Raw genomic sequence first — 225073 nt, forward strand, 5'->3', positions numbered from 1 at the left:
GCTGGGGCACCTGCCGGACCGCCGGGGGCAAGGTCGTCTGGTTCACCCGTTACGCGCAGGAGCCGCAGCACATCGCGCTGGTGCCGCTCCCGCCGCTGCCCGGAGTCCGCGAGTTCCGCCGCCCGCCCGCGGTGGTCACGGACTTCCCCGACGCCGAGGCGGCCGCCCCCGCCGGGACCGAGGCCCCCGAGCCCGCCCCGGCACAGGCCCCCGCCCTCGTCTGAGGCGCGCGGCACGGAGCGCGGCCACCCCGCAGCCTCCCGTCCGGCGCGGATCGCATGCGTCCAGCACGCATGGTCCGCGCCGGACGGGTACGCGTGTGCGGTGCCCGCGTTGCGCCACCGCGCGCGGCGCGGCACGGTCGGAGTACCGAGGCAAGGAGGCCACAGTCATGCCCATCGCGACGGTCAACCCCGCGAACGGCGAGACCCTCAGGACGTTCGACGCCCTGGGAGCGGACGAGATCGAGCGGCGGCTCGCCGCGGCGGACACCGCCTTCAGGGAGTACCGCACCACCGGGTTCGGTGAACGGTCCCGGCTGCTGAACCGGGCCGCCGACCTCCTCGACGAGGACCAGCGGGACATCGCCCGCACCATGGCCCTGGAGATGGGCAAGCCCGTCAAGGCCGCCCGCGCCGAGGCCGCGAAGTGCGCGAAGGCCATGCGCTGGTACGCCTCCCACGCCGAGGGACTCCTTGCCGACGAGCACCCCGCGCCCGCCGACGTCGAGGACTCCGGCGCCTCGCGCGCCTACGTCCACTACCGCCCGCTGGGCACCGTCCTCGCCGTGATGCCGTGGAACTTCCCGCTCTGGCAGGTCGTACGGTTCGCCGCCCCCGCCCTCATGGCGGGCAACACCGGGCTGCTGAAGCACGCGTCGAACGTGCCGCAGACCGCGCTCTACCTCGGCGACCTGTTCCGCAGGGCCGGTTTCCCCGAGGGCTGCTTCCAGACCCTGCTGGTGGGCTCCGGGGCGGTCGAGGCGATCCTGCGCGACCGCCGGGTCGCCGCCGCCACCCTGACCGGCAGCGAACCGGCCGGCCGCGCCGTCGCGGCCGTAGCGGGCGACGAGGTCAAGCACACCGTCCTGGAACTGGGCGGCAGCGACCCGTATCTCGTCCTGCCGTCGGCCGACGTCGCGCGGGCCGCCCGCACCGCGGTCACCGCCCGGGTCCAGAACAACGGCCAGTCCTGCATCGCCGCCAAGCGGTTCATCGTGCACACCGAGGTGTACGAGGAGTTCGCCGAACGCTTCACCGTGGGCATGCGCGACCTGACCGTCGGGGACCCGCTGGAGGAGTCCACCGATGTCGGCCCGCTCGCCAGCGAGCAGGGCCGCACCGACCTGGAGGAACTCGTCGACGACGCCGTACGGCAGGGCGCCGGCGCCCTGTGCGGCGGCGGCCGGCCCGAGGGGCTGGGCGGCGGCCTGGAGAACGGCTGGTTCTACGCCCCCACCGTGCTGACCGGCATCACGCCCGCCATGCGGATCCACCGCGAGGAGACCTTCGGCCCCGTCGCCACGCTCTACCGGGCCGGCAGCCTCGACGAGGCACTGGAGCTCGCCAACGACACCCCGTTCGGCCTCAGCTCCAACGTATGGACCCGCGACGCCGAGGAGAGCCGGCGCTGCGTGCGCGATCTGGAGGCGGGCGGCGTCTTCTTCAACGGGATGACGGCCTCCCACCCCGCGCTGCCGTTCGGCGGCGTGAAGCGCTCCGGTTACGGGCGTGAGCTCGCCGGACACGGCATCCGCGAGTTCTGCAACGCCACCACCGTCTGGTACGGCCGCGAGCCGCGGTGACACCCCGCCGCCCGTGCCGATCCACGCCTGCTGAGAGGTGACCATGAGCGACGCCCCACCGTCCGCGCCGACGGCCGGCCCGTCCGACGAAGAGATCTCCGCACTCGACGCCCACTGGCGGGCGGCCAACTACCTGGCCGTCGGCCAGATCTACCTGATGGACAACCCGCTGCTGACCCGGCCGCTCGCCCCCGAGCACATCAAGCCCAGGCTGCTCGGCCACTGGGGCACCTCGCCCGGACTCAACCTCGTCCACACGCACCTCAACCGGGTCATCGCCGCGCGCGGGATCCCCGCCCTGTGCGTCTGGGGCCCCGGCCACGGCGGCCCCGCCGTACTCGCCAACTCCTGGCTCGAGGGCAGCTACTCGGAGACGTACCCCGACGTCAGCCGGGACGCGGCGGGCATGGGCCTGCTGTTCAAGCAGTTCTCCTTCCCCGGCGGCGTGCCCAGCCACGTCGCACCCGAGACCCCCGGCTCCATCCACGAGGGCGGCGAACTCGGCTACTCCCTCGCCCACGCCTACGGCGCCGCACTCGACAACCCGGAACTGCTCGTCACCTGCGTCATCGGGGACGGCGAGGCGGAGACCGGCCCGCTCGCCGGCTCCTGGCACGCCAACAAGTTCCTCGACCCGGTCCACGACGGAGCCGTCCTGCCCGTCCTCCACCTCAACGGCTACAAGATCGCCAACCCGACGGTGCTCGCGCGCCTCCCGGAGGAGGAGCTCGACGCCCTGCTGCGCGGCTACGGACACGAACCGCTGTACGTGGCGGGCGACGACCCCCTCACCGTGCACCGGGCGATGGCCGCCGCCATGGACCGGGCCGTCGACCGCATCGCCGAGCTCCAGCGGGCCGCCCGGACCGGCGGCGACACCGACCGCCCGCGCTGGCCCATGATCGTGCTGCGCACCCCGAAGGGCTGGACCGGCCCCGCCGAGGTGGACGGGCTGCCCGTCGAAGGCACCTGGCGCGCCCACCAGGTCCCGCTGCCCGGCGTCCGCGACAACCCGGCGCACCTGCGGCAGCTGGAGGCCTGGCTGCGCTCCTACCGGCCCGAGGAGCTCTTCGACGCCGAAGGGCGCCCCTCGGAACAGGTCCTCGCCTGCGTGCCCGGGGGCGCGGCCCGGCTCGGCTCCAGCCCGTACGCCAACGGCGGGCTGCTCCTGCGCGACCTGCCCGTCCCGCCCCTGGAGGCGCACGAGGTCCGGGTGGACCGGCCGGGCACCGTCCTGCACGAACCGACCCGGGTCCTGGGCGGACTGCTGGAGGCCGTGATGGCGGCCACCGCGGACCGCAGGGACTTCCGGGTCGTCGGCCCCGACGAGACCGCCTCCAACCGGCTCGAAGCCCTGTACGAGGCCACAGGCAAGGCCTGGCAGGCCGGGACGCTGGCCACCGACGAGCACCTGGCGCGCGACGGCCGCGTCATGGAGGTCCTCTCCGAGCACCTGTGCCAGGGCTGGCTGGAGGGATATCTCCTCACCGGCCGGCACGGACTGTTCTCCTGCTACGAGGCGTTCGCCCACATCGTCGACTCGATGGTCAACCAGCACATCAAATGGCTGCGGACCTCGCGCCGGCTGCCGTGGCGCCGCCCCATCGCCTCCCTCAACTACCTCCTCACCTCGCACGTCTGGCGCCAGGACCACAACGGCTTCTCGCACCAGGACCCGGGCTTCGTCGACCACATCCTCAACAAGAGCCCCGAGGTCGTCCGCGTCTATCTGCCCCCGGACACCAATACGTTGCTGTCCGTGGCCGACCACGCGCTGCGCAGCCGCGACTACGTCAACGTGATCGTGGCCGGCAAGCAGCCCAGCTTCGACTGGCTCACCCTCGACCAGGCCCGAGCGCACTGCGCGCGTGGCGCCGGGGTCTGGGAGTGGGCGGGGACGGAGGACGGCAGCCGCGAACCCGATGTGGTGCTCGCCTGCGCCGGGGACGTCCCCACCCTGGAGGTACTGGCGGCGGCCGGTCTGCTGCGGCGTCACCTGCCCGAGCTGGCGGTGCGGGTGGTGAACGTCGTCGACATGGCCCGGCTGATGCCGCACGGTGAGCATCCGCACGGGATGCCCGACTCCGAGTACGACGCGCTCTTCACCCGCGACAAGCCGGTGATCTTCGCCTACCACGGCTACCCCTGGCTGATCCACCGCCTTGCCTACCGCCGCACCGGTCACGCGCAGCTGCACGTGCGGGGCTACAAGGAGGAGGGCACCACCACCACGCCGTTCGACATGGTGGTCCGCAACGACCTCGACCGCTACCGGCTGGTCATGGACGTCATCGACCGGGTTCCGGGCCTCGGCGTCCGCGCCGTGGCGGTGCGTCAGGCGATGTCCGACACCCGGACCCGTCACCACGACTGGATCCGCGAGCACGGCACGGACCTGCCCGAGGTCGCCGACTGGACCTGGGAGGGCTGAGGCCGCACGCAACGGCAGGGCCCGGACGGCCGCACCGTCCGGGCCCTGCCGTCACGCGACGGGTCAGCGGCCGACAGCCCGGGCCAGCTGCGCCTTCGTCATCGTCGAACGCCCCTTGACGTTCTTGTGCTTCGCCTCTTCGTAGAGCTGGTCGCGCGTGGGGCCCTGTGCTCCGCTGTGCGAGCGCAGGCCGCCGCGCCGGGAGGACGAGATGTCCTCGGTCGACGTGCGGCTCGCGGTCCTGGACTCGCCGGAGCGGGCGCGCTCCTTGTTGACCGTACGGGCCGCGATCTCCTCCGCCCGGTCCTCACCGACCCCGCGCTCCTGGGCGGACTCCTTGATGTGCTCGTACTGGCGCTCGCGCTTCGGACTCGATCCGCGTGGCATGGTGTGCTCTCCTCTCATCGGGGCCCGGCCCCGACTCCGTCTGCCGGCGCCCCGTTCAGTAGCGCAGGGCCGCCGCGATCCGCCCGTGCTCCTTGAGCGAGTCGTCCGCGACGAACACCACGTCGGCGCCGCTGTCCAGCGCCGCCTCGACCAGCTCGTCGACGAAGTCCTCGCGGACCTTCTCGTCCGCCGGGTCCAGGTCTGCCTCCGTCACGGGCTCAAGGTGCTCCTGGGCTACCCGGACCGTCTGCTGGTAGTGCTCCTCGACCGCCAGCAGGCCGACGCGCGCCTCGCGCACGGCGGCCCACACCTCGTCGAGCCCGCCGGCGAAGGCGCGACGGCCGCGGGCTTCGTCGAGTTTGCCCTCGATCTCGGCGGCGAACCGCTGCTGCCTCGCTTCCAGGGCGGGCCGCAGCTCGGTGAGCAGCCCGCCCGGCGTGGTGTCGGCGGGTGCGCCCTTGGTGACCCGGCCGGCCGCGGCCGAGGTGCTCTCGCCCACCTCGTCCAGCATGGCCAGTGCGGGGGCGAGGCCGACCAGGTACAGCGGGCGCGGGTCCGTGGCGAGGACCCCGCGCAGCTTCTCGTCCACCGTCCGCAGGAACTGGCGGGTGTCCTCGTCGCTGAAGGTGCTCGGGGTGTCGCCGATCCGCTCCTCGCGCTGCGGGTTGGGCGGCTCGTGCGGGGCCGTCAGCGGGAAGCCGCCGATCCGCTCCTCGTGCGCGCCGTCCGTGGTGCCGCTGAACAGGGCCGCGTGGTCGGCGGAGACGGTGAGCGCCCAGAACGGCCGGGCCTGCGCCTTGGCGGCGACCAGGTTGCGGGTGAGGTAGGTGTCGCTCAGCACCACTCGTTCGGGCGCGGTGCGCGGGAGCTGCCAGATCTGGTACTCGTCGGCCGTCGCGAGGACCACCAGCGAGTCCAGGGCCCGGCGCGGATCGATCTCGGCGACCGCCCGGTCGAGCTGCTGCTTGACGGCGGCCCGGGTCTCGCGGTCGACCTGCGGATCGGCGTCGAGCCGGCTGCCCGCCGCCGCGACCAGGTTGCGCAGCCGGACGGCGTCCTGCGCGTTGTCGGGTGCGCGGCGGTGGGTCGGCATGGTCAGGGACAGGGCGGGATAGGGCTTGGCCGCCCGGAGCTCCTGCAAGAGGCCGGCGGTCAGGGCATCCGTGTCCATCTGTTCCCTCCCGGGGACTTGGCGTACCGCGGTGCGAAGCGGGTGATTCGACGAGTCAATTCATACCTTTTGATCCTAATATGGGCGAGTTGGTGCTACCGGCTCCAGGAGGTATGTGCGATGTCCACGCTCACCGTGTGGAAATTCCAGTCCGCCGAAGGCGCGGAGGACGTGGAGGCGACCTTGATCTCCCTGCAGAAGGAGGGCCTGATCAAGATCCTGGACGCGGCGGTGGTGAGCTGGCCCGCGGACCGGTCGAAGCCGCGGACGAAGCAGCTGCTCAACCTGGTCGGCGCGGGTGCGCTCAGCGGCACGTTCTGGGGAATGCTCTTCGGACTGATCTTCCTGATGCCGCTGCTGGGCGCCGCGATCGGCGCGGCCGCCGGGGCGCTCGGCGGAAAGCTGGCGGACGTCGGCATCGACGACGAGTTCATCGCCGAGGTCAAGGAGAAGGTCACGCCGGGAACGTCCGCGCTGTTCCTCCTCACCATGAACGAGGTGCCCGAGCGCATCAGCCAGGCGCTCCCGGGCGGCGGCGCCGAGCTGCTCCACAGCAACCTGGACAGCGGGAGCGAGACCCGCCTCCGCGACATCTTCGGCGAGGACGCGGCATGACCCCGGGGACGTGACCCGGCCCGCTCCAGTCCGTAACCCCGCAACCCCTTTTCCTTCTTGGTCCTTCCTTCGTACTTCCGAGCAGACGGAGCGTCCGTGAACCAGACCAGCCTTGTGCGACGCGCCATCGGCCGCCGCACAGCCCGCAGCCTGACCCCCGCCGTGCTGGCCGCGGTGATCGTCGCCGGCACCGCCGCCTGCGACAGCTCCGACACCTCGTCGCAGGGCACGGCCAGAAGCACTCGCACGGTGTCCGCCGAGCCGAAGGCGTCCCCGGGCGCCTCCGAGAGCCGGCGCACCCAGCAGGAGTTCGCGGCCTCGGTGTCCGCCGAGGCGGAGCGCAACCGGCAGAAGGCCGTCAGCACGCTCAAGGGCGTGAAGGGAAAGGGGAACGCGGCCAAGGACGTCTCCGTCAACGGCCTCGCGGTCGAGCCCTCCGAGCAGTTCCGCAGCGCCCTCGTCCGGGTGACCAACCCCACCGGCAAGGCCGCCTTCTACGCGGTCGAGGTGGAGTTCGTCGACGCCTCCGAGAAGGTCCTGGACTCCGTGGTGCTCGGCTTCGCGGACGCACCGCCCGGACGCACGGTCAGCCGGCACGCCAACAGCCGCAAGGCCGCGGGCGTCAAGACGTTCCCGCGGATCGCGCAGGCCGAGCGCGGCTGACGGCCCACCGGTGAACGCAGCCGACGCGGTCACGGACGCCCTGCGCGAACTGCACACCCGGTTCGCCGGTCTGCGCGACGGCAGGCTCGCCGACTACATTCCGCAGCTGGCCCTGGCCGAGCCCGACGCGTTCGGGCTGGCCCTGATCAGCATGGACGGGCACCGCTACAGCACCGGCGACGTCGAGGTGCCGTTCACCGCCCAGTCCGTGTCGAAGCCGTTCGTCTACGCCCTGTCCCTGTCCGAGGCCGGACTCGACGAGGTGGGCCGCTGGGTCGGCGCCGAGCCCAGCGGCGAGGCGTTCAACGCCATCAGCCTGGAACCGGGCACCGGACGCCCCGCCAACGCCATGGTCAACGCCGGCGCCATCGTCACCACCGCACTGGTCCCGGACACCCGGGACGCCCCGAGGTTCGACCGGATCCTGGACTTCCTGAGCCGCTTCGCCGGCCGGCCGCTCGACGTCGACGAGCAGGTGTACGCCTCCGAGGCGCTCACCGGCGACCGCAACCGCGCCCTGGCGTATCTGATCCGCAGCGCCGGACCGCTCCCCGTGGACCCGGTCGCGGCCGTCGAGACGTACTTCCGCCAGTGCGCGGTACGGGTCACGGCGCTGGACCTGGCCGCGATGGCGGCGACCCTGGCCAACGGCGGAGTCAACCCGATCACCGGGGACGCGGTGGTGCCGGAGCCCGTCGCCGCGCACGTGCTCGCCGTGATGGCGACGTGCGGGATGTACGACGCCTCGGGCGACTGGCTGCTGCGGGTGGGGCTGCCGGCCAAGAGCGGGGTGTCCGGCGGCCTGATCGCCGCCGGACCGGCCCGGTTCGGACTGGCGGCGTACAGCCCGCTCCTCGACGCGGCCGGGACCTCCGTACGCGGACGTCTGGCGCTCGCCGCACTGTCCGAGCGGTTCGGGCTGCACCTCATGCACAACCCGGCCCTCGCGGGCTCCACCGTCACGCTGGTCACCACCGCCGACGATCTGCCCTCCGCGCCGTCGCAGGAGCGGGAACGTGCCCGCCGTGAGCGGGTGGCTGTCGTCGCGGCCCAGGGCGCGCTGGACTTCACCGCGGCCGAGCGGGTGCTCTACGCGCTGGACGAGTCGGGCCCGCAGGACACCGCGGCCGTGGTGCTGGACCTGCGGCGGGTGACGGACATCGACACGGCGGCCCGGGCGATGCTGAACGGCGGCCTCGCCCGGCTCACGGCCGGCGGCCGGCGCACCGCCGTGGCCGACCCGGCGGGCCGCCTCGCGGGACAGGGCGCCGCCGGGGCTCCCCGGTACTTCGTCTCCCGCGAGGACGCGGTCGACTGGTGTGCGACAGGGCGGACCGGCTGAGTACCCGGCCGGCCCCGTCGCGCCGGTCGGCGGCCTACCAGATGGCGTCCACCCATTCCGGGTGGTCGACGAACGGGTTCCGGTTGTGCTGGTACTGGTCGAATATGACGTCGTTGCGCCGCTTCTCGAAGGTGTCCGGCGGGTCCTCCTGGCTCCACGCCTTCAGCACGGAGAGCCGGCCGATGTTCGGGGCGGAGCCGTTCGACACCTGGTCGTTGGGCTCCAGGTCGGCGAAGGAGTCGTCGCCCTCGTACCGCACCGCCATGTAGAGGATCATGCGGGCGACGTCGCCCTTGACGGCGTCGCGCGGTTCGAAGGAGTCGCCGTCGGTGTAGTTGCCGGGCGCCCCGCTCACCTCGCTGCCGCCGTTGTCGAAGTCCTTGTTCCCGCGTACGGAGTTGACCGACACGTCCGCCGGGCGCAGGTGGTGGATGTCGGTGCCCGGCCCGGTGGCCGTGCCGAAGTCGCCGTGGGACTTGGCCCAGACGTGCTCCCGGTTCCACTGGCCGGTGCCGCCGCCGTTGTCGCTCTTGGGCTCGGAGCGGCCGGAGTAGAGGAGGATCACGTTCGAGGAGTCCGACGGGTCCTCGTCCGTGTCCTTGAGCGCGTCCCACACCTGGCTGTAGCTGAGCTCGGACTGGTCGCTGATGATCGTGTGCAGGGCGCCCTTGAGCGCGGTCCCGGTCTTGCCGAGAGCGTCCTGGTAGTACGTGTCGTCCAGTGCGCCGAGCGGGGTGGTGACGGCCGCCGGAGCCGGCGGGGTGTCGGCCGGTGCGGCGGCCGCTGTGCCGGTGAGGACCGCGAAGGCCGCGAGAGTGGCCAGCAGCGGGCGCCGGTAGGGAAGGTGACGACGGGACATGTGGGGTGTCCTCTCCGGAAATACGGGCACCGCGGCGCCGGCGCAGGGTGGGGGGCGGCTTCGCGGTGGTCGTGTGATGGTTGGTCAGCGGAGCCTTCCACACGCACCGTGACCCGGGTGTGAACGCTGCGTACCTATCATGTGCAGGTCAAGTGAGGGTGGGTGGCCGGGGCGCGAGTGCGTTACCGGCGGGCATCGGATGCGCCCCCGTCCGGGCGGGGCGAGAATTGCCGCAAGGACGAGGAGGCGGCATGAGCGACGAGCCCGAATTCATATCCGCACCCGGGGGAGCGGCCCCATCCGTACTCCGGGGGGTGACCCCCGACAGCCTCTTGCACACCGGTGCGAGCGATGACCCTTCGCCCGAGGACCTGGTGCTCGCCTCCGGGCGGGACCTGACACCGCAGACCCTTGAATGGGCGCGGTCCAGGCTGGTCAGGGAGGGCCGGTCGGCCATCGACAAGCAACTGCCGTAACCGCCGCCGGGCTCCGGGTGCGGGGGAGTGCGGCCGCTTCTCCCCGCCCCGGTGGCCGGGAGTGTTCGGGTGTCTCCCGCCGCTCGGTTAGCCTGAACGCTATATGAACCGTTTGACGACGTCAGGGGCCGGTTACGACCTCGCCCGATTCCCCGAGGACCCCCGCGACCCCTTCCGCGCCTGGGACGCGGCCGACGAATACCTGCTGCGGCACCTGGAGGGGATCGACGGGGCGAGTCCGGTCGACCTGTCCGGCAGTGTCGTCGTGGTCGGTGACCGCTGGGGCGCGCTGAGCACGGTCCTGGCCGGTCACCGTCCGGTACAGATCACCGACTCCTACCTCGCGCAGCGGGCGACGGCGGCGAACCTGGAACGCAACGGCGCCGACGCGGACGCCGTGCGGCTGCTGTCCGCGCGAGACACCCCGCCGGAACGGATCGACGTCCTTCTCGTACGGGTGCCCAAGAGCCTCGCGCTTCTGGAGGACCAGCTCTACCGGCTCGCGCCCGCCGTCCACCCGGGCACCGTCGTCATCGGCACCGGGATGGTGAAGGAGATCCACACCTCCACCCTCAAGCTGTTCGAGCGCATCATCGGCACCACCCGCACCTCCCTGGCGGTCAAGAAGGCCCGGCTCATCCACTCCACGCCCGACCAGGCCGCGGTCCGCGCGAGCAGCCCCTGGCCCCACCGCTACGAGCTGCCCGACGACGTCGGCGCAGTGGCGGGGCGGACCGTCACCAACCACGCCGGGATCTTCTGCGCGGAACGGCTCGACATCGGCACCCGCTTCTTCCTGAAGCACCTGCCGGTACGCAGCGGCCGCGAACGGGTCGTCGACCTCGGCTGCGGAAACGGTGTCCTCGGACTCTCCGCCGCGCTCACCAACCCCGAGGCCGAGGTCACCTTCATCGACGAGTCCTACCATGCCGTCGCCGCGGCCGAGGCGACCTTCCGGGCCAATGCCGACGCGGGGACCGAGGCCCGGTTCGTGGTCGGGGACGGACTGGCCGGCACCGCGCCCGCGAGCGTCGACCTGATCCTCAACAATCCGCCCTTCCACTCGCACCAGGCCACCACGGACGCCACCGCCCGGAACATGTTCCACGGAGCCCGTGCCGCGCTGCGTCAGGGCGGCGAGCTGTGGGTCGTGGGCAACCGGCACCTCGGTTACCACACCCAGCTCCGCCGCACGTTCGGCAACTGCACCACGGTGGCCGGCGACCCCAAGTTCGTGGTGCTGCGCGCCGTCAGACGCTGACCTCCGGGTGCCGGGGTTCCGTGCCCCTTCCGGATTCTTGCAACACGTTCTACTGTGTGCGCCGCCGCACACGGGCGACGCGACCGCGAGACTCCTGGAGGGGCCGTGCACCTCGAATACACGCCTGAGCAGCAGCAGTTGCGCGCTGAGCTGCGCACATACTTCGCCGCCCTGGTCCCCGACAACGCCTACGCGCGCTACGCGGACCCCGCGGCGCAGAAGCGCTTCTACCGGGAGACCATCCGACGCCTGGGCGCGGACGGCTGGCTCGGCGTCGGCTGGCCCACGGAGTACGGCGGACGCGGCCTGTCGCCGATGGAGCAGTTCATCTTCTTCGACGAGGCCGCGCAGGCGGGGGTCCCGCTGCCGCTGATGGCCCTCAACACCGTCGGCCCGACGATCATGCAGTTCGGCACCGACGAGCAGAAGGCCTACTTCCTGCCCAAGGTCCTCTCCGGCGAGCTCGACTTCGCGATCGGCTACAGCGAACCCGACGCGGGCACCGACCTCGCCGCCCTGAAGACCCGGGCGGTGCGCGAGGGCGACACCTACGTCGTCAACGGACAGAAGATCTGGACGACCAACGGCGACACCGCCGACTGGGTCTGGCTCGCCGCCCGCACCGACCCGGACGCCCCGCCGCACAAGGGCATCACCATGCTCCTGGTCCCGACGTCCGACCCCGGCTACTCCTGCACCCTGATCAACACCCTCGCCTCGCACGACACCACCGCGAGCTACTACGAGAACATCCGCGTCCCCGTCTCCCGGCGGGTCGGTGAGGAGAACAAGGGCTGGCGGCTCATCACCAACCAGCTCAACCACGAACGCGTCACCCTCGCCGCCCACGGCACCATGGCCATCCGCGCCCTGCACAACGTCCGCCGCTGGGCCGCCGACACCCGCCTGGCCGACGGCCGCCGCGTCATCGACCTCGGCTGGGTCCGCGCCCGCCTCGCCCGCACCCACACCCGCCTGGACGCCATGAAACTGCTCAACTGGCAGATGGTGTCAGCCGTCCAGCACAACACCCTCACCCCGCAGGACGCCTCCGCCGTGAAGGTCTACGGCTCCGAGGCGCGCCGCGACGCCTACGCCTGGCTCATGGAGGTCGTCGGCTCGGCCGGCCCGCTCAAGGAGGGCTCGGCGGGCGCCGTCCTGCACGGCGAACTCGAACGCGGATACCGCTCCGCGGTCATCTTCACCTTCGGCGGCGGGAACAACGAGATCCAGCGGGAGATCATCTCCTGGATCGGCCTCGGGATGCCGCGCGTACGGCGCTGAGCGGGCAGGGCGGTCCAGTCAGTCGGAGGCCTGATGGATGTGGCGGTCCCGTCCCGCGCCGTGTCCGGCGGCCGCCGTGGCGATGCCGAGGACGGCCAGGACGGTGAGCGGGAGCGTCCAGCTGTGCGTGGTGTCGTGCAGGATGCCCAGCAGGAGCGGGCCGGCCGCCGCCACGAGGTAGCCGATGGACTGTGCCATGCCCGCCAGCGCGGCGGCTTCGCCGGAGGTGCCGGCGCGCTGGCTCTGGAAGGTCAGCGCGAGGACGAGGCAGGCGCCGCCGCCGAGCCCGAGCAGGGTGCACGCCAGGACGGACAGCGCGGGGGCCGCGACCAGTACGGTGAAGCCGCCTGCCACGAGGGCCGAGGCCCCGGCCGCGGTCCAGCGCTGGTCGTGGCGGCCCCGGGTGAGCAGGGGCAGGAGGCTGCTGGCCGCCAGGGACACCACCTGGTAGTAGAAGAGCAGCCAGCCGGCCGTGGTGCTGCTCGTGCCGCGGTCGATCAGGATGCTGGGCAGCCAGGCGACGGCGGTGTAGAAGGCCAGGGACTGCAGGCCCATGAAGAAGGTGACCTGCCAGGCGAGCCGCGACCGCCACGGCACCGGGCTGTGGGCCGCCCCGGTGGACTCCTGCGGCCTGTCGCCCCGTATCCGGGGCAGCCAGGCGAGGAAGGCCGCGACGGTGAACGCGACGCCCCAGGCCAGCGCGGTGCGCCAGGAACCCGGCAGCGTGTGGGCCAGTGGGGCGGAAACCCCGGACGACACCGCGGCCATGAGGCCCATGACGGTCACGTAGAGGGCGCTGACGGCCTGGATGCGGTGGGCGGGCATGCTCCGCCTGATCAGGGCGGGCAGCAGCACGTTGCCGAACGCGATGGCCGCGGAGAGGATCACCGTGCCGGCGAACAGGCAGATGACGGAGGGGAGGGAGCGGACCACCGTCCCGACGGCCAGCACGCCGAGCGCCGCCACGAGCAGGCGTGCGCTGCCCAGCCGGTGGGAGGCGCGGGCGACCAGGGGTGACGTCGCCGCGAACGTCAGCAGGGGGAGGGTGCTCAGCAGCCCGCCCCAGCTCGATGTCAGGCCGCTGCCGTGCTCGATCTCCGGCAGCAGGGCGCCGACACCGGTGAGGGTGGTGCGCAGGTTCGCCGCCACGAGGCAGATGGCGATGACGAGCCCGACCGGCACGGCGGGCCCGGCGGGCTCGGCGGCGGGTGATCCGGGGACGGAGCGCTGAAGGGGCTTCGGAGCGGGCCGCGTGCTCACCGGTCCTCCGCGTGTCGTGGCGTACCGGTCTCGTGGTCGCGGGTGAGCCGGACGATCGCGGCCGCCGCGTCGCGCGCGCCGCCCTGGTCCCGGGCGTCGATCGCGTCCACGAGCCGCCGGTGCAGAGCGGCGTGTTCCTCGGCGTGGGCGGTGTCCCAGGGCAGGCCGCCCAGGGACGAGGTGAGTGCCGTACCGAGGTAGTCGTACACCTCGATCAGCAGGTCGTTCCCGCTCGCCCGGACCACCGCCCGGTGGAACAGCGCGTCGACGCTCGTGGCCGCGGACGTGTCCTCACCGGCACAGGCCGTGTCGGCGTCGGCCAGCAGCTCCCGCAGCCGCTGCAACTCGCCCTCGCTGCGGCGCAGGGCCGCGGTACCGGAGGCGTACTCCTCCAGCACGGTCCGCAGCTCCAGCACGTTGTCCCGCTGCGCGGAACTCGCCCGCCGCACCATGACCGACTGGAGCTCGCTCGATGAGCGGACGTAGGTGCCGTCACCGGCCCGGGGCTCCAGCAGGCCCAGGTGCACCAGCGCGCCGATCGCCTCCCGCAGCGTGCTGCGTCCGACCCCGAGCTCCTCGATGAGGGCCTGCTCCGGCGGGATCCTCGTCCCCACCGGCCACCCGCCCGACTCGATGTGCGAGCGGAGACTGTCCACGAGCTGGGCGGACAGGCTGGCCGTCCGTCGCGGTGCGCTGATGTGTTTCATACGAGCACCATATACAAACATCAGACATTTGAACATCGCCTCTTTCTCTGCGCGTCGCCACCGCTCCCGCAAGGCCTCCGGGGTCCGACGCGGCCGGTGGTGACCGGCGCCGATAGACTCCCCGCCATGGTTCGAGCGTCCCGTGGTGCGGCGACCCCCGGGATGTGGCGGCGCGAGGTGGGCACCGTGGTGCGGCGGGCCGAGCCGCTCCCCGAGCCGGCGGCAGGTGCCATCCTTGCCGGATTCCGGATCGTCGCCGTCCCCACGGAGTGGTCGCCGCACTCGCACGACCTGCACGAACTCGTCTGGGCGCGCGGGGGGACGCTGACGTCCCGGGTGGGGGACCGCGTCCTGACCGTGGTCGAGGGGCACGGCCTCTGGATGCCCGCCGGCATGGTCCACGAGGGCCGGGCCACGGCGGGTGCGGAGTTCTTCCACGCCTTCTTCGCACCCGGTCGCACCCCGCTCGCGTTCACGGAACCCCTGGCGATCGCGATGACGCCGTTGCTGGAGTCGCTGCTGACCCATCTGTCCCGCGCAGACCTCGACGCCGGGGCCAGGGCGCGGGCGGAGTCGGTCGTCTTCGACGTGATCCGGCCGTCGGAGCGTCAGTTCGCCTTGCAGCTGCCGGGCGATCCACGGATCGACGCCATCGCCGAGACCCTGCTGGGTGATCCTTCCGACGGCCGCTCGCTCGAGGACTGGGCGGCGCGGCTGGAGGTCAGCGACCGCACGATCACCCGCGCCTTCCGTCAGTCGACGGGTCTCTCCTTCGCGCAGTGGCGGCAGATGCTGCGGGTGCACCGGGCGCTGATGCTGCTCGGTGAAGGCTTCGAGGTGACGACGGTCTCCGAGGTGCTCGGCTACGCGCAGCCCAGTTCCTTCATCGTCGCCTTCCGGCGGGTCATGGGCATCACGCCGGGCGCGTTCTTCGGCGCGGCGGCCGGATCGTCGGAGGATGTCCGGAATCCCGTATCGCATGACCAGAACCCCTGATTGTCGACGCGACAAGCGGAATGTACTCTTCAGCGAGTTAGGTAACCCTTAGTTGGTGCTTGCCGTGCACGACGCTGTCCGTGTGCGGGCGAGCGCACGGCCTGGCCGGTCACACCGGACGGAGGTTGCCGCGCTCCCCATTCCCCGATCGTCCGGACACCCTCATGTTCAAAAGCTCCTTCCGGTCTGCCGGAGAACCCGTGGCCACCCCTGCCGCCACCGCCCCGGTGGCCGCGCTCATCGGGCACGGCCTGGTGCTGCGCTACGACGGCAAGCCCGTCGTCCACGGTGTCTCGGTCGCCCTGGAACCCGGCCGGGTGACCGCGCTGGTGGGGCCGAACGGCAGCGGGAAGTCCACGCTGCTGCGCGCGCTCTCCCGGCTGCACCGGCTGGACGGCGGCCGGGTGATGCTCGGCGCCCCCGAGGGGGAGCCCGAACGTGACGCGGCCCTGCTCAGCTCCCGCCGGTTCGCGCGCGAGGTCACGCTGTTCTCCCAGTCGAGGCCCGCTCCCCAGGGGCTGACGGTCGCGGAGGTCGTCGCCTTCGGGCGCCATCCGTACCGGAGCGGCTTCTCCGGACCCACCGCGGACGACCGTGCCGCCGTCGACCACGCGATGGGGGTGACCGGAGTACGCGACATGGCCGGGCGGCAGGTCGGAGAACTCTCCGGCGGGGAGATGCAGCGGGTCTGGCTCGCCGCCTGCCTGGCCCAGGACACCGGCGTCGTGCTCCTGGACGAGCCGACCAACCACCTCGACCTGCGCTACCAGTTCGAGACGCTCGACCTGGTACGGGATCTCGTCGAGGAACACGGCATCGCGGTCGGGATCGTGCTGCACGACCTCGACCAGGCCTCCCGGGTCGCGGACACCCTCGTCCTCATGCGCTCGGGCCGGGTCCACGCGGCCGGCAAACCCGCCGACGTCCTCACCGCCGAGAACATCGGTGAGGTCTACGACATTCGCGTCGAGGTCGACGTCGACCCCGGAACGGGACGGCTCCGCGTCGAACCGATCGGACGCCACCTCTCCTGAACGCGGCGGCACGTCTCCCGGAGCGCCACATCGGCCGTTCCGCCGGAGCCGGCCGCCCCGAAAACGCCGACGCGTCATCTCCGCGTCGCCACTCGTCACCTGTGAAAGAGGAACCCTCATGAACCGTGCCCGTCGCCTGGCGGCCGCAGCCTCGACCGGGCTCGCCCTGCTCGCCGCAGCGGCCTGCGGAACGACCGACGTCGACAAGGCGACGGCCGGCAGCAGCGCCGCCGCGTCCCCCGCGTCGAAGGACTGCGCCCAGGACACCACGGCCCCCTCGACGGAACCCGTCTCCTTCAAGGACGGGGTCGGCCGCCAGGTGAAGCTCGACAAGCCCGCCAAGCGGATCGCCGTCCTCGAATGGCAGCAGGTCGAGGACGCGCTGACGCTGTGCGTCACCCCCACGGCCGTCTCCGACGCCAAGGGCTACCGCACCTGGACCAGTGCGGAGAAGCTGCCCGCCGGCGTGACGGACATCGGCACCCGCGAGGAGCCCGACCTCGACACCCTCTACGCCGCCAAGCCCGATCTCATCGTCGTGGAGGCCTTCGACGCCAAGGACGAGATGATCAAGAAGCTGGAGAAGCGTGGCGTCCCCGTCATGGCCACGCGTGGCGCGGACCCGAAGGACCCGATCGGGAACATGCGGAAGGTGTTCAGCATGATCGGTGCGGCGACGGGACGCACGGAGCGGGCGGACCAGGTGCTCAAGGAGTTCGACCAGCACCTCGCGACGGCGAAGCGGCAGGTCACCGAGGCGGACCTGCCGACGAAGGACTTCCTCTTCTTCGACGGCTGGCTCGAAGGAGGCAACCTGACCGTACGCCCCTACGCCGACGGCGCCCTGTTCACCGAGATAGGCAAGGAACTCGGCATGACCCCGGCGTGGACCAACGACGTCAACAAGAAGCACGGTGACGGAGGCGTGGACGCCGCCTACGGCCTCGCGCAGACCGATGTCGAGGGACTCACCGGCGTGGGCGACGCCAACCTCTTCTACGCGAACGACGACGGCGCCGGCGGCTACGTCGCGGCGCTGGCCAAGAACCCGATCTGGAAGAAGCTCCCGGCCGTGAAGGAAGGCCGCGCCCACGCGTTCCCGGCGCGCGTCTGGGGCGCCGGCGGTCCGCGCTCCTGCGCGCAGGCCATCGACGCGTACGTCGACGTGCTCGACAAGAAGTGAGCACTGTACGCACAGCGGCACCTGAGGCGGGGCCGCTGCCGGCCGCCGGTCGCGGCAGCGGCCCCGCCGGGGCGGCCGTCCTGGCACTCCTCCTCGCCGCCACCGTCCTGGTCGGCATGTGGCACCTGACACAGGGGACTTCGGGCGTCGGCGTCCGCGACCTGCTGCGCCATCTCGCCGGGGGACACGAGGGCGAGGGCGGCGCGCCCGTCGGTGAGATCCTGACCGGCTCGCGCCTGCCGCGGCTGTTCGCGGGCGTGGCGGTGGGCTTCGCCCTCGGCTGCGCCGGCACACTCCTGCAGTCCGTCACCCACAACACGCTCGCCTCGCCGGACACCCTCGCGGTCACGTCCGGGGCCTACTTCACCCTCACGCTCGTCGCCGCCTTCGGCCTCGCCGTCCCGCTGTGGGCGTCGGGCGCCGTCGCGTTCGCCGGCGGGCTCGTCGCGGCGGCGCTCGTGCTGCTCCTCGCGGGCCGTGCCGCGGGCACCGCCGGCACCCGCCTCATCCTCGCCGGATCGGCGACGGCGATGGCCCTGGACGCGGCGACCGGGATGCTCCTGATCCTTTTCAACCAGAACACGACCGGTCTCTTCGCCTGGGGAAGCGGCTCGCTCGCGCAGCTGAACATCGACGCGTCGATGCGCGCCGCCCCCCTCATCGCCGTCATGCTGTGCGTCGCCCTGGCACTGTCCAGGCGGCTCGACGTGATGAACCTCGGCGACGACACCGCCTCCACCCTCGGTGTGCCGATCCGCACCACCCGCGTGACCGCGGTGATCTGCGCGGTACTCCTGACCAGCACGGCGGTGACCCTCGCCGGCCCGATCGGCTTCGTCGGCCTCGGCGCGCCCGTCGTGGCCCGCCTGATCGCGGGGCGGGTCCGCGCGCTGCGCCGGCACCTGCTCCTGATCCCCGCCGCCGGACTGCTCGGCGCACTGCTCGTCCTCCTCGCGGACGCGACCCTGCGCGCCGTGCAGGGGGCGGACGGTGCCGCCGCCATCCCCACCGGCGTGCCGACCGCGCTCCTCGGCGCCGTCGTGATCGTGGTCCTGGCGATGCGGCTGCGCGACACGGGCGGGATCAGCCGGCCACCACGCGCGCGGGTCGCCGTGCGCTCACGCCGCGCCTTCCTCCTCGTCACGTCCGGCACGGTCGTGCTGCTGGCCGGGGCCGCCCTCACGGCGGTCCTGGCGGGCAGCCTCTGGCTGCGGACCGGTGACCTCGTGCTGTGGCTCCAGGGCGCCGCCCCGGACCTGATCGGCCAGGCGCTCGACGACCGTGTCCCGCGCGTGACCGCCGCGATCGTCGCCGGTGCGGCGCTCGGACTGGCCGGCTGCGTCGTACAGAGCTCGGTGCGCAACCCGCTGGCGGAACCCGGGGTGCTCGGCATCACGGCGGGCGCCGGCCTCGGCGCGGCGAGCATCGCGACCTCGGGCCTGCCCGGTGGCCGGCCGGTACTCATCGCGGTGGCGGTCGCGGCGGGGCTGGCCACGTTCGCGGTGATCGCGCTGCTGGCCTGGCGCGGCGGCTTCCTGCCCGACCGGTTCGTCCTGATCGGCATCGGCATGGGGTACGGCATCAGCGCCGTCACCACCTTCCTCCTGCTGCGCGCGGACCCGTACAACACGCCCCGGATCTTCACCTGGCTCTCCGGCACGACCTACGGCCGCACGTTCTCCGACGTCGTCCCGGTCGCGATCGCCCTGGCGCTCGCCCTCCCCGTGCTGCTGTCCATGCGCGGCCGCCTCGACCTGCTCGCCGTCGACGAGGACACCCCGCGCATCGTCGGTGTCAGGGTGGAGCGGACCCGCTTCGCCGCCCTGGCGATCGCCGCGGTCCTCGCGGCGCTCAGCGTGATCGCCGTCGGAGTCGTCGGCTTCGTGGGGCTCGTCGCCCCGCACCTGGCCCGTTCCCTGGTGGGTGCCCGGCACGGCCGGGCGATCCCCGTCTCGATGCTGCTCGGCGGGGTGCTCGTGTGCGTGGCGGACGCCCTCGGCCGCACGGTCGTGGCCCCCTCCCAGGTGCCGGCGGGCCTCATGATCGCGCTGGTCGGCGCACCGTACTTCGTGTGGGTCCTCCGCAAGTCACGCGCATGACTCCGGGGCGGGGGACCGGCTCGCGCCCACAGGTTCGAGCCCCGTTCCCCGCCCCGTTCCCCCGTCCTCTCCCACCCGCCACCAGGAGCACCGCAATGCCGCCCTGTCAGGAAACGCCCGAGCAGAGCATCGTCATCCCCTACGAGCCCGGGAGCCCGCCGGCCCGGCTGGCGGCGCTGACCGGCCAGGAGGTGTCGGAGCGCTGGCGTGCGGTCGACCGTTCCGCGCACGCCCCGCACCTCGTGGCGGTTCCCGGCGACGACGGCGACTGGACGGCTGCGGCGCTCGTCACGGCACGTCCGGGCACGGCCTACCTGAAAATCGTCGACGCCGTCGGCGACGTACGGGCGGCCGTGAGCGCCGTCGTCGCCCACGCGGACGGCCGAAAGCTCGCGCAGGTCAAGTGGGAGGGCTGGACGGCAAGTCCCGAGGACGCCGCTGCCGCCGGCTTCGCCGCACTGAACCCTCCGCTCGCACAGTCGCAGGGCGCGGCGGGACCGGCCGCCGGCTACGTCCGCTGGCTGCGCGACGGCGCAACGACCGCCCCTGCGTACTACGGGCAGTCCACGCACTTCACCTGCGGCGCCGTCACCGCTCTGGTCGCGCAGGCGCACGCGGGGACGGTGGCGTGGGAGGCGCTCGACCGGCAGGCGGAACTGACGCTGTGGCGCGACGCCACCAACTTCTTCGCGTGCGAGCCCGTCGGACTGGGCGTCGCCCTGCGCCGGGCCTGGCCCGCCTCCCCGGTCACGGTCCACCTGGACACCGACCGGCCGGTGATGCTCGACCACTACCCGGAGAGCGACCGCGAGTGGCGTGCCCTGCTGCAGCGCGCCTCCCGGGCGGACGCGGAACGCACCGGTGTCCCCGTCGACCCGCGCCGCATCCCCCTGACCGGGGTCCGGGACACGGTCGGCCGGGGCGAGCACGTGCTGCTCCTGCTCTCGCTCGACCGGATGCAGGGGTTCGACGTGCCGCACTGGGTCCTCTGCCACGGCGTCGTACCCGGCGCCGTCGTGATCGACGACCCCTGGGCCAACGCGGCAACGGGGGACACCTGGGTCGACGCCCACCTCCTGCCGGTGCCCGACCCGTCGCTCGACGCGATGTCGGCCATCGCGCCGGAGGGCTTCCGGGGCGCGGTGACCATCGGCCGCGTGGAAGAGCGGGACGCGGCGCCGTCCTTGTGAACGAACCCCATGACACACCGTGCCGGTACTTCGAGAAGGAAGCGACAGCGATGGAGATTCGAGCCACGACCGACGACGACCTGGACGTCTTCGTCGACACGGTCCACACGGCATTCGGGCACTTCCCCCAGACCCCGGTCGCGGGCGGCGGACGCTGGTGGTCGGCGCTCGAAATGGACCGGGGCCTGCTCGCCCTGTCCGAGGACGGCCGGCCCGTGGGCACCGCGGCCGCGTACTCCTTCGAACTCACCCTTCCCGGCCGCACCGTCGTTCCGGTCACCGGGGTGAGCTCGGTCGGCGTCCTGCCCTCGCACCGGCGGCGCGGTGTGCTCGGCAAGATGATGCGGCGCCAGCTCTCCGAGGTGCGGGCCCGGGGCGAGTTCCTCTCGGTGCTGCTGGCTTCCGAGGCCCCGATCTACGGCAGGTTCGGCTACGGCCCCGCGACCTTCACCACCCGGCTGACGGTGCCGCGCCAACGGGCCGCCCCCGCGGCTCCCCGGGCCGGCACGACGGCCGGCGCGGACAGCGGAACGGTCGAGGTGCTGCGGCGCGCCGAGTGCGGCGGGATCCTCGAGGAGGTCTACGACCGCTACCGCCGCGCCGAGCCCGGCGCGCTGTCCCGGCCGCACCGCTGGTGGGCCCTCGGAGCAGGGCAGCCGCCGGTCTCCTCGGCGCCGCGCTACGTAGCCGTCCACCGGGACGCCGACGGCACGGCGGACGGGTACGCCAGCTACTCGACCGGTGACGCCGGCACGCTGACCGTGGACGAGACCGTCGCCGGCGATGACGCGGTCTTCACGTCCCTGGCCCGGTTCGTACTCGGACACGACCTGGTCTCACAGGTCGTGTTCCGGCATGTCCCGCCCGAGCATCCGCTGCGCTGGCAACTCGCCGACATCCGCGCGGGCGAGGTCAGCGATCACGCCGACTGGCTGTGGGTGCGTCTCCTCGATGTGCCGCGCGCCCTCACCGCACGCGGCTGGCTGACGGACGGTGAGCTCGTCCTCGACGTGGACGACCCGTTCCTCGGCGAACACGGCCGCTACCTGCTGACCGTCCGCGACGGCGAGGCCGACTGCGTCCCCACGGACCGTCACCCCGACCTGTCGCTGGACGTGCGCGACCTGAGCTCGCTCTACCTGGGCGGTATCGCCCCGAGCACGCTGGTGCGCGCCGGGCACATCCGGACCCACCGGCCGGGCGCCGCCGCCCTCGCGGACGGCCTCTTCCGCACGGAACGTGCCCCGCACTGCCTGCACTGGTTCTGAGTGCGGCCCGCCGAGGGGACCTGGTGCCGGGCCGCGTTCACCGGTCCGCGGCCAGCACCGCCGCGAGGCCCTCGCGCAGATCCTCGACGAAGTACCCGGGAACCTCCAGCGACGGGAAGTGCCCCCCGGCCTCGGGGGAGTTCCATCGGACGATCCGGCGGTACCGCTCCCGTGCCCAGGGGAGCGGGCACTTCTCGATGTCGCGGGGATACATGGTGACTGCTGACGGGACGTCGACCCGGAGCGCGGGGTCCAGCGAGTCGTGGCTCTCGTAGTAGATGCGGGCCGACGACGCCCCGCTGCGCGTCAGCCAGTACAGGGTGACGTTGTCGAGCAGCCTGTCCCTGGAAACCGTCTCGAACGGGCTGTCCTCGGTGTCCGTCCACTCGGCGAACTTGTCGAGGATCCAGGCGAGAAGCCCGACCGGCGAGTCGACGAGTGAGTAGCCGATGGTCTGCGGCCGGGTCGCCTGCTGCTTCGCGTACGCCGCGCGGGGGCCGTCCCAGAAATCGCGGGTCTCCTCGGTCCACCTGCGCTCGGCCGCCGTCAGCCCGTGCGTTGTCAACCCGGGCGGTGCCTGCGGGGTCAGTGTGTGGATGCCGAGAACGTGCTCCGGGGACCTGCTGCCGAGGACGGTGGTGATCACGCCTCCCCAGTCCCCGCCGTGGGCCACGAACCTGCCGTAGCCGAGCCTTCCCATCAGCTCCACCCACGCGGCCGCGATCCTCTCCGTGCCCCACCCGGTGGCGGCCGGTTTGTCGCTGTAGCCGAAGCCGGGCAGCGACGGGGCCACGATGTGGAAGGCCGGCGCGTCCGCGTCCTTCGGATCCGCCAGTTCGTCCACCACGTCGGCGAACTCGGCGATGCTGCCCGGCCAGCCGTGCGTCAGGACCAGGGGAGTGGCATCGGCGCGGGCGGACCGGCGGTGCAGGAAGTGGATTCCCAGGCCGTCAATGGTCGTACGGAACTGGCCGATGCCGTTGAGACGCTCCTCGAACGCCCGCCAGTCGTACCCGGTGCGCCAGTAGTCCACCAGAGCGACGAGATCGGCGAGGGGAACGCCCTGGTCCCAGCGGCGTGGGCCGGGCGCCGAGCCGCGGACCGTCTCGGCCTCCGGCAGCCGTGCCGAGGCCAGTCGGGCGCGGAGATCGTCGAGTTCGGCGTCGGTCGCGCGGGCTTTGAACGCTTGTACGTCTTCGGTCGGACGGAGCACGAGACCTCCTGGCTGTCGGGGAACCGGCCGCGATCCACCGCGAACCGGCTGAGCCGGTTCTAGCAGTTCCTCGCACCGCACCGCAACCGGCTATGGTGGTTCCATGCAAGGTGAGTTCCCTGACTTCCGCCTCGGCAGTGTGCTGGCGACCAGCTTCACCGGGACTCTGTCCGAGCGTCACGGCGGCGGTGTCGAGCGCATTCCCGTTCCGCGGCGACTCGTCGACTGGCTGGCGGTGAGCGGCCTCGCCGTGGGCTCCTGCACCAGTGCCCAGCTCGACGTCGCCCGGGAGTTGAGGGAGTCGATCCATGCCGCCGCGACAGCGGCCGCGATCCAGGAGGCGCTTCCCGCGTCCGCCGTGCGGATCATCAATGACCGCAGCGCCCGGGGCCGGGCCGCGGCGGTCCTGACACCCGGGGGTGAGCGGCTGTGGAGGCTCGGCCCGGCTTCCGCTGTGGAAGATGCCCTCGGTGTGATCGCCGCCGACGCGATCAGCGTCATCGCGGGCGAACGGGACGGCAGGCTGGCCCTGTGCGCGTCGCCGACCTGCCGGGCCGCCTTCTTCGACACCAGTCGGAGCCGCACCCGCACATGGTGTGACATGAACACGTGCGGGAATCGTCAGAAGAAGGCGCGCTTCAACGCCCGCCGGCGCCAGAGCCCCGGAACGGCGGCGGATTCGTAGCGCTCGCCGCCCGGCGGGTCATGGGCTCGGGGGCTCCGTTTCGAGTGCCGTGGGCCGCCGACGGCCGCCGCCGCACGACGGGCCCTGTGCCGGTCGCCGCCGCACGGCGTCGGCGACGACCGCTGTCACGAGTCGTCCGACGGCCTCCGTGTCCGGCGGACCCGGCTCGCGGTCCGCGAACAGCAGGTGGCCGCCGCCGACCAGGGAGAGCGTGAGCGAGTCGATGTCGGCATCGGCCGCGATGCGGCCCAGGTCGCGCTCGGCGGCCAGGTAGGCGGAGATCGCGGTCGTCGCCTGGGCCAGGATCGCGATGCCGCCGCCGGGCGTCGCCGCCCGCAGCCGGGCGCGCAGCTCGTCCCGGAAGGTGATCAGCGGGATGATCGCCACCGGGACCGGACCGAAGAGAGCGGTCAGCGCGTCGCTGAGGTTGTCCGTCACCGTGCCGGTGCCGACGGACCCGGCCAGCGCTGCCGACTCGCCCTCCAGTCGCGCCGCGCGGTCGAGCACCAGGCCGACGAGAAACGCGTCGAAGTCGCTGAAGTGCCGGTGCAGGACGCCCTTGGCGCAGCCCGCCTCGTCAGTGACGGCCCGGCTGGTCAGGCCGTTCGCGCCCTCCCGCAGAAGGACGCGTTCGGCAGCGTCGAACAGATGCTGCCGCGCGTCTCGAATGTGTACCCCGGTCGGCACTCGTGGCTCCTTCTGTGCGGTCGGCCCGTCGGTATCCGTTGTCAAGTGGGCGCTCGCCCACTAAGGTGGGCGCATGCCCACACTACCGCGGGAGCAGCCGGAACCGTCCCCGGCCAAACCGCACGAGGCCCGGCGGATGGCGGAGTCGTTCGGCGCGGACGCGCAAGGCTACGACCGGGCCAGGCCCGGCTACCCCGAAGCGCTGGTGGCGCGGATCGTGGCCGGGAGCCCCGGGCCCGAGGTGCTCGACATCGGCTGCGGCACCGGCATCGCGGCCCGGCAGTTCCAGGCCGCGGGCTGCGCCGTGCTCGGTGTCGAGCCCGACGCGCGGATGGCCGATGTCGCACGGGTCCGCGGACTGCCGGTCGAGGTCGCGGCGTTCGAGGACTGGCAGCCGGCCGGTCGGAGGTTCGACACGCTCATCGCCGCCCAGTCGTGGCACTGGGTGGACCCGGTCGCGGGTGCGGTGAAGGCGGCACGGCTGCTGCGTCCGGGCGGACGGCTGGCGATCTTCGGGCACGCGTACGAGCCGCCGGCCGAGGTGGCCGAGCCCTTCGCCGCCGCCTTCCGGCGGGCGGTCCCCGACTCCCCGTTCAACGCCGGACCGGCCCGCCGGCCGCTGGACCTCTACCGGGGGGCGTACGAGAAGTCCGCCGACGTGCTCCGAGGGACCGGGCGGTTCGAGGAGCCCGAGCAGTGGCGGTTCGGCATGCGCCGGACCTATACGCGCGAGCAGTGGCTCGCTCTGCTGCCGACCACCGGCGGCCTCACCCGGCTCCGTCCGGATCAACTGGCCGAAGTGCTGGACGCGGTCGGCGCGGCCATCGACTCCCTGGGCGGTCGCTTCACGATGGACTACACCACCTTCGCCGTCACCGCCGTGCGCATCGCGGCCTCCTGAGACCCGGTGTCCGCGCGCCCCGACCGGCCGCCCGGGTGATGCCTGCGCGGCCGGTGGGCAGGGCGCCCGGTTGCTTTGTTACGAATTGCGGACAGGGACTCGGTGAACAACTCGGGCCCGGCTGTCATCTCACGGGGTGTAATGCACAACGGATTCGGCCGGTCGCCCTGAGTGAGCAGGTGCGTTCGCAGGCGCCGAGTCCCGGTATCTCCTGGGGGTTCGATCATGACCACTCTCCTTCACCGCACCGTCCGTACCGCCCGGTCCGCCGGCCTGGTCGCCGTCGCGGCCGCCGCGGCGGTCGCGCTGACCGCCGGTCAGAGCGGCGCCGCCGGAACCGGCGCGCGGACGGCGACGTCCCTCGCGCACCGCGCCGCTGCAACGGTCGGCACCCCGGCCCCGGTCCGCACCCAGACCCTGGTGGACGGCAGCAAGGCCGAGATCTACAAGCTGGGCGCCCAGCACTACCAGGTCAAGATCGTCAGCGACGGCTATGTCGTGGCCACCCTGGAGACGAAGGGGCACGACGACGGGCTCGACGCCAACGGCATGTACGTCGTGCTCACGCTGGGCGGCCAGGTCCACTCCTGGATGGGCGGCGAGCACAGCGGACCGGGCACCTTCAAGCTCGCGGGCGGTTGGACGGCCAAGGTCACCAAGGTCGGTGAACTGCACTACCGCGCGCAGATCCTCGGCCGCGAGGGCGCGGTGGAGGCCACGATGGACGCGAACCAGCACGATGCCGGGCTCGACGCCAACGCCGTGTACATCGTCCTCAGCGCGGGCGGCGTGATCAGCTCCCACATGTGAGGACGGGCGGAATCCGACACCGCCGCGCGAAAGCGTTCCGGACCGCGGGGGCGGGAGCGATACTGATCGTGACAGCCGCCCCGCTGCCGGGCCGGCCCCGGACGCGGGCCGGCCCGGTGGGGCGCACCATTGTCGAAGTCTCCGAGGGGAGCCGTTCATGACCACGGCGAAAGACCTGTTCACGATCGCCACGGACCCGGGAGCGAAGAACTCCGTCGGGCAGGGGGACCTGTCCCTCGCGCTCGCGGGAGCCGAACTGATCGACCTCATCGGGGCGGAGGCGGTCACCGTGGACGGCGACCGCATCGTGCCGGGTATGCCGCCGGCGCAGGACGACCGGCTCATGGGCGAGGCCGTCGCGGCGCTCGTCCGGCAGGAGCCCTACGAGCGGATCGAGGACTGGCTGTGGCGCCGGGGCCGGGACCTCTCGGCCGCGTACCAGACAGCCCTGGAGGAGGCCGGCGAACTGACGCCGAAGCGCGGAGGCCGGCTGTCCTTCGGCTCGGAGCGCGTGGAGGCGGCTGACACACCCGCGCGCCGCCGGGCAGCCGAGCGCTGGGAGGAGCGGGAACCCGTCCTGGCCGCCCTCGCCTCCGCCGTCGGCATCGAGGGTGACGACGCCGACGAGGAGCCCGGCTTCGACGACGAGGCGGTGACGACCGTCGTGGCCATCGTCCACGACGCCGTGATGGAGCTGGAGGCCGTGCGCCAGCGCCGGTCCATCGAGAACGCGGCGTTCGCCAACGTCTGGCGCGGACCGTGAGCCGGGCGGCGCGGGGCGCGCGGTAGAACCCGACGGCAGGGGTGAAAGGTCGAGCGGGAGGCAGGACGAGATGACGGAAGCCGACCCCGGGCTCTTCGGGCCCGAATCGGTCACCTGGCAGCTACACGGCGACCCGATGATGTGGGTCGCGGGGGTACGAGCCCTGTACCTCCAGGCGCTGCACCCGCGGGCGGTGCGCGGCGTCATGCAGAACTCCGACTTCCGCAAGGACGCCTGGGGCCGGCTGATGCGCACGGCCGGATTCGTCGGGACCATCACCTACGGCACCACCGAGGCCGCCGAGAAGGCGGGCGCCCGGGTCCGCAGGATCCACCGCCTCCTCAAGGTCACCGATCCGGACACCGGCGAGACGTACGGCGTCGACGACCCCGAACTGCTGCTCTGGGTCCACTGCGCGGAGGCCGACTCCTACCTCCAGGTCGAACGGCGCTCCGGCTACCCGCTCACCGGCGCGCAGGCCGACCGTTACATCGACGAACACCGCCGCGGCGCCCGGCTCGTCGGCCTCGATCCGGCGGCCGTACCCGCCACCACCGCACAACTGGCCGCCTACTTCGAGCGGATACGGCCCCGGCTGGCCGCCTCACCCGAGGCGCTGGACGTCGACGACTTCCTGCGACGGCCCCCCGTCCACCCCCTGCTGATACCCGCGCGCGCCCTGCTGTGGCGGCAGGTCGCGGCGCTCGCCTACCAGTCCCTGCCCCCGTACGCCCACGAGCTGTACGGCAGACCCGCGCCGCCGGCGGCCACCGTCGACCGGCGTCTGCGCCTCGCCGGAACCGTGCTGCGGAGCATCCCGGACCGGCTGCGCCGGCAGCTCCCGCCAGGCCATATTCTGAACGCCATGGCGCGGCTGGGTCCCGGCAGCCGCCCCACCCCGTACAGACTGAAGAGGCAGGCAGCCATACTGGACCGGCCGGGGAGGGCGCGGCGACAGCAGGCGGAGTGACGGGGGCGACAGCGGGGATGGCGGAAACCAGGCTGATCCACAGCCGGTACCGACTGCTCGATCTCATCGGGCGCGGCGGCATGGGCGAGGTGTGGCGGGCCCGGGACGAATCGCTCGGCCGCCAGGTCGCCGTCAAATGCCTCAAGCCGATGGGCCCCCAGCACGACCAGGACTTCACCCGCATCCTGCGCGAGCGGTTCCGCCGGGAGGCCAGGGTCGCCGCCGCGCTCCAGCACCGGGGGGTCACCGTCGTCCACGATTTCGGTGAGTACGAGGGCGTCCTCTACCTGGTGATGGAACTCCTGGACGGCCGCAACCTCAGCCAGCTCCTGGAGGACAACCAGCAGCACCCGCTGCCGGTCGACGACGTCGTCGACATCGCCGAACAGGTCGCCGACGCCCTCGGCTACACCCACCAGCAGGGCATCGTCCACCGCGACCTCAAGCCCGCCAACATCATGCGGCTGGCCGACGGGACGGTGAAGATCTGCGACTTCGGCATAGCCAGACTGGGCCACGACATCAGCGTCACCTCACGCCTCACCGGTGTCGGCATCGCCATGGGCACCCCCCACTACATGTCGCCCGAGCAGATCAGCGGCGGCGAGATCGACCACCGCAGCGACCTCTACTCGCTCGGCTGCGTGCTGTACGAGATCGCCACCGGAGCACCGCCGTTCGACCTCGACGACGCCTGGGGCGTACTCGTCGGACACCGCGACACCCAGCCCGAGCCACTGCGCACCCACCGCGCCGAACTCCCCGGATTCCTCGACCGCGTCGTCCTGGAACTGCTCGCCAAGACCCCGGAGCAGCGCCCCGCCGACGCGGGCGACCTGCGCCGGCGCATCGCCCTCGGCCGCACCGGCGGACAGCCGTACCCGGAGCCCGCCGGCCGGGTGCCGCTCGCGCCGCCCGCCCCGGTCGCCCCGCCCGGCGCCCGGCCGGGGCTGCCCGACTGGACCCGCGGCATGACCAGCGGCGTCAAGGCGACGGGCAGCACCTCGCACGGGCTCCCGCTGCCCGACCACTCGGCGGGCCTCACCGGTGAGTGGACCACCGCCACCGACCTGCGGTCCGGCACCGGATCCGTGCCGACGGCCGCGACCGGGCGCCCCACGCCCTCGCCGGAACACCTCGCGGTACTGGCCGGCCGCCACAGCGCCGGCCTCAACCTGGGCCGTCTCGGCCACTGGGAGGAGGCGGGCGAGGTCCACCGGGCGGTCGCCGCCGAACGCGAGCACGCGCTGGGCCCCGACCACCCCGACACCCTCGCCAGCCGCTACGAGGTCGGGTTCACCCTCAGCCGCACCGGGCGCGAGTCGGACGCGCTGCGGGAGTTCGGCCGAGTCGCCCAGGGCCGCGAGAGGACGCTGGGCGCCGACCACGCGGAGACCCTCGCGGCCCGCCAGGAAGTGGCCTACGTACTGGGCCGGCTCGGCCGCCACTTCGAGGCCCACCAGGTCTACGCCGCCGTCCTCGCCTCCCGGGAACGCTCGATGGGCCCCGACCACCCCGACACCCTGCGCTGCCGCCACAACCTGGCGTTCAACCTGAGCCGGCTCGGGCGCCTGGAGGACTCGTACCGCATGGCCCACGAGGTGGCGGCGGCCCGCGCCCGGCTGCTCGGCGCCACCCACCCCGACACCCTGGTCACCCGCTACGAGGTCGGCTACACGCTCGGCCGCCTCGGCCGGTGGGCGGAGGCACTGCAGAGCTACCGGGAGGTCGTCCTGGCCCGGACGCAGGTGCTGGGAGCCGACCACCCCGACACCCTCGCGGCCCGCTACGAGGTCGGCATCAGCCTCGGCCGGCTGGGCCGCAGCACCGAGGCGCTGGAGCTGTACCGGGCGCTCGTCGGGGACCGGATCCGGGTCAGCGGCGCCGACGACCCCGAGACCCTCCGCGCCCGCCACGGACTGGGCGTCAACCTGGGGCGGCTGGACCGCTGGGAGGAGGCGCTGGCCGAGTCACGCGAGGTGTGCGCGATCCGCGCACGCGTCCTGGGCGCCGACGACACGGACACCCTCGTCAGCCGCCGTGAGGTCGCCGTCGGCCTCGGCTGGCTCGGCCGCTGGGCCGAGGCGCTCACCGTCTACCGGCAGGTCGCCGAGGTGCGGACCCGGCTGCTCGGCGCCGACCACCCCGACGTGCTCGCGAGCCGCAACGACGAGGCGCACTGCCTGGAACAGCTCGGCCGGGGGACGGAAGCGGTCGAGCTGTACCGGCAGGTCGCGGCGCTGCGCCGGCAGCGGAGCATTCCGCCGTCCTGACCGCGGCGCCCCGGCCCCCGCCCTGGCCGGTGGCCGCCGTCCGTGCTACCAAGAGCCATGCCCGTACCCGAGAGCTATGACGCAGTCATCGTGGGCGGCGGCCACAACGGTCTCGTCGCCGCCGCCTACCTCGCCGGGGCCGGGCAGTCCGTCCTGGTCCTGGAACGCCTGGCCGCCACCGGGGGAGCGGCCGTCTCGACCCGGCCCTTCGCGGGCGTCGACGCCCGGCTGTCGCGCTACTCCTACCTGGTCTCCCTGCTGCCGCCGAAGATCGTCCGGGAGCTCGGCCTCGACTTCGCCGTACGCAGACGGACCGTCTCCTCGTACACCCCGGCCGTCCGTGACGGACGCGCCACCGGGCTGCTCGTCGGCGGTGACGGCACCCGCGACTCCTTCGCCGCGCTCACCGGCTCGGACCGGGAGTACCAGGCGTGGCAGCGGTTCTACCGCCGTACCGGGCAGGTCGCCGAACGGGTCTTTCCCACCCTCACCGAACCGCTGCCGACCCGTGAGGCGCTGCGGGAGCGGATCGGCGACGCGGACGCCTGGCGGATGCTCTTCGAGGAGCCCATCGGCGTCGCCGTCGAGGAGAGCTTCGACGACGACCTCGTACGCGGCGTCGTGCTCACCGACGCGCTGATCGGCACGTTCGCGGACGCGCACGACGCCTCGCTCCTCCAGAACCGCTGCTTCCTCTACCACGTCATCGGCGGCGGCACCGGCGACTGGGACGTACCGGTCGGCGGCATGGGCGCCCTCACCGATGCCCTCGCGGCGGCGGCGCGCGCGGCCGGTGCGCACATCCGCACCGGCCACGAGGCGGTCCGCATCGAAACCGACGGAACGCACGCCGAGGTGACGGTACGGGCGGACGGCGGCGAGCGGACCGTCGGCGCGCGCCGCGTCCTGGTCAACGCCTCGCCCCAGGCGCTCGCCGCGCTCCTCGGGGACGAACCGCCGGAGCCCGCCGAGGGCGCCCAGCTGAAGGTGAACATGCTGCTCACCCGGCTGCCCCGGCTGCTCGACCGCTCGGTCGACCCGCGCGAGGCGTTCGCCGGGACCTTCCACATCGCCGAGGGGTACGGGCAGCTGGCCGACGCCTACCGGGACGCGGCGGCGGGACGGCTGCCCGCCGCCCCGCCGTCCGAGATCTACTGCCACTCGCTGACGGACCCCTCGATCCTCGGACCGGATCTCGCCGCCCGCGGCTACCAGACCCTCACCCTCTTCGGCCTGCACACCCCGGCCCGGCTCTTCGCCGCCGACAACGAGGCGACGCGCGCCGCCCTGCTCAGGGCCACGCTCGCCGAACTCGACTCCCACCTGGAGGAGCCCGTCGCCGAATGCCTGGCCCTCGACGGGAACGGCGAGCCGTGCATCGAGGCGAAGACCCCGCTCGACCTGGAGCAGGACCTGCGGCTGCCCGGCGGCCACATCTTCCACCGGGACCTCGCCTTCCCGTACGCCACCGGCGAGACCGGCCGCTGGGGCGTGGAGACCGCGCACCCCAACATCCTGCTGTGCGGGGCGGGCGCGGTGCGCGGCGGCGGCGTCAGCGGGGTCCCCGGCCACAACGCCGCGATGGCGGCGCTGGGCCGGTGACCGGCGACCGCTACCGACCGAACGCGCCGCGCAGGGCCGCGATCTTGCGCGGCAGGTCGTACTCCGCGCCGCCCTCGTGGCCGTTGTACGTGAACACCTCGATCTCGGCCGGACCCGCGTAGCGGTGGTAGGCGGCGAACACCGTGGACGAGGGGCAGACCTTGTCCATCAGCCCCACCGAGAACCACGCCGGAGCGGTGGCCCGCGCCGCGAAGTTCACCCCGTCGAAGTAGGACAGGGTCTCGATCGCCTCGTCGATCCGGAACCGGTGCCCGGACAGCCAGCGCGCGATCTCCGCGTACGGTCCCGCGTCCGTGATCTGCGAGGCGCGCCGGTAGTGGCAGAGGAACGGCACATCGGCGACGGCCGCCACGACGTCGTCGCGCAGCCCGGCCACGGCGAGCGCGAGGCCGCCGCCCTGGCTGCCGCCGAGCACCGCCACCCGCGTGGCGTCCACCGCGTCATGCGCCGCGACGGCGTCGACGGCCCGCACCGCGTCCGTGATCAGCCGGCGGTAGTAGTGCCGGCAGGGGTCCTCGATGCCCCGGGTCAGGAAGCCGGGGGAGGAGGAGCCGTTCCCGTCCGGCCCGATGTCCACGGTGTCGGCGGTGTTCTTGCCGCCGCCGCCCTGACCCCGGTTGTCCATGATCAGGTGCGCGTAGCCCAGAGAGCTCCAGGTCAGCCAGGAGTAAGGGATGCCCCGGCCGCCGTTGTACCCGATGTACTGCACCACGGCGGGCAGCGGGCCGAAACGGGCCCTGGGCAGCATCAGCCAGGCCTTCACCGGCTGTCCGCCCCAGCCGCGGAACGTCACGTCGAAGACGTCGACGGTGGCGAACCCGGCGTCGTACGGGACGAACCCGGCATCCAGCTCGAACCGGGACGCCTCGGTCAGGGTCTTCTCCCAGAAGGCGTCGAAGTCGGCCGGCTCCTCCGGCTCCGGCCGGTAGTCGCGCAGCCGGTCCAGTGGCATGTCGAACAGCAAGGGTCTAGCTCCTCTTCAGGGTGAGGTTGAGGGTTGCGCCGTGGCGTCCGGCGGTGTCGGCGGTGATCCGGATGCCGCCGCCGGACGGTGCGGCGCTCACGCCCGGGTCGGCGGAGACGACGGTCAGCCCCCGCAGCGCCAGGTCGAGCGCGACGGAGGACCGCAGCTGCGTCGGGTCGGACAGGGAGACGGTCACCGTCTTGCCCTCGGGCCTGACCAGGACCGAGGCGGGACCGTCCGAGGCGAGCTCCTGCGCGGCCCCCGCCGCCCAGAAGTTCGCGGCGAGCAGCCCGTCCGCGCCGCGGCGTACCGCGTGCACGGCGGTGGAGTCCGAGACCAGGCTCACCGGCGGCGCGGAGGCCCACTGCTCCGTGCGGTCGGCGGATGCCGCCGGTGCCTGGAGCCAGAAGTAGCCGGCACCGCTCGGGGCGGTTCCGTGGTCCTGCCACAGCGTCAGGTAGGGGCGGGTGACGGAGGTGTCGGTGCCGTACTTGAGGTTGATCTCGCGCCAGGTCGCGGTCCGGTCCTCACGGAGCCCGTGCAGGGTGACGGGCTCCGGGAAGACGTAGCCGCCGGTCCCGGCCAGGTGCAGCCACCGCACCCCGTCCAGCTGATCCGACCAGCCGGTGTCGGCCGGGGCGGCCTCGCCGTTGACGAGCAGCGCCGCCTGCGGGTCCCGCAGCTTCCGGTTCTCCACGACCGTCTCGGCCGTGCCGGCGTCGGCGGTGATGCCGGAACCCACGCACGCGATGACGTCGTCCAGACAGAACCAGCTCTTCAGCCCCTGCAGCGAACTGCCGAAAGCCCGCAGCTCCATGCCGTACGCGCCGAGCGTCGTCGCGGGCAGCGCGGTGCCGCCCGCCCAGTCGGCGGTGCTGGTGGTGCGCTGGCCCGCGGCGTCGGCGGGGTGGCCCGCGATGACCGTGGTGCCGGGCAGCCGTGCCGGGTCGACCGTCGGCCAGTAGTCCTCGCTGTAGTGACCGAGGTCGTCGGTGTAGAGGAGCACCATGCCGTCGGAGAGGTGCCAGGCGTGCAGGTTCTCGTTCTGGATCGACTCGTAGTTGTAGATACGGGACGAGTACGCGGAGATGCCGAGCGCGAACGAGGGGCGGTGGTGGGCAGCCTTGTCCATCCGGGGGTGCTGCTTGTGGGCGACCAGCGGACCGCGCGCCGGTACCGGCGACGCGATGACCTGCCGGGCGGCGACGAGCGAGGCGAGGTCGGTGACCGCGAGGAAGTCCCGGTAGGTGTCCTCGGCGATCCACTGCTTGACCAGGGCGGTGAACCGGTCGGCCGTCTCGCCGGGGAAGCCCGGGATCAGCCGGACCACCGCCTCGATGACCGTCTGCGCCGAGACGTGGCCCTGCTTGCTCGGGCGGGCGATCTCGCGCCCGCACACCGACGCCATCACATCGCCGCGCGCCAGCAGCGGATCGAAACCCTCGTCGACCCAGCCGCGGACGTTGTCCAGGTCGGGATCGGTGACCGTCCACGCCGTACCGGCCAGGAGGTTCAGCAGCCGTGAGAGGTTGTTGAGCAGCTCCTTGCCGTAGCCGCCGTTGTACGGGTGCTTGTAGTGCTGGAGGAACGAGCCGTCGGAGTAGAAGCCCTCACCCGTTCCCTCGGCCGCCGCGCTCGCGTCGTTGTAGGCGAGGACGCTGTTGGCGCCCGAACCCTCGACGTCCGAAAGAGCGTCACGGACCCGGGCCAGGTCGTCCCCGCTGTCGCGGAGCACGGCGTTCACGGCGACGACGGTGGAGATCCACACCCGGTTGGCGCCGGTGGCGATCTGCCGGTCGGCCCGCCACAGGTTCGGGTCGGGCGTGTAGTGCAGGACGGCCGCCGTGATCCGGGCGAGCCGCTCGGCGCCCAGCGCGTCGTACAGCAGCACGGTCGCGTCGTTGAGCGCGAGCGCGGAGCCGATCTCCCAGTCCCAGTCGTTGTCGAAACGGGTGTGGCCGGGGCCGTATCGGTTGGTCAGCATCCAGTCGATGCCGGCCAGCAGCAGATCGCGCAGCGCGGTGTCGCCGTACTGCGGGGTGCCGGGTACGGCCCACGCGGTCGCGACCGTGGCGAGCCGCTTGAACGAGGTCGTGACGTGGTTGGAGAGCGTGGTGCTGGTCAGGTCCGGGAACAGCCCGTCGCTGCGCGTGGGGTCCAGGCCCTTGACGGAGGTCGTCGCGGCCTTGCCGGTCCTGGCCACGGCGGCGGCGATCTGCGGGTCGCTCAGGTCGAGGCCGGGGCCGCCCGTGAGCAGGGTGTGCCACCGGGTGCGCAGGGAGGCGGCGTCGACCGGGTCCGCGGCGGCGGCCCGGGCGCTGCCCGCCGGGAGTACGAGCGGCAGGGCGGCGGCCGCGCCGATGGCCGCGGCGCCCGCCAGGACGGTGCGGCGGGTGGTGGTGCCGTTGGTGCCGTTGGTGCCGGGGGTGGTGCCTGGGGTCATGGCGCTGCCCTCACAGAAGGTGTCGGCGGTCGACGGCCGCGGCGAGCGCCGCATGGCCGGAAGGGTTGGGATGGAGCCCGTCGCCGCTGTCGTACGCGGGGCGCTGTTGCTCGGGGTGGTCCGGGTCGCGCAGTGCCGCGTCGAAGTCGGCCACGGCGTCGAAGACCCGGCCGGTCCGCACCGCCGCGTTGATCCGCAGCCGCACCGTCTCCAGCTCCGGTGTCCAGCGGGTCCAGCCGCCGAACGGGGCGATGGTCGCGCCGACCGCCCGCAGCCCGGCGTCCCGGGCGCGCAGCACCAGCTGCCGGTAGCCGGCCAGGACGAGCGCGGGACCGGTCTGGCTCGGCGGCTGCTGGAGGTCGTTGACGCCGAGGTGGACCAGAACGGTCCGCAGCCCGGGGAGCGAGAGCACATCGCGGTCGAACCGGGCCTGTCCGCCGGGTCCGAACCGCGCGTCGTCCAGCAGCACCCGGTTGCCGCTGATGCCGAGGTCGGCGACCGCCGCGCCCGGAAGCCGCCGGGCCAGCTGGTCGGGCCAGCGCAGCCCGGAGTCGTCGGGGGTGCCGACGCCCTCCGCGATGGAGTCGCCGAGCACCGCGATCACCGGCCCGTGCGCGCCCGTCACCTCGACGCCCGTCAGCAGGTACACCGACGTGGTGCGCTCCCCGTCGACGTCGTGCGAGGCATGGGTGTTGCGGTGGAAGGACAAGGGGCCGGTGGGGCCCGGCAGTTCGGTGCGCACCGTCAGCAGGGACGCGTCGGCGGCCCGCAGACCGGCGACCGCGTCACTGGTCAGCGAGGCTCCCGAGGCCAGCCACGCGTGGCGCTGCCCGCCGAACGTCACGGGCCGCCCGCCGGCGGTCACCGGCCCGATCAGCACGGGTACGGCGCCGAAGGCGTGCCCGTAGCGCAGCCGCACCTGCCCGCCCGCCGACAGCCGGACGTGCGCGGTGAACACGGCGTCGGTCAGCCCGGCGCTCGCCACCGCATCGGTGTCGGTCGGTGCGGTCTGCGCGGTCGCCCAGGAGGTCGTCCAGCGCGAGCCGCGCCCACCGCCGGATGCGCCGTCGGCGGCCCGGGCGCCCGGCGCCGCCACCGCGACGGCGGCCAGGCCGGCCGCCGCCGTCAGTACCCCGCGTCTCGCGGGCCCCCGGCCGCTCACTGCGGGCACGCGCCGGTCGGGGCGTACTCGCTGCCGTAGGTGCCGACCGCGTCGCCGCCGGTGTTACCGCTCATGGTGTTGGTGCAGACGGGGCCCTGCGGGGTGCGCATGAACTTGATGCCGCCGCCGGCGTTGCCGGTGATGATGTTGCCGTAGACGCTGGTGGCGGTGCCGTCGGTGGCGGTGTCACCGCCGAGCCGGATGCCCGCGCCGACGTTGTCGTGGATGGTGTTGTAGCGGAAGATGTTGCCGCTGCCGCGTGCGTCGAGCCCGCCGGAGCTGGGGTCCCGCTGTTCGCCGCAGTCGTTGTACTCGACGTAGTTGTTGGTCGAGTTCTCCTTCACGTCGACGCACTCGTTGCCCCGGGTGGCGATCGTGTTGTGGTGGATGCGGTTGTTGCGGCTGATGTCGGGGGCCGCGTCCGGGGCGCCGTTCGCGCCCTGCTGCTCGGGGGCCGTGCCGAGGTAGATGCCCTCGCCGTTCTTGCCGCCCCCGCCGAACCTGAAGTCCGCGACGCCGCAGTCGGTGATGGTGTTGCCGGAGATCTCGGCGCCCGTCACCAGGTAGCGCACCCGCAGGCATTCGTCCGCCGCGTTCTTCAGGGTCATGCCGGTGATGCGCAGACCGCCCACCCCGTTACCCGGAGTCGTGCTCATGACATAGATGAGCTTGAGGCGGTACCCGGACACATCATCGGCCGGCCCGTGCAGCCCGTCCACGGTGAATCCGTTCAGCGTCGTCGAGTCGTGCCGCACCTGGATGATCCGGGCGTCACCGGCGCCCTTCACCACGGCGTTCGACGGACCCGTGACGGTGACCCCGGCGCGCGCGGTCACGACATCCTGCTTGTACGTACCGGCGGCCAGGTTCACCACCGCGCCCGTCGGCGCCAGATCGACCGCCTTCTGGATCGTGGCGAACGGGGACCCCGCCGACGTACCGGAGTTGGTGTCGCTGCCGGACGGCGATACGTAGTACGCGGTGGCGGCGGCAGCGGCCGCCGCGGACGGCGGGGGGAGGACGAGGGGGGCGCCGGCGGCGAGCGCGACGGCCAGGGTGGTGCGCAGTGCGTGGCTCATGGGGTGTGCCTCCTGGGATCAGCGAAGGACAGAGCGAGCAGTACGGGAATGCTCGGGCCGAGCAGCAGTGGCCCCAGCGGAACGACGAGGGAGAGCAGTACGGCGGAGACCACCGCACCGAGCAGGGCGGTGCCCCGGGCGGCCGACCCGAAGCCGAGCGCCAGCGCTCGGCGGGTCCACTCGCGGAGCGTGCCGCCGGGTGTCCGGCCGGCCTCGGCCGCCAGCGCCACGTGGTGGACGACCAGCGCGGCCGCGATGCCCGCCTGGGCGGCGAGCAGCATGTACGTCCAAGGCTCCGAACGGCCCAGCAGATAGACGATGTTCGCGCTCAGGACGGCCGCCGCCGCGGTGGAGGCCAGCCCGTGCCGCCACAGTGAGCGCCAGTACCGGGGGAAGAACGCGAAGGTGTTGGCGAAGCAGTGGCTGTCCCCCTCGGCCCGCCACCGCTGGAGACCGTGCGCCATCGCGGCGAGCGCGGGCAGCCAGGTGACCACCCCCAGCGACAGCACGACGAACGCGGCCCCGGCGGCGGCCGGGTAGGCCACGAACTCCAGCCGCCGCAGCAGCGTCGGCCAGTTGGACGAGAGAGTTGCCTGCATGATCAGCCGACCCTTCCTGTGTACGGCTCCGGCACGTCGAGGAGCACCGTGCCGTCCAGTTCGAGCCGGGTGGCCGCCACCACGTACGGCGCGCCGTCCGAGGTGAGCAGCACGGCCGCGGCGTCGGCGCTGACGCCCCCGGTGCGGATCCTGCGGGCGACGGGGGAGAGCAGCACGGTCTCCGTACCGAAGGTCACTCCCTGCCCCTGGGTACAGGGGACCTGCGAAGCGTCCGGCCCCGTCGCCGGGTCGATCGCGGTGAGGAACAGGCCCTCGGTGGACCGGGTGGTCGTCGATCGCAGGGTGTGCAGGGTCCGGGTGAGGCTCAGCTCCGGCGTGCTGGACGTCGGATTGGCCACCACCTCGGTGACCTCGCAGCCGGTCCGGCCGTCGGCGGGCGCGAACTGCCGCACCCGCGCGGTGGCCTCCCCGGCCCGGATCAGCCGGCCGCCGTCGGGCAGGGGTTCGGCCGGCCGGTCGGTCTGGAGCAGGAACGTCCACTCGCGCGCCTCGTCCGCCTCGGCCAGGTCCAGCAGCACCAGCCGGCCCGACGGGGTGAACACCAGCGTCCGGTCCAGCCGCCGCACCCCGAGCGCGGGATCGTACATCGCGGCGATCTCCGCCGTCGCGTGCGCCCATCCGCAGTCCGGCGAGACCAGCACATCGCGCTGCCTGGCCTGCCGCTCGAACGGGATGTCCCGGTACACGTGGTACCGGTCCTCGTCCGCGTACCCCTGCCCGTCCACCAGCAGCAGATTGTGATGGGCGGCCCGCTTGCGATTGCTGTAGCCCTCGTCCACCGCGAGGAACGCACCCTGCGAGACCAGCACGAACGAGCCCGAATCGGGGTGGTGGTGACCCTGGTTGAGGGTCTCCCAGCCACGCTCGGCCCGGTGCTTCGCCGCCGTCTCCCAGGCCCGGTGGCCGCCGCCGGGGCTGGCCTTGAACGAGACCAGGGTGGCGTCGTCCTCCCATCCGGTACGGGCGGCCAGCAGCCCCAGGTCCGGGAAGAACGCCCGGGTCTCGGTGGGCCTCGCGGCCTGCACCGACGGGTCGTACCAGAGGTATTCGAGATAGGCCTCCGGCAGGATCCCCGGCCGCACACCGCTCTCGGCCGCCTCCTTCCACAGCAGCTCGCCCGAGGCCAGATCACCCATCCACTGGGCCTCCGGGATGCCGTACTGCGCGCCGAGACGGTAGTACAGCCCGGCGCTGTGGCCGCTGCGCCGGTCGTGGCAGTCACCGTGGTCGACGTTGAACGCGAAACCGGGCGCGGTCTGGTGCAGCCGGTAGCGGAAGGTACGGGACATGAACCCGCCGCGGTCCCACCAGTCGATGCCCTCCGCCTCCTTCAGGAGGTCCAGGTGGATGGCGAGGAAGGGCACGCCGTAGCGCCAGTACACGACGCCCTCGGCGTGCGAACCGTCCTCGGGCATCAGGTCGAGGACGGTTGCGAGGTTGTCCTTGGCCCGCTCGGTCCACTCCTGCTTGCCCAGCACGTAACCGGCCGTCGCCAGCCCCGCGTAGCAGATCCAGTTGTGGTTCTGCCAGTACGACGAGGACCACCAGCTGCCCTCGCTCGCCACCGCGTACTCGTACATCCGCCGCCCCTGGAGCAGCAGCTTGTACCGCAGCAGCGCCCGTACCCCGTCCGGCAGGTCGTCACCGATCCACTTGTAGGTGAGGGCCAGGTGGTGCAGCAGCCAGCCGGCGTCCAGGTCGTGGTCCGGCATATGGGCCTTGCCCCAGTGGGGCAGCCGCACCGCGGCCTCGATCCAGCGCCGGCTCTCCGCCAGATGGGCCGGATCGCCGCCGACCCGGTAGGCCAGCGCCGGGTTGGAGGCCGCGGGGCCCAGCCAGGTGATGCTGGCCAGGGGGTGCGTACGCGGCGGGGTCAGCCCGCGGTGACGGGTGGCCTCCTCGTACAGCCGCGTCTCCTGCGCGGGACGCGGGCCTGCCGGCGGGGTCGCCGAGAGCAACAAGGGTCAGTCCTCCGATCGGAACCGTGTGGTGCTGCCGTCCGCGAGACGGACGCTCAGCCCGTCCTCCGTGAGCGTCACGTCGGTGACGGCGGGCCCGGCGGACCCGGCCTGGTACACCGAGGCGAAGGTCACCCGGTCGGTGACGGCGCTGAAGTCGACCCGGGTCCGCACGCGCTGCGGGTCGTCGGCGGGGCCGGGACCCGGGGTGCTCACCGGGCGCACCGGGACCCCGGCGAGGTGCGTGTGCCAGCCGTGCAGGGTCTCGTCGCCGTACCAGGTGGTGCGCACCGGGCCGGCCCCCTGCGACTGGACGTCCAGCGCGGTCCCTGGGCGCAGTTGGGCGGTGATGCGCCGCTCCTGCCCGGCGGTCACGGTCAGCAGGTCCACCAGGAAGCCCTCACCCGCCACGATCCGCCGGACCGCGCGGACACCCTCGTACGCGGTGGTCACCTCGGCGGTCACCGAGTGGTCGTCCGAGGCCAGCAGCGCGCCCGTGCACTCGGCCTGCTCGGCGCCGTCCACCCGGAACGCGGGGTGCGCCTCGGTCGACGCGTACAGATCACGGAACTCCGCGTGCGCGTAAGGGACCTGACCGGGGTCGGGCTGCCACGGTGTCGTATCGCCGTAGAGATAAAGAGACAACTTGTCCCGGTGGCCGTGCGATCCGCCGTGCGGGCCGAAGTCCAGCAGCGCGTGGATGCCCGCGACCCGCAGCACCCCGTAGCCCGCCGCCCCGAACACCGTCAGCGGAGCGGGCGCGGGCCGGGCCGGCAGCGGCGGACCGGTGAACCAGCCGCCCAGCTCCCGGTCCAGGCCGTCGTCCGCGTCCCCGAGCTCGGCGCGGGCCCGCCCGGCCACCGCCTCCAGTCCATCCGCTGGCACCAACTGCTGCGCCAGCGCGACCAGTTCGAGCCACTCCAGCGCCAGCGGTCCGCGCAGATACGGGCCGTCGTGCAGGGCCGGGAGAATGCCGCCCGGGGTCGCGATCGTCGCCAGCACGTCCGTCATCCCGGCCAGCACGTCCACCACATCGGCCGGAACGGCCGCCGGATCGGTGGACCGCAGCGCCAGCAGCGCCGCCCGCAGCACGAACCCGTGGTAGTAGGTGCTGCCCTCCCACTCCCAGCCGTCCTCGGCGACCGCGACCCGCAGGTGCGCGTACAGGCCGTGCTCGCCCTCCAGCCACTCCTTGGCGCCGTCCCACTCCTGCCCGCGCGCCGCGGCGGCGCCGCGGCCGGCGGCCACGCCCGCGGCATTGAGCCACGCGGTGTAGTTGGAGGCGAGCTGCCCCTTCCCGGTCAGCACGGAACGGGCGTCCAGGGCCGCCCGCTCCAGCGCGTCCAGGAGCGGCAGCACCCCGGCCAGGTCCTCCGTGCCGTGCTCGGCGAGCGTGATGACCGCGTGGCCTATGTTCACCGCCCAGATCGCGTCGGTCAGCGCCTGGTGGAACAGCCGGCCGCGCAGCATCCAGCCCTGCGCCTCACCGTGCTGCGCGGTGGCCAGCTCCTCGTACAGGCCCGCGTACTCGACGAGCCGGGCCACCGCCTCGGCGCGCTCGCCCCGGTGGGCCAGCACCCGCAGGTGCCGCGCCCACGCCTGGTGCGACAGCACCAGCCAGGCGCCGCGCACCGCCTCGTCGTCCACCCGGCAGCCGTACGCGCAGCGCGCGCCGCCCTCGGGGAACACCCCGCCGAGCACCTCGCCGTGATCCAGTTCCACCCCGTGCGCCGGGCACACGTACGCGTGCCACCAGCCGCCCCGCTCCCGGGCGATCCGCCTCAACGCGGCCACACGCCACCGTCGATGTCCACCGTGGTGGCGGTCAGGAAGCCGGACGCGGGCGACGCGAGGTGGACGACGGCCGAGGCGACGTCCCCCGGAGTGCCGGCGCGGCCCACCGGGATGCCCGCCTCCATCGCCTGCTGCGCCTCGGGCGCGGTGAACGTGTCGTGGAAGGCAGTGCCCTTGATGAAGCCGGGTGCGACGGCGTTCACCGTGATGCCGCTGCCGCCCAGCTCCTTGGCGAGACCCTTGGTGAATCCGACGACTCCGGCCTTGGCGGCCGCGTAGGCGACCGAGCCGGGGCCGCCGCCGTTGTGCGCGGCCAGCGAGGACATGGTGATGACGCGCCCGGCCGAGGACCGGGCCAGATGCGGCAGGGCGGCGCGCACGGCGCGGAAGGTGGAGGTGAGGTTGGTCGAGATGACCTGCTCGAAGTGATCGTCCGTCATCTCGGCGATCTTCGCCCGGCCGATCAGATGCCCCGCGTTGCAGACCAGGACGTCCAGGCCGCCGAGGAATCCGGTCGCCTCCTCGACCAAGCGGTCCACCTCGGCGGTCACCGTCACGTCGGCCTGGAACGCCTTGGCGCGCCTGCCCAGTGCCTCGATCTCGGAGACCGTCTTCGCGGCCTCGTCGGCGGAGGAGTGGTAGTGGACGGCGACATCGGCGCCGGCCTCGGCGAGGGCGACGGCGATGGCACGGCCGATGCCGTGGCCCGCTCCGGTCACCAGCGCGCGGGAACCTTGGAGATCAGCAGACATGGGGGTTGAACCTTTCGGTATCCGGTCTCTTGGACCGGGACCGGTCACTTGAGACCGGCGGTTGCGAAGCCCTGCACGAAATAGCGCTGGCCGATGAGGAAGAGAACGACCATGGGCAGCGTGGCGAGCGTGGTGCCCGCCATCAGGAAGTGCCACTGGGTGCCGTTCTCGGTCTTGAAGACGGAGAGCCCGACCTGGATCACCCGGAGATTGTCCGAATGGGTCACCAGCAACGGCCACAGGAAGTTGTTCCACGAGGATTCGAAGGTCAGCAGCGCCACCGTGATGAAGGCGGGCTTGACCTGCGGGGACATGATCCTGGAGTAGATCCGGAACTCGCCGAGCCCGTCGAGCCGGGCGGCCTCCTCCAGCTCCACCGGAAGGTCCAGGTAGAACTGCCGGAAGAGGAAGACGGCGAACGGGGTGACCGCGCCGGGCACGATGAGCGCCCACCAGGAGTCCAGCCAGCCGCTGCCGCCCTGGCCGAAGAGGTCGTTGCCACCGGCCAGCGGCATGAAGCGGACGATCAGGAACTCCGGCAGCACCTTGGTGTACGTCGGGATCATCAGCGCCGCGATGAACAGGTAGGAGATGACATCGCTGCCGCGGAACCTGATCCGGGCCAGTGAGTACCCCGCCATCGACGCCACCAGGACGTTGATGAGGGTGTGGCTGACCGCGATGATGAGGCTGTTGCGGGCGTACGTGGCGAAGGGCGCCGCCTTCAGCGCGTCGGCGTAGTTGCCGAAGTCCCAGTGCTCCGGCAGCAGTCCGGCGTCCTGCGACGCGATCTCCACCGGTGTCTTGAGGGAGGTCAGCACCATCCAGACGAACGGCACCACCATCAGCAGCGAGACGACGCAGAGCGTCAGGAAGAGCGCGATCCGGCCGGCGGAGCGGTGCCCGGCCTTCGTGGCGGGCCGGGGCGGACGCACGGCCCCGGGCTTGTGCAGCTCAGCTGTGGCCACGGGTGCCTCCCATCATCCGCCGGTTGACCAGGGTGAAGCCCATCAGCAGGACGAACAGCACCAGGGACTGGGCGCAGGCGTAGCCGACGCGGAACTCCCGGAAGGCGGACTTGTAGATCTCATACGTCATCATCGTGGTGCTGTTGGCCGGTCCGCCGTCGGTCAGGATGTAGATCTGGTCGAAGGACTGGAACGCGTTGATCATCGAGGTGATGAGCACGAAGAACGTCGCCGGCTTCAGCAGCGGCAGTGTGATCGAGAAGAACTGCCGCACCTTCGAGGCGCCGTCCACCGACGCCGCTTCGTACAGTTCCTTCGGCAGGGACTGCAGAGCGGCCAAGTAGATGAGCATCTTCATGCCGATGCCCTGCCAGATGCCGACCAGGATCACCGACGGCATCGCCCATGACGTCGAGGCGAGCCAGGCGGGTCCCTGGATGCCCACGAACGACAGCAAGGTGTTGAACAGCCCGTTGCCCGGGTTGTAGATCCACAGCCAGACCAGCGCGATGGCCACCGTCGCGGTGACCTGCGGCAGGAAGATCGCGGTGCGGAAGATTCCCCGCGCCTTCAGGCCCGTGTGCAGGGCGAGCGCCATCAGCAGCCCCAGCGCCATGCCGAACGGCACGGTGAAGAAGGTGTAGACGACGGTGTTCACGATGGACTTGCGGAACACCGCGTCGTCCAGCATGTCCCGGAAGTTGTCGAACCCCACGAACTGCGGCGGCGTCAGCACGTCGTACTTGGTGAACGCGAGGACCACTGACGCGATGACCGGCAGTCCGATCCAGAGGGAGGCGTGCAGCAGGGCGGGTGCCACCAGGAACATGCCGGCCCGTTGCCTGCGGCGGCCGGGACCCATCGGGGTCCTGCGCGACCGGCGTGTCGCCGGTGCGTTGTGCTCAGTCGGGGAAGGCGGCCGCGCGGGCCGTGCCTTCAGTACGGATGTCGCTCCCACAGTGACGCCTCACATCCGGCCGATGGCGGCCTCGGCCAGCCGGCCGAGTTCCGCGATGGCGTCCTTCGCGGACTGACCGCCCACGATCGCGGGCTCCAGCGTCGGCTTGATCTTCTCGCGGATCTCCATCCACGCGGCCGTGCCGCCCTCCGAGCGCGCGGCGCTCATGTTCTGCAGCGACAGATCGACGAACTTGTTCTCCTTCACGTAGCCGCTCTCGTTGAGGTCCTTGAGACCCGGCACGGAACCGCGCTGCTTGGCCGCGCCCAGGATCGACTCCGGCGTCGCGAGGTACTCGACCAGCGCACGGGCCGCCGCGGGGTGCTTGGAACGCGCCGACTGGGAGACCAGGGTGCCGCCCTGGAGCATCGCCGGCCTGCGGTTGGCCAGGACGAAGCAGCCGAGCGTGTCGTCCTTCAGGAGGTCCGGCGACTGCTCGCGGCACTGCTCCCACAGGGCGCTGGTCGTCATCATCATCGACGCCTTGCCGGTCTGGACGTTCGACGGTGCACCGGCGGCCGTCTTCTTGGTGTAGTCGGCGGAGCCGTCCTTCGAGAGGTCCTTGAAGAACTGCAGCGCCTCGACGCCCCGGCTGTCGGTGAACAGCACCTTCTTGCCGTCCTCGCTGAACAGCTGACCGCCGTTGGCGAAGAGGAAGGTCTCCCAGCACTGCCGCAGATCGATGGAGAACGGGTCGAAACCGATCCGGCCGCTCTTCGTCAGCTGCTTCGCGATCGCCCGCAGCTCAGCCCAGTTGGCCGGTGTCTTCTTGATCCCGGCCTCGGCGAAGTGGTCCTTGCGGTAGACGACGATGCGGGTGTCGAGGACCACCGGCAGCGCGTACAGCTTGCCGTCGTAGCGGGAGGGCTCCAGTACCCGCTTCTCGTAGTCGTGCGCGGTGGCGAACTTCTCGGGCAGCGGGGCGATCGCCTTCTTGGCCGCGAACGGCGGGATCCAGCCGACACCCATCATCAGCACGTCGGGCAGCAGGCCGCCCGCGAGACCCGTGGTGATCTTCTCGTTGAGCTGCGCGTACGTGGTGTAGTCCACGTTCACCTTGACGTCCGGGTACTTCTTCCGGAAGCCGCCGAGGATCTGCTTCTCCAACAGCGTCTTGCCGTTGGCGCCCTCGTAGATCGGGGTGAGCAGCGTGATCTCGCCCTCGGCGGGACCGTCGGCGGAGCCGGCCGCCGAGGAGCCGGTGCCGCAGCCGGAGAGGGCGGCCGCGGCAGTGCCGGCGCCGATGGCAGCGAGCAGCGACCGTCGTTTGAGTTCCATGGGCACCCCTTTTGAGGTGGAGGCAGTGGATCGATCCAGCGATGGCAACCCGGCCATGGCTGGGAAGCGCTGGTAAATCGATGCACTGAGACTAGGAACGCGCCGAGACGCTCGTCAACAGCTGATGCACAACAATTTTCAAGGAAGTTAACGGGTGTACCGGTGAAGAGAGTTCAGTAAATCGGTACACTAGTCTGGCTGAACGCGTTCCGAACCGGAGGTGGCATGAGCGGGGTAACGATCCATCAGGTCGCGGAGGCCGCGGGAGTATCCGCGAGCACCGTGTCGAACGTCCTCAACGGGCGTACGGACCGTATGCAGGCGGCCACCCTGGCCCGCGTGGAGCAGGTGATCGAGCGGCTCAGCTACCGGCCCAACCGTGCGGCACGGATGCTGCGCACGGGCCGTATCAAGGTCATCGGTCTGATCGTGCCGTCCGTCGCCAACCCCTTCTGGGGGGCGCTCGCCCGGGAGCTGGAGGCCATCGCGCTGGCCGAGGGCTACCACGTACTGCTCTGCAACAGCGAGCGCGACCCGGCCCGCGAGCTCAAGTACGGCGAGGAGCTGCTGGCCGACGGGGTGAGCGGCGTGGTGCTCTGCTCCTCGCTGCCCTCGCTCGACCATGTCGCGCCGCTGCTCGGCCGAGGCCTGAAGATGGTCGCCTTCGACCGCACCGCCCAGGCCGGTGACCCGCCGTCGCTCGCCTCCATCAGCGTCGACAACGCGATGGGCGCCGAGCTCGCCACCCGGCACCTGCTCGAACTGGGGCACCGCAGGCTGGCGTTCGTCTCGGGCTCGGTCAACAGTGTCAACCGCCGCGAGCGGCTGCGCGGCTTCCGGGCCGCCCTGGAGTCGGCCGGCCTCGACCCCGCCGACGCGATCGTCTGGCCGGGGGCCGACACCGCCGAGTTCGGTGACAAGGACGCCGCCGAACTAGGCCGCAACGCCGCCCGCGAACTCCTCGCCCGGCCGCGCCCGCCCACCGCGTTCGTCGCCATCAACGACATGTGCGCCATCGGGATCTGCCGGGGCGCGAAGGACGCCGGGCGCAGCGCCGGACAGGACGTCTCCGTGGTCGGGTTCGACGACATCCTGCTCGCCGACCTCTTCGAGCCGCCGCTCACCACGGTCCGCCAGCCGCTGCCGGAGATGGCCGCCGAGACGTTCCAGCAGCTGCGCGCCCGCATCGACTCGGCGCCGGTCGCCGGGCGTTCGCTGCTGATCAGGCCGAGGCTCGTCGTGCGCGAGTCGACCGCCCAGGCGCCCGCCGAGGCGACGGTGCCGGCGAGCCGGGCGCGCGTTGGTGAGGCGGCGGCAGCTGCGGCCGTTCCTGCGGCGGGGGCGCGCGGGTGACCGGGCGACGGCGGGCACGAGGACGCCGCCGTCAGGGCGGGCCCTCGCGCGAGTGACCTGCGGGCTTCCGGGACGCGGCCTTCGCGTGGCCGCCGCGTCCCGGAACCCGCGGATCTCAGGAGGCGGTACAGGCTCCGACCGCGGGCGGCGAAGTATTGCCGTTCGTCATGACGGTGAAGCCGAAGGACACCGAGGCCCCGGCGGCCAGGCTCCCGTTGCCGTTGGGCCTCATGGTCATCACGTTGCCGCCGCTGTCCCAGGACGGGGTTCCGTTCCAGGTGGTGGAGACCTTCTGCGGGGAGGTCACGGTGACGGGCACCGTCCAGCCGCTGATCGCGGAACTCCCCGCCCGCACCGTCACCTGTCCGTTGAACCGGTCGCCCCAGGTGTCCGTCCTGGTGTACGTGGCGGTGCAGGCGGCGCCGCCTGGACCGCCGTCACCACCGCCGGAACCGCCGAGCGCCGTCAGTACCGCGGTGTACGCCGGCTTCTTCGCGTAGTCGCCGTCGAAGAGCAGGGGAGTGCCGCCGCTGCGCCACGAGTACTTGTCGGTGACGCCCCAGACGGTCATTCCCGCACAGCGCGACACGGCCAGGCACGCGTTCACGACCCTGGTGTAGTCGGCGGCCTGTGCCGAACCCGATCCCTCGATGTCCAGTTCGGTGATCTGGACGTCGACGCCGAGGTCGGCGAAGCGCTGCAGATTGGCCTGGTAGTCGCCCGGGACGGGCGAGTTGCTGTTGAAGTGTGACTGGAAGCCGACGCAGTCGATGGGTACACCGCGCTGCTTGAAGTCCTTCACCATGGCGTAGACCGCGTTGCTCTTCGCGTTCTGCCCGTCGGTGTTGTAGTCGTTGTAGCAGAGCTTCGCACCCGGGTCGGCCGCGCGGGCGGTGCGGAACGCCTCCTCGATGTAGCCGCCGCCGAGCTTGTCCTGGAAGGGCGAGCTGCGCCGGGCCCCGCTGCCGCCGTCCTGGAAGGCCTCGTTGACGACGTCCCAGGCGTAGATCTTTCCTTTGTAGTGGTCCATCACCTTGGTGATGTGGTTGTTCATGGCCGTGCGCAGATCGTCGCCGCCGAGCCCGCCGACCCAGCCGGGCAGCTGGGAGTACCAGACCAGGGTGTGGCCGCGGACCCGCATGCCCCTGCCCTGCGCGTGGCTGACGATCTGGTCCGCGGAACCGAAGCTGAACGAGCCGCGGGCCGGCTCGACGGCGTCCCACTTCATCTCGTTCTCGGGCGTCACCATGTTGAACTCGGTGTCCAGCGTCGAGGCGTACGCGGACTCGCCGAGGTGGTTCGCGGCGACCGCGGTGCCGAAGTACCGGCCCTTGGCGGCGGCCGAGGAGCCGAGCGTGGTCGCGGCGTCGGCGGTGCCCGCCAGCGACAGGACTCCGGCGGCGGTGAGAACTCCCGCCGTGGCGAGGGTGAATGCTCTTCGTGCCCGGGAGCGCAGCGGCCGGCGCGCGGATTCTCCACCGGGTGGGGGATTGAGGATCACTTTCCAACACCTTCTTCCGGTTGATCGGGTGGTGCGGGGAGCGAGGGAGAGTATGCGCGCGCCGGAATGGCGCGTCAACGCCGCATTTCCGAAATATTTCGAACGGGTTAACCGGCTATATGTCCCGATGGAAGTCTCTGACCTGGCTGAATGTGAGTCGCTAAGCGTCGCCGGCGTCCAAATCGGGGACGGATGCGTACATTCGCATCTGAGCGTTACGAAAGCACTTCGAAATCTGTACCGGCCGGCATGGCGAATGGTGATCGTGATTGCTGAAAGCGGTCGTGCCTATCGCTGCCGACCTGCGATTTTATGCATGTGCCATCGCTGTGCGTGATGTTCAGTCCGAAAATCCGGCACCTTCGCGGCGAAATGTTTCGACGCGGAAAAAATCTTCGGTCAGTTGACCTGGGGCCGGGCGCCGTGGCGCAGCCCGTCGACGAGCAGCGCGACCATCCGCCGCGTGTGGCCCTCCCCGTCGTCGTGGGCGGGCATGGCCAGGTTGCCCGTGGCGCGCAGCAGGTCGTCCGCGCCGATGTCGGAGCGGATCTCGCCGGCCCGCGCCGCGGTGTCCAGGAGTGCGCCGAGCGCGGGTACGAAGCGCTCCTGGAAGTAGTCCGGCAGGCTGTCGTAGGCCCGGTCGCCCGAGTGGAGGGCGGCGCCGAGCCCGCGCTTGGTGCCGATGAAGCCCGCGAAGCGCTGCAGCCACAGGGCGAGTGCCTCAGCCGGCTCGTACCGCGCCGCGAGAGGCGCCGCGGCGTCGGCGCAGGCGTCCACCTCGTTGCGGAAGACCGCGGCGATGAGGTCGGAGCGCTGCGGGAAGTGCCGGTAGAGGGTGCCGGCGCCAACGCCCGCCCTCGCGGTGATCTGGCGTACGGGTGCGTCGACCCCCGAGGTGGCGAAGACCTCCGCGGCCGCCGTCAGCAGGGCGTCGGTGCTGCGCCGGGCGTCGGCGCGCAGGCGCTTGCCGGGCTGGGCCCCGCTCGCGCCGGTACCGCTGGTCTCCCGGTCCGTGTCCTCGTGCACGATGCTCCCCTTGCTAAGCGGAACACTGTTCCGTATTGTTCAGGTCGAACGCTGTTCCGTTTTTCCCAGCGTAGCGCCTGGGCGCGCTGTGCCGGGCACCGGTCAAGGCAAGAGGAAAATCATGAACTACCGCACACTGGGCCGAACCGGCATCAAGGTCAGCCCCTACTGCCTCGGCGCGATGATGTTCGGCGCCGCGGGCAACCGCGATCACGACGAATCCGTCCGGATCATCCACAAGGCGCTGGACGCGGGGATCAACTTCGTCGACACCGCTGACGCCTACTCGCGCGGTGAGTCCGAGGAGATCGTCGGAAAGGCTCTCAAGGGCCGCCGGGACACGGTGGTACTGGCCACCAAGGCCCACCTCCCGATGGGGGACGACCCCAACCAGCAGGGCAACTCGCGGCGCTGGCTGATCCGCGCGCTCGAGGACTCCCTGCGCAGGCTGGGCACCGACCACGTCGATCTCTTCCAGATCCACCGCCCCGCGCCGGACACCGACGTGGAGGAGACCCTCTCCGCCCTCACCGACCTGGTGCGCGCGGGCAAGGTCCGCGCCATCGGTTCCTCCACCTTCCCCGCCTCGGACATCGTCGAGGCGCAGTGGACCGCCGAGCGCCGGGGTCTGGAGCGTTTCCGCACCGAGCAGCCGCCGTACTCGATCCTCAACAGGGGGATCGAGCGCGAGGTACTGCCCGTCTGCGAGCGCTACGGCATGGGCGCCATGGTCTGGAGCCCGCTCGCGCAGGGGCTGCTCACCGGACGCTTCCGCAAGGGCGCCCAGACCGACAGCGTCCGGGCGGCCCGGGGCTACAAGCACCTGAGCGACGAGCGCCGGCTCGACACGGTCGAACAGCTCATCCCGGTCGCCCGTGAGGCGGGTATGCCGCTGACCCACCTGGCGATGGCCTTCGCGATCGCCCACCCCGGCGTCACCTCGGCGATCATCGGCCCGCGCACCATGGAGCACCTCGACGACCTGCTCGCCGGCGCCGGGGCCGTCCTCACCGACGAGGTCTTCGACCGGATCGACGCCATCGTGCCGCCCGGTACCGACGTCGGGATGCTCGACATGGCCTACGACCCGCCCGCCATCGGGCGGGCCGCGCTGCGCCGGCGTGTGCCCGCCGAGCGCTCCGCCGCCTGATCCGGCGGCCCGCGACCGGTGCGGGCCGCGAGCCTTGGACCGGTCAGTTCTCCGAGGGCGTCCAGCCGTTCGCCTCGATGCGCCGTGCGTCGCCCGGCCGGCCCTCGTCGAAGACCGTGCGGCCGCCGTCCTCGACCCTGATCGCGTCGAGGTAGACCCCTCGGCCGACGTACAGCTGGTCCGTGGCGTACCGCCAGCGCAGCCGCACCTCGGTGCCGTGCCAGGCCGACAGGTCCGCGTCCAGCCGGTGCCAGACCCGGCCCGACCAGCCGGAGACGGAGCCGGCCGGATGGGGTTCCGGCCGGGGCCGCCGGTCCGGCGCCGTCGCTGCGGTGCTGAACGGCACCGGCCGCCAGCTCTTCCCGGCGTCCGGCGAGCCCTCCAGGTACAGGAAGTCGGAGCCCGGTTCGGTGTCCCACCACAGGGCGCAGCTCAGCCTGGCGCGCGAGGAGGTGAGGGTCAGCGACGGAAGCGCCAGGGTCGCCGATGACGCACTGGCGAGGCCGGAGAACCAGGCAGTACGGCCCCGGGCGGCCCTGGTCGCGACGGCACGCGCCATCTGGTTGGCGGTGGCGACGCGCGGCGCGCTGCCGGAGCGCCAGTTGCGCACCGGGTGGACCGAGTTGCCCAGCACGATCAGGAAGGAGTCGGTCGACGGGTCCAGGACCAGGCTGGTGCCGGTGAATCCGGTGTGGCCGGCGGTGCGCGGGGTGGCCATCGCCCCCATGTACCAGTGCTGGTAGAGCTCGAAGCCGAGGCCGTGCGCGTCGCCGGGGAACGCCGTGTTGAAGTCGGTGAACAGCAGGTCCACCGAGTGGGCGGAGAGGATCCTCGCACGTCCGTAGACCCCGCCGTTGAGGAGTGTGCGGGCGAGGATCGCCAGGTCCCAGGCGCACGAGAACACCCCGGCGTGACCGGCGACGCCGTCGAGGCTGTACGCGTTCTCGTCGTGCACCTCGCCCCAGACGAGACCCCGGTCCATCCCGGACCACGGCGGCCGCTCGTCCTCGGTCGCCGCGATCTTCGGCTTCCAGGAGGCCGGCGGGTTGTAGCGGGTGCGGTGCATCCCGAGCGGAGCGGTGATCTGCTCGCGGAGCAGTACGTCCTCGGTGCGACCGGTGATCTTCTCCAGTACCAGCTGGAGTGAGATCAGGTTGAGGTCGGAGTAGAGGTAGACCGTGCCGGGCGGGCTCGCCGGGACCTCGTTCCAGATCAGCGCGAGTTTCCCCTCCCGGGTGGGCGCCGAGTAGAGGGGAATCCAGGCGCGGAAGCCCGAGGTGTGGGTGAGCAGCTGACGGATCGTGATGTCCTGCTTGCCGCCGCCGGCGAAGTCGGGCAGGTACGAGGCGACCGTCGCCTCCAGCTCCAGCCTGCCGCGTTCGATCTGCTGCACGGCCAGGATCGAGGTGAACAGCTTCGAGACCGACGCCAGGTCGAAGACCGTGTCCTCGGCCATGGCGATCTGCTGGTCCGGCGGGAACTCGACCCCGGTGTCGGTCTTCTCGTCGTACGACGCGTAGCGCACCGCCTTGCCGATCGGACGGTGCAGCGCGACCGTCCCGCCCCGCCCGGCGAGCAGTACCGCGCCCGCGTACCAGGGGTGCGCGGGGGAGTCGTCCAGGTATCTCTCGGCCTCGCTGACGAGCTGGTCGAGCGGCTCCTGGAGCAGTCCGGCCCGCGCGGCCGACCCGCGCCGCAGCGTCGGCCGGTGCTGTCCGGACGGCGACCCCGCCGCGGTTCCTGCGCGCATGTCCGACGACCCCGCCCCCGACTCCGTGGCAGACGCCCGCTCCGCGAACGGAATCGGCGCCAGGGCGAGTGCTCCGCCCAGGGCCAGCATCCCACCGCCCAGCCTCCGCCTGCTGATGCCGCCGCCCGCCGTGTCCTCGGTCATCCGGAACCCCTTCCCACTGCGTGAAAGTAACTTTCGAAATCTCTTCCGAGCGTGAAACTTCCTGCCGGACCAGAGGGTACTGTCACCCCCCGCCGCCCCATAGGTCCCTGGGGCCACAAAGAATCTGACACTGCATCAGAAAATCTCTTCCTTCGGCCGTCCGACTGCGGCATCCTGCCGCCCATGGAGACGGAGCTGAGCAAGAAACTGGGGATCGAGCACGCCATCTTCGGCTTCACGCCGTTCCCCGCGGTGGCCGCGGCGATCACCCGGGCCGGCGGATTCGGCGTGCTCGGAGCGGTCCGCTACACCGCCCCCGACGACCTCGCACGCGACCTCGACTGGATGCAGGAACACACCGACGGCAAGCCCTACGGCCTCGACGTCGTCATGCCCGCGAAGAAGGTGGAGGGCGTCAGCGAGGCCGATGTCGAGGCGATGATCCCGGCCGGGCACCGGCAGTTCGTCCGGGACACCCTCACCAAGCACGGCGTCCCCGAGCTCGCCGAGGGCGAGGCCTCCGGCTGGCGCATCACCGGCTGGATGGAGGAGGTCGCCCGCAACCAGCTCGACGTCGCGTTCGGCTACCCCATCAAGCTGCTCGCCAACGCGCTGGGCTCACCGCCCGCCGACGTCATCGCCCGCGCGCACGAGCAGGACGTGCTCGTCGCCGCACTCGCGGGCAGCGCCCGGCACGCCCGGCACCACGCGGACGCCGGCATCGACGTCGTCGTCGCCCAGGGCTACGAGGCGGGCGGCCACACCGGGGAGATCGCCTCCATGGTCCTCGTCCCGGACGTCGTGGACGCCGTTGGCCCGCTCCCCGTCCTCGCCGCCGGAGGCATCGGCAGCGGCGAACAGGTCGCCGCCGGGCTCGCCCTGGGCGCCCAGGGCGTCTGGCTCGGCTCCCTCTGGCTCACCACCGAGGAGGCCGACATGCACTCGCGCGCCCTGACCGCCAAACTCCTCGCCGCGGGCTCCGGCGACACCGTCCGCTCCCGCGCCCTCACCGGAAAACCCGCGCGCCAGCTGCGGACCGAGTGGACCGACGCGTGGGACGACCCGGCGGGCCCCGGCCCGCTGCCCATGCCGCTCCAGGGACTGCTGGTCGCCGAGGCCGTCTCCCGTATCCAGAAGTACGAGACGGGCGCCCTGCTCGGCACCCCGGTCGGCCAGATCGTCGGCCGGATGAACACCGAGCGCAGCGTGCAGGCCGTCTTCGACGACCTGACCCGGGGTTTCGAGCGCGCTGTGGACCGGATCAACCGCATCGCCGGACGGAGCACCTCATGAACCAGCCGCCCAACGGCTTCTGGGCCCAGGCCACCGCCGATCCCGACCGTACGATCCTGATCGCACCCGACGGCGAGGAGTGGACGGCCGGCCGGCTGCACGCCGACGCCAACCGGATGGTGCACGGACTGCGTGCCGCCGGCCTGGAGGAAGGCGACTCCTTCGCCGTCGTCCTGCCCAACGGCGTCGAGTTCCTCACCGCCTACCTCGCCGCTTCACAGGCCGGGTTCTACCTCGTCCCGGTCAACCACCACCTGATGGGCCCCGAGATCGCCTGGATCGTCTCCGACTCCGGGGCGAAGGTGCTCATCGCCCACGAACGCTTCACGGACGCCGCGACCGCGGCCGCCGACGAGGCGAAGCTCCCGACGAGCCACCGCTACGGCGTCGGCGCGGTCGACGGCTTCTGCCCGTACGCCGAACTGCTGGCGAACCGGCCGGTATCGCCCCCCGAGGGCCGCACCCTCGGCTGGGTCATGAACTACACCTCCGGCACCACCGGCCGGCCGCGCGGCATCCGGCGCCCGCTGTCCGGAAAGCTCCCCGAGGAGACCTACCTGGGCGGCTTCCTGGGCATCTTCGGCATCAAACCGTTCGACGGCAACGTCCACCTGGTCTGCTCACCGCTCTACCACACCGCGGTGCTCCAGTTCGCGGGAGCCGCCCTGCACATCGGCCACCCGCTGGTCCTGATGGACAGGTGGTCGCCCGAGGAGATGCTGCGGGCGATGGACACCCACCGCTGCACCCACACGCACATGGTCCCCACCCAGTTCCACCGCCTCCTGGCCCTTCCCGACGAGGTGAAGCAGGGCTACGACGTCTCGGCGATGCGTCACGCCATCCACGGGGCGGCCCCCTGCCCCGACCACGTCAAACGGGCCATGATCGACTGGTGGGGCAGTTGTGTCGAGGAGTACTACGCGGCCAGCGAGGGCGGCGGCGCCTTCGCCACCGCCGAGGACTGGCTGCGGAAACCGGGCACGGTCGGCCGGGCCTGGCCGATCAGCGAACTCGCGGTCTTCGACGACGACGCCAACCGCCTCGCACCCGGCGAACTCGGCACCGTCTACATGAAGATGAGCACCGGCGGCTTCAGCTACCACAAGGACGAGGGCAAGACGAGGAAGAACCGCATCGGGGAGTTCTTCACCGTGGGCGACCTCGGCATCCTCGACGAGGACGGCTACCTGTTCCTCCGCGACCGCAAGATAGACATGATCATCTCCGGCGGGGTCAACATCTACCCCGCCGAGATCGAGAGCGAACTGCTCACCCATCCCGCCGTCGCCGACGCGGCGGTCTTCGGCATCCCGCACGCCGACTGGGGCGAGGAGGTCAGAGCCGTCGTCGAAGCCGCGGAGGGGTACGAGGCGGGCGACGCGCTCGCCGCCGAACTCCTCGGCCACTGCGCCGGGCGGCTCGCCGGGTACAAACGCCCCAAGACCCTCGGCTTCATCACGACGATGCCCCGCGACCCCAACGGCAAGCTGTACAAACGGCGTCTGCGCGAGCCGTACTGGGAGGGCCACGCCTGACAGTGCCCCGGGGTCCGCCCGCCGCACGGGCCCCGGCCGAGGGGGAATCGGGCCCGCCGGACGCCTGCGACATCCCGGCCGGTATCCGGCCCCTTGACCGCCGGGCCCGGCCCGCACAGGATCACGCCATGACAGGTGTACGAAGCAGCACAGTCGACGGCGTCCTGACCCGAAGCGCACGGCGCACCCCCGAACGCACCGCCCTGCGGTACGCCGACCGGACCTGGTCCTACCGGGAGCTGGAGGAGTCCGTCAGCACCGCGGCCGCCGTCCTCATGGACGGCCACGGGCTGCGCCCCGGGGACCGGGTGGCCTCCTACGCCCACAACTCCGACGCGTATCTGATCGCCTTCCTCGCCTGCGCCCGCGCCGGACTGGTCCACGTCCCGGTCAATCAGAACCTCACGGGCGAGGACCTGGCGTACATCCTGGAGCAGTCCGGCAGCTCCCTGGTCCTCACCGACCCGGACCTGGCCGGGCGGGTCCCGGACGGCCACGCCGTACGGGCGCTGCGCGACGCCCCGGGCTCACTCCTCACCGAGCTGGCCACGCCGCGCGCCTTCACGCCGGACCGCGAACCGGGCGCGGACGACCTGGTCCAGCTGCTGTACACCTCGGGCACCACCGCGCTCCCCAAGGGCGCGATGATGACGCACGGCGCCCTCGTCCACGAGTACGTCAGCGCCGTCACCGCCCTCGACCTCCGTGCCGGCGACCGCCCGGTCCACGCCCTGCCGCTCTACCATTCCGCGCAGATGCACGTGTTCCTGCTGCCCTACCTCGCGGTCGGAGCCGAGAACACGGTGCTGGACGCCCCCGACGCGGCCAGGATCTTCGACCTCGTCGAGTCCGGGCAGGCCGACAGCCTCTTCGCCCCGCCCACCGTCTGGATCGGCCTCGCCAACCACCCGGACTTCGCCCGGCGCGACCTCGGCGGGCTGCGCAAGGCGTACTACGGCGCCTCGATCATGCCTGTCCCCGTGCTGGAACGGCTGCGCGAGCGGCTGCCCGCGCTGGCCTTCTACAACTGCTTCGGGCAGAGCGAGATCGGCCCGCTCGCCACCGTCCTTGGACCCGACGAGCACGAGGGCCGGATGGACTCCTGCGGCCGGCCCGTCCTCTTCGTGGAGGCCAGGGTCGTCGACGAGAACGGCGAGGACGTCCCCGACGGCACGGCCGGCGAAGTGGTGTTCCGCTCACCGCAGCTGTGCGGCGGCTACTGGGACAAGCCGCAGGAGAGCGCCGAGGCGTTCCGCGACGGCTGGTTCCACTCCGGCGACCTGGCCGTACGCGACGCGGAGGGTTACTTCACCGTCGTCGACCGGGTGAAGGACGTGATCAACTCCGGCGGCGTCCTCGTCGCGTCCCGCCAGGTCGAGGACGCCCTCTACACCCACCCGGCCGTCGCCGAGGCAGCCGTCGTCGGCCTGCCCGACGAACGCTGGATCGAGGCCGTCACCGCCGTCGTCGTGCTGCGGGACGAGGCGACGGAGGCCGAGCTGATCGACCACGCCCGCGAGCGGCTCGCCCACTTCAAGGCCCCGAAGAAGATCCTTTTCGTGGACGGCCTCCCGCGCAACGCCAGCGGCAAGATCCTGAAGCGGGAACTGCGCGACCGCTTCGCCCGGTAGGCCCTACCGGGGGACCCGCGCGACTCCGGCGTAGAAGCTGTCGATGGACCCGCTGTTCTGCGGGGGCGGTGTGTCCTTGTGCCACAGCGAGGCCATGACCAGGCCCGGATCGACGAGGTCGAGTCCGTCGAAGAACCGCTCGACCTCGGAGCGCGTCCGGGGCCGCAGGCTGATGCTCGACCGGTAGGTGTCGGTCCTGTCCTGATCGGCGGGGATGAACTCACTGGTGTAGTGCGAAAGGATCAGACAGCTGCCGACGGGCAGTGCGTCGATGAGGGTGCGGGTGATGCCGTAGGGATCGTCCTCGTCGGGCAGGAAGTGCATCAGGGCGATGAGGGACAGCGCGACGGGCCGGTCGAAGTCCAGCAGGGTCCTGGCGTGGTCCAGGATCTTCTCCGGCTCGCGCACATCGGCGTCGAGGTAGTCGGTGGCGCCTTGCGGTGTGCTGATGAGCAGCGCCTCGGCGTGACGCAGGACGATCGGGTCGTTGTCCGTGTAGAGGACCCGGGCCGCCGGATCGACCTCCTGGACTATCTGGTGGAGGTTCGGCCGGGTCGGAATCCCCGTCCCGATGTCGAGGAACTGGTCGATGCCCGTGCGCGCCGCCCAGCCGACCGCCCGGTGCATGAACGCCCGGTTCTGCGCGGCCACGACCTTCGCCAAGGGGGGCAACTGCTCGCCGAGTTCCTGGTCGACCGGGTAGTTGTCCTTGCCGCCCAGCAGATAGTCGTAGACACGCGCCGGGTGCGGCCTGGTGGTGTCGATCGGAGAGTCGGCCGTGCCTGGCGTCATGGAGAGCTCCTGAGTTCCTCGGTGCGCGAAAGCAGGTGGGACGGGGTGACGCGAACCGGACTCCCCCCTGTGGGACGTCGCCCTGTCGACGCATCCTGCCACAGCAACCACGTCCAAAACGTGCCGAGTTGGGCCGGGCGCGGGCGCGGCGATCCGGTCAGCTGCCCGGCCGGCCGCGTTCGTCCACGATCCTCCTGAACTTGCCGACCGACCTCTCCAGCGTCTCCGGATCGAGGATCTCCACCCCGACCGAGACCCCGATCCCGTCCTTGACGGCGGCCGCGACCGAAGCGGCGGCGGCCGCGCGCTGCTCGGGCGTCGCCCCGGCCCTGGCCTCCGCGCGTACCGTCAGCACGTCCAGCCGGCCCTCGCGGGTCAGCCGCAGCTGGAAGTGCGGCGACACCGCCGGGGTACGCAGCACGATCTCCTCGATCTGCGTCGGGAAGAGGTTCACCCCGCGCAGGATCACCAGGTCGTCGCTGCGCCCGGTGACCTTCTCCATGCGCCGGAAGACCCGTGCCGTCCCCGGCAGCAGCCGGGTCAGGTCCCGGGTCCGGTAGCGGATCACCGGCATGGCCTCCTTGGTGAGCGAGGTGAACACCAGCTCGCCCTCGGCCCCCTCGGGCAGCACCTCCCCGGTGAACGGGTCGACGACCTCCGGATAGAAGTGGTCCTCCCAGATGTGCAGCCCGTCCTTCGTCTCCACGCACTCCTGGGCCACGCCCGGGCCCATCACCTCGGACAGCCCGTAGATGTCCACCGCGTCGATCGCGAACCGTTCCTCGATCTCGCGCCGCATCTCCTGCGTCCACGGCTCCGCCCCGAAGATCCCCACCTTCAGCGAGGTCGTACGCGGATCGACGCCCTGGCGCTCGAACTCGTCCAGGAGGGTCAGCATGTACGACGGGGTCACCATGATGATCTCGGGCCGGAAGTCCTGGATCAGCTGGACCTGCCGGGCCGTCATGCCGCCCGACGCGGGAATCACCGTGCAGCCGAGCCGCTCGGCCCCGTAGTGCGCGCCGAGCCCGCCGGTGAACAGGCCGTAGCCGTAGGCGACATGCACCTTCTGCCCCGGGCGGCCGCCCGCCGCCCGGATCGAGCGGGCGACCACGTCGGCCCAGGTGTCCAGATCCCCCTGGGTGTAGCCGACGACGGTCGGGCGGCCCGTCGTGCCGCTGGAGGCGTGGATCCGGCGCACCTGCTCCTCCGGGACCGCGAACATCCCGAACGGGTAGTTGTCCCGCAGGTCCGCCTTGGTGGTGAACGGGAACCGGGCGAGATCCGCGAGCGAGCGGCAGTCGTCGGGGTGCAGCCCCGCCCGGTCGAACGCGGCCCGGTAATGGCCGACGTGGGTGTACACGTGCCGCAGTGTCGCCCGCAGCCGTTCGAGCTGGAGCGCCCGCAGCTCCTCGCGGTCCATCCGTTCCGCCGCGTCCAGCAGAGCCGTCATGCGGATCTCCCTCTTCCGTGCGCATCGTGCAGACGACCGATCATTCGGTCGTTCCTCCGCCGGGAGCAGTAATTCAGGATCTTCCGCCCGCTGGCAAGGGGTGGGACGGGACGCATGTCGTGCGCGGGGCCCGGAGCCGGCCGGACCGTCCGCGGCACGGCTACGCTCGTACCGAACAGGGCTGCGTCACCCGGCCGGCCCTGTTTGGATGGATTCCATGCCGACTTTCCACACGTACGACGGAACCGAGCTCGCGTATCACCTCGTAGGGCAGGGCGAACCGCTGATCTGCCTGCCGGGCGGGGCGATGCGGGCCAGTGCCTACCTCGGCGGACTGGGCGGACTCGACGGCCACCGGCAACTGGTGCTGCTCGATCTGCGTGGCACCGGGGACTCCGCCGTGCCGGACGACACCGCCACCTACCGCTGCGACCGGCTGGTCGACGACGTCGAGGCGCTGCGCGGGCACCTGGGCCTTGAGCACATCGACCTGCTCGCCCACTCGGCGGCGGCGGACCTCGCCGCGCTCTACGCCGCCCGGTACCCGCGGGCGGTGCGCAGGCTGCTGCTCATCGCACCCGCGACGCGGGCCGCCGGACTCGGTTTCGCGGAGCGCGAGGCCCGCGAGGCCGCCGGGCTGCGCCGCGCGGAACCCTGGTACGAGGAGGCGCTCCCGGCTCTGGAGGCGATCTGGGCCGGACGCCTCGACGGCGAACTGCGCGCCGCCGCGCGGCCGTTCCTCTACGGCCGCTGGGACGAGGCCGCGAGGGCCCACGCCGCCTCGTCCGCGGCGCAGATCAACGCCGTTGCCGCAGAGGGCTATTACGCGCCCGGCGCCATCGACCCGCCCGCGACGGTTTCCGCGCTGCGCGAGCTGGCCTCCCCGGTCCTCGTCCTGGCCGGCGAGCTCGACGGCGTGACGACCCCCGACCGCGCCGCCGAACTCGCCGCGCTCTTCCCGGAGTCCGAGTTCGCCGTACAGCGCGGCGGGGGCCACTTCCCGTGGCTGGACGACCCCGGGGCCTTCGTCCGCTCCGTCACCGCCTTCCTGGACCCGGATGTGCACAGCGTGCAGGCCGGTGGGATACGGCTCGCCTACCGGGTGTGGGGGGACCCGGCCGCACCGCCGGTCGTGCTGGTCCACGGACGCTGCGGCGACAGCCGGACCTGGACCCGGATCGCCGAGCGGCTGGCGGCCGGACACCGCGTGTACGCCGTCGACTTCCGGGGCCACGGCCTCAGCGACTGGCCCGGCCGCTACTCCCTCGAGCTGTTCCGCGATGACCTGCACGCGTTCCTGGAGGCCCGCAACCTGGCCGGCGCCACGGTCGTCGGGCACTCGATGGGCGGCGCGGCGGCCTACCTGCTGGCGGGGCGGCAGCCCGGACTCATCGGCCGGCTCGTCCTGGAGGAGGCCCCGCCGCCCTTCCCGCTCGACCCGCCCCGCGGTCCCGTCGAACGCCCCGACGGCGAGCTGGACTTCGACTGGCCCGTGGTGCCGTCCATCAACGCCCAGCTCAACGACCCCGATCCGGCGGGCCGTGAACGCCTCGCCGGCATCACCGCCCCCACCCTGGTCATCGGCGGCGGGCCGGGCAGCCAGATCGACCAGGCGGACCTCGCCTGGATGGCGCGGCGGATCCCCGGCTGCCGGCTCGTCACCATCGACGCCGGCCACCTCGTCCACACCGAACGGCCGGAGGAATTCCTCGCGGCGCTCCGGTCGTTCGGCGTGGGCTGACGCTGACACCCCGGGGCGTCAGCCCCGGTGCAGCAGTGCCACCATGACCTCGCGCAGCGTCGCCTCCGCGTCCGCGACGCCCTCCTGCGAACGCCAGGCGACGAACCCGTCGGGGCGGATCAGCACAGCGCCCTCGGTGCTCGTCCCGTGCGCCTGGGCCCAGTCGGCACCGGCCTCCGGCTCCAGATCGCCGCCGGGGCCGGTACCGATGCCGAACGCGTCCAGGCGTACCGCCAGTTGGTCACCGACCCGGGCCGCCGCCCGCCGCCACGCGACGTCCGCGCCATCGGCGAGCAGTACGAACGAGCGCTCGTACAGGTCGAGCGTGGAGATGCGCTCACCCGCCCGCCGGACCCACAGGTGCGGTGCGCGGCTGCCCGGTTCACCCGTCAGCTGCATGCCCTGCGGCACCACCGGCTGATCCGGGGCGACGCCCAGCACCGCGCCCTCCACATAGCGGTAGCCCAGCGCCACGTTCAGCATGCCGCCGCGCTTGCCGCCGCCCACCGTGGGCGGCGGCGCGTACCCCGGGTGGCTGTGCTCGCCGGAACGCGCCGAGGCCCGCTCGCTCGTCGCCCGCGCCACCGGCAGCCGCTCCGCCCCGTAGGTCTCCAGGAGACCCGGTCCCGCCTCGCCGCGCAGCACGGCGGCGAGCTTCCACGCCAGGTTGTGCGCGTCCTGGATTCCGGTGTTGGAGCCGAACGCCCCGGTGGGCGACATCTCGTGCGCCGCGTCACCGGCCAGGAACACCCGGCCCCGGGAGTAGCGGTCCGCGACCCGCTCCGCCGCGTGCCACGGCGCCTTGCCGGTGATCTCCACATCGATGTCCGGAGCGCCGACCGCCTTGCGGATGTGCTCGGCGCACCGCTCGTCCGTGAAGTCCTCCAGCGTCTCACCCCGGTCGGGCTGCCACGGCGCGTGGAACACCCACCGCTCCTGGTTGTCCACCGGCAGCAGGGCGCCGTCCGCCTCCGGATTGGTCAGGTAGCAGACGATGAAGCGCCGGTCCCCGAGCACATCGGCGAGCCCGCGGGAACGGAAGGTGATACTCACGTTGTGGAACAGGTCACCGGCACCCGAACGGCCGATGCGCAGCTGCTCACGGACCGGGCTGCGCGGACCGTCGGCGGCGATGAGATAGTCCGCCCGCACCGTGGTGTGCTCGCCCGTCTCCCGGTTCTTCAGGACCGCCCCGACCCCTGAGCCGTCCGGGTCGAACGAGAGCAGTTCGGTGGAGAACCGCAGATCGCCGCCCTGCTCCCGGGCCCGCTCCAGCAGCACCGGCTCCAGGTCGTTCTGGCTGCACAGGCACCAGCCCGTCGGGCTGAACCGGGCGAGTGCGCCACCCGGGTCGATCTCCTTGAACAGCCACTCCTGGTCGTCACCGGTCAGCGAACCGGCCTGCAGGATGCCGTGGTTCTCCGCCAGTACCGACGCGGCCGCCCGGACCCGCTCCTCCACCCCCGCCCGGCGGAAGACCTCCATCGTGCGGACGTTGTTGCCTCGGCCGCGCGGATGCGTCGAGGTGGCCGCGTGCTTCTCGACCAGCAGATGCTCGACGCCGAGCCGGCCGAGGAAGAGGGACGCGGACAGGCCCACCAGGGAGCCGCCCACGATGAGGACCGGTACGTGGAGGTCGACGTTCTCGTTCATGAGTTGCTCCAGCTCGGACGCCGTACAGATGCAGTGTCCATGCCCCTGTCGGAGCCTCCTGGGAGCGGTTCGGACGCCCGCTCACCTGAACGGTTCATAAATCTCGCGTCAGCCGGACCAGCGTTTCACGATCGGTGACGGAGACGACGCCCGCGGTCCGGGGCGGACCGTGCGCAGCCGCCGGGAGACTCCCCGCTCCGATTCCACTCGACAGCCGCCGGTCACCAAGCCAACCGGCCGGCCGGGCCGTCCCACCGCTCGAAGGAGTTCGAAAGATGACCACCACCCTCTCGGAACGGACCTCCCAGTCCGCCTTCGACGGATCAAGGCTGCGGGTCATCCTGCTGCTTGACCTGCACGACGGCGCCCAGAAGCAGTTCCTGGAGGCCTACGAGCACATGCGCAACCAGGTGGCCTCCATCCCCGGCCACCTCAGCGACCAGCTGTGCCAGTCCATCGAGAACCCCTCCCAGTGGCTCATCACCAGCGAGTGGGAGAGCGCCCCGCCGTTCCTGGCCTGGGTCAACAGCGAGGAGCACGTCGCCACGGTCCAGCCGCTGCACAGCTGCGTACGCGACACCCGCTCGCTGCGCTTCAGCGTCCTGCGCGAGACCGGCGCCGCCTTCGAGGAGAGCTTCGAGCCCGTCAAGGGTGGCCTCCAGTCCGCGCCCCGCCTCGGGGACGGGATCGTGCGCCACGCGCTGACCTTCACCGTGAAGCCGGGTGCCGAGGAGATGGTCGCGAAGATCCTCGCCGACTACGACCCGCCGAAGGCACGGGTCGACGAGCACACCCGGCTGCGCCGCACCTCGCTCTTCATGCACGGCAACCGCGTCGTGCGTGCGGTCGAGGTCGAGGGCGACCTCCTCGCCGCCCTGCGCCACGTCTCCCGGCAGCCGGAGATCCGGGCCGTCGAGGAAGCGCTCAACCCGTACCTGGAGCAGGACCGCGACCTCGCGGATCCCGACTCGGCCCGGATGTTCTTCACCCGGGCGGCGCTGCCCACCGTCCACCACGTGACGACGGGCCGCCACCCCGACCGGGACCTCAAGCGTCACGCGCTGTTCTACCAGGCCAAGGAGGGCTGCGGCATGGCCCTGGCCCGCCTGCTGGCGGAGCATGACGAGGAGGAGGCCGACGACGCCGGCAGCCCCATCGACAGCAGCACGATCTTCCAGCGCGACGACGTCGTCGTCCGGCTCCTGGAGGTGGACGGCCCCCTCGACGCCCAGCCCGCCCGGTCGCTCGGCATCCACGGCCCCGGCAAGGCGGCCAGGCTCTCCCGCCTCCTCGACGGCGAGGCGAACCCCGTGCCCACCGGCGACCAGGACGCCATGCGCTTCCTCGGCCGCGCCGGGATGAACCTGATCACCGACCGGCGGGCCGCGGAGTCCTGAACCGCGTAACAGCAGAGCGGGGGGTTCTCGCTCGACCCGTCGGCACAACGCGCAACGCGCCAGGAGGAAGACACTCATGACCATGCACCGGCCACGCATCGTGGACCTCAGTGAGACCCAGCCCAACACCAGGCGCGGAGGAGACCTGCGCGCCCTGCTCACCCCGACGGCCGTGGGCGCCACCAGCGGCTTCATGGGGCTGGCCATCATCCAGCCCGGCGACCGCATCGCGGAGCACTACCACCCGTACTCGGAGGAGTTCGTGTACGTGGTGAACGGGCTCCTGGAGGTCGACCTGGACGATGAGCCGTACGCGATGCGGCCCGACCAGGGGCTGCTGATCCCGCTGAACGTCCGCCACCGCTTCCGCAACGTCGGTGACACCGAGGTCCGCATGGTCTTCCACCTCGGCCCCCTCGCGCCCCGCCCGGAGCTCGGACACGTCGACACCGAGCTGCCCGATCTTGCCGCCCCCGAGCAGGGCGCGCCGCCAGAACGAACCGAGGCCGCTTCATGACCCGGCGGGTGGCGGTCACCGGCGTCGGGGTCGTCGCTCCGGGCGGGATCGGCGCACCGGCGTTCTGGGACCTCCTGGCCAACGGCCGCACCGCGACACGCGGCATCACGCTCTTCGACCCGGCCGGCTTCCGGTCCCGGATCGCCGCCGAGTGCGACTTCGACCCGGCGGCCCACGGGCTGGACGCGGACGAGGTCGCCCGCTCCGACCGGTACGTCCAGTTCGCGATGGTGGCCGCCCGCGAGGCACTCGCCGACGCGGGTCTGGACCAGGAGCGCACCGACCCCTGGCGGATGGGCGTCTCGCTCGGCACGGCGGTCGGCGGAACCACCCGGCTGGAGCACGACTACGTCGCCGTCAGCAGGAGGGGCGCCCGCTGGGACGTCGACCACCGCCCGGCCGGACCGCATCTGGAGCGGGCGTTCTCACCGAGTTCGCTGGCCTCCGCCGTCGCCGAGCAGGTCGGGGCGCACGGACCGGTGCAGACCGTCTCGACGGGCTGCACCTCCGGCCTCGACGCGATCGGCTACGCCTTCCACTCCATCGAGGACGGCCGCGTCGACGTGTGCGTGGCCGGGGCGTCGGACTCGCCGATCACCCCGATCACGGTGGCGTGCTTCGACGCCATCAAGGCGACCTCCGCCAACAACGAGGACCCGGAGCACGCCTCCCGGCCCTTCGACTCCCGCCGCGACGGCTTCGTGATGGGCGAGGGCGGAGCCGTACTCGTCCTGGAGGAGCTGGAGCACGCCCGCGCCCGGGGCGCGACGGTGTACTGCGAGATCGCGGGCTACGCGACCTTCGGCAACGCCTACCACATGACCGGGCTGACCCCGGAGGGCCTGGAGATGGCCGAGGCCATCAACCGGGCGCTCGGCCACGCCAGGATCGACGCGTCGGGCATCGACTACGTCAACGCGCACGGCTCGGGCACCAAGCAGAACGACCGGCACGAGACCGCCGCCGTGAAGCGGGCCCTCGGCGCGCACGCCCACGACGTGCCGATGAGCTCCATCAAGTCGATGGTCGGCCACTCGCTCGGAGCGATCGGGGCGATAGAGATCGCGGCCTGCGTACTCGCGCTGGTCCACCAGACGGTCCCGCCGACGGCCAACTACGAGTCGCCGGACCCCGAGTGCGACCTCGACTACGTGCCGCGTACCGCACGTCAGCTGAAGCTGCGCAGCGTTCTCTCGGTCGGCAGCGGCTTCGGCGGCTTCCAGTCCGCTGTCGCCCTGACCAGAACCGGTGGGAGGACATCATGAGTACCGACAACGCCAGGCAGACCCGGCGAATCGCAGTCACCGGCATCGGCGTCGTCGCCCCCAACGGCACGAGCACCGAAGCCTTCTGGAAGCGGACGCAGGAGGGCATGAGCGTTCTGGACCGGGTCACCCGCGAGGGGTGCGAGGATCTCCCGCTGCACGTGGCCGGCGAGGTCCGGGGCTTCGACCCGGTCAGCCTCATCGAGGAGCGCTACCTCGTCCAGACCGACCGGTTCACGCACTTCGCGATGGCCGCGGCGGACATGGCCCTGGACGACGCCCGGCTGGGGCGCGCCGACTACGAGGACAAGCCGTTCAGCGTGGGCGTGGTGACCGCCGCCGGGTCCGGCGGCGGCGAGTTCGGCCAGCGCGAGCTGCAACGGCTGTGGGGCCAGGGCTCCAAGTACGTCGGCCCCTACCAGTCGATCGCCTGGTTCTACGCCGCGAGCACCGGCCAGATCTCCATCCGCGGCGGCTTCAAGGGGCCGTGTGCGGTGGTGGCCAGTGACGAGGCCGGCGGCCTGGACGCCCTGGCCCACGCGGCCCGGTCCGTCCGGCGCGGCACCGACGCGGTGGTGGTCGGCGCGGCGGAGGCCCCGCTCGCGCCGTACTCCGTCGTCTGCCAGCTCGGCTACCGGGACCTGAGCGCCTGCGAGGACCCGACGCGGGCCTACCGCCCGTTCACCTCGGACGCCTGCGGATTCGTGCCCGCCGAGGGCGGCGCGATGTTCGTGGTCGAGGAGGAGAACGCCGCCCGGGAGCGCGGTGCCCGGGTCAGGGCCGAGATCGCCGGTCACGCCGCCACGTTCACCACCGCGATGCGCTGGGAGGAGTCCCGCGAGGGCCTCGCCCACGCCATCGAGGGGGCGCTGCGGGAGGCCGGCTGTGCGCCGGAGGAGATCGACGTGGTCTTCGCGGACGCCCTCGGTGTGCCGGCCGCCGACCGGGCCGAGGCGCTGGCACTGGCCGACGCGCTCGGCGCGCACGGCGGGCGGGTGCCGGTGACGGCGCCCAAGACCGGGATTGGGCGGGCGTACTGCGGTGCCCCCGTGCTGGACGCGGCCGCCGCCGTGCTCGCCATGGAGAACGGCCTGGTCCCGCCCACGCCCAACGTGTTCGAGGTGTGCCACGACCTCGACCTCGTCACCGGACGGGCCCGTCCCGCGGAACTGCGGACCGCGCTCGTGCTCAGCCGCGGCCTCATGGGCTCCAACGCGGCGATGGTGCTGCGCCGGCCCGCCGGCCGCGGCGCGTGAGAGCCACCGACACCCCTCGTGAGAAGGAGATTCCCTCATGACCGACCGACTGACCTACGACGAACTCGCCGTCCTGATGAAGAAGGGCGCCGGGCTGACCGTCGACCCCCGGGAGATGGAGAACCGCTCCGGCACCGCCTTCGACGAGTTCGGCCTCGACTCCCTGGGCCTGCTCGGCATCGTCGGCGTGCTGGAGAACCGGCACGGACAGCCGCTGCCGGCCGACGCCGACCGGTGCAAGACGCCCCGCGAGTTCCTCGACCTCGTCAACAACAGCCTCATGACAGGAGCCTGACGTGTCCGGACACACCGAGAACGAGATCGTCATCGCCGCCCCCCTGGACCTCGTCTGGGACATGACGAACGACCTCGCGAACTGGCCCGACCTGTTCAGCGAGTACGCCGCCGTCGAGATCATCGAGCGCGACGGCGAACGGACCACCTTCCGCCTGACGATGCACCCCGACGACAACGACAAGGTGTGGAGCTGGGTCTCCGAGCGCACCACCGACCGGCGCGGGCGCAAGGTCCGGGCCCGTCGCGTCGAGCCCGGACCGTTCCAGCACATGGACATCCACTGGGAGTACTCCGAGGTCCCCGGCGGAACCCGCATGCACTGGGCGCAGGACTTCGCGATGCGCCCGGACGCCCCGGTCGACGACGCCTGGATGACGGACAACATCAACCGCAACTCGCGCGTCCAGATGGAGCTCATCCGGGACAAGATCGAGCAGCGCGACCGTGAGCGCCGTTCGGCGTCCGTCACGGCCGGCTGACGTCCCGTCCGCCGACGGTCCGGCCACCCGGCCCCGCGCCGGGTACCGGGCCGGTACCAGAAAGGCACCACCCGATGCACCACGCCCTGATCGTCGCCCGGATGGCACCGGGGTCGGCGCCGGACATCGCCGACCTGTTCGCCGCCTCCGACAGCAGCGAGCTGCCGCACCTGGTCGGCGTCACCCGGCGCAAGCTCTTCCAGTTCGGTGACGTCTACCTGCACATGATCGAGTCCGAGCGGCCGCCCGGCCCGGAGATCGCCAAGGTGACCGAGCACCCGGCGTTCAAGGACATCAGCGACCGGCTCACCGCCTTCGTCAGCCCGTACGACCCGCAGACCTGGCGCGGCCCCAAGGACGCGATGGCCCACGAGTTCTACCGCTGGGAGAGCGACACCTCCGCCTGACGACGGCGAATCGCCCCGGGCCCGGCCGCAAGGCCGGGCCCGGGGCGATTCGCGTGCTGCCCGGGACGTGCTGCCCGGGACGTGCTGCCCGGGACGGCGGAATCAGTCCGGGACCACGCATTCGAAGGCGTGGAGGTAGGGGTTGACCTGCCGGATGTCCCCGATGCGCAGACCGGCCTCGGACAGCCGGTCCACCAGACTCTGCCGGGTGTGCTTGGCACCGCCGACGTTCAGCAGGAGAAGCAGGTCCATGGCGGTGGTGAACCGCATCGACGGCGTGTCGTCGACAAGGTTCTCGATGACGACGACCCGGGCCCCGGGACGCGCCGCCGCGACGACGCTGCGCAACGCCCGGCGGGTGCTGTCGTCGTCCCACTCCAGGATGTTCTTGATGATGTAGAGGTCGGCCGCCACCGGGATGCCCTCACGGCAGTCCCCGGCCACGATGGCCGCCCGGCCGGCCAGCTGACCGCCCTCCCGCAGCCGTTCGTCGGCCCGTGCCACCACACCGGGCAGATCCATCAGGGTGCCGCTCACCGAGGGGTGCTTCTCCAGCAGGCTCGCCAGTACGTGCCCCTGACCGCCGCCGATGTCCGCGACCACGGACACCCCGGTGAGGTCGAGGAGGGCCGCGACGTCCAGCGCGGACTGCACGCTGGACGTGGTCATGGCCCGGTTGAACACCTGGGCCGACTCGTGGGCGTTCTGGTGCAGGTAGTCGAAGAACTCCTTGCCGTGCACGTCCTCGAAGACGTTGCGGCCCGAGCGCACCGCGTCGTCGAGGCGTGGCCAGACGTCCCAGGTCCAGGGCTCGGTGCACCAGAGCGAGATGTAGCGGAGGCTGTTCGGGTCGTCCTCGCGCAGTAGCCGTGACATCTCGGTGTGGGCGAACGCGCCGTCCGCCGTCTCGGTGAAGACGCCGTAGCAGGACAGGGCGCGCAGCAGGCGCTCCATCGGTGCCGGCTCGGTCTTCACCGCTGCGGCCAGTTCGGCCGCGGTGGCCGGCGTCTCGCCGAGCGCGTCGGCGACACCGAGCCGGCACGCGGCACGTACCGCGGCGGCGCAGGCGGCACCGAACACGATCTCGCGCAGCCGCATCGCGGGCTGCGGGGCAGCCGAGGGCGGGTCGGGAGCGGTGGCGGGGGTGGGGGTGGTACTCACGGTGGTCATGCCGTCTCGCTTCTCCTCGTACGGGGGCGCACCGGTCAGCACATTCCGGCCGGTGCGGACGTCGTGCAGACGTTGCCGGTGAAGTCGTTGCCCGTGCCGGTGTCCTCGTTGGCCAGGTCGGCCGGCCGGTTGCCCGTGACCACGTTGCCGGTGATGGTGTTGTCGGTGTTCTTCGCTCCGACGAAGCTCTTGAACAGCACGACGCCGCCCGAGAGCGGTGTGGCACCGACGTTGTCCCGGATCACGTTGGAGCGCACCTGGGTGGTCTCGGTGCCGGTGAGCACGATGCCGGAGCCCTGGAGCGCGGGCAGCCGGTCGGTGGCGGCGCAGAACTTGTTGTTCCCGGTGATCCGGTTGGACCGGATGGTCATGGCGCCGGCCTTCGGCGTTCCCTCGTCGCCGACGACGAACACGCCGGTGCAGTTGGCGGTGAGGGTGTTGTCGTGGACGAGCAGGTTCCGCACGCGGCGTGCGGTGAACCCGATCCGGTTGTCGGTGAGTGTGTTGCCCCGGACGCGGGTGCCCCGGGTGTCGGTCGCGCCGCCTTCCTCGTCGACGCTGTTGGCGACGAAGATGCCCGCGTCGCCGTTGGCGCGGGCGGTGTTGTCACGGATGTCGGAGCGGGTGGAGCGCTGCTGGGCGATGCCCCAGGTGCCGTTGGACCCCGCGGTCACGTCCCGGACCTCCAGCCGGTCCGTCCAGGACGCCCAGACGCCGCTCTTGGCGAATCCGGTGACCGCGAGGGACCGGACGGACACGCCGTCCACGGTGTGCTGGGCCGTGCCCAGGACGCAGACGCCGTTGCCGGCCTTCGCGCACGCGTTGTCCGGCTGCGCGCGGTTGGTGTCCGGCACGATGACCGTACGGTCCCCGGAGCCGCGCAGGGTCAGGTCCGGCGTGCTGATCAGCACGCTCTCGCGGTAGGTGCCGGGCCGCACGACGATGGTGTCACCCGGCCGTGCGGCGTCCACGGCGGCCTGGATCGACTGGCCCGGATACACCACACGGCCGCCGGCCGCAGCGGCCGAGGCCGACGGCACGGCCGCGCCCAGTCCGGCGGCCGAGACGGCTGCGATGCTCACGAGGCATGTGAAGTGTCGTTTCCTCATGAGCCGACGCTATGGGCGATCACCCCCCGATGCCACGCAGGGTGAGCGGTTGGGCACCGGACGTGCCCGAATGGCTTACGCCGTGCGCCGCGGGCCGTGTCCGCGGCGCACGCGGGGCCGCGCACTCGGGTGATACGGGCGCCGGCCCTCCGCGCCCGGCTCAGGCCTCGGCCGGGCCGGCGGGCGCGACGACCGAGCGGGCCCACCGGTAGTCCGCCTTGCCGCTGGGGGAGCGCCGGATCTGCGGGGCGATCACCAGGTGCCGGGGGATCTTGTAGCCGGCCAGCCGGGTCCGGCAGTGTGCCTGGACGTCGTCGAGCGAGGGGACGTCGGCGCCCTCGCGCAGTTGCACCACGGCGGCGACCTGGCTGCCCCAGCGCGCGTCGGGCGCGCCGGCGACCAGCGCGTCGTACACGTCCGGATGGGCCTTGAGCGCCTGCTCGACCTCCTCCGGATACACCTTCTCGCCCCCGGTGTTGATGCACTGCGAACCCCGCCCGAGCACGGTCACGATGCCCTCGGCGTCGACCGTCGCCATGTCCCCGAGCAGCACCCACCGCTCCTCGCCCTTGCGGAAGAACGTCTCGGCCGTCTTGCGCGGGTCGTTGTAGTAGCCGAGCGGTACGTGACCGCGCTGGGCGATCCGCCCCGGCACGCCCGGCGCCGCAAGCTCGAAGGTCGCCGGATCGACCACCGCCGTACGGGAGTTCATCCGCAGCCGGAAGCCGTTCTTCGGCCCGGAGTCGGCCGTCGCGGTGCCGTTGAAACCGGACTCGGACGAGCCGAAGTTGTTCAGCAGCATCACATTGGGCACGAGCGCCTGGAACTCCGCCCGCACCGAGTCGGACATCACGGCGCCCGAGCTGGAGACGGAGAACATCGACGAGCAGTCGGTGCCCTTCAGCGGTCCCTTCAGGGCGTCGATGAGCGGCCGCAGCATCGCGTCGCCGACCAGCGACACGCTGGTGACCTTCTCCCGCTCGATCGTGCGAAGGACCTCGTGCGGCACGAACTTGCGGTGCAGCACGACCCGCTGCCCGAAGTTGAAGCCGATGAACGCCGTGAGCGTCGAGGTGCCGTGCATCAGCGGGGGAGTGGGGAAGAAGGTGATGCCCTCCCCGCCCGCCGCGACCCGCTCGGCCAGCTCCTGCGGGGTCTTCACCGCCTCACCGGTCGGCGCGCCGCCGCCGAGGCCGGAGAAGAAGAGATCCTCCTGGCGCCACATCACTCCCTTGGGCATGCCCGTGGTGCCGCCCGTGTAGATGATGAACTGGTCGTCGGGCGAGCGGGGGGCGAAGCCGCGCCCCGGAGCTCCCTCGGCCTCGGCCGCCGCGAACGCGACGGCGTCCGGACCCGGTACCCCCTGCTCGGGCGTCCCCACCCGGACGAGATGGCGGAGCTCGGGCGCCTGCGGCGCGGCCGCCGCGACGCGCTCGTCGAACTCGGCGTCGAAGACGAGCGCCGCCAGGTCCGCGTCCCGGTAGAGGTAGACCAGTTCCTCCTCCACGTAGCGGTAGTTGACGTTGACCGGGACGATGCGGGCCTTCAGGCAGGCCAGGACCGTCTGGAGGTACTCGACGCCGTTGTACAGGTGCAGGCCCAGGTGCTCGCCGGGGGTGATGCCGGCCCCGATCAGATGATGGGCGACACGGTTCGCCGCCGCGTCGAGCTCCGCGTAGGTGAGCCGGCGCTCGGCGCCCGTCCCCGGGTGGTCGAGGTAGACGAGCGCCTCGCGTTCCGGGACAGCGTCGACGACCGATTCGAACAGGTCGGCAAGGTTGTACTCCACCGTTCCTCCTGACCCCGGTTGCTGAGTGGCCCGGCGGTCATTAGAGCGCCGACCGGCACAAGTGGGAAGGGGGCCCGGCGAAGAAAACTGACTGACTGTCAGAAAACTATTGAACTGCCTCCCCGACTACTGCAACCTGTTCTAGCCTTACGACGGGAGACAGACCATGGGCGGTACGGAACACCTCACCGTGCAGCGCGAAGGCGCCACACTGGTGCTCACCTTGAACAGGCCGGAAGCCAAGAACGCGCTCTCGCTGCCGATGCTGGTCGGCCTGTACGACGGCTGGCTGGCCGCCGACGCGGACGACGGGATCCGCTCCGTCGTCCTCACCGGCTCCGGCGGCTGCTTCTGCGCCGGCATGGACCTCAAGGCCCTCGCGGGCGGTTCCATGGGCGGCGAGCAGTACCGGGACCGGATGAAGGCCGACCCCGACCTGCACTGGAAGGCCATGCTGCGTCACCACCGCCCCCGCAAACCGGTCATCGCCGCGGTCGAGGGCCACTGCGTGGCGGGCGGCACCGAAATCCTCCAGGGCACCGACATCCGCATCGCGGGGGAGAGCGCCACCTTCGGCCTCTTCGAGGTCAGACGCGGACTCTTCCCCATCGGCGGCTCCACCGTCCGGCTGCCCCGCCAGATCGCCCGGACCCACGCACTCGAGATGCTGCTCACCGGCCGCCCGTACGACGCCGGCGAGGCGGCGGCGATCGGACTGATCGGCCGGGTCGTCCCCGACGGCACCGCGCTGGAAGCGGCCCTCGCGGTCGCCGAACAGATCAACGCCTGCGGCCCGCTCGCCGTCGAAGAGGTCAAGGCATCGGTGTACGAGAGCGCCGAGATGACCGAGACCGACGGCCTCGCCGCCGAACTCAAGCGCGGCTGGCCGGTCTTCGCCACCGCCGACGCCAAGGAGGGCGCCCGCGCCTTCGCCGAGAAGCGCCCGCCGGTCTACCGACGCGCCTGACCCATAGGAGCACCCGTGCCCGACATCCTCAGCGCACCGCTGGTGGTCGAATTCCCCTTCACCCGCTCCCTCGGCCCGGTCCAGAGCGCGTTCCTCACCGGACTGCGCGAACGCACCGTGCTGGGTGTGCGGACCGGCGACGGAAAGGTCCTGGTCCCGCCCGTCGAGTACGATCCCGTCACCGCGGAGGAGATCCACGACCTGGTCGAGGTCGCCGCCACCGGCACCGTCACCACCTGGGCCTGGAACCCGCACCCCCGCCGCGACCAGCCCCTGGACACCCCCTTCGCCTGGGTGCTCGTCCGCCTCGACGGAGCCGACACCGCACTCCTGCACGTCCTGGACGCACCCGGCCCCCAGGCCGTCCGCACCGGCATGCGCGTCCGCGTCCGCTGGGCCGGGGACCGCACCGGAGCCATCACGGACATCGCCTGCTTCGAACCGTACGACAGCGACCCCGGCGAAAGCTCCCCGCACGACGGTGAGTTCGACGAGCCCGTCACCGGGATCGTCACCCCCGCCCGCCTCGACTACACCTACTCCCCGGGCCGCGCCCAGAGCGCCTACCTGGAAGCCCTGGCGGACCGGCGGGTCGTCGGCGAGCGCTGCCCGTCCTGCCGCAAGGTGTACGTACCACCGCGCGGCGCCTGCCCCACCTGCGGCGTCGCCACCGACGAACGGGTCGAGGTCGGACCCCGCGGCACGGTCACCACCTACTGCGTCGTCAACATCAAGGCCAAGAACCTCGACATCGAGGTCCCCTACGTCTACGCGCACATCGCCCTGGACGGCGCCGACCTCGCCCTGCACGCACGGATCGGCGGCATTCCGTACGACCAGGTGCGGATGGGCCTGCGCGTCGAACCCGTCTGGACCGAGGGAAGCCGCCATCCCGACCACTACCGGCCGACCGGTGAACCGGACGCCGACTACGACGCGTACAAGGAGCTGGTCTAGATGCGGGACGTAGCGATCGTCGCCTTCGCGCAGACCGACCATCTGCGCCGCACCGACGAACTCTCCGAAGTCGAGATGCTGATGCCCGTCCTGCACCAGGTCCTGGACGCGACCGGCCTGCGGACCAGCGGCATCGACTTCACCTGCTCCGGCTCCAGCGACTACCTCGCCGGCCGCGCCTTCTCCTTCACCATGGCGCTCGACGGCGTCGGCGCGCACCCGCCGATCTCCGAGTCCCACGTCGAGATGGACGGGGCCTGGGCCCTGTACGAGGCCTGGGTGAAGATCCAGACCGGCGAGGCGGACACGGCACTCGTCTACGCCTACGGGAAGTCCTCGCCCGGCCAGGTGCGCGACGTGCTCACCCGCCAGCTCGACCCCTACTACACCGCCCCGCTCTGGCCCGACTCCGTCGCACTCGCCGCCCTCCAGGCCCAGGCACTCATCGACGCGGGCGACACCGACGAAAGCGCGCTCACGGCCATCGCCACCCGCAGCCGCGCGGCCGCGTCGGACAACCCGTACGCCCAGCTCAGCGGCGACGTGCCGGCCGGCGACTACCTCGTGCGGCCGCTGCGCACCGGCGACTGCCCGCCCATCGGTGACGGCGCCGCCGCCGTGATCCTCGCCGCCGGCGACACCGCGCGGGCGCTGTGCGAGCGGCCCGCCTGGATCCGAGGCATCGACCACCGCATCGAGGCCCACGGCCTCGGAGTGCGCGAGCTGACCGAGTCACCGTCGACCCGGCTCGCCGCCGAACGCGCCGGGGTCTTCGAACGGCCCGTCGACACCGCTGAGCTGCACGCCCCGTTCAGCTCCCAGGAAGTGGTGCTGCGAAAGGCGCTCGGCCTCGGTGACGAGGTCAGCGTCAACCCGTCCGGCGGCGCGCTCGCCGCCAACCCGGTGATGGCCGCCGGGCTGATCCGCCTCGGTGAGGCCGCCGCCCGCATCCATCGCGGGGAGTCCGACCGGGCGCTCGCCCACGCCACGTCCGGCCCCTGCCTCCAGCAGAACCTGGTCGCCGTCCTCGAAGGGGAGAGCACCCATGCCTAAGGAGCCCGTGGCCGTCGTCGGCGTCGGCCAGACCAAGCACGTCGCCGCCCGCCACGACGTCTCGCTCGCCGGACTCGTCCGCGAGGCCGCCGTCGCCGCCCTGAAGGACGCCGAACTGACCTGGGCGGACATCGACGCCGTGGTCATCGGCAAGGCGCCCGACTTCTTCGAGGGCGTGATGATGCCGGAGCTCTACCTGGCCGACGCCCTCGGCGCGGTCGGCAAGCCCATGCTCCGGGTCCACACCGCGGGCTCGGTCGGCGGCTCGACGGCGCTCGTCGCCACCAACCTCGTCGCCGCCCGGGTGCACCGCACCGTCCTCACCCTGGCCTTCGAGAAGCAGTCCGAGTCCAACGCGATGTGGGGCCTCTCGCTGCCCATCCCGTTCCAGCAGCCCCTGCTGGCCGGCGCGGGCGGATTCTTCGCCCCGCACGTGCGGGCCTACATGCGCCGCACCGGCGCGCCCGACACCGTCGGCTCGCTCGTCGCCTACAAGGACCGGCGCAACGCCCTGAAGAACCCGTACGCGCACATCCACGACCCGGGCATCACCCTGGAGAAGGTCCAGTCGGCGCCGATGCTCTGGGACCCGATCCGCTACTCGGAGACCTGCCCGTCCTCCGACGGGGCCTGCGCGATGATCCTCACCGACCGGGCGGGCGCGGAGCGGTCGCCGCGCCCGCCCGCCTGGGTGCACGGGGGCGCGATGCGCAGCGAACCGACCCTCTTCGCCGGCAAGGACTTCGTCTCGCCGCAGGCCGGCAAGGACTGCGCCGCCGACGTCTACCGGCAGGCCGGGATCAGCGACCCGCGCCGGGAGATCGACGCCGTCGAGATGTACGTCCCGTTCTCCTGGTACGAGCCGATGTGGCTGGAGAACCTCGGCTTCGCGGACGAGGGAGAGGGCTGGAAGCTCACCGAGGCCGGCGTCACCGAACTCGACGGCGACCTGCCGGTGAACCCCTCGGGCGGGGTGCTCTCCACCAATCCCATCGGCGCCTCCGGCATGATCCGCTTCGCCGAGGCGGCCCTCCAGGTACGCGGCGGCGCGGGGGAGCACCAGGTGGACGGCGCCCGCCGGGCACTCGGGCACGCCTACGGGGGCGGGGCGCAGTTCTTCTCCATGTGGCTGGTCGGAGCCGAACCTCCCACGCGCTGACCCCACGCCGTCCCGGGCGGGCCACCGAGTCCCGCGGCCCGTCCGGCAGGCGGCCGGCTCACGGCCACAGCAGCTCGCGCACCCAGCCGCCCTGCTGGAAACGGTAGTTGAGCCGGGTGTGCTTGCGCTGCGGGTCCCCCTGCCAGAACTCCACGCTCTGCGGCCGCACGGTATGCAGCGTCCAGTCCGGTGGTACGAGATCCGGCTCCCGCTCCAGCCGCTCCAGCGACCGGCGGACCGCCGCGTCGCGCTCGGCGGGATCACTCAGCGGGCCGCTCTGCCGGCCGATGAGCGTCTCCGCCCTCGCCGCCGCCCCACGGGCCCGGAAATCGGCGGCGCTCAGCTCGGCGCTCTCCGCTGTCACCGGGCCGCGAACCCTGACCTGCCGGGCCAGCGGCGACCAGTAGAACGTGAGCGCGGCAAAGGGCCGGACGGCCAGATCACGCCCCTTGACGCCGCCCGAGTCCGAGGCGAACTGCCAGCCCTGTGCCGTGACGTCCTTGAGGATGAGGGTGCGGGCCGTCGGATTTCCGTCCGCGCCCGCCGTGGAGAGGGTCATCGCATGCGGCTCCCGCACCCCGGTCTCCATCGCGTGCAGCAGCCACTGGGTGAACAGCTCGGCCGGGTCCTCCGGCGCCGTCCGAGGATCGAACACGGGCAACTCGCCCTCGAACACCTCGATGTCGCGCAGCAGCTTCCGCAGTCCGGTCATGCCGTCCTCCTCTGTGGCGCCGCGGTGACCGCACCAGCGCGACGGCCTACGGCTAATGGTTTAGCGTGACGCTACCATTAGCGACATGCCTGACAGCAGCATGCCCGACAGCCGTACGTCCGCCGGCCGCACGCCCGGCAGCCCGACGGCCGGAACCCGGCTCGCGCTCGACCTGACCCTCACGATCCGGCACGACGGGCGGGGCGGGGTCGCGGACGACCTCGACAGCCCGGCCGGCCTGACCCGGTGGGTCCGCGAACGGCCGGACCTGCTCGCCCGGGTCCGGGCCCCCGCCGGCTGGACGGCGAACGGCGCGGACCTCGCCGCCGTACGATCCCTCCGCGATGCCGCACGGGCGCTCTTCGCGCGTGCTGTGCGCCCCGGTGACCCGAGCCCCGCCGACGCGGCACGGCTGATCCCCGTCGAGACGGCGATCGGCCTGCTGAACGGGGCCGCCGCAGCCGTACCCGCCGTGCCGCGCCTGGAGTGGCCGCGGGACGGGGGGCCCGTCGCCCACGACCATCCGGCCGGGGGTTCGGCCGCGGACGCGCTTCCCGCCGCCCTCGCCCGCGCCGTCATCGGCTTCCTGGCCGGGCCCGGCCGGGCGGAGCTGCGTGCCTGCCACGCCCCCCGCTGCGTGCGCTACTTCGTCAAGGAGCACCCGCGCCAGGAGTGGTGCAAGCCGTCCTGCGGCAACCGCGCCCGTGTCGCACGCCATCACGAGCGGCACCGCACACCGTAGGTAGCCTGGCGGTGTGACCGCCGAGAGCGACCTCCGTACCCTGCTGAGCGACCTGCGCCCCGAGCTCCACCCCGGCCGCTACGTCTTCGCGAGCGTGCCCGACGGCGTGGTGCCCGCCGGCGCCTCTCCCGTCGTCACAGTCAGTGAGGCCGAGGGGCTCACGCTGGTGCTGCCGGAGCCCGAGGCCGTGGCCGCCGGTCTTGACCACTCCTACCCGGCGGGCTGGATCACGCTCCGCGTGCACTCGGCGCTGGAAGCCGTCGGACTCACCGCGGCCGTCTCGCTCGCCCTCACCGACGCGGGGATCAGCTGCAACGTGGTGGCCGGATTCCATCACGACCACCTCTTCGTGCCGTACGGCCGGGCGGCCGGGGCCGTCGCCGTACTGGAGAGGCTGGCGGCGGAGTCGGAGGTGGGGTGACGGGATGCCGGGCGGGTACCCCTGCGGCATAGGCCGGCGAGTGCCCCTGCGGCATGCGCCCGGGCCCTGCGGGGACCGGGCTCCGCGAGGTGAGCCCGGCCACGTAACATGTCCGCATGTCCTTCCTCCGCCGCCGTAGCGCCGCCACACCCGCGGGCCCCGACTTCGACGTCCTGGCCATGGACCCCGGGGACTGGCCCGGAAACCTCGGCGCCGGCCTGCTGCCCGCCCCCGACGGGAGCTGTCAGGGCGTCTTCCTCCGTTACGACCTGTTCGGCGGCCGCGGCCCAGCGATGATCATCGGCAACCTCCCGGAGGGCTCGCCCGCCCGCGAGACCGAGGAGGGCCAGGTCCCCTTCGAGGTGGCCCAGCTGCTGCTCGCGCTGGAGAACGACGAGCCGGTCGAGGTCACCGGGACCGAGGACATGCCTGTCATGCAGGGTGACAACCTGCTGATCGTCCGCCGCGTCAAGCTCTCCGAGAGCCGGATCGCCTGCGTCCAGTTCGACCGCAGCGACGGCGTGCTCGTCACGATCGCCAGCTGGGACCGTCCGATCACCGATGACCTCTACACGCTCCTGAAGCCGCTGCCCGCGGAACTCTTCCAGCAGGGCTGAGCCGCACCCACGCCGGGCCGTCGCAGGGCCCGCGCCGTCCGGTCCGGCGGCGGCACTTCCGTCCGAACGCGTTCGCCTCTGCTCAGGAGGCGACTTTGTCACGCGTCTTGTTTTATTAGTCGTCGGACCTCTACCGTCATTCGGCATGACATCCGGGATGACGCGACGCACCACGATGAAGACAGCGATCGGCGCAACTGGAGCTCTGACGCTGGGAGTTCCAGGATTATCCGGTACGGCCGCTGTCGCCGGTACCTCCGATGAATCGGTGAAGGCGGGAGCCAAGAGGGAGCTGCCCAACCCGGTGCTCCACTACCTCGCACCGGCCGCCGACTGGGAGCGTGAATCCCTGCCCATCGGGGGCGGCGCCCTCGGTGCGAGCGTCCACGGCACGCTCGCCACCGAACGTCTCACCTTCAACGAGAAGACCCTGTGGTCGGGCGGGCCGGGCTCGGCCGACGGCTACGACTTCGGGAACTGGACCGCCCCCAGACCCGACGCCCTCGACGACGTCCGCCGGCGCCTCGACTCCGACGGCGCCCTCGGCCCCGACGCGGTCGTCGCGGAGCTCGGCCAGTCCCGTCGGGGCTACGGCGCCTACCAGGTCTTCGGGGACCTGCTGATCGACGTGCCGGGCGCCCCGGCCGCCCCCGACGCCTCCTACCGCCGCGCCCTCGATCTGCGTACCGCACTCGCGACGGTCGGCTACACCCGGGACGGGGCCGCCCACAGCAGGGAGTACTTCGTCTCGCACCCGGGCGGGGTAATCGGCGGACGGTTCACGGCGGACCGGCCGGGACAGGTGACCCTCACGCTGCGCTACACCTCACCGCGCGCCGACTGCACCGCGGCCGCCGCCGGCGACCGGCTCACCGTACGAGGCGCGCTCAAGGACAACGGACTCCGCTTCGAGGCCCAGCTCCGGGTCCGTACCCAGGGCGGCACCGTCACCGCCGGCGCCGACGGCAGCCTCACCGTCACCGGCGCCGACAGCGCCTGGTTCTTCCTCGCCGCCGGCACCGACTACGCGGACACCTATCCCGACTACCGGGGCGCGGACCCGCACGACAAGGTCACCGCCGCCGTCGACGCTGCGGCCGGCGCCCCCTACGAGCAGGTCCGCGACACCCACACCGCCGACCACCGCGCCCTCTTCGACCGAGTGGCGCTCGACGTCGGCCAGCAACTGCCCGACCTGCCCACCGACCAGCTGCTCAGCGGGTACACCGGAGGTGACACCCTGGCGGACCGGGCCCTGGAGGTGCTCTTCTTCCAGTACGGGCGCTACCTGCTGATCGCCTCCTCGCGCGAGGGCTCACTGCCCGCCAACCTCCAGGGCGTCTGGAACAACTCCACCACCCCGCCCTGGTCCGCCGACTACCACACCAACATCAACATCCAGATGAACTACTGGCTCGCGGAGGTCACCAACCTCGCCGAGACCACCGCTCCCTACGACCGCTACGTCGAGGCCATGCGCGAGCCCGGCCGGCGGACGGCGAAGGAGATGTTCGGCAGCGCCGGCTGGGTCGTGCACAACGAGACCAACCCCTACGGCTTCACCGGCGTGCACGACTACTCCACCTCGTTCTGGTTCCCCGAGGCCGCCGCCTGGCTCACCCAGCAGATGTACGAGCACTACCGGTTCAACGGCTCCACCGACTACCTCCGCGCCACCGCCTACCCGGCGATGAAGGAGGCCGCGGAGTTCTGGCTTGCCAATCTGCGCACCGACCCCCGTGACGGGCTGCTCGTCGTCACCCCGAGCTACTCGCCCGAGCACGGGGACTTCACCGCCGGTGCCGCGATGTCCCAGCAGATCGTCCACGACCTCCTCACCAGCACCCTGGAGGCCGCCGGCACCCTGGGCGACGACGCGGCCTTCCGGGGCAGGCTGGAAACCGCCCTGGGCCAGCTCGACCCCGGCCTGCGGACCGGTTCCTGGGGCCAGCTCCAGGAGTGGAAGACCGACCGGGACGACCCGGCCGACGACCACCGCCACGTCTCCCACCTCTTCGGCCTCCACCCCGGACGGCAGATCGAGGCCGGGAGCCGGTGGGCCGAGGCGGCCAAGGTCTCCCTCGGCGCCCGAGGTGACGGCGGCACCGGCTGGTCCAAGGCCTGGAAGATCAACTTCTGGGCGCGGCTGCGGGACGGCGACCACGCGCACAAGATGCTCTCGGAGCAGCTGAAGAGCTCCACCCTGCCCAACCTCTGGGACACCCACCCGCCCTTCCAGATCGACGGGAACTTCGGCGCCGCGTCCGGCGTCGCGGAGATGCTGCTGCAGAGCCAGCACGACACCGTCGAGATCCTCCCCGCGCTCCCGGCATCCTGGCCGCAGGGATCGGTGCGCGGCCTGCGCGCCCGGGGCGGATTCACCGTCGACATCGAATGGTCCTCGGGCACGGCCCGCCGCGTGGTCGTCACGGCGAGCCGTACCCGCGACGTCACCGTCGCCGGCACCCTGTTCCCGAGCGGCTCGAAGACCTTCCGGGCGCTCGCGGGACAGAGCTACACACTGACCCCCGAGAGCTGACCGAACAGCGAGGAGATCCGGGCGGAGGAAGTGCCTGGCCCCGTGGGACCGCTCAGGTGCCACGGGGCCGCCGTGCCCCGCCGCAGATCCTCCTCGCGGTAGCGCCGGCAGCCCCGGTGCCAGATCAGGATCCCCGCGATCCAGTGCTTCAGCTCCAGCACATAGCCCGCCAGGATCTCGCGCGCCTCGTCATCCAGCCCGAAGTCGTCGTACAAAACCGGCAGTTCGTGCTCGGCGACGTGCAGGAACTGCCGCAGCCGCGACTTCATCAGGTCGTACACGAGCCGCATCCCGGTCGGATAGTCCACCCCGAAGAAGTTCTGCACCACCAGGACGCCGTTGTGCACCTCGCCCTCGTACTCGATCTCCTTCTGGTACGAGAACAGGTCGTTGAGCAGCGCGGCGTAGTCCGCCGCCGCGTTCTCCAGGGAACGCAGCGGGCCGGTGTCGTAGATCTCCGGCGGAACCTTCCTGCCGTGCCCCAGCCTGCACAGACTCATCGTCAGATCCGAACCGAAGGTCATGCGCCGCATCTCGACGTAGTCCACCGGGTCGGGGATCCGGTTCTGCGCCTGGTTCGCGAGCTCCCACACCCAGCTCGCCGTCATGTCCTCGACGCAGGTACGGAAGGCCCGCCGGCCGCTCTCGTCCATCGGCGCCGCCGTGCGTTCCCACAGGTCTCCCAGCCCGCGCTCCAGCGCGTTGACCGGCTCGGGCGCGGGCGTCCCGTCCAGCGGCATGAACATGGACAGCCGCGCGTTGGCCACCTTCGCCCCCGCCAGGTCACGGGCGCGCCCGTGGACCACCGGGAACCAGTCGTCACCGTACGTTCCCCAGGCCAGCCACTGGGAGGACAGGTCGAGTTCGTCAGGGGTGGCGTCGGGGTGGATGCCCGCAGCGCACAGCGGCAGATCGATCGCCAGCAGCCGTTCCTCGTCCCAGATGTGCGAGCCGGGCACCCCCGGCTGCGACTCCAGGATGCCCATTCGCGAGGACCAGTCGACGAGCCGCAGCCGGGCCCCGCCCAGATGCGGACTGAGCGTCGTGCCGAACGGCAGGTCGAAATCGGGCAGCAGGGACGGGCCGACATGCTGGTAGGGCAGATACGTGTGACTGCGCAGCCTGGCCGACTCCGACCGGGGAGTGAACCGGATCGAGGCGGCCGCCATCCCGAAGCCCGGAGTCGCCTGCGCGGCCCCTCCGCCGTTCATGTAGCGACTGGAGCGCATGTGCCACTCGTGTCCGCCGGACTGCCAGTCCTGGAGGCCCTTGACGTACGCCAGGACCGCCGCGGTCTGCGCCGGATCGAGCGCCCGCTCGGAGCAGAGCGGACCGAGTTCGGTGAGGGCGGTGTTCTCGAACTGCTGGAGCCGCGACGTCAGCAGATCGTTCACCGACTCGGCGGCCTCCTGGGTCGAGCAGCCCAGGAAGTGCTCAAGGACCAGCACACCGTTGCTGTTCTCGCCCTCGTCCTCGACCTCGCGCTGGTACGAGAAGAGGTCGTTGCGCAGGTGGACGGCGTCGGAGAAGGCGTCGCGCAGCACCCGCAGCGCCCGTTCACCGGCCACCGCGTCGGGCACCTCGGCGCCGGCCGCGTACTCCACCAGCCCCGCCGACCACGGCGCTCCGCCCACCTTGCGGCGCATCTCGATGTACTCGACGGGGTTCGCGATGCGGCCCTCGTTGATGTTCGCGAGTTCCCACAGCGACTCGTTGAGCAGGTTCCTCGTCGACTCGGCGAACCGCGCCCGCCAGCCGTCGGACATCGTCGGCACGGTCCGCGCCCACAGATCGGCCAGCCCCGCCTCCACCGGGTTCTCCGGCTCGGGCGTCGGCGCACCGCGCTCCATCGGCATGAAGGCGGGCAGCCGGTCCAGATACCGTTTGCCGCCCGCCCGGTCCGGGGTGCGTTTGAACAGCTCCAGGAAGTGGTCGTCGAAGAAGAAGACCCACACGTACCAGTCGGTCACCAGCGACAACGCCTCGGCCGAGCAGTCGGGGTGGGTGTACGCGCACAGCAGCGCGTAGTCGTGGGAATCGAGGTCCTTCTCCTCCCAGATGCCCGACCCCTCCAGCATTCCTATGGCGCGTGCCCACCCCTTGGTGTGCTGTCGGGCCTCCTCGACGTGAGGATTGAGCCGCGCCGGATACGGAACGTAGAAGTCCGGCAGGGTGAAGGGCTGAGCCATGTGCGTACGGCCTTTCGATGAGCCTCCGCGTGAGTGTCACGCGGTTCGTCGTGTCCGCGCGAGCACTACCCCTCGGCCGTTCGGGGCACGCACCAGCTCGATTAGTCACATAAATTGTGGCGTCGCCAGAAACCCGTGTCTCATCGCCCTTCGCAGGTCAGCACCCCTGCCAGTGGTCTGGTCCACTGGTTCGATTCGTTGCCCCCGCAACGCTCTTGACGTCCTCTCACCTCAGGTCACAGAGTGTGCGCGCACGACGCAAAGCCCGGAAAGCGCACAGCTCCAAGAAGGGTCGTCATGACGTCCAAGCAGAGGACCGGACTCGCGGTCGCGTTCACCACCGTTGGCGCGCTGAGTCTCGCGCTGCTCAGTCCCACGGCGCAGGCCGGTGCGGACGGGGTGCGGCCCGAATGCCCGCGCGGCCTCGAATGCGACTGGGTCCCGGCCGCCTACCAGCAGACCGGCGACCCGGCCGACAAGGAGACGTACGGCAACTACGACACCGCGGACCGGCCGCACAGCAACAAGATCAAGTTCATCGTCCTCCACGACACCGAGGAGGACTTCGACACCACCCTGGACATCTTCCAGAACCCGCTGAAGCAGACCTCCGCCCACTACGTGGTGCGTTCCGGCGACGGCCACGTCACCCAGATGGTCAAGGACAAGGACGTCGCCTGGCAGGCCGGGAACTGGTACCTCAACTCCAACTCCATCGGCATCGAGCAGGAGGGCGTCGCCGTGGACGGCGCCAAGTGGTACACCCCCGAGATGTACCGCTCGACCGCCGCACTGGTGCGCTACCTCGCCGCCAAGTACGACATCCCGCTCGACCGCCAGCACATCATCGGCCACGACGGGGTGCCGCCCACCAGCGCCGCCGGCACCGCCGGCATGCACTGGGACCCGGGCACCTACTGGGACTGGAACCGCTTCATGGCCCTGCTCGGCAGGCCCACCGTGCCGACCGCCCGCAAGAACAGCGAACTCGTCACCGTCAGCCCGCGGTTCAAGGACAACAAGCAGGCGTTCCGCGACTGCGAGAAGAAGGTCGACCTGCCCGTCCAGGGCTCCAGCGCCGTCCCGCTCCACACGGAGCCCGCCACCGACGCACCGCTCTTCTCCGACCCGGGCCTGCACACGGACGGCTCGCCCGGCACCAACTGCGCCGCCGACTGGGGCAGCAAGATCAGCGCGACCCAGCAGGCCGTCGTCGCGGGCCACGCGCCCGGCTGGACGGCGATCTGGTGGTACGGCCGGAAGGCCTGGTTCGAGACACCGGCCGGCGCCCGCACCACCACCCCCAGCGCGGGCTACGTCGTGCGGCCGAAGGCGGGCCGGGCCGAGGTGCCGGTGTACGGCGTGGCCTACCCGGAGAAGTCCGAGTACCCCGAGGGCTTCGCGGACCAGCGGGTCGGTACGCCGCTCCAGTACACGATCAAGGCGGGCCAGTCCTACCCCGGCGGCGGCGAGGCCCCCACCGGCTTCTACTACGCCCCGACGATCGATGCCTCGCTCCCGCTGGACCACTCCTTCTTCCGGGGCAAGGAGAAGTACGTGACCGTCCAGATCGGGCACCGCATCGCCTTCGTGAAGGCCGCCGACGTGGACATCGTCCGCGCGCACTGAGAGCGCGTCCACTGAGCGCGCCCGTCCGGCGGCGGGCGCGACACAGCGTGCTGCGGGTCCGGTGTGTCGGCACCGGACCCGCAGCACGCGTCCCCCGGGAGGGTCAGCGAGTGCCGACCGCGGCTCGTACGGCCCGCCTTGCGAGCGCGCAGTCGTCATGCAGCCTGCGCAGCAACAGGCGCTGCTCCTCACCCGAGGAGAGGGCGCCCGGCCGGTCCTGGCCGGCCCGGGGGGCCGCGGTGTCCCGCATGGCCCGCTGCACGGCCGTCTCGTAGGTGCGGATCTCCCGCGTCAGTACGAGCATCAGGTTGACGAGGAAGGCGTCCCGCGCCGCCGGGCCCGCGACCTGGGCGAGCTGGCTGATCTGACGCCGGGCCACCGGTGCGTCGCCCAGCACCGTCCACAGCGTCGCCAGGTCGTACCCCGGCAGATACCAGCCGGCGTGCTCCCAGTCGACCAGCACCGGACCGGTGGGCGACAGCAGGATGTTGGAGAGCAGCGCGTCACCGTGACAGAACTGCCCCATCCCCTGACGGCCGCCCGCGTGGGCCAGACCGTGGAGGAGCTTCTGCAGATCGCCCAGGTCGCGATCGGTGAACAGCCCCAGCTCGTGGTAGCGCGAGATGCGCGCCGCGTAGTCCAGCGGGGCCTCGAAGAGACCGGGCGGCGGCCGCCAGGCGTTGACCCGGCTGACCGCTCCGAGCACCGCCCGCAGGTCGGCCCGCGGTGGTGCCTCCGACGGATGCCTCGTCAGTGCCGCCACCCGGCCGGGCATCCGTTCGATGACCAGGGTGCAGTTCTCCGGGTCCGCCGCGATGAGCCGGGGAACCCGTACCGGCGGGCGGTGCCGGACGAACGCCCGGTATGCCGCTATTTCGTGGCGGAACCGCTCCGACCACGCCGGGGAGTGGTCAAGTAAGCACTTGGCCACCGCGGTCGCCCGTCCGGTGGAACCGACGAGCAGGACCGAACGGCCGCTGCGCCGCAGCACCTGCACCGGGTTGAACTCCGGGCAGATCCGGTGCACCGAGGCGATCGCCATCCTCAGCTGCGCGCCCTGCGGGCCGGACAGGTCCAGTCTTCCGCTGAGCGATTGGGCGCCCGGCCCTGCCATGCGCCGGGCCCGACCCATGCCGGGCGCCGGAACAGCGGCGCGGGGGTCGAGATACGGTCCGCCGCCCGACCCGAGAGGACGGAGCGGCCGGGGCGGGGCGGACACGGAGGACGATGCTGTGTACATGGGCGAGACAGATCCCTTCGTGCGCCGACAAGTTGCGTGCGCCGCCCCGGCCGGCGGCCGTTCGGCACCCTGGGGAGTACCTAGGGCTGCCGGGCGGGGTGGCGCTTTCCTACCTGACACCGGCGCGAGGGTGGCAGACCATCTGGCGGACCCTGGCGGACCCTGGCGAATAGTCGCAGGGCATCTGACAGGGGGTTACTGTCAACACAGCCGAGAACCTGGGGGCTTGACGTGACCGGAGAACCCAACACCCGTCTGTCGGACCTGTTCGGCCTTGCCGGCTGGTCCAAGGGCGAACTCGCGAGAATGGTGAACAGGCAGGCGGCGGCCATGGGCCACCCCCAGCTCGCCACCGACACCTCGCGGGTGAGACGCTGGATCGACATGGGGGAGTCCCCCCGCGATCCCGTTCCCAAAGTGCTGGCAGCCCTGTTCACCGAGCGGCTCGGTCGTGTCGTGACCATCGAGGACCTCGGGTTCGGCCGACGCGGGCGTGTGGGGAAACGGCGAGATACCGGGACGGAAAACAATCCCGACCAACTCCCCTGGGCGCCCGAGCGGACGGCAGCGGTCCTCACCGAATTCACGGGAATGGACCTCATGCTCAACCGACGCGGCTTGGTGAGCGCGGGCGCCGCGCTCGCCGCCGGCTCCACCATCGCCGGCCCCATGCACGACTGGCTGCACACCGACCCCGTACTGGCGGCCGACGCGCCACGCACCGACGATCCCGTGCACGCGGACCCGGCCGGCTTCGACCGGTACGAGGCCGCGCCCATCGGTTCGCAGGAGATCGAGGCGCTGGAGCGGTCCGTGGAGGTGTTCCGCGCCTGGGACGCCTCCCGGGGCGGCGGTCTCCAGCGCAAGGCCGTGGTGGGCCAGCTCAACGAGGTGGGCGGCATGCTGGCCTACCGCCATCCCGACCATCTGCAGCGCCGCCTCTGGGGCGTCGCTGCCAACCTCGCCGTACTCGCGGGGTGGATGTCGCACGACATCGGCCTCGAACCGACGGCACAGAAGTACTTCGTCATCGCGGCGCACGCGGCGCGCGAGGGCGGCGACCGCCCGCGCGCGGGCGAGGCCCTGTCCAGGGCGGCCCGCCAGATGGTCCACCTGGGCCGCCCGGACGACGCGCTCGACCTCATGAAGCTCGCCAAGTCCGGCTCGGGCGACATGGTCCTGCCACGCACCCAGGCCATGCTGCACACCATCGAGGCCTGGGCACAGGCCTCCTTGGGCCGGGGCCAGGCCATGCGGCGCACGCTGGGCCTGGCCGAGGAGCTCTTCATCTCGGACAAGGGCGATGTCCCACCGCCCAGCTGGATGCAGATGTTCGACGAGGCGGATCTGCACGGTATGCAGGCACTCGCGTTCCGCACCCTGGCCGAGCACGAGCCCGCGGCGGCCGTCATCGCCCAGCGGCACGCGAAGCAGGCACTCGAACTGCGGGTCAACGGGCGCCAGCGGTCCAAGATCTTCGACTACATCTCGCTCGCCTCGGCGTGCTTCATCGCCGACGATCCGGAGCAGGCCGACCGCTATGCCCGGCTCGCCCTGGTGACGATGGGGGAGACCTCCTCGCACCGCACCTGGGACCGGCTGCGCGAGATGTACCGGCTCACCGGCCAGTTCGCGGGCTACGCGAAGATCGAGGACCTGCGCGAGGAGATCGAGCGGTCCCTGCCGCAGAGGTCCCTCATCAAGCAGCGGACCAGGAGCTCCGAGATCTGACCCCGGGCGCGGGCGTAGCTCGGTGCGCCCTTGCCACCGCGCGCGGTGTGCCGGTGCCTACGCGCCGATGCGGGCGATCAGCACACACGCGTCATCCAGCCGAGGGCTGCCGCCGAACTCCTCGGCGACGGTGCGTACACAGTCCTGGGCCGTACGGGCCCCGGCGAAACGCGGCGCGAGTTCGAGCAGTGTCTCGGTGCCCGGGCGGAGGCCGCCGCGCCCGTCATCGGTCCGGGCCAGGCCGTCGGTGTGGAGCACCAGCACATCGCCGGGCAGCAGGTGCGCCTCGTCCTGCTCGTAGGCGACGCCCGAGGCCGCGCCGAGCAGGACGCCGTCGGGCTGGGGCAGCGGGCGCCCGGTTCCGTCGCGGAACAGCAGCGGCGCGGGGTGCCCGGCCTGCGCCCAGTCCAGGGTGCGGGTCCCGGGGTCGAACCGGCAGCACACCGCGCTGCCGAGGGCGGGCTGGACCGACGTCTCCAGCAGCTGGTTCAGATGACCCATCAGGGCCCCGGGGGCGATGCCGGCCATCGCCATGCCGCGCAGCGCGCCGAGGATCATCGTCATGGCCGAGGTGGCCTGGATGCCGTGACCGGTCAGATCGCCGACGGTGAGCAGCGTCCTGCCGTCCGGCAGTTCCATGGCGTCGTACCAGCCGCCGCCGATCAGGTCGCTGGACCCGGAGGGGAGGTAGTGGGCCGCGATGTCCAGCACCCCGGGCCCCTGGTCCGGAAGACGCAGTGAACCCCGCCACGGCGGGAGCACGGCCTGCTGCAGTTCGACCGCGATCCGGTGCTCCGTGCGGTCGATGTGCTGCTGGCGGCGGAGCGAGTCCTGGGTGCGACGCACCGTCTGCTGGCTGCGCCGCAACTCGCTCACGTCGCGCAGGACCGCCCACATGGATGCGGTGCAGCCGTCGGCGTCGAGGACGGGCTCGCCCATCATGTGCAGGGTGCGGGTCCCGCCGTCGGGGCGGTTGATCCGGAACTCCCCGTCTATCGGCTTCCCGTCGACCAGGCAGTCCGTCACCAGAGCGGTGAGCGCCGGCTGGTCCTCGGGGAAGAGCGCGGTGGGGAGATCGTCCAGGGAGAGCGGCCCGGCCTGCGCGGTCCGGCCGAAGATCTGGAGCAGCTCGTCGGACCAGCTGACCTCGTCCGTCAGCAGATTCCACTCGGCGCTGCCCACCCGGCCGATCAGCGATCCCGGCCGCTCCTCACTGAGGGGTACCTGCCCCGTTCCCAGCGACAGCTCGGCCGCGAGCTGCTCCGCGGCCTCGGGCGGCAGTCCCTCCTTGAGCTGTCCCAGGTGCGCCCCGAGATCGTCCAGGTGATGGACCGCCAGATCACAGAGCGCGCGCTGCCAGCGCATCTGCGGATCGTCCTCGTCGACCGCCACGGCATCGCGCCGCACCGCGTCCACATCGCCGCGCAGCCGACGCGTCCGGCTGATCAACGCGTCGACGGCATCGCGCTCGGGCGGCTGGGGGGCGGGGCGGTCCGCGGACAGGTGGGACGGCATGACGTACTCCGATACAGGCGCGGTACAACCAGGTCTGAGGGTGGACCGAATACGACTGTCGCACAGCCGGCTGGGGCCCGTAAGCGGTTTGGCAACACTCGATGCGTTCTTGCTTCTGGCATATGTCAGCGGCTGAACGGCGCGGTTGCCTTTCGAACAGCCTTTCTTTTCAAGGCCGTTGAGGCAAGTGGTCCGGGGTGCCCAGGCCTTCGGCGCGCCTGTTCGTGCCGGCTCCGCACAGGGGCGGGCGCGCCACGCCGGGGCATATGCGGGCCGGAGGCTCCGCTGGGTGGCGAGGCCTCCGGCCGGGTGCGGCCGCTCGCCTCAGCAGACGGCGATGCGGCCGTACGAACCCACCTTCCACGTCCACTTGAGGGTCTCGCCGGGGAACGTGGTCCAGCACTGCTTGTCGGGGCCGTTGTCGATGACCAGCTTGATGTGCATGTTCCGGCCGCAGTTGTTCGTCGTCCAGGCCGTCTTGTCCTGCTTGACGACCTCGCGCGCCACGCACGCGGGCGCGGTGCCGCCGGCGGCTGCCGCCGGGCCCGCCGCCGTCAGCGTGCAGGCGGTGATCATCGCGGCGGCCGCGGCGGCGGAAAGGGTGTTCTTCAGGTGCATGGTCTCGTTCCTCGGGCGGTCGTTCGCTGTGCCGGGCACTGCGGTCAACGATCGTGACGCCCTGGCGTGACGGCTCGCGGAGGAGTGCCGGAGCCGCGGCTGCCGGCTTCGGGGTCCGGGCCGGACCGGGCGGGAATGCGACCGGGCGACGCGGCGTTGGACGGGCAGAACGAAAACGAATCCCGTTACCGTCTTGGTGCGGATTCGGTTCGCGAGCACGGAGGTAACCATGGCCCGAAGTGAATCCCGTCCCGTCGTCACGCTCCGCTCGACCGCGGGTACGGGGCAGAGCTATGTGACGCGCAAGAGCCGTCGCAACAACCCCGACCGGCTGGTCCTGCGCAAGTACGACCCCGCCGCCGGGCAGCACGTCCTCTTCCGTGAGGAGCGCTGAGCGCGGAGCGGTGCGCCGTGCCCGCGTTCCCGCGTCCGTGCTCTGGATCACAGTCCGGAGTGCGGATTCCCGGGAACGCGAGGCGATGGTTTATCGTTCACCTATGTGTGATGGCGCGCTGAGCGCACACACCAAGAACCGCCCCGGCTGGATTCCCCCGATCCGGCCGGGGCTTCCCCTTTTTCCGGTGCCCGGCACTCCCGTCCCGGCTCACCGCCGACGCGGTGCGGCCTCGACGAGCAGCGCCGCCGCCGCGAGCGCGGCCGCCGCCACGGCCCCGGCCTCCGGCCGCTCTCGCACGGCCAGCGCGGCTGCCCCCGCGCCCGCCACCACGGCCGCGAGCCGGCCGACCACCCAGCCGTCGCCCCGCTGCCACGAACCCACGGCCAGCCGGCCGACAAGCGAGGTCAGCGTGCCGGTGAAGTAGTTCGTCGGCGTGGCACGCAGCCGTCCCTGGATCCCCATCGCGAGCCCCATGAGAGCCAGCAGCCCCAGCCGGTCCGCGCCCGACGTGATCAGACCCAGCCCCCACAGCACCGCACCCGCGGCGAGCAGCACCACCTCGGCCGTCAGCATGACCGGCAGCCGCCGCCACACCCGCTCGCCCGCCACCGCACCCCAGGCCACCCCGCAGCCGTACGAGAGGAGCGCGGTGACGACACGCAGCGCCACCCCTTCCTCGCCCGCCCCGGCGGCCGACGCGCCCAGCAGGACCAGGTTGCCCGTCATCACCCCGGCGAATACCTGGCCCACGCAGATGAAGACGAACGCGTCCGCCGCCCCGGACGCCGCCGACAGGAGCAGCAGGGCCGCATGACCGTGAGGCTCGTCCACGGTGTCACGGCCGGCCGGGGCGGAGGGGGCGTCGGTAGTCGGCATGGCCGCATTTTCGCTGCCGCCGGGCCCGGCGGGGTGCGTTGTCCCCGATGCGGCGTGCCGTGCCGCCGTCTCTACGCGGGCGCGCGCCCGCGTAGAGACGGCGGCGTTCACTCCAGGCCACGCGCCTGTTTGAACCGGGCCAGTGCGTCGGGCAGCTCCACCACCGGATCCGGATACTCCAGCCGGGCGCGCTCCGCCCCGCGCAGCTTCCACGGCTGGTGCACGGCAGGCCCGGCAAGGGAAGCCAGCTCCGGCACCCACCGCCGGACGTAGTCGCCGTCCGGGTCGTAGCGCTTGGCCTGGAGCACCGGATTGAGCACCCGGTTGGGGCGGCTGTCCGTTCCGGTGCCGGCCATCCACTGCCAGTTCAGCTGGTTGTTGGCGACGTCTCCGTCCACCAGCAGATCCAGGAAGTGCCGGGCGCCGACGCGCCAGTCCACGTACAGGGTCTTGGTCAGGAAGCCCGCCGCGAGCAGCCGTCCTCGGTTGTGCATCCAGCCCTCGTGGCGCAGCTGGCGCATGGCGGCGTCGACCACCGGGTAGCCGGTGCGCCCCTGGCGCCAGGCCTCGGTCTCCTCTGCGGCAGCACCCCCGGACCGCCAGTGGTCGTGCCGGGTGCGGTAGTCCAGCCGGGCCGCCGCGGGCCTGGCGGCCAGGACCTGGTGATGGAACTCGCGCCAGCACAGCTGCCGCACGAACGCGTCGGCCCCGGCGCCACCTGCCGTACGGGCCCGGTGGATCAGCTCGGCCGGCGAGAGGGTGCCGAAGTGCAGATGCGGGGAGAGCCGGGACGTGGCGTCGCCCGGCAGGTCGTCGTGGCGGTCCTCGTACGACGCGAGCCCGTGGCGCCGCCAGGCCGTGAACCGCTTGCGGGCCTCCTGTTCACCGCCCTCGGCGAGCCCCGCCGAGACGCCCGGCACATGGGCGCGGACCGGCACGTCCTCGGACCCCGGACCGTCCGGCACCCGGACCGCTCGCGGCGCGCCGAACGGATCACGCACGCGCTCCCCGGACCAGCGCCTGAAGTACGGGGTGAACACCGCGAAGTGGTCCGAACCTGCGGGGGTCACGGCACCCGGCGCGACCGCGGTGACCACGCCGTCGTGGACGTGCAGCCGGGCTCCGCCGGACTCCAGGGCCGCCCGCAGCCGCTCCTCGCGGCCATGGGCGTAGCCGCTGACCCCGGCGGCCACGTGGACGTCGCCCGCACCGCTCTCGGAGACGATCCGGCACACCTCGGTGACCACGTCGCCCGAGCGGATCACCAGCCGGCCGCCCCGTTCGCGCAGCCCCTCGTCGAGATCCCGCAGGCAGTCGGCGAGGAAGGCGCGGCGGTTCGGGGCGCCGAACCCCGCCGCCTCGATCCCCGTGTCGCGGACGAACAGGGGCACGATCTCGTCCGACGACGCGAGCGCGGCATGCAACGGCGGATGGTCGTGCAGACGGAGATCGGCGGTGAAGAGGACGACCGCTACGGTCATGGCGCAACTCCTGGTCGGGGATGTGGATATGCCCCTGTTCCGTCCGCGGGCCCCCGGCGGATGCGCCGGTCACCGGGACAGTGCGCCGCGTTCCTCCGCGGGCGCGGCGGACACTTGCCCCGTGGCCGCCCGGGCGATGTTGCGGGCCATGCCGCCGAACACGATCGCGTGGAACGGCGACACGCTCCACCAGTACGCGTGACCGAGCAGCCCGCGGGGATGGAACAGCGCCCGCTGCCGGTAGTGCGCCCGGCCCCGGTCGTCCCGTTCCGCGTACATCTCCAGCCAGGCCAGGCCCGGCAGCCGCATCTCCGCGCGAAGCCGCAGCAGGCGACCGGGCTCGATCTCCTCGACCCGCCAGAAGTCCAGGGAGTCGCCCACCCGGAGCCGGTCGGTGTCCCGCCGCCCCCGGCGCAGGCCCACCCCTCCCACCAGCCGGTCGAGCCAGCCGCGTACCGCCCACGCCAGCGGGAACGAGTACCAGCCGTGATCCCCGCCGATGCCCTCGACGACCTTCCAGAGGGCCTCCGGCGACGCCTCGACATCGAGTTCCCGCACATCCGTGTACAGGCTGCCACCGGCCCAGTCGGGGTCCGTGGGCAGCGGGTCGCTCGGCACCCCGGGCACGGAAGCCGAGGACCACCGGGTGGTGACCTTGGCCTCGCGCACCCGCTGGAGAGCGAGGCTCAGGGCCCGCTCGAACGTGAAGGGCTGCCCCGGCCCGTCGGGCACGTGCCGCGCGATGTCGTGCTCCTGGCACACGACCTCGTACCGCAGCGACTCCGCGAGCGGCCGCGCGATCGACCTGGGAACGGGGGTGACGAGCCCGATCCAGTGGCTGGACAGCCGGGGCGTCAGCATCGGGACGGGCACGATCAGCCGGTGCGGGAGGGCCGCGATCTCCGCGTACCGCTGCATCATGTCGCGGTAGGTGATGACGTCCGGGCCCCCGATGTCGAAGGCGCGGTTCACGTCCCGGGACATCCGGGCGCTGCCGACCAGGTAGCGCAGCACGTCCCGGACCGCGATCGGCTGGATCCGGGTGGACACCCAGCTCGGCGTCACCATGACCGGCAGCCGTTCGGTGAGGTAGCGCAGCATCTCGAACGAGGCCGAACCGGATCCGATGATCACGGCGGCCCGCAGGGCGGTGGTCGGGACCCCGGAATCCAGCAGGATCCTGCCGACCTCGGCGCGCGAACGCAGATGCGGCGAGAGTTCCCCCTCGGGTACGCCGGGCGGCGTGAGGCCGCCGAGGTAGACGATCCGGCCGACGCCTCGCGAAACGGCCGACTCCGCGAAGACCGTGGCCGACCTGCGGTCCGTCTCCTCGAAGTCGGCCCCGGTCGTCAGCGCGTGCACCAGGTAGTAGGCCACATCGATATCGGCCATGGCCGATGCGACCGAGTCCGCGTCGGTGACATCGCCCCGGACGATCTCCACGTCCTGGGCCCACGGGTAGTCCCGCAGCTTGTGTGGGCTACGCACCATGCACCGCACCCGGTGCCCGGCCTCCAGGAGCTCGGGCACCAGCCGGCCCCCGATGTATCCGGTGGCCCCCGTCACCAGGCAGTGCAAGGGCTTCTCGGTCTTCTCCGCGCTGTCGCTGCTCGTCATGGGATCTCCGCATCGGCTGGGGTACCCGCTCGGTTCACCGTGCCCCGTCGTCACGCATCACGCGCTTCGAGGCGCCCGGATGCGGTGAACGCACCCCCTCATTTTCCATTCGCGGGGTGTTTGAGCGGCGCGCGTCGATTCTGCGTCGGTACTGAGGCCGGCCCGGCGGCCGGGCAGCGGGCTGCCTGCCGCGAGGGCCGGGCCGTCCCGGCTACCGCTCGGCGTCGCCGCCGGACATCGAGCGCCGGATCCGGTGCAGCGCGCGGCGTACGTGGCTCTTGACCGTGCCGAGCGGAAGTCCGGTCAGTTCCGCGATGCGGGTCTGGGGGAGACCGTCGTAGTAGGCCATGTGCAGGATGCGGCGCTGTACCTGCGGCAGCTTCCCCAGCTCCGTACCGACCAGGACCCGGTCCAGGGCCGACTCCGGGCCCCCGGCCGCGCCGGTCTCCACGAGCCGCAGCCGCGCCGCCGTCGCCGCGGCCAGTTCCGTGCGGCGGGTGCGGGCGGCGAGGGCGTCCGCGATCTTGCGGCGGGTGATGCCGACGAGCCAGCCGGGCAGCGGGCCGCGCTCGGGGCGGTAGCCGAGCCTGCCCCGCCAGGCGGCCATGAAGACCTGCTGCGTGACGTCCTCGGCCTCGCGGCTGTCGCCGAGGGACCGGGCTGCCAGGGAGTGCACGAGCGCGCCCCACCTCCGGTAGGCGGCGGCGAAACAGTCCTCGCTGCCGCGCATCAGACCGGCGGCCAGCTCCTCGTCGGCGAGGTCCTGCGCGGCGCACGGTCGCGGGCCCGGTCCGCCGGGCAGCGTGTCCTGCGGTGCGAGCGCGGTCATGGCTGTCCTTCCTCCGGGCGCCCCGGCCCAGGAGCTGTCTCCCGCCCCCGCCGGCCGGGGTCGTCCGGGATGCTCTGCGGCGCGCCCTCCGACGGGCGCCCGTGACCGGCAGCGTTCCAATAGCCGCCCCGCCCGGACAACCTGCGTCGATTCTGCGTCGTATGATCAAACGCATGCCGTCCTCCACGGAACGGGCCCCGGTGGGAACCACCGGCCACGGCCTGACCACCGGCACAGTGGCACGCCGGCTCGGCGTCGCGCCGACGACACTCCGGACCTGGGACCGCCGCTACGGGATCGGCCCCGCTCGCCGGCAGGGCGGCACGCACCGGCGGTGGACTGCCGAGGACATTGCCGTACTGGAACACATGTGTGAGCTGACCAGTGCCGGGATACCCCCTGCGGAGGCTGCCCGCACGGCACTCGGCACGACTCCCGGCTCCCGGGCCCCGGCCGCCGCACACCCGGTGCGCCCGTCGCTCCCGGCAACTCCGGTGCGCTCCGGCGCGGAGCCGGCCGGGCTCGCCGCTGACGTGGCGCGCCATGAACGCCGGGGGCTGACGAGTGCGGCACTGCGGCTGGACTCCCGGATCATCGACGAGCGGCTGACCGCCGCGATCGGCCGGTACGGGCTGGTGGCCGCCTGGGACCAGGTGATCATGCCGGCACTGCACGCGGTGGGACGCAAGTGGCAGACCTCGGGCGAGCGTTACGTCGAGGTCGAGCACCTGCTGTCCTGGCACGTCTCCAGCGCCCTGCGGCGGGTCGCCGTACCGCCCGCCGAAGGTGACGACGGAGCCGGGCCCGCCCTGCTGGCCTGCACCCCGGGCGAGACGCACACGCTTCCGCTGGAGGCGCTCGCCGCCGGTCTCGCCGAACGCGGCCTGGGCGTACGGATGTTCGGCGCTTCGGTGCCGGGCGAGGCACTGAGCGAGGCCGTGCGCCGGACCGGCCCGTCGGCCGTGGTGCTGTGGTCCCAGTCGCGGAACACGGCCGCACGCCCCCTGGCGCACCACGTGACGTCCGTCGAACGCGGGGTACGGGGGGCCAGAACCCGCCCGGCGGTGCTGATCGCCGGACCGGGCTGGGCGGGCGCCCCGCTGCCCGGCACCCACCGCCCCCGGGACCTGGGCGAGGCGATCAGGATGCTCACCGGACTGTGCGCGCGGTGAATCGTCCGGCGAGGCGCCCGGCGAAGCGTGCGGTGAGGCGTCCGGCGAGCAGTCCGGTGCGGCACGGAGTGAGACACGCTGTGCGGCGCGCGCCCACCGCCTGCCGTGCTTCAGGGGCTTGAGCTGGGAGCATGCGCGGTGAGCCCGGCCCGGACCGGCCAGGACGCACGACCCGGTCGCCCGGCCCGGCTCCCGGCCGGGCCCCGGCCGAGGTCATTCAGCCCGTGCGAAAGGCGTATTCCATGGTGCAACCTGCTGAGCCCCGGCCCGATGTCATCGTGATCGGAGCGGGCGCGGCGGGCCTCGCCTGTGCGGCCGACCTGAGCGCCGCCGGACTCTCGGTCCGCCTCCTGGAGGCGTCGGACGAGGTGGGCGGCCGCATGCGCACCGACCGGCGGGACGGCTTCCTCCTCGACCGGGGCTTCCAGGTGTTCAACACGTCCTACCCGCAGGTCAAGAAGCGTCTGACACTGCGTGAGCTGCGGCTGCACCCCTTCACACCGGGCGTGCTCGTGCAGACGGGGCCCGGGGACACCGGCCGGGTACGGTTCAGCGACCCGACCCGCCGCCCGGCTTCCGCCGGGGACCTGTTGCCCGGACGGCTGGCATCCGGCCGCGATCTGCTGGCGCTCGGGGTGCTCTCGGCCCGGGACATGTTCGGCCCGGTGAGCGCGATCCTGCGGCGCGCCGACCGCACGACCCGCACCGAACTCGCCGATGCGGGCATCTCCGACGAGCTCGTGCGGACCCTGTTCCGGCCGTTCCTGTCGGGCGTCTTCCTGGAGGACGAGCTGGAGACCTCCTCCCGCGTCTTCCACCTCGTCTGGCGCAGCATGCTGCGCGGCAGCCTCTGCCTGCCCGCCGCCGGCATCGGCGCCGTACCGGCGGCGCTCGCCGCGGCCCTGCCGCCGCGCGCCCTGTCCGTCGACACCCCCGTGCACAGCCTGACCGACGACGGTGTGCTCGGCGAGGACGGCACGGAGCGCCCCGCGCCCGTGGTGGTGGTGGCTACGGGCCCCGAACGGGCCGCGCGGCTGCTGCCCGGCCTGACGGTCCCGGAGACCCGCACCGTCACGACGTACTACCACGTTGCCGGTTCGTCCCCGCTGCGGGAACCGACCCTGCTCGTCGACAGCAGGCGCCGCTTCCTGAACACCGTGGTCCTCAGCGAGGCCGTACCGTCCTGTGCGCCCGCCGGGTACGCGCTGGTCTCGACCTCCGTGGCGGGCCCGGACGCCCCGGGCCGGGAGGCGCGGGTCCGGCGGGATCTCGCCGAGGTCCACGCCACCGACACCGCCGGCTGGGACCTGCTCGCCACCTGCTCGGTGCCGGGAGCTCTGCCCGCCATGCCGCCGCCCTGGCCGTTGTCCCGCACCTCGCGCGTCGGGCCCGGCCGGTACGTGTGCGGGGACCACCGGGCGACCGGCTCGTTGCAGGGGGCGCTCGCCTCAGGGGCACGTGCGGCCCGTGAGGTTCTCGCGGACCGGGGCTGACCGCGCGACCACGGCGGCTTCGCCCCGGAGACGGCGGTTCCGCGGCGCCGAAGCGGCGAGGCGATCGCGGGCCGACCCGAGCGGCCAGGTGTGGTCCGGGCGGACGGGGGCACTTGTCGCCCATGAACGCAGAGGCTGAGAGTGGTACGCGGAACGGAACGCGGCGCAGAACGTGGGGAAGCGTTCTCCTGCAGGTGACCTTTCTGGTGTTGGCCTTCCTGGCCATGGTCGGTTTCTCGGTTGTGCTGGCGAAGGTGACGCTCACACCGTCGCCGGCCTCCGAGGAGCTCGTGAAGTCGAATCTGCGTCCCGGCCGTTCGCTGCGGCAGTACGCCGAGGACTACACCTTCCTCGCGGCCTGCAAGCAGGCGGGCGGAAACCTGGTGCTGGGCATGCCGTTCGGCGTGCTCCTGCCCATTCTCGTGCCGCGCCGGCTGCGGATGATCCGGATGGTCCTGCTGACCGTACTGGTCATAGCGATCGTCGAACTCGTCCAGGGAGCGCTCGTAGCCGGGCGTGCCTTCGACGTCGACGACGTCATCCTCAACACCGCAGGCGCGCTCATCGGCTATCTGCTGCTGGGCCGTCGCCTGAGCCACCGCTACCACGTCCTCGCGGCCGGACCGCAGCCGGAGCCGGTGCCTGAACGCACCCGGGCGTCGGAACCGGCCGGACGCGACGAGCGTGGGACCGAGGCGCGCCGCCGGCCCTGGCAGGAGACATGGGCGAAGGTCGGGGCACGGACGAAGCCGGCGACGAAACCCTTGGAGAAGCCGGAGAGCAAATCCGCGAAGAAGCCAGTGCGGAAAACGGAGAAGACGGCGGGGCCGAACACCAGGCCCAAGCCGGCTGCAACGTCCAAGCCCAAGCCGAAGACGGCCACGACGTCCAAGCCCAAGACCGCTGCGACGTCCAAGACCAAGGCCCAGCCGAAGTCCCCGTCTGCGAGCGGCGGAACACCGCGCGCAGACGGGGACCGAACCGGTCCGGGCCGTGCGCTGCTGGACCGGTTCCGCGGCCGCTGACCGTCCGGGCCGGGGTGCGCCCCGGCCCGCACGGTCCCGGGCCGGCGGGCACCCGATCGGCCCGTGGCCGTTTGCGGGCCGCTCTCCCGGGCCCGAGCGTGAGGTGACGCGGAGTGCGCAGAGGGCGTACGCGATCACCTGCCGAAGGGGAGCGCCATGGCCGACGCCCAGTGGAGCCCGGGGCGCAGGGCGGGGGACGCGGGTGAGTTCCTGCCCGTGCTGGACCTCATCGAGCCCACCCGTCAGCGTCGGCTCACCGTCCTGTTCCGGCTGCTCCTGCTGATTCCGCACTTCGTCGTGCTGCTGTTCCTGGAGATCGCGGCCTTCTTCACCGCCGTGTTCGGCTGGTTCGCGGCCCTGGTGCTGGGCCGGCTGCCGGAGCCCGTCTTCCGCTTCCTCGCCGGAGTGCTCGGCTACCGTACCCGGGTCGCAGCGAGCGCCTTGCTGCTCATCGACCGCTACCCGCCGTTCGCGCTGAACCCGCCGTCCGGCTATCCGGTTGAGATCGACGTCCGCCCGACGAGGCTCAACCGGCTGGCTGTCTTCTTCCGGCTCATCCTGGTGATTCCCGCCGCGATCGTGCAGAGCCTGGTCACATCGGGCTGGTACGTCCTGGCGATCGTGTGGTGGCTGATCACGCTGATCCTTGGACGTATGCCCCGCCCGCTCTTCGAGGCCACGGCTGCCACGCTGCGCTACGACATGCGGGTGTCCGCCTATATGTCGTTGCTCAGCCCCGCCTACCCCAAGGGCCTCTTCGGCGAGGACGCGCTCTCCGTGCCGGAGCGGCAGGGGCGCTCCGCCACCCGGCCGCTGGTCATCAGCGGCGCGGGCAAGGCGCTGCTGGTGTTCTTCCTGGTACTCGGACTCGTCAGCGCCATCACGACCTCCGTCACCAGCTCGTCGTCCGACGACAGCGACATGTGGATGCATCGACAAAGCACTCGCGTCGTGTACCCGCCAACAGGCATGATCGGGCGATGACATGGACAGCCCCAGAGGCAGAACGCACCGGCGGATCGCTCGTCGCCGGTGAGCGCGAGATGCTCATCGGCTATCTCGGATGGTTCCGCGGCACTCTCCTGATGAAGTGCGCCGGCCTGACCGGTGAGCAGCTCGCCGAGCGGACCGTGGAGCCGTCGAACCTCTCGCTCCTCGGGCTCGTACGCCATATGGCCAAGGTCGAACGCACCTGGTTCAGGCAGCGCTTCGCCGGCCAGGCGATCGAGCCGATGTACGACCCTGGCGACGGCAAGGACGCCGACTTCGAGCAGCTCGATCCGGCCACAGCCGCCGAGGACTACGCCCGGCTGGTGGAGGAGTCCCGGCTGGCGGACGAGGTCGTCGCCGGTGCCTCGTTCGACGACACCTTCACCCATGACGGTGAGGTCTACAACCTGCGGTTGGTGCACATCCACCTGATCAGCGAGTACGCGCGCCACATCGGCCACGCCGACCTGGTGCGCGAGCGGCTGGACGGCGTCACAGGGGCGTGAGTGCCGGTCCGGCGCGGCCGGCCGTCTGTATCAACGTACGGAATCGGCCGGATCCGGGGCGGACGGCGGAGTGAATCCGGACAGCCGGGTCACACGGGGAGTATGACTTCCACCGACTTACCTACAGACGCACCGGGCAAGTCCGACGGACAAGCGGGCGGCGGCCGCGACAACGGCCCCCGCCGCAGCCGGCGATGGGGGAGGGCGGCCGCGATCGGTGCGGTCGCCGTCGTGCTGCTCCTCCTGGGCACGCGACTCAGCCTGCTGCCGGGGCTGGGTGACATCTTCGGCGAGAAGACCCATGACCGCTCCGGTCCCGCCGTGCTCAAGTCGATCCGTGACATGAGCAGGTACGAGGCGGCGGCGGGCAACTTCCAGGTCGTCGTCGATCTGGAGAAGGACACGAAGTTCGTCCCGGACGCGATCCGGGGCTCCCGAACGCTGTACGTCGGCGCGGGCACGGTAGGTGCCTCCGTCGACCTGGGCGATGTCGCGGACAACGGAGTCGTCGTCAACGAGGACCGGACCAAGGCCGAGCTCCGGCTGCCGCACGCCGTCCTCGGGAAACCGGCGCTCGACCCCGACCGCTCGTACGCGGTGTCCAAGCAACGCGGGCTCTTCGACCGGATCGGGGACTTCTTCTCCGACAATCCCGGCAGCGAGCAGGCGGTGAACCAGCTGGCGGCCCAGCACATCGGTGAGGCGGCGAAGGAGAGCGGGCTCACCCAGCGCGCCGAGAAGAACACCACCGCCATGCTGCAGGGGCTGCTCGGCTCGCTCGGCTTCACGGAGGTCACGGTCAGTTACGGCGACGCCCGGAAGTAGGTGCGGTCATCGAGCGGACCCGGCCCGGCTCCCGGGTCCGCTCCCCGGCCTTCCCGCTCGGCTGTTCTCCCATGCGGTCCGGATCGGCGGACGTCTTCATCCTTGCCCTCCTCAACTTCCTTGAGGCTGCGCACCCTTGACGGCTACGCCTCGATAGGTATGGTCTAGTCCAAGTGCAGGGACGGCGCCGGACACCGCGTTCGCGGGGTGTTTCCGGTCATGGATCCTGCCGTTCCCTTCGCGCCTCTTGGCCCCACACTCGAGAGGCTGGACTGCCGCTGTCGGGCTCCCCACGGTCCGCCCGCGTCGCAGCGATGCCTCATGTGAAGGAGAAGCATGCACGCGAAAAGGAAGACCGCCGTAGCCGTCGGTGCCGTACTCGCACCGGTACTCGCCCTGACCCTTCCGGCAGGCTCGGCCAGCGCCCACGGCTACATCTCGTCACCCCCGAGCAGGCAGGCGCAGTGTGCCGCCGGAACGGTCAGCTGCGGCTCCATCACCTACGAGCCCCAGAGCGTGGAAGGCCCCAAGGGGCTGACCAGTTGCAGCGGCGGCAACAGCGCGTTCGCCGAGCTCGACGACGACGCCAAGGGCTGGAAGGTCACTCCGGTGAGTTCCAGCACCTCGTTCCAGTGGAAGCTGACGGCGCGTCACTCCACCAGTACGTGGCAGTACTTCGCGAGCGGCCAGAAGATCGCGGAGTTCAACGACAACGGTGCCCAGCCCGGCGCCACCGTCACCCACCAGGTGAACTTCGGCAGCCTCAAGGGCCAGCAGAAGGTCCTCGCGGTCTGGAACATCGCCGACACGGCCAACGCCTTCTACGCGTGCATCGACGTCAACGTCAGCTGATCCCCGCACGCACCGCCCCGCCGCCGCGGCCACCGGCGGGGCGGCAGACGAGGAGAGGGACCCCTGCCCTGCACCGGGCGGGGGTCCCTCTCGTGGCACCGTGAACCGGCCGGTACCGCTCCTGGGGGTACCGGGCCCCGGACACCCGGTTGGTCCGCTCCGTCACCCGCATGCTGCCGGGGCCGCGCAGAATCGGCCGGGCGCGGCAACGCTGATTCCGTCACCGCGTCTGCAGAATCGGGATCAGCATGCTCATATCGAACATCCTCGGCCTCGGCCCCGGAGTGTCGGGCCGTTCGCGTCGCGGGTACGCCTTCGCGGCCGCTCTCACCGCGGCGGTGTACGCGGGAGCGGTGCCGGCCGCCGCTGAGGGGGCGCCCCACACCGCCGCGGGCGGGAGCGGCGTCGCCGAGCGGCCCGCGCATCCCGTCGTCGCCCCGGCCTCACCGTCCGGACCGCCGGTCGACACCACTGCGGTCGGCCCGGACCGGGGCGAGGTCATCGGCTCCCGTCTTCCGGGCGCGCCCGAGCCGCTCGCGCCCGGGGGAGCCAGGACGCTGGTGCCCGCCGTGATTGGGGGCGCCGTCGGGCTGGCCCTGTTCGCGGCCGGCGGTGTGCTGGCCGCCGCCCGCGGGCGCGGTGGCCGCGGAGGCCGGCAGCACGGCTGACACCGCCCGGCGCGACACGTCGGACGTCCCCGGGATTCGGGGCGGCCGATGGTGTTGAAGCCATGATGAGGAAGCGCGGCCGATGAAGTGTCACGGCCGGATCGTCGACGACGGGACAGACGTCATGCCTCTCCAGGGTGAGTACGAACCGAGCCCCTCCCAGTGGGTTCGGGACCAGGTCGAGAAGTACGAGGGCTCGGGCGGTACGGAAGGGACGACGATGCGGGACCTGCCCGTCATCATCCTGACCACCCGTGGAGCCAGGAGCGGGAAGATCCGCAAGACGCCGCTCATGCGCGTCGAGCACAACGGTGTGTACGCGGTGGTCGCCTCGCAGGGCGGAGCCCCCAAGCACCCGGTGTGGTACCACAACCTCGCCGCCGACCCGCGTGCCGAACTGCAGGACGGCCCGGTGCGCCAGGACATGAACGTCCGGGAGGTGACCGGGGACGAGAAGGCGCTCTGGTGGGAGCGCGCCGTCGAGGCGTTCCCCGACTACGCCGACTACCAGAAGAAGACCGACCGGCAGATCCCGGTGTTCGTCCTGGAACCGGCGGAGACCAGCCACTGACCAGCCGGACACGGCACGAGGACGGGCGCGGCAGTACCCCTGAGCGCGCTCGGAGGCCCCACCGGTTTCCCTTCCCGGAACCGTGGGCCTCCGGCCGTCTCTCCGGCTGTCCTGCGGGCCGCCTCCGCGGCCGCCCCGGGCCCCTGCCCGGCGGCTCCACGCGCGGCGGCGGACACACGGGCCCGCGACGAGCTGCTACGGGGCACAGGGCCCGGCGGGATACCCTCCAGCACGGCCCCTTGAGGTGCGGGGCCGAGTCGGAAGGATTCAGAACCAGATGACAGACAATTCCTACCTGGTCGCGTTCGTCCGGGCGCGTCTCGACGAGGAAGAAGAGGTCGCACGTGCGGCAGGCGGTCAGGGGTGGCGATGTCCGGCCGAGGTGCCGGGCGAGATCCACGACCGCACCGGCGCCATCGCGTTCAGTCTGAGGACGCACGGCTACAACCACCACATCGCCCGGCAGGACCCCGCCCGCACCCTCCAGCGCATCGAGACGAGCCGCGTACTCCTGGACGAGTACGCGGAGGTCGCCGGGCTGGACACCGACCGCCCCGAGCGGGACTTCGCATCGGGGCGCGCCTTCGGGCTGGGGTTCGTGGTCAGGCAGATGGCCGCGGAGCACGCGGGACACCCCGACTACCAGGTGAAGTGGCTTCCCCGGTTCACGCAGTAGCGCCGCGGCCGGGCCTGCGCACCGCTCGCGCCCGGCCGCCCCCCTGTGGCCACCGCACCCGCGTACGGCGGCCGACCGGATCCCGACGGCGGTGCTCAGAGGGGATTCATGTCCCCGTCGCCCTTCGTGCTCACCTGATCGCTCCGCTCCTGGAGCCGGCGCGCCTTGTCCATGAGGCGCGCCCGCTCCTGTGGGTCGGAGGCCCGCTCGGCGGCCTCCTGCATTTCCTGCGCCTTGGCGCGAATACGCTCGGCGCGGCCTCCGGATTCATCCGCAACGCTCATGATCACTCCTGGAACTCGGGGAGCCGACGCCACCAGCGAATCAGCGCTCCCGCGCACCTGCATCTCGAACGGTGACCGACTGCGACGAATACGCGCGGTGCGGGGTGCGGGCGTACGGCGCCGGGCCGGAGGTGGTCGGAGCGGCCGCCGACGTGGCGTAGAGTGGTGATCACAACGACGCGGGGTGGAGCAGCTCGGTAGCTCGCTGGGCTCATAACCCAGAGGTCGCAGGTTCAAATCCTGTCCCCGCTACTTTTGAGGCAGGGCCCGGAACCAGACGGTTCCGGGCCCTGCTGGTTTCTCCGGGCGTCCGGGTCCGGCCCTGCGCCGCGGCCCGTGAGCGGGTCAGCCGAAGGGGCTGTTGCCCGGTGAGCCGTCCTCGGTGCGGTCCCCGAAGATCGTGGAGTAAGCGATGAGGGCGATGAACGGGTAGACGATGACATCGACCCACATCCACGTGTTCGCACCCACCACCAGTGGCCAGATGACGGATGCCGCGTAGATCACGAGCACGGTCACGAGGAAGACGGCGAGCGCGGGCCGTACGTGGTGCTGTCTGACCGGCTTCGCCGGATATCCGCGCGGGCCGCCGGTCCGGCAGGTACCCCGTCCGCCGCTGTGGTGATGACCTGCTCCAGGACGTCGCGTGAGCGGAGCAGGTCGCCCACGGCCCGGTCGATCCGGTCCCGCTCGATGGTGAGTTCGGCGACCAGTGCCGGGGAGGCGTTCATGGACGGGCCGCCGTCGTTGTCCCGCATGCAGGGCAGGACCCGTGCGATCCTCGAGCTGTGGAGCCCTGCCGCGTAGAGCTCCTGGATACGGATGACACGATCGACGGCGCCGTCCGCGAAGTCCCGGTGGCCGCCGGGTGTCCGGCCGGATGCCAGCAGGCCCTGTTCCTCGTAATAACGCAGTGACCGCTGGCTGACACCTGTGCGTGACGCCAGTTCCCCGATGCGCATGTCCCACCCCACGACTTGAACTTGACACCAATGTCAGGTTCTACGTTACCGGCATGACGAACACACAGCAGGCTCCCGCCGTCTCCCGGCTGTTCGGGCCGGCCCGCCTCGGCACCCTGGAACTGTCCAGCCGACTGGTGATGGCGCCGCTCTCCCGCAACCGGGCCGGGGCCGACGGGGTCCCGGGCGAGCTGATGGCGACCCACTACGCGCAACGCGCTTCGGCCGGTCTGATCATCGCCGAGGGCACGACGCCGAACCCCGTCGGCCAGACGTATCCTCACATCCCCGGCATCCACAACTCCGCGCAGATCGCCGGCTGGCGACGCGTCACCGATGCGGTGCGCGAGGCCTCCGGCACCCGGATGTTTCTCCAGTTGCAGCACGGCGGCCGGGTCGGCCACCCCGACACCAGTGGCCACATCCCGCTCGCCCCGTCCGCCGTACGGTTCCCGGAGGAGCTGCACACCCCCGGCGGAGCGCGGAGTACCGTCGTGCCCCGTGCGATGAGCGCCGGGGACATCAGGTCCACCATCGCCGACTTCGCCACCGCCGCACGCAACGCCGTCGAGGCCGGCTTCGCCGGTGTGGAGGTGCATTCTGCCAACGGCCATCTGCTCCACCAGTTCCTGGCGAAGAACACCAACCGCCGCACCGACGGCTGGGGCGGACCGGTTCAGGGGCGGATCCGGTTCACCACCGAGGTGGTCCGGGCCGTCACCGAAGCCATCGGACCGGACCGGGTCGGCGTACGGATATCGCCCGGACTGGGCGTCAACAGCATCGAGGAGGGTGACACGGAGGACATCTACCAGGCGCTTCTTCCCGCGCTCGCGCGCATCGGCCCGGCCTATCTGCACCTGATCTACGCCGACCCCGACAGCGCCCTCTTCGCCGGCATCCGCAAGGCCTGGCCCGGCACGCTGATGGCGAACCCGGTGCTCTCCCGTGCGGAGGGCGCGGCCGACGGCGGCAAGCGGCGGGGGGAGCGGCTGATGGCCGAGGGCGCCGACCTCGTCGCGCTGGGCCGCGGCTTCCTCGCCAACCCCGACTTCGTCGAGAGGCTGCGAACCGGCGCGCCGCTCAACGAGATCCGCCCGGAGCTGCTGATGCACGTGCACGGGTCGGAGGGCTACAACGACTACCCCGCGCTGGTCCGCCAGTGAACCGCGCGGACCCGGTCAGCGCTGCTCCCGGCGGCGGGCACGCCGGCAGCACGGCCCGTCAGCGCAGGTCGAGCCGCATCAGGACGCGGGGATGACCGGCGAGCACCGAGGTGGTGTCGGCGGCGTGGGCGAACCCAGCGCGCTCGAAGTTCTTCCGGATTCCGGCGTACGCCATCGTCAGGTCGACCTTCGCGTCACCGTTGTCGAGGGGATAGGCCTCGATCACCGGTGCGCCCTGAGCGCGGGCGAAGTCCACCGCACCGGCGATGAGGGCGTGCGAGATCCCCTTCCTGCGATGGCCGGGGCGCACGCGGATGCACCAGAGGGACCAGACGGGCAGGTCGTCGAGGTGCGGAACCTTGCGGCTGCGCGCGAAGACGGTATCCGAGCGCGGGCCCACGGCGGCCCAGCCGACCGGCTCCTCGCCGTCGTAGGCCAGGACCCCCGGAGGGGGCTGCTCGCGGCACAGCCCGGCCACGTAGTCACCCCGGGCCTGACCCCGGAGCTCGTTGTTCAGCTTCGAGGGGATGCGGTGGCTCAGGCACCAGCAGACGTTGGAATCAGGCGACTTCGGCCCGATCAGGGTGCGGGTGTCCCCGAAGACCGTAGCCGGACGAACCTCGATGGTCATGCCACCACAGTGCCACGGCCCGGACGGCGGGGCAGGCGGACGGCGAGCCCGCCGTGCGACGGGGGAGCCGGTACGAGGCGGTGCGAGGCGGTCAGCGGGGACGGTGCGTTCCCGGCGTGTGCCCGAAGGCGCGGCGGAAGACATCGATGAACGCGCTGGCGGAAGACCAGCCGCACCGGTGGGCCACGGTGGTCACCGGGACGTTCTCGGCGAGCAGGACCAGCGCCTGGTACAGGCGCAGTTGGGTGCGCCACTGCGGGAACGTCATACCGAGATCGGCTCTGAAGCGACGGGAGAGAGTGCGGTCGCTGGCGCCGACCTCCCTGCCCAGGGCGGCCAGAGTACGGTCGTCCGCCGGATCGGCGCGCAGGATCTCGCACACCGCCCTCAGCTGAGGGGCCGTCGGGGTGGGCAGGTGCAGGGGCTCCTGGGGCGAGACCCGCAGCTGGTCGAGCAACACGGCCCGCAGCCTGCCGCGTTCGGGGCCGTCCTCGTACGGGGTGCGCGTGTGGGCGAGGATCAGTTCACGAAGGAGAGGGCCGACCGCCAGCACGGCCGGCTCGTCCAGGCCGAGCGGGTTGTCACCGGCGTCCAGGCCGACCAGGTGCAGTTCGAGTTCGCCGTGGGCCTGGTGGGCGTGCACGGTGCCGGCGGGCACCCAGATCGCGCGGGTGCCCGGTGCGATCCAGGTGCCCGTCCTCGTCGTCACGGCCAGCACGCCCCGGCCCGCGTAGACGATCTGGTGGCCGTCGTGGCGGTGGGCGTCGATGGCGGCTCCGGACGCCAGCCACTGGGTGCGGGTCGGCGCCACGGGCTCGTGGCGGATTTCCGTCATTGATTGGCAGCATATCGGAAGCGCGTCACACCGCTCCACGATGAACATGGCGATGTGCCAAGGAACCGGACCATCCTCATGCTGTCGGTCGGCCACGCCTGCGTGGACATCTACCAGGGCGCCGTGGCGTCGCTCGTCCCGTTCTTCGTCGCCGAGCGCGCCTACAGCTACGCCGCGGTCTCGGGCGTCGTGCTCGCCGCGTCCCTGCTGTCCTCGGTCGCCCAGCCGGTTTTCGGCATCCTCACCGACCGGTGGGCGATGCCCTGGCTGCTGCCCGTGAGCACGGTCCTCGCAGGGCTGGGCATCGCCCTGAGCTGCGTGAGCGGTTCCTACCCCCTGACCCTGATGTTCGTTGCCGTGTCCGGTGTCGGCGTCGCCGCCTATCACCCCGAGTCCGCCCGCGTCGCACGGCTCGTCAGCCGGGGCAGCCACACCGCGATGGGCTGGTTCTCGCTCGGCGGCAACCTCGGCTTCGCCGCCGCACCCCTCATGGTCACCGCGGTCGTCGCGTCCGGCGGACTGCGTCTGGCGCCCCTGTTCGTGGTGCCCGCCCTGGTCGGCAGCGTGCTGTGCCTGCCCGTGCTGCGCGCGCTGGAGAAGACGGCACACGGCGGCCCCGGCAGCGCGATTGGCACCGGCACCGACGACAGGGCCTCGTTCGTGAAGCTGTCGCTGGCCGTCGTCTGCCGGTCCATCGCCTTCATCGGCCTGAGCACGTTCATCTCGCTCTACGTCAAACAGCGTCTCGGCGGCAGCACGGCGGCCGGCACCGCCGCGCTGTTCGTCCTCTACCTCGGTGGCGCGGTGGGTTCCGTACTGGGCGGCGCCCTGGCCAACCGCTGGGACCGGGTCGCCGTCGCCCGCTGGTCCTACCTCGTCTCGGCCGCCGCCGTCGCGGGGGTCGTGTACGTACCCGGCCCGGTGGTCTACGTATGCGTGGTGCTGACCTCCGCCGGCCTGTACGTCCCCTTCTCGCTGCAGGTCACGCTCGGCCAGGACTACCTGCCCACCCGCGTCGGCACGGCGAGCGGGATCACCCTGGGGCTGACGGTCAGCATCGGCGGACTGGCCAGCCCCCTCATCGGCAGCATCGCCGACGCGACCTCGCTGCGCACCGCCCTGACCCCACTGATCCTGATGCCCGCCCTGAGCTGGCTGCTGCTGCGCACACTGCCCGAGCCCGCAGCGCCGAAGCCCGCCGCTGCCGAGCCCGTCGCGGCGGCACGGCAGACCGGAGACGACACGGATGCCGAACTCTCACCCTCCCGCGACCACCGCTGACCCGGACCTTTCGACGGGCACGCGGTCGCAGGACGCGTGCCCCCTTCAGGACTGGGGCTGTACGGCCGCTCGTCGCCAGCCTTCGTGGCAGCTGCTGTCGAGCCACCGGACGTCGGCCGGAGAGGTCGAGTACTGCCGGTGCACCTGTGACGCGGTGGTGGTCCTCCACCGGGGCGAACTCGCGGCGTACATCGGGCCCCGGCCCGACCGGAGTGCCTCCCCCTGATCAGGAGCCTCGGCTGTGTCCGGCGCCCTGGCGGCTCGCGGCGAAGCGGGACGGCGGCAGGCCGAAGGTACGAGTGAAGGCCGCGGTGAACGCCGCGGGGGAGGCGTAGCCCAGCCGCCCGCCGACCTCGCTCACCGACGCGGTCCGCAGCAGCGGAACGGCGGCGAGCAGCCGGGCGCGGCCCCGCCAGACCGCGGGGCTGTCGCCCGTCTCGGCGCGGAAGCGCCGGGTGAAGGCCCGCTCGCTCATGGCCGTCCGCGCGGCCCACGCCGCGTTGCTGACACCCGCGTCCGGAGCGGCCAGATACTCGCGGCAGAGCCTCGCGAGGTCGGCGGAGGCGGGGATCCCCACATGGAACGGCAGCGGGGCGCGCTCGGCGATCTCGTGGAGGAGGAGCGCCGCGACAGCTCCCTCCCGCCCGGACAGGCCGTAGTCGCTCCCGAACTCCACCGCGGCCAGGAGCAGTTCACGCAGCAGCGCCGACACATCCACCACCGTGCAGTTCACGGGCCACCAGGGGACCGCGTCCGGCTCGATGTACAGACTCCTGGTGCTCACCCCCAGCATGTGGACCCGATGCCGGGTCGCGGCCGGAATCAGAACCGCCCGCTCCGGCGGAACCGTCCAGGTGCCGTCCGCGGTGTCGACGACCATGACCCCGGTGGCGCCGTAGAGGAACTGCGCGCGCCGGTGTTCGTGCCAGTCCAGCACGTGGCCGGGCGGATAGTCGGTGCCGATCGGCAGAACGGCCCGGTCGACGTGGTCGACGTCCGCGAGAGGAACGTTCTTCACCCCTTCACCCTTCCACGCCCGTGGCCGAAACGCGAAGGAATGCTGCCGGTCATCGAATGCGGGCAGCCCGTCCGCGCTGGTGGAGTGGTGCCCATGGACGTTGTGGCATTGGCGGGGATCGGACTCCTCACAGGGATGACGACGGTGTTGTTCGGGTTCGGCGGCGGATTCGTCGCGGTGCCCGTCGTGGTGTGGGCCGACGCCGCACTCGGCGCGGACGCGATGCGGGTGGCGACGGCCACCTCGGCCCTGGTGATGGTGGTGAACGCGGGCTTCGCGACGGCCGTCACACCGTGGCGGGTGCTCCGCGCGCTGCGCGGCAGCGGCCGGCTGCTCCTCCTCCTGGCGGCGGGCGCATCGGCCGGAGCCGCCGCCGCGGGGTTCGCCCCGGCCGGCCCGGCCCGCTGGGCCTTCGTCGCGTACGTCGCTCTCACCATCGTCGATCTGCTGCTGCGTCCCGGATTCCTGCGCCCCCGCGCCCGCGAGGCGGTTCCCGGCACTCCGCGTCCGCCTGCCCGCACTCCGCGTCCGCCTGCCCGCACTCCGCGTCCGCTGCCCGCGCTCCTCGGCGCGCCGGTCGGGGCGGTCGCGGCCTTCCTGGGCGTCGGGGGAAGCGTGCTGACCGTCCCCGCGATGCGGCGCGCCGGGCACACGATGCGGGTGGCGACCGCCCTGGCCAACCCGCTCACCCTCGCCATCGCACTGCCGGCCACCGCGGTAGCCCTCTGCGGCGCCGCGCTCCCCGCCGCAGCGGACGCACACGCGCACCTGGTCGGTCTCGTCGACCTCCGCGCCGCCTCGGCGCTGCTCCTCGGAGCGCTGCCGGTGATCGCGGTGCTGCGCCGGCGCCCGCCGAGGATCTCCGACCGCACCCACGCCTGGGCGTACATCGGGCTGCTGGCCATGGTGACGGTGGCGATGCCGCTGGCGGGCTGAGCCCGACAGCCGGCAGGGGCCGGGAGCTCGTCCGCCCGTGTTCGCCGTGAGCCGAGCCGGTCCCGAACGGCGGGGAGCGGCGGCAGGGTTGGCCGCATGCAGCCGATCCTCGTACTCGTGCACAGCCCGTCCGTGGGTCCTGCCACCTGGGGTCCGGTGGCGGACCGGTTGACCGCCGAGGGGCATCAGGTACGCGTCCCGTCCCTGCTGCGGGTGGGCGCCGGTGAACCGCCGTTCTGGCCCAGGGCCGCCGAAGCCGTCCGGGCGGACCTCCGCGACATTCCCACGGATCACCCGCTCGTTCTGGTGGCGCACAGCAACGCGGGCCTGTTCCTCCCGGCCGTCCGCTCGGTGCTCGACCACCCGGTGGCCGCATCGGTCTTCGTCGACGCCGCGCTGCCCGCCCGTACCGGACCGACTCCCGTCGCCCCGCCCGAACTGCTCGAATTCCTGCGCCCGATGGCGGTGAACGGAATCCTGCCGCGCTGGACCGACTGGTGGGACGAGGCGGACGTCGCGCCCATGTTCTGCGATCCGGCGATGCGCCGGAGGGTCGTCGCCGAACAGCCCAGGCTTCCGCTCGCCTACTACGAGCAGCACATCCCGGTTCCCGCCGGCTGGGACGACCACCCCTGTTCGTACCTGTTGTTCGGCCCTCCGTACGAGGAGACGGCCGCCGAAGCCCGCGCCCGCGGCTGGCGGACCGCGCACCTGCCCGGGGAACATCTGCACCAGACCGTCGACCCGGCCGGCACCGCGCGGCAGCTCATCGAACTCACCGCCGGAGAAGGCCGCCAGTAGGATGCCGGAATGCGTGTACAGGGCAACGGGGCTGCGTCCGCCCTTCTGATCAACGGCACCGTCGGTGTGGGCAAGACGACCGCCGCCGAGGCGGTGGGCGAGCTCCTCGCCGACGCCGGGGTCCCCCATGCGGTCCTCGACCTCGACAGCCTCAGGCAGTCGTGGCCCGCGCCGCCCGGTGACCGCTTCAACTTCGGCATGCTGCTGCGCAACGTCCGGAGCATCGCCGCCAACTACCTCGACGCGGGAGCGGCGCGTCTCGTGCTCGCGGGCGTGATCGAGCAGCCGGACGAGCGGCGGCGACTGGCCGACGCGGTGGGTGTCGAACTCACGGTGTGCCGCCTGAGGGCCGGGCCCGGTGTCCTGCGCGAGCGCCTGACCCGCCGCCATGAAGGCGAAACCGAAGCCCTGCGATGGCATCTGGACCGGTCCGGTGAACTGGACGCAATCCTCGACCGTTCGACGGTCGACGACTTCGTCGTCGACACGACCACGGGACCGGTCACCGGCATCGCCGCGTCCGTCGTCGAGCGGGCCGGCTGGCTGTGACCGGGCTGACCGGGGGGCCGGTCCGTTCCCATCAGGACAGCGAAGCGGCCCGCCCCGCCCCGCGCGGGGACGCGGTGCGGGGCGGGCCGGATGCGTGGTCAGCCGTCAGCTGCCGGTGGTGCCCGCGGTCGCCGGGGCCCGCGTCGCCGGGCGGGCGGGGGCGGCGGACTCGGCGGTGAGGCGGAGCTGGTGGTAGGTCCGCAGCCGCAGGGTGCACCAGATGCCGATGACGGAGACGATCATCAGCGCCACCGCGGGCGGCCAGTAGGCGCCGCCGGCCAGGGACGAGAGCCATACCGCCGTGACGGGTGCGAAGCCGGCGAAGATCATGTTGCAGATCTGGTAGGAGAGCGAGATGCCGGTGTAGCGCACGTGCGGGGCGAAGCCGTCGGCGAGGATCGCCGCGATCGGCCCGTACAGCGCGGACATCACCAGTCGCATGGCCAGCATCGACAGATAGATCAGCACGACGCTGCCGGTGTCCATCACCATGAACTGCGGCAGTGAGAACAGCACGACTCCGCTCAGGCCCGCGACGACGACCCGGTGCGCCCCGATCCGGTCCCCGAGCAGTGCGAGGAACGGGGTGACGACGAGTTCCAGGAACGCGGCGAGTGAGAGCCCGTTGAGCAGCATCGACTCGGACAGGTGCAGTTCGTCGGTGCCGTACGACAGCAGATAGCTGGTCACGACGTAGTAGCCGCCGGTGGCCGTGGCGAGGGCGAACACGCCCACCAGGACCGTCTTCCAGTCCTTGCTCAGCACCTCGGCGACGGGCAGCCGGCTGCCGCCCTCGCCGGGCTCGGGCTGCGAGGCGTGGATGTCGTCCATCACCGGGGAGTCCTCGAGCTTCGTGCGGACCACGAGACCGATGATGACGAGGATCGACGAGGCGAGGAACGGCACGCGCCAGCCCCAGCTGTGGAACGCCTCGCTGCCGAACAGGTTCATCAGGCTGAACGCGCCGGTCGACAGCAGCGCGCCGACGGAGGAGCCGAGCTGGGCGAAGGAGCCGAAGAAGGTGGCCCTGCCCTTGGGCGCGTTCTCGACCGCGATGAGAACCGCGCCGCCCCACTCGCCGCCGATCGCTATCCCCTGGACCAGGCGGAGCGTGATCAGCAGGATCGGGGAGAGCGCGCCGACCTGCGCGTAGGTGGGCAGCAGGCCGATGGCGAACGAGGCGATCCCCATCATCAGCAACGTGATGACCAGGGTCTTCTTGCGCCCGACGCGGTCACCGATGTGACCGAAGACGATGCCGCCGAGTGGCCGCAGCAGGAAGCCCACGGCGAAGGTGGCGAAGGCGGCGATCGTCCTGAGCGCCGGCGGCATGTCGGAGGGGAAGAAGACGTCGTCGAACACGATCGCCGCGGCGGTGGCGAAGGCGTAGAAGTCGTACCACTCGATCGACGTGCCGGCCAGGGCGGCCAGGGCCGACCGGTACGGGCTCTGGGGCTTGCTCGGGGTGGTGCGGTCCGGCATGGGGACCTCCGGCAGGAAGGGTTACGGGGACGGGGAGGAGCGGACCCGGCAGGCGGCCGTTGGCCGCCGGGCGAGCGGAAGTACGGGCGGACACGGCCCACGGAGGACCGGGCGGCCGGACGGGTGGCGTGTCGGCCCTGCCCGTCCGGCCGGTCCGCGGCGGCTCGGGCGTGGCCGCCGCAGCGGTCAGCGGCCGGGGGCGGCCCAGGCGCGGCGGCCGCCGACCCAGGTCTCGCGCACCCGGATACCGGTGAGCTCGTCGGCCGGGACCGTCAGCGGATCGGCGTCCAGGACGGTGAAGTCGGCGAGCATGCCGGGGGCGAGGGCGCCGACCGCGTCCTCCCGGTGCAGGGCGTGGGCGGCGGCCGCCGTGTGGGCGTGGAGACCCGCTTCGACCGGCAGCCTCAGCGCCTCGTCACCGAGGACCGTACCGAGCACGGTGCGACGGGTCGCGGCGGCGGCGACGGCCTCCAGCGGGGCGGGCGGCGCGACCGGCGCGTCGGAGGAGAAGACCACCGGGACACCCGCCTCGGGGCAGCGGCCGGCCGGGTTGTAGCGGTGGCCCAGCTCGCCGACGGCGGTCAGGGTTCCGTCGCCGGTGCGCAGGTGGTGCTGGGGCTGCATGACCGGGACGACACCGAGCTGGCCCATGCGGTCGATCTGTTCGTCGGTCGGCAGGCCGCAGTGCTCGATGCGGTGCCGCATGCCGGGCCGCTCCCGGTCCGCCCGGGCCTTCTCGACCGCGTCGAGGACCATGCCGATGGCGTACGGGGACTGGGCGTGCGTGGCCGTCTGCAGACCCGCCGCGTGCGCGCGCCGGACGATGTCCGCGTACTCCTCGACCGAGTGGTAGAGCTGTCCGTGGTGGCAGCAGTCCGCGGCGTAGCCCTCGGGGAAGTAGGCGGTCCAGCCGCCGAGCGTGCCGTCGGCGTAGAACTTCACGCCCTGGATGCGGAAGTGGTCGTCGCCGAAGCCGCGCACCGCGCCGAGTTCCAGCGCGGTGTCGAGCAGCGCCGACGTCAGGTACGCCGAGACGCGCATCCGCAGGCTGCCGTCGTCGTTCGCCCGCAGGTACGTCTCCATCTCGCGCCGCGACACCTGGGCGTCCCCGACGGTGGTGACACCCGCGGCCAGGAACACCTCCTGGGCGCGCAGCAGATGGTCGGCCATGATGTCCTCCGGCTCCGAGAGGTGGAAGTTCGGCCCGTGGTTGCCGATCTTCACCCCGGCGGGTCCGGTGAGCAGGTCGCAGGCGGCGTCCCACAGCTGCCCGTCCGGTTCGCCGTCCTCGAAGTGACCGATGCTGCCGCCCTCGGGCGACGCGGTGCGGGCGCTGATGCCGCAGGTGCGCAGCGTGTGGGAGTTCACGACGCCGCCGTGTCCGGAGGCGTTCATCACGTAGACCTCGCGGTCGTCCGCGACCAGGTCCAGGTCGTGGCACGTGGGGTGTCGCTGCTCCGCGAGCCGCCGGTGCTCGTAGCCGAAGCCCCGGACCGGGACCCCGGCCGGCAGCTCGCGGCCGGCCTCGCGCAGTACCTCCACCAGCGTCGCGATGTCCGGCACGCGCTCCGGCCGCAGGTCGACCCAGGCCAGTGCCTGCCCGTACATCACGGGGTGGCAGTGGGCGTCGATGAAGCCGGGGTGGACGAGGCCGCCGTCCAGACGGAGTTCCTCGTCGACCCGGCCGAGCGCCGCGCGGGCCTCCTCGGCGGTGCCGACGTACACGATGCGGTCGCCGCGCACGGCCAGCGCCTCGGCGCGGACCGAGGTGCCCGCGGCGGCGACGGCGGCACCGGTGACGAGCAGGGTGCGGTCGGGGTTGTCGGGATGACGGGGCATGGCAGGCCTGCTTTCGACCGGAGAGGTACGGGGGAGCGCCGACAGACGATTCGGCTCGCTGAACGATATGAAACGAACGAAGGATTGACCATAGAGGGGAGTGGGCAATTTTTGTAAAGTTCAATCGTTAGCGTGATTACGAATCGGCTGTGGTGATCCTGGCGGGGTGGTGTTCTGTCCGCCGTGCGCCGTCGCGGCGAGCCGTTCAGGCCGGGCGCGGAGCGGTGTCGTAGCGCTCCTTCACCAGTTCCAGGTGCAGCCAGCTCTCGACCTCGCGCACCGCCGGAAGTGCCCGCATCTCCTCCAGCGTGGCGCCCACCGCGTCGAAGGACTCCGCCGTGATCGTGCCGACCAGCTCCGCCCTGCCCAGGCACGTCGACAGGAAGGTCACCCGTTCGAGCCGCTCCACCTGCGTGGCGACGGCCGCGGCCTCGCCGGCGACCCGGAGGCTGAATCCGCACAGGAAGCCCAGGCCCAGTACGTCGGGCCGCACCAGCGCGACCACTTGCGCCACCCCGCCGTCGAGCAGGCGCAGGGTCCGGGACCGGGTGGCCCCGGCGGACAGGCCCACCCGCACCGCCAGTTCGGCGAAGGGCAGCCGTCCGTCGTCCTCCAGTGCGGCCAGGATCCGCTCGTCGACGTCGTCCTGCAGTGTCACGGTCGGCTCGTCGGTCATCAGGTACGGGTCCTTGACGTGCCGGGTGGCGACCAGGGGGTCCACGGTCCGCACTCCCGGAAGGGCGCGGATGTGCTCGATGGTCCGCTCCAGTTCCTGGAAACCCGCGGTCCGCAGCTCGCTCATGATGGCCCGGCGCCCGCTCGTCAGGGTGACGAACGGGGCCTGCGGGAGCGCGGCGATCTCCCGGGCGACCGGCGCGGCCGCCCCCTCGGTGTCGATGGCGAGATGGGCCGAGGCCGACAGCTGGCGCACCGCCGGGTGCACGATCGCGACCACGCGCACCGCCCCGGACTCCGTCAGTCGCTGGACCCGCATCCGGGCCGCCGGGCGGGACAGGCCCACCCGCTGGGCCAGCGTCTCGTAGGTGAGCCGCCCGTCGCTCTGCAGCTCCCGCACGATTCTCAGATCGGTCCCGTCCAGTTCCATGTGCTGTCCCCTCGGTGGCTCGGTGCCACCCGGCCGTACCCGCCGGGCGCCCGCTCATTGTCGGTCAGCGCCTCCGGTGCCCCGCCGGGGGAGTGTGGAGGTCGCCACGGGTCCGTTCAGGCAACCATGTCGGCGGCCATGGACAAATAATGCAGCGGAAACGTAAGTTTGTCGGCATCGCAACGATCGAATCATCTATGGAGACCGAAATGACGCGACCCGTCGCCGTGATCACCGATCCGGAGGAGCTCGACCCGGAGCCGGCTGTCCGGCTCCTGACCGAGAGCGGCTTCGAGGTCCGGGTGGTGGGCAGTCGCGATCCGGAGGCGATCGCCGCGGCCGCGCACGACGCCGACGCCCTGATCGTCGGCTACGCGCGGATCGACGCCGCTCTCCTGGACCGCATGCCCAAGGTGCGGCTCCTCGCGACCATGTCCGCTGGCTACGACATGATCGACACCGCCGAGGCCGCCCGCCGCGGCCTGTGGGTCACCAATCTGCCGCACTCGGCCACCGAGGACGTCGCCGTCCACGCGCTGGCCGCGGCACTCTCGCTGATCCGGCACCTCCCGCAGGCGGATGCGGTGGTGCGCTCCGGCGGCTGGAACCGCGACTTCACGGAGGTGCCGCGCCGGGCGAGCGAACTGACCCTCGGCCTGATCGGATTCGGCCGCATCGCCCGTGCCCTCGCCCGCATCGCCGCCCCGGTCTTCGGCCGCGTCGTCGCCTTCGACCCGCACGCCACCGACGCCGACTGGCCCGGGGGCGTCGAACGGCTCGATCTGGACGGCCTCGTCGCCCGGGCCGACGTCCTCTCCCTGCACACCCCGTCCACCCCGGCCACCCGAGGGATGATCGACGCGGATCTGCTCGCCCGGACGCGTCCGGGCAGCATGCTCGTCAACGTGTCCCGAGGCGACCTCGTCGACCCGCAGGCGCTGCTCGACGCCCTCGACACCGGCCGGCTGGGCGGCGCCGCCCTCGACGTCTTCCCCGTCGAACCCCCGGCGCGGGACGACCCCCTGCGCACCCACCCGCGCCTGCGGCTGTCGCCGCACAGCGCGTTCCTCACCGACGCGTCCCTGCGCGCCTACGTCCTCGAACCCGCCCGCAACGTAGTGGCGTGGTGGACCACAGGACGCCCGTACACCCCCGTCGTCGACCCGGCAGCAGCCACCGCCGGCGCACCGCAGCAGGCCCCCGGCCGGCAAGGAGTATCCGCGTGACCGAGACCCTCACCACCCCCGCCGACGCCCCCACCGCCGTCCCCGCCACGGCCGACGCCCTCGCGGCCGAGGAACTGCGCCTGCGGCGCGAACTGGCCGCCGTCTACCGCCTCGTCGCGCACTTCCGCATGACGGACCTGATCTTCACGCACATCTCGCAGCGGCTGCCCGGCCCGGACAACCACTTCCTGATCAACCCCTACGGGCTGCTGTTCGAGGAGATCACCGCGTCGAGCCTGGTCAGGATCGACCTCGACGGCAATCCCGTCGGCGACTCGCCGCACCCGGTCAACCCGGCCGGATTCGTGATCCACAGCGCGATCCACAAGGCCCGCCCGGACGCCCACTGCGTCCTGCACACCCACACCAGGGCGGGCTGCGCCGTGGCCGCCCAGCAAGGCGGACTGCTCCCGCTCAACCAGATGTCGATGGAGTTCCACAACCGCGTCGGCTACCACGACTACGAGGGCGTCGCGCTCAACCTCGACGAGCAGGAGCGCCTGGTCACGGACCTCGGCGGACACCCGGCACTCATCCTGCGCAACCACGGCCTGCTCACCGTCGGCGAGAGCGCCGCCCAGGCGTTCCTGCGGATGTACTACCTGGAGAAGGCCTGCGAGATCCAGGTCACCGCCCAGGCGGCCGGCACCGCGCTCGTGCTGCCGCCCGAGGAGGTCTGCGAGTACACCGCGCGGCAGCTGGCGGGGGAGGCCGCCGCGGACTTCCAGGACGACATCGCCTATGACCTGGCATGGGCGGCGCTGCTGCGCCTCGTCGAGCGGATCGCCCCCGATCACAAGGACTGACGGGACGCGCGGGGGCCCGCGGCCGTGTAGGGCCGCGGGCCCCTTCGAGCGCAGTGGTGCGACAGGTTCAGCAGTTGCCCGCCGGACGCTCCCGCGTCACCAGGTCGGTGTAGCCGGTCGTGCCGTCCAGCCACACGACCCGCTTGCCGGTGTCGGCGGACGGGAGCACCTGGTCGCCGCGGTTGCAGGAGACGCGCCGCGCGCCGCCCTTGCCGTCCGGGGCCACCTGGTACAGCTTCGGCATGGTCTCGTTGGCGTAGCTGGTGGCCATCGGGACGCTCATCACGGTGACCGCGTCGTCGGAGGCCGTCAGCGAGTACGTGAACACCGAGTCCTTGCTCGCCTCGGGCAGCACGGTGATGTGGTCCGAGCCGTCGAGGGCGGAGCGCTCCACCGAGGTCCGGCCCTCGTCGGCCAGGTCCTGGTCGAGGATCCAGAAGACACCGTCGTCGGTGATGGCCGTCTGGCCGATCCCCATCGCGGTGTTCTTGTCGACGGAGGGCATCAGCTTCGTGGTGCCGGTGGCGGTGTCGAAGACCTCGACGCCGAGCTTGTAGCCGTCGCTCTCCGCCCACAGCTTGGCGTACGCGATCTTCCCGTCCTTCACCGACGGCATGGCGGTGGAGAACTGGTAACCGCCGCCGTCCACCTTGCCGTTCGCGCCGGTCCTGATGTTGATGTAACCGACGTGCCCGCCGCCCGTGTACGGGTCCATCTCGGTGTAGACGAGGTAGTCGCCGTCGATGGCGAGCGCGGAGACATCGGTGCCGGAGGCGCCCACGATTCTGTCGATGCCGCCGGCGACCGGACGCACGTGGAACTGGATGCTCGTCGCGGTGTACTCCGCCCAGGCGACGGTCTTCCCGTCGGTGTCGGCGTACACGTTGTAGTTGCCGTTGTTGCCGCTGACCAGGGTCGTGCCACCCTTGCCGCTGGTCTTGCCGGTCCAGACCGAGTACGGCTCGCTGCCGTCCTCGTTGGTCCGCGAGGTGGCGTAGCGCCCGCCGCCCGCGCCCGCCCCGGTGCCGGCGATGTTGACCTTGCCGAGCAGCGTGTCGCTGTCGACGCCGATCGCCTTCTCCCAGCCCGGCACGATGCCGTGCGCGTCGAAGGAGCGCTTCACGAGCTTCAGCTGCGCCTTGGAGACCCCCAGCTCCTGCGCGGCGGCGATGACCGCGGCGCGGCCCTCGGTGAAGCCGTCCAGGGGAGTCATGTACGCGGTCAGCGCGCGGTAGACGACCTTGTCGGCGAGGTCCGCGCCGAGGTCCTGGCGCATGTCCCACAGGGCGCCGGAGAAGATCGTGGAGTTGAGGTGCACGCCGCCGTTGTCGGAACGGTAGGAGGCCCCGAGGAAGTTCTTCGACGTGGTCGCACCGTCGTCCAGGTCACGCAGCGCGCACTCGCGCGGTCCCGCCGTGGTGCACAGGTCCTCACCCAGCAGGGCGGCGTCCGGGTCGTCCATGGAGATGTGGTTGGCCGCCAGGTCGATCGCGTTGCCGAAGTAGTCGGCCAGCGCCTCGTTCATGGCGCCGGACTGGCCCGCGTACACCAGGTTCGCACTGTGCTGGATCACGCCGTGGGTCATCTCGTGACCCACCACGTCGGTGTCGGCGGAGAAGGTGCGGTAGTCGCCGCCGCCCTGCCCGTACACCATCTTGCTGCCGTCCCAGAAGGCGTTGTTGTACGGCCGGCCGCCGTCCACGACGCCGACGAGGGAGTAGATGAAGCCGCCCTTGCCGTCGAGGCTGTCCCGGCCGAACTCGGAGTGGTAGTAGTCGTAGACCTGACCGGCCGCCCAGTGGGCGTCCACCGCGCCGGAGTTCGTGTACTCGGGTCCGAGCTCCGGGGTGGCGGGCCGGAAGGTCTTGATACCGCTGGGCCACGCACCGGACGCCGAGGAGGCCTCGCGGCCGCGGGCGTCGTAGGTGGCGATCATGACGTTGCTGTCGTTGGCCACGCGGCGCGAGTAGTCGATCGTCTGCAGGGCGCCGTCGGTGCCTCTGTAGAGGTTGACCTCGGTGCTCTCACCGTTGTAGCGGGTGCCGGTCCCCTTGACCACCAGCTCGTCCGACGCGGCGGTGCCGGCGTCGGGCACGCTGCCCGTCGCGCCCGCCGCGCCGGCACCCGCGGTGTCGGCGCCGAACGTCTGCAGGGCGCTGTACTGGAGCAGCGGGTAGCCGGAGTGCGCGTCTACGTAGACCTCCTGCGCCAGCGGCTCACCGGTCGTCGGGTCGACACCCGTGACCGTGATGTGGCGGGTCAGCACGCCTTCGCCCTGCGGCAGGATCGTCAGACCGTTCGACTTGCCCGTCAGGGCGGGGGCGGTCGTTTCCTTCCCGGTGGCCGGGGCACGCAGCGGGGCGTTGCCGAGACCGGACGCGACCGCGCCGACGGCCCGCGAGATCGCCGTCTTCTCGGACACCGCCGCCGAGGTCGTGGCGACCTTCAGGTCCGTGAAGTACTTGCCCGACGTGCCGGTGACGGTCCGTCGGCCGTCACCGTCGGTCATGCGGACGACATACTGGCCGCCGAGCACCGTGATGCCCTTGTACTTCTGCTGGAGCCGGACGGTCTCGTCCTTGCCGCTCTTCCGGGTGGTGACGGCGGTGAGGTCGCGATCGGGATCGGCGATGTGGTAGCGGCTCTTCCTGGTGGCCAGGTGCCCGCGTGCCGCATCGGCCGCACTGCCGGTGGCGGCCGCCTTCTCGCTGAGCCCGGTGACGAGGGCCGGGGTGTCCGTCCCGGTGCCGGACGCCGCGACGACGGGGCCGGGCCCCGTGTCGTCGGCGTGGGCGCCGGACACACCGCCGAGCATCATGCCGGCGGTGGCCAGCAGGACCGTTATGCCTTGTCCGGGGCGTATGCCGGAAGCCGGCGAGGTGCCCGATGATCTCCGACGTGCTGAAGTACGCAAGGTGTTGCCTCTCGTAGGCACCGACGGTGGATGTGGGGGACATGCAATACCGGGGATCGCCCCTGAACAATGATTTGCCGGTGCCGATTTGTGGACGTGTCCACTTGTGTGGCAGCAGGTTCGACGAAGGATCGGGACGTGCAGAAGAACGCAGCTGACTGGCAGGCCCTCGGCCTGGACGGCAAGCAACTTGGTCTCTACGAGGCCCTGTTGAATCCCACTGGATACCGTGATCCGGAAGCGCTCGCCGCCGCACTCTCGCTGTCACCGAATCAGTTCGACGCCATGTGTGCGCGGTTGGAGAAGCTTGGATTCATCCGGTCCGCCCCCGCCGGCAGACTGCCCGCAGCTGTCAGTCCCGCCATCGCGATCCGCAACCGGATCCACCTGCGCAAGGCCGAACTCCTGCGCAGATCGGCCGAGCTGGAGACGCTCACCGCATCCGTGGGCCGCCTGGCCGCGGAGATGCTGGGAGGGATGGCGGCCGCCGAGACGACCGGTATCGAGACGGTGCGCGGCCGCGTGGCCATAGCCGAACGCGTCGCGTCCCTGCTGGCCTCCGCGACCAGCCGGGTCTGTCTTCTCGACCGGCCGCCGTACGCCGGGAGCGACCCCGCGGGCACGCCCGCGCCGCTGGCCGTGGGCGATCTGGTCGCGCGGGGTGTGGAGGTCCGGGTGGTGGTGGACCGGGAAGGGCTGAGCTTCCCCGGCCGCGCCAGGGGACTGGGCGAGCTGGCCGAACAAGGGGTACAGATCCGGCTCGCGGCAGACCTGCCGACCAAGCTGATCACCGTGGACGGCCAGGTGACCCTGCTGCCCCCGACCGACGTCGCCGATCCGACGGCCGCCGCACTCGTCGTCAGCGACGCGCTGCTGGGAAACGCCCTGGTGCCGCTGTTCGAGGCGGTCTGGGAGCGCTCCATGCCCATCGGCCCCGGCGGCTCGGGTGAACTGGACCACGAGCGCAGCGAGTTGCTCACCCTGCTCGCCTCGGGCCTGAAGGACGAGGCGATCGCCCGCAGGCTCGGGGTCCACGTGCACACCGCCCGCCGCCGGATCAGCCGCCTGCTGGTGGAGTTGAACGCCGAGACCAGGTTCCAGGCCGGGGTCCAGGCGCTGCGCAGGGGCTGGCTGACGCCCTGAGCCGGGGCGGGCGGCGGTTTCAGACGGTGCGGGAGCGGACCGGGGGCCAGGGCGCGGACAGGATGGGCACGATGTCGTACTGGTAACACGGCGTGGTGAAGCACTGCTTGGGCGCCGGGACGCAGACGGAGCCGAGAGGTGCGACGACGGTGGCGCACGGGTTCGCCGAGGACGCCGCGGGGCCCTCCACGGCGTGTGCGGGGCCGGTCGGCGTCAGGGACAGGGCGGCGAGAGCGACCGGCACTCCGGCGCGCAGCAGGTTCTTGAGCATGGGCAACAGGCATAGCCGCTCGGCCGCACCCGGGGAAGGCTGTCGCGGCTCAAGTCACCCGTCCGGGTTCTCGATCGGCCGGAGCGCCGCTCCTGATGTGCCGGACCGTCGGCCGGCGTGCCGCGCTCAGGCAGCGCGGCGGCCCGTGTGCAGCGGGGTGCCGCCTGCGAGGCCCTCCGGGTCGAGCGCCAGCGACAGGGCGGCCGTCGCGCCGACGTCCGCCAGGCTGTGCGCGTCCGGGAGGAGTTCCACGCCGTCCGCGCCGGGCCGGTGGATCAGCACCGGGACGTACTCCCGGGTGTGGTGGGCGTGACCGATCGTGGGGTCGTTGCCGTGGTCGCCGGTGACGATCAGCCGGTCGCCGGGTTCCGCGAGCAGCGCCACGAGCCCGGCGAGCCCGGCGTCCACCTGTTCCAGCAGCTGTCCGTACCGCTCGGTGTCCTGCTGATGCCCTGCCAGGTCCGTCTCCTGGACGTTCGCGACCACGAGGGCGTCGCCCTCGGCGCGAACCGCGTCCAGGGTGTACGACAGGACGTCGGCCGTGGCGACGGCCGGATGACGGGTGGCCGCGTCGCACACCAGGATGTCGGCCGCCTTGCCCACCAGGGTGACCGGGATCCCGGCCCGTGCCGCCAGCTCGGGGAGCTGACGGGTGTGGTCCAGCGGGGCGCCCAGGTGCTGCACCTGGAGGCCCCCGTTGCGGTAGAAGCCGGTGGCGGGGGTGTCAAGACCGACCGTCCCCCCGTCGCCGGGGCGGACGAAGTCGCGGAGCGGGCCGTCCGCGTGGCCGCCGACGGCGATGACCCGCGCTACCGGGGCGACGGCGCGCACGGTGCGGGCGATGGCGAGGATTCCTCCGGGCCCGTCGAACGGGAGGTCGTCCAGGCGGCCCGACGCGTTCCAGTTGATGCCGGGATCGGCCTCCAGGTTGTCGTGGACCAGGACCGCCCCGTCGACCACGAGCAGCGGCCCGCCGTCAAGGCGCCCGACCCGGTGACCGGCCGCCGTGAGGGCGTCGGACACCTCGTCCAGGTGGTCGGCGAGCCGCGCCACCGTCACCCGGCTGAAATCGGCGCCCATCATGGTCTGGTGTCCGGCGAAGGTGTCGGCGCCCGGATAGCCGAGCGCGGCCCGGCCCGCGGCCACCGGCAGATGCGTGCGGCGCACCAGGTCCGGATGCGGGTGGACGAGGCCGAGCCCCAGCGCACCGAGCACCGGCAGGCGCAACGGCCGCCCGAACGCGGCGCGGCAGTGGTCGAGTACGTGTCCGCAGGTGTCGGCGGTGAGGTCGCCGGGGCGCAGGCTGCCCGCGTCGGGCATGGCGCCGACGCCGAATCCGTCGATGACGACGATGACGGTCTTGGCCATGAGGTGCTCCTTACAGGGCTCGGCCATGTGCGTCGTAGAGCCCGTTCAGCCGGGGGGCGCCGGAGGCGAGCCCGGAGACGACTGCGACGGTCGAGCGGGTGACGAAGATCTGGGTACGGAAGGCGAGCAGCGCGGTGTCCCCGGCCCGGGCGTCCGCCGCGCGGCCGGGCGCGTCGAGCAGCCGGTAGTAGTCGATGTTCTCGGCGGGCGCGTCCTGCACGCCCAGGCGGATGCCGGTGCGGGGCAGGAGGGCACTGCGGATGTGCGCACGGCTGTAGAAGCCGCCGCCGAATATCGCCGGACGGCCGTCGTCGAGGGTGTGGGCGACCTCGCTCACGTACACGTAAGCGGGCTGCTCGGGCTGCGCGGGATCGACGGCGTGCAGCGGGGTCGTGCCGGTGAGGGCGTGGCCCGGCTCGCCGTGGGTCGCGCCCAGTCCGGCGAGCAGCGGGAGGGACGCCATCGAGGTGGCGCTGGGGGCGCTGAGCTTGAGGTCGTGGTGCCCGCGCGCGGCCAGCAGTTCACGGGCCCGGATCGCCAGGCCGAAGTTGGGGGTCGCGGCGGGCACGCCCGTCGCCGGGTCGCACAGTACGCAGGGGAAGGCGGTGACGCCCGCGATCCGGATGCCGTCCAGTGCTTCGGCCTCCTTGGCGAAGGCGTCCAGGCGGTCGAGCGGCACGCCGCCCTCCTGGCCGGGGTAGACGTCGCCCTCGGCGCCTGCGAGCCGGATCAGGACGGGCTGGACGAAGCCCAGGTCGCGGGCCGCGTCCGACACGGCACGGGCGTTGGCCAGGTCGAAGACCGTCACGGTCTCCGGACGCCAGGCCAGCATCTCGGGCAGCGCGCGCCGAGGGATCTGGACCAGGTGCCCGAGGTTGCCTGGTCTGGCCCCGGCGGCGTGCAGGGTGCGGGCCTCCGCCGGGTCGATGGCGGCCGAGCGGGGGATGTGCCGGGCGATGGCCCGGATCAGTTCGGGGTTGCGGCCCAGCTGCTTGACGACGAACCAGAGGCGGATGTCCAGGCGGTCGGCCTCGGCAGCGAGCAGCGCGGCGTTGGCCTCGACGGCGTCCAGGTCGACGACGTAGGTGTCCGGCGGGATGTCGCCGTTGCGGTGCAGCGCGGCCGCGGTGTCCACGAGCCCGGGATTGCGGGTGAGTACGGTGTCGAGGAACACGGTCAGTCGTCCTTCGGGTCGTCCAGGGCGGCGAGCGAGCGGCGCAGGATGTCGATGACGAGGTCCGCGCCCGCCCGCATCGGGTTGATGCGTACGGTCCAGTCGGCCAGCTCGGGGGAGTCGTCCAGCGCGGAGCTGGACATCCGGTAGAAGAGCGGCGCGATCTCGTACCTGGAGTTGGAGCCGACGGGGTAGGGGGCGGCGCCGAACCGGGCGGCGACGGCGGGCAGCGCGGCCGCGACGGGCCGGTCCAGGCGTACCAGGAGGCAGCGGTCCTGGGCGTTAGCGATGCGCACCTGTGCCACCCCGTCCACCTCGCCGGCCGCCAGCCGCCGCGCGACCTCGGCGCCCACCCGGGACTGCACGGACCACATCACGGGCACGTGGGTGAGGGCGCGCAGGGCGTCGAGCGCCTGATGGCCCTGGACCTGCCCGCCGCCGGAGTAGTTGTCGCGGCGGACGTGCTCGACCAGGTCGCCGGCGCCGACGACGAGGCCGACGCCCTCCGGCCCGTGCAGCTTGAAGAGGGAGAAGCAGGAGGCGTCGGCCCCCAGCTCCACACCGGCGGCGGGCGTGCGCATCACGGCGTAGTTGTCGTCGACGATCGTGCGGACCCCGGCGGCCCGGCAGGCGGCGATGACCCCGGCCGGATCGTAGGAGTCCGCGAGCCGCTGACGCGTGTGCTGGATGTACGCCCAGCGCAACCGCCCGGACTCCAGGGCCTCGCGCAGCGCCGCGCCGTCGTTGAAGTCGGCCTCGACGGTGTGGACGCCGAGGCCCCGCAGGGTGACCTCGGTGGTGCGGTAGACCGGGGCGCGGTGGATGAGCAGCGGGTCGCCCGCCCGTACGGCGGCGTTGAGAGCGGCCCGGATCGCACCGGTGCCCGCGCCCTGGACGAAGGCGGCGTCCTGCGCCCCGAAGAAGTCCGCCAGCACGGCCTCCACCCGGGCGGTGGTGCGCGGCCGGCCCAGACCGGGGACGACGCCCGCGTCGGACGAGAACAGCTGCTGGCCCTCGAAGTGGGCGGCGGTGGCCTCCAGCAGCCGGAACTGCCGGGTGACGGCGTCGTCCAGACCGACGGTCGCCAGCGGGTGGGTGACGGGAAGGACGGGAGGTACGGGGCTCATGTCAGTTCTCCTCCACGCTCGCGCCGGTCAGGAAGCGCAGCGGATTGCGGCGGGTCAGCAGGTCGATCAGATCGTCGTCGGCACCCGCCGCGCGCAGCTCGGGCAGGAAGCTCCGGAACAGGTGCCCGTAGCCCTGGCCGCCCTCGTCCAGCAGGTAGCCGTGGCGGGAGATGTCGCAGCTGAGCAGGGCCCGGTCGGCGTGCCCGGCCTCCACCAGGGCGAGCAGCAGCCGCAGCCGGGTCCGGTCGCTCTGGTAGGCCGATTTGCCCACGGTGTCGAAGGCGACGTACGCCCCGCGCGCCGCGAGTTCCCGGTGGACGCCCGGGTCGTCGAGCAGGTCCTGGTGGCCGATGCTGACGCGGTGGGCGGGGAGACCCTCGCCGGTGAGCAGTTCCAGCTGGGCGAGCCCGCCCCGGCCCAGCTGCGCGTGGGTGGCGAGGGAGAGCCCGGTGGCCCGCGCGGCCCGTGCGCCGGCCCGCAGCACCTTGGCCTCGGGAGCCGTGGGGACGTCACCGTGGCTGCCGATCTCGCCGAGGACGCCGGGCCGGATGCCGGTCGCGCCGATGCCGTCCTGGATCTCCCGGACGAGGACCTCGGTGAGCTGCTCCACGCCGGCGGTGTCGATCTCCGGGGTGTGGAACGGCTCGTAGTACCAGCCGGTCGCGGCGACCACCGCGACCCGCGCCTCCCGGGCGATCCGCGCGAGGGCGGCGACATCGCGCCCCATGCCGCGGCAGGTCAGCTCGATGACGAGGGAGAGCCCGAACTCCTCCCGCAGCGCGTTCAGCTCGGCGGTGACGGCCGCCGTGTGGCGCCGCGGATCGAGGACGGCCGCGCCGTCGCCCCGCTGGTCGAGATCGAGGACGAGGTGCTCATGGGCGAGGGCCGGGCCGTGTACCGAAGCGGTCGCGACCTCGCCGGTGACGGTGCGCAGGGTGTGCGGGGCGGGGTGGTTCATCGTGGGGGTTCCTTCTACGTGTACGGGCCCGGTCCGGTCGGCGGCCTTGCGGCACCGACGCGGGGGTGGTCAGGTCCCGGTCCCAGGGGTGTCAGCCCTTGACCGGGGTGAACAGATCGAGCCAGTACAGGATGTTGAGCAGGATGCCGCCGATGATCACGGCAGCGGGTGCGGCGGCCATCTTCACGACGGGGCGGCCCATCGCCTCGTTCAGCAGGTAGAGCCCGCCGACGACGAGGATGCCGAGTCCGCCGCCCATCGCGTTCGCGGCCATCAGCGAACCGAAGAGGATCGCGAGCTGGAGGGTGTCACCGATCGCGCTGCGCAGGTGTTCCGAGGAGTCGCGGACGCTGGGCAGCTTGCCGAGGACCCGGCCGATCCAGGAGAGGGCCAGTACCTCGGCCGCGAACACGAGAGCACCGACGACAGCGGCCAGGAACGGGTTCGGCATGAGGTAGCCGATCGGGTACACCAGCGTGAAGCCGGCGATGCCGTACGCCCCGGAGGCGAGCGCGGTGGTCGCGATCAGCGGGATGAAGCCGAACACGCGGTAGAAGTCGACCTGTGCGGCCTCGGAGTACTGCCCCTTGGCGATCAGGAAGCTGGTGGCCTCACCGCCGCCGAATATGTGCATCTGGGCCAGCACACAGACCCCGGCCCCCAGCACCATGAACAGCGGCAGATACCTGCGCAGCCGGGCCGCGCTCGCGCTGAACAGCGACGCCATCGGGTCGTCCTCCAGGACGATCTCCTCGACGCCCGCCGCCCGGTCGGCCCGGCGCTGCCGGACGTCCTTGGCGACCGCGAGGCCGATGAGCATCAGCACGCCGACGGCCATGGCCAGCGCCCCGGCGAACATGTTCGGCCACAGCTTCATGGTCATGACGACGAGGGCCAGTTCGAGGACGCCCGCGATCCCGCCCCACTTGCGGCCGAACTGCTTGGTGATGGCGAGCACCGGGAACAGCGAGAACAGGAACAGGATCGGCGTCGACATCTGCTGCATCGCGGTCAGGAAGTCGACCGGCAGGTCGTGGGCGACGTTGTTCGCGCCGTTCAGACCGAACACGACCACAGCGCCCCAGGCGGCGCCGAGGATGGGGGCGAGCCACTTCTTCGGTGCCAGGATCCCGAGGATGTCCGTGGGCAGGAAGACCAGCCACGGGTTCAGCACACCGGTGGACAGGGCCATCGGCGCGCCCAGTCCGAAGATGAACCCGGCGGAGAGACCGAACGAGACAGCCGTCGTCGCGCTGCGGGTGGTGCGCCCCTGGATGAAGTCCAGCATGAAGGGGCGGACCCCGTCGTTGAAGACGGCCAAGGCCATGTGCGAGATGTAGGCCGTCAGCGCACAGAGGGCTATCACGGTCAGTTGCTGGGCCAGCGTGAAGTCAAGGCCGGCGCCGGCTGCGAGTGTGGTGCTCACGAGTCACTCCTTGGTGCCCGGGATGATGAGAACAGGCTGTGTTCAGCCGCGGGCGGCGATGGCGCGCGCCATGAGGGGGGCGATGATGTCGATCTGGTCCATCGAGAAGCCGAAGACCTTCTTGCCTTCGGCGAGCAGTGCGGTGACCTGCTCCTCCGTCGGCACGCTCCGCCCGAAGGTGTGGCAGGCGGCGCTGCCCATCAGGCCGACGAGCACGCCGAGCGAGGCGCCGGCGCCGGTGTGGCAGGTGCCCAGGTAGTAGTCGGCCTGGCCGGCCCGGAGCTTCATCGCGGCGTCCATGTCGCTGGAGGCGACGACGTCGAGCGAGTCGATGCCGAGCTTGCCGATGGCCGCGGTGACCTCGACCTTGCCGACTCCACCGGTGAGGATCTTCGTCATGGCTGTTCTTCTCTCTGTGCGGGTACGGGCGGCGCGGGACGCCTGCCCAGACCGGTCAGGACGTGGGTGCGGAGGGGGACTGCTGGGCCAGGACGGCCAGGTGCATCCCGAGGAAGTTGACCTCGGACTCGGGGAGCGCGGCCCCGAGCTCCCGTTCGGCGCGGGCCGATACGGCGCGGGCGCGGGCGACGGCGTCGGGGTGTCCGGCCAGTTCGGCGGCGACCTGGTCGTCGGTGAGGAACTGCTCGATCGCCTCGCCGTCCAGGATCCGCCCGAGCGCCATCATCAGGTGGCTGGTCAGCATGCCTGCCGTCGCTTCGGTGACCGTGCGCCCCTCGGCCTCCAGGGCGGTCAGCTCGGTGGTGACGAAGTCGGCCACCTCGGGCCGGACCGTGCCGCCTTCGCGAAAGAGCTGGATGCGCAGTGCGAGCTGGTCGTCCATGATGATCCTCCTAAAATCAACAGTAACCAGGATTTTGTATTTTGAGGACGAGCGACGCCCCGGAGTTGTGAGACCCCGGTCACTGGGCCCGCCGGTCAGTACGAGGGGACGCGCTCACCCCGCAGTACCTCGTTCTGGAGCCGGGTCACCAGTGACAGATCGAGCGAGTCGCGGACCGCGGCGAGCGCCTTGGTCCCGTCGGACCGGCCGATCACCGCGGCGGTGGAGTTGCGCAGGGCCAGTTCCCGGTTGACCTCGTCGCCGAGCGGGAGCACGTCGACGCCGATCCCGAGCCGGTCCTGCGCCTCGTCCAGGTTCCAGACGGTCGCGTCCACCTCGTTCCGCGCGAACAGGTCGCCCAGCTGCATGTACGACGCCTCCCGCCACTCGACGTCCTCCCGGTCGGCGAAGACCCGCTCCACGAGCATCCGCAGATCCTCCGAGGCGTGGTCGACCGCCACCCGCAGTCCGGGCGTGTCCAGGTCCACCCCGTGTCGCACCAGCATGCCGTGCGCGCCGACGTAGGTGGCGGGGCCGAGGTCGGCCACCAGCTCCACCGGGTGCTCGGCGATCAGCTGGTCGGCGGCGAACCGGGACAGGACGACCAGGTCGACCTTGCCCTCCAGCAGTGCGGCGGTCCGGGCCCCCGCGCCTCGCATGAAGGTGATCGCGAACGGCGCACCCGCCTCCTCGAAGGCGCTGCGCAGCCCGGTCGCCAGGCCCTCGTAACGCCGCGAGTAGGGGAGCGGCATCGCCGCGAGCAGCGTTCCCAGGCCGGACAGCCGCCACAGGATGGTGCGGTCCGAGTGGACGAGGAAGGTGCCGAGGTGGCCCCGCGCGGTCGTCGAGATCGCGCCGGACTCCTCCAGCAGGTTGAGGGCCGCCTGAACGGTTCCGTTTCCGCAGCCCAGCTCCTGCGCGAAGTCACGCACACGGGGCAGGCGGGTGTCCGGCTCGTGGTGCAGGAGCAGGACGGCGAGCTGCCGCGCGGCGAGGCCGTTGCGCGTGAGGAAGCGGTCGTCGAAATCGTTCACGAATCAAACAGTAACCAGGATTCTGGATACTGACAAGGCCCCTGCCGGAAGCCGTCCCGGCCGCTTCGCACACCCCCGCCTCCTCCCGCTGGTCCGCCCGGCGTGCGCGCGCGGACGGGCGCGGAGAACATGGGGCCATGAGCAACTCGGCGCCGCAGGCGCAGGGTCCGGACCGGCCCGCGGGGGCCGGAGCGAGCGGGCCGCCGAACCAGACGCTGGCCCTGGCCGCGATGATGTTCGCCGTGTCGATGACGTTCATCGACCAGACCATCGTGGCGATCGCCGCACCGGACATCATCCACGAGCTGGGACTCACCTCCTCGCAGATGCAGTGGGTCGTCAACGCCTACCTGCTCACGCTCGCGGCGTTCTTCGCGCTCGGCGGCCGGCTGTCCGACATCTACGGCCACCGCCGCGTCATGCTCATCGGCACCCTCGTCTTCGTCATCGCCTCGGCCCTCTGCGGCGCCGTGCCGACGGGGGACTACGCCCAGGCGTGGCTGATCGGATTCCGGGCGATCCAGGGCTTCGGCGCGGCCCTGATGTTCCCGGCCGCGCTCGCCGTGGTCATCGCGGTGTTCCCGGTGGAACGGCGCGGGCGCGCGCTGGCGCTGTTCTTCGGCGTCTCGGGCGGGCTCACGGCCATCGGCCCGCTGCTCGGCGGCTGGCTCACCGAATGGACCTGGCGTGCCATCTTCTGGATCAACGTGCCCGTCGCCGTCGTCGCGATCGTCCTGGCGCTGCTCGCGCACATCCCCGAGAGCTCGAACCGGGAACCGCTGGACGTGCCGGGCACCGTGCTGATGGCGGTCGGCATGGGGCTGACCGTTCTGGGGCTCCAGCAGTCCGCTTCCTGGGGCTGGGACGCCTGGTCGACCTGGACCTGCATCGTGGTGGGGCTCGTGGTCCTGGTCTGCTTCTGCCGCTTCGAACTGCGCCGCCGCCACCCGCTCGTCAGGCTCCAGGTCTTCCGGGACCGGGCCTTCACCGTCGACATGCTCGTGCTGTTCTTCGCCATGACGGCCTTCGTGCCGGTCCTCTTCTTCGCCTCGGTGTACGCCCAGGTCTCCCTGAGCGCCTCACCCAACCAGGCGGCGCTCTACCTCCTCTACTTCTTCGTGGGGTTCGCCCTCGCCTCCCAGTGGGGCGGCCGCATCCTGGACAAGCGCGGCGCGCGCCCGGCGCTGAAGACCGGTGCCGCGCTCGGCGCGGTCGGCTTCGCGCTCTGGGCCGCCAAGCTGACGACGCTCTCGATGCACGACCAGTGGCCGTACGCGGCACTCGCGGGCGCGGGCATCGGCTTCCTGCTCGCGCCCGCCTCGACCGACGCCGTCAACCGGTCGATCGGCGCCTCCTACGGCGAGGTCACCGGTATCACGCAGACCGTCCGCAACTTCGCCGCCAGCATCGGCCTCGCGGTGTTCGGCACCGTTCTGACGCATGTCACGGTCAGCCGGGTCGGCGAGACGCTGCGGGGCGAGGGTGTGCCGTCCGGCCCCGCCCACACCGCCGCCCGGCACATCGCCGAGGCCGTCACCGGGAACGCGGACGCGCGACAGCCCACGGGAGACGGCAGGGCCGCCGAACTCACCCGGGAGTCGATGCGGGCCATCAGGCTGGACTTCGCCGAGGCGAACCAGTGGGTGTTCTACTCCATGGCCGGCGCACTCGTGCTCGCCTTCACCTGTTCGCTGTGGCACCCGGGCACACGCGTGACCGGCGACGCCGCGCCCCCCGGGGAACCGGCGCCGCATCCGCCGGGGCGCCAGATGTATTGACCACGAGCACTGTCGACAGGGGGACTTGACCTCTCGCCTGCGGCGTCCGTCAGTTCCGGTGCCAGACCAAGGTGTACCGCCAGAAGACTCTGCGGCGCAGCCGCGCACCGGGCAGCAACCGCCCGGCGTCACGGACGATGTCGGCGAAGCTCATCGTCGCGGGGCGGGTGGGAGCGGTCATCGATGCCGGCCGTGCCGTCCTGCGCCCCCGGTTCTTGATCCAGGCCATGACGACGTTCAGCGCGACGGCTGCCACGCCGAGCAGCCGGTCGCCGGTCGACCGGGCTTCGGCGAGCCCCACGACGACCAGGGTCCCGCCCGGTGCCAGATGCCGCCGGAACTCCTCGAGCGCCTCGGTGAAGGGCAGATGGTGGATGGCGGCGACGCACGTGATCACGTCGTAGGAACCGGACGGTATGTCAGTGAGCGCGTCTCCGACGGTGAACGCCACGGGCGCGGCGGGCGCGGTGAGTTCACGTGCCCGGGCGACGATCGTGGCGTCGGCGTCCAGACCCCGCACGGACTCGGCGCGCGTTCCCAGCAGCCGGGCCAGGTCCCCGCTGCCCGATCCGATGTCGAGGGCCGCGCCGAAGCGCTTCGGGACCTGCCGCATGATCCACCGGTGGTAGTGGGCGTTGTGGTCCCACGGGTGGGCGGCGTGGAACTGTTCCAGTGCCTTGAGGAGACGGGGCTGCGGGGTCGTCATGCCGTCACTCCATCATCCACTCGGTCGTCCGAGGTGTGAAGATGCGCCGACGGGTGCCGGGCGCGACCGTCAGCCGTCGGTCGCGGCGAACCCCAGCCAGTACGGATCACCGATCCGCTTGCCGACGCGCAGGGCCGCGTCCCGCACCGCCCGGCCGAATCGCTCCGGCATGCCGTCGCGCAGCTCCTGGGCGGGAAGCGCGATGCCGATCCCGAAGATCTGGCCCGTGTCACGGTCCAGGACGGCGCCCGAGATCCCGGCCACGCCCGGGACGTACTCGCCCCGTGAGAACTCCCACCCGTCGGCCCGGACCCGGGCCAACTGCGCGAGCAGCTCCGCCCGGGTCTTCGGCGCCTGCCCCACGCTGTGTTCGAGGCGGTCGTCGACGAGCCGCGTGACCTGGGCGTCCTCCAGGCGGGCCAGCAGGGCCCGGCCCATCGAACTGGCGTACGCGGGCGCCCGGGTGCCCGCCGGGGTGTAGGCATGGAGGGAACCGATGGCGCTGACGCGCATGTGCAGTACGAGCGACTCGCTGCCGTCCAGGACGTCGACGTAGCCGGTGTACCCGGTGTCGGCCACCAGCCGGGCGGCCTCCTCCTCCAGCAGGGAGACCGTGCCGCGCGAGGCGCGGAAGTGGTACGACGCCTCCATGATCAGTTCGCCGGGGCGGTAGGCGCGGGTGAGCGGGTCGCGCTCCAGGAAGCCGTACTCGGCCATCATGCTCAGCGTCCGCGACACCGAGCTCTTGGGAAGCCCGAGTTCGCCGGCCACGTCGGTGACGGTGACATCGCGCCGCAGGCGGGCCATGAGACGCAGGACGTCCCGGGCGTTGGCGAGTGTGCTCACCGTCTTCCTCCCTCTCCGGCCTCCCCGGCCGTGTCGCGTCCGATGGTATGCGGCCCGGGACCGGGGCCGGCCCGCCCACATTCTGAGACTTCTTGACGGCGGGGCCCCTCCGATCCGATGATCCATGGGTAGTCCAGATAATAGGACTCGGTTCCATATTTTAGAACCTTCAGTGGCCGGTGCCCATCGCCTCCGCACCGGCCCGTCAGGAGCACCCATGAGCCACGACGCGGACAGCGCCACGTCGCCCGGGACGACGACCAGCGTCGAACAGCTCGCGGCCTCCCCGCGACGCCATCCGCGCGCCCTGGCACCGGGCAATCTGATCCTCACCGTGGTGCTCAGCCTCTTCGGCGCCGTCGTCGGCATGCAGCTGCTCGCCACGCTGGGCATCACGCCCAGCACCTCACTCGTCGGGGCGCTCGCCGCGATGACGCTGGCCCGCATCCCGCTGGCCGTCTTCCGCGGCTACCGCTCGGTACACGCCCAGAACCTCGCCCAGACCAGCATCTCCTCGGCGACGTTCGGCGCCGCGAACAGCCTGTTCCTGCCGATCGGCATCCCGTTCCTGTTCGGGCTGCCCGACATGGTGCTGCCCATGCTGATCGGGGTGGCCGCCGCGATGCTGGTGGACGCCTGGCTGCTGTACCGCCTCTTCGACACCCCCGCCTTCCCCGCGGACAACCCCTGGCCGCCCGGCATCGCCGCGGCCGAGGCCATCAAGGCGGGCGACGGGGGCGGCCGCCGCGCCAAGGTGCTCGGAGCCGGTCTGCTGGCCGGGGCGCTCGGATCCGCCCTCTCGCTGCCCATGTCGGCCTTCGGCGTCGCCCTGATCGGCGGACTCGGCGCGATGACCGCGTTCGGCGTGGGCCTGTTGACCAGCTCGTACGCGGACAGCCTGACCGGCGTCGACCTCAACTCGGTCTACCTGCCGCACGGCATGATGATCGGCGCCGGTGTGGTCGCCCTGTTTCAGGTGGGCCGTGTCGTCCTCGACGGCCGCACCGGGAAGGCGGCCACGACGACCGCCACCGGCCCGGACTCCGGACGCCGCCTCGGCCGTTCACTGGGCATCGGCGGCGGCGCCTATCTCGTCATCGCCCTGCTGCTGACCCTCGGCACCGGCATCGCCACCCACATGAGCCCCGGCATGCTGACCGGGTTCATCGTGTACGCGACGGCGGCCGCCTTCGTCCACGAGCTGCTGGTCGGCATCGCGGCCATGCACGCGGGCTGGTTCCCGGCCTTCGCCGTCGCCCTGATCACCGTCCTGCTCGGCATCCTCATCGGATTCCCGCCGGAGGCCCTCGTGGTCCTGGCCGGCTTCACCGCCGCCACCGGACCGGCCTTCGCCGACATGGGCTACGACCTCAAGACCGGATACCTGCTGCGCGACGGCGACGGCCCCGCCTTCGACCTGGAGGGCCGTCGCCAGCAGCTGATCGCCGCCATGATCGGCTTCGGCGTGGCGGTGGTCGTGGTCCTCGTCTCGTACCGGATGTTCTTCGACAACGGGAAGGTGCCACCCATCGACGCGGCCTACGTCGCCGCGATCAAGGCCGGTCCTTCCATGGCGACCGCCCGCGATCTCGCCCTCTGGGCGATTCCCGGCGCCCTGGTGCAGTTCCTGGGCGGACCGCGACGGCAGCTCGGCATCCTGCTGGCCACCGGCCTGCTGATCACCACGCCCATGGCGGGCTGGATGGTCGCGGCCGGTCTGGTCTGCCGGCTGCTGGCGCCACGGGTGCTCGGCCCGCGCGTGAAGGAGGACCTGGAGGTCTTCGCCGGCGGCGCCATCGCGGGAGACGCCCTCTACTCCTTCGGCCACGGCGCGTTCGACGCCCTGCGCAAGTAGCAGCCCCCACACAGGCGGCGGCCGGGCCGCCCGCTCGATCAGCCCCCCACCTCAGAGAAGGAAGAGAAGCAACGTGAAGCGACAGCTGACCCAGGAAGACATCCGCGCGGCCGTGTACGGCGGCGCCGTGCTCGGCGGGGGCGGCGGCGGATTCGTCGGACGCGGGCTGCGCACCGCCGAACTCGCCCTCCAGGTGGGTGCGCCGGAGCTGTGGACCGCCGACGAGTTCGCGCCCGAGGACCTCACCGCCACCGTCGCCCTGGTGGGTGCGCCCGCCGCGGCCGACCCGCTGGTGCTGCCCACGCATCTGCTGCGCGCCCTGGAGCTGCTGCGCCGCGACCTGCCGCGCCCGCTTGCCGCGATCCACACGAACGAGAACGGCGCCGAGACCACCATCAACGGCTGGTTCCACTCCGCGATGACCGGCCTGCCCGTCATCGACCTGGCCTGCAACGGGCGCGCCCACCCCTCCAGCGTGATGGGCGCGATGGGCCTGCACCAGGAGGACGGATACCGCTCCGTGCAGGGCTACGCGGGCGGCAGGCCGCACACGTACGTCGAGGGCGCCGTCGCCGGCGGCCTGGAGGCCACCTCGTCCGTGGTGCGGCGCGCGTCGGTGGAGGCCGGCGGCTGGGTGGGCGTCGCCCGGAACGCGATCGAGGTCGGTTACGCCACGGCGCACGGCGCGCCCGGCGCGATCGGCTTCGCCATCGGGCTCGGCCACCGCTTCCTGGCCGAAGGCCCGGCCGGCGCGGCGCTCCACCTGGGCGGCGAGCTCGTCGCCACCGGCACGGTCCGCGAGTACCGCTGCGAGCAGCGCGAGGGCCTGGACGTCGGCGTCGCCGTGCTGGACGACGCCGCCGGCACCACCCTGCACTTCGTCAACGAGTACATGACGCTGGAACTCGGCGGCGAGCGCAGGGCCGCGTTCCCGGACCTCGTCACGACGTTCGACGCGGACGGCGCGCCGCTTGCCTCCGCCGACGTCGCGGTCGGCAGCCGGCTCAGTGTGCTGTACGCCCCGGCCGAGAACCTGCTCCTCTCGTCGACGATGCACATGCCCGAGGTCTACACCCCGGTCGAGGAACTGCTCGGCTTCTCCTTCGCGCCCGGGGCCGGGACCCCGGCCCATGCCTGAGGCCCGAACCTGTTCCGGGACGCACCGAGCGATGGGCGTAGCTCGGTCACCTGCTCATCGGCAGACTGCGCTCCCAGGTCAGCCTTGTCGTAATCCCGCTGCACAGTGGCGTCGGCCTCGGCCTTCGGTGCGTTCATGGGGAAGTAGGCCCCGGAGTGGACGACGCACGACGAGTCGTGGACCGCCACAGCGCGCACGATCCGAACGCGACGACGGCGGCCGGCACCGTGAGCACGGCCGCGACTCGGCGGCGCGGGCTTATCCCTGGGCGGTGGGGCGAACGACGATGTCGCCTACATCGACACCGTCCGGCTGTTCGACGGCGAAGGCGATGGCGCGGGCCACCGCGTCCGGCGAAAGAGCGGTCTCCATCATCTTGTCGATCTGGGTTTTCGCAGCCGGATCCATGCGCTCCGCGAAGTCCGTGCGGACGGCGCCGGGCGAGACGACGGTCACGCGCAGGCTGTCGCCGGCCTCCTGGCGCAGGCCCTCGGAGATGGTGCGCACGGCGTTCTTCGTGCCGGCGTACACCGACTGGAGCGGCACGATGCGCAGTCCGGAGGTGGACACGGTGTTGACGAAGTGCCCGAAGCCCTGCTCCCGGAAGACGGGAAGGGCGGCGGCGATCCCGTACAGGACCCCTTTGAGGTTGACGTCGATCATCTCCTCCCAGTCCTCGACGCGCAGTTCGTCCAGACGGGAGATCAGGCCGACCCCCGCATTGCTGACGAGGACGTCGAGCTTGCCGTACCGGTCGCGTGCCAGCTCGACGAGGCCGGAAAGGTCGCCCCGTCGCGTCACATCCGTGCGGGCCCAGACGGCTTCACCGCCGGCCTCTTCGATGCGGGCGGCCAGGGCCTCAAGGCGCTCCGGACGGCGTGCCCCGAGGACGATCTTCGCGCCGCGCTCGGCGAGCAGGAGCGCGGTCGCCTCGCCGATGCCGCTGCTGGCGCCCGTGATTGCTACGACTTTGCCGTCAATTCCCGACATGATGGACAGTCCTTTCGGTAGAGGAGTGGGGGTGGTCATGCTCTACAGTGAAAGTGGAGGCTCCGCCACTTCGACCCACACTAAGTGGCTGCGCCTCCACTTAGCAAATGGAGACAGGGGAGAGTCATCGAATGGCCCGAGATGCAGGACGCCCGCTGAGGGCTGACGCACAGCGGAACCGGGACAGGATCCTGGCCGCCGCGGTGCGCGTGTTCACCGAGGAGGGACTGGATGCGCACTTCGAGCGCATCGCCAGAGAAGCGGGCGTGGGAACCGGCACCCTCTACCGCAACTTCCCGACCAGGGAAGCTCTGATCGAGGCGGCCTACCGCAACGAAGTGGCCCGGCTGTGCGACGCCGTCCCCGGCCTCCTTGCGGCGATGTCGCCGCCTGAGGCCCTGCGAGCCTGGACTCGCGGCTTCATCGACTACGCCACCGCCAAACTCGGCATGGCCGATGCCCTGCGCGCCGTCGTCAGCTCGGGAACCAATCCCTACGCCGACAGCCACGAGCTGATTCAGGCCGCCCTCTCCTCCCTCATGGACGCCAATACCGCCGCCGGAACGATCCGCTCCGACATCAGCCCGACCGACATGTTCGCCGCCCTCGCCGGTATCGCCCTCACCTCGGCCAAGCCCGAGCAGCGGGAGCAGGCCGAACGCCTCCTCGACCTCACCCTGGACGGACTGAAGCCCGCGCGGTCCAGGCTCCCCGAAGACTGAAGGCAGAAGCCCGGACATCATCGAAGCTGCTGTGTGGAGCGGTTCGGGCCGCTGGGTCAGGGGCGCTACGAGTTGCCGGTCGACGCCGGCTGTCGAGGCCGACGTCGGCCACCGGCCCGGGGACACTCAAGGTGGTTCCGGGGAACTCGCGGGATGTCGTACAACCGGTTGCGCCGGCCCGTCACTTTCTCCGAATTGACCCTGCACACTTGTTCGTTGCCAGGTGTTGTTGAGAGTGAAGGGCGCACGACCCGCGCACTTCCCGGGCTCGATGAAGCGCCCGGCTCTTCGCACGAACAGAGGCTCGCGCCTGTGACGATCCACCTCGTAGGTGACCTGATGATCCTGGCGGTCACGATCCGCGTCTTCGGCAAGGACGCCCGCACCCTGCTGCGCCACCTGGCGGCCGCGGGAGTCCAGGCCGGGGTGAGCGAGTTGAACCGCCGTCCCCGCGACGGGAAGGAAGGCCGGTGACCGAGTACCGAAGCCGCACCCGTCCGGGCACAGATCCGATGACGCAGCAGTTGCCCGACCTCTCCTTCACCGCCTTCCACCAGATGAACCGTCCGCGCTACGTCCACTACGCCGAGACGTTCCTCCACAACCGCCACGATGCCGAGGAAGCCATCGACAGCGCCTTCGAGCAGCTTCTGCGCTCCTGGGACAAGGTCCTGCTCGTCGAGAACCCGGCCGGCTACGCGTGGACCGTCATGCGCAACAAGGTCAACGATCACAGCCGCGCGCGCAGGCGCAGGCCCCCGCTGCTCGACGACGAGGCCTTCAACACCTTCGCCCTGCGCGACGCCGTCGACCCGTACGGACAGATCACCGAGTCCCTCGCCCTCATGAGGGCCATGCGGCAGCTCACCGAGCGTCAGCTCGACGTCATGGTGATGACCTACCTCCACGGGCTGAACGCACCCGAAGTGGCCGACGTACTCGGCATCACCAGCGCCACCGTCCGCTCCACGGTCCGGCACGCCACGCGCCGGCTGCGGGACATCCTGGGACCGGACCGCGCCATGGAAGGGCGACGATGACACGCCACATCACGGAGTTCCTCTCCCGCGCACGCCTCGTCACCACGCCCTACACCCAGGACGACATCAACGCAGCCGAGACCCGTCTGCTCGCCCGCCTCCACACCGCCGGACCGTCCCCCGCCCCGCCGCCACCAGCCGTTCCCGCACCGGAGGCGCCGGGCGAGCACGAAGCGGCCCAGAACCTGCAGACCCTCTGCGAAACCGTCGTCACCCGCAACACCGCCCTCAGTACCCTGGACGCCTTCCTCACCCCCCAGCTCCCCGAACCCCCGGGCGCGCGGGTCCTGGGCTGCATCCTCCAGCTCGCGGAGTCCGAGGAGAACGCCCGCTTCTGGTGGCAGTACGCGGCCGGTGCCGGCGACCCCGCGGCCTCCTACTGCCTCTACCTCCACCACCTCGCGCTCGGTGAGCACGGCGAAGCCCGCTGGTGGTACGAACAGACCGAGCAGATCCAGAGCGCACCCCCCTCCACCGACGATTCCACCGACGCCGCGCCGGACGTCACCGCCGACGACGTGCCCGGCATCGTCACCGACGCGCTCAACGCCGTGACGACCACCGACGCCAGCCTGCTGCCCACGGCGCTGCGCATCCTCGGCGCGCTCAAGACCGAACCGGCCCCGGTGCCCGCCATGGTCGGGGCCGTGCTCGACTACGTACCGGCGGCCGTCGGGCACATAGACGACTTCGAACTGCCCCTGCCCGCACCCGGCTTCACCGACCACATCCGCACCCTCACCGCCGGCAGCACGCCCGCCCCGGGACGGTCCTCCGTGCGCAACCGGCTCCAGCCCCGCCCCAAGCCCACCTGGCCGCTCATCGCCGCCGCCCGCCGGGAACCCAAGTGGTGCTGGGGGTAGCGGCAGGCAGAACCGGCGCGGCACCCACCTCCGGCCGCGCCGGCCCCGCGTCAGCGGCCGGTCCCGCCGAGCGCCGCGGCGAGTTCCGCCGCGTCGGGCGGGTTCGCCCCGGCCCTCGCGACGGTCACGGCCGCCGAGGCCGCCGCATGGCGCAGGACGTCGGTGACCGTGCCCCGGTTCACCGAACGGAGCCGCTCCCGCCCGTCCGCACCGAGCAGCCCGTGCGCGGCGAGCGCGTGCAGGGTGCCCGACATGAACGCGTCCCCGGCCCCCACCGTGTCCGCCACGTCGACGGGCGGTGCGCCGACCGGCACCCGGCCGTCGGGCAGCACCGCCAGGGCCCCGTCGCCGCCCCGGGTCACGAGCACGAGGGCCGGCCCGGTGGCGAGCCACCGCTCGGCGACCCGCTCCGGGGCCTGGCCCGGGTACAGCCATTCCAGGTCCTCGTCGCTGGCCTTGACCACATCGCTGAGCGCGACACAGCTCTCGACCCTGCGTACGGCGGCCTCGTGGTCCCCCATCAGCTCCGGTCGCACGTTGGGGTCGTAGCTGACGGTCGCGGCGGTGCGCAGCGAGCCGACGGCGGCGACGACACCGGTCGCGCCCGGCTCCATCACGGCCGCGATCGACCCGGTGTGGACGTGCCGGGGCGGCCGCTCCAGGGCGACCGCGCCGAGCGTCCAGGTGATCTCGAAGGTGTAGGCGGCCCGCCCCGCGGCGTCCAGGCTGACGGCGGCGGACGGGGTCGGTGCCGTGGCTCCGTCCGTGCGGACCTCTACCCCCGCCCCGGCCAGATGGGCGCGGATCTGCCGCCCGTGGGCGTCCCGGCCGAGCTGGGTGAGCAGGGTGACGCCGTGTCCGAGCCTGGCCAGGCCGTAGGCGACGTTGGCCGGGCTGCCTCCTGGGTGCACCTGTTCCGCCGCACCCGGCAGTCGGACGATGTCGGCGACGCATTCACCGATGACCAGCAGGTCGTTGCTGTCGGGCATGGGGGTGGGCTCTCCTGGGGTGCGGTGACGTGGCCGGCCGGCTCACGGTGTCGGGATTCCCGCCGGCCGGGCCGGGCGGCCGAGGCGGACCGGCACGCCGGGGGAGTACAGGACGCTGACCGGGGCGTCGCGCGGCGCGGGCAGGCCGGCCGCTTCGATCAGGTTCTCCTGGCAGACGGTCAGCTCGGCGCGGTGCAGCGGCCACCGGGGGTGATGGTTGGGCAGGTGGGTGACGCCGCCGAAGAACGCGTTGTGCATGCCCCAGCGTGCTGTGAGGAAGTGCTCCAGCTCCGTGGGCTCCGCGATCCGCTCCCCGACCCGCACCGTGAGTCGGCTGTGCGCCCCGCGAGGGCCGGGCAGCCGGCGCGAGCTGGTGTAGGTGACGGTGTCGCCGGTGACGCGCAGGTCCATCCGGGACCACCGGTACGGCAGCCGGAAGCCGATCCGCCCCATGGCCGCCGGGATCAGCCGGGCGGCGTCCATCGACAGGAAGACGACTCCGCGCCGCCCGTCCGCGTCGACCGAGTACAGCCGCACGTTGGTCTCGGGGAACGAACCGAGATACGGCACGCCCGGCAGCCCGAGCCACCCGACGCGATGCATCCGGAACGCGACGAGGCCGACGTAGGTGACCCCCCGGTGCGTGTCGGGTACCGTCCCGGCCGGAAGCAGCCCCGCCACCGTGTCCGGCTCGACGGCCCAGTGGACGAAGCAGAGGTCGAGCCACTGCTGCGTGAGCAGCGGGACGCGAATGCCGGCAGGGGCGTCCGGAGTGATGGGGGAGAGCTTCTTCACCGGGTCAGCGTGCCACGGGGCGCCGGGTGTGGTGCACGGCCGGACCGGCGATCCGCCCTGAACCGGTTGACGCGCGCTTTCGCCGCACGACACGTGGGTGTCCCGTGCGCACTGCCGCTCACGGTGCCCGCTATCGGGGCCCGGACGGGCCGGCGCCTCAGCCGCGGGCGAGGGCGCCGTTGAGCAGGGGCAGCAGCCGGTCCCAGTGGCGGCGCAGCCCGGAGGCGCTGAAGGCGTCGGTGTCGGACATGGTGAAGCCGTGCGTAGTGCCGGGGTAGATCTCGCTGGTGTGGCTGACACCCGCGGCATCCAGTGCCTGGTTGAGCTCGCTGAAGGTCTCGGGCGTCATGTCGCCTTCGGCGAGGCCGAGGTGGACCTGGGCGGTTACTTCGGCGAAGCGGTGGTGCGGGCTGTCGGGCGCGTCCGTGACCAGGGCGCCGGGGTGGAATCCGGCGACCGCGGCCACCCGGTCGGGGTGGGCGGCTGCCGTGCGCATGGCGAGGGTGCCGCCCATGCAGTAGCCGATCGCGGCCACCGGTCCGGCGCCGACCTCGGACTGACCGGTGAGGAACTCCAGGTAGGCGTCGGCGTCGCGCAGGGCGCGCTCGCTCGTGTGCGCCTCGATCAAGGGCATCACCCGGGCGAAGATCGCAGGCCGGGCCTCGGCACCGATGTGCTCGGGCAGTTCGATCACCGGCGCCGGGCCGTGCCGGTAGAAGATGTTGGGGACGAGCACGTAGTAGCCGTGCCCGGCCAGTTCACGGGCCATCTCCTCCAGTACCGGCCGCACGCCGAAGGCGTCCGGGTACAGCAGCACACCCGGGTGCCGCTCGGCACTGTCGGGAAAGGCGGCGAGGGCGTCGGCGAGGCCGTCGGCGGTGGGGATCAGCAGCGTCTTGGTAGGCAAGTTCTCTTCCTTTCTCGGGCTGGTGCGAGTGCACAGCCTCTGCGCGGAGTTGAGGCGGACCGGAGATCCCCCGGCCGTCACCTGAGGACGACGGTAGACCGCACGCACCGCAGCGGTGACCATCGGCCCCGCCCGGGACGGTGCCGGGTGGTTCCGTCCGGATCAGATTCTCCTGGTGCCGGCCGCAGCGTCTTGGCTGCGAGCCCCCTCAACCGCCGTTCCGGCCGGTCGCCGGGTCGAAGTCGAAACCATAGACCCCACGGGAACCGCCGACGGCGAGCGCCCGGTCCTCGTTGAACCACCGGCAGGTCGCGAGAAAGCCGTTGGTGCGCATCTCCGTGACGAGTTCACCGTGGATGTTCCAGACCCGCACGGTTCCCTGGCTCTGTACGGTTGCGATCCAGCCACCCTCGGCGGAGAAATCGACTCCGTTGACCTCTCCCCGGTCCGGATCGGTCTGAAGGTAGCGGATGACGAGTCCGGTGCGGAGGTCCCACACCCGTACCGTGCCGTGGCGGCCGGCGGTTGCCAGCTGTTTGCCGTCGTGCGAGAACACTCCGCTGGTTACGTTGCGGGCGTTGAGGGAGCGCGGCGTCGTACGGCCGCGGAGGTCCCAGATCTGCACCATGTCGAGTTCGTCGACCACGGCGAGGGTGCTTCCGCCGCGAGAGAGAGCCAGCAACCATTCCGGTTTACAGGTCCGCAATGGGTTGTGCAGGCCTGCCCATGGCAGGCGCGCGTAGTCGACCGGCTCCAGCCGGACGTTTCCCGCTCCGTCCAGGCCGGCGTCAGCGACCCCGTCCGGTGAGCTCACGTCGATGAGGCCGATGGTCGACGTCCACGACCGTCTTTGGACGCGGCCGGTGTCGGTACTGCGGTGCAGGTGGTCCCGGAAGCGTTGCCGGGTGATCAGCTCGGTGCCATCCTCTGAGACGGCGATGAAGTCGACGCCGGTCTCCTCGTCGTCCTCGCTCTCTTCGTCACCGTCGTCACCGTCGTCACCGTCGTCGACGCCGTCGTCGGTACGGGCGGGAGACGTGCCCACGCTCAGCAGACCGAAGCCGCGGCGGCTGTCCACGTAGAAGAGAGTGGTGGCGTCGGGGGTGAAGGCCGCCGCCTGGACCCGTGACGACACGCCGGCCGTCCCCAGCGCCTCGCCGGTGGCCGCGTCCCACAGACCCAGCGACCCGTCGAACGCGGAGGTCGCGACCCGGCCCTCGCGGCCGGGGCAGGCGAGCGCCTGAATGCCGCGACCGCCCCCGTCGGTCAGAAGCCGTTCCGCGTGGTCGCCTCCCAGGTGCCGCAGGCGCACGGTGCCGGCACTGTCGGCAGTGGCGAGGGTGGTGCCGCCGGCGGAGAGAGCCACCTTGTCCACTCCGGTACCCGGACCGGGCGACAGGGAGTGAACGACCCGGCCGGAGGCGAGTTCCCAGACGTGGACCGTGCCGCGACCGTGGACCACGGCGAGGTGGGACAGGTCGGGCGAGAAGGCGATGTCGCGCACCAGACCACCTTCCGCGCCCATCAACAGCTGTACCAGGCGGCCGGTTTGTGTATCCCGCACGCGTACCCGGTCGATACCCTCGACCGTCGCGATCAGCAAGCGGTGGCCGGAGAACGCGAGCGCGCGCACGGACTCCGACCCTCCGGTGGTGTGGATGCCGACCACTTGGCCGTCTGCCGGGTCCCACATACAGACATGATCAGGGCCGTGGACGGCGGCGACGAGGGTGGCATCCGCGGAGACCGCCAGGCGGCGGACCATGCGGTCCCGGAAGGCGGCGGGGCTCTGCACGGCCCTGAGGTCGGTGCTGGGACGATCGACGTCGGGAAGCGGCCAGCGGGGCCGCAGCGTGGGATGGGGGGAGAGCCACGCCGCCGCCTGTGCTCGCCAGGGGGCGTACTCGCCCAGCCTGGCCCGCAGGACCGAGGCGCGGGCGTGCTCGGGGTCGGTGCGGCCCAGGAGGTGCGCTGTCGCCGTGAGGTACTCGCTGTGACGGCGGGCCGCGGGATCGTCGATGTGATCGAAGTCGGACACGACCCCCGCGACGCCCTCGCGGCCCAGGCGCCACTCGATCCAGCGCAGATCGGTGGCGACGGCCAGAGCCTGCGCCACGTCCCCCGCCTCCGACAGGTGGGCGGTCAGGTGGTCAGCGAGGTAGCTGTCGGGCAGCCGCCACCACTCGTGCGAGGGGCCCCTGCCGTCGCCAACGCGTGGCTCGGCGGCCGGCAACGACTGCGCCGCCGTGCGAACCAGGGTCGCGTTCAGCCGCCGCAGGGTCCCCGCGTCGAGACGGGCACGCAGAAACTCGCGGATCACATCGTGCAGCCTGAGGCGACCGCCACCGTCGGAGTCGAGGTGCAGCAGCGAAATCCCGGCCAGTTCGGTGCACAGGTCGCGGGACTCCGACTCGCTGAGGTTCGCGGTGGACCGCCAGAGACCCGCGACCAGGGCGAGAGGCACGTACTCGTCCTCCGCGAAGACCCCCAACTCCGTGAAGCGCTCGTATCCGCCCGGCGGAAGCAGGAGCGCGGCAGCCTCGATCGTGGCCCGTACGGCCTTGCTGCGCTGTCGTGGATCGTCCAGTTCCACCGGCAGTGCGGGGTCGTCCACTGCGCCGGGCCCACCGCGGCGCAGTTGTTCCACGATCTCGGTCGCCACCACGGCGGAGTCGGCACCCGTGGCGATGCGGCGTACGGCCAGCCGGTTCACGAGGCGCAGGAGCAAGGGCCAGCGGCCAGTCGCGTCGAGCAGTCCATGAACGACGTCGGGCGGCCAGGAGGGCTCGATGTCCCGTGTCAGAAGGATCTCCGCCTGGCGCGGTGACATCTCGTCGACGAGCACGCGTTCCGCTCCCGGGGGCAGCAGAGACGGAAGACGTGTGGTCACCAGCCGCACGCACTGACTCTCCTCGGCCATGAACGGCCGGATCTGCTCCGGCCACCAGACGTCGTCGACGATGAGGAGCATAGGCGGGCGCACCCTGAGCAGCCGGGCCAGGTGGGCGCCGGCCAGGTCAGGATCTTCGAAGACGGTGGCGTCACCCGTGACGAACCGCGCGGTCTCGCAGACCTTCGCGGCCACCTCGGCGCGGCTGCGTACGTCACGCCCCAGCACGATCCGGTAGATCCTGCCTTTGAAACGGCGTTGTATCCGCCGGTCCGCCCAGACCAGCTCCGCGACGGTCGTCTTCCCGAACCCGCCCGCACCGTGCAACGCGGTCGCGGCGGTGATGCCCACGGTGGCAGAACGCCGCTCCCGCCGCAGCGCGGCCACCACTTGATCCGCCTGGGTCCTGTCGATGACCCAGGCGGGTACCTGAGGCGGTGTCGGCGGCGGCGGGTCCTGCACGGAGCCGGCCGGGGTGTCCGGCCTGAGCAGCGACCACAGGACGATCGCGAGAGACACGACCAGCCCCGCACCGAGAACCGGCCATGCGTGTTGGCGCACCTGCTCAAACGGTCCCGGCCAACGGTCCTGGCCGGTCGCGGCGTTCTCCGCCATCGAGACCGTCGCGGTCACGGCAGTGGTCAGCACCACCGACACGATCAAGCCTGGACGGTGCCCGACACGCATCGCTGCCCCTGCCTTCCCGTCGCTCAAATGCCCTTACTCCTCGGACCGTTGATGATCCCACCTCCGCGGGCCTCGCCGAGGTGGGATGGCGGGGACCGGCGAAGTCGGTGGGGCGGAAGACCATGTGCGTCGCGATAGGGACATGTGGTGTTCCGCGAGGCCCGGCAGATCCCGCGGGCGGACTCGCTGAAGTGCCGGTACGAGTGAGGACCGCTCCCGTAGTGGATCACCGGCCTGCCGAACTCCCGGTCCGGCGCGGGCCGGCCCGGTCCGGAACCAAGTCGCACGGGCTGCTGGGTAACCAGCGGTGGATCACGGAGGTACGGTGTCCCGTACTTGAGTTCGAGCTGGCTGTGGCGGCCGCACGAGGAGACGACACGATGAACGAGAACACGCTTTCCGCACCGCATCCCACGAGCGCGCATCCCGCCCGCGTGTACAACGTCTGGCTGGGCGGCAAGGACCACTACCTGGTGGACCAGGAGGCCGCGGAGCTCGCCGCCGAGGCCAACCCGACGATCGTGCCGTCGGTCCGGGCCAACCGCGCCTTCCTCGGCCGCGCCGTACGTCACCTCACGAGTGTCGGGGTCCGTCAGTTCCTCGACATCGGCACGGGGATTCCCGCCGCCGCCAACACCCACGAGGTCGCGCAGCAGGCCGCCCCAGAATCGCGTGTCGTCTACGTCGACAACGACCCGATCGTGCTCACCCACGCGCGGGCACTCCTGGTCAGCGGCCCTCAGGGGCAGACCGACTACGTACAGGCCGATGTGCGCGACGTGGACACGATCCTCGAAGCGGCGGCCCGGAACCTGGACCTCGACCAGCCGGTCGGTCTCATGCTCGTGGCGATCCTCCAGTACATCAAGGACACCGAGGACCCCTGGGACATCACCCGCCGGCTGCTGGACCGCCTTGCCCCGGGCAGCCACCTCGTCCTGTCGCACCCGGCCGCCGACGTCACCGCGCCCGAGGTCGCCGAGTCCATGCGGATCTACAACGAGCGCGCCGCCAGCCATGCTTCGGCCACCCCGCGCACGCACGCGGAGGTGCGGCGCTTCTGCGAGGGCCTGGAGATCCTGGAACCGGGGCTCGTCACTCTGACCCGCTGGCGTCCGGGCCCGACCGACACCCCGGACGACACCCTGCCCATGTGGTGCGCCGTGGCCCGCAAGGCGTAACGAGTCGGCTTCCCTCCCGTAAAACGCGGACCGTGGCATGCCACGGTCCGCGATGTCGTGCCGTGGCATGGCGTGCAATGCCACGCGGGCCGGAGCCGGGCCGTCCGAGCGTTCCCGTAGTCCGGCGGCCCGGTTCAGGGGTGATGTCGACGCCCCATCCGCCGCAGACCCCCCTCTGACCACGAACCGCACGCACGGCTCCTGGTCCGCACACCGTCCGTCTGCCGCCCAGCTCGAACCCGCCGGCGCCGTTGGAGATAGCGCAGCAGCGACCTCCGCCGCGCCACGCCTCGCTCCAGGGGTGGGAAGCGACCGCGTTAGTACAGCGTATTGACAAAGCATGGTGCCGGTTCCTGAGTTCGCAGGACGGTGCCGCCCAACGCCGCGTTCCATCAACTCCACGTATGGGTAGGTCAGTTGACCTGCAACTGACCAGTTCTCAGATGCCGGCCACGTGGCGGAACTCGGTCGCGTCCTGTTGCCGAGTCCAGTCAGGCGTCCGTCGGCGTGCGATCGCCCCGCGCCAGGAACGCCGCCATTCGCGGTCCGCTTCCCCGCCCTGTCGCGCATCCCATGGCCTGCTTTCGCGACGTACTCCGACGCGGGCGTGAGCGGGACGAACGGTCAGGTGACAGGCGCGAAGATCCTGAACAACACGGCGATCGCGCCCTGGTGGGCCAACGGTCTGCGAGTCGCAGGAGGCAGGGGAGTAGAGGTTCGCAACAACCTCGTGAACAGCGTGTCATCCAACAGTGCCCTGGATATCGGGGTGTTCGGGGACACGGGGCACCCCTTGGAGTCCGCCGAGATCAGCGGTAACACCCTGATCGGCGGCGGTGGCTGGAACGGCGTGCGGATCGGTTCTCCGAACAGCGCCTCACTGTTTCCCGACGCCTACACCCATGTCACCCTGAGTGGCAACGTGATGCGCGGAGCTTTTCGTGCGGGCCTCTTCATCGACCTGACGTGGGTCGACGTGACGCTGAGGAACAACACCATCGACCGCCCGGCGGAGCAGGGGATCCTGATCGGGGCCGGTGTCATCGGCACCGGACGATTCGTGGGCAACACAGTGACGAACCTCCGCCCGGGGCAGGTGGCGCAGCGGAACGACTCGCCGTCCACGTTCCGCATCACCGACTGACACCGCGACAGTCCGAGGCCGGGCGTGTGCCCCGGTGCCCGGGGATGCGGGCCCGGCCCCGGGCTGCCGCGCGTCGCCGACGAACAGCAGCGGCCCCGCGGTCCGGCGGCCAGTAGTCGCGCGGTCCGGAGGCCGGTGGCCCCGCGGCTCCCGGAAGCGTCTTCGACGCACTTCGTAAAGCGTATTGACAAACTATGTTCACCGTTCGTACGTTCTTATCGCACCCAGCCGGCGACCGGCCTGATCAGCGGTAACCCCCGCTCTGCCCCGGTCTGTTGGCCGAACTGGCCCAGACCCCTACCGCCGCACCCCGCACGTGCGGCGCCGATGGGAGCGTGCAATCACCTTGACCACCGACACCAGGCGGGCGCTCGTCGTCCGCGGCGGTTGGAACGGGCATCAGCCCGTGACGATCAGCGACGGATTTCTCCCCTTCCTCAAGGAGCAGGGGTTCGCCGTCGAGACCTCCGAGGACCTCGCGGTGTACGAGGACGCGGAGAAGCTCGCCGCCACCGATCTCATCGTGCACTGCTGGACGATGGGCACCATCACGCCCGAACAGCGTGAGAACCTCGCCGCGGCCGTACGGGCGGGCACAGGTCTCGCCGGCTGGCACGGCGGCATCGTCGACTGCTTCCACGACCACGGCTACCACCTGCTGACCGGCGGAAAGTTCGTGATGCATCCGCCGGGCTTCCACGACCACACGTACAACTTCGCGCCCGAACACGCGGACCACCCGGTCATCGCGGGCCTCGACGACTTCTCCGTGCACACCGAGCAGTACTGGGTCCTCACCGACCCGCGCATCGAGGTCCTGGCCACCACCACCTTCCCGGCCGCCGAACCGCACGACGGGCCCGCTGTGATGCCCGCCGTGTGGACCAGGACCTGGGGGGCGGGCCGGGTCTTCGTCTCGACCATCGGGCACAAGCCCGACGACTTCGACGTGCCCCAGGTCCGCACGCTGACCGAGAGGGGGCTGCTGTGGGCGAGCCGCTGAAGCCCTTGAACATCGGCATCGTGGGCGCGGGGAAGATCAGCGGCGCCTATCTGTCCACGCTGGAGCGGCTGACGTCCGTGCGGCTCACCGCCGTCACCGACCTCGACGCCGAGCGCGCGCGGGCCGTCGTGGAGCAGGCCGGTGACGGGGTCTCCCTCGCGCCGACCGTCGCAGACCTGGTCGCCCGCGACGACGTGGACGCCGTCCTCAACCTCACGATCCCGGCCGCGCACGCGGACGTCGCCCTGACGGCGCTCGCCGCGGGCAAGCACGTGTACGGCGAGAAACCCCTCGCCGCGGACCGCGAGGAGGCCGACGCCGTGCTCGCCGCGGCGCGCGCGGCCGGACTGCGGGTCGGCTGCGCCCCCGACACCGTCCTGGGAACCGGGACGCAGACCGCGCGCAAGGCCGTCGACGACGGCCTGATCGGCCGGCCGGTCGCGGCCACCGCCTTCATGACGAGCGCGGGTCACGAGAAGTGGCACCCGGATCCCGAGTTCTACTACCGGCCCGGCGGCGGCCCCCTGCTCGACATGGGCCCCTACTACCTGTCGGCCCTGGTCCACCTGCTCGGCCCCGTGACCAGGGTGACCGGCGCGTCCTCCCGGCCCCGCACCGAGCGGACCATCGGCAGCGGGCCCCGGGCCGGGCAGACCTTCCCGGTCGAGGTGGACACCCACGTCACCGGGGTCCTGGAGCACGCCGGCGGGGCCCTGTCCACGCTGGTGATGAGCTTCGACGTGCGCGCCGCGCGGCTGCCCCGCATCGAGGTGCACGGCACCGGCGCCTCGCTGTCCGTGCCCGACCCGAACAACTTCGACGGCCCGGTCGAGATCCACCGCGGTGACGGCTGGGAGGCGCTGCCCGTATCGGCCGGCTATCGGGACACGGGGCGCGGGGCGGGCCTGGCGGATCTGGCCGATGCGCTCCACGACGGTCGCCCGCACCGCGCGTCCGCCGACCTCGCCGCACACGTCCTGGACGTCATGCTCACCCTGATGGACGCGGCCGACCAGGGCCGGGCGCTGGCAGTGACCACGACCTGCGAGCGCCCCGCACCAGTGGCGGACACCAGCCCCTGACCGGCGCCGGTCCCATCCCGACGCCGACGCCGGTGCCGACAGGAACACCGACACCGGCCTCGTACCGCGACCGGCGGCCGACCGGCAACGGCCGCCGGATACCACGCTCGCAGCAACAGGAGACCCCCTTCATGCACGACGACCGGAACCTGGTCGAAGCACGCCTGGACCGCGTCCTCAGGGAACGCATCCGGCCGGCCGTCCACCCCGTCACCACCCCCCTGACCGTCGAGATCTGGTCCACGGCGGGCGAGCCCGTCCCCGTGGCCGAGGGCATCGAGGCGCCGGACCGTCCCATCACCCCGGGCACGGCATGGGGCGCGCCATGGGGGACCAGCTGGTTCAGGGTCACCGGCACGGTCCCCGCCGAGTGGGCGGGCCGCACCGTCGAGGCCGTGCTCGACCTCGGCTTCACCCCGCGCACGCCGGGCTTCCAGTGCGAGGGCCTCGTCCACCTGCCGGACGGGACGCCGGTCAAGGGGCTGCACCCGCGCAACTCGTACGTCCGCGTCGGATCACCGGTGGCGGGCGGGGAGCAGGTCGACTGGCGGATCGAGGCCGCCTCCAACCCCGACCTCGACGGGAGCGGCGTGCCGTTCCGGCCGACGCCGATGGGGGACAGGGCCACCGCCGGCGATGCGCCGCAGTACGTGCTGGGCGAGATGAACCTGGCCGTGTTCGACGAGACCGTGTGGAACCTGGTCATGGACCTGGAGGTCCTCGGTGAGCTGATGGCGGAGCTGCCGGTCGAGGGTGCACGTCGCTGGGAGATCCTGCGGGCGGTCGGCCGGGCGCTGGACGCCGTCGACCTCCAGGACGTGAACCGCACGGCGCAGGCCGCGCGGGACGAGCTGGCGGGCGTGCTCGCCGCACCTGCCGTTCCCGCCGCGCACCGCATCAGCGCCGTCGGCCACGCGCACATCGACTCCGCCTGGCTGTGGCCGCTGCGCGAGACGGTGCGCAAGGTCGCCCGTACGACGTCCAACATGACCGCTCTCCTGGAGGACGAGCCCGACTTCGTGTTCGCGATGTCGCAGGCCCAGCAGTTCGCCTGGATCAAGGAACACCGGCCGCAGGTGTACGCGAAGGTCAAGGAGGCGGTCGCGGACGGCCGGTTCGTGCCCACCGGCGGCATGTGGGTCGAGTCGGACACGAACATGCCGGGTTCGGAGGCGATGGCCCGTCAGTTCGTGCACGGCAAGCGGTTCTTCCTCGACGAGTTCGGCATCGAGAACGACGAGGCGTGGCTGCCGGACACCTTCGGCTTCGCGGCAGGACTGCCGCAGATCATCAGGGCGGCCGGTTCCAAGTGGCTGCTGACGCAGAAGATCTCGTGGAGCAGGACCAATTCGTTCCCGCACCACACCTTCCAGTGGGAGGGAATCGACGGCAGCCGGATCTTCACGCACTTCCCGCCCGTCGACTCGTACAACTGCGAGATGGACGGCCGCCAGATCGCGCACGCGGCACGTAATTTCAAGGAGAAGGGGGTCGCCTCCCGGTCTCTCGCGCCGACCGGTTTCGGTGACGGGGGCGGCGGCACCACCCGTGAGATGGTCGCCAAGGCCGCCCGTATGCGCAGCCTGGAAGGCTCGGCGACCGTGGAGTGGGAGACCCCGGCCGACTTCTTCACCAAGGCCGAAGCCGAGTATCCGGACCCGCCCGTGTGGGTCGGAGAGCTCTACCTCGAACTGCACCGCGCCACTCTCACCAGTCAGGCGCAGACGAAGCGCGGCAACCGGCGCAGCGAATCCCTGCTGACGGAGGCCGAGCTGTGGGCGACGACGGCAGCGGTGCGGACCGGGGCCGCCTATCCGTACGAGGAGCTCGACCGGATCTGGAAGACGGTGCTGCTGCACCAGTTCCACGACATCCTGCCCGGCTCGTCGATCGCCTGGGTGCACCGTGAGGCGCGCGAGACCTACGCGCGGATCGCCGCGGAGCTGGAGGGCATCATCGACTCCGCGCAGCGCGCGCTCGCCGGTGACGCGTCCGGTGGCATCGATCTGGCCTTCAACCCGGCTCCTCACAGCCGTGGTTCGGTTCCCGCAGGCGGTGCGTCGGTCACATCCGGTCACGGCGACTCGGTGGTCCCCGTACCGCGCGACGGCGGTGGGTACGTCCTGGACAACGGGATGCTGCGGATCGAGATCGACGGACGCGGCCTCGTCGTCTCCGCGTACGACCACGGCGCGGACCGCGAGGCCATCGCGCCGGGGCAGGCGGCCAACCTCCTCCAGCTGCATCCCGACTTCCCCAACCAGTGGGACGCCTGGGACATCGACGCCTTCTACCGGAACGTCGGCAGTGACCTCACCGAGGTCACCGAACTGGGCGTCGACGGCGCGGCGGTGCGCGTCGAGCGCGCCTTCGGCGACTCCCGTGTCATCCAGCTCCTGACGGTCCCGGCCCGCGCCAAGCGGCTCGACATCGCCACTGAGGTGGACTGGCACGAGACGGAACGCTTCCTGAAGCTGGCCTTCCCGCTGGATGTGAAGGCCGACCGGTACGCCTCCGAGACCCAGTTCGGCCACGTGTACCGGCCCACCCACCAGAACACGAGCTGGGAGTGGGCCAAGTTCGAGGCGTGCAACCACCGTTTCGTGCATGTCGACGAACCGGGCTGGGGCGTCGCGATCGTGAACAACGCCACCTACGGCCACGACGTGACCCGTGCCGTGCGCACCGGGCCCGACGCCGGTACGACCACGACCGTGCGGGCCTCGCTGCTGCGCGCCCCGCGCTACCCCGACCCGGAGACCGACCAGGGCGTCCACCGGTTCCACCACGCGCTGGTGCCGGGCGCGGCGATCGGTGACGCGGTGCGCGAGGGATACCGGGCGAACCTGCCGGAGCGCCGGGTCACCGGCACCGCCGCCGAGGTCGCGCCACTGGTGACGGTGGACAACGACGCCATCGTGGTCAGCGCGGTGAAACTGGCCGACGACCGCAGCGGTGACCTGGTCGTACGCCTTTACGAAGCACACGGTGGACGGGCTCGCGGCACCGTGCGCGTCGACGGCTTCGCCACCACCAGGGCGGTGCCGGCCGACCTCCTGGAGCGTCCGCTGACGGACGCCGGGCGGCCGGTGGAGGACGCCGGTGGCGTGGAACTCGCGCTGCGGCCGTTCCAGCTGGTCACCCTGCGCGTGCCGCGCACCTGACGGCGTGCCGCCCGGGACGGCGGCACCCGCACCGGGAGGGCCGGCGGCGCGCAACCGCGCCGCCGCCCTCCCGGCGGGCCGGACGACACCCGCAAGGGCATCATGCAGGGCCGCGTCCCCCCAAGGAGTGGGACACCGCGATGCGGAACTGGCGCAAGCAGGCCGGCGACCGGATCCGCGCCGAGTACGAACAGGCATGGGAGAGCCGCCAGTCATGAACCGCACCCCCACCGAGGACCGCGCCCACTGGGAGCGGACCGCGGACCGGATGCTGCTCGCCGTACGGCCGTACGCCACCGACCAGCACGCCCTGATCCACCTGCCCGGCGGGCAGTGGCGCCAGCAGGACCTCGACCGCGTCATCGCCCTCACCGACGGCTGGTACGCCGGGGACGGCTGGTACTCGGACGGGCTCACCGGCGCCGCCCACCGCAACTTCGACCACTACAACGGCTGGGCCATGCACCTGTACCCGCTGTGGTTCTGACGCATCCTCGGCGACGCGGCACCCGACGGGCTCCTCGACCGCTACCGGGCCAGGCTGCGCCGCTTCCTGGCGGACCAGCGCCTGCTGACCGGTGCCAACGGCTCGCCGCTCGTCCAGGGCCGCTCCCTCACCTACCGGCACGCAGCGCTCGCCCCGCTGTGGACCGGCGCCCTGTTCGACGCCACACCGCTGGCACCGGGGGAGACCCGGGCGCTCGCGAGCCGGACGCTGGACCACTTCACCGGTCACGGCGCCACCGACGAGCGGGGGCTGCTGAGGCTCGACTGGCACCGGCCCTTCCGAGGCATCCTGCAGGGGTACTCGGGTCCCGCGTCCCCCTACTGGGCGAGCAAGGGGTTCATCGGCCTCGCCCTGTCGCCCGGCCACCCGGTGTGGACCGAGGAGGCACCCCCGCTGCCCGTCGAACAGGGCGACTTCACCCGCACCCTGACCGCACCCGGCTGGCTCGTCTCGGGCACCGCCGCCGACGGCGTCGTCCGGGTCGTCAACCACGGCGGCGACCACGCGGACCCGGCCCGCCCGCATGCCGACGACCCCGCCTACGCCCGCTTCGCCTACTCGACGCACACCGCCCCGGAGACCCCCGGCGACACCACGGTCCCCGGCGGCAGCGCGGACGCCGAGCCGCTCGACAACGCGGTCGTCCTGCTGGACGCCGCGGGACGCGCCTCGCACCGGCGTCCCGCCACCCGGATCTCGGTCGACGGGGCCACGGCCGTCTCCCGGTCCCGCGCCCACTGGCCGAAGGACGCCACCTGGGACGTCTTCGGCGGACCCGACACCCCCTACGTCCTGGGCCCCTGGATCACCACGGGGTCGGCCCTGCGGGGCTCCGTCGAGGTGCGCGCCGTACGCGTCGACGGCTGTGCAGGGGACCGTGCGCGAGGGGGCGGCGGCGAGGCGGCCGGGCACCGGCTGCGGGTCGGCGGCTGGGCGCTGGCCGTCGATCCCCGCTCCGCCGCCGGTTCCGCGACCGCCGAGGGCCCCGGGGCCCGGGTCGAGGGAGCCGACGGGCTGGTCTCCGTCGTCATCGGGACGCACGGGCTGCCCCGCGCGGCAACGGTGGCAGGGTCCGGCAGCAACGCCCTCGGCGCCTCCTCCGCCACCCCGGTCGTGGCAACCGAGGGACCCGTCGCCCACGGCACGATCCACGTCGCCCTCATCCACCTGGGCGGCGCAGGACCTGGCGCCCTGCCCCAGGTGGCCACCCGCGCCGAGGGCGGGGCCCTGCTCGCGGACGCGACCTGGCCCGACGGCGCGCACGACACCATCAGGCTGCCGGCCCCCGACGACTCCGCCTACGACCCGTGGAAGGACCAGTTCCGTGCATGACGACCGCCGGATCATCGAGGCCCGGATCCGTAAGCTGCTCGACCGGGTCGTCCGACCCGCCGTCTGCAGCGCCGTACGCCCCCTCGCCCTGAGCGCCTGGCGCGTCGAGGGGGAACCCGTCCTCGTCGCCGAGGCACTGAGCGCCGACTACGAGCCCTTCACGCTCGGAGACGCCTGGGGCAGCCCCTGGCGGACGACCTGGATGCGGGCCCGCACCGAGATCCCCGACGGCTGGTCCGGGCGCCGCGTGGAGGCCGTCTTCGACCTCGACTTCGACCTGTCCAAGGGGCCCGGCGGTCAGGCCGAGGGCCTGGTGCACGACGACCGGGGCGCGCCGCTCCAGGGCCTGCACCCGTACAACCGCAGCGTGCTCCTCGACGAATCGGCCACCGCGGGCGCCACCGTCGAGCTGCTGATCGAACTGGCCCCAACCCGCCGATCGTCGGCAGCGCCGGCCTGCACCTGCACCACGGCTCCCTGGAGACCGCCGGGGACGCGCTCCGCTACCCGCCTCAAGCAGGCCGAGATCGCGGTGCGCGAGGAAGACGTGTGGCACCTCGTCCACGACATCGAGGTGCTCGACGAGCTGATGCACGAGCTGCCGCTCAGCTCCACCCGGCGCCACGAGATCCTCTACGCGCTGCGCTGCGCCGCCGACGCCGTCGACCCGGCCGACGTCGCCGCGACGGCGGCGCGCGCCAGGGCACTCCTGGCCGACGTGCTGTCCCGGCCCGCGCACGCCTCCGCGCACACCCTCCGCCGTCGGCCACGCGCACATCGACTCGGCCTGGCTGTGGCCGGTGCGCGAGACCGTGCGCAAGCGCGCGCGCCTTCACCAACATGACCACCCTCGCCCAGGAGTACCCGCTGCCTACCCCCAGCTCGCCAGACTGGCGGGCGCCGAGTGGTTCCTCACCCAGAAGCTCTCCTGGAACGAGACGAACCGGCTGCCCCACCACACCTTCGAATGGGAGGGCATCGACGGCTCGCGCATCTTCACCCACTGCCCGCCCGTCGACAGCTGCAACGCCTCACTGACGGCCAGTGAGAACGCCCACGCCGAGGGCAACTTCAACGACAAGGGGGTGGCCACCCGATCCCTCGTCCCGTTCGGCTACGGGGACGGCGGCGGCGGCCCCAGCCGCTCGATGCTGGAGAAGGCGCGCCGCCTGCGCGACCTCGAAGGCTCACCGAAGGTCGTGGTCGAGTCGCCCGACGCCTTCTTCGAGGCGGCGCGCGCCGAACGAGAGGATGCGCGACTGCCCGTCTGGCGCGGCGAGTTGTACCTGGATAACCATCGCGGCACCTACACCAGTCAGGCCGTACCAAACGGGGCAACCGGCGCAGCGAGGCGCTGCTGCGCGAGGCGGAGCTCTGGGCGGCCACGGACGCGGTACGGTCCGGCGCGCCCTACCCGTACGAGCGGCTCGAATCGCTGTGGCAGCGGGTCCTGCTCAACCAGTTCCACGACATCCTGCCGGGCTAGTCCATCGCCTGGGTGCACCGGCGGGCCGAGCGGGAGTACGGCGAGATCCACGCCGAGCTGGAGACGCTGATCGCCGACGCGGCGGGGCGGCTGCCCGGCGACCCCGCGCTGCTGAACGCCGGGCCGCACGCCCGCCGCGAGGTCGCCGTCCTCACCGGCGACCAGGGATTCGCGGGGGCGCAGCGCCTCGCCAACGGGTGCACGGCGGTACTCGCGGAGGCGGGGCCGCTGGCCTCCGGCGGCGCGGTCGACACCCGGGAGCCCGTCACGGCACGCGCCGAGGACGGCGGGTTCGTCCTCGGCAACGGGGTGCTGAGCGTCGTCGTGGACCGGCGCGGCCTGGTCACCTCGGTGTACGACCACGAGGCGCGGCGGGAGGCGATCGCCCCCGGCACCGCGGGCAATCTCCTGCAGCTCCACCCCGACGACCCGAACCTGTGGTCGGCGTGGAACATCGACTCGTACTACCGCGACGTCGTGCACTACCTCGACACCTGCGAGTCCGTGACCCTGGTGGACGAGGGCCCGCTCCTGGCGGCGGTACGCGTAGAGCGGGTCCACGGCGAATCGCGGTTCGTCCAGCACATCGAACTCGCCGCCGAGAGCCGCCGGGCGACCGTACGCAACGACATCGACTGGCAGGAGCGCGACACGGTACTCAAGGCGGCCTGGCCGCTCGACGTGCACGCGGAACGGGAGAGCGCGGAGATCCAGTTCGGCCATGTGCAGCGGCCCACCCACGAGAACACCAGCTGGGACGCGGCCCGCTTCGAACTGTGGGCACACCGCTGGGTGCACGTCGGTGAGCGGCACTGGGGCGCCGCACTGCTGACCTACTCCACCTACGGTCACGACGTGCGCCACGACACCCGCGAGGACGGCGGGACCACCACGACGCTGCGGCTCTCCCTGCTGCGCTCCCCGCACAGCCCCGACCCGCAGGCCGACCGGGGCAGCCACGGCTTCGGCTACGCGCTGCTCGCCGGCGCCGGGATCGAGGAGGCCGTCGCGGGCGGCTACGCGTTGAACCTGCCGCTGCGGGCGGCTCCGGCCGAGGCGGCCGCCCTGGTCACGCTCGACTCCACCGATGTGGTGGTGGAGTCGGTCAAGCTCGCCGACGACCGGAGCGGTGACGTCGTGGTCCGGCTGTACGAGGCGTGCGGGGGAGCGGTCGGGGCGCGCCTGAGCGCCGGATTCCCGCTCGCCGGGGCGCAGGACTGCGACCTGCTGGAGCGCCCTACGCGCGAACTGACGCCGGACGGCGGGTCCGTCGAGCTGAGGCTGCGGCCCTTCCAGATCCGCACGGTGCGTCTGCGCCCGGGGGCGCGGAGGTGAAGTCGCCGCGAGGGAGGGATAGTTGCGCCGTGGGCATGCGCTCCGGCGCACTGTCCCACCCGCGTCGTACCATTCCATCGATTCTGTTGCCGTCGCAGGCGAGGCGGCGATCTCGCCGCCGTCGCCCGCCGAGGCTGGGAGAGGCACGTTGACGACCGAGACGGCGAGCACGGAGAAGGGCGGCATCAGGCGCGGCACCAACCTGCCGAGGATGGGGGACTTCAACGAGTCCGTGATCCTCGACGCCATCCGCCGGCACCACGGCGGCCTGAGCCGGGTGGAACTCGCTCAGGCCACCGGACTGTCCGCGCAGACGGTCTCGAACATCACCCGGCGTCTGCTCGACCGGGGCGTCGCCCGTGAGTCGGGCAAACACAACACCGGCAGCGGCAAGCCCCGCACCCTGCTGGAGATCGTGCCCACCTCGCGCTACGCGGTGGGGGTCCATCTCGACCCCGCCGTGATCACCTGCGTCCTGGTGGACCTGCTCGGCAGGGTCGTGGCCCAGCGCAGCCGGCGTACCCCCAGCGGGGGCGACACGGGCGGCACCGTCGCGGACATGGCCGCGTCCGTGTCCGGGATCGTGGCGGAGTCCGGGATCGACCACGGACGGATCCTCGGTCTCGGCATCGCCGCGCCGGGCCCCATCGACGTCACCGCCGGATGGGTGGTCGAGCCGCCCGAACTGCACGGCTGGGGCCGCTATCCGCTGCGTGACCGGCTCAGCGAGGCGACCGGCTTCCCGGCTCTGCTCGACAAGGACGTCACGGCCGCCGTCGTCGCCGAGCGCTGGGCGGGGGCCGTCACCGACAGCCGCAACCTGCTCTTCTTCTACCTCGGCACCGGGTCCGGCATGGGGCTCGTGGTGGACGACACCGTGCTGCGCGGGGTCTCCGGGAACGCGGGCGAGGTGGGCGGGCTCGGCGCCGCCTGCTCCACCCGGACCCTGGTCGACGAGGCCATCGCCCTCGGCGTCCTCGGTGGCGAGTACACCGTGCTCGACCCGGCCGACGCCCAGAGCGGCCTGGAGAGCCTCGGCCGGCTCGCCGCCGAGGGGGACACCCAGGCGGACGGCATCATCGAGCGGCTGGGGCTGCGTGTCGGCCGGGGGGTGTGCGCGGCGGCGACGCTCCTGGACGTCGACAGCATCGTGTTCGGCGGGCCGACCTGGCACGTGCTGGGTGAGCGCCTCCTGGCCACGATCGAGCCGATGGTGGCCAGGTCCCCGTTCGTCAGGGCGGCCCACGCCACAACCGTCGCCTCCACCGTCCTGGGCGAGAACGTGGCGGCGGTCGGAGCCGCATCCCTCGTCCTCGACCAGGCACTTTCCGCTCAGCCGAGGTCGTTGCTGCTGGGCTGAGACGACCACGGGGCCGGGGAGAGGCAGGGATCCGGGGAGAGCACGCGGGCCGGGGATGGCCGTCCGGGATGAGGCGCACGCCACTATGGTGCGCTTGCAATAGCCCGCGCATGCAATTATTGTTGTCGCTTGTAAGGCGCTGATGCATGCGCGTCCCCCCGGAAAGAACGAGAACATCATGAGCTCCATTCCGACCATCACCCTGAACAACGGCGTCACCATGCCGCAGCTCGGCTTCGGCGTCTTCCAGGTTCCCGACGACGAGACCACCGCCGCGGTCGGCGCAGCCCTCGACGCCGGATACCGCAGCATCGACACCGCCGCGGTCTACGGCAACGAGCGCGGCGTCGGCCGGGCGCTCGCCGACTCCGCCGTCCCCCGCGACGAGCTGTTCATCACCACCAAGCTGTGGAACGCCGACCAGGGCTACGACTCCGCGCTGGCCGCCTTCGACGCCTCCCTGGACAAGCTCGGGCTCGACCACGTCGACCTCTACCTGATCCACTGGCCGACCCCGGCCCGCGACCTCTACCCCGAGACCTGGCGCGCCCTGGAGAAGCTCCTCGCGGACGGCCGCACCCGCGCCATCGGCGTCTCCAACTTCCAGCCCGCCCACCTGGAGCGCCTCCTGCAGAGCGCCTCCGTCGTCCCGGCCGTCAACCAGATCGAGCTGCACCCGGGTCTCCAGCAGCGGGAACTGCGCGCATTGCACGCCCGCCACGGCATCGCCACCGAGGCCTGGAGCCCGCTGGCTCAGGGCGCCGTCCTGGGCGACGAGGCGATCGTCTCGCTCGCCGCGAAGCACGGCAGGAGCCCGGCCCAGATCGTCCTGCGCTGGCACCTGCAGACCGGCAACGTGGTCATCCCCAAGTCGGTGACCGAGGCCCGCATCCGCGAGAACCTCGACGTCTTCGGCTTCCGGCTGAGCGACGAGGACATCGAGGCCCTCACCGCCCTGGACCGCGCCCTGCGCACCGGCCCGGACCCCGACACCCTCAACTGACCCTCCCGGCCACCACCGCACCCCCCACGCACAAGAACGAGGCACCACCATGAGCATCCGTTCCCTGCTGCCCGGCCGCATCGGCTTTGGCACCGCCCCCCTCGGCAACATGTTCCGCGCCATCCCCGACGAAGAGGCCGCCGCCACCGTGCAGGCCGCCTGGGACCAGGGCATCCGCTACTTCGACACCGCCCCGCTGTACGGCGCCGGCCTCGCCGAGATCCGCCTCGGTGATGTCCTCGCCGACAAGCCCCGCGCGCAGTACGTCCTGTCCACCAAGGTCGGCCGCGTCATCCTCGACGAGGTCGAGGACCCCGCGAGCCGTCAACTCGGCGAAAAGGGCGCCCTGTTCGAGCACGGACGGCCCAACAGGATCGTCAACGACTACAGCGCCGACGCGACGCTGCGCTCCGTGGAAGACAGCCTCGAGCGCCTCAGGACGGACCGCCTCGACATCGTCTGGGTCCACGACATCGCGCAGGACTTCTACGGCGACGACTGGCTCGCCATGTACGAGAGTGCCCGCACCGGCGCGTTCCGCGCCCTGACCCGGCTGCGCGAGGAAGGCGTCATCAAGGCCTGGGGACTCGGCGTCAACAAGGTCGAGCCGCTGGAGATGACGCTGGACCTGGACGAGCCGCGCCCCGACGCGTTCCTCCTCGCCGGCCGCTACACCCTGCTCGACCACTCGCGGGCGCTGCAGCGCCTCCTGCCCGCCGCGGCCGAGCAGGACGTCGACATCGTCGTCGGCGGCCCCTACAGCTCGGGCATCCTCGCCGGCGGCAACCACTACGAGTACGCCGAGGCACCCGCCGACATCGTCGAGAAGGTGAGCCGGATCAAGGCGCTGGCACAGGAGCACGGCATCGGCATCAAGTCCGCCGCCCTCCAGTTCGTACTGGCACACCCGGCCGTCGCCGCGGCCATCCCCGGCGCGACCCGTCCCAGCCGCATAGCCGAGGACCTCGGCGCCCTCACCGAGAACGTGCCGTACGCGTTCTGGAAGTCGCTGCGGGACCAGAAGATCATCGCCCACGACGCACCCGTCCCCGTGAAGGACGCCTCATGACCTCCGCCACCGCCACCCTCACCACCCCGTGGCCCGCGGACCGGGTCTGGCAGCTCATCGGCGGCTTCGGCTCCCTGCCGGACTGGCTGCCGTACATCAAGGAGAGCCGGCTCGGCGAGGGCGCCCGGCTGCGCACCCTGACGAACGAGGAGGGCGGGGTCATCGTGGAACGCCTGGAGTCCTTCGACGAGCGGGCCCGCACCTACGTCTACTCCATAGTCCGGGCACCCTTCCCGGTCACGGACTACCGCTCCACGCTCGAGGTCGTCGACCTGGGCGCGGCAGGATCCCGGGTGGAGTGGTCGGGAACGTTCACGCCGGACGGGGCCGGTGACGGCGAGGCGGCCGCCCTCTTCGAGGGCATCTACCGGGACGGACTCGCCGCACTGGACAGGACGCTCGCCGCCTGACCCGGCGGGCGGCACCGCCCGCGCCCCGGCCGCACGCGGGAATCAGGGCCGCCCGGCCGAGCGGCCGCTCGCCGCCCCTGTGCTAGCCGGGGCGGTGACGACTTCCCTCCCTCGCGCCAGGCCCTTCGACGCGGTGCTGTGCGACTTCGACAACGTGATCCGCTTCTACGACACGACGAGGCTGACGCACCTGGAACGCCTCGCGGGGCTGGCCCCGGGCACGACCATGGAAGTCGCCTTCGCGCCGGAGACGGATCTGCCGCTGCTTCTCGGCCGGATCACGCAACCGCAGTGGGTGGAGACCATCGCGCTCGCGCTCTCCCGCCTGGTCCCGCGGGCGCGGGCCCACGAACTGGGCAGGGCGCTCGCCGAGGCGCCGTTCCACGCCGACGAGGCGGTGGTGGGCCTGCTCCGCCGGGTCCGCACCCGTATGCCCCTGGTCCTGGTGACCAACGCGACCCTGGAGCTGGAGAGCGATCTGCTGTCGCTCGGGCTGGCGGACTTCGCGGACCACGTCGTCAGCAGCGCCCGGGTGGGGGTGGCCAAGCCGGACCCGAAGATCTACCGGATCGCGGCCGAGCGAGCCGGCGTCGCCGCGGACCGATGCCTGTTCGTGGACGACCGGCCGGAGAACATCGAAGCCGCCGTCGCGCTCGGGATGACCGGCGTGCACTACCGGGAACCGTCGGACCTCGACGAGTTGCTCGGACCCCTCCTCGACGGCTGAGGTGCCCCAATGCGGGGACTCCTCATTCCGCCGCACCCAAAAACAACTAAGGCTGACTGATAAGGTAGCCTTAGTATATGAACGAGGATCTGGAACCCGGCAAGGTCGCCGCCTCCCTGCTGGTGGGCGTCGGTGCGCTGTTGCGGCGCGTGCGGCAGGTGCCGACCGGAGACGGGCTCACGATGCCCGAACGGACGGCGCTGTCGCGCCTGGAGCGTTCGGGGCCCGCCACCTCCTCCGCCCTGGCCCGGGAAGTGCAGATCACCGCCCAGGCGATGGGGGCGACGCTCGCCGCGCTGAGAGCCCGCGGCCTGGTCGATCGCAGCCCGGACCCGGACGACGGCAGGCGCATGGTGCTGACGGTGACCGACGCCGGACGCCGGGAGCTGAAGGACAAGCGCAACGCGCGGACCGAGCTCATCGCCCAGGCCCTCGCCGGTGGCGCGTTCACCGAGGCCGAGCTGGAGCAGCTCGCCGCGGCGGGGCCACTGCTGGACCGGCTGGCTCAGAACATCTGACACCGAAGCGACCACGAGGAGCCGGCCGGATGACGGATCTGTCCAAGACGCGTGCGCGGCCCGGCTCGCCCGGTGACCGGTACAAATGGACGGCACTGACGAATACGACCGCCGCGGTCTTCATGTCCGCGTTGGACGGTTCCATCGTGCTGATCGCCCTGCCGGCCATCTTCCGGGGCGTGCACCTGGATCCGCTGGCCCCGGGCAACATCGCCTACCTGCTGTGGATGATCATGGGGTACCGGCTGGTCCAGGCAGTCCTGGTGGTCACGGTGGGCCGGCTGGGGGACATGTACGGCCGGGTCCGGATCTACAACTCCGGGTTCGCGGTCTTCACCCTCGCCTCGATACTGCTGTCCTTCGACCCCTTCGACGGGGGCCACGGGGCGATGTGGCTGATCGCCTGGCGCCTGGTGCAGGCCGTCGGTGGTTCGATGCTGACGGCGAACTCGGCCGCGATCCTGACCGACGCGTTTCCCGAGGAGCAGCGCGGCTTCGCCCTGGGTATCAACCAAGTCGCCGCCCTGGCGGGGATGTTCATCGGTCTGGTCGCCGGGGGACTGCTGTCGGCCTGGGACTGGCGGGCGGTGTTCTGGGTGAACGTGCCGGTCGGGGTGTTCTTCACGCTGTGGGCCTACCGCACGCTGCGCGAGAGCGGAAAGCGCGGCGGCGGCCGGATCGACTGGTGGGGCAACATCACCTTCGCGGTGGGGCTCAGCGCCGTCCTGATCGCGGTCACCTTCGGCCTGCAGCCCTACGGCGGGCACACCATGGGCTGGACCAATCCGCTGGCCGACGGGCTGATAACCGGGGGAGTGATCCTCCTGGCCGCGTTCGTCGTCATCGAGAACCGCGTCCGCGCCCCGATGATCGAACTGGGTCTCTTCCGCCTGCGGGCCTTCACCTTCGGCAACCTGGCCGGCCTCGCCATCTCGATCGGCCGGGGCGGGATGCAGTTCGTGCTGATCATCTGGCTGCAGGGCATCTGGCTGCCGCTGCACGGCTACGACTACGGAGACACGCCCCTGTGGGCCGGCATCTTCATGCTGCCGCTGACCGCCGGGTTCCTCGCCGCCGGGCCCGTGTCCGGCTATCTGTCCGACCGGATCGGCTCCCGTGGCCTGGCCACCGGCGGTGCGCTGCTGTTCGGCGCCAGCTTCCTGGGCCTGTTGTTCCTCCCGATCGACTTCAGCTACTGGACCTTCGCGGTGCTGATCACGGTGAACGGCATCGCGAGCGGCATGTTCGCCTCACCCAACTCCTCGTCGATCATGGGCAGTGTGCCCGCGAAGCTGCGTGGCGTCGCCTCCGGCATGCGTGCCACGTTCCAGAACTCCGGCACCGCCGTCTCCATCGGCGTGTTCTTCTCCCTCATGATCGCCGGACTGGCCGGCAGCCTCCCGCACACCCTGACCGCAGCCCTGCGGGAGCAGGGCGTGCCGGCACACATCGCCACCCAGGTCGGCAGCCTGCCCCCGGTCTCCTCACTCTTCGCCGCCCAGCTCGGAGTCAATCCGATCGAGCACCTGCTCCAGCCCACCGGCGCCCTCACCCACCTGACAGCCGCGCAGCAACAGGCTCTGACGGGGCGTGAGTTCTTCCCGTCCCTGATCGCAGGGCCCTTCCACTCCGGCCTGATCATCGTGTTCGCCTTCGGCGCCGCCCTGGCCCTGCTCGCCGCGATCGCCTCCTTCCTGCGAGGCAGCAGCCCCGCCACGGAGCCCCCGGTGCCGCACAAGTCCGCGCCCCCGCCCCGCACGCCCACCCGCACCGCCTCCGGCCCGTACGACGGCAGGGAGGGCTCAGCGGCCGAGACCGCCGCACCGTCCGGCCCGGCGGACCGGCCGGAATCCACAGGAGAGACAACGGCATGACACTGACAACGATCGATCCCAGGCCCGCACTCGTCGTGATCGACCTGCAGAAGGGCATCGTCTCCGCCCTGGCCGGCAATCCGCCCACTGCCACCGCCGTCGGGCAGGCGGCCCGTCTGGCCGACGTGTTCCGGGGCCACGACCTGCCCGTGGTCCTCGTCAACGTCACCGGACGCGCGTCAGGACGTACCGATGCCGGACGGTCCGGAAGCAGCGGCGCCCTGTCGCCGGGCTGGGCCGACCTCATCGACGAACTCGATGTCCGGCCGACCGACCACCTGATCACCAAGCGGCGCCGCAGCGCGTTCCACGACACCGGCCTCGACACCCTCCTGCGGGACCTCGGCGTCACCCAGATCGTGCTCGCGGGCATCTCGACCGGCGCAGGCGTCGAGTCGACCGCACGCTCGGCCTCCGACTACGGCTACCACGTCGTCATGGCAACCGATGCCATGAGCGACCCCGACCCCGAGGCCCACCGGCACAGCATCGAACGCGTCTTTCCCAAGATCGGCGAGACCGCCACCGCCGCCGAGGTCATCGACATGGTGGAGGCGACACGATGACCCTGCTCGGCCGACTCCTGAACAACCGCCGAGCGGGCGAGACCCACGCGGCCTGGAACCTGCCCGGTCTGCAGGGCCCCGAACTGCTCACCCTTACCAGCCGGCACTTCGCCCACGGCGAGCCCATGCCGCCGCGGCACGGCGCGAAGAACATCGGCGGCGACAACCTGTCCCCCCACCTGTCCTGGACGGCGCCGCCACCCGGAACCACCCAACTGCTCCTGGTCGTGGAGGACATCGACGTCCCCCTGTCCAAGCCCGCCGTGCACTGCGTCGCCCTCGTCGACCCGGCGTCCGGGGAGCTCGGCCCCGGCGCCCTCGACGCCCGGCACCCGGCTGCCGGAGTGCGGGTGCTCCGCTCCACCATCGGGCGGGGCTACCACGGACCCGGCCCCATCAAGGGCCATGGACCGCACCGCTACACCTTCCAGCTGTTCGCCCTCGCGGCCACCCTGGACAGCGATCCCGGCCCGAAGGCGCCCGAGCGTGCCCGGCCCCGCGCACTCCTGGCCTCCGTCACGGCCCCCGTCCTCGCCCGGGGCCGGCTGACCGGCACCTACGAACGCTGACCCCGGCGATCCACGGCGTCGTGCGGTCACGCTGATTCGGGCGCCGCTTCCCGGGCGGGTTCCCCGGGTCCCGGCCGGCTGGGGCTGTCGGCCGGTGCGGCGCCGCGCAGCGCGGCCTCGACCCGGCGGTTGCTGGTCATGGTCGCGGTGAGGGCCGTCATCGCGAGGAGGAGGCCCGCAGCGGCGTAGAGCGGGGTGCGCACGTCGTACGTGGTGGCCAGCCAGCCACCGACGAACGCGCCGAACGGGGCTGCGCACATCGCGAGCATGCGGGAGGTGGAGGCGACCCGGCCCATCAGGTGGGCCGGGACGATCGCCTGCCGCAGTGAGGGGGCGAGCACCATCGTGGCGCCCATGCCCGCCCCGCAGACGGCGAGCGCGAGCCCGGCCAGGTACGGATTCGGGGCGGCGGCAAGCCCCAGAACGGCAAGCCCCTCGACCGCGGCCGTGCAGGTCAGTGCGGTGCCCGTACCGAGTCGCCGGCCGAGGAAGGAAGCGATGCCCGCGCCGAGCAGCCCGCCGGTGGCCTCCGCCGTGAGGAGCAGTCCGAAGCCGAAGGTGCCGATGCCGAGACGTTCACGCGCGAACAGGGCGAGCACGGTCTCCACGGCGAGGAATGCCACGTTCCCGACCGCCGGACGGAGCGCGAGCCCGAGCAGCAACCGGTCCCGGAAGACGTAGGAAGCCCCGGCGCGCGCCTCCTGCAGCAGCGACGCGCGGACGCCGCCGGCAGGCCGCGGTGTGGCGGGCAGCGACCGTACGAGCAGTGCCGAGACCGCGAACGACACCGCGTCGGCGAGCAGCGGAACCGACCGCCCGAGTGCGAGCAGCGCACTGCCCGCGGGCGGCCCGGCGAAACCGGACATGGCGGTCTGGGCCCCACGCAGACGGGAGTTGGCCCGCTCCAGGTGTACCGGGTCGCGGCCGAGAAGATCGGGCAGATAGGCGGTGGCGGCCGTGTCGAAGAAGAGCCCGCCGAGGCCGAGCAGGAAGGCTACGGTCGCGAGCAGCGGAATGCTCAGCGAGTCCAGCACGGCGGCCACTGCCGGGATCACGAGCAGCATCGCACGGGCCGCGTCCGCGACCCACATCGTCCGCCTGCGGTCCCAGCGGTCCATCAGGGCGCCGCCGACCACCCCGAAGAGCAGCCACGGGAGAGTGCCGGCGGCCGTGACGACCGCGAGCGCCATCGGATCCCGGGTCAACGTCAGCGCGAGCAGCGGCAGCGCGGCATGCGTCACGCCGTCCCCGAGTGAGGACACGGTCTGAGCGGTCCACAGCCGGCCGAACCCGGTCGGCAACTTGGCTATTTCAGTACTCACTTGGATTCCCCCTCGGTCTGCTTGCCCTGTGCGGGGTGGAACAGTGCGAAGACGAGCGACGCGTCCGGCAGCGAGGGGTCGGACAGCTTCCTGTACTCATGCGCCAGGGCCTCCACCCGCGCCCCCAGCTCCGCGAACTGCTCCTCGGTGAGCCGTAGATGAGCCATTCCAACGTGTCGGGCGCCGTTCACGGGCGACGCCTCCAGGTCCGCCACCGCGTGCCGCATCAGCATGTCCGGCTGTCCTTCCCCCGGATCCGGCAGAAGGATCGACCGCGCGGCCATCGCGTAGTACCGCTCGGTCACCCCCCGCACCTTCCGGGTCCGCACCACCTTCACCAGGCCGGCCCGCTCCAGCAGCCGCACGTGGTAGCTGGAACTGCCCTTCGCGAGGCCCACCCGCGCCGCGATCTGCGTGATCGTCGTCGGCTCGAAGCGGAGCACGGCCATGATGCGGTGGCGCGTGAGATTGGAGACGGCGCGCAGCTGCTCGTCAGTGGTGACGTGAAACGTCTCGGGAACATCTTCGGTTGGCATGCGTCCAATGGTCAACGATTCTTGACCATTGAGCAAGGGGATTTCCTTACCGGCTTGGGGAGTTGGCCGTCCGGCGCCGGAAATCTTCGCTTCCGGGCGCTCTGAGGAGGTTCAGCCGACCGCCATGCGGAGGCCGAGACCGAAGATCAGGCAGCTGGAGAACGCCGCTGTGACAGTGCGGCCGTGACGGCTGGTCAGGGCGCTTCCCAGCAGTCTTCCGCCGCCCGCCAGCAGCAGTTGCCAGCTCACCGATGCGAAGGTGATACCGGACAGGTAGGCCAGCGACTCGGCCCTGTTCATGGGCTGTTGAGCCTGTTGCCCGAAGATCAGCGTCACGAAGTAGACGGCGGGCCAGGGGTTGAGCGCGGTCAGCGAGAGATAGGTGACGTAAGCCCGCAGCGGGGTGATCGGCCGGTGTGCCACTGCGCTTCCCACACCATCCGGCCGGCGCCGCAGGGCTGTGACGAGGCCGCGTGCCGCCATGGCGGTCAGAATCGCGAAGGCGGCCCAGCGCAGCGGTCCCAGCACCGGCCGCACGGCCACCGCCAGCGAGCCGCCGCCGAGTACCGCCGCCACCGCGTAACCCGCGTCGGCGGTGGCGGCTCCCAACGCGGCGGCGGCGCCGGTCCGAAAGGATGTCGACGCGGTCATGTTCACCATCAGCACGGCGACGGCCCCGACCGGGATCGCGAGCCCGTAGCCGGCGAGCAGACCGGCGACGACAGCATTGATCATGACCCGGCACCGTCGTGGACGACCGCCCGGCCGGACCGGCCGGGCACACCGGCGCTCCGGCCGTACTCGACCGAAGGGCCGCTTGGCCGGCTTCCACCGACAGCGGACGCATCAGAGACCGACTCGACATCAATCATGGTTCGACTGCTCCTTCGACAGGCTGGTGTCGGGGGTGGCGCCGTCGGCGCCGTCGGCGCCGGCCGCACCGGCACCCCGTGCGATGTGCGCGCCTCGACTGCCCCGGGCGACGGGGCCGGTGAGTGAACCGGTCCGATGCTCAGGCTGAGGGAATACGATCGTTCGCGTCCATCGAAGATTTTTGTACGGAACCGTGTGGGGGAGCCACATGATTGATCCGCGCCTGCAGACCCTGCGCGTGCTCGCCGAGACCGGCACCGTTACCGCCACGGCAGAGGCCCTGCACCTCACCCCCTCCACCGTCTCCCAGCAGTTGAGCCGTCTCTCCGCCGAACTGAACGTGCGGCTGCTCGAACCGCAGGGCCGCCGGGTCCGGCTCACACCTGCCGCCCGCACACTCGTCGACCACGCGGACGTGCTGCACGCGCAGTGGGAGCGCGCCGCAGCCGACCTCGCCGCGCACCGGGACAACGGTCCGGGTGAACTGCGCATCACCGCCGTGGCGACGGCACTCGGCACGCTGGTGGTGCCGGCCGTGGCCCGGCTGCGCTCCTGGCATCCGGGGATGACGTACTACCTCGGTGAGGATCCGGAGGCCGACCGCTTCCGGATGCTGCTGACCCGCGAACGCGACATCGCCGTCGTCATTCCGGCCCCCGGCACACCCCCACACGACGACGAACGCTTCGAGCGGCACCTGCTCCTGAAGGAGCCGCAGGATCTCCTGGTGCCGCGCGGGCACCGGTTCGCCGGCCGTACCGAGGTCGAGCTGCACGAGGCGGCCGCGGAGTCCTGGCTCCGCGCCGGTGACCCCCGGGACCAGCACGCCCTGCTCACCTCGGCGTGCGCGGCGGCAGGCTTCGCACCCCGCGTCATCCACAACGCCGTCGACTGGTCCGCGATCGCCGCCCTGGTGGCCGGCGGGCACGGCATCTGCCTGGTGCCGCGCCTCGCGACGTTCCCGCAGAGCCATGACCTGGTACGCGTACCGTTGACCGGTGACGTGCTGCCGGCACGGCGGCTGGTCGGCTTCGTCCGACGTGGCGGGGGCAGCAACCCCCTGGTCAGCGATGGTCTGCGGGCACTGCGGGAGGCCGCGGCCGCCGCTGAATCCCGGGAGCGGGTAGCGGCGGCGGGGCAGGCGGGTGGCCTCTAACGAGCTCGTTGGCGCCGCCGGCCGGGGACGTCGGCGGTTCGGGGCCGGGCCGGTGGGGCGACCGGTCCGCGAGTCTTGATCGTCGCCGAACCAGTTGCGTAGCTTGCGGGTATGACTGAACTCGGACCCGTCGCCTGGCCACCTGCCCCGATCAGGACTGAGCGGCTCGTGCTGCGCGAGCCCGGGGCCCAGGACCGCGCGGCGTTCATCGAGCTGCTCGCCTCACCGGAGGTGCACACCTACCTCGGCGGCCCCCGGCCGCGTGACGAGCTCGAGCGAGAGATGCCCGAGGTGCCCGAACGGTGGCCGGGGAGCTTCGCCATTGACCTCGACGGGGTGATGATCGGCCAGATCCTGCTCAGGAGAGCGTCGGAGCGGCACCGCCCGGCTGCTGTGGGGAAAGCCGATCTCGGCTACCTGTTCCTGCCGCAGGCGTGGGGGTCCGGGTACGCCGCCGAGTCGTGCGCGGCGGCACTCGACTGGTTCGACAGCGTCCTTCCAGGCGAGCCGGTGGCACTCGCCACCCAGACGGCCAACACCGGCTCGATGCGCCTCGCGGCCAAGCTGGGGTTCACCGAAGTAGAGCGGTTCCGGGCCTGGGACGCTGAGCAGTGGCTGGGCATGCGGTCCCCGGCCACGCCCTGCGACTGAGCTCGTGCGACGTCCGGGCGCCGGAGCAGTGCGGTGGGCCTTCGTCACTTCGGCCACGGACCACCGGGCAGGGTGCGATGTGGTCGCCCGCTGCCGTCGCCGTGTCGGTTCGCCTCACGCCCGCGGCGTCGCGGCCTGTTCGGCCCCGCGCACCAGGTCCCGCATGACGGCCGTCGGCAGCGACGGGTTGGCGGCGGCCGCCTCCACCACTTCCCAGTCGTCATCGGCGAGCAGGGCGACGATGGCCCGTGGCGGCAGGGCCGGGTGCCGGGCGACAGGCAGCCGGGCCCGGCTGTCGGCGAGGCAGGCGAGCAGCGCCGGCCCCGTCGCGCGGCGGTGCCGGGCGATCTCGCGCAGCGCCTTGCGGGGTGGTGGCAGCCGAGCGGCCAGGTCCTCGAGCAGGGCGGGCGGTGCGTCCGGGTTGGCCGCCACCCTGGCGACGACCCTGACTCCGTGCCGGTCGATCATCATCCGCAGCTGGTCCTCGGAGAGGCCCGGGTGCGGCGCTATGGAGTTGACCACCTTCGCGTCCGGGTCGGCGGCGAGCCGGTCGCGGAGCGCGGCAGGCAGATCGCGTCGTTCGGCCAGGAGCATCCGTAGCGCGGGAACCGCCGACCGGGACAGCTCCTCGGCCTCGGCGGGGGAGGCGGCGCAGATCCTCGGCAGCGGCGTCGGCCCGATCTTGACGGTGGCCGCGAGGCCGGAGAGTACGTCGAGCGGTACCAGTGGGTTGTGCGCGAGCGCGCGCCGCACGTCGTGACCGTGGTCGGCGGCCAGCTTCCGGACGACTGTGTCGTCGATCGCCGGGTTCTTCGCGAGATCGGCCCGGACTCCGGGAACGGGATCATCGGCGAGCTTCGCCGCTGTCTCCGGCGGCAGGCCGGGGCGGGCGGCGAGTGCCCAACGCAGCATCATGGAGGGGTGGTCGGCGTACCGCAGGAGAGCCTCGACAGGCGTGGCCGGGTTTCGCAGGACCTGACCGGCAGTCTCGTGCACGGTGGATTCGTGGGAGCCGTCGCAGGAGGCACCGGACCGCAGGTCACAGTCGGTCCGAGGACAGTGCGGATCGTGAACGAAGGGCGTCTCCTCGCTGTCGCAGACCAGGCACCGCTCCAACGGCGGTAGCCCCTCACCGGTGGCGAGCGCGGCCAGCACGTGCGGTGGCGTGGCCTCGTTGGCCGCGACCGCCCGCCGGACCTCCGCATGCGGATGACGGGCGAGCCGGGCCGCCAGGCCGGCGGTTGTCCACAGCGCGAGTTCCGCGACGACCGCAATGTCCGGGTCGGCGGCGAGCGTCTCCCGTACGTCGTCGGGAAGCCCGGGACAGGCGGCCAGCCTCTCCCGGCGCCTGGCGTCCGGGTCCCCGGCGAACAGGCTTGCCCACTCCGGGGCGCCGGCCGCCCGGTCGAGCAGGGCGAGCGCGGCCTCCGGCCGCGTGACGGGGTCGATGTCGGCGGCGGTCAGCAGACCCTCGTACGCGAGCCGCTCCGCACTCTCCCCGACCCGGGCGGCCAACGCGACCGCCTGCCCGTGGCCGAGGTCCGCACGCGCGGCCAGGCTCTCGGCGATGTCCGCGTCCGCGACCGCGATCAGGCGCCGCACCAGGTCGAAAGGCAGAGCCGGGCTGCCGGCGAGGCCGAGGAGAGCATGGTTCACAGGAAGACATACTGCCCGGGTCGTGCATGCCCCGACAACCAGCGGCGCGACCGTGGAGGCCCTCGTCCCCACCCGCCGGGGACATCACGGCCCGCGCCGGACGGCACGCGAGCGAAGACGATGGATTGTCCTGTGCGAAGCCGGGCACGCGAGGTGCCAGCGGGGTTCGGCCGCGGCCGATGCACTCCTTCGGCCGAGCGCGCCTGCTGCGGGAACCGTCTGTGGGAGGCGGTGGGGGCGTTGCGCAGGTTGACGGGCTTGGCTGTCGCCGAGGTTCCCGGAGGCGGCGGGGCCGGAGCGGGATCGGCGAAGCGATGTGATGCTTGATCCAGGTTTGACACCTTACGTTCCGGGCTAGTCGAACCGACGCGACTTCGTTTCGCCGCTTCCGGCGGGACCGTGTGACCGCTTCGACTGAAGGCAAGATGATGGAGGCAGCCCGATGACCGACACTTCACGTGAGCCGACCACCACTGATTCCGGTGCCCCGGTGGAGAGCGACGAGCATTCGCTCACGGTCGGACCGGGTGGCCCGGTCCTGCTGCAGGATTCCTACCTGATCGAGCAGATGGCCCAGTTCAACCGGGAGAGGATTCCCGAACGGCAGCCCCACGCCAAGGGCAGCGGCGCCTTCGGGCACTTCGAAGTGACCGGTGATGTGAGCGCCTTCACCAAGGCGGCGGTGTTCCAGCCCGGGACCAGGACCGAGATGGTGGCCCGGTTCTCCACGGTCGCCGGCGAGCGCGGCAGCCCGGACACCTGGCGTGACCCGCGTGGATTCGCGCTGAAGTTCTACACCAGCGAAGGCAACTACGACATGGTGGGCAACAACACCCCCGTGTTCTTCATGAAGGACCCGATGAAGTTCCAGCACTTCATCCGGTCCCAGAAGCGTCGCGCGGACAGCAACCTGCGCGATCACGACATGCAGTGGGACTTCTGGACCCTGTCGCCCGAGTCGGCCCACCAGGTCACGTGGCTCATGGGAGACCGGGGCATCCCGCGCTCCTGGCGCCACATGAACGGCTACACCTCGCACACGTACATGTGGATCAACGCGCAGGGCGAACGTTTCTGGGTGAAGTACCACTTCAAGACCGACCAGGGTGTCGAGTTCTTCACCCAGGACGAGGGCGACCAGATGGCGTCCGCCGACACGGACTACCACACCCGGGACCTCTTCGAGCACATCCGCGACGGTGACTGCCCGAGCTGGACACTGCACGTGCAGGTCATGCCGTACGAGGACGCCGCGGAGTACCGGTTCAACCCGTTCGACCTGACCAAGGTGTGGCCGCACGGCGACTATCCGCTGATCGAGGTCGGCCGCATGACGCTGGACCGCAACCCCACCGACAACCACGCCGAGATCGAGCAGGCGGCCTTCCAGCCGAACAACCTGGTCCCCGGCATCGGCCCGAGCCCGGACCGGATGCTGCTGGCGCGGCTGTTCTCCTACGCGGACGCGCACCGCCACCGCATCGGCGGCAACTACCAGCAGCTCCCCGTCAACGCGCCCGTCGCCCCCGTGAACACGTACTCCAAGGACGGGGCGATGGCGTTCCGCAAGACCGCGGATCCCGTCTACGCGCCCAACTCGAAGGGCGGACCCGAGGCGGACACCGCCCGGTACGGGACCCCGCCCAGCTGGTATGCCGACGGGGAGATCACCCGGACCGCCTACGTGTCCCATGCCGAGGACGACGACTGGGGCCAGGCAGGCACCATGGTGCGTGAGGTCCTCGACGACGCGGCCCGCGATCGCCTGGTGGACAACGTCGTCGGGCATCTCCTCAACGGCGTGACGGAGCCCGTGCTGCGACGAGCCTTCGAGTACTGGTCCAACATCGACAAGTCGATCGGCGAACGCATCCAGCGAGGCGTTCGTGCCAAGGCCGGGGAGAAGGACCCCAAGTCCGCCGAACAGGGCAACCCCGCGCGACGGGACATGCAGCATAAGGCCTGACGACGGCGCAGGCTTTGCCCCCGTGACCGCCGGAGCCCCTGGCCGGCCGGACTGAGGCCGGCCAGGGCGACGGATTCCGTCGCAACGGGACGGGAGCGGTGGGGCGGGCCGACGACGTGGTGCCGACCGGGCGGTTCAGGCGAGTTCGTGCAGAGTGCCGTCCGAGACGGCGCGCAGCTTGTCGGGGTTGGCCACGTTGTGGATGGCCGAGATGCGGCCCTCCGGGTCGAAGTCGAAGGACATCGTGGCAAGCACACGGTCCGGGCCGTGGAAGACCACCCCCGGACCGCCGTTGATCCAGGTGAACTCGGCCCGCATCCGGCTGGGTTCGACGCCCTGGTAGCTCGCGGTGCCGAGTGCGGCGAACCAGCCCGCCACGGTCTTCACGCCCACCACCGGCTTGAGGGCCTGACGGACCTTGCCGCCGCCGTCGGTCCACAGGGTGACGTCGGGGGAGAGCAACTCCATGAGGGCATTGATGTCACCGCCTGTCGCCGCCGCGAAGAAGCGCTTCGCCACGTCGCGTTGGCCGGCGCGGTCGGTGGTGAACCGGGGGCGTCGGGCCCGTACGTGCTCGCGGGCACGGTGCGCCGCCTGCCGGACGGCGGGCTCGGCGCGCTCCACCGCCTCCGCTATCTCCGCATAGCTGAAGGCGAAGACCTCCTTCAGTACGAAGACCGCACGCTCCAGGGGACTGAGTGTCTCCAGGACGACGAGCAGGGCCACGGAGACCGAGTCCGCCACGGCGGCGTCATCGGCGGTGCCGGGCCCGGTGAGGATCGGCTCGGGGAGCCAGGGCCCGACATACGTCTCACGCTGGTGGCGGGTCGAACGGAGCAGCTCCATCGAAAGGTTGGAGACGATCCGGGTCAGGTACGCCTTGGGGTCGGCGACCTGGTAACGATCGGCCGCCGACCACTTGAGCCAGGCGTCCTGGACCACGTCCTCGGCATCGACGGCGGTGCCGAGGATGCGGTAGGCGACGGAGAAGAGCAGGGTGCGGTACTGCTGGAAGGCGGCCTGGTCGCGGTCGGTCGGCTGAGGCTGGATCATTTGGCACTCCGGATGCGGGTGTAGCGGCCGCCGCGCGGCCAGAACGCGCCCGAGACGGGCATCTTCTTCATACGGGCGAAGGTCGGCCACGGCGACGCGGTGACCGTCTCCTTGTACCGCGCGGCCCGCTTTCCGGTCAGGACGACGCGGCGCGGGCTGTCGTCGGGGTGGGTGAACTGCACGACGCCATCTTCCCGGCCCAGGCTGACAGGTGTGTGGTAATAGCCGAAGCGGAAGGGCCTGGGCTCCTTGCCGGCCAGCGTCCGCAGGATCGAGAGGGCCGCGTGCACGCCGGTCGGCATGCCGCCCTGACAGGTCCCGTGCATCACGCCGTAGCCCTGACGGATCGCCGCCGCGTCGCCCACGGCGTGGACATCGGGGTGGGAGACGGAGCGCAGCGAGCTGTCGGTGACCACACGGCCGCGCTCGTCGACGCTCAGGCCCGCGGCGGCCGCCAGTGGCGAGACGCGGGTCCCGCTGGTCCACAGCACGGCGGCCGCCGGGATGCTGGAGCCGTCCGCCAGCTCGACGCTGTCCGGCAGCACCTTGGCGACCTCGGCGCCGGCGCGTACCGTCACTCCGAGCCGGGCGAGCGCCGCGTCCACATGGGCCTTGGCCTTCGGGTGCATGCCCGTTCCGGGGTCCCGCCGGCCCAGCAGCATGACCTGGAGCTCCGGGTACCGCTCGGCGATCTCCGCCGCGGCCTCGACCCCGGTGAGACCGCTGCCGGCGACCACCACCGTCCCGCCGCCGAGCCGGGTCAGCCGGTCCGCGAGGAGGGCGGCGTCCTGCGGGCTGTTCAGGGTGTGGGCGTGGGCCTCGACGCCGGGCACCGCGACGGTGTCCGCGACGCTCCCCAGACCGTAGACCAGGGTGTCGTAGGCGAGGTCCCGGTCGTCGTCGATCCGGACGGTCTTCGCCTCGGCGTCCACGGCGGTGACCCAGCCGCGGACGAAGTCGGCGCCGGTCCCCTCCAGCAGCTCACGGATGTTCATCTCGGCCGTCTCCTGCCCCGTGGCGGTCATGTGCAGCCGGAGCCGTTCGGTGAAGTTCTCGTAGGGGTTGACCAGCGTCACGTGCAGGTTTCCACGCTTCCTGGTGCGGGCCGCGAGTTGGATCGCGGCGCAGAGACCGGCGTAACCGGCACCCAGGACCAGAACCTCGTGCTGCTGCGTCTCTGTCGCGTTCATCGCTCTGCCGCCTCTTTCGTGTCGGTCGCCCGGGCCTTGCGCCTTGCGAACGACCACCAGACGCAAGTTGCTCGGCCGTTCGTGACATGGGGCCGATGTGACCCGCGCCACATGGCTGGCCGGCTGTTCCGTGCGGTCGTCGAGGCCCGGGCTCCTCGCCGGGCCGGCCCGGGACAGCCATAGGCTGGCCGCTTCATCCGACGCACCGTGACAAGGACCAGATCCATGGGCAGCAGTACCGCGATCCGCCTTATCGAGCCGACGGACGCCGCCGCGATCGCTGCACACCGGGTGCGGGACGTCGAGGCCTTCCGGCCGTGGGAACCGGCCCAGCCAGCCGACTACTTCACCCCGGAGGGCCAAGCGGAAAGGATCGACGGACTGCTGGCCGGATACCGGGCCGGCACGGTCTGGCCGGGCGTTGTGCTCGCCGGCGGCCAGGTGGTCGGGCAGGTCACCATCGGGGGCATCCTGCCGCAGCCGCACCTGCGCCGCTGCTCCGTCGGCTACTGGATCGCGAGCGTCGCGCAGAACCGAGGGCACGCCGGGCACGCCGTAGGACTCGCCCTGCGGGTGATGACGGACGAACTCGGGCTGCACCGGGCCGAGGCCTCCACCAATCTGGAGAATCTGCCTTCACAACGGGTGCTGCGCCGCAACGGGTTCAGCCCGTACGGCGTCGCGCACTCCTCGATCTTCCTCGACGGGAGCTGGCGGGACGCGCTGCTGTGGGAGCGGATCCTCGGCGACTGAGGGCCGCTCCGTACCGGCTCGACCCCTGCCGGCCCCGGTGCCGCCGCGATCGCTTCTCAGGCAGGGCGCAGGCAGAAGGGGTGTCCGGCTGGGCTGGCGTAGACCCTGCTGCCGGTGCGGGTGTCCGGGGTGATGTCGTCGGTGGGCCGCAGCCGGGTGGCGCCGGCCTCGGTGGCCGTGCGGTCAGCGGCCACGAGATCCTCGACGCCGAAGTCGAGATGTATCTGCTGGGAGGTGCCGTCCGGCCAGTTCGGGGCGGCGTGGCCGGGGGCCGACTGGACGACGAACACCGGAAGGCCGGCCGCCTGGATGAAGTGGTGGGCCGGCGTGCGGGTAATCGAGCCATCGAGCAGCCGGTGCCAGAAGGCGCTTTCCTTCTCGATGTCGGCGGCGTCGATGATCACGGAGCTGAGGGTGAGGGGCATATGGGTGTCCTGTTCTCGGTGACGTTGTTGCTCAGACGGTCGGGATGATGCCGCCGTCGACGCGGAACTGTGCTCCGGTCAGCCACTTCGCCCGGCCGGAGGCGAGGAAGGCGATCATCTCGGCGACGTCCTCAGGGTCTCCTGGGCGGCCCATGGGGACCTTCAGGTGATCCACGAGCTGCCGAGTGACCTCCTCGGCGGGGACGCCCCGCTGCTCGGCCATGTGCTGGAGGTGGGTGGTGGCGCCCTCGGTGACGACGAAGCCGGGAAGGACGCACACGACACGCACCCCGTGCTCGCCGACCTCGATGGCCAGCTCACGGCTGTAGGTGTTGAGCGCGGCCTTGGCGGCGGCGTAGGACGCCTCCGTGCGCTGCGGCAGTTGGCCGGCGATCGAGGAGACGTGTACGACGACGCCGGAGCCCCGCTCGACCATCCCCGGCACCAGGGCCCGGTCCAGCCGTACGGCGCTGAGGAGGTTCATCTCCAGGTCCGCCCGCCAGGACTCGTCCGACCGGCTCAAGGTCGGCGCCGGTGCGCTCGCCGCGCCCGCGTTGTTCACGAGGACGTCCACTCCGCCCACGGCATCGACCACCCGGCGGCCGAGCTCCGCCACGCCCGCCTCCGTCGAGAGGTCCGCCGCGATGAACGTGGCACCGGTGTCCTGCGGAGGCCGGCTGCGGGAGGCTGTCAGTACCGTCGCGCCCGCGGTGACGAAGCGGCGGGCGGTCGCCGCGCCCAGGCCCCGGCTGCCTCCGGTGACCAGTACTCGAAGGCCGTGCAGGCCCTCGTCCGTGATCGGCACAGGAATCTCCTCCGTAAGATGAACCCGACTCCGGAAACCATACACAAACGGAACCGGACTCACCTTATGGAGGCTCTCTTGTCGGCACCCCGACCGCTGCGCGCCGACGCGCGGCGCAACCGCGAGGCACTGCTGTCCGCTGCCCGCCAGGCGTTCCTCAGCGGCGACACGGACGCGCACGTGGAGGAGATCGCCCGCAGCGCCGGCGTCGCCGTCGGAACGCTCTACCGTCACTTCGAGACCCGCGAAGCGCTGATCGAGGAGGTCTACCGCAAGGAGGTCGACGAGCTGTGCGCCGCGCCCACGGACCTCCTGGACCACCACGCCCCGGACGAGGCGCTGCGGCTCTTCCTGCTGCTGCTCGTGGACCACGCCGCGGTGGGCAAGGGGATGTCCGTCGCTCTGGAAAGCATCATGGCGACGGACTCACCGGTCTTCGGCGACGCACGCACCCGCATGGCGAACGCACTCTCCCTGCTGCTCGAAGCGGGCAGCGCCGCCGGCACCGTACGCGACGACGTCACCGGCCCCACCCTGCTGCGGGCCCTGGGCGGCATCTGCCACATGCGTGCCGCCGAGGGCTGGCTGGCCGAGGCCCGGCAGATCACCACCCTCCTCTTCGACGGCCTGCGGTACGGCGCCACACCGGCGGTCTGAGCCGGAGACCCGGGTGTCGTGCGCCGCCGGGGGAGGGGTGTGCGGGCTGCTCCGGCCCGCTGCCGCCGGTCACTTGGGAGGGCTTTCGTCGCCGTTCACCCGGCAGGGCTCTCAATAGAGGCGTCGGAGGGCGGCATGGCCCGGAGCAGCGCTTCGAGCGCCGCTCCGTAGGCGTGTTCCGGCGGCGTCGAGTACCCGATGACCAGGCCGTCCCCGGCCGGCATGGTGGCCCGCGGGTGCCGGAACGCGGTGAGGCCGTCAAGCGCGATCCCCTGCCAGGACGCGGCCTTGACCGCGGACGCCACCGTGCCGGGCGGCAGCCGAAGGACCGCGTGAAGTCCCGCCGCGATCCCGGTGGCCGTGATGTGCGGGGCCCGTTCGGCGAGGGCGGTGACGAGCTGGTCACGGCGGCGCCGGTAGCGCTGGCGCATCCGGCGGATGTGACGGTCGTACTGCCCGGAGGCGATGAAGTCGGCGAGCGTGAGCTGGTCGGGGACGCTCACCCACGCTTCCCGCTTGCCCTTGGCCGCGAGCACGCCGTCGACGAGCCGCGTGGGCAGCACCATCCAGCCGATGCGCACCGCGGGGGACAGGCTCTTGCTGACCGATCCGAGGTAGACGACCCGTTCGGGGTCCAGGCCCTGTACCGCGCCGACCGGTACGCGGTCGTAGCGGAACTCCCCGTCGTAGTCGTCCTCGATGATCAGGCCGTCGCCGGTGCGGGCCCAGTCGATGACCGAGGCGCGCCGGGCCGGATGGAGCGGGCCGCCGGTCGGGAACTGGTGCGCGGGCGTGAGCAGCACGCCGCGTACCCGTGGTTCCCCTGCCAACTCCTCTACCCGGGCCCCCTGTTCGTCCAGGCTCAGCGGAACCGTCCGTACCCCGCAACCTTCCAGGATCTCGCTGTGGAAGCGGAGCCCGTAGGACTCCACGGCGAAGGGCCCGCGCAGCGGCCCGGCGCCCGCGCCGGGCGAACCCCCGAACAGCAGCCGCAGGGCGTGCGCGAATCCGGAGCACACCACGATCCGCTCGGGGTCGACGCGCACCCCGCGTGCGCGCGTCAGATAGTCGCTGAGCGCGCGGCGCAGCTCGATGCGGCCGCGCGGATCGCCGGGGCCGAAGGCCTCGTCGGGGGCGGCGATCAGCGCACGCCGGGCGGCCGCGAGCCAGGCGGTCCTGGGGAAGGAGGCGGTCTCCGGCGCGCCCTGGCGCAGGTTGTGGGTGGGGGTGGCGGGCCGTGCGGGAGCGGGTTTGGGCTTCCGGGAGTGCCTGGGCGGCGCGGCGCGTTCCGCCACCCGGGTCCCGGAGCCCTGACGAGCGGTCAGCCAGCCTTCGGCGATCAGCTCGGCGTAGGCGTCGGCGACCGTGTTGCGAGCCAGGCCGAGGTCTGCGGCGAGCGAGCGGTAGGGCGGCAACCGGGTGCCGGGCGTGAGCCATCCCTCGCGTACGGCGTTTCGCAGCGCCCGGATCAGGACGGCGCGACGGCTGCCCGGACCGGACAGGTCCACGTGCAGGTCACTGCCCATGCGCTCCGCCAAATTGACCCATGTTTCCGGCATGGAAATGCACCTTACCCGAGGTCTTTTCCGGTCCTAGATTCATGGTCATGACGAACAACGGGCACACCACTCAGACCACCACCGTCACCACTCAGAACCACAACACCAGCCACGACCACGCCCCGCGCGTCAACTTCGCCAAGGCCGCCCCCAAAGCGTTCAAGGCACTCATCGGCTTCGACGCCGCCGCCCGCGAGGGCCTCGACCCGGCCCTGGTCGAGCTGATCCAGATTCGCGCCTCGCTCCTCAACGGATGCGCCTACTGCCTGCACATGCACACGTCCGATGCCCGCAAGGCCGGCGAGGACGAGGCCCGGCTGCACATGATCGGCGTGTGGCGTGAGGCCCGTAACTTCTTCACGGAGAAGGAGCAGGCCGCCCTGGCCCTGACCGAGGCCGTCACTCTCGTCTCCCGCGGCGGCGTCCCCGAGGACGTCTACGCCCGGGCCGCCCGCCACTTCGACGGGCCGGAACTGGCCCGTGTCCTCGCCCTGGTCTTCACCATCAACACCTGGAACCGCATCGCCCTGAGCACGGGCAAGATCGCGGGCCAGGACGAGAGGGCGGCCCACTGATGGCGATCCCGGAGACGGCGGACGGCCGACGTCCGGCCCGCCCCGCCCTCGCGCAGAACAGGAGGGCGAGCGCCGCGACCCTCGCCCTCCTCGCCTTCGCCCAACTGATCATCTCCGTCGACTACAACATCGTCTACGTGGCGCTGCCCCGGATCGGCAGCGGCCTGGGCTTCTCCGCGCAGCACCTCCAGTGGGTGATCAGCGCCTACGCCGTCGCCTTCGGCGGCTTCCTCCTCCTGGGCGGCCGCGCCTGCGACCTGTTCGGCCCCCGCCGCACGTTCGTGCTCGGACTGAGCCTGTACGGGGTCTCGTCGCTGGCGGGTGGCCTCGCCACCGGCCCCGGCCTCCTGATCGCGGCCCGCGCCGTGCAGGGCATCGGCGGCGCGTTCCTCTTCCCCGCAACCCTCACCCTCGTCGGCACGCTCTTCGCGGAGGGGCGCGAGCGCAACCGCGCCTACTCGGTGTGGGGTGCGGCGGGCGGCAGCGGACTCATCGTGGGCGCACTGCTCGGCGGCGTACTGACCCAGCTCCTGGGCTGGCGCTCGGTGCTGTACGTCAACGTCCCACTGGCCCTCATCGCGGTGGTGGCCGCCTTCCGCCTCATCGCCCCCGACACCGCCCGGCGGGCCGGCCGCCGCATCGACCTGCCCGGAGCCCTGACCTCCACGCTCGGCGTCACGGCCCTGGTCGTCGCCCTGGTCCAGGGCCCGGATTCGGGCTGGCTGTCCGCGACGGTCGTACTCTCCGCAGCGGCCGGCGCGACCCTGATCGCGGTCTTCCTCCTCATCGAAGCCCGCACCCGTGACCCCTTGATGCCGCTGCGCCTGCTCCGCAGCCGTGGCCTGCGCACCGGCATGGCGGTGACGTTCTTCTTCATGGCGACGATCGGCAGCCTCGCGTACTTCCTCACCCTCTACTTCCAGAACGTGCTCGGCTACGACGCCCTGCGCACGGGCCTCGCCTACTTCGTCCCGATGGTGGCGATCACCGCGGGCTCGCTCCTCGCGGGCCGGATCACCACCCGGCTCGGCACCCGCACCGCGATGACCGGCAGCCTCCTCCTCGGCGCGGCGGGCACGGCGACGGTGGCCCTATCCATGGCCGCCGACGGCTCCTACGCCGCGCTCGTCCCGGGCTTCCTGATCCTCGGCCTCGGCCAAGGGGCGAGCTACACCATGATGTTCGGCGCCGCCGCCGCGGGCATCGCGGGCCACGAACAGGGCATCGCCTCCGGCATGGCGTCCACGGCCCAGCAGGTCGGCGGCGCGGTGGGTCTGGCGGTCCTGGTCGGCATCGCGGGCCTCGGCGAGCACGTCTCGGCGGCGGCCACGGTGGACGGCACGCGCAGCGCCCTCTTCGTGGCAACGGCGGGAACAGCCCTGACGGCCGTCGTCGCTCTCGGCTTCCCCCGCCGCAAGGTCTGACGGAACGGCCGGCGCTCGTCCGCCCTCCCGAGCGGGCCCCCGGGTCGATGATCAACTACGGCTAGGCTGCGTCCGTGTCACGTGTACGCGCCACCCTTGCCTCCACCCTGGTCGGTATAGCCGCACTCACCGCCTGCTCCTCCGGCAGCGGCGGAGCGGACTCCGGCGACAGCACGCAGAAGGCGGACAAGCCGGTCGTCGCTCCGGCCCCGAAGCCGATCACCCAGCAGCTCAGCCAGCCTCATCTCACTCAGGCCCTGCTCGGTGACGGCGAAACCCTGCCCGGCTACTCCCTGCACGGCGACAAGTCCGTGACGGACGGCCAGTACTGCAACGGGGAGGACGACGCCGACTCGGCGCCGGCGGGCTGGGTCCGCGGGGGCGATTCCTCCTACGAGTACAACGGCTCGACAGTGAACATGGCCTACCTCACGATCTGCCTCTTCGACTCGCCCGGCGCCGCCCACAGCCAGTATACGAAGTGGAAGGGCAGCGAGACCAGCAAGCAGCAGAAGCCCAAGAAGCCAGTGGGCGACGAGAACACGCTGGTCGTCAACCCGGGCGCCAGTGACGATTCCGTCTCCGGCTACGTCCGCTCTGGCAAGGTCAGCATCGAGGCCCGGATCGAGGGCGGCGCCGCGGGCGACCCCTCGGGCGCGCAGGCCGTGCTTGCCGCCACCCTCAAGCGTCTCCAGCAGCTGCAGGACGGCAAGGCCGCGACCGTGACCGCGCCGGACGAACAGGCCGCGGCCCGGCAGTAGTGAGACCGCCGGGGCCTGCCGGCCGAGGCCCGGAGGCGGCGGCAGGAGCCTGGTCCCATCCACGTTCGACGCCATGGTGTCCCGTGCACGGCACGGAGTCCGGGCAGTGAGAAAGTGGACCGGGCCCGCCCCGCCGACGCCGCGCACTGTTCATACACCGGGCGGCAGCGGCGGTCCCGCGCAGTGGTCGGGGAATTACAACCGTTGCACATGGACGTCGAGGCTGTCAGGAAGGCAAGCTGCACATGACCGGACAACAGGACCGTTGGGCGGAACTCACCGGAGGGCAGGGCGGGGAGGCGTACGCTCGGCGTTTCGCGCGGCTCGTTGAATCCGGTCATGACATCCACGGCGAGGCAGCCTTCTGCGCCGCATTGCTGGAGCCGGCCGCCCGGGTGCTCGACGCGGGCTGCGGTACCGGCCGGATCGCGATCCGGCTCGCCGAGCTGGGCCACCGGTGCACTGGCGTGGACGTCGATCCCTCCATGCTTGCCGTCGCTCGCCGCGACGCCCCCGCGCAGGAATGGCTGCTCGGCGACCTGGCCCGGCTGGACGCCCTCGACCTGGATCCGGAGTACGACCTGGTGCTCGCGGCCGGAAACGTCATTCCTCTGCTGGCTCCCGGCACGGAACCGGACGTCGTCCGGCAGCTGGCCGGCGCACTGCGTCCCGCAGGCCTGCTGGTAACGGGCATGGGCCTTGACGCGGCACACCTGCCGCTGCCGGAACCGCCTTTGACCCTGGGGGAGTTCGATGATTGGTGCGCCCGGGCCGGGCTGACCCTGCGCCACCGGTACGCGACCTGGAGCGGCGACCCGTACCACGACGGAGGCGGCTATGCCGTCAGCGTGCACTCCCGCCCCGCCGGTTGAGTCCGTTTCCCCACCCGGCAGGCCGCTCAGGACGAGCCCGAAGCGGCGCCCCGGTGCTGGTACGCCGTCCGGTCCAGTACCTCGACCGGACGGCGAGGGAGCTCCGTCAGCCGGCGGCGTTGAGGAGGTCGAGGACGCTCTGCTGGCAGCCGGAGCCGGTGGTGCCGTCGCCGCCGTTCCAGTGCGGGCCGTACTGGTCGAGAGCGTTGCGGTCGCGGTCGTAGGCGCTGTTGGCCCAGCGGGTGAGGGCGGGGGCGTAGGGGTGGTCGGAGAGCTGGCGGTCGAGCGCCCCGAGGCCGCGTACGTAGGCACCCTTGAAGCTGGGGCCGTCTCCGGTGCAGCTGTCGCCCTCGCCCGGTTCGCGCAGGACGCCGTCGGTCTCAAGGCGTGTGGTGGAGGAGTCGGCCAGCTCACGGGCCGTCGTCAGAAGGCCGGCGTCGCCCGTGGCCTTGTGGAACTCGGTCAACGCGCCCAGGACGACTCCTTGGTTGTACGTCCAGGTGGGCTGACCGTTGTTGGCACAGGCGTCGGTGAGACCGTCGTTGATCAGGTGATCCGCGTTGATCATGCCGCTGCCCTTGAACCAGTTCCATTCGCTCTTCGCCCGGTCCAGGTAGGTGCTGTCGCCGGGTATGCGGTTGTGCAGGGCTGAGTTCAGCTGGAGGTACAGCTCATTGGTGATGGCGTTCTTGTAGTTGCCGTCCGTGTTCCAGCGGACCCCGCCACCGCAGGTGTCGTTCCAGTTCGCGTTCATGTGGTCGGCGTCGGCCCGTGCGGTGTCGAGGTAGCGGCTGTCGCCGGTGACGTCGTACGCGTCGATCCAGGCGAGGCCCCACCACCCGGTGTCGTCCAGGTACTCGTTGCGGAACTGCCCGCCCTGCGCGTTGATGTTCTTGTCGTACGTCTCGGCGATGGCATAGGTGTAACTGCCCATGCCGCTGATCCGGCTGTTGTCGATGACCGCGGTCAGCGCGTTGGCGCTCGTCCACCAGGCGTTGCCGCCGAACAGCTTGCTGCCCCGGTCGAACGACATCATCAGCGCGGTGGCCGCCGCCGTGCTCCGGCTGCCCGCGTTCCACGTGGTACGTGCCCAGGAAGTGCAGGCGATGGCGCCGCCGGCCGGCTGCCCGCAGGCCCGAAGGGCACCGACGCCTTGGGTGTTCCAGTCGTCGACGTTGTACATCTGGGTGCGCCAGCCCCGTCCGCCGGACGGCACCGAGGTGCCGCCGAGGCGGCTCCCGTCGGCCCAGGTCCGCCCGCCGTCCATGGACCGGTCCAGCCACACCTGGTCATCGGAGCCGCCGTTGTCGATGGACGCCCAGCCCATCGCGCCGGCATCGTCGAAGTGCAGCGCGATGGATCGCGAGGAGACCGTGGCGGTGACCGGGACGCGGTCCTGGGAGCTCAACGCCGGATCCCGCGCGTCGCAGTACGTGTTGCACACCGCTGCGGCCGCCGTAGCCGCAGCGGGTGACGCGGACGCGGCAGGGACACCGCCGACGATGAAGGAAGACAACGTTGTCAGTGCTGTGAGTGCCGCGGTCTTGATTGGCAATCGCTTCATGGGGGAGACTCCCGGAACGCTTTGGCCAGGGTGGGGGGGTGTTCTGCGGACTGGAGGAGAGCGTTCTCTGAAATTAGCCAGGCGCCATGTTCGCGTCAAGAGGTGCCGCCTCTGCGGCGCCGCCGCGCGTACTGACCGATTCGGCACTGGGACCGAGGGCGCGCAGGCGGGCTGGAGGCCCCCGAGCACGGCGCGGAACGCTGTGGTTAGCCTGACGACCGGGACGTCGTGTCCCGTCCTGTCCACCGCACCGGCGGGGCAGCCGGCGAAGAGGAGAACGACCATGACGACCACCGCCCGCGCGAGCGTGCAGCACGAGGACGAGCGGGTCCGCGTCACCCGGTGGGACTTCGAGCCGGGCCAGAGCACCGGCCGGCACCTGCACGCGTACGACTACGTCGTCGTACCGGTCACCGACGGGACCACCGACGTGATCACCCCCGACGGGACGGTCACCCCGTCACGCCTGCGGGCAGGAGTCTCCTACGCACGCCCGGCCGGCGGTGAGCACGAAGTAGTCAACGCGGGGACCTCGCCGCTGGCCTTCGTCGAGATCGAGATGAAATAGCCCGGACCCGGGTCTGGCCGATCTTCTGGTGTCAGCCACACCTGCTCCGGCCGGCGCCGCAGGAACCACGGTCCTCAAGGACGTCCGCTACGCCTTCGAGCGCGGCACTCTCCGCACCATCCTGGGCCCCTCCGGCAGCGGCAGGACCACTCTGCTGTCCCTCGCCAGCGGCCTCGACAGCGCGATGGCCACCCGCAACGTGATGAGCCTCTCCGGCGGCCAACAGCAGCGCGTCGCCACCGCTCGCGCGCTCGCCTGCGACGTCGACATCGTCTTCGCCGACGCACCCACCGGGAACCTCGACGAGGACACCGCCCAGGGCGTCATCGACACCTTCCGCGACCTCGCCGGTGAGCAGGACAAACGCGTGGTCGTCGTCACCCACTCCCAGCACCTGGCCCTGCAGTCCGACCGCATTTTCGACCTGCGTAAAGGCAAGCTCACGGAACTGGACAGCACCCGGTGAAGGCAACCGCCCCTACCGCGCCGGATGGCTCTTGCGCCGGCTGCGGTCCGGAAGGCGGTGATCCATCCGCGACCGGGCATCCGGAACCGCTGGACACCGTCGGGACGTGTTTGATCACATGAACGTCGAAGATGATGAGCTGGGGGCTGGGCGGAAACGTGGCGGCAAGCGCCGGTGGGCGATCGGGGCCGGCGCCGTAGTCGCCGCGGCCGCCGTCGCGATCGGAGTGGTTGCGGCCCGGTCCGGATCCCCGGACATCGCCGCGCCACATACCTGCCATACCGCGGTTCACGGCACCGCTCCCGCCGGCGCCCCGGCCAAGGACGCCCGGGCGCCGCGCGGCTCCGCGCCCGCCGCCGACTTCGACGGAGACGGTCACCCCGACCTGGCCATGGGAGCACTGGGCGACGTGGAGAACGCCGCCGGCGGCGGCAGCATCGCGGTGGCGTACGGGTCGGGCGACGGAACCGCTCTCGCCCGTTGCCAGTACCTCACGCAGAACGACGCCGCGATACCGGGAAAGGCCGACTACGAGGCGTACTTCGGGACCGATGTGGTGGCCCGTGACCTCGACGGGGACGGGTACACCGACCTCGCCACCGCCGTGTTCGACGACAAACCGAGCGTGATCATCATGTGGGGTTCCCCGGACGGGCTGAAAAGCGGCGTCCGGGTACCGGGCACGGACAGCAGCCATGTCTTCTGGACGCTGGACCAGGCGCTGGAGGAGCACCTCGTCGCCGGTGACTTCGACGGGGACGGGCATGCCGACCTGGTCTTCGGGCTCGGTTCGGGCAAGGGCCTGCTCAAGGGCCCCTTCACACGCTCCGGCACCCCGGCGGGCACCGGCCCGGTGACCGCACCGCGCCGGCCCGCACCGGGCATCGGCACCGCGAACTACTCCGGCCTCGTCGCCGGGGACCTGGACGGCGACGGTTCCGACGAGCTGATCGCCTTCCACCACGATGAGCCCCTCGGAACAGCCAAGTTCGAGGAACGTTGGCCGGTCAGCTACTTCCGTGCCCGCGACGGCGGCCTCGCCCAGCCGGATGACGTCGACCTCCCCGACGCAGCGGCGGGCGCGGTCGGCGACGTGAACGGCGACGGCCTCGCGGACCTCGTGCTCAGCCCGAGGCGCGGCAAGGTGAGCCACAGCTCGGTATCCGTCGTGTACGGCTCCCAGGCCGGCCCGACGAAGGGAAAGCGGCCGGTGACCATCGACCGCGACACCCCGGGCGTGCCCGGTGCGGAACCCCAGGACAAGGACGCCGCCCTCGTCTCCCTGGACACCGGTGACGTCAATGGCGACGGCTACGCGGACGTGGTGGCCGGCTCACCCCGCAGCAAGGAGTACGCGAAGACGGGCCCGGAGCAGGTGTTGCTCCTGCTGGGAGGTCCGAACGGCCTGACCGGTGAGGGGGCACAAGTCGTCGACGCGGGCGACATCGGCGGCAGGAAGAGCGCGCGAGCCACGTTCGGCATGTCGGTGCGCCTCACCGACATGGACGGCGATCACCGGGCCGACCTGACGGTGGCCGCGCCGGGCGACGACAAGGTGCGCAGCTCCGCGTGGGTGCTGCCCGGCACGCGCCACGGGCTGTCGACCGACGGTGTCACCCGGCTGTACGGCGACACCTTCGAGAGCACGGGCAAGCTGCGCCTCTACATGGGAGGCGGCGGGATCGCCCGCTAGTGCCTTCCGCTCGGATCGGGCCGGACCCCACGAGCCCGGCCCGATCCAAACGGAGGTCCTAGTAGGGCCTGCCGTCAAACTGCCGTCTGCCGTGCGGCGCCATGCACGCACTCTCGCCGCACCGGCCCCAGACCCCAGTACGTCCAGTACAGGGGCCTGAGGCCGGCACACCGAGAGCACGCACCTGACACCGCGCGGCCGCCCTTCGGGCGACGACGGCAGCTTGACGACAGGCCCTAGCCGTGTTGCCCCGCAGGAGGCCCGCCCACGACCGTGAGCAGGTCCACGACGAAGATCAGCGTGGAGCCCGCCGGGATCAACGAAGAGGGCGACTGCCTGCCGTAACCGAGACGCGGGGGAACGATGATCTCGCGCCGGCCGCCGACCTTCATTCCCCGCACTCCCCGGTCCCAGCCCTTGATGACCTTGCCGCCGCCCACGGCGAACTTGAACGGCCGGTCCCGTTCCCAGGAGGAGTCGAACTCTTTTCCGGACGCGAACGTGACCCCTACGTAGTGAACCTGGACGACCCTGCCCGGCTGCGCCGTGGGCCCGTCCCCGATCACGAGGTCCCGGATCGTCAGCTCGGTGGGCGGGTCACCCTCCGGAACCTCAATTCCGGGCTTCGTCAGTTCGCTCATCACGATCCCATCGCTCGCCGCCGGATTCCCTTGCACGGGGAGGCGTGCCGCATGGACATTCCGTGCGGCAGTCGATCACGCTACCGGCAATGCCGATACTCCGAGGTGCACCCCGTGCCAAGGAGCACGGCGCCGGCATCCGAGGGCTTCCGGAGGGGAGCCGGTCGGGGGGAGACGGGGCCGAACCTGCTCGCGCACCTTGTCCTCGGCGTCTTCGGCCGAGCTGACAGTTCCTGCGGCCAACTTCAGGCGAACCTGTCCGAAATGGTCTCCCAGCAGGACGATCTCGATGCTGATTCGGATTTCGATGGGTCATACCCATGGATCCTTCGCGCCGATTGGTGCATTCTCCGCCCACCTGCAGGGCGCGACACGCACCGAGTGGATTTCCGTAGTCCGAATCACGGCTCCCGCTCGGGCAGCGGCGAACAGGAAGTGGTGCGCGGGCCGCCCACGCACCGATATGCACTAGGAGGCAGCCTTATGGAGTTCGGACTCTTCCTCAACGGATTCATTCCCGGCATGGCGGCTCACGACCGCACCTCTGAACACCTCGCCCTGAAGCGGGAGATGGACCTCGCCATCAAGGCGGACAAGCACAACTGGAAGTACGTCTGGTTCGGTGAGCACCACTCGCTGACCGAGTACAGCCACATGTCGGCGCCCGAGGTCGTGATGGGCTACGTCGCGGCGAAGACCGAGCGGATTCACCTCGGCACAGGCATCAACAGCCTTTCCCCGCGCAAGGAGCACCCGGTCCGCTTCGCCGAGCGTGCCGCGATGCTGGATCACATCACCGAGGGCCGCTTCGAATGGGGCACGGGGCGTGGCGCGGGAAGCCATGAGGTCGCCTCGTTCAACATCATGGACACGGCTTCGACCAAGGCCGAGTGGGACGAGGTCGCGCCGGAGGTCGTGCGGATGTGGGAGCAGTACGACTACTCCTTCCACGGTGAGCACTTCACGGTTCCGACCCCGCACAACATCCTGCCGAAGCCGTACGGCCACTCGCATCCGCCGATCTGGATGGCTTGCGGCAATCCCTCGTCGTTCGCCAAGGCCGGATCGCTGGGCATCGGGGCGATCGCCTTCAACTTCGAGCCGATCTTCGAGCTGAAGGGCCGCATCGATTCCTACAAGGAGGCGGCCGCGAACCCGGCCCAGCTCCTCGGCGACTACCAGAACAACAACGTCATGATGACCAACACGGTCATCTGCCTCAACGACCGCAAGCGGGCTCGTGAGATCGCCATGCACGCAGGCCTCGGCTACCTGGTCACTCTGGTCAACCTCTACCACGACACCATGCCCAAATCGATGGACGAGAGGACGTGGCCGACTCCGCCGATCGCCTTCAGCGAGCTCGGCGGGGAAGAGATCCTCGACGAGATCATCAAGGCAGGCCTCTTGCTGTGCGGCACGCCCGACGAGGTCTGTGAACAGGTCGCCGCCTACCAGACCGTTGGCTGCGACCAGTTGGTCTTCGGCATGACCGGCGGCATGTCCTTCGACGAACACCTGGAGATGATCGAGATCTTCGGCGACAAGGTCGTCCCCGAGTTCGACACGAATCCGGAACACTCCACCGCCGTCTACCGCCGGGGCGCACAGGGGCCCAAGTACCCGTCGCACAGCCACCCTGTTCCCGCGGACCTCAAGCACACCGTGCTGCCGCCGAACGCGATCCTTCCGATGGAGTCCTGACCCCGGCCAGCCGTGGGCCGGAACGGGTGTCGGTGTGGACCTTGCCCGCGGACACCCCTCCCGCGTCCAGCATGCGGGGCACGCACGCGGCATGGCACGAAGCCGTTCCGGCTTCGGCGAGCAGCAGGGGGTGGCCGTTGCCCGTGGGAGCGGCCGGCGGGGTTGGGCCGGCATCTCGACGGCATCGGGATCCACCTGGGGAACGGGGCAGTTGGGCTCTCTTGGTAGGGTGCGCCGATGTCAGCGATCAAGCAGTTCCAAGTGACCTTCGACTGCGCGGAACCTGCGCGCCTCGCGGCTTTCTGGTGCGAGGTGCTGGGGTACGTCGTACCGGCGGTCCCGGAGGGTTTTGCCACGTGGGAGGAGTACCACCGCTCGCTGCCGCCCGAGGAGCAGGTGATCTACTTCGCGTGCACTGATCCCTCGGGAGTGGGGCCGCGCGTTCTTTTCCAGCGGGTTCCCGAAGGCAAGGTCGTCAAGAACCGCCTTCATCTCGATGTGCGGGCCGGCATCGGGCTCGTGGGTGAGGAGCGCCTTGCCACACTTGAGGCCGAGTGCGCACGACTGGTCGCGCTCGGCGCGGTACATGTGCGAACGATGCTTGCCGACGGCGAGAACGAGTCCTGCATTGTGATGCAGGACATCGAGGGCAACGAGTTCTGCCTCGACTGAGCCTCCTCCGAGACTGAGAGGCGGGAGGCCGTCTCCGGTGCGCCTCTCAGGTCCCGTATGCGGCGCGCGGCCACCCCGTGAGAGCCAGGTTGTGCGGGCGGGCGACGCGGTGCATCGCGTGGTCAGGGACGGCAGTCGTCGCGAATGCCCGGCAGCGGCTGACCGACCACCACGACCAGGCGGGTGGCGGCGTCGATGACGACCTGGAGGATGATTTCCGGCCTCGCCCCCCGCCGCGCCGCCGAGGCACGATTGCGCGTCCGGGGTCCCGGTGGCCACGCTGAGCGGTGTGATCACGTGCCGTTCGGGTGGGGGAGTCGATGGGGTTCGCGGAGTTCGACACGTTGCTCTTACCGGCGGACCAGCGTTTCGACTGGTGGCGGCAGCTCGTCGGGCAGGGGGTCGCCCCGACCCGCATCACCAGCGATTTCGCGTCCGACTTCATGGGTAGCGTGGGCTCGGTCGACCTGGGGCGGATTCAGCTGACGAAGATGGCGTTCCCCGGCCTCCGGTCGGAACGCACCGCGGAACTCATCCGGCGGGCCGACCCCGAGACATACGAACTGACCCTGATCCTCGGCGGGTCGATGGGGGTCGTGCAGGACCGTCACACGACCCGGCTCGCGGCCGGTGACCTCAGCATGTGGACGTCGTCCCGGCCGTACAGCGGTCAGGCGATGAGCGGGCCGGCCAGCGGGCCGTCACGGGCGCTCATCCTGCACCTGCCGCGTGCCCTTGTGCCACTGCCCGAGGCCCGGGTCGACTCCCTGCTCGCGCGCGGCCTGTCCGCCCGGGCGGGGGTCGGGAGGGTACTCGCCGACTTCCTCGGCTCGCTGATGGGGCAGGCGGCGGTGCTGGACGAGCAAAGCCTGGCGCGGCTCGGCGAGACGGGCCTCGACCTGGCCGCCGGGTTCCTCGCCCAACGGCTCGACGCGCAGGAGTTCCTGTCCCCGGAGGCGCGGCACGGGCTGCTGCTGGCCCGTATAGACGTATTCATACGCGACAACCTGGCCGATCCGGCCCTCACACCCGGCGCCATCGCCTCGCGGCACCACATCTCCGTACGGCTGCTGCATCAGCTCTTCCGGCAGCGGAAGGAGACGGTGGCCGCTTCTGTGCGGCGGCAACGGCTGGCGCGCTGTTACGCGGATCTGGCCGAGCCACAGCTACGGAGGCTGTCGATCCAGGACATCGGGGCGCGGTGGGGGCTGGGGAACGGGGCGGCGTTCAGCCGGATGTTCCGCGCCGCGTACGGGCTCACGCCCGGCGAGCGGCGAGGCGCCATGCACTCCCTGCACAGGATCCCTGCGCTCAGCGCTAACGACCGGGACGCCCTCAGCACCCCACAGTTGGAGTGATCCCCATGGGGGGAACGTCAAACGGAGGGGTAACCCAGTGACTCGGATGCGACAGCGGACCCACAGATCCACCGGTGTGGGGCGGGTGGTCGTCGCGCTGCTGATGGCGATGGCAGCGTGCGTGGCCACCGCGAGCTCGGCCGCCGCGGACGCCCGGCCGGGCTTCTCGGGCCAGGCGAGGGAGGCCGGGCTGAGCGGCGCGGAGGCCAAGGCCCTGCAAGCCGAGGTCGACGCGAACCTGGCCGAGTGGGGCGGGAAGCAGGTGTCCGCCAACAAGATCAAGCTGACCGGCGGGGAGCTGACGCTCGCGCTGCCGGGAGAGAAGTACGCCCGCGACCTCGGCGCGAAGGGCGGGGCACTGGCCGCCGGCAGCTGCCCCAGCACCTATGTGTGCGCGTACAAGGGGGAGAACTTCACCGGCACCCAGCTGAACTTCTTCACCTGCGGCACGCTCAACCGCATCACCTGGAACACGACCGGATCCTGGAGGAACGCGCAGAAGTCCACCTTGTACGCGAAGTTCTACAGCGAGGACAAGGTTCTGCGCTGGACCTCGCCGGGCGGCTACAGCGAGGACGCCTCCGCGGACTGGAGGTGGGTCTGGTACCTCAGCCCCTGCTAGGGCCGCGTATCCAGTCGTGATCAAGCGATTCGTGTGGGGTCCTTGATCCAGCTCGTGGAGGCGCGGAGATGAAGGCCAGCGGGGTAGCTTTCGGGGGCCTTGTCGTAACGGGTGGCGATGCCTCGCCAGGCTTTCAGCTTGTTGATCAGGCGTTCGGCGGTGTTCCGCTCCTTGTAGAGGTCCGTGTCATGGCCGACGGGCCGGCCGCCCCTGCTGCCCTCTTCCTTCCGGTTGGCAGTCTGGTCCTTCTTCTCCGGAATGACCGCCTTGGTCTGACATTTACGCAGGTAGGCGCGGTTGCCGCGGGACGAGTACGCCTTGTCTCCGGCGACCGCGTCCGGCCGGGCGCGGGGACGGCCGACCGGTCCGCAGACGCGGACCTCGGCCGGCGCGGGGATGAACTGTGGGCTGCCGGCGGCCCGGCCGGCGGTCAGCACCAGCACCAGCGCCAGCGGGCGGTACTTGCGGTCGGTGGCGAGATGAACCTTGCTGGTCTGCCCGCCTCGCGATCGTCCGAGCAGGGCGACCTTCAACCGGAGTCTGCGTCGGCGCCGGACGCGGCGCCGCTCTTCGCGGACGGGGTCACACCCGACAGATCGCCCGTCCTGTCCCTCCGCCTCGGCCCCTTCTTTCCCCGGGCCTTCTCCTCCTGGGCGGCGGCCCTCTCCCGGGCGGTGAGGACATCCTCGTCCAGGTGGATCCCGGCGGGGTCGTGGTGAGCACGGGCAGTTGTCGAGTCCACGCTGACCAGGGACATGTCCACCTCGCCCCGATGCGCGGCCTCGGCGGTCATCCCCTCCAGCAGGGCCTCGAAGACATCTTTGAGTGAGTGTCATCGAAATGTGAGCGGTACTTGTGACTGACACCGCTCTGCTGTCAGGGCAGCACACGATAAGTCACGTGTGTAACCGACTTCGCTGCTCGCGACTCCACCTGCTCAAGATTCAGTGACGGCACTCCGTCGAACAGCCGTGTGCCGGCGCCGAGCGTGAACGGCACAATGTTCAGCCGCAGCTCGTCGATCAGACCTGCGGCTAGGTACTGGTTGATGGTGGTCGCGCCCCCGTGGATCGACACGTTGCGGTCCCCGGCCGCCTCGCGAGCCTGCCGCAGTGCGGATTCGATGCCGTCGGTGACAAAGTGGAACGTGGTGCCGCCGTCCATCGGTTGCGGGTCGCGCGGGTGGTGGGTGAGGACGAAGACCGGCGCGTGGTACGGCGGATTGTCGCCCCACCAGCCCTTCCACTGCCGATCCCACGCGCCGCGTACGGGGCCAAACATGTTGCGCCCCATGATGAAGGCGCCGACTGCCGTCAGCCGGTCGAGTTCGACCTGCCGCTGCTCCGGGGTTTCGAACATCCATGCGTGCAGCCTGTCGCCCCAGCCATCACCGGCGTCGTCGCCGAACGGGCGCTGCTCGGCCTGGTTGAGGCCGGCCGAGTACCCGTCGACGGAGATCGAGAGGTCGCAGGTCACTCTGCCCAGACGTTTGGTCACTGTTCCGTCCTCCTGCCGGCGACCTTTTGTCGCCTTCGCGGTGAGTCGCCCGATCCGTTCACTACTTGGGTAGACCGTTCCGGGCCCGCGAATTCATCGCGCGGCCGTTTCGCTGTTTTCGGCGCCACTCGGCTGGCCGCGACCCTTGACGCTGTGCTCAGACTTCGACGACACGAACTCGCATCCGTCAGGGTTCGATGGCACGCGATCAAGGTTCGGTGACACGGGACAATTGATCACAACCGGATACACGCCCTAGTACTCCAGCGGAACCTCGTGGCCGTCAGCACCCGAGCAGGGGCCCGGACCGCACGGTCCGGGCCCCTGCGCAATGCGCCCTTGGAGCGGGTGAAGCGAGCACACCGTGTTGTGCTGGGCACTGTGTAAAAGCCGCCACAGGCAAGGCGGTTCAGCGCACCGGCGCCCCGGGGCCCAGTGGAATTCCCAGTGCCCACCAGACGAGGAACAGCAGTGTCCAGGTCACCGTCATCGCGATCGCCAGCGGCAGTGTGTACGCGGCGAGAGTGCCGATGCCCGCGTCCTTGCGGTAGCGCTGGAGGAAGCCGAGGGCCATCACGAAGTACGGGCTCATCGGGGTGATGGCGGTCGAGCCGGAGTCCGCGATGCGGAACAGGGCCTGTGTCGTCTCGGCCGGGACGTGCGCCAGCATCAGCATCGGCACGAGGACGGGCGCGGCCAGGGCCCACATCGCGGAGCCGCTGGTCACCATGACGTTGACGACGGTCAGCAGGAGCAGGATCAGCAGGAAGACGACGACGATCGGCATCCCGCTGTGCTCCAGGAGTTCGGCCGCCCGCACCGCGAGCACATCGCCGATGTGCGTCCAGTCGAAGTAGGCGAGGAACTGGGCGATCGCGAAGAACAGGACGAGCACCGGCGCCATCTGCTTCACGCCCGCCGCCATCAGCTTCGGTACGTCGCCGGGTTTCGTGATCGACCCCGAGCGCGCCCCGTACACGATGCCGGTGAGTGCGAACAGGCAGGCCACGACCGCGGCGATGCCCTCGATGAACGGAGACTCGACGATGCTGCCGCCGTCCCCGCGCAGGGGGGAGGACGTGGGGGCGAGTGCCGCCACGACCAGTACCAGACCGCCGCCGAGCGCGAACAGTGCCCGCCGCAGCGCGGACCGTTCGCGCACGCTGATTTCCAGCGTGCCGAGGTCCTCGACATCGGCGTCGGGATCCGGGTCGAGATCGGGCCGCTTGGCGAGCACCCAGCGCGTGACCAGCGTGATGACGGTGGCGAGCAGCAGGGAGGAGGCGATGTTGAAGAACCAGTTGGACAGGGGTGACACATATGCGTCGTCACCGCCCGCGATCTTCGCGGCAGCCGTGGTGATGCCCGCGAAGATGGCGTCGTTCGGCGTGGGCACCGGGCTCGCGTCGTAGCCGGAGGCGATCGACGTATAGGCGACGACGATGCCGAGGATGGGAGAGCGGCCCACGGCGCGGAAGGCGAGCCCGCCGAGCGGTACCAGGATGATGTACGCGGCGGCCGAGGCGACGTGCGCGACCGTCCCGGCGAACGCGACGGCGAACACCACCCACGACGCGGGTACCCGTGCGACCCCGACCTTCATCGCGGCGGACAGGAATCCGCTGCGTTCGGCGACGGCGACGCCCATGATGACCACCACGATCGTCGCCATCGGCGGGAACTCGGCGAAGTTCGACACCATCGTCGACACCGCCATGGCGAGCCCGTCGCCGCTGAGCAGGTTCTGCACGACGACCGTCTTGTGGTCGGCGGGCGACACCACGGACACGTCGAACCCGGCGAGCACGGCGCTGACGACGGCGAGTACCGCCGACAGGATCCAGAACAGCCAGAACGGGTGCGGCAGTGCGTTGCCCGCGCGCTCGACGACGCCGAGGGCGCGGATGACGAAGGGCAGCTGCGCCGCCCCGGTCCCGGCGGGGGAGGGGGCCTTGCTCTGTACGGTCATGATGGAGGCTCCGAACTAGCGCGGCGGGGTGGGGAGTTGGTGATCGCAGAAGAACGCCCACATCACCTTGTGGGCCTGGATCGTCTGCGTGGTGTAGCCGCCGCCGCTGTAGCCGTCGGCCCCCGGCCAGGTGTGCCCGCCGTCGGTGACGGCGACGTGCGCCACCTCCGCGCCGCCCGCGCAACCGGTCCACCGTGACGTCGTGATGTCGGGCCCGGTCACCTTGTCGGGTGTCCGGGTGCGGCAGCCGTCCCGGTCGGCCCACTCGCGCACCCAGTCCTGGATCGCGGGCAGCCCGCGGTCGGCATCACCCGCGTACGGGATGGTGGCATCGCCGGTGCCGTGGAAGTCGAGTACGGGCGTTGGGCGCTCCGGGGCGCAGCCGCCCTCGCGCGTGCCGGGGTAGAACGCGCCGGCGACTGGTGCGACGGCCGCGAAACGGTCGGACATCCGGCAGGCGAGCAGGCCGGTGAACCCGGCACCGTTCGACTTCCCGGTGGCGTACACCCGCCGCTCGTTCACGCACAGCGAGCCCTCCAGCGAGTCGAGGAGGTCCCCGGTGAACGCGACATCGTCCACGCCGGCCGCCGCGTACGGAGCGCCCTGCCAAGCCTGCCGCTCGCCGTCGCCGGTGCCGACGACGCCGTTCGGGTAGGCGACGATCGCGGGCAGGGCCGACAGGCGCGAGAAGGCCTCCGTGCCCGCGCCGGTGTTGCCGCGCCCGTGGTAGGCGACGATCAGCGGCCAACTGCGCTTCGGTGTATAGCCGTCGGGGAGATACAGCTGGTAGGTGCGCTCACGGCCGCCGCTGCTCAGGGTGTGCGGGACGCTGGTGCCGGGCTGCTGCGGGGCGGTGGCGCCGCAGCCTTCGGAGCGGGGGGATGCGGCGGGGTGCGCAGGGTTCGCGGGGTTCGCGTGGGCGGGGGCGAACGGGACGGCGACGAGCGCGGCGGCCAGTACGCAGGCACGCCGAAGTAGACCCTTCATCTGCGGCTCCTAAGAGAGGGTGGCGTCTTGAGGGCGGGGTCTTCGGGGTTGTCGAGCTGTACGGGTGGGCGGGGAGTGGGGGCGGGGCGGGGCAGGGCCCTAGATGTCGAGCCATTCCTCGACGAACGCGCACACGCGGTCGACGGCGGCGTCCACGATGGCCCGCCCGTCCTCGGCCGTGACCGATGTCGGGTCGCCGAGCACGCCGTTGGCGCTCAGCTCGTCGTACGGAAGGGCGAGGGTCGGCTGCGAGAAGGAACGGGCCAGTCGGGCCTCGGGCTTGAGCCCGTCGATGGCGACGGACCCCGGCTCCAAGCGGTCCCGATGCACCAAATCCGGTGACAGGTAGAGCATTTGGGCGGTCTCCGCCTCGCCGCTGTGTCCGCTGACCTCACTCACACCCATCTCGGCGATCACGCCGGAGGCGAGTGGGGTGACCGGCGCCCAGGCGAACCGCACGTCCGGGTGGGACATGAGCAGGTCCTGTGCCACCGTGGTGAGCGCGGCGTTGTTCCCGCCGTGCCCGGTGAGCACCAGAAACCGCCGCCAGCCGTGCCGCCGCAGGCTCTCCACGTACTCGCGCACGACCGCGGCGAACGTGGTCGTCGTCAGCGTCACCGTCCCGGCAAAGCCCATGTGATGCGGAGAGACGCCGACCGGGAGCGGCGGGCCGATCACCACGCGCCCGGCGAGCCGGGCCCCGATGAGGTCGGCGATCCGCTCGGCACGGATGGTGTCCGTGGCGATGGGCATGCCGGGGCCGTGCTGCTCGTAGGCGCCGGCGGGGATGATGACGACGGGTGCGCGGGTGACGGCCTCGGCGGCCTCTCCTGTGGTCATCCCGGCGAGATGCAGGGGCTGGTCGGTGTTCACGCGAGCTCATCTCCGTCGGGGAATTCGGCGGCGAGCACGGCGTTCCGGATCGCGGTGAGGTGCTCGCGGGTGATCCGCCCGGCGGTCGCCGCGTCCCCTTCGCGGACTGCCTCGACGATCTGGAGATGCTCGGCGTGGTCGCGCTCGCGGTCGTTGTAGCGGTGCCGGATCTCGACCTGGTCGCGGGCGCGGACCTGGAGCAGCGCCTCGACGGTCTCCTTCAGCAGCGCGTTCCCGCTGGCCGTGGCTAGTGCGACGTGGAAGTGCACGGACCGGCGCAGCGATTCCTCCGGCGGGAACAGGGCGTTGGCCGCAGCGTGCTCCAACTGTGCGATCCCCTGGGGGAGCCGGATACGGGCGGCCTCGGCCGCCACCGCCGGTTCGACGACCAGGCGCGCCTCGACGAGTTCGAGGACGGACTGCCGGGAGGTGCGCGGCCGGTGCGGATTGGCGAGCAGCCGCCGGTCGATACCGGGTCCGACGTACGTACCCGAGCCGTGCCGGAACTCCACGACCTGCATGGCCTCGAGGCGTCGCAGCGCCTCCCGCACGGTCGGTGTCGTCACCTCGAACCGCTTGGCCAGTTCACGCGAGGAGGCCAGGGCATCGCCGGGGGAGAGCCGCTCGGTGTGGATGATCTCGACGATGTCGTCCGCGAGGCGCTCGGACAGCGAGGGTTGGTCGGCGTAACTCATAAAGTGAATAGATCACTTGGTCAGTGGGGGTGTCAACGGTCGTGCACGACCTGATGCCCTGGCCTCTGTGTGCCTGTGAGGGACGCAGGGTCCGTCGATCGCGTCGAAGGGACCGAGTGCGGTGCCTGAGTGGAGGCGGCCTGCCCGGCGAGGTGCCCTATGGATCGGCCCGCTCCGGAGCGTCCGCTCACCGAGGCCGATCGAGGGCACGCTCGCCACGCAGGCCCGCACGGTGCAAGTTACTCACCTCGTAGGCCTGTTCGGAAGAGTCGGCCTGTTCAGATGGAGATCACGATCTTCCCTCGGGTGCGCCCGCGCTCCGCGTGCGCGTGGGCGTCGGCGGTCCGCTCCAGGGGGTAGGTCTGTTCGATGCGGGGTGTGTAGCGGCCTTGCCGGCCCAGTTCCGCAGCAGCGGACAGCAGAGTGGAGTCGTTCTCCGCGTTGACCACGTGCGTGCCCAGGCGCTGCCCGCCCGCAAGTCGGCGACCGTCGCGACGCGCTGCGGGTCGCCTGTGATCGCGACGAGGTCGTCCAGGGACCCGGAGGCCGCGGTGTCGAGCGCTGTGTCGACTCCGCGCGGGGCCAGAGCGGACAGACGCTGCGCGAGGCCGGGACCGTAGGTGGTGGGAACGGCGCCGAGTGCGGTGAGGAACTCGTGGTTGCGTTCGCTGGCTGTCCCGATCACGGTGGCACCTTGCGCCACGGCGATCTCGACTGCCGCGCTGCCCACGCCTCCGGCGGCACCCTCGACGAGAAGGGTGCGCCCCGAGAGGGGGCCGAGCGCGTTCAGCCCGTGCTGACTCTCACTTCACTGCAGTAGATGATTCTCATTCCAATGCCTTTTGAAATTAGGCACGTTAGCTATCGGCGCAAGGGCGATGTGAGGTTTCCTTCAGACATGCCATGAGGACTACTGATGCAGGTACATGAGAATCGCCTGTTCGCTCCGCTGAGAGTTGCAATACGAGGACGTCCTTGACCTGCCGCTTTGTGCTGAGGTGGCCCTTCCACGGCTCGGTTCCGCGTGCGCCGGGCGGACTCGCCGATCGGCGAACGAGTTACACCCCTCGCACGGGGGCTTTGCTCGGTGAGCGGCGGGTCGGGGCCATCGAGAACCGGCTCGCTCCGCTCGCGCGGGCCGCAGGCCGCACGGGCTCGTCGTGAGTGGTCACGGGCGGCTGGACGGGGCCCTCCCGCTCGCGCGGGCTCTACCGAGACTCACGGTCGTTCAGGCCACCGTCTGGATCGTTTCTGCTCGCGCGGGCTCTGTCGCGAGGTCGTTGGGAACGCCGCGACGGTGGCCGGGTCACTCCCGCTAGGCACAGGCTCCACGCGTTGTCCGGTCGTCTCTACCGCCGGGACGCCCGCTCACGCCCGCTCACGCCCGCTCACTCCCGCGAGCTCTACAGATTCTCGATGCGGAGCTTCCTCCGCACGGTCGTGTCACCCCCGCTCGCGCGGGCTCTACGTCAACCACTCCGACCTGTGCCAGCAATCTGCCCGCTCTTTGCTTGTAGCTGCCCAGGAGGAATGCTGCCACAGCAGAGGTCTGGCCGGCGGCCACGACGCTTAGCTCGGCGGGGTCGCGTCACTCCCGCTCGCGCGGGCTCTTACGGGAGCGGGTCAACCGTCGGTGGAACGAGATCCGTGTCCCTCCCGCTTGCGCGGGCTCTACGCCGCGTTCGAGGACATGGCGCACGAGCAGGCTGTGTCACTCCCGCTCGCGCGGGCTCTACTGCGGCGTCGGCTGCCCATCCACGAACCGCACCGGGTCACCCCCGCTCGCGCGGGCTCTACTGGACGACGGCGCCGACCCGGAGACGGCCCGGCTGGCGACCGTCCTGGGGCAGCCGGTCGAAGAGATCGAGATACGCAAGGCGACCCCCTTGTTCGCCCTCGACTTCGTGTTCCGGCCGCAGGCGTCCCTGATCGTGCTGTGGGCGCTGGGTGATGACCGCACCCGGCGCGTCATCGAGCGGGCTCACGAGAAGGCCATCGAGACGGTGCTGCGCTGGCTGGAGGATGAGGTCGCACAGACCCGGTGGTCGTCGGGCCGTAAGCGCGCGAAGGCGCCGGCCCTGGTGGTCTCGCGGTGGAGGCACTTCGATAATCGCGACGGTTTTCCGCTGCTCCACGACCACTGTCTGATCCTGAACCGGGCGCAGCGTCCGGACGGGACCTGGGGCGCGCTCGACACCCGCCGCCTCTACCAGCACATCGTGGCGGCCGGGACGCTCTACACCCTCACGATGACGACCGAGGTGTGTGAGGAGCTGGGCCTGGCGACCGTGCCCCGGGAGGTGACGCCCGGCCTGCGCCCCGTCATGGAGGTGGCCGGCGTCGACCAGGACCTCATCGACTGGTCTGCCACCCGCCGTGAGCAGATGGTGCCGGTGCTGGAACGCATCACCGGCAAGTACGTCAAGAAGCACAAGCGGCTGCCCGGCGAGCGCGGCCGGAACGGCCTGGGGTGGTGGGCGGCGCAGGACACCCGCCGGGCGAAGAAGACTCCGAAGCCGCTGGAGCAGCTGCGCGCGTGGTGGCGTGCGTCCGCGATCCTGCGCTTCGGAGAGGGTCGACGGGCTGCTGGAGCGGTGCCAGGAAGCGGGGACGGCGATCCGGGCCCGGGTGAGGCCGATGGTGGACACCACGCTCGCCGCCGTCGACGTCGCCGCCATCGTCTTCACGGTGCGCCGGTCCTTCGCCCGCCGGCACGTCCTGGCCGAAGCGCGACGGCACCTGCTGGAGACGCTGCGCGGCCGCGGCTTCACGCGCAGCCTGGACGACTACATCGCCGATGCGGCCCTGTCCCGGCACGCCCGTCAGCTCACCGTCCCCGTGCCCGGCCGCCGGACCCCGGCCCCGGACCAGCTCACCTACACCGCGGACTTCGCCTGGCCGCACCGGTGGTGGACCGCCGGGATCGACGGGAAGCCGCCGCGGGAGTCGTCACGGTACGAGCGGGCCCAGGTCGCCAGCTTCGCCCTGCAGAACGCGATCCGCGACGCCCGGATCCTCTCCGGCGCGCGGGACGAAGCGCCGGCCGCGACCACGTCGGCCACAGCGCGCGCCGATGACTATCACGACCAGGCGGCGCCGCACGCCGTCGACCACCCGGACCGGGACGCCGCCCTCACCCCGGCGCAGCGGGCCGCCGCCGTCCACGCCATCAGCAGGCCGCAATGCCGGAGGAGTACCTCGAGGGCCGCACGACCGACCCGGCAACGTGGCTGCACACCCCGAAGAACCTCGCCCGGCTGGCCGCCTTCACCCAGGCCGCCGAAGCCCGCGGCCGCATCATCGCGGACGGCCCGCAGCCGAAGCAGCCGGCCAAGGACGCGGACGACTCCGCCCGCCAGCAGCAGCACCACGCGACGCAGCCCGATCAGGGCAGGGGAGCGAGCCAGGGCCTCTGACGAGGACGCCAAGCGGCTTCACCCGCGAGGCCCGGCGGGCCGGACCCGGCATCCGGTGCGCGCACCGACGATGTCGTGCACTCCCGGCCGCCGCACCGGTGCGCATCGTGGTGCGCCGCCGCCCCGGCCACGGCACCCCCGGTGCGCGCACGGAGACGATGGTGCGCGCACCGGCGGGCCCGGGTGCGCGCACCGGGCGAACCGCCTGCCCGAGCCGACGCGCACCGCTCCGCTGTCACCTCGAAGTGCGCGCACCAGACCCGCCCTCGCGCCGATTTCATGTGACCTGCCGCATACTCAGGGGTTCCATAACGCACAATCGGGACTTCGGCGGGATCGCGGTCAAGGGGGCGTGTGATAGAGGGGATTCGCCTGATCCGGCCCCTGACGAGGGAAGCGTCGCGCGCTGCCCAGAAGCGCGCCGGGCGCCACGATGCGCACCACGGGACGGTTGGTACGCGCACCAACCCCTGAGACCGCACCGACGGTGCGCGCACCGATCCGCACCGGTGCGCGCACCACCGCACCGCGATGCGCGGCGCGCGCACCCGGTGCGCACCACCCCACCGCGATGCGCACCACCGGCCCGGGAGTGGATGCCACCGGGTGCGGAGTGGACCGCACCCGGTGTCTGCCACCGCACCCGATGCCGGGAGAGTGGACGACATCCGATGCGCGACATCCGGTCGGGAGTGCACGGCATCGGAGTGGAGAGTGCACAGCATCCGATGTCTGCAGCCCGGTGCATCGCTCCTTGACCGGGTTCGCTACCTGCGACATCCCACCCGAACAGGACAGCGCCCGAGGGGGGAGAAGTCTCCCCTCTCGGGCGCCGTCCCGGCTTCCGCTCGGCTCAGGAGGCCGCGGTCGCCGGCCACTGGGGAGCGTCGTCGCGGATGTCGCACAGGAACTGGCTGACCTGGTCGACTCCTGCATGCACTCGATCAGGAACCCTGCCGCGGTGTAGGCGACCTCTGCCCCGCCGCCCGAGTAGCACCACCGCTTGAGGTACCGGCTCGCCACCGCCACGAGCTTGTCCATGACGTACGCGGACTCGCAGTCGGCGTGCTCATCGGGCACGACGGGGAGGTAGTCGGCCAGCAGCAGCGCACCGAACTCACCGATCAGCCGAGCCAGCTCGGGGCCGTCGGCGTGGAAGACCGCGAGCGCGGCCTTCTCTTCCTCGCTGCCCTGCTCCTGCCAGACCAGCTCCACGTAGTCGGCGGCCCTGCGGATCTGCTCCGGGGCGAGCTGCGGCAGCTGCGGCGACGTCGTCTCCATGACGGTTCCTTACCTGTACGGGCCGTGCGCCTGCTGCGCCCGGCCTGCTGATCACAGCCTCGGAGTGCGGCCCTGTGGACAGAGGACGCGCATGCGGGGCGGGGGCGCCGTCTGTGGCGTCGGTTGTGACTGGACACGTTTGTTGGCGGATGGACGCCGTGGATGGCGGGTCTGGAACCAAAGCGCTCAGGTAGCGCTGAGTTGCGATGATCTGGCCCGTGGGTCGGCCTGGTGGGCTGTTCTGGATGCTTGAGGGCTTCTGCGGCAGCGATGATTCGGTTGGACTCGTGCGGGTTGCCTCAGCTTGTCGCTCCGGTGGCCGCTGGGCGGACTATCTGGCCGGGTGCGACCGGTAGCCCTCCGCTCGCGCCCGGCGAGGCCGTCACGCGAACGTCAGGACGACCTTGCCGACCGTGTTTGCAGAACGGAGCAGGTCGGCGGCTTCGTGGTGTTGCTCGACGCCGAGGGTGGTGTCGATGACCGGCGTGATGTCGCCTCGGTCGACCGCCGGCAGTACCTCGGCTCGGAGCCCTTCCAGGATGGGGACGGTCTCCCAATCGCGGGTGAACCCGAAGGAGACACCGTGGACGGTGAGGTGCCGGAAGGAAAGGGCGTCCAGGTCGATGGTGGCGGAGGGACCGGCGAGGCGGCCGATGTTCACCACCTGTCCGTCGACGGCGGTCGCCGGGAGGCAGGCGGCGAAGGTGTCACCGGCGACATGGTCCAAGACCACGTCCGCCCCTGCGCCGTTGGTGGCTGCGAGCACAGCGTGGGCCAGGTCGGTGCCCTTGGCGGTGACGATCACCGTGTCAGCGCCCAGCTTGGTGAGTAGGTCCGTCTTGTCGCTGTTGCGGGTGGTGGCGATGATCTGCGACGCGCCGAGGGTCTTGGCGATCTGGATGCCGATCATGCCGATGCTCGTCGACGCCCCTGTGCTCAGGACGCTCTGTCCCGGCCGGAAGCCGGCAGCGCTGAGCGCACCGAACTCGGTCAGCAGCGCGGTCGGCAGGGCGCACGCCACTTCCGGGACCAAGTCCTCGGGGCGGGGCAGCACGAAGCGGTGGTCGACGACCAGGTACTCGGCGAAGGAGGACGGGAAGGTGCCCATGACGGGGTCGGCGACCTTCCAGTCGCCGGCGTCCTGGCCGACCGCGGCGATCTCGCCGGCGTACTCGAACCCGGCGATGGATTCCTTGCCGGTGCCGCCGTGGGTGGGGTCGGCGTCGGCGAGCATCGCCAGGTCGGCGTTGTTGGTCGCCGCGGCCAGGTTGCGGACGAGTACCTGGCCGGGCCCGGGCCGGGGAACCGGCATGTCATCCAGCACCCACTGCGGTCCGCGGCCGAGCAGGAGCGCTTTCATCGTGCTGGTCATCTCGGTCCTCCGATGGGGCGGGCACGGCCGCCGTCTTCGTGGCGGCGATGAGGCGTGATGCCGGGCCGGCCGCAGCGTGCTGCGGGCTACTTGCCGCTGTAGACGGGGAAGGCGGCGTGCTCGCCGTAGTCGCGCTCGTCCAGGGTGCGCAGTGTGGCCATGTCGGCTTCGGAGATCTCGAAGTCGAGGTCGACGTTGGATCGCATGTGCTCGGGGTTCGCGGTCTTCGGTAGCGGCTGGGTGCCAAGTTGCAGGGTGTAGCGGATGCAGAGCTGCGGGACGCTCACCCCGTGCTTCTGGGCGATCGCCTTGATCTGGCGGTTGTCCAGGAGCGTGCCGTGGGCGATCGGCGAGTACGCCTGCACCAGGATGTTCCGGTCCTCGCAGAAGGCCAGCAGCTCGGCTGGGGTGTTCCCGGCGTGCACGAGCAGCTGATTGACGTGCGGTGCCACGGTGCCGTGATCGAGGATGTTCTCCAGGTCGGGCTGGAGGAAGTTCGACACCCCGATCGCGCGGATCCTGCCCGTCTTGTGGGCGTCCTCCAGCGCGCGCCACGCCTGGCGGTTTCCCTCGTTGTAGTCGCCGCCGCGGAAGTCGTCCCACGGCTGGGGGGCGTGGATCAGCATCAGGTCGATGTGGCCGATGTCCAGCGTCGCCAGCGACTGGTCGATCGCGGCAACCGCCGCGTCGTAGTCCTTGATCTCCGCGGCCAGCTTCGTCGACACGAACAGGTCTTCGCGCGCCACGCCAGCAGAACGGATACCCTCTCCCACACCGCGCTCATTGCCGTACGCCTGGGCGGTGTCGACGTTGCGGTAGCCGACCTGAACGGCGGCGCGGACCGCGTCGGCCGCCTTGCCGTCGTCGATGAACCAGGTGCCAAGGCCCAGCTTCGGGATCTCGACGCCGTTCGACAGGGTGTAGGTCTCGTTCAGGATGGTCATGCGTGCGCTCCGTTCTTCGGCAGCTGCCCGTACTCCTCGTCGGTGACGGGCTCCAGCCATTCGTTGCTGACGTCTTCGCCCGGGGTGATGAAGGCGACGTGGGAGAACCACGCGTCGGCCTTCGCGCCGTGCCAGTGCTTCGTGCCCGCCGGGACGCGGATCACCGTTCCCGGTTTCATGCTGACGGCCTCCTCGCCCTCGGCCTGGTACCAGCCGCTGCCCGCCGTGCACAGCAGGATCTGGTCGCCGCCGCCGACGGCGCCGTGGTGGATGTGCCAGTTGTTGCGGCAGCCCGGCTCGAAGGAGACGTTGCTGACGGGAACGCTCCCCGAGGCGAGCGCAGCCAGGTAGCTCTGGCCGGTGAAGTACTGCGCGTAGGCGTCGTTCTTCTCCCCGAGCGGGAACATCTGATCGAATCCGTTGGTGGTCATCTCGTTCTTTCCTTGTGATGTCGCACGGCCCGCCGGCCGTGCGGGGCGTCCCTGCGCTGCTTGCGCAGGTGGTCAGGCGGAGCGCTCGTCGGTGATCTTCTTCAGCTGCGTGATCGCGGTCATCGCGTTGGGCCATCCGGCGTAGAAGGCCAGGTGCGTGATGGCCTCCGACAGCTCCTCCACCGTGAGCCCGTTCTCCAGCGCCTTGCCCAGGTGGTAGGGCAGCTGCTCGGTGCGGTACAGGGCGGCCAGCACGCTGACCGTGACCAGGCTCCGGTCACGGGGAGACAGCTCGGGCCGCTCCCACACGTCTGCGAACAGCACCTCGTTGGTGACCTCGACAAGCTTCGGCGCGATGCCGGCCAACTCCTGCGGCGCGGACTGCTTAGGCATGCGGTGACTCCCTGTGACGATTCGTACGTATGGCTGCGGCTGTGCTCACTGTCGGCCACGGTGGGCCCGGTGGCATCCGCAGGCGGCAGCAAGGTGGACTGCATCTGCTGCCACCATCGAGGAAACCGCAGCTCACAGCTGCGGGGAAGGCACTGCTGTTACAGGCACTGACAGGGCACCCCTCCTCGTCTCGATCCCGCCTAGCCTGGATGGCATGGACACCGCCCACGAGATCCGCGAATTCCTCGCCACCCGCCGCGCAAAGATCACACCGCAGCAGGCCGGCCTGCCCGCCTTCGGCGGCGGAACCCGCAGGGTCCCCGGGCTGCGCCGCGAGGAAGTCGCCCTCCTGGCCGGAGTCAGCATCGACTACTACGCCCGCCTGGAACGCGGACAGCTCGCCGGCGCCTCCGAAGAAGTCCTCGACGCCCTGTGCCGCGCCCTCCAGCTCGACGACGCCGAACGCTCCCACCTCCACGACCTGGCCGCAGCCCAGCGCCAGCGCCCCGCCCGCCGCACCACCCGCCGGGCCAAAACAGCCGTCCCCGCCAGCCTCAAGCGCGTCCTGGACTCCATGACCAGCTCACCGGCCTTCATCCGCAACGGCCGCCTCGACATCCTCGCCGCCAACGACCTCGGCCGCGCCCTGTACGCCCCGCTGTTCACCAGGACGGCACCCGCCACGGTGAACATCGCCCGCTTCCAGTTCCTCGACCCCACCAGCCGCGGCTTCTTCCCCGACTGGAACACCTCCGTCAACACCACCGTCGCCCTGCTGCGCACCGAAGCCGGCCGCGCGCCCGGCGACGCCGAACTGACCGGCCTGATCGGCGAACTTGTCACCCGCAGCGACGAATTCCGCACGGCATGGGCCAAACACAACGTGCGCCTGCACCACACCGGACACAAATCCTTCCGCCACCCGGCCATCGGCGAGATCACCCTCGATTTCGACGCCATGCAACTGCCGGGCCACGCCGGACTGACCCTCACCGCCTACAGTGCCGAGCCCGGCACCTCTGACCACGACGCCCTCATGCTGCTCGCGTCCTGGGCAGCCACCCAACAGGAACAGGCCGACGCCGAAGCCTGACCCGCGGGCTGCGGCGACACCAGAACTTGGGGACATCACCGCGCAGGGGCTTCCGAGCGGTCAGCCAGTACCGCACGAGCTCACCGTGGCGGGATCTACCCGACGAGCTCGGCTCGTTCCAGACCGCGCACAAACGGCTGATCAGGTGGGCATCGATGCCACCTTCGCTGCGACAGATCAATAGTCATTTCCCGCCCGCAAGCGCCATCTATCCCGGCCACGGCCCGCCAGCTACTACGGCCAAAGCCCCATTCCACTGGGGAGCATCCTCATCCGGCCCGTCATCTATCGCGGCCAGTCACATCGGTCACGGACAAAACGTCTGGACATGGGGGTCAATTGGGCGGAATTGAAGGCGGTCGGCGGTGAGCGTCAGACGGCGGACAAGGGGTGCTTTCCGAATGAGCCCGTCGACGACCTGGTGGCGAAGCTGCGCCGCTACAGCGACTGGTTCGGGCTCCTGGCGCCGAAGGCCGACGCGGACCGGGAGAAGGCGGCCCGGCGGCAGGGTGTGGCGGTGCACGGCTTCCGGCTGTGGTCGCGGATCTACCCGGCGACCGGTCGGGAGGGCTACGTGCCCGTCGCGTTCGTGTTCACGGGCAGGACGAAGGCGCAGCGGGCCAGCCGCATGCGGCGCCTGGAGCAGGCCGCCCGTTCCTACTTCGCCGGCACCAAGTACCCGGGCGGTGACATCACGGCCGTCGACTACCACCAGGGGGTGCCCGTGGTCGTCACCGAGCTGGAGCGGATCACCGCCGACCCGGCCGGGGCAGCGGGCCCGGTGTGGCGGCGGCTCGGGCGCGAGGAGTGGCAGACGCTGAGCGAGGCCCTGGACAACCCGGACGGTGAGCGGTCGTACCGGGTGCAGGAGGAGCAGTCCCGCAGGCGTCAGATGGAACGCGAAGCCGCAGAGCGGGAGGCGCAGCGACCGGTGTGCACCCGCTGCGGAACGAAGTTTGCCGACGAACGCTGGCTCTGGGTCCGGCATCACCCGAGGCTGCCGCACCGCGACCTGTGCGATCCGTGCCTGGACGAACACCACGAACAGGTGCGGGCAGAGAAGGCAGCGCGGATCCAGGCAGAGGAAGCCGTGGCCCGGGAGGCGGCCGCGGCGGAGGCGAAGAAGAACCGCAGTCTGTTCCGCCGCCGGTAGCCGACGCGCACCGTTACGCACAGGTGGTCTGGTCCGGCGGCCGGAGGACGTCTCGGCCACCGGCCGCCGGATCGGGGCGTGACCAGGACAGGGCGGGTTGGTGCGTGACAGGCTCGGGTCGCGGGCGACGGCCGCCCGGACAGGGGGCGGGTGGCGTGGAGCACTTCTTCGAGCGGGTGGGGCGGGTCTGGCCTGCGGGCCGACGCGATCTGCACTGGCACGTCCTGCCGACCCCGAGGAGGCGGCCGCGCTCACGGCACCGTACGAGGCGCTCGCGCTGACGCGGCCCGGCCTTCAAGGTGTGCCAGTACGTCTGCCGATGCACCACCGGCTCGGGTGTTTGCTGGAGGGCTCAGCCCTACCAGACGACTGGCGCCCTCAGGAGGTCATACGACCACGAGCAGACCGGCGGGCGGATGACGGGCGGGGCCCGTAGCCCTCTTGCGGCCTTACCTCTGCTGACCTTGATGCGATAGAACGGTGGGCAGGGCGGGGGCGTCGCGCCTGCGCGGCGGGGGAGTGGAACGGGGGAGCGTGATGAGCGGTGGGCTGGCGCCTCAGCTGAAGGTGGTTGCCGAGGGGATGATTCAGGCGTCGATGGGTCTGGCTACCGATGTGATGGAAGGGGTCCGCGATACCGCGATCGGCCTTTTCCACGAGCTGGACCGCCAGAAGGGTATGGCCGGGGATGATGAGGCGGGTCAGGACTTCGAACGCGTCTACGTGTCGGCGGCCAGCACCACTCTTAACCAGATGGGCTTCAGTGCCTACGTCCTGGGTGAGACCGGGCGGGGTCTTATGCGGACGGCCCGGGAGTACATGGCCCAGGAGGAAAACGTCGCCGCGATCATGGGTAAGCAGGTCGATCTGACGTCCGGCATGGGAGATCCCGGGGCGAACTGCATAGAGAACTATCTGAATCTTGGTGAGGACCTCCCGGAAGTCATTGGTGAGTCCTCCTGGTTCGCGGAGCACACCCCTGGTAGGCAGGGTCAGAAGTTCCGCGGAGATCCCGGCAGGATCCGGGACGTGGCCGGCACCTGGCGGCACGCCGGACAGCTGATGATGCGCTTCCTCACCGACGCCCAGACCTTCGCCTCCACCGCCGACCGCGCGCACGAAGGTGTTGCCGCGGACGCCTTCCGCCAGTACTTCAACGGCTTCGTGGGGCGCACCTGCCCGCCCCAGTACGCGCAGGAGGACGAGCCGCTTGTCGCGAACCTCGTGGCGGCCTGCACCCAGCTCGCCACCGCGTGCGACCAGTACGCCGACCATGTCGAAGCGGCGCTGAAGACCATCCTGCAGCACCAGGCCGACCTCTTCCGCATCGAAGCACCTTGGGACTCGCCGATGTTCGGCGGAAACGGTGACGACGGCGGTCTGCAGAACCTGGTCCTGGAAGACCCGTGGATCCGTCGCCTTGGCACCGTCGCCCAGGCCGTCGACACGTCCGAGGCACGCGTCAAACTCCCACACGGCTCGGACACGCCGCCCGGCGGCGGCCTTCCCTTCCTGCCCCTCCCGATCCCCCTGCCGGTTCCCGTCGCTATCGCATCCTTCACCGGGATGCCCGGCCTCCTGCCCATGAGCAGCGGTTACGACCCAACGCTCAACCGCGATCCCCTGCCACCGACACCCGGCACCACCCAACTCCTCTCCTCCGGCAACCAAGCCGCCTTCCGCACCTGGGCCGGATCGCTCCCCCCAGGCGGCTTCGGCGGCGGAGGGGGACCCACCAGCCCGGACAACGCCTACCAAATGCGGGTGTCCGGTTACCCCGAACGCGAAGTACCGTTGCCCGCCGGTGCATCGGGGCGTAGCGGCAAGGGTCTTATGATCGACGGCATGCGCCCGGTGGACGGCTACGCCGTCGAAGCCAAACACGTCCGCGAACCCGGTTGCCGCAAAACCTTCCGAAGCCTGGACAGCCTGGACACCACCCTCGGCACCCCACCCAAGGTCGACGCCAGGGGAGCCGTGAAGTTCGACCCCCGGCGCGACGGCATGTTCGTCGGCGACGAGAAGGAAATGAGCCGCTACAAAGCCGCGCTCTCCGACCCGCGCAATCACGAGATCCGTGGTTTCGAGATCGCCACGAACGACCCCGACGCCGCCCCTTACTGGCAGAGCATGATGGCCATGACCGGAGTACAGGGCACCGCACGCTACGTTCCGTAGGAAGCCTGGAGGACACGATGCAGATCAATCCGCGCAGGACCACCTTCAGCTTCGCCCCGCCGGTCGACAACGCCGCAGCATGGCACCTGCGTCTTGACGACTTCGCAACGAAGCTCACCGCAGCCTTCCCCGAGGCCGTCACCTGGCCCGAAGGCCCTCTCGGGCCCCGCGGGGCGGAAACGTTGTCGTTCGAGATGCCACTGGGTGACGGAGTTTGGCTTGAAGGACTGGCCACCACTCCCTTTCCCGAACTTGGCTCGGTGCTGGTCGAGAAGGCATCCGCGGACGAGGCAGCCGTCATCGCTGTTTGGCTGCGCGACGTGTTCGCCCCCGCCCCTGATCTGGTCCACTTCACCAGCGAGATGGCACTGGACCGCGGAGAGGTCACCTACACCGCGCTGCCGCCCCATGGAAGCGTGACCGAAGTAGCGGCAGCCCTCCAGCAGCACCTCGAGCGCGCTGACATGTGACGTTCCGTCGTTCGCAGGGTCCGCCGCACTTCGTGCCGCCAGGCACCGGTATTTATAGAGAGCCTCTACCGTCTGCTGCCGTTCCTGGAGCGCCGGGCCCGGAACGCCGCCCTGGCGCTGGACGGCAGCGACGGCCTGGGCGACCTGCTGCTCGTACGCCGTATGTTCGGCGCGCGACGGGGCACCCTAGTGCGAGCCATTTTGTCAGTCAGCGAGTCGTTGACCGTCCGTGGTGGGGCGTGACTCTTCGACGCCGACGACCGGTACGACGAGGGCTACGGGGACGGCCTAAGGAACCTCCTCGTCAACTGCGCCACCGACATTGCGGTTGAGGTCGCTCAAACCGTGACGGTCGCCGCCGTGGAGGTTGCCACCCCGTACCTCAAGGACGGGGCACGCCGATTCAAGGAGAAGCTGCGACGCAGGCCCAAGGACGCCCCGGCCGCTGAGGTGGTACAGGAGACTGCCCCCGAGCGGCCGACTGCGTCTGGTCTCCGACCGGTGACTGCTGCCGCCAATGGCCGCGACCAAGTGGACCTCGTCCTACGTGCCGACCAGGGTGACGCCAATATGCAGGCTGCGCTGGAGCGAATCAACCCGCGCGCGGCCGAGACATATGGCATCGCCGCGCACTACTCCGCCAGCCTGCCCGCGGCAGACGTGGTCGGCGAGGCCATGCGCCAGGCGCTGGCAGCAGCCGCGCCCGGCTACGTCGCCGCCGCCCTTGAACGCCTCGCCTTCGACGACGAGCTCGGCCTGACCCCCGCGCAGCAGAAGCGTCTGCGGGGTTGTGCTGCGGAGCTCGACCCCGGTGTGGTCGAAGACCTCACCGGCGCCAATGCCCCGCTCGCGTAGCCCGGACGCTCCGGGGGCGAGAGCCGCCGCTGCGTATTCGGCCCCCGGTCGGGCGGACCCCGGCCGGCGGCGCTGCCGTCCTGGAGCTACTGGTCACTTCGTGGCAGCTTCAGGAGGACAGGGCACAGAGGGCTTCCCTAAGCTTGCGCCATGCCTTTCACGCCACTTCACCGCATACTCGGGCTCGCGCCTGGGCCGCTGACCGGTGACATCCTGGACGCCGCCGTAACAGCTGGAGTGACGGAACACAGCGACTTGGACTGGAAGTCCGAGCTGCCGCCCGCCAAAGGTCTGCCGCAGACAGACTTCCCGAAGGATGTCGCGGCCATGGCGAACAGCGGCGGCGGTGTGATCGTTTACGGCGTACAAGAGACGCAGAAGGCGGCGACTAGCCGCGTCGATGTCGGCGAGTTCGATGAGGGCCACGAGCGGGCACTGCGAAGCGCCGCGATCACTGCGATCTCTCCGCCAGTGTTCGGGCTCGGTGTGCACCGTGTGGGCGAGGCAGGGAACAGGGCCGTGGTGGTGGAGATCCCGGCTAGCGTCGACGGTCCGCACCTGATCTATCGGCACGACTATTTTGGCGCTCCCGTCCGCAACGACGCCGACACGGTATGGATGAAGGAACGCCAGATCGAGGCCATGTACCGCGCTCGCTTCGACGAGCGCCGCCATGCGACCGAGGCCCTGGACTCGCTGTTCACCGAAGCCGCCGCCGGGCGCGACAGCCGCAAGCGCGCGTGGCTGATCGCGGTTGCCCACCCGCGGCTCCCTCTCGTTCGCGAGAGGCTGACGCGCGACCAGGCGCAGAAGGTGATGTCCAAGGCAGAGAGCCTTGCCTTGATGTACGCGGGGCGGGGTGGTGTTCACCCCCTGGAGAGCGTGGACCGGCTCAACCCTCGCCCTGGCCTGCGCCGGTGGGTCCTGGTGAACACGGCAGCGGCCGCCTACTCCTGGTGGAAGGAGGCGTGGGCCACCATCCACCACGACGGATCGGTCACCCTGGCGGCCGCTGTGGGCGGACACCGGCGTGCTGCTTCGGGCGCTGAGGGCGGGGAGTTCTTCGAGGGCCGGCACGTCGAGTCCTCTGCCATCGAGTGCTCGATCGCGGACATGATGGCGTTGGTCCGAGCGACTGCGGACCTGACCGGTGCCGGCGAGTACGACGTGCGTGTCGGAGTCGAGTGGGCTGGCGAAGGGCCGCTGACAATTCTGACCCGGGACACCATGGGCTTCGTTTACGACGAGGTGTCGACCCCTCTGCATCGGTATACGCCTGTCGAGACGGCTGTGAATGCAGTTGCTTCTGACCCGGACTTTTTCTGGCAGGTGCACGACCTGGCGCAGGACTGCGTGAACCAGGGCGGTGTGTCGAACGTTCTGATGATCCGCCCTCCAGAGCGTGACGGGTCGGCGTAGCTGAGCTGCTCCCTGCGGACCTGCTGTTACCGATTCGTTCGTCCCAGAAGCCGGTGCGAGCGATGGCGTCGGCGGTGACGGGTGGGGTGCGGTCGACAAGGAGAGGGTGGGGACGGGACCCGCGGTCTCCTTCTTGCGGGAGCCGGTTCGTGGCTACAGTCCAGGCCATGGCTTCTCCCGAGGCACTCGCAGCGCGCGCACTTGCCCAGGCCGCGGTGAAGCTGGCGCAGAGAAAGACCGCCTGCCCCGGGCCGCTGCCGGGGCAGGTCCTGGCGCCCCGCATCTGAGGCGCCCATCGCGCCATGACCAGCACCGCTCGGCCCTTCGCCCAGCACTGCGAGCCTGACTCGACAGCCGTCCTGGACGCTGCAAACTGCTGACTGCCCGGCGGAGTTCTGGGATCATCGGCTGATGGTCAGCAGCAGGTACCGCTCGGGACTTCGGCAGCAGTTGGACGCTGTCGTCTCGCGCCACCTCAGCGGGAACACGCACGCCACCCTCAACGCAGCGTTCGCGGAGCTGGCCATGCCGGAGATCCCCAAGGAGGAGGGATCGCTGCGTGAACGAATCGAACGCAGCTACGCCCAGGTCTCCGACAACGATCTCACCCACGTCGCGCAACGCATCCTGGCTCGTGGGAGTCTCACCGCTGCGACTCGCAACGGGATACAAGATCTACTTTGGGCGGAGTCGTCACCCCCGGCGATATCCAAGAGGGTCCGACGCGAACTGGCCCGAGCCCTGGATCTGGCGGACATGGCACGCCACGAAGCCCGATTCATGACGCTGCTGGAGCGCTTCTGGGTGCTCGACCGTGAAGAATCCCTCGCCGACCTGCTACTTCCCAGCACCAACCGCCCGCCTGGGCTGAGACAGCACATCCAGCAACACGTCTTCCGCAACCCGGAGGACTGGTCGACCGAGGACCTCTTCGAACACCTCGGGGCGTTCGACGCCGGCGACGCGCGATTCGCCCGCTTCCTCGCATCGGCCGTCTCCGCCGACGTGCTCCTCGACGAGCCCGCCCAACGTCACCTCGTGGCACAGATCAACGAGCAGATCCGCAGCGCGGGAGTCGAGCTCCGTGAGACCGGGGCAGACGGCGGCTACCCGCGCTTCACCGTGGTCTCCACCCGGCTCGCCGACAACCGACGGCCGAAGAACGTCATCTTCGCCTCGCTCACCAAGCCGGACATCCGATTCCTCTCCGCAGTGGACAACGACATCGAAATCGTCGGTGACCCCGGCAACGTCCTTGTCTACGACCGCGAGATCACAGGCGACGGCATCCGCTGGCGAGACCTCCAAACCTGGTGGCAGGACACCCAAAAGCTCGCAGACGAGGCCGAAGCCAAGAGGACCCTCTACCACCGGCTCCGCCGCAGCCTGCCCGGCAACTCACCCGGGCAGCGCAACGTCTTCGAGCTCTACCACCACATCCTCGGCTCTGCCGTCTATGACCTCCCGGCGCTCCTGCCCGAGGTGTGGCTCCACTGGGACCACAAAACAGTCCGTGAGCGTGGCCCTGAAGCGCTGCTGCGCTCCCGCATGGACTTCCTGCTCCTACTGCCCCACGGCCAGCGCGTCGTTCTTGAGGTCGACGGGTCCCAGCACTACACCCGCGACGACGGTCAGGTACCCGACAGCTGTAAGTACGCGGAGCTGGTGGCTGGGGACCGCGAACTCAAGCTCAGAGGTTACGAGGTCTTCCGGTTCGGCCACGACGAAGTCAGGGACGCGGAACGTGCCAGGCTCCTGCTCCAAGAGTTCCTGCCGGCCCTCTTCCAACGTTTCGAAGTGAATGGCCGCACCAGCTGACACAGGAGGCCGGAGCACGGGCTGGATGAATACGGGTACCTATCCGGCCCCAGCCGTGAAGGCTGAACTCGCACGACCACCGTCGAAGACAGGGAAGTGGCGTCCCGGTTCGGCGTACTCCGGCTCCGGGATTTCGGGAACCCGCGCGCTTCCCGTAATCCGGGGCGGAACAGGCCGGTGCGGAGGCCGGGCACGAAGGCGTCCACGACGACCCGGTGGAAGCGTCGGCGCTGGGCGGGAGTGAGGTGCTGGAGGTCGGCGGTGAAGCGCGGGCAGGTCTCGAAGGTGGGCACGTTGGTCTCCTCCGGGCAGCACGACGAAGCCCCTGGCAGTCCGCCGGGGTTGATGGGCGGTGCTCGTTGGTGGTGCGTGTTCCCTGGCACTCGGTGGTGCTCAGTGGTGTTCGTTGGTGTCGCTCGGGTCGTGAAGTGATGGCTGCCGGAGAGCGATGACATTTCCGATCCGGCTGGAGCCGCTTCCCGTCTGACGGGCACCGGTGAAGAAGTTCGGCCGCTGCTCCCGCCTGACGGGACGTACGGCCGTCCGGCCTTTTCTTGCAGGTCAGAGCCGTGTGACGTGGTCTCCATGACAGTGGATATCAAGGTCATCCGGGCTGGTCAGATGTACCGCTACTACCTGCGCGAGACCGTCGTCGGCGATGGCCGCCGCCCCGCTCGCACGCCGCTGCGCGCCGCCCAGGGGGAGGCCGGTGTCCCGGTCGGGCGCTGGATGGGCCGCGGCCTGGCCGTGCTCGGGCTGAGCGCGGGGGAGGAGGTCACCGAGAGCCAGCTGCGGAACCTGTTCGGCGAGCGGGGCCGCCATCCGTACGCGGACCGGATCGAAGCAGACCTGCTCGCCGCGGGCGTCTCCCCGAAGAAGGCGTTCAAGACCGGCGCCCTCGGTCGCCGGGTGACGGTCACGGGCGTCGACTTCGTGTTCCGGCCGCAGCCGACGATCTACCTCCTCTGGGCGCTGGGGGATGAGGAGACCCGCCGGGTGATCGAGGCCGCGCACGAGCGGGCGATCACACGGGTGTTGGAGTGGATCGAGGACGAGGTCGCGGTGATCCGGTACGGCAAGGACGGCATCCACCGGGTGTGGCCGCCCGGCGGTCTGGTCGCCGCGCGCTTCCGCCACTACGAGGCGCGTTCCGGGATGCCGCTGCTCCATGACCATCTGCTGTTGTCCGTGAAGGGGCAGCGCCTGGACGGGAAGTGGGGCTCGATCCACTCCCTGGCCCTGCACGAGAACACCGTGGCCGCCTCCGCGCTCTACAACGAGCTCGTGGCCTCTGAGGTCTGCGAGGCGCTGGGGCTGGCGACCGAGCCGCGTACCGTCACGCCGGGGCGCCGGCCGGTGATGGAGATCGCGGGGGTGCCGCACGAGCTGATCCGCTGGACCTCCCGGCGCAGCGACCAGATCGCCGCCTGCATGGAGGACCTGGAGCACGAGTACGTCACCGCCGTCAAAGACGACGGCACCCTGAAGTACCTGCCGGTGGTCTCCGAGACCGCCCGCGCCAAGCTGAACGCGATGGCCGCCCGCAAGACCCGCCCGCCCAAGCAGAAGACCCTGCCGCTCGTGCAGCTGCGTGTCTGGTGGAAGGCGAGCGCGATCCTCACCTCCGGGGTGGCCGCCGACATCATCACCTCCCTCCTCGAGTACGCCCGCGCCGCGGCCGTCGCGATTCGGGCCCGGGTCGCCGCCGTGGTCGACGTCGCCCTGGCGGCCGTCGACGTCGCCGCGACGGTGTTCGTGATGAACGACGGCGGCCGCTTTCACCGACGGCACCTGCTTGCCGAAGCCCGCCGACACCTCGTCCTCGTCCAGCGCGGCCGCCGTCGCGACCCCGGCCTGGACGACCGGATCGTGGCCGCTGCCATCTCCACCCACTGCCTGGACATCGGCGAGCCGACGTCCGCACGCGGCCTGGAGGCCGGCTACCGCCTCTACACCGCCCGGTGGGCGCTGTCCGATCTCCCCGCCCGCCGTCGCCCACCCACACTCAGTGGCCCAAGAGCTGGACCTGCCGCCACTCGACCGGATTCGCGAACTCCTCAACGCTGTTCAGGAACAGCTGGATGCCCAGGACGACGAGCTGAACGATCTCGACGATCAGATCGATCTCGGAGCCAGACAACAGGCGCAGGACGCACCGCGGACGGCTTCCCGCATAGTCCAGGGGAGTCTGGTGGAGGACACCCAGGCCGAGGGAAGTCCCGGAAAAGGGCGGGACAACCCGAGAAAACCTCTGACCAGCAGAAACGAGAGATAGCGGACGGGCGACGAGTTCGATCCGGACGAAGCGCACACGGATCACCAGCCGCTGGAGGGCCTGGGTGCTCAGCCGGCGGAGCTGGTGCTCGGCCTCAAGACCGCAAGCACCCCGGCGGCCTTGTCCACGGCGCTGTCGCAGCTGCGCCAGCGCACCCCGCGTACCGAACGACGATCGGTCAGCGATCTGACGCAGGCGGCATTCCCGGGACGGCTCAAGGACGACCTGGTCCTGATGACTGTCATGCGCTGGATCGACGGCGACGTTCTGCCTGACACGTGGTTGCACCTGCAGGCCCTTGTCCGAGCGCTGGGCGCCACAGACCGTGAAGTGAATGCTTTCCAGGAGGCCTACACCCGAACGATCGATGCGCACCTGCCGGGAAGAGCCTCGTTTCACGATCTCTCTGACCTGCCGGTATCCGCTCGCAGGCTGGCGGGGATTGGCAGAGCGGTAGTGCGCCGACGGAACCCGATCACTGTGGTGCTCAGTGGCTGCCTCGTTGCTCTGATCATCGCCGCGTATCTGCTGAGCCGCTGATCCGCCGGACCGGCCTCGGTTTCGCCGGGGCCCGTGCCCCGAGGGGGCGGATGAAGCGGTGACCGGCTATGCGGGGCAGTAGCTGTCGTGCGCGGGCCGCTTCCCGGTGACCAGGTAGTCGGTCACGGTGTCGTTCCCGCAGGTGTTCGGGCCCACCAGGTAGGCCACGTGCCCACCCTGGTCGATGGTGACCATCCGGGCCCGTTCACCGAGGGCCCGGCGCGTCCGCAGCGCTCCGGACAGCGGGGTCGCCGGGTCGCGGAGGTTCTGCACCATGAGCACGTTGGAGGGCCCCCGATCGGTGATCTTCACCCTTGGCTCCGCGGGGGCCGGCCAGAAGGCGCACGGCCGGATGTTGGCCGTGAACGCGCCGTACATCGGGTGGCGGACCCGGTCGACCGCGACGTTGTGCTGGTAGGTCGCCAGGGACGTCGGCCAGCGGGAGTCGCCGCAGATCACCCCGAGGTAGGCGGCGGGGTAGTTGTCGCTGTACGCGCCGCCGCCGCCGGGGTCGTCGGAGCCCGGGACCGGCTGGTTCGTGTCCAGGGCGTGCCAGATGGCGGCGAGGCCCGCGAGGTCGCTCTGCGAGCGGATCAGCCCCGCGGTGACGACGCGGAACGTCGTGCCGTCGTACCCCTGCGCGGGCTTCTTGTCGAAGCGCGCGGCGAGTTGGAAGTACTTCTCGCGTACCGCGGCCGGTGTGCTGCCCAGGTGGTACTGCCGGTCCGCGGCCGCGGCGAACTTCCCGAAGTCGGGGAAGCGGGTCTCGAAGCCCGCGCCCTGGCCGCGCAGGGCCTCGACGTCGTAACCCTCGGGCGGCAGGCTGCTGTCGAGCACGACGCGGTCGCCGCGGTGGGGGAAGAGGGTGGTGTACACCGCGCCGAGGTAGGTGCCGTAGGACTCGCCGTAATACGAGATCTTCGGCACGCCCAGTGCCGCTCGGATCCGGTCCATGTCCCGCGCGGTGTTCTCGGTGGTGATGTGCGGCAGCAGGTCTGCGGTCTTCGACGTGTTGCACCGAGCGGCGAGGCTCTTCGCGATTCCGGCCTGCTTCGTCACCTCCGCCGCACTGCCGGGGTTGGCCGGGTTGGCCGCCACCCCGCCCTGAGCAGCGGTGAAGCCGCAGGTCAGCGGGGTGCTATGACCGACGCCTCGCGGGTCGAAACCGATCACGTCGTAGCGGTCGCGCACCTTCTGGGGCAGCTTCATCAGGGCGGGAACGGGGAGCCCCGGCAGGCCGGGGCCCCCGGGGTTGAGCAGGAGCACGCCGCGCTTCTCGGCCGGCTTCCCGCTCGCCAGACGGGACACCTCGACCTTGATCTTCCGCCCGTCGGGGTGGCGGTAGTCGAGCGGCACCGCGAGCTTCGCGCACCGCAGGGCCGCCTCCGTCGGGCTGGGGCACGCCCCCCAGTGCAGCGGCGATCGAGACGGCGTGCTCCCCTGCGGCCGGGACGGCGTACCCGCCGTGGCCAGCTGCGATACGCCCGAGGTCAACGCGGCGCCCACCGTGACGGCGAGTGCCGCGAGCCAGATCCTGCGCATGGTTGTTCTCCTCACTTCGATAGGGCAGTAGCTGTCCGCACGCTGGGGGCGGAGTCAGCCACCCGAGAGGGAGACCGACCGGGCGACCGCCGCCGCCCTTGTCCGCAGCAGCACGACGACCAGCGCGAAGACCTGAAGCACGAGTTCCAGGTCCGGCAGGTCGGCGGTCGCCTCGGAGTGGCCGCGCCCGACGCGGCGGATCGTGCCCGCGGGCTCACCGCTGTCGCCGGTCATCGTGTACTCCCGGCCCGCCGCCGCGGTCTGCCGGAAGGGGACGGCCCGTCCGGAGCACGTCATCTCCCAGTTGCGGCGCACACGGTTCGTGGCCGCGACGGCCGCCCCGTCGCCGTCGAGCAGTTCGTAGACACCGCTGAGGCGGTGCGTACGCACCTGGTAGTCGACCCCGCCCAGTGCGAACCGCGCGCCGATCCGGCCCTTACGCAATGAAAACGTCGTCAACGCCCTGCCGTCCTCGGTGAGTTCGTACTCCTGGCTCAGCAGATGATTCCTCTTCGCTTGCAGCATGACTTCATTGCAGCATCGCCCCGCCGGGCGGACCCATGCCGTTTGTCATGCATGACCGGGTGACAACCCGAACGGGGGCGCCGATCACGGGTGGGCGACGCTTGCCCCATGACCCCTGCCTCACTTCCCGGACTGCCGCTCGTACCCCCCTGCCACAGCCGGGCCGTAACATGATCAGCGTGGACGTACGCGATCCGGACGAGTTCTCCGCGGGCCAGTGGCCGGACTGGAGTTTCTGGAAGGACCGGCCGGACAGCCCCAGGGCCGGCGGCCGGGGCCGCGTGATCGCCGCCACCGCCACCGCACTGGCCTCCCTCACCCTGATCGCACGGGCCGAGGACATCACGCACGGCACCAGGTCTCCGCTGCTCACCTCACTCGCCCTCGGCCTCGTCGCCTGCTACGGCATCGGCTGCATGCTGGCACCCTGGTACGGGCCGACGGCGCTGCGACGGGGCCGCGTCATGATCGTGGCCGTGCTGTTCCTGCTCGGTGCGGCGCCGGCCGTACTTCTCGCTTCGCCGCACTACCTGACCGATCTGACCTACGCCCTCTCGATCGGGCTCATGCTGCTGCCGCTGCGCCACGCGCTGCTGCTCGGCCTCGCCACCGTGCTGGGGCAGATCGTCTGGATGCGTCTCGCCCAGGGCGAGGTGGCCTGGACACAGGTGGCCGTCCTCGTCGGCGTGACCGCGGTACTCGGCACCGTCTTCGCGCTCAGCTTCACGATCGGTCACCTACGGGCCGCACGCGAGCAGGTCAGGAGGCTGGCCGTGAACGAGGAACGGGCGCGGGTCGCCCGGGACATGCACGACGTCCTCGGCCACAGCCTCTCCACGATGACCGTCAAACTCGGGCTGACCCGGCGCATCCTGGAGTCCTCGGGAGACGTGACCCTCGCCGTCGGCCAGATCACCGAGCTCGAAACCATGGCGCGCACCGCGCTGTCCGACGTACGGGCCACCATCTCGGACTACCGCACCCTGTCGCTGGACAGCGAGCTCGCCGGTGCCCGCATGGCGCTGCGTGCCGCCGGCGTACGGCCGGACCTGCCCGCCGCGACCGACAGTGTGCGCACCGAGCTGCGCGAGGTGTTCGGCTACGTCGTACGGGAGGCGGCCACCAACGTGCTGCGGCACTCAGACGCCGAACTGTGCACCGTCCGCCTCGGGCCCGACTGGGTCGAGGTCACCGACAACGGCAGTACCAGCGTCCTGACGAGCGCCGGGAACGGGCTCACCGGCCTCACAGAACGGCTGGCCGCCGTGTCGGGCACCCTCGAACACGGGCCTGCCCCCGGCGGCGGGTTCCGGGTCGTCGCCCGCGGACCGGCCCCGGCGACCGGCCTCTCACCCGCACAGGAGGCCGAACCGACATGATCCGCGTTCTGCTCGCCGACGAC

The 225073-nt window shown here is 71.4% G+C and carries 202 protein-coding genes, 1 tRNA gene and 6 pseudogenes (2 of these 209 running past the window's edge); 121 read left to right on the top strand and 88 right to left on the bottom strand.

Annotation, left to right across the window (positions count from 1 at the left end; translation table 11 throughout):
• The 3 genes from ACGFU6_RS02150 to ACGFU6_RS02160 all read left to right on the top strand — a co-directional run.
• Nucleotides 1-224 carry the 3' portion of an ATP-binding protein gene (locus ACGFU6_RS02150; RefSeq protein WP_393607581.1) on the top strand. 313 nt of this gene lie to the left of the window's left edge, so only the last 224 of its 537 coding nucleotides appear in the window; its start codon lies beyond the left edge, outside the window; it ends in the stop codon at nt 222-224.
• A gap of 167 nt (nt 225-391) precedes the next feature.
• Nucleotides 392-1804, top strand: a complete 1413-nt coding sequence (locus tag ACGFU6_RS02155; protein ID WP_393607582.1) for an NADP-dependent succinic semialdehyde dehydrogenase — start codon at nt 392-394, stop codon at nt 1802-1804.
• A gap of 43 nt (nt 1805-1847) precedes the next feature.
• Nucleotides 1848-4235: a phosphoketolase gene (locus ACGFU6_RS02160; protein WP_393607583.1), complete on the top strand. Its 2388-nt coding sequence runs from the start codon at nt 1848-1850 to the stop codon at nt 4233-4235.
• A 63-nt stretch (nt 4236-4298) separates the two neighbouring features.
• Here the strand turns inward: ACGFU6_RS02160 and ACGFU6_RS02165 are convergent, their stop codons facing one another.
• Nucleotides 4299-4622 carry a plasmid stabilization protein gene (locus ACGFU6_RS02165; RefSeq protein WP_123528998.1) on the bottom strand — a complete coding sequence of 108 codons (324 nt, stop codon included), beginning with the start codon at nt 4620-4622 and terminating at the stop codon, nt 4299-4301.
• Between the two features lie 55 nt (nt 4623-4677).
• Nucleotides 4678-5793, bottom strand: coding sequence for a chemotaxis protein (locus tag ACGFU6_RS02170; protein ID WP_393607584.1), 1116 nt, complete (start codon nt 5791-5793; stop codon nt 4678-4680).
• A gap of 120 nt (nt 5794-5913) precedes the next feature.
• Here ACGFU6_RS02170 and ACGFU6_RS02175 point away from each other — a divergent pair, with 120 nt between their 5' ends.
• The 3 genes from ACGFU6_RS02175 (at nt 5914) to glsA (ending at nt 8413) form a co-directional block, all read left to right on the top strand.
• Nucleotides 5914-6408 (top strand): DUF1269 domain-containing protein, encoded by a 495-nt coding sequence (locus tag ACGFU6_RS02175; RefSeq protein ID WP_393607585.1) that lies wholly within the window; start codon nt 5914-5916, stop codon nt 6406-6408.
• Nucleotides 6409-6504: 96 nt separating this feature from the next.
• The gene (locus ACGFU6_RS02180; RefSeq protein ID WP_393607586.1) at nt 6505-7071 is read left to right on the top strand and encodes a hypothetical protein; all 567 of its coding nucleotides are present in this window, start codon (nt 6505-6507) and stop codon (nt 7069-7071) included.
• A gap of 10 nt (nt 7072-7081) precedes the next feature.
• On the top strand, nt 7082-8413 hold the full coding sequence (gene glsA, locus ACGFU6_RS02185) for a glutaminase A (protein ID WP_393607587.1): 1332 nt from the start codon (nt 7082-7084) through the stop codon (nt 8411-8413).
• A 34-nt stretch (nt 8414-8447) separates the two neighbouring features.
• Here glsA and ACGFU6_RS02190 read toward each other — a convergent pair whose 3' ends face one another.
• On the bottom strand, nt 8448-9272 hold the full coding sequence (locus ACGFU6_RS02190; protein ID WP_393607588.1) for an endonuclease I family protein: 825 nt from the start codon (nt 9270-9272) through the stop codon (nt 8448-8450).
• Nucleotides 9273-9523: 251 nt separating this feature from the next.
• Between ACGFU6_RS02190 and ACGFU6_RS02195 the strand changes: the two genes are divergently transcribed.
• From ACGFU6_RS02195 to ACGFU6_RS02205, 3 genes are all read left to right on the top strand, one after another.
• Nucleotides 9524-9748, top strand: coding sequence for a hypothetical protein (locus tag ACGFU6_RS02195; RefSeq protein ID WP_393607589.1), 225 nt, complete (start codon nt 9524-9526; stop codon nt 9746-9748).
• A 103-nt stretch (nt 9749-9851) separates the two neighbouring features.
• On the top strand, nt 9852-11009 hold the full coding sequence (locus tag ACGFU6_RS02200) for a methyltransferase (protein ID WP_393607590.1): 1158 nt from the start codon (nt 9852-9854) through the stop codon (nt 11007-11009).
• Between the two features lie 105 nt (nt 11010-11114).
• Complete coding sequence (locus ACGFU6_RS02205; protein WP_393607591.1) at nt 11115-12293, top strand: acyl-CoA dehydrogenase family protein; 1179 nt, start codon at nt 11115-11117, stop codon at nt 12291-12293.
• An 18-nt stretch (nt 12294-12311) separates the two neighbouring features.
• Here the strand turns inward: ACGFU6_RS02205 and ACGFU6_RS02210 are convergent, their stop codons facing one another.
• Complete coding sequence (locus ACGFU6_RS02210) at nt 12312-13553, bottom strand: CynX/NimT family MFS transporter (RefSeq protein ID WP_393607592.1); 1242 nt, start codon at nt 13551-13553, stop codon at nt 12312-12314.
• Nucleotides 13550-14260: a FadR/GntR family transcriptional regulator gene (locus ACGFU6_RS02215; protein ID WP_393607593.1), complete on the bottom strand. Its 711-nt coding sequence runs from the start codon at nt 14258-14260 to the stop codon at nt 13550-13552. Before ACGFU6_RS02215 ends, ACGFU6_RS02210 begins: the two co-directional genes overlap by 4 nt.
• Nucleotides 14261-14386: 126 nt before the next feature.
• Here ACGFU6_RS02215 and ACGFU6_RS02220 point away from each other — a divergent pair, with 126 nt between their 5' ends.
• From ACGFU6_RS02220 to ACGFU6_RS02245, 6 genes are all read left to right on the top strand, one after another.
• Nucleotides 14387-15256, top strand: coding sequence for a helix-turn-helix domain-containing protein (locus ACGFU6_RS02220; protein ID WP_393607594.1), 870 nt, complete (start codon nt 14387-14389; stop codon nt 15254-15256).
• 164 nt (nt 15257-15420) lie between these two features.
• Nucleotides 15421-16290 carry an ABC transporter ATP-binding protein gene (locus tag ACGFU6_RS02225; RefSeq protein ID WP_393607595.1) on the top strand — a complete coding sequence of 290 codons (870 nt, stop codon included), beginning with the start codon at nt 15421-15423 and terminating at the stop codon, nt 16288-16290.
• A gap of 118 nt (nt 16291-16408) precedes the next feature.
• A complete protein-coding gene (locus ACGFU6_RS02230; protein ID WP_393607596.1) occupies nt 16409-17473 on the top strand; it encodes an iron-siderophore ABC transporter substrate-binding protein in 1065 nt (354 codons plus the stop codon).
• Complete coding sequence (locus tag ACGFU6_RS02235; protein ID WP_393607597.1) at nt 17470-19572, top strand: iron ABC transporter permease; 2103 nt, start codon at nt 17470-17472, stop codon at nt 19570-19572. The genes ACGFU6_RS02230 and ACGFU6_RS02235 overlap by 4 nt, the downstream gene beginning before the upstream one ends.
• Nucleotides 19573-19667: 95 nt before the next feature.
• Nucleotides 19668-20762, top strand: coding sequence for a peptidase C39 family protein (locus ACGFU6_RS02240; RefSeq protein ID WP_393607598.1), 1095 nt, complete (start codon nt 19668-19670; stop codon nt 20760-20762).
• A gap of 50 nt (nt 20763-20812) precedes the next feature.
• Nucleotides 20813-22030, top strand: a complete 1218-nt coding sequence (locus ACGFU6_RS02245) for a GNAT family N-acetyltransferase (protein ID WP_393607599.1) — start codon at nt 20813-20815, stop codon at nt 22028-22030.
• A gap of 37 nt (nt 22031-22067) precedes the next feature.
• On the opposite strand, the gene ACGFU6_RS02250 is transcribed toward ACGFU6_RS02245, so the two are convergent.
• Nucleotides 22068-23243 (bottom strand): epoxide hydrolase family protein, encoded by a 1176-nt coding sequence (locus ACGFU6_RS02250; protein ID WP_393607600.1) that lies wholly within the window; start codon nt 23241-23243, stop codon nt 22068-22070.
• Nucleotides 23244-23346: 103 nt separating this feature from the next.
• On the opposite strand from ACGFU6_RS02250, the gene ACGFU6_RS02255 reads away from it, so the two are divergent.
• Nucleotides 23347-23928: a CGNR zinc finger domain-containing protein gene (locus ACGFU6_RS02255; RefSeq protein ID WP_393607601.1), complete on the top strand. Its 582-nt coding sequence runs from the start codon at nt 23347-23349 to the stop codon at nt 23926-23928.
• An 18-nt stretch (nt 23929-23946) separates the two neighbouring features.
• Here the strand turns inward: ACGFU6_RS02255 and ACGFU6_RS02260 are convergent, their stop codons facing one another.
• Nucleotides 23947-24615, bottom strand: coding sequence for a TetR/AcrR family transcriptional regulator (locus tag ACGFU6_RS02260; protein WP_393607602.1), 669 nt, complete (start codon nt 24613-24615; stop codon nt 23947-23949).
• A gap of 73 nt (nt 24616-24688) precedes the next feature.
• On the opposite strand from ACGFU6_RS02260, the gene ACGFU6_RS02265 reads away from it, so the two are divergent.
• The 6 genes from ACGFU6_RS02265 (at nt 24689) to ACGFU6_RS02290 (ending at nt 31934) form a co-directional block, all read left to right on the top strand.
• The gene (locus tag ACGFU6_RS02265) at nt 24689-25516 is read left to right on the top strand and encodes a class I SAM-dependent methyltransferase (RefSeq protein WP_393607603.1); all 828 of its coding nucleotides are present in this window, start codon (nt 24689-24691) and stop codon (nt 25514-25516) included.
• A 225-nt stretch (nt 25517-25741) separates the two neighbouring features.
• Complete coding sequence (locus ACGFU6_RS02270; protein WP_393607604.1) at nt 25742-26326, top strand: hypothetical protein; 585 nt, start codon at nt 25742-25744, stop codon at nt 26324-26326.
• Between the two features lie 157 nt (nt 26327-26483).
• Complete coding sequence (locus tag ACGFU6_RS02275) at nt 26484-27089, top strand: GPP34 family phosphoprotein (RefSeq protein ID WP_393607605.1); 606 nt, start codon at nt 26484-26486, stop codon at nt 27087-27089.
• Nucleotides 27090-27159: 70 nt separating this feature from the next.
• Nucleotides 27160-28059: an oxygenase MpaB family protein gene (locus ACGFU6_RS02280; protein ID WP_393607606.1), complete on the top strand. Its 900-nt coding sequence runs from the start codon at nt 27160-27162 to the stop codon at nt 28057-28059.
• A gap of 17 nt (nt 28060-28076) precedes the next feature.
• A complete protein-coding gene (locus ACGFU6_RS02285) occupies nt 28077-30332 on the top strand; it encodes a tetratricopeptide repeat protein (RefSeq protein ID WP_393607607.1) in 2256 nt (751 codons plus the stop codon).
• 57 nt (nt 30333-30389) lie between these two features.
• Nucleotides 30390-31934, top strand: a complete 1545-nt coding sequence (locus ACGFU6_RS02290; RefSeq protein WP_393607608.1) for a phytoene desaturase family protein — start codon at nt 30390-30392, stop codon at nt 31932-31934.
• 10 nt (nt 31935-31944) lie between these two features.
• On the opposite strand, the gene ACGFU6_RS02295 is transcribed toward ACGFU6_RS02290, so the two are convergent.
• The 11 genes from ACGFU6_RS02295 to ACGFU6_RS02345 all read right to left on the bottom strand — a co-directional run bounded on the left by ACGFU6_RS02295 (nt 31945) and on the right by ACGFU6_RS02345 (nt 45931).
• The gene (locus tag ACGFU6_RS02295) at nt 31945-32919 is read right to left on the bottom strand and encodes an acetylxylan esterase (RefSeq protein WP_393607609.1); all 975 of its coding nucleotides are present in this window, start codon (nt 32917-32919) and stop codon (nt 31945-31947) included.
• A gap of 4 nt (nt 32920-32923) precedes the next feature.
• On the bottom strand, nt 32924-35416 hold the full coding sequence (locus ACGFU6_RS02300; RefSeq protein ID WP_393607610.1) for a polysaccharide lyase 8 family protein: 2493 nt from the start codon (nt 35414-35416) through the stop codon (nt 32924-32926).
• Nucleotides 35373-36533, bottom strand: coding sequence for a GDSL-type esterase/lipase family protein (locus tag ACGFU6_RS02305; protein ID WP_393607611.1), 1161 nt, complete (start codon nt 36531-36533; stop codon nt 35373-35375). Before ACGFU6_RS02305 ends, ACGFU6_RS02300 begins: the two co-directional genes overlap by 44 nt.
• Nucleotides 36521-37603 carry a DUF1565 domain-containing protein gene (locus tag ACGFU6_RS02310; protein WP_393607612.1) on the bottom strand — a complete coding sequence of 361 codons (1083 nt, stop codon included), beginning with the start codon at nt 37601-37603 and terminating at the stop codon, nt 36521-36523. The genes ACGFU6_RS02305 and ACGFU6_RS02310 overlap by 13 nt, the downstream gene beginning before the upstream one ends.
• A complete protein-coding gene (locus tag ACGFU6_RS02315; protein WP_393607613.1) occupies nt 37600-38202 on the bottom strand; it encodes a hypothetical protein in 603 nt (200 codons plus the stop codon). The genes ACGFU6_RS02310 and ACGFU6_RS02315 overlap by 4 nt, the downstream gene beginning before the upstream one ends.
• Before the next feature lie 2 nt (nt 38203-38204).
• Complete coding sequence (locus ACGFU6_RS02320; RefSeq protein WP_393607614.1) at nt 38205-40184, bottom strand: hypothetical protein; 1980 nt, start codon at nt 40182-40184, stop codon at nt 38205-38207.
• Nucleotides 40185-40187: 3 nt separating this feature from the next.
• Nucleotides 40188-41975 carry a heparinase II/III family protein gene (locus ACGFU6_RS02325; RefSeq protein WP_393607615.1) on the bottom strand — a complete coding sequence of 596 codons (1788 nt, stop codon included), beginning with the start codon at nt 41973-41975 and terminating at the stop codon, nt 40188-40190.
• The gene (locus tag ACGFU6_RS02330; protein ID WP_393607616.1) at nt 41963-42727 is read right to left on the bottom strand and encodes an SDR family NAD(P)-dependent oxidoreductase; all 765 of its coding nucleotides are present in this window, start codon (nt 42725-42727) and stop codon (nt 41963-41965) included. Before ACGFU6_RS02330 ends, ACGFU6_RS02325 begins: the two co-directional genes overlap by 13 nt.
• A 44-nt stretch (nt 42728-42771) precedes the next feature.
• Nucleotides 42772-43695: a carbohydrate ABC transporter permease gene (locus ACGFU6_RS02335; protein ID WP_393607617.1), complete on the bottom strand. Its 924-nt coding sequence runs from the start codon at nt 43693-43695 to the stop codon at nt 42772-42774.
• The gene (locus tag ACGFU6_RS02340; RefSeq protein WP_260256016.1) at nt 43682-44557 is read right to left on the bottom strand and encodes a carbohydrate ABC transporter permease; all 876 of its coding nucleotides are present in this window, start codon (nt 44555-44557) and stop codon (nt 43682-43684) included. The genes ACGFU6_RS02335 and ACGFU6_RS02340 overlap by 14 nt, the downstream gene beginning before the upstream one ends.
• 105 nt (nt 44558-44662) lie before the next feature.
• Nucleotides 44663-45931 carry an ABC transporter substrate-binding protein gene (locus ACGFU6_RS02345; protein WP_393607618.1) on the bottom strand — a complete coding sequence of 423 codons (1269 nt, stop codon included), beginning with the start codon at nt 45929-45931 and terminating at the stop codon, nt 44663-44665.
• Between the two features lie 225 nt (nt 45932-46156).
• Here ACGFU6_RS02345 and ACGFU6_RS02350 point away from each other — a divergent pair, with 225 nt between their 5' ends.
• Nucleotides 46157-47284, top strand: a complete 1128-nt coding sequence (locus ACGFU6_RS02350; RefSeq protein WP_393607619.1) for a LacI family DNA-binding transcriptional regulator — start codon at nt 46157-46159, stop codon at nt 47282-47284.
• A 115-nt stretch (nt 47285-47399) separates the two neighbouring features.
• On the opposite strand, the gene ACGFU6_RS02355 is transcribed toward ACGFU6_RS02350, so the two are convergent.
• Nucleotides 47400-48785, bottom strand: a complete 1386-nt coding sequence (locus ACGFU6_RS02355; RefSeq protein WP_393607620.1) for an endo-1,4-beta-xylanase — start codon at nt 48783-48785, stop codon at nt 47400-47402.
• A gap of 399 nt (nt 48786-49184) precedes the next feature.
• A complete protein-coding gene (locus ACGFU6_RS02360; protein ID WP_393607621.1) occupies nt 49185-49811 on the bottom strand; it encodes a TetR/AcrR family transcriptional regulator in 627 nt (208 codons plus the stop codon).
• 121 nt (nt 49812-49932) lie between these two features.
• Here ACGFU6_RS02360 and ACGFU6_RS02365 point away from each other — a divergent pair, with 121 nt between their 5' ends.
• Nucleotides 49933-50961, top strand: a complete 1029-nt coding sequence (locus ACGFU6_RS02365; RefSeq protein ID WP_393607622.1) for an aldo/keto reductase — start codon at nt 49933-49935, stop codon at nt 50959-50961.
• Nucleotides 50962-51004: 43 nt separating this feature from the next.
• Here the strand turns inward: ACGFU6_RS02365 and ACGFU6_RS02370 are convergent, their stop codons facing one another.
• Complete coding sequence (locus ACGFU6_RS02370) at nt 51005-52855, bottom strand: serine hydrolase (RefSeq protein WP_393607623.1); 1851 nt, start codon at nt 52853-52855, stop codon at nt 51005-51007.
• A 183-nt stretch (nt 52856-53038) separates the two neighbouring features.
• Here ACGFU6_RS02370 and ACGFU6_RS02375 point away from each other — a divergent pair, with 183 nt between their 5' ends.
• The 3 genes from ACGFU6_RS02375 (at nt 53039) to ACGFU6_RS02385 (ending at nt 57317) form a co-directional block, all read left to right on the top strand.
• On the top strand, nt 53039-54148 hold the full coding sequence (locus ACGFU6_RS02375; protein WP_393607624.1) for an NAD(P)H-dependent flavin oxidoreductase: 1110 nt from the start codon (nt 53039-53041) through the stop codon (nt 54146-54148).
• Nucleotides 54145-55686, top strand: coding sequence for an acyl-CoA synthetase (locus ACGFU6_RS02380; protein ID WP_393607625.1), 1542 nt, complete (start codon nt 54145-54147; stop codon nt 55684-55686). Before ACGFU6_RS02375 ends, ACGFU6_RS02380 begins: the two co-directional genes overlap by 4 nt.
• A 128-nt stretch (nt 55687-55814) precedes the next feature.
• Complete coding sequence (locus ACGFU6_RS02385) at nt 55815-57317, top strand: acyl-CoA synthetase (RefSeq protein ID WP_393607626.1); 1503 nt, start codon at nt 55815-55817, stop codon at nt 57315-57317.
• 3 nt (nt 57318-57320) lie between these two features.
• Here the strand turns inward: ACGFU6_RS02385 and ACGFU6_RS02390 are convergent, their stop codons facing one another.
• Both ACGFU6_RS02390 and paaK read right to left on the bottom strand, forming a co-directional pair.
• Entirely contained in the window at nt 57321-58109 is a 789-nt protein-coding gene (locus ACGFU6_RS02390; protein WP_393607627.1) for an SAM-dependent methyltransferase, read from the bottom strand.
• 157 nt (nt 58110-58266) lie between these two features.
• Nucleotides 58267-59562: a phenylacetate--CoA ligase PaaK gene (gene paaK / locus ACGFU6_RS02395; RefSeq protein ID WP_393607628.1), complete on the bottom strand. Its 1296-nt coding sequence runs from the start codon at nt 59560-59562 to the stop codon at nt 58267-58269.
• 217 nt (nt 59563-59779) lie between these two features.
• Between paaK and ACGFU6_RS02400 the strand changes: the two genes are divergently transcribed.
• Entirely contained in the window at nt 59780-61303 is a 1524-nt protein-coding gene (locus ACGFU6_RS02400; RefSeq protein WP_393607629.1) for an alpha/beta fold hydrolase, read from the top strand.
• Nucleotides 61304-61321: 18 nt separating this feature from the next.
• Here ACGFU6_RS02400 and ACGFU6_RS02405 read toward each other — a convergent pair whose 3' ends face one another.
• A complete protein-coding gene (locus ACGFU6_RS02405; protein ID WP_393607630.1) occupies nt 61322-62956 on the bottom strand; it encodes an FAD-dependent oxidoreductase in 1635 nt (544 codons plus the stop codon).
• A gap of 275 nt (nt 62957-63231) precedes the next feature.
• Between ACGFU6_RS02405 and ACGFU6_RS02410 the strand changes: the two genes are divergently transcribed.
• From ACGFU6_RS02410 to ACGFU6_RS02440, 7 genes are all read left to right on the top strand, one after another.
• Nucleotides 63232-64353 carry a SchA/CurD-like domain-containing protein gene (locus ACGFU6_RS02410; protein WP_393607631.1) on the top strand — a complete coding sequence of 374 codons (1122 nt, stop codon included), beginning with the start codon at nt 63232-63234 and terminating at the stop codon, nt 64351-64353.
• Between the two features lie 76 nt (nt 64354-64429).
• Nucleotides 64430-64870, top strand: coding sequence for a cupin domain-containing protein (locus tag ACGFU6_RS02415; RefSeq protein WP_393607632.1), 441 nt, complete (start codon nt 64430-64432; stop codon nt 64868-64870).
• On the top strand, nt 64867-66135 hold the full coding sequence (locus ACGFU6_RS02420; RefSeq protein WP_393607633.1) for a beta-ketoacyl-[acyl-carrier-protein] synthase family protein: 1269 nt from the start codon (nt 64867-64869) through the stop codon (nt 66133-66135). Before ACGFU6_RS02415 ends, ACGFU6_RS02420 begins: the two co-directional genes overlap by 4 nt.
• A complete protein-coding gene (locus ACGFU6_RS02425) occupies nt 66132-67391 on the top strand; it encodes a beta-ketoacyl synthase N-terminal-like domain-containing protein (RefSeq protein WP_393607634.1) in 1260 nt (419 codons plus the stop codon). Before ACGFU6_RS02420 ends, ACGFU6_RS02425 begins: the two co-directional genes overlap by 4 nt.
• A gap of 37 nt (nt 67392-67428) precedes the next feature.
• Nucleotides 67429-67686 carry a phosphopantetheine-binding protein gene (locus ACGFU6_RS02430; RefSeq protein WP_393607635.1) on the top strand — a complete coding sequence of 86 codons (258 nt, stop codon included), beginning with the start codon at nt 67429-67431 and terminating at the stop codon, nt 67684-67686.
• 1 nt (nt 67687) lies between these two features.
• A complete protein-coding gene (locus ACGFU6_RS02435) occupies nt 67688-68167 on the top strand; it encodes an SRPBCC family protein (protein ID WP_123529093.1) in 480 nt (159 codons plus the stop codon).
• A 74-nt stretch (nt 68168-68241) separates the two neighbouring features.
• On the top strand, nt 68242-68574 hold the full coding sequence (locus tag ACGFU6_RS02440; RefSeq protein WP_393607636.1) for a TcmI family type II polyketide cyclase: 333 nt from the start codon (nt 68242-68244) through the stop codon (nt 68572-68574).
• 102 nt (nt 68575-68676) lie between these two features.
• Here ACGFU6_RS02440 and ACGFU6_RS02445 read toward each other — a convergent pair whose 3' ends face one another.
• The 3 genes from ACGFU6_RS02445 to ACGFU6_RS02455 form a co-directional block, all read right to left on the bottom strand.
• Nucleotides 68677-69744: a methyltransferase gene (locus ACGFU6_RS02445; protein ID WP_393607637.1), complete on the bottom strand. Its 1068-nt coding sequence runs from the start codon at nt 69742-69744 to the stop codon at nt 68677-68679.
• Nucleotides 69745-69779: 35 nt separating this feature from the next.
• Nucleotides 69780-70853: a nitrous oxide reductase family maturation protein NosD gene (locus ACGFU6_RS02450; RefSeq protein ID WP_393607638.1), complete on the bottom strand. Its 1074-nt coding sequence runs from the start codon at nt 70851-70853 to the stop codon at nt 69780-69782.
• A gap of 160 nt (nt 70854-71013) precedes the next feature.
• Nucleotides 71014-72642 carry an acyl-CoA synthetase gene (locus tag ACGFU6_RS02455; protein ID WP_393607639.1) on the bottom strand — a complete coding sequence of 543 codons (1629 nt, stop codon included), beginning with the start codon at nt 72640-72642 and terminating at the stop codon, nt 71014-71016.
• A gap of 166 nt (nt 72643-72808) precedes the next feature.
• Between ACGFU6_RS02455 and ACGFU6_RS02460 the strand changes: the two genes are divergently transcribed.
• From ACGFU6_RS02460 to ACGFU6_RS02475, 4 genes are read left to right on the top strand one after another with little or no spacing between them, the layout of a single operon-like run.
• Entirely contained in the window at nt 72809-73609 is an 801-nt protein-coding gene (locus ACGFU6_RS02460) for a crotonase/enoyl-CoA hydratase family protein (protein WP_393607640.1), read from the top strand.
• Between the two features lie 15 nt (nt 73610-73624).
• On the top strand, nt 73625-74566 hold the full coding sequence (locus tag ACGFU6_RS02465; RefSeq protein ID WP_393607641.1) for a Zn-ribbon domain-containing OB-fold protein: 942 nt from the start codon (nt 73625-73627) through the stop codon (nt 74564-74566).
• Nucleotides 74567-75619: a thiolase domain-containing protein gene (locus tag ACGFU6_RS02470; protein WP_393607642.1), complete on the top strand. Its 1053-nt coding sequence runs from the start codon at nt 74567-74569 to the stop codon at nt 75617-75619.
• Nucleotides 75612-76778 carry a thiolase domain-containing protein gene (locus ACGFU6_RS02475; protein ID WP_393607643.1) on the top strand — a complete coding sequence of 389 codons (1167 nt, stop codon included), beginning with the start codon at nt 75612-75614 and terminating at the stop codon, nt 76776-76778. The genes ACGFU6_RS02470 and ACGFU6_RS02475 overlap by 8 nt, the downstream gene beginning before the upstream one ends.
• A gap of 58 nt (nt 76779-76836) precedes the next feature.
• Here ACGFU6_RS02475 and ACGFU6_RS02480 read toward each other — a convergent pair whose 3' ends face one another.
• On the bottom strand, nt 76837-77490 hold the full coding sequence (locus ACGFU6_RS02480; protein ID WP_393607644.1) for a pyridoxal 5'-phosphate synthase: 654 nt from the start codon (nt 77488-77490) through the stop codon (nt 76837-76839).
• 100 nt (nt 77491-77590) lie between these two features.
• Between ACGFU6_RS02480 and ACGFU6_RS02485 the strand changes: the two genes are divergently transcribed.
• The 4 genes from ACGFU6_RS02485 (at nt 77591) to ACGFU6_RS02500 (ending at nt 81809) form a co-directional block, all read left to right on the top strand.
• Nucleotides 77591-78232, top strand: a complete 642-nt coding sequence (locus tag ACGFU6_RS02485) for a CGNR zinc finger domain-containing protein (RefSeq protein WP_393607802.1) — start codon at nt 77591-77593, stop codon at nt 78230-78232.
• A 13-nt stretch (nt 78233-78245) separates the two neighbouring features.
• Nucleotides 78246-78653, top strand: a complete 408-nt coding sequence (locus ACGFU6_RS02490; RefSeq protein ID WP_393607645.1) for an ACT domain-containing protein — start codon at nt 78246-78248, stop codon at nt 78651-78653.
• Between the two features lie 116 nt (nt 78654-78769).
• Complete coding sequence (locus ACGFU6_RS02495) at nt 78770-79270, top strand: hypothetical protein (protein WP_073738907.1); 501 nt, start codon at nt 78770-78772, stop codon at nt 79268-79270.
• Nucleotides 79271-79574: 304 nt separating this feature from the next.
• Nucleotides 79575-81809: a glycoside hydrolase N-terminal domain-containing protein gene (locus tag ACGFU6_RS02500; RefSeq protein ID WP_393607803.1), complete on the top strand. Its 2235-nt coding sequence runs from the start codon at nt 79575-79577 to the stop codon at nt 81807-81809.
• Here ACGFU6_RS02500 and ACGFU6_RS02505 read toward each other — a convergent pair.
• A complete protein-coding gene (locus tag ACGFU6_RS02505) occupies nt 81785-83998 on the bottom strand; it encodes a germacradienol/geosmin synthase (RefSeq protein ID WP_393607646.1) in 2214 nt (737 codons plus the stop codon). The two genes, ACGFU6_RS02500 and ACGFU6_RS02505, sit on opposite strands and share 25 nt — an antisense overlap.
• A gap of 297 nt (nt 83999-84295) precedes the next feature.
• On the opposite strand from ACGFU6_RS02505, the gene ACGFU6_RS02510 reads away from it, so the two are divergent.
• On the top strand, nt 84296-85627 hold the full coding sequence (locus ACGFU6_RS02510; protein WP_393607647.1) for an N-acetylmuramoyl-L-alanine amidase: 1332 nt from the start codon (nt 84296-84298) through the stop codon (nt 85625-85627).
• Nucleotides 85628-85730: 103 nt separating this feature from the next.
• Here ACGFU6_RS02510 and ACGFU6_RS02515 read toward each other — a convergent pair whose 3' ends face one another.
• Nucleotides 85731-86867: an aminoglycoside phosphotransferase family protein gene (locus tag ACGFU6_RS02515; protein WP_393607648.1), complete on the bottom strand. Its 1137-nt coding sequence runs from the start codon at nt 86865-86867 to the stop codon at nt 85731-85733.
• A gap of 231 nt (nt 86868-87098) precedes the next feature.
• Between ACGFU6_RS02515 and ACGFU6_RS02520 the strand changes: the two genes are divergently transcribed.
• Nucleotides 87099-88598 carry a hypothetical protein gene (locus ACGFU6_RS02520; RefSeq protein ID WP_393607649.1) on the top strand — a complete coding sequence of 500 codons (1500 nt, stop codon included), beginning with the start codon at nt 87099-87101 and terminating at the stop codon, nt 88596-88598.
• A 57-nt stretch (nt 88599-88655) separates the two neighbouring features.
• On the opposite strand, the gene ACGFU6_RS02525 is transcribed toward ACGFU6_RS02520, so the two are convergent.
• Together ACGFU6_RS02525 and ACGFU6_RS02530 are read right to left on the bottom strand one after the other, a co-directional pair.
• Nucleotides 88656-90113 carry a PP2C family protein-serine/threonine phosphatase gene (locus ACGFU6_RS02525; RefSeq protein ID WP_393607650.1) on the bottom strand — a complete coding sequence of 486 codons (1458 nt, stop codon included), beginning with the start codon at nt 90111-90113 and terminating at the stop codon, nt 88656-88658.
• Nucleotides 90114-90437: 324 nt separating this feature from the next.
• Complete coding sequence (locus ACGFU6_RS02530; RefSeq protein ID WP_393607651.1) at nt 90438-90731, bottom strand: hypothetical protein; 294 nt, start codon at nt 90729-90731, stop codon at nt 90438-90440.
• Nucleotides 90732-90960: 229 nt separating this feature from the next.
• Here ACGFU6_RS02530 and rpmG point away from each other — a divergent pair, with 229 nt between their 5' ends.
• Nucleotides 90961-91125 (top strand): 50S ribosomal protein L33, encoded by a 165-nt coding sequence (rpmG, locus tag ACGFU6_RS02535; RefSeq protein ID WP_393607652.1) that lies wholly within the window; start codon nt 90961-90963, stop codon nt 91123-91125.
• Between the two features lie 210 nt (nt 91126-91335).
• Here rpmG and ACGFU6_RS02540 read toward each other — a convergent pair whose 3' ends face one another.
• The 4 genes from ACGFU6_RS02540 to ACGFU6_RS02555 form a co-directional block, all read right to left on the bottom strand.
• Nucleotides 91336-92004 (bottom strand): YoaK family protein, encoded by a 669-nt coding sequence (locus ACGFU6_RS02540; protein WP_393607653.1) that lies wholly within the window; start codon nt 92002-92004, stop codon nt 91336-91338.
• A 107-nt stretch (nt 92005-92111) separates the two neighbouring features.
• A complete protein-coding gene (locus ACGFU6_RS02545) occupies nt 92112-93485 on the bottom strand; it encodes a cryptochrome/photolyase family protein (protein ID WP_393607654.1) in 1374 nt (457 codons plus the stop codon).
• A 69-nt stretch (nt 93486-93554) separates the two neighbouring features.
• Nucleotides 93555-95102 (bottom strand): SDR family oxidoreductase, encoded by a 1548-nt coding sequence (locus ACGFU6_RS02550; RefSeq protein WP_393607655.1) that lies wholly within the window; start codon nt 95100-95102, stop codon nt 93555-93557.
• Nucleotides 95103-95313: 211 nt separating this feature from the next.
• Complete coding sequence (locus ACGFU6_RS02555; RefSeq protein WP_393607656.1) at nt 95314-95931, bottom strand: RNA polymerase sigma factor; 618 nt, start codon at nt 95929-95931, stop codon at nt 95314-95316.
• A gap of 173 nt (nt 95932-96104) precedes the next feature.
• Here ACGFU6_RS02555 and ACGFU6_RS02560 point away from each other — a divergent pair, with 173 nt between their 5' ends.
• The 10 genes from ACGFU6_RS02560 to ACGFU6_RS02605 all read left to right on the top strand — a co-directional run bounded on the left by ACGFU6_RS02560 (nt 96105) and on the right by ACGFU6_RS02605 (nt 104709).
• Nucleotides 96105-97103, top strand: a complete 999-nt coding sequence (locus ACGFU6_RS02560; RefSeq protein ID WP_393607657.1) for a MerR family transcriptional regulator — start codon at nt 96105-96107, stop codon at nt 97101-97103.
• Nucleotides 97104-97345: 242 nt separating this feature from the next.
• Nucleotides 97346-98596 carry an NAD(P)/FAD-dependent oxidoreductase gene (locus tag ACGFU6_RS02565; protein ID WP_393607658.1) on the top strand — a complete coding sequence of 417 codons (1251 nt, stop codon included), beginning with the start codon at nt 97346-97348 and terminating at the stop codon, nt 98594-98596.
• A gap of 206 nt (nt 98597-98802) precedes the next feature.
• Nucleotides 98803-99621, top strand: coding sequence for a VanZ family protein (locus ACGFU6_RS02570; RefSeq protein WP_393607659.1), 819 nt, complete (start codon nt 98803-98805; stop codon nt 99619-99621).
• A gap of 156 nt (nt 99622-99777) precedes the next feature.
• Entirely contained in the window at nt 99778-100605 is an 828-nt protein-coding gene (locus ACGFU6_RS02575; protein WP_393607660.1) for a DUF4389 domain-containing protein, read from the top strand.
• Nucleotides 100602-101117, top strand: a complete 516-nt coding sequence (locus ACGFU6_RS02580) for a DinB family protein (RefSeq protein ID WP_393607661.1) — start codon at nt 100602-100604, stop codon at nt 101115-101117. Before ACGFU6_RS02575 ends, ACGFU6_RS02580 begins: the two co-directional genes overlap by 4 nt.
• A gap of 102 nt (nt 101118-101219) precedes the next feature.
• Nucleotides 101220-101942, top strand: a complete 723-nt coding sequence (locus ACGFU6_RS02585; protein WP_393607662.1) for a DUF4230 domain-containing protein — start codon at nt 101220-101222, stop codon at nt 101940-101942.
• Between the two features lie 336 nt (nt 101943-102278).
• Nucleotides 102279-102794, top strand: coding sequence for a lytic polysaccharide monooxygenase auxiliary activity family 9 protein (locus ACGFU6_RS02590; RefSeq protein WP_123529140.1), 516 nt, complete (start codon nt 102279-102281; stop codon nt 102792-102794).
• A 248-nt stretch (nt 102795-103042) separates the two neighbouring features.
• The gene (locus tag ACGFU6_RS02595) at nt 103043-103462 is read left to right on the top strand and encodes a hypothetical protein (protein ID WP_393607663.1); all 420 of its coding nucleotides are present in this window, start codon (nt 103043-103045) and stop codon (nt 103460-103462) included.
• A gap of 124 nt (nt 103463-103586) precedes the next feature.
• Nucleotides 103587-104033, top strand: coding sequence for a nitroreductase family deazaflavin-dependent oxidoreductase (locus tag ACGFU6_RS02600; RefSeq protein ID WP_393607804.1), 447 nt, complete (start codon nt 103587-103589; stop codon nt 104031-104033).
• A gap of 277 nt (nt 104034-104310) precedes the next feature.
• Nucleotides 104311-104709 carry a DUF6221 family protein gene (locus ACGFU6_RS02605; RefSeq protein ID WP_123529144.1) on the top strand — a complete coding sequence of 133 codons (399 nt, stop codon included), beginning with the start codon at nt 104311-104313 and terminating at the stop codon, nt 104707-104709.
• 95 nt (nt 104710-104804) lie between these two features.
• Here the strand turns inward: ACGFU6_RS02605 and ACGFU6_RS02610 are convergent, their stop codons facing one another.
• Nucleotides 104805-104993 (bottom strand): DUF6381 family protein, encoded by a 189-nt coding sequence (locus ACGFU6_RS02610; RefSeq protein WP_393607664.1) that lies wholly within the window; start codon nt 104991-104993, stop codon nt 104805-104807.
• A 178-nt stretch (nt 104994-105171) separates the two neighbouring features.
• Between ACGFU6_RS02610 and ACGFU6_RS02615 the strand changes: the two genes are divergently transcribed.
• Nucleotides 105172-105245, top strand: a tRNA-Met gene (locus ACGFU6_RS02615).
• Nucleotides 105246-105338: 93 nt separating this feature from the next.
• Here the strand turns inward: ACGFU6_RS02615 and ACGFU6_RS02620 are convergent.
• The gene (locus ACGFU6_RS02620) at nt 105339-105512 is read right to left on the bottom strand and encodes a hypothetical protein (protein ID WP_393607665.1); all 174 of its coding nucleotides are present in this window, start codon (nt 105510-105512) and stop codon (nt 105339-105341) included.
• Nucleotides 105509-105955: a MerR family transcriptional regulator gene (locus tag ACGFU6_RS02625; protein WP_393607666.1), complete on the bottom strand. Its 447-nt coding sequence runs from the start codon at nt 105953-105955 to the stop codon at nt 105509-105511. Before ACGFU6_RS02625 ends, ACGFU6_RS02620 begins: the two co-directional genes overlap by 4 nt.
• 53 nt (nt 105956-106008) lie before the next feature.
• Between ACGFU6_RS02625 and ACGFU6_RS02630 the strand changes: the two genes are divergently transcribed.
• Entirely contained in the window at nt 106009-107121 is a 1113-nt protein-coding gene (locus ACGFU6_RS02630) for an alkene reductase (protein ID WP_393607667.1), read from the top strand.
• Nucleotides 107122-107179: 58 nt separating this feature from the next.
• Here ACGFU6_RS02630 and ACGFU6_RS02635 read toward each other — a convergent pair whose 3' ends face one another.
• The gene (locus ACGFU6_RS02635) at nt 107180-107752 is read right to left on the bottom strand and encodes a GNAT family N-acetyltransferase (protein WP_393607668.1); all 573 of its coding nucleotides are present in this window, start codon (nt 107750-107752) and stop codon (nt 107180-107182) included.
• Nucleotides 107753-107843: 91 nt separating this feature from the next.
• On the bottom strand, nt 107844-108587 hold the full coding sequence (locus ACGFU6_RS02640; RefSeq protein ID WP_393607669.1) for an AraC family transcriptional regulator: 744 nt from the start codon (nt 108585-108587) through the stop codon (nt 107844-107846).
• 54 nt (nt 108588-108641) lie between these two features.
• Between ACGFU6_RS02640 and ACGFU6_RS02645 the strand changes: the two genes are divergently transcribed.
• Nucleotides 108642-109868, top strand: coding sequence for an MFS transporter (locus ACGFU6_RS02645; RefSeq protein ID WP_393607670.1), 1227 nt, complete (start codon nt 108642-108644; stop codon nt 109866-109868).
• Nucleotides 109869-110094: 226 nt separating this feature from the next.
• Here the strand turns inward: ACGFU6_RS02645 and ACGFU6_RS02650 are convergent, their stop codons facing one another.
• Nucleotides 110095-110886, bottom strand: coding sequence for an AraC family transcriptional regulator (locus ACGFU6_RS02650; RefSeq protein WP_393607671.1), 792 nt, complete (start codon nt 110884-110886; stop codon nt 110095-110097).
• A 93-nt stretch (nt 110887-110979) separates the two neighbouring features.
• Between ACGFU6_RS02650 and ACGFU6_RS02655 the strand changes: the two genes are divergently transcribed.
• The 3 genes from ACGFU6_RS02655 to ACGFU6_RS02665 all read left to right on the top strand — a co-directional run bounded on the left by ACGFU6_RS02655 (nt 110980) and on the right by ACGFU6_RS02665 (nt 113172).
• The gene (locus ACGFU6_RS02655; protein ID WP_393607672.1) at nt 110980-111822 is read left to right on the top strand and encodes a TSUP family transporter; all 843 of its coding nucleotides are present in this window, start codon (nt 110980-110982) and stop codon (nt 111820-111822) included.
• Nucleotides 111823-111918: 96 nt separating this feature from the next.
• Complete coding sequence (locus tag ACGFU6_RS02660; RefSeq protein ID WP_393607673.1) at nt 111919-112623, top strand: alpha/beta hydrolase; 705 nt, start codon at nt 111919-111921, stop codon at nt 112621-112623.
• Between the two features lie 9 nt (nt 112624-112632).
• Entirely contained in the window at nt 112633-113172 is a 540-nt protein-coding gene (locus tag ACGFU6_RS02665; RefSeq protein ID WP_393607674.1) for an AAA family ATPase, read from the top strand.
• Nucleotides 113173-113277: 105 nt separating this feature from the next.
• On the opposite strand, the gene ACGFU6_RS02670 is transcribed toward ACGFU6_RS02665, so the two are convergent.
• The 3 genes from ACGFU6_RS02670 to ACGFU6_RS02680 all read right to left on the bottom strand — a co-directional run bounded on the left by ACGFU6_RS02670 (nt 113278) and on the right by ACGFU6_RS02680 (nt 117598).
• Nucleotides 113278-114654, bottom strand: a complete 1377-nt coding sequence (locus ACGFU6_RS02670) for an MFS transporter (RefSeq protein ID WP_393607675.1) — start codon at nt 114652-114654, stop codon at nt 113278-113280.
• 186 nt (nt 114655-114840) lie between these two features.
• Nucleotides 114841-116493 carry an amidohydrolase gene (locus ACGFU6_RS02675; RefSeq protein WP_393607676.1) on the bottom strand — a complete coding sequence of 551 codons (1653 nt, stop codon included), beginning with the start codon at nt 116491-116493 and terminating at the stop codon, nt 114841-114843.
• Between the two features lie 205 nt (nt 116494-116698).
• Nucleotides 116699-117598 (bottom strand): Lrp/AsnC family transcriptional regulator, encoded by a 900-nt coding sequence (locus ACGFU6_RS02680; protein ID WP_393607677.1) that lies wholly within the window; start codon nt 117596-117598, stop codon nt 116699-116701.
• 209 nt (nt 117599-117807) lie between these two features.
• On the opposite strand from ACGFU6_RS02680, the gene ACGFU6_RS02685 reads away from it, so the two are divergent.
• Both ACGFU6_RS02685 and ACGFU6_RS02690 read left to right on the top strand, forming a co-directional pair.
• Entirely contained in the window at nt 117808-118824 is a 1017-nt protein-coding gene (locus tag ACGFU6_RS02685; protein WP_393607678.1) for a C-terminal binding protein, read from the top strand.
• Nucleotides 118821-119630: a class II aldolase/adducin family protein gene (locus ACGFU6_RS02690; protein ID WP_393607679.1), complete on the top strand. Its 810-nt coding sequence runs from the start codon at nt 118821-118823 to the stop codon at nt 119628-119630. The genes ACGFU6_RS02685 and ACGFU6_RS02690 overlap by 4 nt, the downstream gene beginning before the upstream one ends.
• 67 nt (nt 119631-119697) lie before the next feature.
• Here the strand turns inward: ACGFU6_RS02690 and ACGFU6_RS02695 are convergent, their stop codons facing one another.
• Entirely contained in the window at nt 119698-122448 is a 2751-nt protein-coding gene (locus ACGFU6_RS02695) for a M4 family metallopeptidase (RefSeq protein WP_393607805.1), read from the bottom strand.
• Nucleotides 122449-122682: 234 nt separating this feature from the next.
• Between ACGFU6_RS02695 and ACGFU6_RS02700 the strand changes: the two genes are divergently transcribed.
• Nucleotides 122683-123687: a LuxR family transcriptional regulator gene (locus tag ACGFU6_RS02700; RefSeq protein ID WP_393607680.1), complete on the top strand. Its 1005-nt coding sequence runs from the start codon at nt 122683-122685 to the stop codon at nt 123685-123687.
• 19 nt (nt 123688-123706) lie between these two features.
• Here the strand turns inward: ACGFU6_RS02700 and ACGFU6_RS02705 are convergent, their stop codons facing one another.
• From ACGFU6_RS02705 to yhfZ, 9 genes are all read right to left on the bottom strand, one after another.
• Entirely contained in the window at nt 123707-123958 is a 252-nt protein-coding gene (locus tag ACGFU6_RS02705; RefSeq protein WP_393607681.1) for a hypothetical protein, read from the bottom strand.
• A gap of 126 nt (nt 123959-124084) precedes the next feature.
• Nucleotides 124085-125326 (bottom strand): phosphopentomutase, encoded by a 1242-nt coding sequence (locus tag ACGFU6_RS02710; RefSeq protein ID WP_393607682.1) that lies wholly within the window; start codon nt 125324-125326, stop codon nt 124085-124087.
• A gap of 10 nt (nt 125327-125336) precedes the next feature.
• Nucleotides 125337-126500 (bottom strand): alanine racemase, encoded by a 1164-nt coding sequence (locus ACGFU6_RS02715; RefSeq protein ID WP_393607683.1) that lies wholly within the window; start codon nt 126498-126500, stop codon nt 125337-125339.
• A 2-nt stretch (nt 126501-126502) separates the two neighbouring features.
• Nucleotides 126503-127627 (bottom strand): aminotransferase class V-fold PLP-dependent enzyme, encoded by a 1125-nt coding sequence (locus ACGFU6_RS02720; protein WP_393607684.1) that lies wholly within the window; start codon nt 127625-127627, stop codon nt 126503-126505.
• 1 nt (nt 127628) lies between these two features.
• Nucleotides 127629-128585 (bottom strand): phosphotriesterase, encoded by a 957-nt coding sequence (locus ACGFU6_RS02725; protein ID WP_393607685.1) that lies wholly within the window; start codon nt 128583-128585, stop codon nt 127629-127631.
• A gap of 91 nt (nt 128586-128676) precedes the next feature.
• The gene (locus tag ACGFU6_RS02730; RefSeq protein ID WP_393607686.1) at nt 128677-130011 is read right to left on the bottom strand and encodes a YhfT family protein; all 1335 of its coding nucleotides are present in this window, start codon (nt 130009-130011) and stop codon (nt 128677-128679) included.
• A 42-nt stretch (nt 130012-130053) separates the two neighbouring features.
• Nucleotides 130054-130410 (bottom strand): DUF2620 domain-containing protein, encoded by a 357-nt coding sequence (locus ACGFU6_RS02735; protein ID WP_024491812.1) that lies wholly within the window; start codon nt 130408-130410, stop codon nt 130054-130056.
• A 55-nt stretch (nt 130411-130465) separates the two neighbouring features.
• Nucleotides 130466-130852, bottom strand: coding sequence for a transcriptional antiterminator (locus ACGFU6_RS02740; RefSeq protein WP_393607687.1), 387 nt, complete (start codon nt 130850-130852; stop codon nt 130466-130468).
• Between the two features lie 95 nt (nt 130853-130947).
• Nucleotides 130948-131886 carry a GntR family transcriptional regulator YhfZ gene (gene yhfZ / locus ACGFU6_RS02745; RefSeq protein ID WP_393607688.1) on the bottom strand — a complete coding sequence of 313 codons (939 nt, stop codon included), beginning with the start codon at nt 131884-131886 and terminating at the stop codon, nt 130948-130950.
• A 137-nt stretch (nt 131887-132023) separates the two neighbouring features.
• Between yhfZ and ACGFU6_RS02750 the strand changes: the two genes are divergently transcribed.
• Nucleotides 132024-133664 (top strand): MFS transporter, encoded by a 1641-nt coding sequence (locus ACGFU6_RS02750; RefSeq protein WP_393607689.1) that lies wholly within the window; start codon nt 132024-132026, stop codon nt 133662-133664.
• A 49-nt stretch (nt 133665-133713) separates the two neighbouring features.
• Here the strand turns inward: ACGFU6_RS02750 and ACGFU6_RS02755 are convergent, their stop codons facing one another.
• Nucleotides 133714-134370, bottom strand: coding sequence for a class I SAM-dependent methyltransferase (locus ACGFU6_RS02755; RefSeq protein ID WP_393607690.1), 657 nt, complete (start codon nt 134368-134370; stop codon nt 133714-133716).
• A 69-nt stretch (nt 134371-134439) separates the two neighbouring features.
• Nucleotides 134440-135216, bottom strand: a complete 777-nt coding sequence (locus ACGFU6_RS02760; RefSeq protein WP_393607691.1) for an IclR family transcriptional regulator — start codon at nt 135214-135216, stop codon at nt 134440-134442.
• 217 nt (nt 135217-135433) lie between these two features.
• Here ACGFU6_RS02760 and ACGFU6_RS02765 point away from each other — a divergent pair, with 217 nt between their 5' ends.
• On the top strand, nt 135434-137071 hold the full coding sequence (locus ACGFU6_RS02765) for an OPT/YSL family transporter (protein WP_393607692.1): 1638 nt from the start codon (nt 135434-135436) through the stop codon (nt 137069-137071).
• A 73-nt stretch (nt 137072-137144) separates the two neighbouring features.
• The gene (locus ACGFU6_RS02770) at nt 137145-138209 is read left to right on the top strand and encodes a DUF917 family protein (protein ID WP_393607693.1); all 1065 of its coding nucleotides are present in this window, start codon (nt 137145-137147) and stop codon (nt 138207-138209) included.
• A 258-nt stretch (nt 138210-138467) separates the two neighbouring features.
• On the opposite strand, the gene ACGFU6_RS02775 is transcribed toward ACGFU6_RS02770, so the two are convergent.
• Nucleotides 138468-139199: an SDR family oxidoreductase gene (locus tag ACGFU6_RS02775; protein WP_393607694.1), complete on the bottom strand. Its 732-nt coding sequence runs from the start codon at nt 139197-139199 to the stop codon at nt 138468-138470.
• A 131-nt stretch (nt 139200-139330) separates the two neighbouring features.
• Between ACGFU6_RS02775 and ACGFU6_RS02780 the strand changes: the two genes are divergently transcribed.
• The 4 genes from ACGFU6_RS02780 to ACGFU6_RS02795 all read left to right on the top strand — a co-directional run bounded on the left by ACGFU6_RS02780 (nt 139331) and on the right by ACGFU6_RS02795 (nt 141824).
• Entirely contained in the window at nt 139331-139921 is a 591-nt protein-coding gene (locus ACGFU6_RS02780; protein ID WP_393607695.1) for a TetR/AcrR family transcriptional regulator, read from the top strand.
• Between the two features lie 312 nt (nt 139922-140233).
• Nucleotides 140234-140395 carry a hypothetical protein gene (locus ACGFU6_RS02785; RefSeq protein WP_185092598.1) on the top strand — a complete coding sequence of 54 codons (162 nt, stop codon included), beginning with the start codon at nt 140234-140236 and terminating at the stop codon, nt 140393-140395.
• Nucleotides 140392-140961: a sigma-70 family RNA polymerase sigma factor gene (locus ACGFU6_RS02790; protein ID WP_393607696.1), complete on the top strand. Its 570-nt coding sequence runs from the start codon at nt 140392-140394 to the stop codon at nt 140959-140961. Before ACGFU6_RS02785 ends, ACGFU6_RS02790 begins: the two co-directional genes overlap by 4 nt.
• Nucleotides 140958-141824, top strand: a complete 867-nt coding sequence (locus tag ACGFU6_RS02795) for a hypothetical protein (RefSeq protein WP_393607697.1) — start codon at nt 140958-140960, stop codon at nt 141822-141824. The genes ACGFU6_RS02790 and ACGFU6_RS02795 overlap by 4 nt, the downstream gene beginning before the upstream one ends.
• A 50-nt stretch (nt 141825-141874) precedes the next feature.
• Here ACGFU6_RS02795 and ACGFU6_RS02800 read toward each other — a convergent pair whose 3' ends face one another.
• From ACGFU6_RS02800 to ACGFU6_RS02815, 4 genes are all read right to left on the bottom strand, one after another.
• Nucleotides 141875-142813: a carbohydrate kinase gene (locus ACGFU6_RS02800; RefSeq protein ID WP_393607698.1), complete on the bottom strand. Its 939-nt coding sequence runs from the start codon at nt 142811-142813 to the stop codon at nt 141875-141877.
• Nucleotides 142814-142855: 42 nt separating this feature from the next.
• Nucleotides 142856-143608: a YqjF family protein gene (locus ACGFU6_RS02805; RefSeq protein WP_393607699.1), complete on the bottom strand. Its 753-nt coding sequence runs from the start codon at nt 143606-143608 to the stop codon at nt 142856-142858.
• 157 nt (nt 143609-143765) lie between these two features.
• Nucleotides 143766-144515 carry a dienelactone hydrolase family protein gene (locus tag ACGFU6_RS02810; RefSeq protein WP_393607700.1) on the bottom strand — a complete coding sequence of 250 codons (750 nt, stop codon included), beginning with the start codon at nt 144513-144515 and terminating at the stop codon, nt 143766-143768.
• A gap of 208 nt (nt 144516-144723) precedes the next feature.
• Entirely contained in the window at nt 144724-148053 is a 3330-nt protein-coding gene (locus ACGFU6_RS02815) for an NB-ARC domain-containing protein (RefSeq protein WP_393607701.1), read from the bottom strand.
• Between the two features lie 419 nt (nt 148054-148472).
• On the opposite strand from ACGFU6_RS02815, the gene ACGFU6_RS02820 reads away from it, so the two are divergent.
• From ACGFU6_RS02820 to ACGFU6_RS02910, 19 genes and pseudogenes are all read left to right on the top strand, one after another.
• On the top strand, nt 148473-149273 hold the full coding sequence (locus ACGFU6_RS02820; protein ID WP_393607702.1) for an SAM-dependent methyltransferase: 801 nt from the start codon (nt 148473-148475) through the stop codon (nt 149271-149273).
• Between the two features lie 607 nt (nt 149274-149880).
• Nucleotides 149881-150417 (top strand): right-handed parallel beta-helix repeat-containing protein, encoded by a 537-nt coding sequence (locus tag ACGFU6_RS02825; RefSeq protein ID WP_393607703.1) that lies wholly within the window; start codon nt 149881-149883, stop codon nt 150415-150417.
• Between the two features lie 346 nt (nt 150418-150763).
• A complete protein-coding gene (locus ACGFU6_RS02830; RefSeq protein WP_393607704.1) occupies nt 150764-151420 on the top strand; it encodes a ThuA domain-containing protein in 657 nt (218 codons plus the stop codon).
• On the top strand, nt 151405-152502 hold the full coding sequence (locus ACGFU6_RS02835; RefSeq protein ID WP_393607705.1) for a Gfo/Idh/MocA family protein: 1098 nt from the start codon (nt 151405-151407) through the stop codon (nt 152500-152502). Before ACGFU6_RS02830 ends, ACGFU6_RS02835 begins: the two co-directional genes overlap by 16 nt.
• A 131-nt stretch (nt 152503-152633) precedes the next feature.
• Nucleotides 152634-155666 carry an alpha-mannosidase gene (locus ACGFU6_RS02840; RefSeq protein ID WP_393607706.1) on the top strand — a complete coding sequence of 1011 codons (3033 nt, stop codon included), beginning with the start codon at nt 152634-152636 and terminating at the stop codon, nt 155664-155666.
• Nucleotides 155667-155934: 268 nt separating this feature from the next.
• Nucleotides 155935-157506 (top strand): annotated as a pseudogene (locus ACGFU6_RS02845) (DUF2264 domain-containing protein).
• The gene (locus ACGFU6_RS02850) at nt 157499-158350 is read left to right on the top strand and encodes a hypothetical protein (RefSeq protein ID WP_393607707.1); all 852 of its coding nucleotides are present in this window, start codon (nt 157499-157501) and stop codon (nt 158348-158350) included. The pseudogene ACGFU6_RS02845 and the gene ACGFU6_RS02850 overlap by 8 nt, the downstream one beginning before the upstream one ends.
• Nucleotides 158298-158720: pseudogene (locus ACGFU6_RS02855) on the top strand (hypothetical protein); the annotation flags it as partial. The gene ACGFU6_RS02850 and the pseudogene ACGFU6_RS02855, both read left to right, overlap by 53 nt.
• A 143-nt stretch (nt 158721-158863) precedes the next feature.
• Nucleotides 158864-158992: a hypothetical protein gene (locus ACGFU6_RS02860; RefSeq protein ID WP_393607806.1), complete on the top strand. Its 129-nt coding sequence runs from the start codon at nt 158864-158866 to the stop codon at nt 158990-158992.
• Between the two features lie 12 nt (nt 158993-159004).
• Entirely contained in the window at nt 159005-160327 is a 1323-nt protein-coding gene (locus ACGFU6_RS02865) for a glycoside hydrolase family 38 C-terminal domain-containing protein (RefSeq protein WP_393607708.1), read from the top strand.
• Nucleotides 160328-160475: 148 nt separating this feature from the next.
• On the top strand, nt 160476-161687 hold the full coding sequence (locus ACGFU6_RS02870; protein ID WP_393607709.1) for an ROK family transcriptional regulator: 1212 nt from the start codon (nt 160476-160478) through the stop codon (nt 161685-161687).
• Between the two features lie 178 nt (nt 161688-161865).
• Complete coding sequence (locus tag ACGFU6_RS02875) at nt 161866-162690, top strand: aldo/keto reductase (protein WP_393607710.1); 825 nt, start codon at nt 161866-161868, stop codon at nt 162688-162690.
• A gap of 49 nt (nt 162691-162739) precedes the next feature.
• Nucleotides 162740-163759 carry an aldo/keto reductase gene (locus ACGFU6_RS02880; protein WP_393607711.1) on the top strand — a complete coding sequence of 340 codons (1020 nt, stop codon included), beginning with the start codon at nt 162740-162742 and terminating at the stop codon, nt 163757-163759.
• Entirely contained in the window at nt 163756-164169 is a 414-nt protein-coding gene (locus tag ACGFU6_RS02885; RefSeq protein ID WP_393607712.1) for an SRPBCC family protein, read from the top strand. The genes ACGFU6_RS02880 and ACGFU6_RS02885 overlap by 4 nt, the downstream gene beginning before the upstream one ends.
• A 94-nt stretch (nt 164170-164263) precedes the next feature.
• A complete protein-coding gene (locus ACGFU6_RS02890; RefSeq protein ID WP_393607713.1) occupies nt 164264-164896 on the top strand; it encodes an HAD-IA family hydrolase in 633 nt (210 codons plus the stop codon).
• A gap of 77 nt (nt 164897-164973) precedes the next feature.
• Complete coding sequence (locus tag ACGFU6_RS02895) at nt 164974-165414, top strand: MarR family winged helix-turn-helix transcriptional regulator (RefSeq protein WP_393607714.1); 441 nt, start codon at nt 164974-164976, stop codon at nt 165412-165414.
• Nucleotides 165415-165443: 29 nt separating this feature from the next.
• Nucleotides 165444-167288 carry an MFS transporter gene (locus tag ACGFU6_RS02900; RefSeq protein ID WP_393607715.1) on the top strand — a complete coding sequence of 615 codons (1845 nt, stop codon included), beginning with the start codon at nt 165444-165446 and terminating at the stop codon, nt 167286-167288.
• Nucleotides 167285-167854, top strand: coding sequence for an isochorismatase family cysteine hydrolase (locus ACGFU6_RS02905; protein ID WP_393607716.1), 570 nt, complete (start codon nt 167285-167287; stop codon nt 167852-167854). Before ACGFU6_RS02900 ends, ACGFU6_RS02905 begins: the two co-directional genes overlap by 4 nt.
• Entirely contained in the window at nt 167851-168423 is a 573-nt protein-coding gene (locus tag ACGFU6_RS02910) for a YbhB/YbcL family Raf kinase inhibitor-like protein (protein WP_393607717.1), read from the top strand. The genes ACGFU6_RS02905 and ACGFU6_RS02910 overlap by 4 nt, the downstream gene beginning before the upstream one ends.
• Nucleotides 168424-168449: 26 nt before the next feature.
• Here ACGFU6_RS02910 and ACGFU6_RS02915 read toward each other — a convergent pair whose 3' ends face one another.
• The 3 genes from ACGFU6_RS02915 to ACGFU6_RS02925 form a co-directional block, all read right to left on the bottom strand.
• On the bottom strand, nt 168450-169724 hold the full coding sequence (locus tag ACGFU6_RS02915; protein WP_393607807.1) for an MFS transporter: 1275 nt from the start codon (nt 169722-169724) through the stop codon (nt 168450-168452).
• A gap of 17 nt (nt 169725-169741) precedes the next feature.
• Nucleotides 169742-170281 (bottom strand): ArsR/SmtB family transcription factor, encoded by a 540-nt coding sequence (locus ACGFU6_RS02920; protein ID WP_393607718.1) that lies wholly within the window; start codon nt 170279-170281, stop codon nt 169742-169744.
• A gap of 111 nt (nt 170282-170392) precedes the next feature.
• A complete protein-coding gene (locus tag ACGFU6_RS02925; protein ID WP_393607719.1) occupies nt 170393-171016 on the bottom strand; it encodes a LysE family transporter in 624 nt (207 codons plus the stop codon).
• 346 nt (nt 171017-171362) lie between these two features.
• Between ACGFU6_RS02925 and ACGFU6_RS02930 the strand changes: the two genes are divergently transcribed.
• Both ACGFU6_RS02930 and ACGFU6_RS02935 read left to right on the top strand, forming a co-directional pair.
• Nucleotides 171363-172310, top strand: coding sequence for a LysR family transcriptional regulator (locus ACGFU6_RS02930; RefSeq protein ID WP_393607720.1), 948 nt, complete (start codon nt 171363-171365; stop codon nt 172308-172310).
• 111 nt (nt 172311-172421) lie between these two features.
• Entirely contained in the window at nt 172422-172961 is a 540-nt protein-coding gene (locus tag ACGFU6_RS02935; protein WP_393607721.1) for a GNAT family N-acetyltransferase, read from the top strand.
• A 114-nt stretch (nt 172962-173075) separates the two neighbouring features.
• Here the strand turns inward: ACGFU6_RS02935 and ACGFU6_RS02940 are convergent, their stop codons facing one another.
• The gene (locus ACGFU6_RS02940; RefSeq protein ID WP_393607722.1) at nt 173076-174617 is read right to left on the bottom strand and encodes a hypothetical protein; all 1542 of its coding nucleotides are present in this window, start codon (nt 174615-174617) and stop codon (nt 173076-173078) included.
• A gap of 442 nt (nt 174618-175059) precedes the next feature.
• Here ACGFU6_RS02940 and ACGFU6_RS02945 point away from each other — a divergent pair, with 442 nt between their 5' ends.
• Nucleotides 175060-176583 (top strand): catalase, encoded by a 1524-nt coding sequence (locus tag ACGFU6_RS02945; protein WP_393607723.1) that lies wholly within the window; start codon nt 175060-175062, stop codon nt 176581-176583.
• 135 nt (nt 176584-176718) lie between these two features.
• Here ACGFU6_RS02945 and ACGFU6_RS02950 read toward each other — a convergent pair whose 3' ends face one another.
• Entirely contained in the window at nt 176719-177636 is a 918-nt protein-coding gene (locus ACGFU6_RS02950; protein WP_393607724.1) for an RNA polymerase sigma-70 factor, read from the bottom strand.
• Complete coding sequence (locus ACGFU6_RS02955; protein ID WP_393607725.1) at nt 177633-178826, bottom strand: NAD(P)/FAD-dependent oxidoreductase; 1194 nt, start codon at nt 178824-178826, stop codon at nt 177633-177635. Before ACGFU6_RS02955 ends, ACGFU6_RS02950 begins: the two co-directional genes overlap by 4 nt.
• A 225-nt stretch (nt 178827-179051) precedes the next feature.
• Between ACGFU6_RS02955 and ACGFU6_RS02960 the strand changes: the two genes are divergently transcribed.
• Nucleotides 179052-179579: a GNAT family N-acetyltransferase gene (locus ACGFU6_RS02960; RefSeq protein ID WP_393607726.1), complete on the top strand. Its 528-nt coding sequence runs from the start codon at nt 179052-179054 to the stop codon at nt 179577-179579.
• Between the two features lie 56 nt (nt 179580-179635).
• Here the strand turns inward: ACGFU6_RS02960 and ACGFU6_RS02965 are convergent, their stop codons facing one another.
• Together ACGFU6_RS02965 and ACGFU6_RS02970 are read right to left on the bottom strand one after the other, a co-directional pair.
• Nucleotides 179636-180004: a VOC family protein gene (locus tag ACGFU6_RS02965; RefSeq protein WP_393607727.1), complete on the bottom strand. Its 369-nt coding sequence runs from the start codon at nt 180002-180004 to the stop codon at nt 179636-179638.
• 31 nt (nt 180005-180035) lie between these two features.
• Entirely contained in the window at nt 180036-180809 is a 774-nt protein-coding gene (locus ACGFU6_RS02970) for an oxidoreductase (RefSeq protein WP_393607728.1), read from the bottom strand.
• 66 nt (nt 180810-180875) lie between these two features.
• Here ACGFU6_RS02970 and ACGFU6_RS02975 point away from each other — a divergent pair, with 66 nt between their 5' ends.
• Nucleotides 180876-181466, top strand: coding sequence for a TetR/AcrR family transcriptional regulator (locus ACGFU6_RS02975; protein WP_393607729.1), 591 nt, complete (start codon nt 180876-180878; stop codon nt 181464-181466).
• Nucleotides 181467-181561: 95 nt separating this feature from the next.
• On the opposite strand, the gene ACGFU6_RS02980 is transcribed toward ACGFU6_RS02975, so the two are convergent.
• On the bottom strand, nt 181562-183025 hold the full coding sequence (locus tag ACGFU6_RS02980; RefSeq protein WP_393607730.1) for a PLP-dependent aminotransferase family protein: 1464 nt from the start codon (nt 183023-183025) through the stop codon (nt 181562-181564).
• Nucleotides 183026-183066: 41 nt separating this feature from the next.
• Between ACGFU6_RS02980 and ACGFU6_RS02985 the strand changes: the two genes are divergently transcribed.
• From ACGFU6_RS02985 to ACGFU6_RS03000, 4 genes are all read left to right on the top strand, one after another.
• Complete coding sequence (locus ACGFU6_RS02985; protein WP_393607731.1) at nt 183067-183600, top strand: carboxymuconolactone decarboxylase family protein; 534 nt, start codon at nt 183067-183069, stop codon at nt 183598-183600.
• The gene (locus tag ACGFU6_RS02990) at nt 183600-185024 is read left to right on the top strand and encodes an MFS transporter (protein ID WP_393607732.1); all 1425 of its coding nucleotides are present in this window, start codon (nt 183600-183602) and stop codon (nt 185022-185024) included. The genes ACGFU6_RS02985 and ACGFU6_RS02990 overlap by 1 nt, the downstream gene beginning before the upstream one ends.
• A 74-nt stretch (nt 185025-185098) precedes the next feature.
• On the top strand, nt 185099-185785 hold the full coding sequence (locus tag ACGFU6_RS02995; RefSeq protein WP_393607733.1) for a hypothetical protein: 687 nt from the start codon (nt 185099-185101) through the stop codon (nt 185783-185785).
• A 245-nt stretch (nt 185786-186030) separates the two neighbouring features.
• Nucleotides 186031-186657, top strand: a complete 627-nt coding sequence (locus ACGFU6_RS03000) for a class I SAM-dependent methyltransferase (protein ID WP_393607734.1) — start codon at nt 186031-186033, stop codon at nt 186655-186657.
• 106 nt (nt 186658-186763) lie between these two features.
• Here the strand turns inward: ACGFU6_RS03000 and ACGFU6_RS03005 are convergent, their stop codons facing one another.
• Nucleotides 186764-188221: a glycoside hydrolase family 76 protein gene (locus ACGFU6_RS03005; RefSeq protein ID WP_393607735.1), complete on the bottom strand. Its 1458-nt coding sequence runs from the start codon at nt 188219-188221 to the stop codon at nt 186764-186766.
• A gap of 283 nt (nt 188222-188504) precedes the next feature.
• Here ACGFU6_RS03005 and ACGFU6_RS03010 point away from each other — a divergent pair, with 283 nt between their 5' ends.
• The 3 genes from ACGFU6_RS03010 (at nt 188505) to ACGFU6_RS03020 (ending at nt 190948) form a co-directional block, all read left to right on the top strand.
• Nucleotides 188505-188789, top strand: a complete 285-nt coding sequence (locus tag ACGFU6_RS03010) for a cupin domain-containing protein (protein ID WP_393607736.1) — start codon at nt 188505-188507, stop codon at nt 188787-188789.
• 28 nt (nt 188790-188817) lie between these two features.
• On the top strand, nt 188818-189255 hold the full coding sequence (locus ACGFU6_RS03015) for an ATP-binding cassette domain-containing protein (RefSeq protein ID WP_393607737.1): 438 nt from the start codon (nt 188818-188820) through the stop codon (nt 189253-189255).
• 118 nt (nt 189256-189373) lie between these two features.
• A complete protein-coding gene (locus tag ACGFU6_RS03020) occupies nt 189374-190948 on the top strand; it encodes a VCBS repeat-containing protein (RefSeq protein ID WP_393607738.1) in 1575 nt (524 codons plus the stop codon).
• 236 nt (nt 190949-191184) lie between these two features.
• On the opposite strand, the gene ACGFU6_RS03025 is transcribed toward ACGFU6_RS03020, so the two are convergent.
• Nucleotides 191185-191589 (bottom strand): FKBP-type peptidyl-prolyl cis-trans isomerase, encoded by a 405-nt coding sequence (locus ACGFU6_RS03025; protein ID WP_393607739.1) that lies wholly within the window; start codon nt 191587-191589, stop codon nt 191185-191187.
• 483 nt (nt 191590-192072) lie between these two features.
• Between ACGFU6_RS03025 and ACGFU6_RS03030 the strand changes: the two genes are divergently transcribed.
• Together ACGFU6_RS03030 and ACGFU6_RS03035 are read left to right on the top strand one after the other, a co-directional pair.
• Complete coding sequence (locus ACGFU6_RS03030; protein WP_393607740.1) at nt 192073-193293, top strand: LLM class flavin-dependent oxidoreductase; 1221 nt, start codon at nt 192073-192075, stop codon at nt 193291-193293.
• Nucleotides 193294-193530: 237 nt separating this feature from the next.
• A complete protein-coding gene (locus tag ACGFU6_RS03035) occupies nt 193531-193965 on the top strand; it encodes a VOC family protein (protein WP_393607741.1) in 435 nt (144 codons plus the stop codon).
• Nucleotides 193966-194093: 128 nt separating this feature from the next.
• Here the strand turns inward: ACGFU6_RS03035 and ACGFU6_RS03040 are convergent.
• A pseudogene (locus ACGFU6_RS03040) lies at nt 194094-194171 on the bottom strand (IS5/IS1182 family transposase); the annotation flags it as partial.
• Between the two features lie 114 nt (nt 194172-194285).
• Here ACGFU6_RS03040 and ACGFU6_RS03045 point away from each other — a divergent pair.
• Both ACGFU6_RS03045 and ACGFU6_RS03050 read left to right on the top strand, forming a co-directional pair.
• Nucleotides 194286-195323 carry a helix-turn-helix domain-containing protein gene (locus ACGFU6_RS03045; protein WP_393607742.1) on the top strand — a complete coding sequence of 346 codons (1038 nt, stop codon included), beginning with the start codon at nt 194286-194288 and terminating at the stop codon, nt 195321-195323.
• Nucleotides 195324-195369: 46 nt separating this feature from the next.
• The gene (locus ACGFU6_RS03050; protein WP_393607743.1) at nt 195370-195945 is read left to right on the top strand and encodes a peptidase inhibitor family I36 protein; all 576 of its coding nucleotides are present in this window, start codon (nt 195370-195372) and stop codon (nt 195943-195945) included.
• Nucleotides 195946-195965: 20 nt separating this feature from the next.
• On the opposite strand, the pseudogene ACGFU6_RS03055 reads toward ACGFU6_RS03050, so the two are convergent.
• The 7 genes and pseudogenes from ACGFU6_RS03055 to ACGFU6_RS03085 all read right to left on the bottom strand — a co-directional run.
• Nucleotides 195966-196762 (bottom strand): annotated as a pseudogene (locus ACGFU6_RS03055) (transposase); the annotation flags it as partial.
• 59 nt (nt 196763-196821) lie between these two features.
• A complete protein-coding gene (locus tag ACGFU6_RS03060) occupies nt 196822-197442 on the bottom strand; it encodes a dihydrofolate reductase family protein (protein WP_393607744.1) in 621 nt (206 codons plus the stop codon).
• Between the two features lie 409 nt (nt 197443-197851).
• Entirely contained in the window at nt 197852-199411 is a 1560-nt protein-coding gene (locus ACGFU6_RS03065) for an AbgT family transporter (RefSeq protein WP_393607745.1), read from the bottom strand.
• Nucleotides 199412-199426: 15 nt separating this feature from the next.
• Complete coding sequence (locus ACGFU6_RS03070; protein WP_393607746.1) at nt 199427-200398, bottom strand: alpha/beta hydrolase family esterase; 972 nt, start codon at nt 200396-200398, stop codon at nt 199427-199429.
• 99 nt (nt 200399-200497) lie between these two features.
• Nucleotides 200498-201271, bottom strand: coding sequence for a creatininase family protein (locus tag ACGFU6_RS03075; protein WP_393607747.1), 774 nt, complete (start codon nt 201269-201271; stop codon nt 200498-200500).
• Complete coding sequence (locus ACGFU6_RS03080; protein WP_393607748.1) at nt 201268-201966, bottom strand: FadR/GntR family transcriptional regulator; 699 nt, start codon at nt 201964-201966, stop codon at nt 201268-201270. The genes ACGFU6_RS03075 and ACGFU6_RS03080 overlap by 4 nt, the downstream gene beginning before the upstream one ends.
• A 278-nt stretch (nt 201967-202244) precedes the next feature.
• A pseudogene (locus ACGFU6_RS03085) lies at nt 202245-202759 on the bottom strand (zinc-binding dehydrogenase); the annotation flags it as partial.
• Between the two features lie 1048 nt (nt 202760-203807).
• On the opposite strand from ACGFU6_RS03085, the gene mobF (ACGFU6_RS03090) reads away from it, so the two are divergent.
• Both mobF (ACGFU6_RS03090) and ACGFU6_RS03095 read left to right on the top strand, forming a co-directional pair.
• Nucleotides 203808-205043, top strand: a complete 1236-nt coding sequence (gene mobF / locus ACGFU6_RS03090; RefSeq protein ID WP_393607808.1) for a MobF family relaxase — start codon at nt 203808-203810, stop codon at nt 205041-205043.
• Nucleotides 205044-205148: 105 nt separating this feature from the next.
• Nucleotides 205149-205382, top strand: a complete 234-nt coding sequence (locus ACGFU6_RS03095) for a hypothetical protein (RefSeq protein WP_393607749.1) — start codon at nt 205149-205151, stop codon at nt 205380-205382.
• A 342-nt stretch (nt 205383-205724) separates the two neighbouring features.
• Here the strand turns inward: ACGFU6_RS03095 and ACGFU6_RS03100 are convergent, their stop codons facing one another.
• From ACGFU6_RS03100 to ACGFU6_RS03120, 5 genes are all read right to left on the bottom strand, one after another.
• Entirely contained in the window at nt 205725-206663 is a 939-nt protein-coding gene (locus tag ACGFU6_RS03100; protein ID WP_393607750.1) for a hypothetical protein, read from the bottom strand.
• A gap of 382 nt (nt 206664-207045) precedes the next feature.
• Nucleotides 207046-208035: a zinc-binding alcohol dehydrogenase family protein gene (locus ACGFU6_RS03105; protein ID WP_393607751.1), complete on the bottom strand. Its 990-nt coding sequence runs from the start codon at nt 208033-208035 to the stop codon at nt 207046-207048.
• Between the two features lie 86 nt (nt 208036-208121).
• A complete protein-coding gene (locus tag ACGFU6_RS03110) occupies nt 208122-208979 on the bottom strand; it encodes an aldo/keto reductase (RefSeq protein WP_393607752.1) in 858 nt (285 codons plus the stop codon).
• Nucleotides 208976-209410 carry a cupin domain-containing protein gene (locus ACGFU6_RS03115; RefSeq protein WP_393607753.1) on the bottom strand — a complete coding sequence of 145 codons (435 nt, stop codon included), beginning with the start codon at nt 209408-209410 and terminating at the stop codon, nt 208976-208978. Before ACGFU6_RS03115 ends, ACGFU6_RS03110 begins: the two co-directional genes overlap by 4 nt.
• Nucleotides 209411-209482: 72 nt before the next feature.
• Nucleotides 209483-209803 (bottom strand): carboxymuconolactone decarboxylase family protein, encoded by a 321-nt coding sequence (locus tag ACGFU6_RS03120; RefSeq protein ID WP_393607754.1) that lies wholly within the window; start codon nt 209801-209803, stop codon nt 209483-209485.
• Nucleotides 209804-210017: 214 nt separating this feature from the next.
• Between ACGFU6_RS03120 and ACGFU6_RS03125 the strand changes: the two genes are divergently transcribed.
• The 10 genes and pseudogenes from ACGFU6_RS03125 (at nt 210018) to ACGFU6_RS03170 (ending at nt 221604) form a co-directional block, all read left to right on the top strand.
• Entirely contained in the window at nt 210018-210896 is an 879-nt protein-coding gene (locus tag ACGFU6_RS03125; RefSeq protein WP_393607755.1) for a helix-turn-helix transcriptional regulator, read from the top strand.
• A 65-nt stretch (nt 210897-210961) separates the two neighbouring features.
• Nucleotides 210962-211051 (top strand): annotated as a pseudogene (locus tag ACGFU6_RS03130) (IS5/IS1182 family transposase); the annotation flags it as partial.
• 173 nt (nt 211052-211224) lie between these two features.
• Nucleotides 211225-212049 (top strand): hypothetical protein, encoded by an 825-nt coding sequence (locus tag ACGFU6_RS03135; protein WP_393607756.1) that lies wholly within the window; start codon nt 211225-211227, stop codon nt 212047-212049.
• A 537-nt stretch (nt 212050-212586) separates the two neighbouring features.
• Nucleotides 212587-214227 carry a restriction endonuclease fold toxin-2 domain-containing protein gene (locus ACGFU6_RS03140; RefSeq protein ID WP_393607757.1) on the top strand — a complete coding sequence of 547 codons (1641 nt, stop codon included), beginning with the start codon at nt 212587-212589 and terminating at the stop codon, nt 214225-214227.
• Between the two features lie 17 nt (nt 214228-214244).
• A complete protein-coding gene (locus tag ACGFU6_RS03145) occupies nt 214245-214697 on the top strand; it encodes a hypothetical protein (protein WP_393607758.1) in 453 nt (150 codons plus the stop codon).
• Nucleotides 214698-215042: 345 nt separating this feature from the next.
• The gene (locus ACGFU6_RS03150) at nt 215043-215552 is read left to right on the top strand and encodes a hypothetical protein (protein ID WP_393607759.1); all 510 of its coding nucleotides are present in this window, start codon (nt 215043-215045) and stop codon (nt 215550-215552) included.
• 150 nt (nt 215553-215702) lie between these two features.
• Nucleotides 215703-216971: a helix-turn-helix domain-containing protein gene (locus ACGFU6_RS03155; RefSeq protein WP_393607760.1), complete on the top strand. Its 1269-nt coding sequence runs from the start codon at nt 215703-215705 to the stop codon at nt 216969-216971.
• Nucleotides 216972-217382: 411 nt separating this feature from the next.
• The gene (locus tag ACGFU6_RS03160) at nt 217383-218789 is read left to right on the top strand and encodes a hypothetical protein (protein ID WP_393607761.1); all 1407 of its coding nucleotides are present in this window, start codon (nt 217383-217385) and stop codon (nt 218787-218789) included.
• 585 nt (nt 218790-219374) lie between these two features.
• Nucleotides 219375-221339 carry a MobF family relaxase gene (gene mobF, locus ACGFU6_RS03165; RefSeq protein ID WP_393607762.1) on the top strand — a complete coding sequence of 655 codons (1965 nt, stop codon included), beginning with the start codon at nt 219375-219377 and terminating at the stop codon, nt 221337-221339.
• Complete coding sequence (locus tag ACGFU6_RS03170) at nt 221308-221604, top strand: hypothetical protein (protein ID WP_393607763.1); 297 nt, start codon at nt 221308-221310, stop codon at nt 221602-221604. Before mobF (ACGFU6_RS03165) ends, ACGFU6_RS03170 begins: the two co-directional genes overlap by 32 nt.
• 66 nt (nt 221605-221670) lie before the next feature.
• Here ACGFU6_RS03170 and ACGFU6_RS03175 read toward each other — a convergent pair whose 3' ends face one another.
• Complete coding sequence (locus ACGFU6_RS03175; protein WP_393607764.1) at nt 221671-223146, bottom strand: alpha/beta hydrolase; 1476 nt, start codon at nt 223144-223146, stop codon at nt 221671-221673.
• Nucleotides 223147-223200: 54 nt separating this feature from the next.
• The gene (locus ACGFU6_RS03180) at nt 223201-223671 is read right to left on the bottom strand and encodes a hypothetical protein (RefSeq protein WP_393607765.1); all 471 of its coding nucleotides are present in this window, start codon (nt 223669-223671) and stop codon (nt 223201-223203) included.
• Nucleotides 223672-223841: 170 nt separating this feature from the next.
• On the opposite strand from ACGFU6_RS03180, the gene ACGFU6_RS03185 reads away from it, so the two are divergent.
• Nucleotides 223842-225050, top strand: a complete 1209-nt coding sequence (locus tag ACGFU6_RS03185; protein ID WP_393607766.1) for a sensor histidine kinase — start codon at nt 223842-223844, stop codon at nt 225048-225050.
• A protein-coding gene (locus tag ACGFU6_RS03190) for a response regulator (protein WP_393607767.1) crosses the window boundary here: on the top strand, nt 225047-225073 show its start. Its footprint extends 579 nt past the window's final position; 27 of the gene's 606 nt are visible here — the first part of the coding sequence; its start codon is at nt 225047-225049; the stop codon falls past the right edge of the window. Before ACGFU6_RS03185 ends, ACGFU6_RS03190 begins: the two co-directional genes overlap by 4 nt.

Source organism: Streptomyces sp. NPDC048462 (assembly GCF_043200175.1).
Classification (GTDB): domain Bacteria; phylum Actinomycetota; class Actinomycetes; order Streptomycetales; family Streptomycetaceae; genus Streptomyces.

What these genes read in the sequence shown, in the direction of transcription:
- ACGFU6_RS02155 (WP_393607582.1), top strand. Translation starts at nt 392, where the DNA reads ATGCCCATCGCGACGGTCAACCCCGCGAACGGCGAGACCCTCAGGACG.
- ACGFU6_RS02160 (WP_393607583.1), top strand. Translation starts at nt 1,848, where the DNA reads ATGAGCGACGCCCCACCGTCCGCGCCGACGGCCGGCCCGTCCGACGAA.
- ACGFU6_RS02165 (WP_123528998.1), bottom strand. Translation starts at nt 4,622, where the DNA reads ATGCCACGCGGATCGAGTCCGAAGCGCGAGCGCCAGTACGAGCACATC.
- ACGFU6_RS02170 (WP_393607584.1), bottom strand. Translation starts at nt 5,793, where the DNA reads ATGGACACGGATGCCCTGACCGCCGGCCTCTTGCAGGAGCTCCGGGCG.
- ACGFU6_RS02175 (WP_393607585.1), top strand. Translation starts at nt 5,914, where the DNA reads ATGTCCACGCTCACCGTGTGGAAATTCCAGTCCGCCGAAGGCGCGGAG.
- ACGFU6_RS02190 (WP_393607588.1), bottom strand. Translation starts at nt 9,272, where the DNA reads ATGTCCCGTCGTCACCTTCCCTACCGGCGCCCGCTGCTGGCCACTCTC.
- ACGFU6_RS02195 (WP_393607589.1), top strand. Translation starts at nt 9,524, where the DNA reads ATGAGCGACGAGCCCGAATTCATATCCGCACCCGGGGGAGCGGCCCCA.
- ACGFU6_RS02200 (WP_393607590.1), top strand. Translation starts at nt 9,852, where the DNA reads ATGAACCGTTTGACGACGTCAGGGGCCGGTTACGACCTCGCCCGATTC.
- ACGFU6_RS02215 (WP_393607593.1), bottom strand. Translation starts at nt 14,260, where the DNA reads ATGAAACACATCAGCGCACCGCGACGGACGGCCAGCCTGTCCGCCCAG.
- ACGFU6_RS02220 (WP_393607594.1), top strand. Translation starts at nt 14,387, where the DNA reads ATGGTTCGAGCGTCCCGTGGTGCGGCGACCCCCGGGATGTGGCGGCGC.
- ACGFU6_RS02225 (WP_393607595.1), top strand. Translation starts at nt 15,421, where the DNA reads ATGTTCAAAAGCTCCTTCCGGTCTGCCGGAGAACCCGTGGCCACCCCT.
- ACGFU6_RS02230 (WP_393607596.1), top strand. Translation starts at nt 16,409, where the DNA reads ATGAACCGTGCCCGTCGCCTGGCGGCCGCAGCCTCGACCGGGCTCGCC.
- ACGFU6_RS02240 (WP_393607598.1), top strand. Translation starts at nt 19,668, where the DNA reads ATGCCGCCCTGTCAGGAAACGCCCGAGCAGAGCATCGTCATCCCCTAC.
- ACGFU6_RS02245 (WP_393607599.1), top strand. Translation starts at nt 20,813, where the DNA reads ATGGAGATTCGAGCCACGACCGACGACGACCTGGACGTCTTCGTCGAC.
- ACGFU6_RS02255 (WP_393607601.1), top strand. Translation starts at nt 23,347, where the DNA reads ATGCAAGGTGAGTTCCCTGACTTCCGCCTCGGCAGTGTGCTGGCGACC.
- ACGFU6_RS02265 (WP_393607603.1), top strand. Translation starts at nt 24,689, where the DNA reads ATGCCCACACTACCGCGGGAGCAGCCGGAACCGTCCCCGGCCAAACCG.
- ACGFU6_RS02270 (WP_393607604.1), top strand. Translation starts at nt 25,742, where the DNA reads ATGACCACTCTCCTTCACCGCACCGTCCGTACCGCCCGGTCCGCCGGC.
- ACGFU6_RS02275 (WP_393607605.1), top strand. Translation starts at nt 26,484, where the DNA reads ATGACCACGGCGAAAGACCTGTTCACGATCGCCACGGACCCGGGAGCG.
- ACGFU6_RS02280 (WP_393607606.1), top strand. Translation starts at nt 27,160, where the DNA reads ATGACGGAAGCCGACCCCGGGCTCTTCGGGCCCGAATCGGTCACCTGG.
- ACGFU6_RS02285 (WP_393607607.1), top strand. Translation starts at nt 28,077, where the DNA reads ATGGCGGAAACCAGGCTGATCCACAGCCGGTACCGACTGCTCGATCTC.
- ACGFU6_RS02290 (WP_393607608.1), top strand. Translation starts at nt 30,390, where the DNA reads ATGCCCGTACCCGAGAGCTATGACGCAGTCATCGTGGGCGGCGGCCAC.
- ACGFU6_RS02300 (WP_393607610.1), bottom strand. Translation starts at nt 35,416, where the DNA reads ATGCGGCGCTCGCCGCGGCCGTCGACCGCCGACACCTTCTGTGAGGGC.
- ACGFU6_RS02310 (WP_393607612.1), bottom strand. Translation starts at nt 37,603, where the DNA reads ATGAGCCACGCACTGCGCACCACCCTGGCCGTCGCGCTCGCCGCCGGC.
- ACGFU6_RS02315 (WP_393607613.1), bottom strand. Translation starts at nt 38,202, where the DNA reads ATGCAGGCAACTCTCTCGTCCAACTGGCCGACGCTGCTGCGGCGGCTG.
- ACGFU6_RS02330 (WP_393607616.1), bottom strand. Translation starts at nt 42,727, where the DNA reads ATGTCTGCTGATCTCCAAGGTTCCCGCGCGCTGGTGACCGGAGCGGGC.
- ACGFU6_RS02340 (WP_260256016.1), bottom strand. Translation starts at nt 44,557, where the DNA reads ATGGGTCCCGGCCGCCGCAGGCAACGGGCCGGCATGTTCCTGGTGGCA.
- ACGFU6_RS02345 (WP_393607618.1), bottom strand. Translation starts at nt 45,931, where the DNA reads ATGGAACTCAAACGACGGTCGCTGCTCGCTGCCATCGGCGCCGGCACT.
- ACGFU6_RS02350 (WP_393607619.1), top strand. Translation starts at nt 46,157, where the DNA reads ATGAGCGGGGTAACGATCCATCAGGTCGCGGAGGCCGCGGGAGTATCC.
- ACGFU6_RS02365 (WP_393607622.1), top strand. Translation starts at nt 49,933, where the DNA reads ATGAACTACCGCACACTGGGCCGAACCGGCATCAAGGTCAGCCCCTAC.
- ACGFU6_RS02370 (WP_393607623.1), bottom strand. Translation starts at nt 52,855, where the DNA reads ATGACCGAGGACACGGCGGGCGGCGGCATCAGCAGGCGGAGGCTGGGC.
- ACGFU6_RS02375 (WP_393607624.1), top strand. Translation starts at nt 53,039, where the DNA reads ATGGAGACGGAGCTGAGCAAGAAACTGGGGATCGAGCACGCCATCTTC.
- ACGFU6_RS02380 (WP_393607625.1), top strand. Translation starts at nt 54,145, where the DNA reads ATGAACCAGCCGCCCAACGGCTTCTGGGCCCAGGCCACCGCCGATCCC.
- ACGFU6_RS02385 (WP_393607626.1), top strand. Translation starts at nt 55,815, where the DNA reads ATGACAGGTGTACGAAGCAGCACAGTCGACGGCGTCCTGACCCGAAGC.
- ACGFU6_RS02390 (WP_393607627.1), bottom strand. Translation starts at nt 58,109, where the DNA reads ATGACGCCAGGCACGGCCGACTCTCCGATCGACACCACCAGGCCGCAC.
- paaK (WP_393607628.1), bottom strand. Translation starts at nt 59,562, where the DNA reads ATGACGGCTCTGCTGGACGCGGCGGAACGGATGGACCGCGAGGAGCTG.
- ACGFU6_RS02400 (WP_393607629.1), top strand. Translation starts at nt 59,780, where the DNA reads ATGCCGACTTTCCACACGTACGACGGAACCGAGCTCGCGTATCACCTC.
- ACGFU6_RS02405 (WP_393607630.1), bottom strand. Translation starts at nt 62,956, where the DNA reads ATGAACGAGAACGTCGACCTCCACGTACCGGTCCTCATCGTGGGCGGC.
- ACGFU6_RS02410 (WP_393607631.1), top strand. Translation starts at nt 63,232, where the DNA reads ATGACCACCACCCTCTCGGAACGGACCTCCCAGTCCGCCTTCGACGGA.
- ACGFU6_RS02415 (WP_393607632.1), top strand. Translation starts at nt 64,430, where the DNA reads ATGACCATGCACCGGCCACGCATCGTGGACCTCAGTGAGACCCAGCCC.
- ACGFU6_RS02420 (WP_393607633.1), top strand. Translation starts at nt 64,867, where the DNA reads ATGACCCGGCGGGTGGCGGTCACCGGCGTCGGGGTCGTCGCTCCGGGC.
- ACGFU6_RS02425 (WP_393607634.1), top strand. Translation starts at nt 66,132, where the DNA reads ATGAGTACCGACAACGCCAGGCAGACCCGGCGAATCGCAGTCACCGGC.
- ACGFU6_RS02430 (WP_393607635.1), top strand. Translation starts at nt 67,429, where the DNA reads ATGACCGACCGACTGACCTACGACGAACTCGCCGTCCTGATGAAGAAG.
- ACGFU6_RS02440 (WP_393607636.1), top strand. Translation starts at nt 68,242, where the DNA reads ATGCACCACGCCCTGATCGTCGCCCGGATGGCACCGGGGTCGGCGCCG.
- ACGFU6_RS02445 (WP_393607637.1), bottom strand. Translation starts at nt 69,744, where the DNA reads ATGACCACCGTGAGTACCACCCCCACCCCCGCCACCGCTCCCGACCCG.
- ACGFU6_RS02450 (WP_393607638.1), bottom strand. Translation starts at nt 70,853, where the DNA reads ATGAGGAAACGACACTTCACATGCCTCGTGAGCATCGCAGCCGTCTCG.
- ACGFU6_RS02460 (WP_393607640.1), top strand. Translation starts at nt 72,809, where the DNA reads ATGGGCGGTACGGAACACCTCACCGTGCAGCGCGAAGGCGCCACACTG.
- ACGFU6_RS02470 (WP_393607642.1), top strand. Translation starts at nt 74,567, where the DNA reads ATGCGGGACGTAGCGATCGTCGCCTTCGCGCAGACCGACCATCTGCGC.
- ACGFU6_RS02475 (WP_393607643.1), top strand. Translation starts at nt 75,612, where the DNA reads ATGCCTAAGGAGCCCGTGGCCGTCGTCGGCGTCGGCCAGACCAAGCAC.
- ACGFU6_RS02480 (WP_393607644.1), bottom strand. Translation starts at nt 77,490, where the DNA reads ATGACCGGACTGCGGAAGCTGCTGCGCGACATCGAGGTGTTCGAGGGC.
- ACGFU6_RS02485 (WP_393607802.1), top strand. Translation starts at nt 77,591, where the DNA reads ATGCCCGACAGCCGTACGTCCGCCGGCCGCACGCCCGGCAGCCCGACG.
- ACGFU6_RS02495 (WP_073738907.1), top strand. Translation starts at nt 78,770, where the DNA reads ATGTCCTTCCTCCGCCGCCGTAGCGCCGCCACACCCGCGGGCCCCGAC.
- ACGFU6_RS02505 (WP_393607646.1), bottom strand. Translation starts at nt 83,998, where the DNA reads ATGGCTCAGCCCTTCACCCTGCCGGACTTCTACGTTCCGTATCCGGCG.
- ACGFU6_RS02510 (WP_393607647.1), top strand. Translation starts at nt 84,296, where the DNA reads ATGACGTCCAAGCAGAGGACCGGACTCGCGGTCGCGTTCACCACCGTT.
- ACGFU6_RS02515 (WP_393607648.1), bottom strand. Translation starts at nt 86,867, where the DNA reads ATGTACACAGCATCGTCCTCCGTGTCCGCCCCGCCCCGGCCGCTCCGT.
- ACGFU6_RS02525 (WP_393607650.1), bottom strand. Translation starts at nt 90,113, where the DNA reads ATGCCGTCCCACCTGTCCGCGGACCGCCCCGCCCCCCAGCCGCCCGAG.
- ACGFU6_RS02530 (WP_393607651.1), bottom strand. Translation starts at nt 90,731, where the DNA reads ATGCACCTGAAGAACACCCTTTCCGCCGCCGCGGCCGCCGCGATGATC.
- rpmG (WP_393607652.1), top strand. Translation starts at nt 90,961, where the DNA reads ATGGCCCGAAGTGAATCCCGTCCCGTCGTCACGCTCCGCTCGACCGCG.
- ACGFU6_RS02540 (WP_393607653.1), bottom strand. Translation starts at nt 92,004, where the DNA reads ATGCCGACTACCGACGCCCCCTCCGCCCCGGCCGGCCGTGACACCGTG.
- ACGFU6_RS02545 (WP_393607654.1), bottom strand. Translation starts at nt 93,485, where the DNA reads ATGACCGTAGCGGTCGTCCTCTTCACCGCCGATCTCCGTCTGCACGAC.
- ACGFU6_RS02550 (WP_393607655.1), bottom strand. Translation starts at nt 95,102, where the DNA reads ATGACGAGCAGCGACAGCGCGGAGAAGACCGAGAAGCCCTTGCACTGC.
- ACGFU6_RS02555 (WP_393607656.1), bottom strand. Translation starts at nt 95,931, where the DNA reads ATGACCGCGCTCGCACCGCAGGACACGCTGCCCGGCGGACCGGGCCCG.
- ACGFU6_RS02560 (WP_393607657.1), top strand. Translation starts at nt 96,105, where the DNA reads ATGCCGTCCTCCACGGAACGGGCCCCGGTGGGAACCACCGGCCACGGC.
- ACGFU6_RS02565 (WP_393607658.1), top strand. Translation starts at nt 97,346, where the DNA reads ATGGTGCAACCTGCTGAGCCCCGGCCCGATGTCATCGTGATCGGAGCG.
- ACGFU6_RS02575 (WP_393607660.1), top strand. Translation starts at nt 99,778, where the DNA reads ATGGCCGACGCCCAGTGGAGCCCGGGGCGCAGGGCGGGGGACGCGGGT.
- ACGFU6_RS02580 (WP_393607661.1), top strand. Translation starts at nt 100,602, where the DNA reads ATGACATGGACAGCCCCAGAGGCAGAACGCACCGGCGGATCGCTCGTC.
- ACGFU6_RS02585 (WP_393607662.1), top strand. Translation starts at nt 101,220, where the DNA reads ATGACTTCCACCGACTTACCTACAGACGCACCGGGCAAGTCCGACGGA.
- ACGFU6_RS02590 (WP_123529140.1), top strand. Translation starts at nt 102,279, where the DNA reads ATGCACGCGAAAAGGAAGACCGCCGTAGCCGTCGGTGCCGTACTCGCA.
- ACGFU6_RS02595 (WP_393607663.1), top strand. Translation starts at nt 103,043, where the DNA reads ATGCTCATATCGAACATCCTCGGCCTCGGCCCCGGAGTGTCGGGCCGT.
- ACGFU6_RS02600 (WP_393607804.1), top strand. Translation starts at nt 103,587, where the DNA reads ATGCCTCTCCAGGGTGAGTACGAACCGAGCCCCTCCCAGTGGGTTCGG.
- ACGFU6_RS02605 (WP_123529144.1), top strand. Translation starts at nt 104,311, where the DNA reads ATGACAGACAATTCCTACCTGGTCGCGTTCGTCCGGGCGCGTCTCGAC.
- ACGFU6_RS02610 (WP_393607664.1), bottom strand. Translation starts at nt 104,993, where the DNA reads ATGAGCGTTGCGGATGAATCCGGAGGCCGCGCCGAGCGTATTCGCGCC.
- ACGFU6_RS02625 (WP_393607666.1), bottom strand. Translation starts at nt 105,955, where the DNA reads ATGCGCATCGGGGAACTGGCGTCACGCACAGGTGTCAGCCAGCGGTCA.
- ACGFU6_RS02630 (WP_393607667.1), top strand. Translation starts at nt 106,009, where the DNA reads ATGACGAACACACAGCAGGCTCCCGCCGTCTCCCGGCTGTTCGGGCCG.
- ACGFU6_RS02635 (WP_393607668.1), bottom strand. Translation starts at nt 107,752, where the DNA reads ATGACCATCGAGGTTCGTCCGGCTACGGTCTTCGGGGACACCCGCACC.
- ACGFU6_RS02640 (WP_393607669.1), bottom strand. Translation starts at nt 108,587, where the DNA reads ATGACGGAAATCCGCCACGAGCCCGTGGCGCCGACCCGCACCCAGTGG.
- ACGFU6_RS02655 (WP_393607672.1), top strand. Translation starts at nt 110,980, where the DNA reads ATGGACGTTGTGGCATTGGCGGGGATCGGACTCCTCACAGGGATGACG.
- ACGFU6_RS02660 (WP_393607673.1), top strand. Translation starts at nt 111,919, where the DNA reads ATGCAGCCGATCCTCGTACTCGTGCACAGCCCGTCCGTGGGTCCTGCC.
- ACGFU6_RS02665 (WP_393607674.1), top strand. Translation starts at nt 112,633, where the DNA reads ATGCGTGTACAGGGCAACGGGGCTGCGTCCGCCCTTCTGATCAACGGC.
- ACGFU6_RS02670 (WP_393607675.1), bottom strand. Translation starts at nt 114,654, where the DNA reads ATGCCGGACCGCACCACCCCGAGCAAGCCCCAGAGCCCGTACCGGTCG.
- ACGFU6_RS02675 (WP_393607676.1), bottom strand. Translation starts at nt 116,493, where the DNA reads ATGCCCCGTCATCCCGACAACCCCGACCGCACCCTGCTCGTCACCGGT.
- ACGFU6_RS02680 (WP_393607677.1), bottom strand. Translation starts at nt 117,598, where the DNA reads ATGGAACTGGACGGGACCGATCTGAGAATCGTGCGGGAGCTGCAGAGC.
- ACGFU6_RS02685 (WP_393607678.1), top strand. Translation starts at nt 117,808, where the DNA reads ATGACGCGACCCGTCGCCGTGATCACCGATCCGGAGGAGCTCGACCCG.
- ACGFU6_RS02695 (WP_393607805.1), bottom strand. Translation starts at nt 122,448, where the DNA reads ATGATGCTCGGCGGTGTGTCCGGCGCCCACGCCGACGACACGGGGCCC.
- ACGFU6_RS02705 (WP_393607681.1), bottom strand. Translation starts at nt 123,958, where the DNA reads ATGCTCAAGAACCTGCTGCGCGCCGGAGTGCCGGTCGCTCTCGCCGCC.
- ACGFU6_RS02710 (WP_393607682.1), bottom strand. Translation starts at nt 125,326, where the DNA reads ATGGCCAAGACCGTCATCGTCGTCATCGACGGATTCGGCGTCGGCGCC.
- ACGFU6_RS02720 (WP_393607684.1), bottom strand. Translation starts at nt 127,627, where the DNA reads ATGAGCCCCGTACCTCCCGTCCTTCCCGTCACCCACCCGCTGGCGACC.
- ACGFU6_RS02725 (WP_393607685.1), bottom strand. Translation starts at nt 128,585, where the DNA reads ATGAACCACCCCGCCCCGCACACCCTGCGCACCGTCACCGGCGAGGTC.
- ACGFU6_RS02735 (WP_024491812.1), bottom strand. Translation starts at nt 130,410, where the DNA reads ATGACGAAGATCCTCACCGGTGGAGTCGGCAAGGTCGAGGTCACCGCG.
- ACGFU6_RS02740 (WP_393607687.1), bottom strand. Translation starts at nt 130,852, where the DNA reads ATGGACGACCAGCTCGCACTGCGCATCCAGCTCTTTCGCGAAGGCGGC.
- ACGFU6_RS02750 (WP_393607689.1), top strand. Translation starts at nt 132,024, where the DNA reads ATGAGCAACTCGGCGCCGCAGGCGCAGGGTCCGGACCGGCCCGCGGGG.
- ACGFU6_RS02755 (WP_393607690.1), bottom strand. Translation starts at nt 134,370, where the DNA reads ATGACGACCCCGCAGCCCCGTCTCCTCAAGGCACTGGAACAGTTCCAC.
- ACGFU6_RS02765 (WP_393607692.1), top strand. Translation starts at nt 135,434, where the DNA reads ATGAGCCACGACGCGGACAGCGCCACGTCGCCCGGGACGACGACCAGC.
- ACGFU6_RS02775 (WP_393607694.1), bottom strand. Translation starts at nt 139,199, where the DNA reads ATGTCGGGAATTGACGGCAAAGTCGTAGCAATCACGGGCGCCAGCAGC.
- ACGFU6_RS02780 (WP_393607695.1), top strand. Translation starts at nt 139,331, where the DNA reads ATGGCCCGAGATGCAGGACGCCCGCTGAGGGCTGACGCACAGCGGAAC.
- ACGFU6_RS02795 (WP_393607697.1), top strand. Translation starts at nt 140,958, where the DNA reads ATGACACGCCACATCACGGAGTTCCTCTCCCGCGCACGCCTCGTCACC.
- ACGFU6_RS02800 (WP_393607698.1), bottom strand. Translation starts at nt 142,813, where the DNA reads ATGCCCGACAGCAACGACCTGCTGGTCATCGGTGAATGCGTCGCCGAC.
- ACGFU6_RS02820 (WP_393607702.1), top strand. Translation starts at nt 148,473, where the DNA reads ATGAACGAGAACACGCTTTCCGCACCGCATCCCACGAGCGCGCATCCC.
- ACGFU6_RS02840 (WP_393607706.1), top strand. Translation starts at nt 152,634, where the DNA reads ATGCACGACGACCGGAACCTGGTCGAAGCACGCCTGGACCGCGTCCTC.
- ACGFU6_RS02875 (WP_393607710.1), top strand. Translation starts at nt 161,866, where the DNA reads ATGAGCTCCATTCCGACCATCACCCTGAACAACGGCGTCACCATGCCG.
- ACGFU6_RS02880 (WP_393607711.1), top strand. Translation starts at nt 162,740, where the DNA reads ATGAGCATCCGTTCCCTGCTGCCCGGCCGCATCGGCTTTGGCACCGCC.
- ACGFU6_RS02885 (WP_393607712.1), top strand. Translation starts at nt 163,756, where the DNA reads ATGACCTCCGCCACCGCCACCCTCACCACCCCGTGGCCCGCGGACCGG.
- ACGFU6_RS02895 (WP_393607714.1), top strand. Translation starts at nt 164,974, where the DNA reads ATGAACGAGGATCTGGAACCCGGCAAGGTCGCCGCCTCCCTGCTGGTG.
- ACGFU6_RS02900 (WP_393607715.1), top strand. Translation starts at nt 165,444, where the DNA reads ATGACGGATCTGTCCAAGACGCGTGCGCGGCCCGGCTCGCCCGGTGAC.
- ACGFU6_RS02905 (WP_393607716.1), top strand. Translation starts at nt 167,285, where the DNA reads ATGACACTGACAACGATCGATCCCAGGCCCGCACTCGTCGTGATCGAC.
- ACGFU6_RS02910 (WP_393607717.1), top strand. Translation starts at nt 167,851, where the DNA reads ATGACCCTGCTCGGCCGACTCCTGAACAACCGCCGAGCGGGCGAGACC.
- ACGFU6_RS02920 (WP_393607718.1), bottom strand. Translation starts at nt 170,281, where the DNA reads ATGCCAACCGAAGATGTTCCCGAGACGTTTCACGTCACCACTGACGAG.
- ACGFU6_RS02925 (WP_393607719.1), bottom strand. Translation starts at nt 171,016, where the DNA reads ATGATCAATGCTGTCGTCGCCGGTCTGCTCGCCGGCTACGGGCTCGCG.
- ACGFU6_RS02930 (WP_393607720.1), top strand. Translation starts at nt 171,363, where the DNA reads ATGATTGATCCGCGCCTGCAGACCCTGCGCGTGCTCGCCGAGACCGGC.
- ACGFU6_RS02935 (WP_393607721.1), top strand. Translation starts at nt 172,422, where the DNA reads ATGACTGAACTCGGACCCGTCGCCTGGCCACCTGCCCCGATCAGGACT.
- ACGFU6_RS02945 (WP_393607723.1), top strand. Translation starts at nt 175,060, where the DNA reads ATGACCGACACTTCACGTGAGCCGACCACCACTGATTCCGGTGCCCCG.
- ACGFU6_RS02950 (WP_393607724.1), bottom strand. Translation starts at nt 177,636, where the DNA reads ATGATCCAGCCTCAGCCGACCGACCGCGACCAGGCCGCCTTCCAGCAG.
- ACGFU6_RS02955 (WP_393607725.1), bottom strand. Translation starts at nt 178,826, where the DNA reads ATGAACGCGACAGAGACGCAGCAGCACGAGGTTCTGGTCCTGGGTGCC.
- ACGFU6_RS02960 (WP_393607726.1), top strand. Translation starts at nt 179,052, where the DNA reads ATGGGCAGCAGTACCGCGATCCGCCTTATCGAGCCGACGGACGCCGCC.
- ACGFU6_RS02965 (WP_393607727.1), bottom strand. Translation starts at nt 180,004, where the DNA reads ATGCCCCTCACCCTCAGCTCCGTGATCATCGACGCCGCCGACATCGAG.
- ACGFU6_RS02975 (WP_393607729.1), top strand. Translation starts at nt 180,876, where the DNA reads ATGGAGGCTCTCTTGTCGGCACCCCGACCGCTGCGCGCCGACGCGCGG.
- ACGFU6_RS02980 (WP_393607730.1), bottom strand. Translation starts at nt 183,025, where the DNA reads ATGCCGGAAACATGGGTCAATTTGGCGGAGCGCATGGGCAGTGACCTG.
- ACGFU6_RS02985 (WP_393607731.1), top strand. Translation starts at nt 183,067, where the DNA reads ATGGTCATGACGAACAACGGGCACACCACTCAGACCACCACCGTCACC.
- ACGFU6_RS02990 (WP_393607732.1), top strand. Translation starts at nt 183,600, where the DNA reads ATGGCGATCCCGGAGACGGCGGACGGCCGACGTCCGGCCCGCCCCGCC.
- ACGFU6_RS03000 (WP_393607734.1), top strand. Translation starts at nt 186,031, where the DNA reads ATGACCGGACAACAGGACCGTTGGGCGGAACTCACCGGAGGGCAGGGC.
- ACGFU6_RS03005 (WP_393607735.1), bottom strand. Translation starts at nt 188,221, where the DNA reads ATGAAGCGATTGCCAATCAAGACCGCGGCACTCACAGCACTGACAACG.
- ACGFU6_RS03010 (WP_393607736.1), top strand. Translation starts at nt 188,505, where the DNA reads ATGACGACCACCGCCCGCGCGAGCGTGCAGCACGAGGACGAGCGGGTC.
- ACGFU6_RS03020 (WP_393607738.1), top strand. Translation starts at nt 189,374, where the DNA reads ATGAACGTCGAAGATGATGAGCTGGGGGCTGGGCGGAAACGTGGCGGC.
- ACGFU6_RS03025 (WP_393607739.1), bottom strand. Translation starts at nt 191,589, where the DNA reads ATGAGCGAACTGACGAAGCCCGGAATTGAGGTTCCGGAGGGTGACCCG.
- ACGFU6_RS03030 (WP_393607740.1), top strand. Translation starts at nt 192,073, where the DNA reads ATGGAGTTCGGACTCTTCCTCAACGGATTCATTCCCGGCATGGCGGCT.
- ACGFU6_RS03035 (WP_393607741.1), top strand. Translation starts at nt 193,531, where the DNA reads ATGTCAGCGATCAAGCAGTTCCAAGTGACCTTCGACTGCGCGGAACCT.
- ACGFU6_RS03045 (WP_393607742.1), top strand. Translation starts at nt 194,286, where the DNA reads ATGGGGTTCGCGGAGTTCGACACGTTGCTCTTACCGGCGGACCAGCGT.
- ACGFU6_RS03050 (WP_393607743.1), top strand. Translation starts at nt 195,370, where the DNA reads ATGCGACAGCGGACCCACAGATCCACCGGTGTGGGGCGGGTGGTCGTC.
- ACGFU6_RS03065 (WP_393607745.1), bottom strand. Translation starts at nt 199,411, where the DNA reads ATGACCGTACAGAGCAAGGCCCCCTCCCCCGCCGGGACCGGGGCGGCG.
- ACGFU6_RS03070 (WP_393607746.1), bottom strand. Translation starts at nt 200,398, where the DNA reads ATGAAGGGTCTACTTCGGCGTGCCTGCGTACTGGCCGCCGCGCTCGTC.
- ACGFU6_RS03080 (WP_393607748.1), bottom strand. Translation starts at nt 201,966, where the DNA reads ATGAGTTACGCCGACCAACCCTCGCTGTCCGAGCGCCTCGCGGACGAC.
- ACGFU6_RS03095 (WP_393607749.1), top strand. Translation starts at nt 205,149, where the DNA reads ATGCCGGAGGAGTACCTCGAGGGCCGCACGACCGACCCGGCAACGTGG.
- ACGFU6_RS03100 (WP_393607750.1), bottom strand. Translation starts at nt 206,663, where the DNA reads ATGGAGACGACGTCGCCGCAGCTGCCGCAGCTCGCCCCGGAGCAGATC.
- ACGFU6_RS03105 (WP_393607751.1), bottom strand. Translation starts at nt 208,035, where the DNA reads ATGACCAGCACGATGAAAGCGCTCCTGCTCGGCCGCGGACCGCAGTGG.
- ACGFU6_RS03110 (WP_393607752.1), bottom strand. Translation starts at nt 208,979, where the DNA reads ATGACCATCCTGAACGAGACCTACACCCTGTCGAACGGCGTCGAGATC.
- ACGFU6_RS03115 (WP_393607753.1), bottom strand. Translation starts at nt 209,410, where the DNA reads ATGACCACCAACGGATTCGATCAGATGTTCCCGCTCGGGGAGAAGAAC.
- ACGFU6_RS03120 (WP_393607754.1), bottom strand. Translation starts at nt 209,803, where the DNA reads ATGCCTAAGCAGTCCGCGCCGCAGGAGTTGGCCGGCATCGCGCCGAAG.
- ACGFU6_RS03125 (WP_393607755.1), top strand. Translation starts at nt 210,018, where the DNA reads ATGGACACCGCCCACGAGATCCGCGAATTCCTCGCCACCCGCCGCGCA.
- ACGFU6_RS03135 (WP_393607756.1), top strand. Translation starts at nt 211,225, where the DNA reads ATGGGGGTCAATTGGGCGGAATTGAAGGCGGTCGGCGGTGAGCGTCAG.
- ACGFU6_RS03140 (WP_393607757.1), top strand. Translation starts at nt 212,587, where the DNA reads ATGAGCGGTGGGCTGGCGCCTCAGCTGAAGGTGGTTGCCGAGGGGATG.
- ACGFU6_RS03145 (WP_393607758.1), top strand. Translation starts at nt 214,245, where the DNA reads ATGCAGATCAATCCGCGCAGGACCACCTTCAGCTTCGCCCCGCCGGTC.
- ACGFU6_RS03155 (WP_393607760.1), top strand. Translation starts at nt 215,703, where the DNA reads ATGCCTTTCACGCCACTTCACCGCATACTCGGGCTCGCGCCTGGGCCG.
- ACGFU6_RS03160 (WP_393607761.1), top strand. Translation starts at nt 217,383, where the DNA reads ATGGTCAGCAGCAGGTACCGCTCGGGACTTCGGCAGCAGTTGGACGCT.
- mobF (WP_393607762.1), top strand. Translation starts at nt 219,375, where the DNA reads ATGACAGTGGATATCAAGGTCATCCGGGCTGGTCAGATGTACCGCTAC.
- ACGFU6_RS03170 (WP_393607763.1), top strand. Translation starts at nt 221,308, where the DNA reads ATGCGCTGGATCGACGGCGACGTTCTGCCTGACACGTGGTTGCACCTG.
- ACGFU6_RS03175 (WP_393607764.1), bottom strand. Translation starts at nt 223,146, where the DNA reads ATGCGCAGGATCTGGCTCGCGGCACTCGCCGTCACGGTGGGCGCCGCG.
- ACGFU6_RS03180 (WP_393607765.1), bottom strand. Translation starts at nt 223,671, where the DNA reads ATGCTGCAAGCGAAGAGGAATCATCTGCTGAGCCAGGAGTACGAACTC.
- ACGFU6_RS03185 (WP_393607766.1), top strand. Translation starts at nt 223,842, where the DNA reads ATGATCAGCGTGGACGTACGCGATCCGGACGAGTTCTCCGCGGGCCAG.